220 protein-coding genes and 6 tRNA genes (2 of these 226 running past the window's edge) are annotated in these 230,686 nt (G+C 42.5%); 135 read left to right on the top strand and 91 right to left on the bottom strand.

Going from position 1 to position 230,686, the window contains the following annotated elements; genetic code table 11:
* From rplB to rplQ, 26 genes are all read left to right on the top strand, one after another.
* Window positions 1-111, top strand: the 3' portion of a protein-coding gene (gene rplB / locus IEX80_RS15775; protein WP_090529279.1) for a 50S ribosomal protein L2. 717 nt of this gene lie to the left of the window's left edge; the window shows 111 of its 828 coding nt (coding positions 718-828); the start codon falls outside the window, past its left edge; its stop codon occupies window positions 109-111.
* Window positions 111-377, top strand: a complete 267-nt coding sequence (rpsS, locus tag IEX80_RS15770) for a 30S ribosomal protein S19 (RefSeq protein WP_022832979.1) — start codon at window positions 111-113, stop codon at window positions 375-377. The genes rplB and rpsS overlap by 1 nt, the downstream gene beginning before the upstream one ends.
* A 6-nt stretch (window positions 378-383) precedes the next feature.
* A complete protein-coding gene (rplV, locus tag IEX80_RS15765) occupies window positions 384-812 on the top strand; it encodes a 50S ribosomal protein L22 (protein ID WP_090529276.1) in 429 nt (142 codons plus the stop codon).
* Window positions 813-818: 6 nt separating this feature from the next.
* Window positions 819-1,691 (top strand): 30S ribosomal protein S3, encoded by an 873-nt coding sequence (gene rpsC / locus IEX80_RS15760; RefSeq protein WP_090529273.1) that lies wholly within the window; start codon window positions 819-821, stop codon window positions 1,689-1,691.
* A 50-nt stretch (window positions 1,692-1,741) separates the two neighbouring features.
* Window positions 1,742-2,164, top strand: coding sequence for a 50S ribosomal protein L16 (rplP, locus tag IEX80_RS15755; protein WP_090529269.1), 423 nt, complete (start codon window positions 1,742-1,744; stop codon window positions 2,162-2,164).
* A gap of 124 nt (window positions 2,165-2,288) precedes the next feature.
* Window positions 2,289-2,498: a 50S ribosomal protein L29 gene (gene rpmC, locus IEX80_RS15750; RefSeq protein WP_090529266.1), complete on the top strand. Its 210-nt coding sequence runs from the start codon at window positions 2,289-2,291 to the stop codon at window positions 2,496-2,498.
* Between the two features lie 20 nt (window positions 2,499-2,518).
* Window positions 2,519-2,773, top strand: a complete 255-nt coding sequence (rpsQ, locus tag IEX80_RS15745) for a 30S ribosomal protein S17 (RefSeq protein ID WP_090529263.1) — start codon at window positions 2,519-2,521, stop codon at window positions 2,771-2,773.
* A 1-nt stretch (window position 2,774) separates the two neighbouring features.
* Complete coding sequence (rplN, locus tag IEX80_RS15740; RefSeq protein WP_090529260.1) at window positions 2,775-3,143, top strand: 50S ribosomal protein L14; 369 nt, start codon at window positions 2,775-2,777, stop codon at window positions 3,141-3,143.
* Between the two features lies 1 nt (window position 3,144).
* Window positions 3,145-3,474, top strand: a complete 330-nt coding sequence (rplX, locus tag IEX80_RS15735; protein WP_090529257.1) for a 50S ribosomal protein L24 — start codon at window positions 3,145-3,147, stop codon at window positions 3,472-3,474.
* The gene (gene rplE, locus IEX80_RS15730; RefSeq protein ID WP_090529254.1) at window positions 3,474-4,037 is read left to right on the top strand and encodes a 50S ribosomal protein L5; all 564 of its coding nucleotides are present in this window, start codon (window positions 3,474-3,476) and stop codon (window positions 4,035-4,037) included. Before rplX ends, rplE begins: the two co-directional genes overlap by 1 nt.
* Window positions 4,030-4,299 carry a 30S ribosomal protein S14 gene (gene rpsN, locus IEX80_RS15725; RefSeq protein WP_090529250.1) on the top strand — a complete coding sequence of 90 codons (270 nt, stop codon included), beginning with the start codon at window positions 4,030-4,032 and terminating at the stop codon, window positions 4,297-4,299. The genes rplE and rpsN overlap by 8 nt, the downstream gene beginning before the upstream one ends.
* A 148-nt stretch (window positions 4,300-4,447) precedes the next feature.
* Window positions 4,448-4,846: a 30S ribosomal protein S8 gene (gene rpsH / locus IEX80_RS15720; RefSeq protein WP_090529247.1), complete on the top strand. Its 399-nt coding sequence runs from the start codon at window positions 4,448-4,450 to the stop codon at window positions 4,844-4,846.
* Window positions 4,847-4,863: 17 nt separating this feature from the next.
* On the top strand, window positions 4,864-5,421 hold the full coding sequence (gene rplF / locus IEX80_RS15715; protein ID WP_090529244.1) for a 50S ribosomal protein L6: 558 nt from the start codon (window positions 4,864-4,866) through the stop codon (window positions 5,419-5,421).
* A 5-nt stretch (window positions 5,422-5,426) separates the two neighbouring features.
* Window positions 5,427-5,777, top strand: coding sequence for a 50S ribosomal protein L18 (rplR, locus tag IEX80_RS15710; RefSeq protein ID WP_090529241.1), 351 nt, complete (start codon window positions 5,427-5,429; stop codon window positions 5,775-5,777).
* Window positions 5,778-5,789: 12 nt separating this feature from the next.
* Window positions 5,790-6,308, top strand: a complete 519-nt coding sequence (rpsE, locus tag IEX80_RS15705) for a 30S ribosomal protein S5 (protein WP_090529238.1) — start codon at window positions 5,790-5,792, stop codon at window positions 6,306-6,308.
* Window positions 6,309-6,314: 6 nt separating this feature from the next.
* The gene (gene rpmD, locus IEX80_RS15700; RefSeq protein ID WP_022833274.1) at window positions 6,315-6,494 is read left to right on the top strand and encodes a 50S ribosomal protein L30; all 180 of its coding nucleotides are present in this window, start codon (window positions 6,315-6,317) and stop codon (window positions 6,492-6,494) included.
* Between the two features lie 4 nt (window positions 6,495-6,498).
* Window positions 6,499-6,945: a 50S ribosomal protein L15 gene (gene rplO, locus IEX80_RS15695; protein ID WP_090529235.1), complete on the top strand. Its 447-nt coding sequence runs from the start codon at window positions 6,499-6,501 to the stop codon at window positions 6,943-6,945.
* 5 nt (window positions 6,946-6,950) lie between these two features.
* Window positions 6,951-8,294, top strand: a complete 1,344-nt coding sequence (gene secY, locus IEX80_RS15690) for a preprotein translocase subunit SecY (RefSeq protein ID WP_090529231.1) — start codon at window positions 6,951-6,953, stop codon at window positions 8,292-8,294.
* Window positions 8,295-8,300: 6 nt separating this feature from the next.
* Window positions 8,301-9,092, top strand: coding sequence for a type I methionyl aminopeptidase (gene map, locus IEX80_RS15685; RefSeq protein WP_090529229.1), 792 nt, complete (start codon window positions 8,301-8,303; stop codon window positions 9,090-9,092).
* A 64-nt stretch (window positions 9,093-9,156) separates the two neighbouring features.
* Window positions 9,157-9,375: a translation initiation factor IF-1 gene (infA, locus tag IEX80_RS15680; protein WP_022833270.1), complete on the top strand. Its 219-nt coding sequence runs from the start codon at window positions 9,157-9,159 to the stop codon at window positions 9,373-9,375.
* Window positions 9,376-9,379: 4 nt separating this feature from the next.
* Complete coding sequence (gene ykgO, locus IEX80_RS15675; protein WP_022833269.1) at window positions 9,380-9,496, top strand: type B 50S ribosomal protein L36; 117 nt, start codon at window positions 9,380-9,382, stop codon at window positions 9,494-9,496.
* Between the two features lie 91 nt (window positions 9,497-9,587).
* Window positions 9,588-9,965, top strand: coding sequence for a 30S ribosomal protein S13 (gene rpsM, locus IEX80_RS15670; RefSeq protein ID WP_188833414.1), 378 nt, complete (start codon window positions 9,588-9,590; stop codon window positions 9,963-9,965).
* Window positions 9,966-10,103: 138 nt separating this feature from the next.
* The gene (gene rpsK, locus IEX80_RS15665; protein ID WP_090529224.1) at window positions 10,104-10,493 is read left to right on the top strand and encodes a 30S ribosomal protein S11; all 390 of its coding nucleotides are present in this window, start codon (window positions 10,104-10,106) and stop codon (window positions 10,491-10,493) included.
* Window positions 10,494-10,560: 67 nt separating this feature from the next.
* Window positions 10,561-11,169 carry a 30S ribosomal protein S4 gene (gene rpsD / locus IEX80_RS15660; RefSeq protein WP_090529221.1) on the top strand — a complete coding sequence of 203 codons (609 nt, stop codon included), beginning with the start codon at window positions 10,561-10,563 and terminating at the stop codon, window positions 11,167-11,169.
* A 178-nt stretch (window positions 11,170-11,347) separates the two neighbouring features.
* Window positions 11,348-12,340, top strand: a complete 993-nt coding sequence (locus tag IEX80_RS15655; protein WP_090529218.1) for a DNA-directed RNA polymerase subunit alpha — start codon at window positions 11,348-11,350, stop codon at window positions 12,338-12,340.
* Between the two features lie 156 nt (window positions 12,341-12,496).
* Entirely contained in the window at window positions 12,497-13,048 is a 552-nt protein-coding gene (gene rplQ, locus IEX80_RS15650; protein ID WP_188833413.1) for a 50S ribosomal protein L17, read from the top strand.
* A gap of 110 nt (window positions 13,049-13,158) precedes the next feature.
* Here the strand turns inward: rplQ and IEX80_RS15645 are convergent, their stop codons facing one another.
* From IEX80_RS15645 to IEX80_RS15630, 4 genes are all read right to left on the bottom strand, one after another.
* Window positions 13,159-13,653 carry a GNAT family N-acetyltransferase gene (locus IEX80_RS15645; RefSeq protein ID WP_188833412.1) on the bottom strand — a complete coding sequence of 165 codons (495 nt, stop codon included), beginning with the start codon at window positions 13,651-13,653 and terminating at the stop codon, window positions 13,159-13,161.
* Window positions 13,654-14,062: 409 nt separating this feature from the next.
* Window positions 14,063-14,182, bottom strand: a complete 120-nt coding sequence (locus IEX80_RS27810; protein ID WP_229701661.1) for a Txe/YoeB family addiction module toxin — start codon at window positions 14,180-14,182, stop codon at window positions 14,063-14,065.
* 112 nt (window positions 14,183-14,294) lie between these two features.
* Window positions 14,295-14,501: a DUF2683 family protein gene (locus tag IEX80_RS15635; RefSeq protein ID WP_091165417.1), complete on the bottom strand. Its 207-nt coding sequence runs from the start codon at window positions 14,499-14,501 to the stop codon at window positions 14,295-14,297.
* A 95-nt stretch (window positions 14,502-14,596) separates the two neighbouring features.
* Complete coding sequence (locus IEX80_RS15630; protein WP_188833411.1) at window positions 14,597-14,887, bottom strand: 6-fold beta flower protein; 291 nt, start codon at window positions 14,885-14,887, stop codon at window positions 14,597-14,599.
* Window positions 14,888-15,147: 260 nt separating this feature from the next.
* On the opposite strand from IEX80_RS15630, the gene dnaK reads away from it, so the two are divergent.
* From dnaK to IEX80_RS15610, 4 genes are all read left to right on the top strand, one after another.
* A complete protein-coding gene (gene dnaK / locus IEX80_RS15625; protein WP_090529206.1) occupies window positions 15,148-17,049 on the top strand; it encodes a molecular chaperone DnaK in 1,902 nt (633 codons plus the stop codon).
* A gap of 426 nt (window positions 17,050-17,475) precedes the next feature.
* Complete coding sequence (gene leuS, locus IEX80_RS15620; protein WP_188833410.1) at window positions 17,476-20,280, top strand: leucine--tRNA ligase; 2,805 nt, start codon at window positions 17,476-17,478, stop codon at window positions 20,278-20,280.
* A gap of 334 nt (window positions 20,281-20,614) precedes the next feature.
* Window positions 20,615-21,106 (top strand): hypothetical protein, encoded by a 492-nt coding sequence (locus IEX80_RS15615; RefSeq protein ID WP_188833409.1) that lies wholly within the window; start codon window positions 20,615-20,617, stop codon window positions 21,104-21,106.
* A 32-nt stretch (window positions 21,107-21,138) separates the two neighbouring features.
* Window positions 21,139-22,071, top strand: a complete 933-nt coding sequence (locus IEX80_RS15610; RefSeq protein WP_112653540.1) for a bestrophin family protein — start codon at window positions 21,139-21,141, stop codon at window positions 22,069-22,071.
* A gap of 41 nt (window positions 22,072-22,112) precedes the next feature.
* Here IEX80_RS15610 and IEX80_RS15605 read toward each other — a convergent pair whose 3' ends face one another.
* Window positions 22,113-22,316 (bottom strand): DNA-directed RNA polymerase subunit alpha C-terminal domain-containing protein, encoded by a 204-nt coding sequence (locus tag IEX80_RS15605; protein WP_188833408.1) that lies wholly within the window; start codon window positions 22,314-22,316, stop codon window positions 22,113-22,115.
* A gap of 349 nt (window positions 22,317-22,665) precedes the next feature.
* Between IEX80_RS15605 and IEX80_RS27990 the strand changes: the two genes are divergently transcribed.
* Window positions 22,666-22,959, top strand: coding sequence for a hypothetical protein (locus IEX80_RS27990; protein WP_354437202.1), 294 nt, complete (start codon window positions 22,666-22,668; stop codon window positions 22,957-22,959).
* 247 nt (window positions 22,960-23,206) lie between these two features.
* Here the strand turns inward: IEX80_RS27990 and IEX80_RS15595 are convergent, their stop codons facing one another.
* From IEX80_RS15595 to IEX80_RS15585, 3 genes are all read right to left on the bottom strand, one after another.
* On the bottom strand, window positions 23,207-24,160 hold the full coding sequence (locus IEX80_RS15595) for an acetyl-CoA carboxylase carboxyltransferase subunit alpha (protein ID WP_188833407.1): 954 nt from the start codon (window positions 24,158-24,160) through the stop codon (window positions 23,207-23,209).
* A 47-nt stretch (window positions 24,161-24,207) separates the two neighbouring features.
* On the bottom strand, window positions 24,208-24,711 hold the full coding sequence (locus tag IEX80_RS15590) for a hypothetical protein (protein WP_188833406.1): 504 nt from the start codon (window positions 24,709-24,711) through the stop codon (window positions 24,208-24,210).
* A 234-nt stretch (window positions 24,712-24,945) separates the two neighbouring features.
* Window positions 24,946-26,700: a family 43 glycosylhydrolase gene (locus IEX80_RS15585; protein ID WP_188833405.1), complete on the bottom strand. Its 1,755-nt coding sequence runs from the start codon at window positions 26,698-26,700 to the stop codon at window positions 24,946-24,948.
* A gap of 186 nt (window positions 26,701-26,886) precedes the next feature.
* On the opposite strand from IEX80_RS15585, the gene IEX80_RS15580 reads away from it, so the two are divergent.
* The gene (locus tag IEX80_RS15580) at window positions 26,887-28,971 is read left to right on the top strand and encodes a beta-galactosidase (RefSeq protein WP_229701647.1); all 2,085 of its coding nucleotides are present in this window, start codon (window positions 26,887-26,889) and stop codon (window positions 28,969-28,971) included.
* 134 nt (window positions 28,972-29,105) lie between these two features.
* A complete protein-coding gene (locus IEX80_RS15575; RefSeq protein WP_090529177.1) occupies window positions 29,106-30,206 on the top strand; it encodes an acyltransferase family protein in 1,101 nt (366 codons plus the stop codon).
* A 16-nt stretch (window positions 30,207-30,222) separates the two neighbouring features.
* Here IEX80_RS15575 and IEX80_RS15570 read toward each other — a convergent pair whose 3' ends face one another.
* The 3 genes from IEX80_RS15570 to IEX80_RS15560 form a co-directional block, all read right to left on the bottom strand.
* Window positions 30,223-30,591, bottom strand: coding sequence for a hypothetical protein (locus IEX80_RS15570; protein WP_176627935.1), 369 nt, complete (start codon window positions 30,589-30,591; stop codon window positions 30,223-30,225).
* A gap of 198 nt (window positions 30,592-30,789) precedes the next feature.
* Window positions 30,790-32,157, bottom strand: a complete 1,368-nt coding sequence (locus IEX80_RS15565; RefSeq protein ID WP_188833404.1) for a HAMP domain-containing sensor histidine kinase — start codon at window positions 32,155-32,157, stop codon at window positions 30,790-30,792.
* The gene (locus tag IEX80_RS15560) at window positions 32,154-32,837 is read right to left on the bottom strand and encodes a response regulator transcription factor (RefSeq protein ID WP_090529166.1); all 684 of its coding nucleotides are present in this window, start codon (window positions 32,835-32,837) and stop codon (window positions 32,154-32,156) included. Before IEX80_RS15560 ends, IEX80_RS15565 begins: the two co-directional genes overlap by 4 nt.
* A gap of 152 nt (window positions 32,838-32,989) precedes the next feature.
* On the opposite strand from IEX80_RS15560, the gene IEX80_RS15555 reads away from it, so the two are divergent.
* Window positions 32,990-34,084 (top strand): hypothetical protein, encoded by a 1,095-nt coding sequence (locus IEX80_RS15555; protein ID WP_090529163.1) that lies wholly within the window; start codon window positions 32,990-32,992, stop codon window positions 34,082-34,084.
* 309 nt (window positions 34,085-34,393) lie between these two features.
* Here the strand turns inward: IEX80_RS15555 and IEX80_RS15550 are convergent, their stop codons facing one another.
* Complete coding sequence (locus IEX80_RS15550; RefSeq protein WP_090529160.1) at window positions 34,394-37,531, bottom strand: glycosyltransferase family 117 protein; 3,138 nt, start codon at window positions 37,529-37,531, stop codon at window positions 34,394-34,396.
* Between the two features lie 214 nt (window positions 37,532-37,745).
* Here IEX80_RS15550 and IEX80_RS15545 point away from each other — a divergent pair.
* From IEX80_RS15545 to IEX80_RS15500, 10 genes are all read left to right on the top strand, one after another.
* A tRNA-Gln gene (locus IEX80_RS15545) sits at window positions 37,746-37,816 on the top strand.
* 154 nt (window positions 37,817-37,970) lie between these two features.
* Complete coding sequence (locus IEX80_RS15540) at window positions 37,971-38,915, top strand: ribose-phosphate pyrophosphokinase (protein ID WP_091166935.1); 945 nt, start codon at window positions 37,971-37,973, stop codon at window positions 38,913-38,915.
* A 122-nt stretch (window positions 38,916-39,037) separates the two neighbouring features.
* A complete protein-coding gene (locus tag IEX80_RS15535) occupies window positions 39,038-39,622 on the top strand; it encodes a 50S ribosomal protein L25/general stress protein Ctc (protein WP_090529154.1) in 585 nt (194 codons plus the stop codon).
* Window positions 39,623-39,907: 285 nt separating this feature from the next.
* Complete coding sequence (gene pth / locus IEX80_RS15530) at window positions 39,908-40,468, top strand: aminoacyl-tRNA hydrolase (protein ID WP_090529151.1); 561 nt, start codon at window positions 39,908-39,910, stop codon at window positions 40,466-40,468.
* A 104-nt stretch (window positions 40,469-40,572) separates the two neighbouring features.
* Window positions 40,573-43,029: a TonB-dependent receptor gene (locus IEX80_RS15525; RefSeq protein ID WP_090529148.1), complete on the top strand. Its 2,457-nt coding sequence runs from the start codon at window positions 40,573-40,575 to the stop codon at window positions 43,027-43,029.
* A gap of 115 nt (window positions 43,030-43,144) precedes the next feature.
* A complete protein-coding gene (locus IEX80_RS15520; protein WP_188833403.1) occupies window positions 43,145-45,616 on the top strand; it encodes a TonB-dependent receptor in 2,472 nt (823 codons plus the stop codon).
* Window positions 45,617-45,749: 133 nt separating this feature from the next.
* A complete protein-coding gene (locus tag IEX80_RS15515; RefSeq protein WP_188833402.1) occupies window positions 45,750-46,100 on the top strand; it encodes a Spx/MgsR family RNA polymerase-binding regulatory protein in 351 nt (116 codons plus the stop codon).
* 250 nt (window positions 46,101-46,350) lie between these two features.
* Entirely contained in the window at window positions 46,351-46,878 is a 528-nt protein-coding gene (locus IEX80_RS15510) for a transposase (protein WP_188833401.1), read from the top strand.
* Window positions 46,879-47,100: 222 nt separating this feature from the next.
* Window positions 47,101-49,092, top strand: coding sequence for a M1 family metallopeptidase (locus IEX80_RS15505; RefSeq protein WP_188833400.1), 1,992 nt, complete (start codon window positions 47,101-47,103; stop codon window positions 49,090-49,092).
* Between the two features lie 218 nt (window positions 49,093-49,310).
* The gene (locus IEX80_RS15500) at window positions 49,311-49,628 is read left to right on the top strand and encodes a hypothetical protein (RefSeq protein WP_176627947.1); all 318 of its coding nucleotides are present in this window, start codon (window positions 49,311-49,313) and stop codon (window positions 49,626-49,628) included.
* Between the two features lie 20 nt (window positions 49,629-49,648).
* Here the strand turns inward: IEX80_RS15500 and IEX80_RS15495 are convergent, their stop codons facing one another.
* Both IEX80_RS15495 and IEX80_RS15490 read right to left on the bottom strand, forming a co-directional pair.
* Entirely contained in the window at window positions 49,649-50,383 is a 735-nt protein-coding gene (locus tag IEX80_RS15495; protein WP_090529123.1) for a LytR/AlgR family response regulator transcription factor, read from the bottom strand.
* Window positions 50,380-51,495, bottom strand: coding sequence for a sensor histidine kinase (locus IEX80_RS15490; protein ID WP_112657849.1), 1,116 nt, complete (start codon window positions 51,493-51,495; stop codon window positions 50,380-50,382). Before IEX80_RS15490 ends, IEX80_RS15495 begins: the two co-directional genes overlap by 4 nt.
* A gap of 236 nt (window positions 51,496-51,731) precedes the next feature.
* Between IEX80_RS15490 and IEX80_RS15485 the strand changes: the two genes are divergently transcribed.
* A complete protein-coding gene (locus IEX80_RS15485; protein ID WP_188833399.1) occupies window positions 51,732-52,043 on the top strand; it encodes a hypothetical protein in 312 nt (103 codons plus the stop codon).
* A gap of 391 nt (window positions 52,044-52,434) precedes the next feature.
* On the opposite strand, the gene IEX80_RS15480 is transcribed toward IEX80_RS15485, so the two are convergent.
* The 4 genes from IEX80_RS15480 to IEX80_RS15465 all read right to left on the bottom strand — a co-directional run bounded on the left by IEX80_RS15480 (window position 52,435) and on the right by IEX80_RS15465 (window position 55,807).
* On the bottom strand, window positions 52,435-53,433 hold the full coding sequence (locus tag IEX80_RS15480; RefSeq protein ID WP_090529111.1) for an ABC transporter ATP-binding protein: 999 nt from the start codon (window positions 53,431-53,433) through the stop codon (window positions 52,435-52,437).
* A gap of 163 nt (window positions 53,434-53,596) precedes the next feature.
* Window positions 53,597-54,427, bottom strand: a complete 831-nt coding sequence (locus tag IEX80_RS15475) for an outer membrane beta-barrel protein (protein WP_188833398.1) — start codon at window positions 54,425-54,427, stop codon at window positions 53,597-53,599.
* A gap of 32 nt (window positions 54,428-54,459) precedes the next feature.
* Entirely contained in the window at window positions 54,460-55,254 is a 795-nt protein-coding gene (locus tag IEX80_RS15470) for a hypothetical protein (RefSeq protein ID WP_188833397.1), read from the bottom strand.
* Window positions 55,238-55,807, bottom strand: coding sequence for an RNA polymerase sigma factor (locus IEX80_RS15465; protein ID WP_188833532.1), 570 nt, complete (start codon window positions 55,805-55,807; stop codon window positions 55,238-55,240). Before IEX80_RS15465 ends, IEX80_RS15470 begins: the two co-directional genes overlap by 17 nt.
* A gap of 142 nt (window positions 55,808-55,949) precedes the next feature.
* On the opposite strand from IEX80_RS15465, the gene IEX80_RS15460 reads away from it, so the two are divergent.
* Entirely contained in the window at window positions 55,950-56,138 is a 189-nt protein-coding gene (locus IEX80_RS15460; RefSeq protein WP_188833396.1) for a hypothetical protein, read from the top strand.
* A 125-nt stretch (window positions 56,139-56,263) separates the two neighbouring features.
* Here IEX80_RS15460 and hemJ read toward each other — a convergent pair whose 3' ends face one another.
* The 7 genes from hemJ to hemB all read right to left on the bottom strand — a co-directional run bounded on the left by hemJ (window position 56,264) and on the right by hemB (window position 62,874).
* The gene (gene hemJ / locus IEX80_RS15455) at window positions 56,264-56,797 is read right to left on the bottom strand and encodes a protoporphyrinogen oxidase HemJ (protein ID WP_188833395.1); all 534 of its coding nucleotides are present in this window, start codon (window positions 56,795-56,797) and stop codon (window positions 56,264-56,266) included.
* A gap of 112 nt (window positions 56,798-56,909) precedes the next feature.
* A complete protein-coding gene (gene hemE / locus IEX80_RS15450; RefSeq protein WP_188833394.1) occupies window positions 56,910-57,935 on the bottom strand; it encodes a uroporphyrinogen decarboxylase in 1,026 nt (341 codons plus the stop codon).
* Between the two features lie 94 nt (window positions 57,936-58,029).
* The gene (locus IEX80_RS15445) at window positions 58,030-58,581 is read right to left on the bottom strand and encodes a hypothetical protein (RefSeq protein ID WP_188833393.1); all 552 of its coding nucleotides are present in this window, start codon (window positions 58,579-58,581) and stop codon (window positions 58,030-58,032) included.
* Window positions 58,581-59,288: a response regulator transcription factor gene (locus IEX80_RS15440; protein ID WP_090529686.1), complete on the bottom strand. Its 708-nt coding sequence runs from the start codon at window positions 59,286-59,288 to the stop codon at window positions 58,581-58,583. Before IEX80_RS15440 ends, IEX80_RS15445 begins: the two co-directional genes overlap by 1 nt.
* Window positions 59,289-59,306: 18 nt before the next feature.
* Window positions 59,307-60,182 (bottom strand): sensor histidine kinase, encoded by an 876-nt coding sequence (locus IEX80_RS15435; RefSeq protein ID WP_090529091.1) that lies wholly within the window; start codon window positions 60,180-60,182, stop codon window positions 59,307-59,309.
* Between the two features lie 94 nt (window positions 60,183-60,276).
* Entirely contained in the window at window positions 60,277-61,644 is a 1,368-nt protein-coding gene (gene hemL / locus IEX80_RS15430; RefSeq protein WP_176627955.1) for a glutamate-1-semialdehyde 2,1-aminomutase, read from the bottom strand.
* A 258-nt stretch (window positions 61,645-61,902) separates the two neighbouring features.
* Entirely contained in the window at window positions 61,903-62,874 is a 972-nt protein-coding gene (hemB, locus tag IEX80_RS15425) for a porphobilinogen synthase (protein WP_188833392.1), read from the bottom strand.
* Window positions 62,875-63,058: 184 nt separating this feature from the next.
* On the opposite strand from hemB, the gene IEX80_RS15420 reads away from it, so the two are divergent.
* Window positions 63,059-64,012 (top strand): PKD domain-containing protein, encoded by a 954-nt coding sequence (locus tag IEX80_RS15420; RefSeq protein WP_188833391.1) that lies wholly within the window; start codon window positions 63,059-63,061, stop codon window positions 64,010-64,012.
* A 49-nt stretch (window positions 64,013-64,061) separates the two neighbouring features.
* Here the strand turns inward: IEX80_RS15420 and hemC are convergent, their stop codons facing one another.
* Window positions 64,062-65,657, bottom strand: coding sequence for a hydroxymethylbilane synthase (hemC, locus tag IEX80_RS15415; RefSeq protein ID WP_090529683.1), 1,596 nt, complete (start codon window positions 65,655-65,657; stop codon window positions 64,062-64,064).
* A gap of 831 nt (window positions 65,658-66,488) precedes the next feature.
* On the opposite strand from hemC, the gene IEX80_RS15410 reads away from it, so the two are divergent.
* Window positions 66,489-70,148, top strand: coding sequence for an ABC transporter permease (locus tag IEX80_RS15410; RefSeq protein WP_188833390.1), 3,660 nt, complete (start codon window positions 66,489-66,491; stop codon window positions 70,146-70,148).
* 349 nt (window positions 70,149-70,497) lie between these two features.
* The gene (locus IEX80_RS15405; protein ID WP_188833389.1) at window positions 70,498-72,867 is read left to right on the top strand and encodes an ABC transporter permease; all 2,370 of its coding nucleotides are present in this window, start codon (window positions 70,498-70,500) and stop codon (window positions 72,865-72,867) included.
* A gap of 406 nt (window positions 72,868-73,273) precedes the next feature.
* Here the strand turns inward: IEX80_RS15405 and hemA are convergent, their stop codons facing one another.
* The gene (hemA, locus tag IEX80_RS15400) at window positions 73,274-74,500 is read right to left on the bottom strand and encodes a glutamyl-tRNA reductase (RefSeq protein WP_090529068.1); all 1,227 of its coding nucleotides are present in this window, start codon (window positions 74,498-74,500) and stop codon (window positions 73,274-73,276) included.
* A gap of 168 nt (window positions 74,501-74,668) precedes the next feature.
* Between hemA and IEX80_RS15395 the strand changes: the two genes are divergently transcribed.
* The gene (locus IEX80_RS15395; RefSeq protein WP_188833388.1) at window positions 74,669-75,055 is read left to right on the top strand and encodes a DoxX family protein; all 387 of its coding nucleotides are present in this window, start codon (window positions 74,669-74,671) and stop codon (window positions 75,053-75,055) included.
* 44 nt (window positions 75,056-75,099) lie between these two features.
* Window positions 75,100-76,626: a carbon-nitrogen hydrolase family protein gene (locus IEX80_RS15390; protein ID WP_091165564.1), complete on the top strand. Its 1,527-nt coding sequence runs from the start codon at window positions 75,100-75,102 to the stop codon at window positions 76,624-76,626.
* 351 nt (window positions 76,627-76,977) lie between these two features.
* Here IEX80_RS15390 and IEX80_RS15385 read toward each other — a convergent pair whose 3' ends face one another.
* Both IEX80_RS15385 and IEX80_RS15380 read right to left on the bottom strand, forming a co-directional pair.
* Window positions 76,978-77,448 carry a YybH family protein gene (locus IEX80_RS15385; RefSeq protein WP_090529058.1) on the bottom strand — a complete coding sequence of 157 codons (471 nt, stop codon included), beginning with the start codon at window positions 77,446-77,448 and terminating at the stop codon, window positions 76,978-76,980.
* Between the two features lie 79 nt (window positions 77,449-77,527).
* Window positions 77,528-78,343, bottom strand: a complete 816-nt coding sequence (locus IEX80_RS15380) for a helix-turn-helix transcriptional regulator (RefSeq protein WP_308421695.1) — start codon at window positions 78,341-78,343, stop codon at window positions 77,528-77,530.
* Between the two features lie 174 nt (window positions 78,344-78,517).
* Here IEX80_RS15380 and IEX80_RS15375 point away from each other — a divergent pair, with 174 nt between their 5' ends.
* The 3 genes from IEX80_RS15375 to IEX80_RS15365 all read left to right on the top strand — a co-directional run bounded on the left by IEX80_RS15375 (window position 78,518) and on the right by IEX80_RS15365 (window position 81,182).
* Complete coding sequence (locus IEX80_RS15375; protein ID WP_188833386.1) at window positions 78,518-79,348, top strand: alpha/beta hydrolase family protein; 831 nt, start codon at window positions 78,518-78,520, stop codon at window positions 79,346-79,348.
* 78 nt (window positions 79,349-79,426) lie between these two features.
* Window positions 79,427-80,425 (top strand): MBL fold metallo-hydrolase, encoded by a 999-nt coding sequence (locus IEX80_RS15370; protein WP_090529049.1) that lies wholly within the window; start codon window positions 79,427-79,429, stop codon window positions 80,423-80,425.
* A 145-nt stretch (window positions 80,426-80,570) separates the two neighbouring features.
* Window positions 80,571-81,182: an RDD family protein gene (locus tag IEX80_RS15365; protein ID WP_090529046.1), complete on the top strand. Its 612-nt coding sequence runs from the start codon at window positions 80,571-80,573 to the stop codon at window positions 81,180-81,182.
* A gap of 71 nt (window positions 81,183-81,253) precedes the next feature.
* Here IEX80_RS15365 and IEX80_RS15360 read toward each other — a convergent pair whose 3' ends face one another.
* Window positions 81,254-82,129: a hypothetical protein gene (locus IEX80_RS15360; RefSeq protein WP_090529043.1), complete on the bottom strand. Its 876-nt coding sequence runs from the start codon at window positions 82,127-82,129 to the stop codon at window positions 81,254-81,256.
* Between the two features lie 141 nt (window positions 82,130-82,270).
* On the opposite strand from IEX80_RS15360, the gene ispG reads away from it, so the two are divergent.
* Complete coding sequence (gene ispG / locus IEX80_RS15355) at window positions 82,271-84,340, top strand: (E)-4-hydroxy-3-methylbut-2-enyl-diphosphate synthase (RefSeq protein ID WP_090529041.1); 2,070 nt, start codon at window positions 82,271-82,273, stop codon at window positions 84,338-84,340.
* A gap of 213 nt (window positions 84,341-84,553) precedes the next feature.
* Here the strand turns inward: ispG and purD are convergent, their stop codons facing one another.
* On the bottom strand, window positions 84,554-85,828 hold the full coding sequence (gene purD / locus IEX80_RS15350; protein WP_090529037.1) for a phosphoribosylamine--glycine ligase: 1,275 nt from the start codon (window positions 85,826-85,828) through the stop codon (window positions 84,554-84,556).
* 78 nt (window positions 85,829-85,906) lie between these two features.
* Between purD and IEX80_RS15345 the strand changes: the two genes are divergently transcribed.
* Window positions 85,907-86,464 carry a hypothetical protein gene (locus tag IEX80_RS15345; protein WP_090529033.1) on the top strand — a complete coding sequence of 186 codons (558 nt, stop codon included), beginning with the start codon at window positions 85,907-85,909 and terminating at the stop codon, window positions 86,462-86,464.
* Between the two features lie 137 nt (window positions 86,465-86,601).
* On the opposite strand, the gene IEX80_RS15340 is transcribed toward IEX80_RS15345, so the two are convergent.
* On the bottom strand, window positions 86,602-87,012 hold the full coding sequence (locus IEX80_RS15340; protein WP_090529680.1) for a BrxA/BrxB family bacilliredoxin: 411 nt from the start codon (window positions 87,010-87,012) through the stop codon (window positions 86,602-86,604).
* A gap of 202 nt (window positions 87,013-87,214) precedes the next feature.
* Between IEX80_RS15340 and IEX80_RS15335 the strand changes: the two genes are divergently transcribed.
* From IEX80_RS15335 to ahcY, 5 genes are all read left to right on the top strand, one after another.
* Window positions 87,215-88,081 carry a M23 family metallopeptidase gene (locus IEX80_RS15335; RefSeq protein WP_188833385.1) on the top strand — a complete coding sequence of 289 codons (867 nt, stop codon included), beginning with the start codon at window positions 87,215-87,217 and terminating at the stop codon, window positions 88,079-88,081.
* Window positions 88,082-88,205: 124 nt separating this feature from the next.
* Window positions 88,206-88,589 carry a bactofilin family protein gene (locus IEX80_RS15330; RefSeq protein WP_090529026.1) on the top strand — a complete coding sequence of 128 codons (384 nt, stop codon included), beginning with the start codon at window positions 88,206-88,208 and terminating at the stop codon, window positions 88,587-88,589.
* 44 nt (window positions 88,590-88,633) lie between these two features.
* Complete coding sequence (locus tag IEX80_RS15325; protein WP_090529023.1) at window positions 88,634-88,867, top strand: UPF0175 family protein; 234 nt, start codon at window positions 88,634-88,636, stop codon at window positions 88,865-88,867.
* Window positions 88,860-89,318: a PIN domain-containing protein gene (locus IEX80_RS15320; protein ID WP_176627972.1), complete on the top strand. Its 459-nt coding sequence runs from the start codon at window positions 88,860-88,862 to the stop codon at window positions 89,316-89,318. The genes IEX80_RS15325 and IEX80_RS15320 overlap by 8 nt, the downstream gene beginning before the upstream one ends.
* 119 nt (window positions 89,319-89,437) lie before the next feature.
* Window positions 89,438-90,754: an adenosylhomocysteinase gene (gene ahcY, locus IEX80_RS15315; RefSeq protein WP_188833384.1), complete on the top strand. Its 1,317-nt coding sequence runs from the start codon at window positions 89,438-89,440 to the stop codon at window positions 90,752-90,754.
* 246 nt (window positions 90,755-91,000) lie between these two features.
* Here ahcY and IEX80_RS15310 read toward each other — a convergent pair whose 3' ends face one another.
* Complete coding sequence (locus tag IEX80_RS15310; RefSeq protein WP_188833383.1) at window positions 91,001-91,204, bottom strand: hypothetical protein; 204 nt, start codon at window positions 91,202-91,204, stop codon at window positions 91,001-91,003.
* A 203-nt stretch (window positions 91,205-91,407) separates the two neighbouring features.
* On the opposite strand from IEX80_RS15310, the gene IEX80_RS15305 reads away from it, so the two are divergent.
* The 5 genes from IEX80_RS15305 to IEX80_RS15285 all read left to right on the top strand — a co-directional run bounded on the left by IEX80_RS15305 (window position 91,408) and on the right by IEX80_RS15285 (window position 98,377).
* Window positions 91,408-93,765: a TonB-dependent receptor gene (locus tag IEX80_RS15305; protein ID WP_090529012.1), complete on the top strand. Its 2,358-nt coding sequence runs from the start codon at window positions 91,408-91,410 to the stop codon at window positions 93,763-93,765.
* A gap of 291 nt (window positions 93,766-94,056) precedes the next feature.
* Window positions 94,057-94,584, top strand: a complete 528-nt coding sequence (locus tag IEX80_RS15300; protein ID WP_090529009.1) for a hypothetical protein — start codon at window positions 94,057-94,059, stop codon at window positions 94,582-94,584.
* Window positions 94,585-94,721: 137 nt separating this feature from the next.
* A complete protein-coding gene (gene fabG, locus IEX80_RS15295; RefSeq protein ID WP_090529006.1) occupies window positions 94,722-95,465 on the top strand; it encodes a 3-oxoacyl-[acyl-carrier-protein] reductase in 744 nt (247 codons plus the stop codon).
* Window positions 95,466-95,647: 182 nt separating this feature from the next.
* On the top strand, window positions 95,648-97,729 hold the full coding sequence (locus tag IEX80_RS15290; RefSeq protein ID WP_188833382.1) for a vWA domain-containing protein: 2,082 nt from the start codon (window positions 95,648-95,650) through the stop codon (window positions 97,727-97,729).
* A gap of 225 nt (window positions 97,730-97,954) precedes the next feature.
* Complete coding sequence (locus IEX80_RS15285) at window positions 97,955-98,377, top strand: endonuclease domain-containing protein (protein WP_188833381.1); 423 nt, start codon at window positions 97,955-97,957, stop codon at window positions 98,375-98,377.
* Window positions 98,378-98,441: 64 nt separating this feature from the next.
* On the opposite strand, the gene IEX80_RS15280 is transcribed toward IEX80_RS15285, so the two are convergent.
* The 7 genes from IEX80_RS15280 to IEX80_RS15250 form a co-directional block, all read right to left on the bottom strand.
* Window positions 98,442-98,765 (bottom strand): FtsB family cell division protein, encoded by a 324-nt coding sequence (locus IEX80_RS15280; protein ID WP_229701646.1) that lies wholly within the window; start codon window positions 98,763-98,765, stop codon window positions 98,442-98,444.
* Between the two features lie 162 nt (window positions 98,766-98,927).
* Window positions 98,928-100,295, bottom strand: coding sequence for a DEAD/DEAH box helicase (locus IEX80_RS15275; RefSeq protein ID WP_188833380.1), 1,368 nt, complete (start codon window positions 100,293-100,295; stop codon window positions 98,928-98,930).
* 152 nt (window positions 100,296-100,447) lie between these two features.
* A complete protein-coding gene (gene lspA, locus IEX80_RS15270) occupies window positions 100,448-100,984 on the bottom strand; it encodes a signal peptidase II (protein WP_090528994.1) in 537 nt (178 codons plus the stop codon).
* Between the two features lie 272 nt (window positions 100,985-101,256).
* Window positions 101,257-102,552, bottom strand: a complete 1,296-nt coding sequence (gene eno / locus IEX80_RS15265; RefSeq protein ID WP_090528991.1) for a phosphopyruvate hydratase — start codon at window positions 102,550-102,552, stop codon at window positions 101,257-101,259.
* Window positions 102,553-102,956: 404 nt separating this feature from the next.
* Complete coding sequence (locus IEX80_RS15260) at window positions 102,957-103,694, bottom strand: DUF2490 domain-containing protein (protein ID WP_090528988.1); 738 nt, start codon at window positions 103,692-103,694, stop codon at window positions 102,957-102,959.
* A gap of 234 nt (window positions 103,695-103,928) precedes the next feature.
* Window positions 103,929-105,053 carry an ABC transporter permease gene (locus IEX80_RS15255; protein WP_090528984.1) on the bottom strand — a complete coding sequence of 375 codons (1,125 nt, stop codon included), beginning with the start codon at window positions 105,051-105,053 and terminating at the stop codon, window positions 103,929-103,931.
* Between the two features lie 141 nt (window positions 105,054-105,194).
* Window positions 105,195-105,959, bottom strand: coding sequence for an ABC transporter ATP-binding protein (locus IEX80_RS15250; protein ID WP_091165640.1), 765 nt, complete (start codon window positions 105,957-105,959; stop codon window positions 105,195-105,197).
* 742 nt (window positions 105,960-106,701) lie between these two features.
* On the opposite strand from IEX80_RS15250, the gene IEX80_RS15245 reads away from it, so the two are divergent.
* On the top strand, window positions 106,702-107,178 hold the full coding sequence (locus IEX80_RS15245) for a T6SS immunity protein Tdi1 domain-containing protein (protein WP_188833379.1): 477 nt from the start codon (window positions 106,702-106,704) through the stop codon (window positions 107,176-107,178).
* 305 nt (window positions 107,179-107,483) lie between these two features.
* Here the strand turns inward: IEX80_RS15245 and IEX80_RS15240 are convergent, their stop codons facing one another.
* From IEX80_RS15240 to IEX80_RS15220, 5 genes are all read right to left on the bottom strand, one after another.
* Window positions 107,484-108,197 carry an SIP domain-containing protein gene (locus IEX80_RS15240; RefSeq protein ID WP_188833378.1) on the bottom strand — a complete coding sequence of 238 codons (714 nt, stop codon included), beginning with the start codon at window positions 108,195-108,197 and terminating at the stop codon, window positions 107,484-107,486.
* A 76-nt stretch (window positions 108,198-108,273) separates the two neighbouring features.
* Window positions 108,274-109,122, bottom strand: coding sequence for a helix-turn-helix domain-containing protein (locus IEX80_RS15235; RefSeq protein WP_188833377.1), 849 nt, complete (start codon window positions 109,120-109,122; stop codon window positions 108,274-108,276).
* A gap of 168 nt (window positions 109,123-109,290) precedes the next feature.
* Window positions 109,291-109,617, bottom strand: coding sequence for a DUF6686 family protein (locus tag IEX80_RS15230; RefSeq protein WP_188833376.1), 327 nt, complete (start codon window positions 109,615-109,617; stop codon window positions 109,291-109,293).
* A gap of 368 nt (window positions 109,618-109,985) precedes the next feature.
* A complete protein-coding gene (locus IEX80_RS15225; RefSeq protein ID WP_090528968.1) occupies window positions 109,986-110,354 on the bottom strand; it encodes a response regulator in 369 nt (122 codons plus the stop codon).
* 138 nt (window positions 110,355-110,492) lie between these two features.
* Complete coding sequence (locus IEX80_RS15220) at window positions 110,493-111,074, bottom strand: thymidine kinase (protein WP_188833375.1); 582 nt, start codon at window positions 111,072-111,074, stop codon at window positions 110,493-110,495.
* 73 nt (window positions 111,075-111,147) lie between these two features.
* Here IEX80_RS15220 and IEX80_RS15215 point away from each other — a divergent pair, with 73 nt between their 5' ends.
* Complete coding sequence (locus IEX80_RS15215) at window positions 111,148-112,221, top strand: DUF8457 domain-containing protein (RefSeq protein WP_188833374.1); 1,074 nt, start codon at window positions 111,148-111,150, stop codon at window positions 112,219-112,221.
* A gap of 87 nt (window positions 112,222-112,308) precedes the next feature.
* Here IEX80_RS15215 and rodA read toward each other — a convergent pair whose 3' ends face one another.
* From rodA to purH, 6 genes are all read right to left on the bottom strand, one after another.
* The gene (rodA, locus tag IEX80_RS15210) at window positions 112,309-113,574 is read right to left on the bottom strand and encodes a rod shape-determining protein RodA (protein WP_175490007.1); all 1,266 of its coding nucleotides are present in this window, start codon (window positions 113,572-113,574) and stop codon (window positions 112,309-112,311) included.
* A complete protein-coding gene (mrdA, locus tag IEX80_RS15205; RefSeq protein ID WP_188833373.1) occupies window positions 113,571-115,604 on the bottom strand; it encodes a penicillin-binding protein 2 in 2,034 nt (677 codons plus the stop codon). Before mrdA ends, rodA begins: the two co-directional genes overlap by 4 nt.
* Entirely contained in the window at window positions 115,601-116,119 is a 519-nt protein-coding gene (locus tag IEX80_RS15200; protein ID WP_091165673.1) for a rod shape-determining protein MreD, read from the bottom strand. The genes mrdA and IEX80_RS15200 overlap by 4 nt, the downstream gene beginning before the upstream one ends.
* The gene (gene mreC / locus IEX80_RS15195) at window positions 116,112-116,945 is read right to left on the bottom strand and encodes a rod shape-determining protein MreC (protein WP_188833372.1); all 834 of its coding nucleotides are present in this window, start codon (window positions 116,943-116,945) and stop codon (window positions 116,112-116,114) included. The genes IEX80_RS15200 and mreC overlap by 8 nt, the downstream gene beginning before the upstream one ends.
* 116 nt (window positions 116,946-117,061) lie before the next feature.
* Window positions 117,062-118,084 carry a rod shape-determining protein gene (locus IEX80_RS15190; protein WP_090528947.1) on the bottom strand — a complete coding sequence of 341 codons (1,023 nt, stop codon included), beginning with the start codon at window positions 118,082-118,084 and terminating at the stop codon, window positions 117,062-117,064.
* Between the two features lie 273 nt (window positions 118,085-118,357).
* Complete coding sequence (gene purH, locus IEX80_RS15185; protein WP_176627990.1) at window positions 118,358-119,884, bottom strand: bifunctional phosphoribosylaminoimidazolecarboxamide formyltransferase/IMP cyclohydrolase; 1,527 nt, start codon at window positions 119,882-119,884, stop codon at window positions 118,358-118,360.
* A 195-nt stretch (window positions 119,885-120,079) separates the two neighbouring features.
* On the opposite strand from purH, the gene IEX80_RS15180 reads away from it, so the two are divergent.
* A complete protein-coding gene (locus IEX80_RS15180; protein WP_188833371.1) occupies window positions 120,080-120,316 on the top strand; it encodes a hypothetical protein in 237 nt (78 codons plus the stop codon).
* A gap of 14 nt (window positions 120,317-120,330) precedes the next feature.
* Window positions 120,331-120,615: a type II toxin-antitoxin system RelE/ParE family toxin gene (locus tag IEX80_RS15175; protein ID WP_175490006.1), complete on the top strand. Its 285-nt coding sequence runs from the start codon at window positions 120,331-120,333 to the stop codon at window positions 120,613-120,615.
* Between the two features lie 44 nt (window positions 120,616-120,659).
* Here the strand turns inward: IEX80_RS15175 and purN are convergent, their stop codons facing one another.
* Window positions 120,660-121,238 (bottom strand): phosphoribosylglycinamide formyltransferase, encoded by a 579-nt coding sequence (gene purN, locus IEX80_RS15170; RefSeq protein WP_090528933.1) that lies wholly within the window; start codon window positions 121,236-121,238, stop codon window positions 120,660-120,662.
* 108 nt (window positions 121,239-121,346) lie between these two features.
* The gene (locus tag IEX80_RS15165) at window positions 121,347-121,853 is read right to left on the bottom strand and encodes a DUF5004 domain-containing protein (protein WP_090528930.1); all 507 of its coding nucleotides are present in this window, start codon (window positions 121,851-121,853) and stop codon (window positions 121,347-121,349) included.
* Between the two features lie 89 nt (window positions 121,854-121,942).
* On the opposite strand from IEX80_RS15165, the gene yiaK reads away from it, so the two are divergent.
* A complete protein-coding gene (gene yiaK, locus IEX80_RS15160) occupies window positions 121,943-122,926 on the top strand; it encodes a 3-dehydro-L-gulonate 2-dehydrogenase (protein WP_090528927.1) in 984 nt (327 codons plus the stop codon).
* A 25-nt stretch (window positions 122,927-122,951) separates the two neighbouring features.
* Here yiaK and IEX80_RS15155 read toward each other — a convergent pair whose 3' ends face one another.
* The gene (locus tag IEX80_RS15155; protein ID WP_090528924.1) at window positions 122,952-123,698 is read right to left on the bottom strand and encodes an RluA family pseudouridine synthase; all 747 of its coding nucleotides are present in this window, start codon (window positions 123,696-123,698) and stop codon (window positions 122,952-122,954) included.
* A 60-nt stretch (window positions 123,699-123,758) separates the two neighbouring features.
* Window positions 123,759-124,574, bottom strand: a complete 816-nt coding sequence (panB, locus tag IEX80_RS15150) for a 3-methyl-2-oxobutanoate hydroxymethyltransferase (RefSeq protein ID WP_176627994.1) — start codon at window positions 124,572-124,574, stop codon at window positions 123,759-123,761.
* Window positions 124,575-124,866: 292 nt separating this feature from the next.
* Between panB and carA the strand changes: the two genes are divergently transcribed.
* Both carA and IEX80_RS15140 read left to right on the top strand, forming a co-directional pair.
* A complete protein-coding gene (gene carA / locus IEX80_RS15145) occupies window positions 124,867-125,967 on the top strand; it encodes a glutamine-hydrolyzing carbamoyl-phosphate synthase small subunit (protein WP_176627995.1) in 1,101 nt (366 codons plus the stop codon).
* Window positions 125,968-126,089: 122 nt separating this feature from the next.
* The gene (locus IEX80_RS15140; protein ID WP_176627996.1) at window positions 126,090-126,587 is read left to right on the top strand and encodes a helix-hairpin-helix domain-containing protein; all 498 of its coding nucleotides are present in this window, start codon (window positions 126,090-126,092) and stop codon (window positions 126,585-126,587) included.
* Between the two features lie 210 nt (window positions 126,588-126,797).
* Here the strand turns inward: IEX80_RS15140 and IEX80_RS15135 are convergent, their stop codons facing one another.
* Window positions 126,798-127,658, bottom strand: coding sequence for a sigma-70 family RNA polymerase sigma factor (locus IEX80_RS15135; RefSeq protein WP_090528912.1), 861 nt, complete (start codon window positions 127,656-127,658; stop codon window positions 126,798-126,800).
* A 335-nt stretch (window positions 127,659-127,993) separates the two neighbouring features.
* Entirely contained in the window at window positions 127,994-130,504 is a 2,511-nt protein-coding gene (locus IEX80_RS15130) for an AsmA family protein (protein ID WP_188833370.1), read from the bottom strand.
* 140 nt (window positions 130,505-130,644) lie between these two features.
* Between IEX80_RS15130 and IEX80_RS15125 the strand changes: the two genes are divergently transcribed.
* The 14 genes from IEX80_RS15125 to IEX80_RS15060 all read left to right on the top strand — a co-directional run bounded on the left by IEX80_RS15125 (window position 130,645) and on the right by IEX80_RS15060 (window position 148,968).
* Entirely contained in the window at window positions 130,645-131,319 is a 675-nt protein-coding gene (locus IEX80_RS15125) for an NAD-dependent epimerase/dehydratase family protein (protein WP_262892452.1), read from the top strand.
* 147 nt (window positions 131,320-131,466) lie between these two features.
* Window positions 131,467-132,282 (top strand): alpha/beta hydrolase, encoded by an 816-nt coding sequence (locus IEX80_RS15120; RefSeq protein ID WP_229701643.1) that lies wholly within the window; start codon window positions 131,467-131,469, stop codon window positions 132,280-132,282.
* 427 nt (window positions 132,283-132,709) lie between these two features.
* A complete protein-coding gene (locus IEX80_RS15115; RefSeq protein ID WP_188833368.1) occupies window positions 132,710-134,416 on the top strand; it encodes a ribulokinase in 1,707 nt (568 codons plus the stop codon).
* A gap of 7 nt (window positions 134,417-134,423) precedes the next feature.
* Window positions 134,424-135,122 (top strand): L-ribulose-5-phosphate 4-epimerase, encoded by a 699-nt coding sequence (locus IEX80_RS15110; RefSeq protein ID WP_176627999.1) that lies wholly within the window; start codon window positions 134,424-134,426, stop codon window positions 135,120-135,122.
* Window positions 135,123-135,127: 5 nt separating this feature from the next.
* Window positions 135,128-136,489, top strand: a complete 1,362-nt coding sequence (locus IEX80_RS15105; RefSeq protein ID WP_176628000.1) for a glycoside hydrolase family 27 protein — start codon at window positions 135,128-135,130, stop codon at window positions 136,487-136,489.
* Between the two features lie 46 nt (window positions 136,490-136,535).
* Window positions 136,536-138,026: an L-arabinose isomerase gene (gene araA / locus IEX80_RS15100; protein WP_188833367.1), complete on the top strand. Its 1,491-nt coding sequence runs from the start codon at window positions 136,536-136,538 to the stop codon at window positions 138,024-138,026.
* A gap of 434 nt (window positions 138,027-138,460) precedes the next feature.
* Window positions 138,461-140,161 carry a sodium:solute symporter family transporter gene (locus IEX80_RS15095; protein WP_090528891.1) on the top strand — a complete coding sequence of 567 codons (1,701 nt, stop codon included), beginning with the start codon at window positions 138,461-138,463 and terminating at the stop codon, window positions 140,159-140,161.
* A 17-nt stretch (window positions 140,162-140,178) separates the two neighbouring features.
* On the top strand, window positions 140,179-140,838 hold the full coding sequence (gene fsa / locus IEX80_RS15090) for a fructose-6-phosphate aldolase (RefSeq protein ID WP_090528887.1): 660 nt from the start codon (window positions 140,179-140,181) through the stop codon (window positions 140,836-140,838).
* Between the two features lie 211 nt (window positions 140,839-141,049).
* Window positions 141,050-142,222 (top strand): aldose epimerase family protein, encoded by a 1,173-nt coding sequence (locus tag IEX80_RS15085; protein WP_229701642.1) that lies wholly within the window; start codon window positions 141,050-141,052, stop codon window positions 142,220-142,222.
* A gap of 7 nt (window positions 142,223-142,229) precedes the next feature.
* Entirely contained in the window at window positions 142,230-144,197 is a 1,968-nt protein-coding gene (locus IEX80_RS15080; RefSeq protein WP_188833366.1) for an alpha-L-arabinofuranosidase family protein, read from the top strand.
* A 3-nt stretch (window positions 144,198-144,200) separates the two neighbouring features.
* Window positions 144,201-145,205: an arabinan endo-1,5-alpha-L-arabinosidase gene (locus IEX80_RS15075; protein WP_229701641.1), complete on the top strand. Its 1,005-nt coding sequence runs from the start codon at window positions 144,201-144,203 to the stop codon at window positions 145,203-145,205.
* Between the two features lie 277 nt (window positions 145,206-145,482).
* Window positions 145,483-146,460 carry a glycoside hydrolase family 43 protein gene (locus tag IEX80_RS15070; protein ID WP_188833365.1) on the top strand — a complete coding sequence of 326 codons (978 nt, stop codon included), beginning with the start codon at window positions 145,483-145,485 and terminating at the stop codon, window positions 146,458-146,460.
* Between the two features lie 210 nt (window positions 146,461-146,670).
* Window positions 146,671-148,608 carry an alpha-amylase family glycosyl hydrolase gene (locus IEX80_RS15065; protein ID WP_188833364.1) on the top strand — a complete coding sequence of 646 codons (1,938 nt, stop codon included), beginning with the start codon at window positions 146,671-146,673 and terminating at the stop codon, window positions 148,606-148,608.
* 168 nt (window positions 148,609-148,776) lie between these two features.
* Window positions 148,777-148,968 carry a cold-shock protein gene (locus tag IEX80_RS15060; RefSeq protein ID WP_090528875.1) on the top strand — a complete coding sequence of 64 codons (192 nt, stop codon included), beginning with the start codon at window positions 148,777-148,779 and terminating at the stop codon, window positions 148,966-148,968.
* A 135-nt stretch (window positions 148,969-149,103) separates the two neighbouring features.
* Here IEX80_RS15060 and hemH read toward each other — a convergent pair whose 3' ends face one another.
* The 9 genes from hemH to IEX80_RS15015 form a co-directional block, all read right to left on the bottom strand.
* A complete protein-coding gene (hemH, locus tag IEX80_RS15055; protein WP_188833363.1) occupies window positions 149,104-150,123 on the bottom strand; it encodes a ferrochelatase in 1,020 nt (339 codons plus the stop codon).
* Between the two features lie 457 nt (window positions 150,124-150,580).
* The gene (locus IEX80_RS15050) at window positions 150,581-151,270 is read right to left on the bottom strand and encodes a fatty acid desaturase (RefSeq protein WP_188833362.1); all 690 of its coding nucleotides are present in this window, start codon (window positions 151,268-151,270) and stop codon (window positions 150,581-150,583) included.
* A gap of 28 nt (window positions 151,271-151,298) precedes the next feature.
* Entirely contained in the window at window positions 151,299-152,150 is an 852-nt protein-coding gene (locus IEX80_RS15045; protein ID WP_188833361.1) for a 4-hydroxy-3-methylbut-2-enyl diphosphate reductase, read from the bottom strand.
* A 93-nt stretch (window positions 152,151-152,243) separates the two neighbouring features.
* Complete coding sequence (locus IEX80_RS15040; RefSeq protein WP_188833360.1) at window positions 152,244-152,921, bottom strand: carotenoid biosynthesis protein; 678 nt, start codon at window positions 152,919-152,921, stop codon at window positions 152,244-152,246.
* A complete protein-coding gene (locus IEX80_RS15035; RefSeq protein ID WP_188833359.1) occupies window positions 152,900-153,988 on the bottom strand; it encodes a glycosyltransferase family 2 protein in 1,089 nt (362 codons plus the stop codon). The genes IEX80_RS15040 and IEX80_RS15035 overlap by 22 nt, the downstream gene beginning before the upstream one ends.
* Before the next feature lie 3 nt (window positions 153,989-153,991).
* Window positions 153,992-154,618, bottom strand: a complete 627-nt coding sequence (locus tag IEX80_RS15030) for a 1-acyl-sn-glycerol-3-phosphate acyltransferase (protein WP_090528862.1) — start codon at window positions 154,616-154,618, stop codon at window positions 153,992-153,994.
* Between the two features lie 121 nt (window positions 154,619-154,739).
* A complete protein-coding gene (locus IEX80_RS15025; RefSeq protein ID WP_112652761.1) occupies window positions 154,740-155,363 on the bottom strand; it encodes a lysophospholipid acyltransferase family protein in 624 nt (207 codons plus the stop codon).
* A 2-nt stretch (window positions 155,364-155,365) separates the two neighbouring features.
* Window positions 155,366-156,175, bottom strand: a complete 810-nt coding sequence (locus tag IEX80_RS15020) for an alpha/beta fold hydrolase (protein ID WP_176628010.1) — start codon at window positions 156,173-156,175, stop codon at window positions 155,366-155,368.
* Between the two features lie 222 nt (window positions 156,176-156,397).
* Window positions 156,398-157,648 (bottom strand): 3-deoxy-D-manno-octulosonic acid transferase, encoded by a 1,251-nt coding sequence (locus IEX80_RS15015; RefSeq protein ID WP_308421694.1) that lies wholly within the window; start codon window positions 157,646-157,648, stop codon window positions 156,398-156,400.
* Window positions 157,649-157,802: 154 nt separating this feature from the next.
* On the opposite strand from IEX80_RS15015, the gene IEX80_RS15010 reads away from it, so the two are divergent.
* The 7 genes from IEX80_RS15010 (at window position 157,803) to IEX80_RS14985 (ending at window position 164,569) form a co-directional block, all read left to right on the top strand.
* Window positions 157,803-159,119 carry a UDP-glucose dehydrogenase family protein gene (locus IEX80_RS15010; protein WP_090528852.1) on the top strand — a complete coding sequence of 439 codons (1,317 nt, stop codon included), beginning with the start codon at window positions 157,803-157,805 and terminating at the stop codon, window positions 159,117-159,119.
* A complete protein-coding gene (locus IEX80_RS15005; RefSeq protein WP_091165770.1) occupies window positions 159,116-160,099 on the top strand; it encodes a UDP-glucuronic acid decarboxylase family protein in 984 nt (327 codons plus the stop codon). The genes IEX80_RS15010 and IEX80_RS15005 overlap by 4 nt, the downstream gene beginning before the upstream one ends.
* 113 nt (window positions 160,100-160,212) lie before the next feature.
* Complete coding sequence (gene galE / locus IEX80_RS15000; protein ID WP_091165775.1) at window positions 160,213-161,235, top strand: UDP-glucose 4-epimerase GalE; 1,023 nt, start codon at window positions 160,213-160,215, stop codon at window positions 161,233-161,235.
* A 15-nt stretch (window positions 161,236-161,250) separates the two neighbouring features.
* The gene (gene rfbB / locus IEX80_RS14995) at window positions 161,251-162,303 is read left to right on the top strand and encodes a dTDP-glucose 4,6-dehydratase (protein WP_176628013.1); all 1,053 of its coding nucleotides are present in this window, start codon (window positions 161,251-161,253) and stop codon (window positions 162,301-162,303) included.
* A gap of 3 nt (window positions 162,304-162,306) precedes the next feature.
* Complete coding sequence (locus tag IEX80_RS14990; protein ID WP_188833357.1) at window positions 162,307-163,047, top strand: tyrosine-protein phosphatase; 741 nt, start codon at window positions 162,307-162,309, stop codon at window positions 163,045-163,047.
* 482 nt (window positions 163,048-163,529) lie between these two features.
* Complete coding sequence (locus IEX80_RS27805) at window positions 163,530-163,691, top strand: hypothetical protein (protein ID WP_229701640.1); 162 nt, start codon at window positions 163,530-163,532, stop codon at window positions 163,689-163,691.
* Window positions 163,676-164,569, top strand: coding sequence for an IS110 family RNA-guided transposase (locus IEX80_RS14985; RefSeq protein ID WP_308421699.1), 894 nt, complete (start codon window positions 163,676-163,678; stop codon window positions 164,567-164,569). The genes IEX80_RS27805 and IEX80_RS14985 overlap by 16 nt, the downstream gene beginning before the upstream one ends.
* A 229-nt stretch (window positions 164,570-164,798) precedes the next feature.
* Here IEX80_RS14985 and IEX80_RS14980 read toward each other — a convergent pair whose 3' ends face one another.
* On the bottom strand, window positions 164,799-166,037 hold the full coding sequence (locus tag IEX80_RS14980) for an ABC transporter permease (RefSeq protein ID WP_090528841.1): 1,239 nt from the start codon (window positions 166,035-166,037) through the stop codon (window positions 164,799-164,801).
* A 153-nt stretch (window positions 166,038-166,190) separates the two neighbouring features.
* Here IEX80_RS14980 and IEX80_RS14975 point away from each other — a divergent pair, with 153 nt between their 5' ends.
* On the top strand, window positions 166,191-166,919 hold the full coding sequence (locus tag IEX80_RS14975; RefSeq protein WP_188833356.1) for a TlpA family protein disulfide reductase: 729 nt from the start codon (window positions 166,191-166,193) through the stop codon (window positions 166,917-166,919).
* A gap of 135 nt (window positions 166,920-167,054) precedes the next feature.
* Here IEX80_RS14975 and IEX80_RS14970 read toward each other — a convergent pair whose 3' ends face one another.
* On the bottom strand, window positions 167,055-167,402 hold the full coding sequence (locus IEX80_RS14970; protein WP_090528835.1) for a HesB/IscA family protein: 348 nt from the start codon (window positions 167,400-167,402) through the stop codon (window positions 167,055-167,057).
* Window positions 167,403-167,494: 92 nt separating this feature from the next.
* Between IEX80_RS14970 and IEX80_RS14965 the strand changes: the two genes are divergently transcribed.
* The 3 genes from IEX80_RS14965 to dnaA all read left to right on the top strand — a co-directional run bounded on the left by IEX80_RS14965 (window position 167,495) and on the right by dnaA (window position 171,438).
* Window positions 167,495-168,025: a DUF7935 family protein gene (locus IEX80_RS14965; protein WP_090528832.1), complete on the top strand. Its 531-nt coding sequence runs from the start codon at window positions 167,495-167,497 to the stop codon at window positions 168,023-168,025.
* Window positions 168,026-168,029: 4 nt separating this feature from the next.
* Entirely contained in the window at window positions 168,030-169,580 is a 1,551-nt protein-coding gene (locus IEX80_RS14960; protein WP_188833355.1) for an acyl-CoA mutase large subunit family protein, read from the top strand.
* A gap of 433 nt (window positions 169,581-170,013) precedes the next feature.
* Complete coding sequence (gene dnaA / locus IEX80_RS14955; RefSeq protein WP_090528828.1) at window positions 170,014-171,438, top strand: chromosomal replication initiator protein DnaA; 1,425 nt, start codon at window positions 170,014-170,016, stop codon at window positions 171,436-171,438.
* Between the two features lie 91 nt (window positions 171,439-171,529).
* Here the strand turns inward: dnaA and IEX80_RS14950 are convergent, their stop codons facing one another.
* A complete protein-coding gene (locus tag IEX80_RS14950) occupies window positions 171,530-172,414 on the bottom strand; it encodes a PhzF family phenazine biosynthesis protein (RefSeq protein ID WP_229701638.1) in 885 nt (294 codons plus the stop codon).
* Between the two features lie 157 nt (window positions 172,415-172,571).
* On the opposite strand from IEX80_RS14950, the gene IEX80_RS14945 reads away from it, so the two are divergent.
* Window positions 172,572-173,027 (top strand): nuclear transport factor 2 family protein, encoded by a 456-nt coding sequence (locus IEX80_RS14945; protein ID WP_188833354.1) that lies wholly within the window; start codon window positions 172,572-172,574, stop codon window positions 173,025-173,027.
* Window positions 173,028-173,029: 2 nt separating this feature from the next.
* Here the strand turns inward: IEX80_RS14945 and IEX80_RS14940 are convergent, their stop codons facing one another.
* The 5 genes from IEX80_RS14940 to IEX80_RS14920 form a co-directional block, all read right to left on the bottom strand.
* Window positions 173,030-173,581, bottom strand: coding sequence for an NUDIX hydrolase (locus IEX80_RS14940; protein WP_090528819.1), 552 nt, complete (start codon window positions 173,579-173,581; stop codon window positions 173,030-173,032).
* Window positions 173,582-173,760: 179 nt separating this feature from the next.
* Window positions 173,761-174,543 carry a TPM domain-containing protein gene (locus tag IEX80_RS14935; RefSeq protein ID WP_188833353.1) on the bottom strand — a complete coding sequence of 261 codons (783 nt, stop codon included), beginning with the start codon at window positions 174,541-174,543 and terminating at the stop codon, window positions 173,761-173,763.
* Between the two features lie 11 nt (window positions 174,544-174,554).
* The gene (locus IEX80_RS14930) at window positions 174,555-174,989 is read right to left on the bottom strand and encodes a TPM domain-containing protein (protein WP_188833352.1); all 435 of its coding nucleotides are present in this window, start codon (window positions 174,987-174,989) and stop codon (window positions 174,555-174,557) included.
* Between the two features lie 113 nt (window positions 174,990-175,102).
* On the bottom strand, window positions 175,103-175,684 hold the full coding sequence (locus IEX80_RS14925) for a LemA family protein (RefSeq protein ID WP_090528807.1): 582 nt from the start codon (window positions 175,682-175,684) through the stop codon (window positions 175,103-175,105).
* Between the two features lie 289 nt (window positions 175,685-175,973).
* Window positions 175,974-176,549 carry an RNA polymerase sigma factor gene (locus IEX80_RS14920; RefSeq protein ID WP_229701637.1) on the bottom strand — a complete coding sequence of 192 codons (576 nt, stop codon included), beginning with the start codon at window positions 176,547-176,549 and terminating at the stop codon, window positions 175,974-175,976.
* A 510-nt stretch (window positions 176,550-177,059) separates the two neighbouring features.
* Between IEX80_RS14920 and IEX80_RS14915 the strand changes: the two genes are divergently transcribed.
* From IEX80_RS14915 to IEX80_RS14905, 3 genes are read left to right on the top strand one after another with little or no spacing between them, the layout of a single operon-like run.
* Window positions 177,060-178,610 carry an NAD(P)/FAD-dependent oxidoreductase gene (locus tag IEX80_RS14915; RefSeq protein WP_188833350.1) on the top strand — a complete coding sequence of 517 codons (1,551 nt, stop codon included), beginning with the start codon at window positions 177,060-177,062 and terminating at the stop codon, window positions 178,608-178,610.
* Window positions 178,607-179,083, top strand: coding sequence for a DinB family protein (locus tag IEX80_RS14910; RefSeq protein WP_188833349.1), 477 nt, complete (start codon window positions 178,607-178,609; stop codon window positions 179,081-179,083). The genes IEX80_RS14915 and IEX80_RS14910 overlap by 4 nt, the downstream gene beginning before the upstream one ends.
* Window positions 179,076-179,441 (top strand): CoA-binding protein, encoded by a 366-nt coding sequence (locus IEX80_RS14905; RefSeq protein ID WP_188833348.1) that lies wholly within the window; start codon window positions 179,076-179,078, stop codon window positions 179,439-179,441. The genes IEX80_RS14910 and IEX80_RS14905 overlap by 8 nt, the downstream gene beginning before the upstream one ends.
* Here the strand turns inward: IEX80_RS14905 and IEX80_RS14900 are convergent.
* The 3 genes from IEX80_RS14900 to IEX80_RS14890 form a co-directional block, all read right to left on the bottom strand.
* A complete protein-coding gene (locus tag IEX80_RS14900) occupies window positions 179,438-180,199 on the bottom strand; it encodes a DUF5672 family protein (RefSeq protein ID WP_229701636.1) in 762 nt (253 codons plus the stop codon). The two genes, IEX80_RS14905 and IEX80_RS14900, sit on opposite strands and share 4 nt — an antisense overlap.
* Window positions 180,200-180,578: 379 nt before the next feature.
* A complete protein-coding gene (locus tag IEX80_RS14895) occupies window positions 180,579-182,456 on the bottom strand; it encodes an ABC transporter ATP-binding protein (RefSeq protein WP_188833347.1) in 1,878 nt (625 codons plus the stop codon).
* A gap of 69 nt (window positions 182,457-182,525) precedes the next feature.
* Window positions 182,526-183,524: a glycosyltransferase family 9 protein gene (locus IEX80_RS14890; RefSeq protein WP_175490005.1), complete on the bottom strand. Its 999-nt coding sequence runs from the start codon at window positions 183,522-183,524 to the stop codon at window positions 182,526-182,528.
* Between the two features lie 205 nt (window positions 183,525-183,729).
* Between IEX80_RS14890 and IEX80_RS14885 the strand changes: the two genes are divergently transcribed.
* The gene (locus IEX80_RS14885; RefSeq protein WP_090528783.1) at window positions 183,730-184,467 is read left to right on the top strand and encodes a glycosyltransferase family 2 protein; all 738 of its coding nucleotides are present in this window, start codon (window positions 183,730-183,732) and stop codon (window positions 184,465-184,467) included.
* Here the strand turns inward: IEX80_RS14885 and IEX80_RS14880 are convergent, their stop codons facing one another.
* The 3 genes from IEX80_RS14880 to IEX80_RS14870 all read right to left on the bottom strand — a co-directional run bounded on the left by IEX80_RS14880 (window position 184,468) and on the right by IEX80_RS14870 (window position 187,470).
* On the bottom strand, window positions 184,468-185,538 hold the full coding sequence (locus IEX80_RS14880; protein ID WP_176628027.1) for a glycosyltransferase family 4 protein: 1,071 nt from the start codon (window positions 185,536-185,538) through the stop codon (window positions 184,468-184,470).
* The gene (locus IEX80_RS14875) at window positions 185,529-186,521 is read right to left on the bottom strand and encodes a glycosyltransferase family 9 protein (protein ID WP_188833346.1); all 993 of its coding nucleotides are present in this window, start codon (window positions 186,519-186,521) and stop codon (window positions 185,529-185,531) included. The genes IEX80_RS14880 and IEX80_RS14875 overlap by 10 nt, the downstream gene beginning before the upstream one ends.
* 235 nt (window positions 186,522-186,756) lie before the next feature.
* On the bottom strand, window positions 186,757-187,470 hold the full coding sequence (locus IEX80_RS14870; protein ID WP_090528777.1) for a hypothetical protein: 714 nt from the start codon (window positions 187,468-187,470) through the stop codon (window positions 186,757-186,759).
* A gap of 99 nt (window positions 187,471-187,569) precedes the next feature.
* On the opposite strand from IEX80_RS14870, the gene meaB reads away from it, so the two are divergent.
* A complete protein-coding gene (gene meaB / locus IEX80_RS14865) occupies window positions 187,570-188,454 on the top strand; it encodes a methylmalonyl Co-A mutase-associated GTPase MeaB (protein WP_188833345.1) in 885 nt (294 codons plus the stop codon).
* A 69-nt stretch (window positions 188,455-188,523) separates the two neighbouring features.
* Here meaB and IEX80_RS14860 read toward each other — a convergent pair whose 3' ends face one another.
* Entirely contained in the window at window positions 188,524-189,813 is a 1,290-nt protein-coding gene (locus IEX80_RS14860) for an aminopeptidase P N-terminal domain-containing protein (RefSeq protein ID WP_188833344.1), read from the bottom strand.
* A gap of 148 nt (window positions 189,814-189,961) precedes the next feature.
* Between IEX80_RS14860 and IEX80_RS14855 the strand changes: the two genes are divergently transcribed.
* The 7 genes from IEX80_RS14855 to IEX80_RS14825 all read left to right on the top strand — a co-directional run bounded on the left by IEX80_RS14855 (window position 189,962) and on the right by IEX80_RS14825 (window position 198,636).
* Window positions 189,962-191,326, top strand: a complete 1,365-nt coding sequence (locus IEX80_RS14855) for an OmpA family protein (protein ID WP_090528769.1) — start codon at window positions 189,962-189,964, stop codon at window positions 191,324-191,326.
* 137 nt (window positions 191,327-191,463) lie between these two features.
* Window positions 191,464-191,607: a DUF6728 family protein gene (locus IEX80_RS14850; protein ID WP_162997005.1), complete on the top strand. Its 144-nt coding sequence runs from the start codon at window positions 191,464-191,466 to the stop codon at window positions 191,605-191,607.
* Window positions 191,604-191,981, top strand: a complete 378-nt coding sequence (locus IEX80_RS14845; protein ID WP_091217590.1) for a RidA family protein — start codon at window positions 191,604-191,606, stop codon at window positions 191,979-191,981. The genes IEX80_RS14850 and IEX80_RS14845 overlap by 4 nt, the downstream gene beginning before the upstream one ends.
* A gap of 418 nt (window positions 191,982-192,399) precedes the next feature.
* Window positions 192,400-194,499 carry an ATP-dependent DNA helicase RecG gene (gene recG / locus IEX80_RS14840; protein WP_188833343.1) on the top strand — a complete coding sequence of 700 codons (2,100 nt, stop codon included), beginning with the start codon at window positions 192,400-192,402 and terminating at the stop codon, window positions 194,497-194,499.
* A 209-nt stretch (window positions 194,500-194,708) separates the two neighbouring features.
* Window positions 194,709-196,091 carry a M20/M25/M40 family metallo-hydrolase gene (locus IEX80_RS14835; protein ID WP_188833342.1) on the top strand — a complete coding sequence of 461 codons (1,383 nt, stop codon included), beginning with the start codon at window positions 194,709-194,711 and terminating at the stop codon, window positions 196,089-196,091.
* A gap of 140 nt (window positions 196,092-196,231) precedes the next feature.
* Window positions 196,232-197,554 carry an MFS transporter gene (locus IEX80_RS14830; protein WP_229701635.1) on the top strand — a complete coding sequence of 441 codons (1,323 nt, stop codon included), beginning with the start codon at window positions 196,232-196,234 and terminating at the stop codon, window positions 197,552-197,554.
* A 272-nt stretch (window positions 197,555-197,826) separates the two neighbouring features.
* Window positions 197,827-198,636, top strand: coding sequence for an SDR family oxidoreductase (locus tag IEX80_RS14825; protein ID WP_188833341.1), 810 nt, complete (start codon window positions 197,827-197,829; stop codon window positions 198,634-198,636).
* Window positions 198,637-198,841: 205 nt separating this feature from the next.
* Here the strand turns inward: IEX80_RS14825 and IEX80_RS14820 are convergent, their stop codons facing one another.
* The gene (locus IEX80_RS14820) at window positions 198,842-199,258 is read right to left on the bottom strand and encodes an SMI1/KNR4 family protein (RefSeq protein ID WP_188833340.1); all 417 of its coding nucleotides are present in this window, start codon (window positions 199,256-199,258) and stop codon (window positions 198,842-198,844) included.
* 86 nt (window positions 199,259-199,344) lie between these two features.
* Complete coding sequence (gene ettA / locus IEX80_RS14815) at window positions 199,345-201,027, bottom strand: energy-dependent translational throttle protein EttA (protein ID WP_090528750.1); 1,683 nt, start codon at window positions 201,025-201,027, stop codon at window positions 199,345-199,347.
* A gap of 524 nt (window positions 201,028-201,551) precedes the next feature.
* On the opposite strand from ettA, the gene IEX80_RS14810 reads away from it, so the two are divergent.
* Window positions 201,552-204,086, top strand: coding sequence for an ATP-dependent Clp protease ATP-binding subunit (locus IEX80_RS14810; RefSeq protein WP_090528747.1), 2,535 nt, complete (start codon window positions 201,552-201,554; stop codon window positions 204,084-204,086).
* A gap of 244 nt (window positions 204,087-204,330) precedes the next feature.
* On the opposite strand, the gene IEX80_RS14805 is transcribed toward IEX80_RS14810, so the two are convergent.
* Window positions 204,331-205,392 (bottom strand): carboxypeptidase-like regulatory domain-containing protein, encoded by a 1,062-nt coding sequence (locus tag IEX80_RS14805; protein WP_188833339.1) that lies wholly within the window; start codon window positions 205,390-205,392, stop codon window positions 204,331-204,333.
* 196 nt (window positions 205,393-205,588) lie between these two features.
* Here IEX80_RS14805 and IEX80_RS14800 point away from each other — a divergent pair, with 196 nt between their 5' ends.
* Complete coding sequence (locus tag IEX80_RS14800) at window positions 205,589-205,966, top strand: hypothetical protein (RefSeq protein ID WP_090528741.1); 378 nt, start codon at window positions 205,589-205,591, stop codon at window positions 205,964-205,966.
* 70 nt (window positions 205,967-206,036) lie between these two features.
* On the opposite strand, the gene IEX80_RS14795 is transcribed toward IEX80_RS14800, so the two are convergent.
* The 5 genes from IEX80_RS14795 to IEX80_RS14775 form a co-directional block, all read right to left on the bottom strand.
* Window positions 206,037-206,849 (bottom strand): enoyl-ACP reductase FabI, encoded by an 813-nt coding sequence (locus IEX80_RS14795; RefSeq protein ID WP_090528737.1) that lies wholly within the window; start codon window positions 206,847-206,849, stop codon window positions 206,037-206,039.
* A 34-nt stretch (window positions 206,850-206,883) separates the two neighbouring features.
* Window positions 206,884-207,648, bottom strand: a complete 765-nt coding sequence (locus IEX80_RS14790) for an energy transducer TonB (RefSeq protein WP_090528735.1) — start codon at window positions 207,646-207,648, stop codon at window positions 206,884-206,886.
* Between the two features lie 29 nt (window positions 207,649-207,677).
* Window positions 207,678-209,366 (bottom strand): DNA repair protein RecN, encoded by a 1,689-nt coding sequence (recN, locus tag IEX80_RS14785; RefSeq protein WP_188833338.1) that lies wholly within the window; start codon window positions 209,364-209,366, stop codon window positions 207,678-207,680.
* Between the two features lie 188 nt (window positions 209,367-209,554).
* Window positions 209,555-211,555: a M56 family metallopeptidase gene (locus IEX80_RS14780; RefSeq protein ID WP_188833337.1), complete on the bottom strand. Its 2,001-nt coding sequence runs from the start codon at window positions 211,553-211,555 to the stop codon at window positions 209,555-209,557.
* A 5-nt stretch (window positions 211,556-211,560) separates the two neighbouring features.
* Complete coding sequence (locus IEX80_RS14775) at window positions 211,561-211,938, bottom strand: BlaI/MecI/CopY family transcriptional regulator (RefSeq protein WP_091165901.1); 378 nt, start codon at window positions 211,936-211,938, stop codon at window positions 211,561-211,563.
* A gap of 328 nt (window positions 211,939-212,266) precedes the next feature.
* On the opposite strand from IEX80_RS14775, the gene murB reads away from it, so the two are divergent.
* Together murB and IEX80_RS14765 are read left to right on the top strand one after the other, a co-directional pair.
* The gene (murB, locus tag IEX80_RS14770; protein WP_373290397.1) at window positions 212,267-213,313 is read left to right on the top strand and encodes a UDP-N-acetylmuramate dehydrogenase; all 1,047 of its coding nucleotides are present in this window, start codon (window positions 212,267-212,269) and stop codon (window positions 213,311-213,313) included.
* A gap of 263 nt (window positions 213,314-213,576) precedes the next feature.
* A complete protein-coding gene (locus tag IEX80_RS14765) occupies window positions 213,577-214,113 on the top strand; it encodes an RNA polymerase sigma factor (protein WP_090528721.1) in 537 nt (178 codons plus the stop codon).
* Between the two features lie 90 nt (window positions 214,114-214,203).
* Here IEX80_RS14765 and IEX80_RS14760 read toward each other — a convergent pair whose 3' ends face one another.
* Window positions 214,204-214,809 carry a helix-turn-helix domain-containing protein gene (locus IEX80_RS14760; protein WP_188833335.1) on the bottom strand — a complete coding sequence of 202 codons (606 nt, stop codon included), beginning with the start codon at window positions 214,807-214,809 and terminating at the stop codon, window positions 214,204-214,206.
* Window positions 214,810-214,902: 93 nt separating this feature from the next.
* Window positions 214,903-216,378 carry a bifunctional phytoene desaturase/3,4-desaturase gene (gene crtID / locus IEX80_RS14755; protein ID WP_188833334.1) on the bottom strand — a complete coding sequence of 492 codons (1,476 nt, stop codon included), beginning with the start codon at window positions 216,376-216,378 and terminating at the stop codon, window positions 214,903-214,905.
* An 81-nt stretch (window positions 216,379-216,459) separates the two neighbouring features.
* On the opposite strand from crtID, the gene IEX80_RS14750 reads away from it, so the two are divergent.
* The 20 genes from IEX80_RS14750 to rplJ form a co-directional block, all read left to right on the top strand.
* The gene (locus IEX80_RS14750; protein WP_229701634.1) at window positions 216,460-217,311 is read left to right on the top strand and encodes a phytoene/squalene synthase family protein; all 852 of its coding nucleotides are present in this window, start codon (window positions 216,460-216,462) and stop codon (window positions 217,309-217,311) included.
* Window positions 217,311-217,856 carry a hypothetical protein gene (locus IEX80_RS14745; protein WP_090528709.1) on the top strand — a complete coding sequence of 182 codons (546 nt, stop codon included), beginning with the start codon at window positions 217,311-217,313 and terminating at the stop codon, window positions 217,854-217,856. Before IEX80_RS14750 ends, IEX80_RS14745 begins: the two co-directional genes overlap by 1 nt.
* Window positions 217,853-218,533, top strand: coding sequence for a lycopene cyclase domain-containing protein (locus tag IEX80_RS14740; RefSeq protein ID WP_090528706.1), 681 nt, complete (start codon window positions 217,853-217,855; stop codon window positions 218,531-218,533). The genes IEX80_RS14745 and IEX80_RS14740 overlap by 4 nt, the downstream gene beginning before the upstream one ends.
* Complete coding sequence (locus tag IEX80_RS14735; RefSeq protein ID WP_188833333.1) at window positions 218,530-218,802, top strand: cytochrome b5 domain-containing protein; 273 nt, start codon at window positions 218,530-218,532, stop codon at window positions 218,800-218,802. Before IEX80_RS14740 ends, IEX80_RS14735 begins: the two co-directional genes overlap by 4 nt.
* A 579-nt stretch (window positions 218,803-219,381) precedes the next feature.
* Window positions 219,382-222,585 (top strand): SusC/RagA family TonB-linked outer membrane protein, encoded by a 3,204-nt coding sequence (locus IEX80_RS14730; RefSeq protein WP_188833332.1) that lies wholly within the window; start codon window positions 219,382-219,384, stop codon window positions 222,583-222,585.
* 14 nt (window positions 222,586-222,599) lie between these two features.
* Entirely contained in the window at window positions 222,600-224,099 is a 1,500-nt protein-coding gene (locus IEX80_RS14725) for a SusD/RagB family nutrient-binding outer membrane lipoprotein (RefSeq protein ID WP_176628042.1), read from the top strand.
* Between the two features lie 616 nt (window positions 224,100-224,715).
* On the top strand, window positions 224,716-224,907 hold the full coding sequence (gene rpsU, locus IEX80_RS14720) for a 30S ribosomal protein S21 (RefSeq protein WP_090528691.1): 192 nt from the start codon (window positions 224,716-224,718) through the stop codon (window positions 224,905-224,907).
* A 91-nt stretch (window positions 224,908-224,998) separates the two neighbouring features.
* Complete coding sequence (locus IEX80_RS14715) at window positions 224,999-225,910, top strand: tyrosine-type recombinase/integrase (protein WP_188833331.1); 912 nt, start codon at window positions 224,999-225,001, stop codon at window positions 225,908-225,910.
* Window positions 225,911-225,922: 12 nt separating this feature from the next.
* A complete protein-coding gene (gene hpf, locus IEX80_RS14710; protein ID WP_091166593.1) occupies window positions 225,923-226,270 on the top strand; it encodes a ribosome hibernation-promoting factor, HPF/YfiA family in 348 nt (115 codons plus the stop codon).
* Window positions 226,271-226,511: 241 nt separating this feature from the next.
* Window positions 226,512-226,584: transfer RNA gene (locus IEX80_RS14705), tRNA-Thr, on the top strand.
* Window positions 226,585-226,649: 65 nt separating this feature from the next.
* Window positions 226,650-226,730, top strand: a tRNA-Tyr gene (locus IEX80_RS14700).
* A 146-nt stretch (window positions 226,731-226,876) separates the two neighbouring features.
* Window positions 226,877-226,949 (top strand) — tRNA-Gly (locus IEX80_RS14695).
* A 121-nt stretch (window positions 226,950-227,070) separates the two neighbouring features.
* Window positions 227,071-227,142: transfer RNA gene (locus IEX80_RS14690), tRNA-Thr, on the top strand.
* Window positions 227,143-227,200: 58 nt separating this feature from the next.
* Window positions 227,201-228,388 (top strand): elongation factor Tu, encoded by a 1,188-nt coding sequence (tuf, locus tag IEX80_RS14685; protein ID WP_090528682.1) that lies wholly within the window; start codon window positions 227,201-227,203, stop codon window positions 228,386-228,388.
* Window positions 228,389-228,471: 83 nt separating this feature from the next.
* A tRNA-Trp gene (locus IEX80_RS14680) sits at window positions 228,472-228,542 on the top strand.
* An 18-nt stretch (window positions 228,543-228,560) separates the two neighbouring features.
* Window positions 228,561-228,755 carry a preprotein translocase subunit SecE gene (secE, locus tag IEX80_RS14675; protein WP_090529653.1) on the top strand — a complete coding sequence of 65 codons (195 nt, stop codon included), beginning with the start codon at window positions 228,561-228,563 and terminating at the stop codon, window positions 228,753-228,755.
* A gap of 17 nt (window positions 228,756-228,772) precedes the next feature.
* Complete coding sequence (gene nusG / locus IEX80_RS14670; RefSeq protein WP_090528679.1) at window positions 228,773-229,315, top strand: transcription termination/antitermination protein NusG; 543 nt, start codon at window positions 228,773-228,775, stop codon at window positions 229,313-229,315.
* Between the two features lie 195 nt (window positions 229,316-229,510).
* A complete protein-coding gene (gene rplK / locus IEX80_RS14665) occupies window positions 229,511-229,951 on the top strand; it encodes a 50S ribosomal protein L11 (protein WP_090528676.1) in 441 nt (146 codons plus the stop codon).
* Window positions 229,952-229,979: 28 nt separating this feature from the next.
* Entirely contained in the window at window positions 229,980-230,678 is a 699-nt protein-coding gene (gene rplA / locus IEX80_RS14660; protein WP_090528673.1) for a 50S ribosomal protein L1, read from the top strand.
* A 2-nt stretch (window positions 230,679-230,680) separates the two neighbouring features.
* Window positions 230,681-230,686 carry the beginning of a 50S ribosomal protein L10 gene (gene rplJ, locus IEX80_RS14655; protein WP_090528670.1) on the top strand. It continues 513 nt past the right edge of the window, so only the first 6 of its 519 coding nucleotides appear in the window; it begins with the start codon at window positions 230,681-230,683; the stop codon falls past the right edge of the window.

The following is a 230,686-nucleotide window of genomic DNA, read 5'->3' as shown; positions in this document are numbered from 1 at the left end:
GCCTCAGGTGGTCACCCACGTTCACGTAAAGGTTTATTGGCTAAAGGCTACAAAACCCGTGACAAGAAGAAAACATCGGATCGTTACATCATTGAAAGAAGGAAGAAATAATGGCTCGTTCAATAAAAAAAGGACCTTACATCGATCATAACTTAGATAAAAAAGTTATGGTGCTGAATGATGCAAATAAAAAATCAGTTGTAAAAACATGGTCACGTCGTTCCATGATCTCTCCTGATTTCGTTGGTCATACATTCGCAGTACACAACGGTAACAAGTTTATCCCTGTGTACGTAACAGAAAACATGGTTGGACACAAGCTGGGAGAGTTTGCCCCAACCCGTACATTCCGCGGACACGCAGAAAAGAAAAAATAACAGGCAATGGAAGCAACAACAAAAATTAAAAAGTCTGTACTGATCAGGCAACAAAAAGAAGCTGCGAAAGCTCTTGTAGGCGGCGCTTCTGTTGCTAAGTTACAGGACTGCCCAACTTCACCACGCAAAATGCGTTTGGTGGTTGACTTGATCCGCGGTGAAAACGTTGAGAAAGCGTTATACATATTGAAATTTACTAACAAAGAAGCTGCTATTCGTGTAGAGAAACTTTTGTTATCAGCTATCAAAAACTGGGAAGCAAAAAACGAAGGCAAACGTGTTGAAGACAGCAACCTTTTTGTTAAGGAAGTATCTGTAGGCGGTGGCCGTCAGTTAAAAAGGTTACGCCCTGCTCCGCAAGGAAGGGGATACCGTATCCGCAAACGCTCAAACCACGTAACACTTGTTGTGGATAGTAAAAACGATAACAATTAATTTGAAATGGGACAGAAAGCACATCCAATAGGTAACAGGTTAGGAATCATCAGAGGTTGGGATTCTAACTGGTTCGGTGGCAACAACTACTCCGATAAATTAGTTGAAGACGAAAAAATCCGCAAATACCTTTCAGCTCGTATTGCTAAAGGTGGTGTATCTAAAGTAGTTATCGAGCGTACTTTAAAACGCATTACCGTAACTATCCACACTGCCCGTCCGGGTATTGTGATCGGTAAAGGCGGTCAGGAAGTTGACAAGATCAAAGAAGAGTTGAAAAAACTTACCAAGAAAGAAGTTCAGATCAACATTTTCGAGATCAAACGTCCTGAGCTTGATGCACAATTAGTTGCAGAAGGCATTGCAAAACAATTAGAAGCACGTATCTCTTTCCGTCGTGCCATGAAAACCACAATCGCTGCAACCATGCGTATGGGTGCCGAAGGTATCAAGGTAATGACTTCAGGCCGTTTAGGCGGCGCTGAGATGGCACGTAGCGAGCAATATAAAGAAGGCAGGATTCCTTTGCACACTTTCCGTGCTGACATCGACTACGCATTAGCAGAAGCATTAACTACCTATGGTAAAATAGGTGTTAAAGTTTGGATCTGCAAAGGCGAGGTTTATGGCAAACGCGATCTTTCTCCAAACATTGGCGGTACCAGCAGCGCAAGCGGCAAAGGTGGCAGGCCAGAGGGCGGTGCACCAGGCTTTGGTGGCCGTGGTAACGAAAGAGGCGGCGAGCGCGGCGGTGAGCGTCGTGGCGACAGGAAACCAGGTGGCGATCGTCGTGGCGGTGGTAACCGTCCAGGCGGACAAGGTGGAAACCGTCCGGGTGGACAAGGTGGAAACCGTCCGGGTGGCCCAGGTAAGAGATAATAATTAAAGTACAAGACAAATATCGAATAACGATATAAAAGCTTAAGAAAATGCTACAGCCAAAAAGAACGAAGTTCAGAAAGATGCAAAAAGGCAGGATGAAAGGTTTAGCCACCCGTGGTGCTGAACTTTCATTCGGATCTTTTGGTGTTAAATCACTCGAAGCGGCATGGATTACCAGCCGTCAGATCGAGGCTGCACGTATCGCTGTAACACGTTTTATGAAACGTGAAGGACAGGTTTGGATCAGGATATTCCCTGACAAACCTGTAACCAAGAAACCTGCAGAGGTACGTATGGGTAAAGGTAAAGGTGCTCCTGAATACTGGGTTGCGGTAGTACGCCCCGGAAGGATCATTTTTGAAGCCGAAGGCGTGCCTTTGGAAGTTGCTAAAGAGGCTTTACGCCTTGCAGCACAGAAATTACCGGTGCAAACTAAATTTATTGTACGTAGGGATTACGTAGAAGCATAAATTGAGGAGTTAGTTGAAGAGTTGTAAAGTTTTAATGTTGTGAAGTTAGATGCCGAATTTCACCATTCAAATAAAAACAATACAACGTTTAAACTTACCAACAGACAACAAATAACAAAGAAAAATGAAGAACTCAGAAATTTTGGGCCTATCAACTGAAGAGATTGTTGCTAAGATCAGCGAGGAAAGGGCTACCCTTACCAAATTGAAATTTGCTCATGCAGTTTCAGCTATTGAGAACCCGTCCCGTATAACCAAAGTACGCAAAGGAATTGCTCAGTTAAATACTGAATTAACAAAACGTAAAGCGGCGGCCGCTTCTGAAAAGAATTAATTTTTTAAACATTAGTAAAAATGGAAAGAAATTTAAGAAAAACACGTACCGGCCTCGTAGTAAGCAACAAGATGGAAAAATCTATTGTTGTGGCCGTTGAGCGTAAGGTGAAACACCCTATCTATGGTAAATTCGTAAAGAAAACTACCAAATTCAAGGCTCATGATGAAAACAATACCTGTGGCGTAGGCGATACAGTATTGATCATGGAAACCCGCCCGCTGAGCAAAACCAAAAACTGGCGATTAGTTGAAATTTTAGAAAGGGCTAAATAAGATGGTACAACAGGAATCAAGATTAACAGTAGCCGACAATAGCGGCGCTAAAGAAGTTTTAGTGATCCGTGTATTGGGTGGTACCGGTAAAAGGTATGCATCAATCGGCGATAAAATTGTGGTTACCGTAAAAAGCGCTTTACCATCAGGTAACGTGAAAAAAGGTACCGTATCAAAAGCCGTAGTTGTGCGCACTAAAAAAGAGATCCGCAGAAAAGACGGTTCATATATCCGTTTCGACGATAACGCAGCTGTGTTGTTAAACAACCAGGACGAGCCAAGAGGTACACGTATCTTTGGCCCTGTTGCAAGGGAACTGCGCGAGAAACAATTTATGAAAATTGTATCATTAGCACCGGAGGTATTGTAACATGGAAAAGAAAGTAAAATTAAAGATCCGTAAAGGCGACCTGGTTAAAGTTATCGCCGGCGATTCAAAAGGATCACAAGGCAAAATCGTTGAGGTTTTGGTAGATAAGAACAGGGCTATTGTTGAAGGTGCCAATATGGTATCAAAACATACTAAACCTAATGCTGCTAACCCTAACGGCGGAATTGTTAAACAAGAAGCTGCTATACATATTTCAAACCTAATGCTGGTTGATCCTAAAACAGGTAATACAACCCGTGTTGGCCGTCAAAAAAATGACGCCGGCAAATTAGTAAGGGTAGCAAAAAAATCAGGGGAGGAAATTAAGTAATGACTTACGTACCAAGATTAAAATCAAAATACAAGGACGAAATCCGCACCGCACTGAAAGATAAATTTCAGTACAAAAGCGTAATGCAGGTTCCTAAATTGGAGAAAATTGCCATTAACCAGGGTGTAGGTGGTGCAACTACCGACAAGAAATTGATCGAAAACACCATCACCGAGTTAACTACCATCACTGGTCAGCAAGCAGTATCTTCAAAATCTAAAAAAGATATCTCAAACTTTAAATTGCGTAAAAATATGCCGGTTGGCGTACGTGTTACCCTGCGTGACAACACAATGTACGAGTTTTTGGATCGTTTAATCGCTGTAGCCCTGCCACGTATCCGTGACTTCAAAGGCATCAACGATAAAGGTTTTGATGGCCGCGGCAACTATACATTAGGTATTACTGAGCAAATTATCTTCCCTGAGATAAATATTGACAAAATCAATAAAATCCAAGGTATGGATATTACCTTTGTAACCTCCGCAACAAACGATGTTGAAGCATTGGAGTTGTTGAAACAATTTGGTTTACCATTTAAAAATCAAAATAGCAATGGCTAAAGAAGGTGTAAAAGCACGTGAAGTAAAGCGCGCAAAATTAGTAGCTAAATACGCTGAAAAAAGAGCTGCTTTAAAAGAAGCTGGCGATTACGCTGCTTTAGATAAATTACCAAAAGCATCATCACCGGTAAAACTGCACAACCGTTGCAAATTAACCGGCCGCCCTCGTGGTTATATGCGTCAGTTTGGCATTTCACGTGTTACATTCCGTGAAATGGCTCTTGAAGGCAAGATCCCGGGAGTAAAAAAAGCAAGCTGGTAAGCAAAAGCTGAAAGCAAAAGGCGAAAAGCGTAAGGCATAAAAGCTTTAGGCTTTTTGCTTTATGCATTGAGCTTAAAATGAATGAATTAACCGATGGAAGGTCGCCCGGGATGTTACCGGAAGGAAACCACCGTCATAACACAATAAAATGAATACAGATCCAATCGCAGATTATCTTACAAGAGTAAGGAATGCTATTAAAGCCAACCACCGGGTTGTTGAAATTCCTGCATCAAATCTGAAGAAGGAAATCACTAAGGTGCTTTTCGACAAAGGTTACATTGCAAATTATAAGTTTGAGGATAATGGTCCTCAGGGCACTATCAAAGTTGCTTTGAAATACCACCCGATAACTAAAATTTCTGCTATCCGCAGCATTTCGCGCATCAGCAAACCAGGTTTGAGGAAATACGCAGGTATGGAAAACATGCCACGTGTATTAAATGGTTTAGGTATCGCCATCCTGTCAACTTCTAAAGGCGTTATGTCTGATAAAGAAGCTCGTCAGCAAAATGTTGGTGGTGAGGTTTTATGCTACGTTTATTAACAGAAGAAATTTAAGCAATGTCAAGAGTAGGAAAAGCACCGATAGCACTGCCACAGGGAGTAACCATTACAGTTTCAGCAGATAATGTTGTTACCGTAAAAGGTCCTAAAGGCCAGTTGCAACAGGCAATTGATAGCGATATCACTATTGCACAGGAAGACGGTCAGTTACTGGTTCAACGCCCGTCTGATCAAAAACGTCACAAAGCGTTACATGGTTTATACCGCGCGCTTTTAAATAACATGGTAATTGGTGTAACCGAAGGTTACAAAGTAACCCAGGAATTAGTGGGTGTAGGTTACCGTGCCACCAATACCGGTAATACATTAGATTTAGTGTTGGGTTTCTCTCACCACTATGTATTTGAATTACCGCAAGAAATTAAAGTTACAACCACTGCTGATAAGGGTAAAAACCCAACCATCATCCTTGAATCAATTGACAAACAGTTAATTGGCCAGGTAGCAGCTAAAATCCGTTCATTACGCGCACCAGAGCCTTACAAAGGTAAAGGTATCAAGTTCCAGGGCGAGATTTTGAGAAGAAAAGCAGGTAAATCAGCATCTAAAAAATAATCGTCATGGGAGCTAAACTATCAAGAAGAGACAGGATTAAAAAAGGCATCAGGAAACGCCTTTCAGGGTCAACAGAACGTCCCCGCCTGTCAGTATTTAGAAGTAATAAAGGTATTTATGCGCAGATCATTGACGATGTAACCGGTAAAACTTTAGTTTCAGCATCATCTTTATCAAAAGATTTTGCCGCTGAAGGTACAAAATCAGATCAATCAGTAGCTGTAGGCAAACTGGTAGCTTCAAAAGCTATCGCTGCAGGTATTAAAGATGTGGTTTTCGACAGGAACGGTTACCTGTACCATGGCCGTGTTAAGTCATTGGCCGAAGGTGCACGTGAAGGTGGTTTAAACTTTTAATCGAAAAGAGAAATGTCAACAATCAACATAAAAAGAGTAAAAACAAGCGAGATCGAATTAAAAGACCGCTTGGTAAGCATACAGCGTGTTGCCAAAGTAACCAAAGGCGGCCGTACTTTCAGCTTCTCTGCTATCGTGGTAGTAGGTGATGAAAACGGTGTTGTAGGTTACGGTTTAGGTAAAGCTAAAGAGGTAACTGAAGCTATTGCTAAAGGCATTGATGATGCTAAAAAGAACCTGGTAAAAGTTCCAATCATTAACGGAACTGTACCTCATGAGCAAATTGGTAAATTTAGCGGTGGTTTTGTTTTCATTAAACCAGCTGCTAACGGTACCGGTGTAATTGCTGGTGGTGCTATGCGTGCCGTATTAGAATCGGCAGGTGTACACAACGTATTGGCAAAATCAAAAGGTTCATCAAACCCGCACAACGTGGTAAAAGCAACCGTATCGGCATTAGCCCAGTTACGTGATGCAAATACAGTAGCACAACAGCGCGGAATTAGTTTAGGTAAAGTATTTAACGGATAATCAGTCATGGCTAAGATCAAAATAACACAGATTAAGAGCGTGATCGACAGAACGGAACGCCAGAAAAAAACAATCGAGGCTTTAGGCTTGCGTAAAATTAACCACAGTGTGGAAGTTGAGGCTACACCTGCTATAGTTGGGATGGTTAGGAAAGTGAACCACCTGGTAGCGGTTGAAAATATTTAATATCATGAATTTAAGTAATTTAAAACCTGCAGAAGGTTCAACCAAAAATAGAAAAAGAATTGGCCGTGGTACAGGTTCTGGCCGTGGCGGTACGTCAACCCGTGGCCACAAAGGCGCCGGTTCACGTTCAGGTACCAGCACCAAGGTAGGCTTTGAAGGCGGTCAGATGCCTTTACAGCGCCGTGTGCCTAAAGTGGGCTTTAAAAACCCTAACCGTGTTGAGTACACAGGTGTAAACCTTGACGTACTTCAGGAATTAGTAACAAAGTTTTCGCTTACTGCTGTTGATTTTGATACTTTGAAAGAGCACGGTTTGGTATCACGTAACGACCTGGTTAAGATCCTGGGTCGTGGTGAGCTTACTGCCAAATTAGAAGTTAAAGCACATGCATTTACTGCTACAGCTCAAAAAGCTATTGAAGCTGCAGGTGGTACCATAGTTAAGTTATAATTTCGATGAAGAAATTTTTCACCACATTATCCAATATCTGGAAAATCGAAGATCTGAGAGTGCGTATTACTAACACACTCTTATTTCTTTTAATATATCGTGTAGGCTCATTCGTGGTTTTACCGGGCGTTAACGCCGCGGTAGCATCAACTCAAAAGGCAGAAGGATTAGTAGGATTGCTGAATATGTTTGCAGGAGGATCGTTTTCACGTTCCTCTATTTTCGCGTTAGGTGTTATGCCTTACATTTCGGCTTCAATTGTGGTGCAACTGCTGGGTATTGCCGTTCCGTATTTTACCAAATTGCAAAAAGAAGGTGAAAGCGGTCGCAACAAGCTTAACCAATGGACCCGCTACCTGACAATAGGTATTACCTTTTTACAGGCTATAGGTTACCTTAAGTCGCAGGTTGCTGCTGATGCAAGGACTATTGCCGATCCTTTTACCTTTATCTTCATTAACACGTTTGTGTTAACGGCAGGTACATTATTTGTAATGTGGTTAGGCGAAAAGATCACCGATAAAGGTATCGGTAATGGTATCTCACTTATTATTATGGTGGGTATCATTGCTCAGTTACCAATGGCGTTTACTACCGAGTTCGTTTCGCGTAATGGCGGTGCCGGTGGTTTAATTGCTTTCATTGTGGAGATCGTAGGTCTTATTGGTGTAGTAATGTTTACTATACTGATAGTACAGGGAACACGTAAAATTTCGGTACAATACGCTAAACGTATTGTGGGTAACAAACAATATGGCGGTGTACGCCAGTATATACCTTTAAAGGTTAATGCTGCAGGTGTAATGCCAATCATATTTGCTCAGGCATTGATGTTTATCCCGCAAACTGTATCGCAGTTTTTCCCTAACGTATCATCAAACGGTATATTGATAGCTTTAGCTAACTATAACTCATGGGAGCATAACCTGTTGTTTGGGATATTGATCATCCTGTTCACTTACTTCTATACCGCCATTACGGTTAATCCTAACCAAATGGCCGATGATATGAAGAAGAATGGTGGCTTTATCCCGGGCATTAAACCAGGCCGTACTACTGCAGAGTTTATTGATGGCGTAATTTCAAAGATCACTTTACCAGGATCAGTATTCCTGGCTATTATAGCAATCATCCCGGCATTGGCCAGTTTGGTTGGTGTATCTCCGGTATTCGCAAGGTTCTTCGGCGGTACATCGCTGATCATCCTGGTGGGTGTTGTTTTGGATACATTACAGCAAATAGAAAGTCACCTGTTGATGCGCCATTATGATGGTTTAATGAAAACCGGACGGATTAAGGGACGTACAGCTATGCCTGCCGCTGCCGGTACCAGTCCGACAGCGATTTAATTAGCAATGTCAAAAATCAATTATAAGTCTGTCGAAGAGATAGAACTCATAAGAGAAAGTTCTTTACTTGTTTCAAAAACACTCGGAGAGATAGCTAAGGTTATTGCTCCGGGTGTTAAAACAATTGAACTGGATAAGCTTGCCGAAACCTTTATACGGGACAACGGCGGGATTCCTGCCTTTTTAAACTATCACGGATTTCCTTATTCACTGTGTATCTCCCTGAATGACCAGGTTGTACACGGCTTCCCCGGATCGCATGTTTTAACTGAGGGCGACCTGGTATCAGTTGATTGCGGCGTTGTTTTAAATAAATACTACGGCGACTCGGCTTATACCTTTGCCATTGGTGAAGTTAACGACCAGGTTAAAAAGCTGATGCGTGTAACGCAGGAATGCTTAAAGCTGGGTGTTGAAAAGGCGGTTGTAGGGATGCGTATTGGTGATATAGGATACGCGGTACAGGAGCATGCCGAAAAGAACGGCTTTGGTGTAGTAAAGGAACTTGTTGGCCATGGTGTAGGATTAAAGCTGCACGAAAAGCCCGAAGTACCTAACTATGGCAAACGCGGTGCCGGTATCAAACTGGAAGAAGGCATGGTGATAGCCATTGAGCCCATGATCAATGCCGGCCGTGCCGGTGTTAAGTTTTGGGATGATGGCTGGACAGTTTCAACATCTGACAAGAAACCTTCGGCACATTATGAGCATACAGTAGCGGTACGAAAAGGTACTCCAGACATTTTATCGACGTTTGATTACGTAGAAAATGTTTTAAAAGAAAAAAATAATAATTAAATAATTTTTTATTAATTTTGCATCCCGGTTTTAGGGCGGATAATTAAGTAATAATCAACAAAATATGGCTAAACAATCTTCGATTGAGCAAGACGGTACAATTAGAGAGGCATTGTCAAATGCAATGTTCAGAGTTGAACTTGAAAATGGTCATGAGATTATAGCGCACATATCGGGCAAAATGCGTATGCACTACATCAAAATTCTTCCTGGCGACAGGGTGAAACTGGAAATGAGTCCATACGATTTAACAAAGGGTAGAATAACCTATAGATATAAATAAAAAGATGAAAGTTAGAGCATCCATCAAAAAGCGCAGCGCTGATTGCAAAATCATCCGCCGTAACGGGAAACTTTACGTTATTAACAAAAAGAACCCGAAGTTTAAACAACGCCAGGGCTAAGAAAAAATTACTGAATTGGAGAATGATTGAATTACTGATGATAGCGATTCGATAGTTCAATAATTCGATAACTCAATAAATTACAAGAAATATGGCAAGGATATCAGGTATTGATTTACCAAAGAATAAAAGAGGAGAAATCGGACTTACTTACATTTTCGGTATTGGTCGCTCAACAGCTCAAAGAATTTTGACTGATGCTGGTATTGATTTTAACATCAAAGTACAAGACTGGACCGATGAGCAATTATCTTCTATACGCGGAATTATTAACGACCAAATTAAGGTTGAAGGTGCATTACGTTCAGAAGTGCAGCTTAACATTAAGCGTTTGATGGATATTGGTTGTTACCGTGGTACACGTCACCGTAAAGGTTTACCATTACGTGGTCAGCGTACTAAAAACAATTCACGTACCCGTAAAGGTAAACGTAAAACAGTTGCTAACAAAAAGAAAGCTACTAAATAGTGATTGGTGTTTAGAGGTTAGAGATTGGTTAATAGCCGCTTGATAACCTTTAATTCGTCAGGAATACCTCATTAAGTAATTTTTACGGGTCCGGATTATCGTATTGATCCAGTAATTCGTAAGTAACAGATTTAAAAAATGGCTAAAGCTAAAAAAGTAACCAAAAAACGCATTGTGATTGTTGAGCCTGTTGGCGAAGCGCATATCAATGCTACTTTCAACAACATCATCATCACCCTTACCAACAAAACCGGCCAGGCAGTTTCTTGGTCATCAGCTGGTAAAATGGGTTTCAAAGGTTCAAAAAAGAATACTCCTTACGCTGCCTCACAAGCTGCTGCCGATTGCGGTAAAGTTGCTTATGACTTAGGCTTACGTAAAGTTGAAGTATTTGTAAAAGGCCCAGGTGCCGGTCGTGAGTCAGCTATCCGTACTTTGCAAACTGCAGGTATCGAAGTAACTACGATTAAAGATATTACACCGCTTCCACACAACGGTTGCCGTCCTTCAAAAAGAAGAAGAGTTTAATTAACATATTTTTTAAAGCTAAGATTCGGCAGCTGCAGGCTGCATGATACTTTAAGAACACACAAAAATGGCCAGATATACAGGACCAAAATCCAAAATTGCCCGTCGTTTCCGTGAGCCGATCTTCGGTCCGGACAAAGCGTTAGAACGTAAAAACTATCCTCCGGGCATGCACGGTGCTTCAAAACGCCGTGGAAAGCAATCAGAGTACTCTACTCAGTTGCAAGAGAAACAAAAAGTTAAATACACTTATGGTGTATTAGAGCGTCAGTTCGAAAACTTATTTCACCGCGCTTCTGCTAAAGAAGGTATCACAGGCGAAAACCTGTTGAAATTCCTGGAAGCACGTTTAGATAACGCTGTTTTCCGTTTAGGTATTGCTCCTACACGTTCGGCAGCTCGCCAATTGGTTAACCACAAACACATCACTGTTAACGGTGCTGTTGTAAACATCGCTTCATATGCATTGAAAGCTGGTGATGTGGTTGCAGTACGTGAAAAATCTAAATCATTAGAGGCTATCACTACTTCAGTAGCCGGTAGAAGAATCAACAAATACAGCTGGTTAGAGTGGGATGCGAACAACCTTACAGGTAAATTCCTTAACTATCCTAACCGCGATGAGATCCCTGAAAACATCAAGGAAAACCTGATCGTCGAGTTGTACTCTAAATAAGATATGAGATATCAGATGTGAGATTTGAGAGTTTTTTCAAATCTCATTTCTGGTTTTCGTATATATGCAAATCACAAACAAAAGATTTGAATAAGCGTTTGAACAGCAGAGTAAATCTCACATCTCAAATCCCATATCTCAAATCAATTATCAAGTAAACAATAAATAAAGGATATAAATGGCAATTTTAGCATTTCAAAAACCAGACAAGGTTATCATGCAAAAAGCAAATGATTTTGATGGTACGTTTGAATTTCGTCCGTTAGAACCAGGTTTTGGTGTAACCATTGGTAATGCTCTGCGTCGTATCTTACTTTCATCACTTGAAGGTTATGCAATTACTTCTGTTCGTTTTTCGGGAGTAACGCATGAATTTTCAACCATCAAAGGTGTTGTTGAAGACGTAACCGAGATCATCCTGAACCTTAAACAAGTTCGTTTTAAGAAAACAGGTGAATCTGGCGACAGCGAGAAAATATTTGTTATTGTAAATGGCCAGGATGCATTTAAAGCAGGAGATATCACCAAATTCTCTAACAACTTTACTGTATTAAATCCTGATTTGGTACTTTGCAATATGGACCCGGCTGTAACGCTTGAAGTTGAGCTTACTGTAGGCAAGGGCCGTGGTTACGTACCAAGCGAGGAAAATAAAAATCCTGACGCTAACGTAGGTGTGATCGCTATCGACTCGATCTATACGCCGATCAAAAACGTAAAATATACCATCGAAAACTATCGTGTTGAGCAAAAAACCGACTATGAAAAATTAGTATTGGATATTGCTACCGATGGTTCGATCCATCCTGAAGATGCTTTGAAAGAAGCAGCTAAGATCCTGATCCAGCACTTCATGCTGTTCAGTGATGAAAACATGATGCTTGAAGCACAGGCTAAAGAAGAAACCAAAGAAGTTGATGAAGAGATCCTGCACATGCGCAAGATCCTTAAAACCGAACTGGTTGATCTTGACCTTTCTGTACGTGCCCTTAACTGCCTTAAAGCTGCTGATATCCGCAGCCTGGCTGATCTGGTATCGTACGATGTTGCTGACATGTTAAAATTCAGGAACTTTGGTAAAAAATCATTAACTGAGATCCAGGACCTGGTTAAATCAAAAGGTTTATCTTTTGGCATGAACCTGTCTAAATTTAAGTTAGACGAAGAATAAGAAAGAAGCAAGACGGTGAGAAGCAAGAATCAGGAATTTTATATCTTGACTCTTGATTTCTTGGCTCTTGATTCTTGTTGCAAACATTAAGCGAAAGCATAATTCCGAGGGCTTGAGCCTATCGCCCAACGGTATGCACGTGAAATATATAAAACAATGAGACACGGAAACAAAAACAATCACTTAGGCCGTACTACCAGCCACCGCAAAGCGATGCTGGCTAACATGGCATCTTCGCTTATTTTACACAAGCGTATCACTACAACATTAGCAAAAGCAAAAGTTTTACGCGGTTATGTTGAGCCACTTTTAACAAAATCAAAAAACGATACTACGCACTCACGTCGTACAGTATTCAGCTACCTGCAGGATAAAGACGCTACATCAATCGTTTTCCGCGAAATCGCTGAAAAAATTGCTAACCGTCCGGGTGGTTACACCCGTATCATCAAGTTAGAAAACCGTTTAGGCGATAACGCTGAAATGGCAATCATCGAGCTTGTTGATTACAACACTGTTTACGGTGCTGACGCTGCTGCTCCTGCTAAGAAATCAACCCGTCGTCGTGGTGGTTCTGGTGCAAAAGCTAAAACTGCTGCTCCTGTAGCTGCAGAAGAAGCTGTATTAGTTGAAGACGTTAAAGAAGAACCGGCTGCTGAAGCACCTGCACCTTCTGAAAACGAAGAAAACGCTGAAAAAGGCGAATAATTAATTATTCGGTTTAACGGATACTAAAAACGGCCCACTCATTTGAGTGGGCCGTTTTTTATGTAATTGACTGCCGGTTTTAGGTAAAATCATGGCGATTCCTGATCTGTTTACTCGCGGTTCAGGCTATAAGTCAATAAGTCTTCAACTTCATTCATCAAAGTGAAACCGCACTTTTCCAATATCCTTCGTGATGGCAGGTTATCTGCATAAGTATGCACTATGATAGCTTTCACAAATTCATGTGTAAATGCCCAGTGCGAAAGTAATTGTAAAGCCTCTGTAGCATAACCTTTGTTATGCTGGTTGGCGTCGATCATATAACCAATCTCCGCTTCGCCGGCATCATTAGGATAACCGGCAAAGCCTATGCCGCCAATGACGGTATTGGTGCTTTTAAGAACGATCTCCCAGCTGGTATACCACAGGTATTTATCAGGGAAGGCGAGCGTATTAGGTAGCCAGAAACTATCGAAAGCATCATCAATTTCTTTGAGATATAACGGATCGATTAGCATAGCTGAAGGAGTTAAGCCTAATGATAGCTCCAGCAGCTTACGGTTTTGTTTAAGCAATAATAATTGCGCGTGTGTTAACGGTATCATCTTTAACCGTTGTGATTGGATAAAAAACATTTAATGTTGGAATTAAATAACAATAAAAAACCAGTTCGCTTTTTTAAAGTGAAGGTACAGCCGGTGTGGTATGGCTGTTTGTTAAGCAATTCCAGGCAATGTAATAAACCTGTTGGGGGTGTTAAGTAACAGAGGCGGTTTGTTTGATTAGGATAAATATAAGGGATTTTAGTTGAAAATCCACGGCATTTTATAAAACTGAGAAGTGCGTTAGGGATAGGAGCAGATACCGGCCATGAGCGTAAGGCCTGCAGGCGTATGAGCATATAGCCAGGGCCGAAGGCAACGCCCATATCAGTTGGCAGTTTTGAGCAGGCAGTTTGCAGTTGATGATCACACATTATAGCAACGTAATTAAATGATTAGGCGTAATGCCCTTTTAAGGGGAATAAATAATAATACTATTGTCTATCACTTCGTAGATGATGCGGTGCTGGTTATCAATTCGCCTTGACCATTTACCCGAATATTCATGTTTTAATGGCTCCGGTTTGCCAATACCATAAATGGTGATTCTTTTATAGCAATGAGTAGACGTTCAATTTTCTTTACTATAGAACTCTGGCCACTTTTTAAGAAAAATCTAATATCTTCTTTAGCAGTGTCGGTTATTACAAGTTCCATATATCGGCAGGTGTTATTTGTGTAGTTCTACCGGCCTTTAAATCATCTTCACTTTGCTTCATTTTATTTACAAAATCCTTATTATAGGCTTTTTCGCCTTTTTCGGTTTTGTAATCAACTTTAAGAGCTTTCATAATTGCTTTTAATGCAGCTAACTGCTCTTTATCCTTCGGCAGTACAATCAATGTCTCCATATACAAATTTACACTTTATTAAATACAAATTTTGAAAGTGATTGTTGAATAAAAAGTTATTGATAAAATAAAACTCTGCTATGTAAACGCTACCCTCACCCATCAATATAAAACTTGATATCCCCAAACCGGCTGCGGCCTTCCCGCACAAAATTTCCATCGATATTGTAGAGCACATCACCAAAGAGGCTGCGGCCTTTCCTGATCAGGTTGTCGTCAATATTGCAAACTACATCGCCAAACATCCCCTGGCCCTTTTTTACTATTTTGCCATCTATGGTATATAAAATATCGCCAAACCTGCCCTGGCCTTTCCGCACATAGCTGCCATCGATAGTGTATAATATTGTTCCAAATTTATTATTGCCCTCCCTGACGTACTTCATGATTGATACCTGTGATTCGAAGTTTCAAGTTAGTCGATATCCTGCCAATTAGCAAACCAAATAATAACCTTTTGCCTTCAACCTTTCGCCTTTTACCTCAAACAGTCCTGCCAACCTGTCATCACAAAGTAAGTTATCCTGTCGCCTTGTTCACGAACTGACAATTACAGGCAATTTTTACTGCCATTGGCATATTGGCACAGGCATTGATAAACAGCAGTGGTAAGTAAACAATAATCAAAAAGAAAAAACAATCATATATGTCTAAAATAATTGGAATCGACTTAGGAACAACAAACTCCTGCGTTGCTGTAATGGAAGGTAACGAGCCTGTTGTTATAGCTAACAGCGAGGGTAAACGTACTACGCCGTCTGTAGTAGCTTTTATTGATAATGGCGAACGTAAAGTTGGTGATCCTGCAAAACGTCAGGCTATCACAAACCCTACAAAAACCATTTCGTCAATTAAACGCTTTATGGGTAACCAGTTTAGTGAAGTTACAAGTGAAGCGGCACGTGTACCTTATAAAGTAGTTAAAGGTGACAACAACACTCCTCGTGTTGAAATTGGCGACCGTAAATATACCCCGCAAGAAATTTCTGCAATGATTCTTCAGAAAATGAAGAAAACTGCTGAAGATTTCTTAGGTACCGAAGTAACCGAAGCGGTTATTACCGTTCCTGCTTACTTTAACGACGCTCAGCGCCAGGCAACTAAAGAAGCTGGTGAAATTGCCGGTTTAAAAGTACGCCGTATCATTAACGAACCTACTGCTGCTGCATTAGCTTACGGTTTTGATAAAGCTCATAAAGATATGAAGATAGTTGTGTTTGACTGCGGTGGCGGTACTCATGACGTATCCGTATTGGAATTAGGCGACGGTGTATTTGAAGTAAAAGCTACCGATGGTGATACTCACTTAGGTGGTGACGACTTTGACCAGGTAATTATTGACTGGTTAGCCGACGAGTTTAAAAACGACGAAGGCATTGACCTGCGTAAAGACCCAATGGCTTTACAACGTTTAAAAGAATCGGCTGAGAAAGCTAAAATCGAGTTATCAAGCTCTGCTCAAACTGAAGTTAACCTGCCATACATTACTGCAGTTGACGGTATGCCTAAGCACTTAGTTAAAACATTAACTCGTGCTAAATTTGAGCAATTAGCTGATAGCCTGATCAAACGTACTATTGAGCCTTGTAAATCAGCTTTGAAAAATGCCGGTTTAAGCACTTCTGATATCGACGAAGTGATCCTGGTAGGTGGTTCAACCCGTATCCCTGCTATCCAGGAAGCTGTACAAAAATTCTTTGGTAAAGCTCCTTCAAAAGGTGTTAACCCTGATGAAGTTGTTGCTATCGGTGCTGCTATCCAGGGTGGTGTATTAACCGGTGAGGTTAAGGATGTGTTATTGCTTGACGTTACCCCGCTTTCATTAGGTATCGAAACCATGGGTGGTGTAATGACTAAATTAATTGAGTCGAACACTACTATCCCTACTAAAAAATCTGAAACGTTCTCAACCGCCAGCGACAGCCAGCCTTCAGTTGAGATCCACATATTACAAGGTGAGCGCCCAATGGCTGCGGGTAACCGTACGATAGGCCGTTTCCACCTGGATGGTATTCCGCCTGCACCTCGTGGTGTACCACAAATCGAAGTTACTTTCGATATAGATGCTAACGGTATCCTGCACGTATCTGCAAAAGATAAAGCTACAGGTAAAGAGCAAAAGATCCGTATCGAAGCCTCTTCAGGTTTAACTGATGCCGAGATCAAAAAGATGAAGGACGAAGCTGAGGCTAATGCTGATGCTGACAAAAAGGCAAAAGAAGAAGTTGAAAAACTGAACGCTGCCGATGCCCTGATCTTCTCGACTGAAAAACAATTGAAAGAGTACGGCGATAAGATCCCTGCTGATAAAAAAGCACCTATCGAAGCTGGTTTAGCTAAATTGAAAGAGGCTTATTCAGCTAAAAACTTTGACGCTATCGAAGCTGCACAAACCGAGCTTAACACTGCCTGGACTGCTGCATCTGAAGATATGTACAAAGCTTCTGCCGAAGGTGCTCAAGGCGCACCAGGTGCCGGTGATAACGGTGCAGGCGCGCAAGACAACTCTGACACTGTAACAGATGTTGATTTTGAAGAAGTGAAATAATAAGTTTTTATATAATGAAAAGCCCGGTTTGGTTAATTCCATCCCGGGCTTTTTTTGTGGGGATATTGCCTGGTTGCAGAGTAGGATGGACCTGCGGGGCCATAACTGATCATAATATAAAGCAACGTAAGGCCAGCTGCGCTACGTATTTATGGCCCCCGTAAATACCTAAGAACACTACACTAAAATCTGTAAACTTTTTTAGGACGAGGCATAAAGAGCGGTTTTAACTCCGGAGACTCATCCTGTTGAAATTTTAGATTGATTAATTTTGTGCGTTAACCTAAATATGCAAAAGCCCCTGAAAGGTTAAACTCCATAGCAAATTATTTAAAAAGACGCCATTAACCGTCAACTAATCCATTAATAACTACTAAACTAATAGGGAAATGCTTAATTTCGCAACCTCATACGCGTAAACATCAAATGGACTACCAATTTAAAGAGATAGAGCAAAAATGGCAGCAGTTTTGGGCACAAAACCAAACCTTCAAAGCCGAAGACAAAAGCAGTAAGCCCAAATATTATGTGCTGGATATGTTCCCTTACCCGTCTGGGGCAGGCCTGCACGTTGGGCACCCGCTGGGCTATATCGCTTCTGATATTTTTGCACGCTACAAACGTTTAAAAGGCTTTAACGTATTGCACCCTATGGGCTATGATAGCTTTGGTCTGCCGGCCGAGCAATACGCCATACAAACCGGTCAGCACCCTGCTATAACTACCGAAGATAATATTGCAACCTATCGTCGCCAGTTGGACCAGATCGGCTTTTCGTTCGACTGGAGCCGCGAGGTGCGTACCAGCTCTCCCGATTATTATAAATGGACCCAGTGGATCTTCATGCAACTGTTTAACAGCTGGTATAATAAAGATGCCGACAAGGCCCAGTCAATTGATCAACTGGTAGCACATTTTGAAACCAAAGGTTCTGCCGGTATCAATGCCGTTTGTGATGATGAAATTTTAAGTTTTACTGCCGATGAGTGGAAAGCGTTCAGCAATGAAGAACAGCAGTCCGAATTGTTAAAATACCGCCTTACCTACCTGCGCGAAAGTACCGTAAACTGGTGCCCCGCTCTTGGTACCGTATTGGCAAACGACGAAGTAAAAGACGGCTTTAGCGAGCGTGGCGGCTACCCCGTTGAACAAAAGAAAATGACCCAATGGAGCATGCGCATTACCGCATACGCTGAAAGGTTATTACAAGGCCTTGATACTATCGACTGGCCCGAGCCTTTGAAAGAAATGCAAAGGAACTGGATCGGTAAAAGTACTGGTGCTTCAGTTAAATTCCCGATAGATAAATCAGGTCATAACGCTGTTTTGGATACCGACTTCATCGAAGTGTTTACCACAAGGGTTGATACTATTTTCGGTGTTACCTTCTTGGTAATTGCTCCTGAGCATGAATTAGTTTCTGCATTAACTACACCTGAGCAAAAGGCAGAAATTGAAGCTTACATTACTCAAACCAAAAAGAAATCGGAGCTTGACAGGATGGCTGATGCCAAGACTGTATCAGGCGCATTTACCGGTAGCTATGTGCTTAACCCGTTAAATGGGCAGCCGATCCCAGTCTGGATTGCCGATTATGTTTTGGCAGGATACGGAACAGGCGCGGTTATGGCCGTACCATCAGGCGATCAGCGAGATTACCTTTTCGCGAAGCATTTTAATTTGCCGATAGTGCCGATCATCGATATTCAAAATATCGAAACTGAAGCCGACCCAACTAAAGAAGGCACCTACATCAACTCTGATTTTATCAACGGCTTAGCTTACAAAGAAGCAACTGCCGCGGTGGTTGCCAAACTGGAAGAGATCAATGCCGGTAAAGCCAAAGTTAACTTCAGGATGCGTGACGCCATTTTCGGCCGTCAACGTTACTGGGGCGAGCCGGTGCCGGTTTACTTTAAAGAGGGTTTACCTCATTTAATTAATGAAAGCCACTTGCCATTACTATTGCCCGAAATTGATAAATATCTCCCCACCGAAACCGGCGAACCGCCGTTAGGTCGGGCAGAGGATTGGAAATATGAAGGTGGTTTGCCTTACGAGCTAAGCACCATGCCGGGCTGGGCTGGCTCAAGCTGGTACTGGTACCGTTATATGGATGCCCAAAACGATAAGGAGTTTGCATCGCGCGAGGCTATTGAATACTGGAAAGACGTTGATTTGTACATCGGTGGCAGTGAACATGCAACTGGTCACCTGTTGTACAGCCGTTTCTGGAACAAATTTTTGAAGGACCTTGACCTTGTTGTTGAGGAAGAGCCTTTCAAAAAATTGATTAACCAGGGCATGATCCAGGGCCGTAGTAATTTTGTTTACAGGCTGATTGACGAGGAAGGCAAAGGTACCAACACCTATGTATCGCACGGATTGATCAAAGAACATAAAACTACGCCAATACACGTTGATGTTAACATTGTTGAAAACGAAGTATTAAACATTGCCAAGTTTAAACAATGGCGACCTGAATTTGCAGATGCTGAATTTATCCTGGAAAACGGCAAATACATCTGTGGCGTCGAAGTTGAAAAAATGTCGAAACGGTATTACAACGTTGTAAATCCGGATGATATAGCAACCCGCTTTGGTGCCGATACCTTACGGATGTATGAGATGTTCTTAGGTCCGCTGGAGCAGAGCAAACCGTGGAATACCAATGGTATTGAGGGTGTTTTCAAATTCCTGCGTAAATTCTGGAGGTTATTCCATAATGATGCCTGGGAGTTTGGCGTAAACAATGCCGCTCCGTCAAAAGCCGAGTTGAAATCATTGCATAAGATCATTAAAAAGGTTGAAGAAGATATCGAGCGTTTTTCGTTCAATACTTCGGTATCCAGCTTCATGATCGCTGTTAATGAATTAACCGATTTGAAATGCAACAACCGTGCGATATTGCAGGATATGGTGATCATCCTTTCGCCTTATGCGCCGCACATTTGCGAGGAGCTTTGGTCGTTATTGGGTAATGCTGATGGTACTTTATCATATGCACCATTCCCTAAATTTAATGCCGAGTATTTGGTTGAAGATGAGTTTGCTTATCCAATCTCTATCAACGGTAAAATGAAAATGAACCTAAGCATCTCGTTAAGCCTTGATGTTAAAGAAATAGAAGTCTTTGTTTTGGCTAATGCCGATGTACAAAAATACCTGGATGGTAAAACCCCTAAAAAACTGATTGTGGTAAAAGGCAGGATTGTTAATATGGTGGTTTAATCCCCTCTGCCCCTTAAAGGAGGCACTTTTAGAAATCCCAACCCTGGTTTTGCAACGCAAGGCCAGGGCTTTTTTATTACCTGAAATAAAGATGTCAAATCCGAAGCACTTCGAAAGGCGGGAACGGGCGACGAAAGGATAAGAAATCTTATCTGCCCTGTATAGCCCTTGGCAGGGTATAGGATTTTTCTGTGGCCCCAACGCACGATTCTGTGCACCATCGATGATATCCTGAAAATTCTAATCACATTCTAATTTCTTTCTTAAACCGTTTTAATGCCCGGTACCGACTATTGTATCAACAAACAGTAGTAAACACAAAAAAGGTATCATCATGAAAACATTAAACATTATCATCCCGTCTGATTTCACCTTATCATCATTAAACATTATACCTGTTTTGGCAGAGCGCTATCCGGATCAAAAGCTCAATATATCGCTCGTTCATTTCCTCCAATTGTCCGACTCTATATCCGATCTGCTATTATTATCCCGCAGAAGCAGGGAATATCAGCTCATCAGCGATGAATTTTACGCCGGTTGTACTATGCTGAAGAATGACTATGCAGACCGGATAGAAAACATCACCCCCGATTTTTTTTATGGCAACACGGTGGCTGTATTTAAAAACTATCTCGAAGAAAAAGAGACAGGCCTGATTGCCATGCCCGAAAACCACAGCTATGCAAGGTTAACACCTAACAGTTTTGACCCTACCATATTGATGCAGCGGAGCGGGTATAAAATAATTACCCTTAAAGCTGAAGTTAAACAGTCTTTAACCATCGTTAATGCCGAAGCAGAACATGAACTGCTGGAGGTTTAATATTTATTAAAAATCATTTAAAACAACTATCTATGTTACTAAAAGAAAATATCCCGGTAAAATATGTAGTGGGCAAAATAAAGAATGAGTTGTTACTGGTTGCCGTGTATGCTGTAGCTATAGCCTTATTCCATCGTTTTTTGCCTGAGTACCGCATTTCAATCCCAATTGCTGTGCCGGCCATACTGGCTACCATCATATCCTTGTTACTGGCATTTCGCTCAAACCAGGCCTATGACCGCTGGTGGGAAGCCCGGAGTATTTGGGGAGCTATAGTGAACGATTCAAGATCGCTGGTGCGCGAGTTGATCACTTTCTTAGATGGCGATAACGCTGTATGTGAAGAAATTGAAGGATTCAAAAAACGGTTTGTTTACAGGCAAATAGCATGGTGCCATGGCTTAAGCCAATCATTACGCAAGCAAGATCCATATGCTAAAAACGCCCACCTGCTGGTTGACGAAGAAGTAAAATTCACTCATCGTTTTACAAACATGCCCAACAGCTTGCTAAAACTGCACGGGCTTGACCTAAAACTGGCTTATAAAAATGGATGGCTTAATGATTACCAGCAAGTGCAGATAGATGGTACACTTAATCGCCTGTGTGATGCTATGGGCAAATGCGAGCGGATCAAGAACACGGTATTTCCGGTTACATACAGCTTATACATCCATTTTTGCCTGTACCTGTTTATCATATTGCTGCCATTTGGCCTCATCGAATTCTTCGGCATGTTTGAAGTACCGCTGATCATAGCTATAGCGGCAGCATTTTTACTGGTAGAGAAAATGGCCATCCACCTGCAGGACCCATTTGAGAATAAACCGACAGACACCCCAACAACTGCCATATCGCAAACCATTGAACGCGACTTAAAGCAGATGCTTAACGATAAACATGAGAGTGAAAAGGCGCCGGTGCAAACTGCCGCCGCTAAAGCAAACGTATATTATATACTGTAAGCTTTACACCCCTGTGCGGGAAGGCACAGGGGTTCACTTATTTATTCCCTAAAGCCTAAACCTTCTTCTTTCATCTTCTCCTTCACTATCGGCACCGAACTTTTGCCGACACCGTGCAACTGCAAAAACTCTTTCTCGGTAAGTTTTGATAATTCAAGCAAGGATGTTATGCCCGCATTAGCCAACGCACGCTGAGCAGGGTTGCCCAATTTACCAAATGGGCTTTCTGATTTTTCAGTCTTCATGAGGAACGGTTTAATTGATGATCAAATTTAATATATTCTTGTGCTCGTTTGCAACGAGCGGCTTAACTTGGTTTTGCATTTGCAACGCAGCTCTACTCCTTGCGCTCGTTTGCAACGAGCGCTTAACATGGTTTTGCGATTGTATCGCACGATCATTAATTTAGCTTAAACACTTATCATCAATGTCGCATCAATACAGAGTTAGAAACCATGGGGAAATTCACTTTGTAACATTTACAATAGTTGATTGGATTGATGTATTTATCAGGCCATCTTACAAACAACTTATTATTGATTCCCTTATTTACTGCCAAAAAACAAAGGTTTGGAGATATATGCTTTTTGTCTGATGACTAATCACCTCCATTTGCTGGTATCCGCAAGAAGCCCAGTAAGACTACCTGATATTGTGCGCGATTTTAAAAAACATACCAACAAACAAATCATTAAACTAATAAAAGAAGAGAATGAAAGCCGGAGGATTGGATGTTATATCGCTTTCAATATAATGCAAGGTTTGATGATCGGATACAAAATTATAAAGTGTGGCGGGATGGCTATCATTCCATTGAGTGCGACCGGGAAGAAATACTTTTTCAAAAATTGGATTACATTCATGATAATCCCGTACGGGCAGAAATAGTAAGCTATCCTGAACATTACATATATAGCTCGGCGATTAACTATGCCGGGGAACGGGGACTATTGGAAGTGACTTTATTGGAGAGGGGCTTTATCTCCGTGAAAGCTTAACATGGATTTACGTTACAAACGTAAACCCATGTTAAGCACTCGTTATAAACGAGCGCAAGGGTATTTTATTTAGTTCTTGCGCTCGTTTGCAACGAGCGCTTAATATGGTTTAGCGATTGCATCGCGATACCTTGTTATTATTCATTAACCACACCCATTGAGCAGAATTTATCAATACGTTCGGCTACAAGCTCATCAATATTGCGCTCTTTAAGGGTTTTCAGGTCTTTTAACAATTGTTTTTTTAGGATACCGGCCATAGCAACCGGATCTTGATGGGCACCGCCAAGCGGTTCTTTGATCACCCCGTCAATCAGCTTGTTCTTAAACATTTCTGTCGAGGTTAGTTTAAGTACTTCAGCGGCACGCTCTTTATTTTCCCAGGTTTTCCAAAGAATGGTTGAGCAGTTTTCGGGAGAGATCACCGAATACCATGAGTTATCCAGCATCAGTACCCTATCGCCAATACCAATACCCAATGCGCCGCCCGATGCGCCTTCGCCAATAATAACACAGATCACCGGCACTTTCAGCACTGCCATTTCGAGCAGGTTACGGGCAATGGCTTCACCTTGTCCGCGCTCTTCGGCCTCCAAACCCGGATAAGCTCCCGGAGTATCAATTAAAGTAACAACGGGCTTGTTGAATTTTTCGGCCATTTTCATCAGCCTTAAGGCTTTACGGTACCCTTCGGGGTTGGCCATGCCGAAGTTACGGTACTGGCGCTCCTTGGTGTTACGGCCCTTTTGATGACCGATAAACATTACCGTTTGGCCATTCAGCGTACCAAAACCACCAATTATAGCTTTATCATCACCTACGGTACGGTCGCCATGCAGCTCAATGAAATCATCGCACATCAGCTCGATGTACTGCAAGGTGTAAGGCCTTTCCGGGTGACGCGAAATTTGTACTTTTTGCCAGCCTGTAAGGTTGTTGTATATATCTTTTTTGGCTTCTTCCAGCTTTCCTTCCAGCTCGGCAACAGTTGCCGACATGTCGAGTTTGTTTTTTTCCTCAACCTGCTTTACCTTCTCTATTTGCTGCTGTAACTCAGCCAGTGGTTTTTCAAAATCAAACGTAATCTTCATACACTTTATTTGGAGGCGCTAAATTAAGCAAATCAAACGGGATATTTTCAATTATGAGCAGCGAGTGTTTCCAACTTCGTGATTTGCTGCGGGGCCAATGCATTGCCGGTGCTTAAACAGGCCTGCAAAATGGCATTCCTGAGCTCGCCGTAATACAGTCCCGAGCGGTTAGCGTAAAAGATGATACTACCATTATCCGTGCCTTTTCTCATCAGTTTATCAAGCGTGGTTTCGTTGGTAACAATAAAATTGCCCATCTCTACCCGTTTGCGGTGCAGTTCGGCAGCAATGGCCGTAATTTTGGTAAGCTGAACCGGGCTCAGGCTTAGTTCTTTTTTAAACTTCAGCGCTGCATCGGGCATGGGATAATGGTTAAGCCGGGCAACCTGTTCAATATGGTCAAACAAATACTCACCGGTAATCAGTTGGGTAAACTTTTTGTCGCTCAGGGTTTTTATGGGCGATTTTTTCAGGGTACTGTCGGCTTGCTGGGCTTTGGCAGTGATGCTGAGCATTAGGGTTATGAGGAGGGGGAGGATGGTTTTTAGCATAAGGGGGATTTAGTATCTTATGTTTGAATAAAATATTCATTGCCGTTGGTTTTAGTGGCTGTTGCACAACATTAAAGTCAACGGCAATGAACTGTCTACCTGCAAACTGTATTTATCAAATTTAAAAATATTTTATGTAGAGACACATAATTAAGTCTCCAGTAAGATAAAACGCTTTGAATGAGTGTACGGGAGACGCAATTATGCGTCCCTACATTAAAAGGAATATTAACACTATTCCACCTTCACAACCTTTGTCCTTGCCGAAATTCCGTTTTCATTAAACGCTTCTATCTGAAAATAGTATGGCAGGCTTTTATCCATCCCATTAAAATAGTATTCGTTACGGCCGTAAACCATCATGTTGTTGTACAATTTATCGGGCGCTATGCCGAAGTAAATGGTGTAGCCGGTGGCATTATCGTTTGGCTTCCACTTAAGCCAGGCGTTGCGGCGTTCGCTGTCGCCACGCAGTATAATCAGGTTTTGCACGGTATCGGGTTTTGCACCTGCACCTTTACCAAACACCCTTAAGCCAGATATTGCAAATTTGCCTGTAGGCATGTGCAGGTTAACCATTTTTATGTAACGCGCTTTGACAGGATTTTTAAGCTCGATATAATCGTGCGGCACATCTTTGCGGTTTTTACTTTTGTCGATAAGGGGCTGCCAGGTTTTGCCATTGAGCGACGAATAAACGATATACTGATGATACACACCTAATGATTTGCCCATAAACGTGGCATCCTGATCGGCGTAGTTAATTTGGATGGCACTTACGGTGCTGGTCCCGCCAAGATCAGTTTTAAGCCATTCGCCTTTATTGGCTGTTTTGGCGCTCCAGTAAGTTTTAATATCCTCATCAACCGCGTTATTAGCGGCATACGCGCCAAGGGTTGATGAAACTTCTACGGGTTTATTATAATTGAGGATCATCCAGCCGGTGAAATTAGTTTTCAGGTGATCTTCCGGGCCCTTGGATAAATAATGCGGATAATCTCCATAAGCGGTATTGCTGTACAGTACGCCATCCTTATCAAAACCGGCGGGCCAGAAGCCAATGCGGCGCTCAAAGTTATTTTTCACCGAGATGCCCATGGTACTGATATGCCAGTAATTGCCATACTTATCGGCCCAGGTGGCACCATGTCCCGCCCCTTTGGCAAAGCCACCCGGTTTGTACGAGAAAGGGTTATGCTTTTGGTAAGTGAACGGACCAAGCGGATGATCGCTCACAAAAACACCATCGGCATAGCCACTTTGCTCAGTACCCGGTGCGCCGAATTGCAGGTAATACTTCCCTTTATACTTGTTCATCCATGAGCCTTCAATAAAGGGCAGCAGGAATACATTATCATTATGTTCGCCAAAGCGCTCCCAGCCATGCTCTTCTGGATTGAGCTTTACCATTTCTTTTTTGGGGCCGATGGGTTCAAAGGTATGCCTGTCAATCTCCTGCCCGTAAAGTGGCAATGTATTGCTGGAGCCATGGTAAATATAAACCCGGCCGTCGTCATCGGCAAACATACCCGGGTCCCAGGCGCCTACTTTAAAATAATCCTTGGCGGCTTTCCAATCGTCATGTGTGGGATTGGTGCTCATCCACAGGGTAAAATCTTTATTATAGGTCGATCCGATCACCAGCAGGGTATCGCCCAAAACCAGCGTGGCAGGAGCACAAAGTTCGTCACCCTTTACTTCGTTATATGGGCGAACAAATTTGCGGTACACAAAATTCCAGTTCAGCATGTCGTCGCTCCACCAATAGCCAAACTGATTGGTAGAGAACAAATAATACTTACCTTTAAACAACGTCATGGTTGGATCGGCAGTGGCGCGGTGTTTGCCCCAGCTCGCAAATGTTTCGAAAGGGGTGTAACCATAATCGAGGTTAAGCGGGTTGCAGTAGGTAAGGCGTTTTTGCTGAGCATGGGCGCTCATTGCGCAGCAACATATCAGGACGAGCAGATAACGGGTAACTGTTTTCATAAGGAAATACTAACAGGTTATAATGGTATTACAACAGGGGGCTAATATCAGTTTTTAAACAGCAATAAAAGTTTTGTGTACTACTACATCTGTTTCACATCGTAAAATATTTTAACATTGTGTGTTAAAAACACAATTAATTCGTACTTTCATCAGCACAAGCCAGTTATCCTAAATATCGCTTTTATGAACAAGAAATCCCTGCTGTTCTTCGTCATGCAATTACTTTTTATTGCATCTGCTTTCGCGCAATATCCTAAAATGGATAAGCTGCTTTACGGCGTAGCTTATTATGACGAGTACATGCCTTATGAACGACTGGATAAGGACGTGCAAATGATGAAAGCCTGCGGCATTAACGTGGTGCGCATTGCCGAATCAACCTGGAGTACGGAAGAGCCACAGGATGGCGTTTTCGATTTTACACATATCGACAGGGTTTTAAACGCTATGCAAAAAGCAGGGATCCATGTTATTATAGGTACGCCAACCTATGCTGTGCCTACCTGGATGGTAAAAAAGCATCCCGAGATCTTAGCTATTACCCCATCGGGCCAAAACCAGTACGGGCCACGGCAAAACATGGATATCACCAATAAAGATTACCGTTTTTATGCCGAGCGTGTTATCCGCAAGATCATGGAACACGTTAAGGACAATAAGGCGGTAATAGGATACCAGGTGGATAACGAAACCAAATCATACGGCACGGCCGGACCAAACGTGCAGGCGCTGTTTGTTAACTACATGAAGGCTAAGTATAAAACACTTGATAACATCAACCATATTTTCGGGCTCGATTACTGGAGCAACCGCATCAATAACTGGGACGATTTTCCGTCGATGGTTAATACCATTAATGGCAGCCTTTCATCCGAGTTTGCCAAATTTCAGCGGCAGCTGGTTACTGATTATTTAGCATGGCAGGCCGCCATTGTGCGCGAATACAAACGTCCCGATCAGTTCATCACCCAAAACTTCGACCTGGAATGGCACGGCTATTCGTTCGGCATTCAGCCCGATGTTGATCATTTTGCAGCGGCCAAAGCTTTGGATATTGCAGGCATTGATATTTACCACCCCAGCCAGGATAAGCTTACCGGTGTGGAGATCTCTTTTGGAGGCGATGTGGCCCGATCAATGAAAGGCGGCAAAAACTACCTTACTATCGAAACCGAAGCTCAGGGCTTTCCGCAATGGGTACCGTATCCCGGTCAGCTGAGGTTGCAGGCTTTTAGTCATTTGGCATCGGGGGCAAATATGGTGAGCTACTGGCCATGGCACTCTATCCATAACTCGGCCGAAACCTACTGGAAAGGTTTGTTAAGTCATGATTTTGAGCCCAACCCGGTTTATGACGAAGCCAAAACCATCGGCAAAGATTTCGACAGGTTAAGCAGCAAACTCATCAACCTGAAAAAGAAAAACGAGGTAGCCATCCTGTTCAGTAACGAAGCCCTTACCGGTTTCAAGGCTTTTGGCTTTGGCTGGGGCGTACGTACCGGCTATAATGATGTATTGCGCCAGTTTTACGATGGCCTGTACCATATGAACGTAGGCTGTGATTTTGTTGACCCAACAAGTAAAAATATTGAAGATTATAAACTGCTGATAGTTCCCCTGCTATACGCGGCACCGGATAGTTTGCTAAAGCGATTAAACACCTATGTTAAAAACGGCGGGCATATCATTTATACCTTCAAAAGCGGTTTCGCCGACGAAAATGTGAAAGTACGTACCACCCATCAGCCGGGAATTATTGAAGAAGCCTGCGGAATTTACTACAGCCAGTTTACCGAACCCAGCAATGTATCATTAAAAGCTGATGATTGGAACCTGAAACCCGAAGATAAAAAGCTGAATACCTGGATGGAGCTCATTACTCCTACTACCGCTAAAGTATTAGCTTACTATGATCACCCGGTTTGGGGCAAGTACGCCGCCATTACCGAAAACACTTACGGCAAGGGCCTGGCAACATATATAGGCAGCTTAACCACCAGCGCCGTTACCGACAAATTATTGGCCGATGCCGTAAAAAAAGTTGGTCTCTGGGGTACCGATCAGCAGATAGCCTGGCCTGTTATCACCAAACAAGGTGTAAACCAGGGCGGCAAAACGGTTCATTATTATTTTAATTATTCGGCAAAAGAAACCAATATGACTTATCCGTATAATAATGGCAAAGAGTTGTTATCAGGCGATAATGTCAGCAAAAACAGCGATTTAAAACTGGAGCCATGGGCAGTTAAGATCATTGAGGTTAATTAATTATCGTTGTCTAAAATGACAACATCTACGAAAAAATTATTTAATAGCGGTTTGCTTTATATTGCGCTATCTTTTTTACACCTTTAGCCTCCTAAAAATCGTGTAATAAAAAGACAGCTTATCACAAAGTCTGCATGCTAAAATTAAGATATATTGACGCCTTAAGGGGCTGGGCTATTTTAGGAGTTATAATGGTACACAGCTGGCAGGCAGGCTCGGCCAGTTACATACCACCCCAGCTCAATAACATTTTGGTGCGTGGGAGCGCCGGTGTTCAGCTATTCTTTTTTATTAGTGCGTTTACTCTTTTTCTTTCCGCAAATGCCAAGTATGGAACAGAGCAACATTTTACGGGTAATTTTTTTATCCGTCGCTTTTTCAGAATCGCGCCGATGTACTATCTCGCCATCATTTATTTTTTATGGCAGGATGGTTTTGGCCCCCGTCATTCGTTAGGTGATGCTCCTGGTATAACAGTTGAAAATATTATTGGCAACGTACTTTTTTTACACGGCTTCAATCCCACCTGGCTCAACAGCACTGTGCCGGGCGGCTGGTCGGTTGCTGTTGAAATGCTTTTTTATCTCTTCGTTCCCGTTTTATTTCATAAAATAAAAAACACACAGCAAGCCGCAGTATTTTTTATTTTATCACTTATTTTTCGTTTTATTCTTGATAATATTTTGCACCGCCATCCATTGATGCACAACGAAATTTTATGGAGTAATTACCTCTTCTTTTACTTTCCCTCACAATTACCGGCATTTGCACTGGGTATAATCTTTTATTTTATCATCAAGGATAATTATCAAATAAAGATTAAGCCATCTGTCATATTACTCGCTGCACTGATTCTGATGCTGCGAAATGCTCAAATAGACATTATTCCCGATTATCTATTATGCACAATAGCATTTTTATTGCTGGCCCTTGCCCTAAGCAAATTTGAATTTAAAATAATTGTTAACCAGGTCACAAGGTATATAGGTAAAATAAGTTTCAGCATATACTTAATCAATTTCGCTGTGATAGATTGGCTAAAGCATTTCCAACTGCTCAATTATTTTACTGTTCAAAGCCGAACCGAAGCTATAGCAAATTATACTACAAGGTTTTTATTAGTCTTGGTGGTTTGCATATTCATTGCTTCATTTCTATATTATTTTATTGAGTTGCCCGCTCAAAAAATCGGCTACCGAATCATAAAAAAGCGTGAGAGCAAACAATTGCTATAATCGTTAACGCGTATGCTTAGTTATTTGCTTGCTTCTTTCTCCGCAATATGATCAGCATGATCAAGCCAATGAGGCTAAATAGTCCCAAAATCCAGTAACCGCTTATCTGCGATGGGTTTACCGTTTTCTGATCGGTACTTTGCTTTACGCCGGCATCGCCGCTGGGTACGCTGGCTTTGTCACTGTCCTGCAATGTCCCCGTTCCGGTGCCTGATACGGTAGCTGTGCCCGGAGCACCCTGGCTCGACCCGTTCCCGGCGCCTGCCCCATTAGCCTTGGTAGTTGATGATGAAGTATCTTTAGATGATTGCGCCAGCAAAGGCGCTGTAGCGCCCAATGTTAATCCCAATAGCATAACGGCCAGTTTTATTTTAAATGCTTTCATGGTGTTTAGTTTTGATGCAGGTTGATTAAAACAATAGCTGTGCCAGTGATGGATTAATGTTAATAAATACAATGTTGAATGATAAACAAACGGTTGAGAGCTGGCGGGAAAAAGAAATCTCCTACGCCATGCTTAATTCGCTTTGCAAAGCCTATAAAACACACAATACCCTCAGGGGTACGTTCGTGGCAAAACGTGTTATTTGGTTTTATAAACCGGCAGCATTACCCTGATCTCGGTACCTTCGCCCTCTTTAGAAACGATACCGATATTGCCCTTATGCAACCTTACAATGTTTAGTGCAAGAGGGAGGCCTACGCCGTGCCCCTCATATTTGCCGGTATTTGATGCACGGAAAAATGGTTCGAATATGTGTTGGACATCACATTCGGGAATACCTATCCCCTGGTCCTTTACACTAAAAATGACGCTGTGATTTTCGGCATATACCTTAAGAATTACCGGTTTGTTTTCGGAATATTTACAGGCGTTAAGGCCAATATTACTTATGGCCAGTTTGAGCAGGTTGATGTTGCCCTGTGTAACCAGGCTATCCACATCATCAGGCAGTGATGAAAAATCAATGCTGAGGTTATTTGTCGGGATAATATGATCAACAGCTTCTTTAACCATAAACGCCAGCTCATCAGCCCTAATTTGCTCCCAGTTTTGTTTTTTACCGTCGAACCCGCTTTGTGCCAGCCCCAATAGGCTGGTAATTATATCCTGCAGGCTTTGTGTGCCGGTTAGGATCTCTTTGAGGTTTTTATGCAGATCGGCCCCTGGTTGATCCAGATTTTTAAGGGAAAGTTCGGCTTCGCCTTTAATGATGGCCAGGGGGGTGCGTAACTCGTGCGAGGCGTTGCTGATAAAGTTGTTCTGGGTTTCAAAGGCTGTTTCCAGCCTGTCGAGCATGTTGTTGAAAGTTTGGGTAAGCTCGGCTATTTCGTCTTTCCCGTTGTAATCCTCCAAACGCAAATGCAGGTTGCTGGCGGTAATGGTATTTACCTTTTTTATGATGCTGCGTACCGGTTTAAAGGTATGGTATGAAAACCGGCGACCAATAATATACACGATCAATATCGAAATCAGGAAACTGATTATCAGCACCTGCTCAAGATCATTCAGCTCACTAAGGCCAGATGGATTGGTTGCCGAAACCACAATAATAGCATCCCCCTCCGGAAAGTGGAAGATATTGCCGGCGTAAAATACATTGTCGGCTTTAAACCTCGATTTACCGTTGGCGATGATGTTATTAATTAGTTGGCGCGGAACGCCTTTAACTGTTTTGCCTTTTGTGTAAATATCAGGTTTAATGATGTATTGCTTTTCGGCTATGAGGCGTTCCAGATAGCGCTGGCGTATTTCCCGGTACATGCCGAGGCTGTCGCGATCATTGAGGTGATGGATCTGGGAGGAGATGTTTACACGGGTCTCAAGCCGTTTATAAAAATCATCGAAGGTAAACTGGTGCACAAAATAAAAGATAGCACTGCTGAATATCAATATTACCGATACTGTTAGCACCAGGAACAACAGCGCTACTTTTTTCTGGATGCTCATGCCGCGTTGTTTTTTAAAATATAGCCCATGCCAATAACTGTGTGGATGAGCTTGGGCTCAAAATCTTTATCCACCTTTTTGCGCAGGTAGTTAATGTATACATCAACCACGTTGGTGCTCATATTGAAATCAATGTTCCAAACGTGCTCCAATATCTCAATGCGACTGAGCATGTGGTTTTTATTTTTAGCCAGAAACTCCAGCAGGCGATATTCCGTAGCTGTCAGGTCAATGGTTTTATCACCGCGTTTAACTGATTTTTCGTCGCCGTTAATTACGAGGTCGGCAATTTGTATCACGTTTGGCGGCTGTACAAGATTGGTATTGCGGCGGGCCAGGGTGCGGATGCGGGCGTTAAGCTCGGCCAGGCTAAAGGGTTTAACCATGTAATCATCGGCACCGCTGTCGAGGCCTACAACTACGTTTTCGGTAGTACCGAGTGCGGTAAGCATTAATATGGCTGCGTTTTGGTTGGCCTGCCGCAAGCGGCGGCAAACCTCAATGCCGTTAATGCCGGGCAACATGATATCCAGTATAATGAGTTGAAAATCCATCTTCATGGCCATGTCCAGTCCGGTTGTACCATCAAGGGCAACACTTATCTCGTGACCTTCGGTAGTAAGGTCGCGCTGGATAATGGATACCAGTTTAGCTTCATCTTCAATCAACAGGATCTTCATCGTGGCAAATATATATTACGCTTAGTATAAACAATAAATAACCATGATGTTTTGGTTAAACTCCACAGGAATATCATTAAATTAAGCGATATTAAATTGTAAGCCCGGTTATGCCTAATCCTTTCAGACCCATCAGTAATTTAATCTGTTTTATGCTTGTTTTAGTCGTGTTTGCCTGCAATCATGCGACTAAGAAACCTGATAAAAAAACTGTAAAAAAAATGCAGAAAGTAAAGCTGAAAGAATATAAAGAGGTCAATTATACCGAGTCGCAACTAATCGCTTTTTTAGATAGTGTTGGCAGGTTGCCGGTACAGCCGCTTGCTGATACGGCTGCTTTTTATGCAGATTCTGTTTTTAAAACCTTTACCGAACCGATGCACAGAGAATTGTCTGCTGCCGATTTTTCGTTGTTAAAAAGTTGCATTCGTGTTGGAATGATAAAAGCTCAAGACGCAAAAAACATATTCGGAGAACTAAAAATTGATTCTGCTTGTACAGCTAAAGGTCTATTGGATTCTGTTAAAAAAGGAAACGTTTATTTAGAGTACTTCTCCTTTGATACTAATAAAAATAGATTTGACGAATTTGGAATATTAATAGGTGATGCAGGGCACTGCCCCGGTTCTAAATTGTATTTCTTTAAGGGTAAAAAAATTATTGCAAAGCAAAGCGGATATAGTAGATATACTGATAATGTAGAACATTTTAAAGATGCAGATGGTGGGAGTATCGTTTACCGTCGATTTGAATTTGCTGAAGGATCCGGTATATGGTGGCGTAATTATTTCTTTTATAAGTATGATGGGGATAATTTAATACCGATATTAAATTTACCCGAAACTTGTAACGCCGAAGCTTTTTGGCGCTTCTATGTTTCGAAATTCGAGGCAAAAATTCAAAAAACTAATCCGTTGACAATGAAAGTGGTTTTCCGGCGACAGTTTTACAATGATGATAACGATGTGTATTTTAACTATGGCCCAGTATTCATAAATGATTCGACCAGTATCAGATATGACTGGGATAATTCGAAAACCTTAAGCGGGCGATACCAACAAACTAAACTTAATAAAGCCCAAATACTATCGTATTGCCTCGCTGATAACGATTATCTTTTTATTAATTCGCATTACCAATTATTGAAAACTTTGTTGATGGATAAAAATCAACGACGGTGGCTATTAGATTATTTGAACAATGTGAAAAATTATTATAGCAACAAGAATAAATCCAAAGAAAGTTAAGTAGATAATAATACCTAATTTGCCAAAAAATGCCCGCTCAACGGCGGGCATTTATAAATATCAAGGGTCTGTCACTGGTCGAAGTTTAGCGACAGCGTAACTTCGTCCTAAAATCGTGGAAGCATCCTGCTTCCGCGACTCAGGTTAAAATGCTCGCTTTGAATTCTATTTAGACAGGCACACTCAAGCTGAAAGCTTGAGCTGTTTTAGGACGAAGTTACGCTGTCGCTAAACTTCGACCAGCTCTCGTGTAGATAAAAAAAATGCCCTCCTCACCGGTGGGCATTTTACAAATATCGAAAAGGAGACTTATTTTTTCCCTGTCACCCCAAATTTCTTTTCAAATCCACTCAGCTGTGCGCTGAACTTATTAAACAATTGCGGCTGCTTGTATTGCTTGCTAAACTCAACCAGCCCTCCTAAAATCTGCATTGAATATTGCAGGTCGCGGTTTTCGAGGTTGGTTTCACCTTTTTGTATCAGGGCATAGCTGTAATCAAGCTGATTGCTTACATAGTCATCAACCAGGTTAGCCAGTTTGTTGCCTAACTGAATATCGTTTAAGCGGTAAGCGTTTTCTATCATGTAATACTTTCGTACCGCTATCTCTAACGAGTTAATGGTAGTTGGCATTACCTCATCATACTTCTTAAGCACTTTACGGGCCGAATCCGGTTTACCTGCTTTGGCCAGGTCATCGGCCAGGGTTGAGTAAAGCCTGGTGATGAGTGGGTAAAACATGGTCATTGATTCGTGATCAAGATAGCTGGCGTTTTTCATGTTCCCCCATTTGTATTTGGTCATCATGTTTTCGTACATCTTACCGGTGTTGCTGGCTTCAAGTGGTCCGACAGCAGTATCCGGTTTTAACGGCAGTAAACGGTAAGCGAAGCCCTCGTTGTACATGTATTTGTCCAAACCGATCATATTACTGTTAGGTACGGTAACCGAAAAATAAATCGGTCGCTTCCAGTTGTTATGGCTCAGGATATCCATCATCGCCAGTACATCCTTGGTAACGTAACGACCGTTAAAGGTCCAGTCCATTTCCGGGGCTATTTTATCTTTATCGGCAGTTGGTACAGTGCCGGTTTTAATTACCTCGTCGGGGTTAACTGTCAATTTGAATTTATTGGTTGGCAGGTAATTGGCAACGTCTCCGTTGTTATACTCAACCATGGCTTCTTTTTTATCAGAGGTAATGAAATCGAAAACATCTTTCAGCTCGGTAGCCCCCGCAATTTTCTGATCGCTAAAATAGATCACATCACGTACGCCCGGTTTAAATTTATCATTCGGCATACTGATCGGCAATGGTTCCGATTCGTTCATCTTGTTTTTCATACCGCGGATGTACCAGTCGGTACCCAGCAGGCTCAGGTTTACGATACGCACATCGGGGCGTACGTTTTCAACTTCCTGGATGTACCAGAGCGGGTAAGTATCATTATCGCCATAAGTAAATAAAATGGCATTTGGCGCGCATGAATTAAGATAGTTATAAGCCATATCATGCGGGGTAAGCTTGGTTGAGCGGTCATGATCGTCCCATTCCTGGTTGGCCATTAATAAAGGAGCGGCCAGTAAACAAACCACTGTAGAGATAATGGCGCTAACCTTTGCATTCAGCTTTTTGCTTAACACATCGGCAATGCCTATCACGCCCAAACCTATCCATATGGCAAAGGCATAAAAGGAGCCTGCATAAGCATAGTCACGTTCGCGGGGCTGCAGCGGATCCTGGTTTAGGTAAAGCACAATGGCTAAACCGGTACAAACAAACAGGATAGCAACAACCCCGGCTTCGCGCTGGTTGCGCGCAAAATGAAATACAGCACCAAACAAGCCAATGATAAGCGGTAAAAAGAACAGGCGGTTATAGCTTTTGCTTTGGGTAACCGAATAGGGCAGGGGTTTACTGAAATTCCATCCGCTTATCCATTCGCCATCGGCGCCTGAATTTAAGCTTTGACCATCGAGGTCATTGGCGCGGCCTGCAAAGTTCCACAGGAAATAGCGGGTATACATTTGGTTGATCTGCCATTTGGCAAAAAAACTGATGTTTGAGCCAAAGGTTGGGTGTTCGCTTTCACCGAGACCCGTCCACTCACGGTAAAACTCCGGGTGACCAGGCTTATCGCTAAACATGCGCGGGAATATGGTATTACGGTCATAAACGGTATTCAATTTTTTACCGGCAACCTCGTATTTGGTTGCCCCGCGGCGGTAAATATTAGCGCCTTCGGTTTGAGCCGTAGCTTCCGAATCAAAAAACTGCCCGTATAATAACGGGGTATCGCCGTATTGGTCGCGGTTAAGGTAGCTGTTTAGGGCGAAGGCATTTTCAGGGTCGCTGTTGTTGAGGTTAGGATTAGCTTTTGCACGTACCACAATCATTACAAATGAGCTGTAGCCAAACAGGATAAAAAGCAGGCAGATCAAAAAGCTGTTAAGCGCGAAGCGTTTTTCGCGGATCTTTACTACATACTCTAACAAGGCTAAAACTACTCCGCTTACTATAAGACCTATAATACCACCGCTTATGCCTAATATCAGTACAAAGCATACGGCCGCTAAAATAATAGCAGGTTTAACAGGATTTATAGTATAGTAAATGCCTGCAACAATGGTAATAATGAGCAGTACAAAAAACACTACTGCCCCGCTGCCAAAACCCATACCCAGGGTGTTTACAAAAAGCAGGTCGGAAAAAGCCGCGCCTTTTACGGTGTATTGTATCACTCCCCAAAGTACAAAGGCCAATGCCACCACGCTTGCCAAAAAGGTAAGCAACGTTCCTTTTGTAGTAACATTTTTTACCCTGCGGAAATAGATCACCAAACCGATAGCCGGGATCACCAGTAAGTTTAATAAGTGAATACCGATGGAAAGGCCCATTACATAGGCGATAAAAACTATCCACCTGTCGGCATGAGGTTCATCGGCATGGGCATCCCATTTTAATATCGCCCAAAATACTACAGCGGTACAAAGGGATGATTGCGCATAAACCTCTGATTCGACGGCCGAAAACCAAAAGGTATCCGACCATGCATAGGCTAAAGCACCAACAAGGCCCGAACCAATGATGAGGATCAGGTTGGTTGAATTAAGTTGCTCTTCTGTTTTAATCAAAAGCTTTTTGGCGAGGGCCGTAATGGTCCAAAACAGGAACATGATGGTAGCGCCGCTGGCCAGGGCCGATGCCATATTGGCCCAATAAGCAACTTTGGTATTATCGCCCATAGATAACAGGGTAAATACCTTGCCAATGATGGTAAACAGGGGCGCGCCGGGCTGGTGGGCTACCTGTAAGCGGTAAATACAGGCAATAAATTCGCCGCAATCCCAAAAGCTTGATGATGGCTCAAGGGTTAAAATGTAAGTTACTGTGGCAATAATAAAGGCTATCCAGCCAAATATATTGTTGAGTTTTTTATAATTCATGATCGAACACTATGTAAAAAAACAGGATTAATGCAGCCGAAAATAGTAAAACTATTGTGATGTTACCATTAAAAACGGCCTTTTGAGTGCAGTTTTAATTTTATTTTACTGGATTTGAGGTGCTAATGAACTTTTTTAAAATTCTATTTTGACTTTCAAATATTCGCGCTATATTTGCATTCCTTTTCGGGGAGTAAAACAAACCAAAGGAGATTGCCTGATAGTATAATGGTAGTACGACGGTTTTTGGTACCGTTTGTCTAGGTTCGAATCCTGGTCGGGCAACAATAAAATTCGGATTTCGGATTTTCAATTTCGGATTTATTCTGATTGGAAAACTTGAAATCCGAATTGTGTTTTATAACGGTTGTATTTGTAAAAGATCAACGGTGAAGGACAGGTAAAATCCGAAATCGAACATCCCAAATTCAAAATCAAAATGCCCTTACAATTTAACCCGGTTAAATTATTTTCAGGATCAGGTTCGCAGGAACTTGCGCATCTTATAGCTGATGCTTATGGTCGTGAGTTAGGCGAAGTTGTGATATCGCGTTTTAGCGATGGCGAATACCAGCCGCATTTTAATGAATCTGTAAGGGGATGTGATGTTTTCCTGATCCAGTCTACCCATCAGCCTACCGATAATTTAATGGAGTTACTCATGATGATCGATGCCGCCCGCCGCGCTTCAGCACATTATGTAAACGCCGTTATACCTTATTTTGGTTTGGCGCGCCAGGACAGGAAAGATAAACCACGTGTTGCCATTGGTGCAAAACTGGTAGCCAACCTGTTAGTTGCAGCCGGCATTAACCGCATCATGACCATGGATTTGCACGCAGCGCAGATCCAGGGATTTTTTGATGTTCCGGTTGATCACCTGGATGCTTCTATCATTTTTGTACCTTATATTAAAAGCCTTGGCTTAGGTCACCTTACCATTGCATCGCCTGATATGGGCGGTTCATACAGGGCCCGCAGCTTTGCCAAGTTCTTTAATGCCGAAGTGGTAATTTGCGATAAACGCCGTAAACGTGCTAACGAAATTGAAGCCATGACGCTGATAGGGGATGTTACCGATCAGGACATAGTACTGATTGATGACATTTGCGATACCGCGGGTACATTGGCAAAAGCAGCCGGACTGATCATGGAGCGTGGTGCACGCAGCGTACGCGCGGTTTGTACACATCCGGTATTATCAGGTAAAGCTTATGAAACTATCGAAAACTCGGCATTAACCGAACTGATAGTTACAGATACAATCCCGCTTAAACAAAGCAGCCCTAAAATAAGGGTGCTTTCAACCGCCGAACTGTTTGCAAAAGCGATAAGCAACGTAAACGAACATGGTTCGATTAGTACCTTGTTTAAGGTGGATTAGTTTTAAGTCCATAGTCAGTGGTCGATAGTCCATGGCTGTGGTTGATTAGTTAGAATAAAAATAAATCTATGGTCTATTGACTATCGACCATGGACTACAAATAAATAAACAAATAAATAAAAATGAAATCAATTGCTATTAGCGGTTCTCTAAGAGAGAACGTAGGGAAAAGAGACGCGAAAGAGCTGCGTTACAATGGCCAGGTGCCTGCAGTTCTTTATGGTGGTGCTACCCAGACCCACTTTTCTGTGTCCGCAGCTGATTTGAGGGCCGTTGTTTATACTCCGGTTGTTCATTTCATCGATCTTGAAATTGCCGGTGTTAAATCACAAGCTATCATCCAGGACATTCAGTTCCACCCACTAACTGAAAAAATCACTCACATTGACTTTTTATTGTTAGATGAGAAAAAACCTATCACCATCGAGATCCCGGTAAAATTAACCGGTACTTCTCCAGGTGTTAAAGTAGGTGGTAAGCTGGTTCAAAAATTAAGGAAACTGCGTATCAAAGCGCTTCCTAAAGATCATCTTGATGCTATTGAAGTAAGCATCGAATCTCTTGAAGTTGGTAAATCAGTAAAAGTATCTGATATTAAATTAGATAACTTAGTGATCACCAACGCTAAAGAAGATACCATTGTTTCTGTAACTACCTCACGTGCATTACGTCAGGCAGAGCAGGAAGCAGCTCAAGGTAAAAAATAACCCCCTTAACCCCCTGAAGGGGGAACAAGAGGTGAAATTAAAAACAGCGGTAGAGTAATTCTATCGCTGTTTTTGTTTGAGCAATAAACAATATCTTCGCATAAAAATTTAATTAATTACTCGGAGCATTTCTGAAAGATAACCATCACGTCATTGCGAGGTACGAAGCAATCCCCGATTAGGAGGTCCGCCCTGTACAGTTTGCGATTGCTTGGTACCTCGCAATGACGATTGTATTGTTGGTTTGGATAGCTTCATAATTCCCCCTTTAGGGGGCCAGGGGGCATGAAATATTTAATTGTAGGTTTAGGAAATATTGGTCCGGAGTATGCAGATACACGGCATAATATAGGTTTTATGGTGTTGGATGAACTGGCCAGGCAAGAGGGAGCGAGGTTTCAAAACTCACGCTTAGCTTATTATACCGAGGTATCGTTCAAAAGCCGTACGCTTTGCCTCATTAAACCTACTACCTACATGAACCTGAGCGGAAAAGCCCTGAGCTACTGGATGAAAGACCTGAAAATTCCGGTGGGGAATGTTTTAGTTATCGTGGATGACCTTGCCCTGCCGCTGGGTACCTTACGCTTAAAACCCAAAGGCAGTGCCGCCGGGCATAACGGCCTTAAAAATATTGAAGAGGTGCTTGGCAACAATAACTACGCCCGTTTGCGCTTTGGCATTGGTGATAATTACCCCAAAGGCCGCCAGGTTGATTTTGTGCTGAGCCCGTTTGATAAAGACGAACAGCCCGAACTGCCTGCATTGATCGATCGTTCGATAGAGATGGTGAAGAGTTTTGCAACTATTGGAACCGAACTTACCATGACTCGTTATAATAAGTAACAACGTCGTTACAAACTAATATTTTAGTTAAAATTCCGTTCAAATCGTAATTCGTGTTGTAACACACGGGTGTGTACTTACGTCTTGTAAACCTAAATAACCTTATGAAACAAATCCTGCTAACGGTACTTTGCTGTTGCTTTTCTACCTTCTTATTTGCTCAAACAAAAGCTCCCGTCGCTCCGGCAGTTCCTAATATTACTGTAAAAGGTATTATCATTGATTCGGCTAATAACAAACCTATGGGATATGTTACTGTTGCGCTCCAGGATGCCGCCACCAAAGCGCCGGTAAAAAGCACGCTGGCTAAAGACGATGGCAGTTTTGAACTAAAAGCACCCGAAGGTAAAACTTACCAGTTAGTTGCTGTTTTTATTGGTTACGCCACCAAAACTATCCCGGTAAAACTTACAAATAATACATTTAATGCAGGCCGGATCCTGCTTTCGGCATCGAGCAAACAATTGAAAGAAGTTACCGTTACCGCCGTTAGGCCGGTAATGAAACAGGAGGTCGACCGCCTAAGCTATGATGTAACCGCCGACCCGGAAAGTAAGTCTATCACCGCGCTGGATATGATCCGGAAAGTACCTTTGTTATCTGTTGATGGCAACGACGCTATTAAGCTACGGGGTAATGATAATTACAAGATACTGATCAATGGAAAAGAATCGGCCATGATGGCTAAGAACCCATCGGATGTGCTGAAATCCATGCCCGCTGCCAATATCGAAAAGATAGAAGTAATCACCACACCACCCGCAAAATATGATGCCGAAGGCCTTGCGGGGATCATCAATATCATCACCAAAAAAAATGCGGACCAGGGGTATAACGTAAGTATCAATACGGGGTACAATAGTGTTTATGGTGAACGGGGCAATGTTAACCTTACCTTGAAGCAAGGGAAGTTTGGTTTTAGCGGCTATGCCGGTTATAACTACAGGCCCTTGCGTACGTCATCGTTCGAGAACATGACCACTTTTTTTAAGCCACAGTCAACCGATCCGCAGTCAACACTTAGTCAAACAGGTACAAGGGGCAACACTGGCAAAAACCTGTATGGCAGCGGTGAGTTAAGTTATGAGGTAGATACCCTGAACCTGATTACAGGCATGTTTGATTTTTATCATGGCAAAAGCAATCAGCATAATTATCAGGTTACTACCCAACGCGATAGCGCCGATGCTGTTACGCAATTTTACCGTTTGTTTAACAATGGCACAGGCGAATTTAAAGGATCGGATGTGGGGCTGAATTACCAGTTAGGCTTTAAAAAAAACAAGGAGCAGCTCCTTACCGTATCCTACAAATACAATTATAATAACAATCTTCAAACCAGCGAAGCCACAAAAGGTAATGACTTTAGCGGCGAAGGTGTCCCTAAAGATTACAGGCAATACAATAACTCAGGTTCAAAGCAGCATGCTTTTCAGTTAGACTATATCCAGCCTTCAAAAATTCTTACCGTTGAGGCCGGTGGTAAAGCAACCCTGCGTAATAACTATAGCCAGTTTAATACTGATGTAAAAAGTGACGTGGATAATGAGTATCACGCCGATACAGCGCAGGTGAATAATTTTACCTATAAACAAAATATTTACGGTGTGTACAACTCCTATTCGGTTAAGCTAACCAAATGGGCTTTTAAAGGCGGTATGCGGTTGGAACATACCACGGTTAACGCCGATTTCGCGGTAGGGAAACCAACCGTTAACCAAAGCTATGATAATTTTGTGCCCTCGGTATCGGTACAACGGAGCCTGAAAAGTAGCAGTCTCACACTTGGTTTTACCCAACGCATCCAACGCCCCGGTATTTACCAGCTTAACCCATATACCGACCAATCCAACCCGCAATACCGTAACGTTGGTAATCCTAATCTAAGGGCCGCGGTAACCAATAATTTTGAATTAGGCTACAGCAATTTTGCCAAAGGCTCCATCAACCTGAGCACCAATTACTCGTTTGCCAATAACACGGTGCAAAATTTAGCCTCGGTTGATACAGCAGGAGTTACTACTACAACTTACGCTAACGTAGGCTCGAACAAAAACTGGGGTTTTGATTTGAATGTGAATTATCCAATCACCAAAAAACTGAACGTGAATATAAATGCCGAATTACTGTTTGTTTGGCTGAAGGGCTATTACAACGGCTCGCTTTTCAGCAACAGTGGTAACCAGGGACACATTTTTACTTATACCAGCTACAAATTTGATGGTGGCTACCGCGCCGGTTTAAACATTGGGTATGACAGCCGTTATGTATTGCTGCAAGGAAAGGATAATTATTTTTTCTTTAGCTCCATCAGCGGTACCAAAACCATGTTTAAGGAAAAGGCCACACTATCAGTAAATGTTAACAATCCTTTCAAAAAATTCAACAAGCTCGACTTTTATACCAAAGGTGATGGCTTTGAAACTTATACAGCTAACAACAACTTTTACCGCACCATTAACGTGAGCCTGAGCTACAAGTTCGGCAGGCTTAACAGTAGCATAAAGAAAAATCAACGTGGTATTAATAATGATGATACCAGCAGCGGAAGCCGCAATTAACAACTTTAGTAACTAATCCGTTACCTGGCAGTGGCAAACGTTAAAAAGTGTTAAACGCATACTTTTTGGTGTCACGCCCGGGTATCTTAAACGTCTTATGACCAAAATCGCAATTATGAAACAATTTCTACTAACAGTGCTATGCTGTTTTGTCACGGGCATGGCTATGGCCCAGGCTGCCGCACCGGTTCCTGTTCAAAATATAACCGTTAAAGGTACCGTGATCGATTCGGCAACCAACAAGCCATTGGGGTATGGCACTGTTGCGCTGCAGGATGCTGCTACCAAAACTCCGGTAAAAAGTACGCTTGCCAAAGATGACGGCAGCTTTGAGTTGAAAGCTCCCGAAGGTAAAACGTATCAGTTAGTAGTAGCTTCAGTAGGATATGCAACCAAAGTGCTCCCTGTAAAAATGGATGGTAAAACGTTTGATGCCGGGCGGATCCTGGTAGCCCCTTCAAGCAAACAGTTGAACGAGGTAACCATTACCGCTGTAAAGCCTGTAATGAAACAGGAGGTTGACCGCCTCAGTTATGATGTTACCGCCGATCCGGAAAGTAAAGCGGTATCTGCATTGGATATGATGCGTAAAGTGCCGCTTTTAGCTGTGGACGGCGATGATAACATCAAGTTAAAAGGCAGCGGCAAATACAAGATCCTGATCAACGGAAAAGAATCGGCGTTGATGGCTAAAAACCCATCAGACGTGTTAAAAGCAATGCCGGCTACCAACATCGAAAAGATTGAGGTGATCACTACGCCGCCTGCAAAATATGATGCGGAGGGCTTGGCAGGTATAATTAACATCATCACTAAAAAGAACGCGGATCAGGGCTATAATGGCAGTGTCAACATGCGCTATAACAGTGTTTGGGGGCCGGGGTATAACCTGAACATGACAGCCAAACAAGGCAAGTTCGGGGTTTCGGGGTATGCGGGTTTTGGTAATCAGAAGCGCAACACCAATACCTCAACTACAAAACAAACATTTTTTAATCCTGAATCAGAGATATTACAAACCGGAAGTAACTCATTTGGCGGCAAGTATCGTTACGCCAATGCCGAGCTAAGCTATGAGATAGACACCTTGAACCTGCTTACCGGTTCATTTGAATTTTTTCACGGCGAATTTAATCAGGACGGATCACAGCGATCAGCCCAGACAAACGCCGCCGGCGATTTGACCCAAGGCTATAACCTGTTGAGCAATAGCTATAATCATGATCAGGGACTTGATGCGTCTGTCAACTATCAGTTAGGGTTTAAAGGGCATAAAGATGAATTGCTAACATTATCCTACAAATACAGCTACGGACCGAGTAAAAATTTCACAGATAACCAGTTTTCGGACAGGGTTAATTATTACAATGCACTTCAGCCCGATTTCAGGCAATATAATAATGCAGGTAACCGTGAGCATACTTTCCAGTTAGATTATGCTTATCCATTGAAGAAAATCAGTATTGAGGCCGGCGGTAAAGTGATCCTGCGGAACAATTTCAGCGACTACAGACGCGAAGACAAAGATTCAACCAGTTCGGTATATAACGTCAATGCAGGGCAAACCGGCGAGTTCGACTATCACCAGGATGTGTACAGTGCTTATAACTCGTATCAGTTAAAGATGAATAAATGGACAGGCAAGGCGGGCTTGCGTTTAGAGCATACGCAGGTAAATGCCATGTTTACAGGCACGCCGCTTGATAAAAGCTATAATAACTTTATTCCATCGGTTTCTGTTCAGCGCTCTATGAAAAGCAGCAGCATCAGTTTGGGCTTTACCCAGCGCATTCAAAGGCCAGGCATTTACCAATTAAACCCATTTATCGATAAATCGAACCCCAAATTTATCAGCACAGGTAATCCCGATCTGAAGCCGGAGCTGAACAATACTTTTGAGTTGAACTATAGTAATTTCTCAAAAGGATCAATCAATGTTGGTTTGAGCTATGCATTCTCCAATAATGCTATCCAAAATGTGACCAGCCTGATTCAAAACAACATGGGCGATCATATCGACACGGTTACTTTTACCACCTATCAAAACCTGGGCAGTAACCGTTCGTTAGGGTTAAACCTTAATACCAATTATTCTATCACTAAGAAGTTTACGGTTAACATCAACGGGCAAATTTCGCATGTATGGTTAAAAGGTACTTATAATGGTCAGTTTTACAAAAACGATGGTTACACCGGCAACGCTTTTGCCAATATTGGTTACAAGTTTGATGGTGGCTACCGTTTAGGGCTTGATGCCGGTTTCTTTAGCGGTGATGTTACCTTACAAGGTAAATCGAGCAATTTTATTTTTAACTCCTACGTACTATCTAAAGAGTTCCTGAACAAAAAGCTAACCATATCAGCGGTAGCCAACAACCCATACAGTAGATACCGTACATTCAGATCGACCACACATACAGTTGATTTTGACCAGGAATCATTATACCATAACCGCTACAGGAATTTTGCCGTGAGATTAAACTTTAAGTTTGGTAAATTGAATGGCGATATCAAAAAGAACCAGCGTGGCATTAATAACGATGATACCAAAGGCGGAGGAAAAAGCAATGGCGGCGGCAATGGTTAATTGCTGATAGATATTTGTTAGGAGAGGCGCGTAATGGCGCCTCTTTTTGTTTTTTATCACCATATTACATAACAACAGGCGAGCTGAAAATAGTGCCTGCTCATGATATATCGAAATCCGTAAATTTACCCCCATGAAAGTTTATGGAATTACCAATTGCAATACAGTAAAAAAAGCCCTCGACTGGCTTAAAGAAAATAAAGTAGCTTACGATTTTCAGGATTTTAAAAAGCTGGGTGTAAGTACCGAAAAGCTGCAGGAATGGGACACCAAAGCGGGCTATGAGAAATTTTTGAATAAACAGGGCCTCACCTGGAAACAGCTTGACCCGACAGTTAAAGAAAGCATCAAAACCAATGCCGACGCACTGCAATTATTACAGCAAAAAACCAGCATGATCAAACGCCCGGTTATTGAAGATAACGGCTTCCTTTTCTTCGGCTTTGATGAAAAGGTTTATGCCGATCATTTTTTTGGGAAGTAAAGATAGCTTGGAACTTACGAAGGGAAAAAGCTTCGTAAGTTTAGTTGGCTTTCAAACCTTGCCGTTGTTGGTGTTGTCACCAACAACTCTGTGCCATGTATTATCTTCTGCTGTAAGTATTAAGCACAAGCGATTTTAGTAATAGTTTTCCCAATGACTGAATATTGCGCCGTTGTTGGTGTTGTCACCAACAACTTTACTGGCGACAACACCAAGTGGAAGTGAGCAAGTTTTCCTTATTTTAGCATATATGGCTGAAATTAATTTTGACTATCATCCACAATTTTTCACTGCAACAATTTTAGAATGGAAGCAATTGCTAACAGAAGATATTTATAAGGATATAATTATAAGGAGTCTGCTGTTTTTAAAAAATGAAGGAAGTATAGTTGTTTATGGTTTCGTGATAATGCCTAATCATATTCATTTGATATGGCAGATACAAGACGGACATACACGTGATTTGGTTCAAATGCGTTTCTTGAAATTTACTGCTCAGCAAATGAAGTTCAAATTATTGGATAGCGATGATGATAGATTAACCCAATTCATAGTTAATGCAAAAGATAGGAAATATCAGTTTTGGGAACGCAACTCTTTGAGTATTGATTTGTGGTCTCCAAAAGTTTTTATGCAAAAATTGGATTACATACATAATAATCCTTTACAAGATAAATGGAAGCTGGCTCAACATCCTGAAGAATATAAATATTCGTCGGCCAGGTTTTATGAAACAGGGATAGACGAGTTCGGTTTAGTTACACATCATGCAGGGTGAATAGTTGTTGGTGACAACACCAACAACGGCGTAGTATCTAACGCGTCCCTAATTTTTTAGCAATTGTCGGTGTTGTCACCAACAATAACCAATTCACTTGATAAGCAGCCTCTAAGCACGAAATCAATTCCTTAATAAATCGGTAACAATCGTTTTACCAACCTTTTGCATCTGCCTAATTTGTAGTATACTTGTTCCTTTACGCAATTTATTTGACTGAACATGAAACTAAAACTGATGGCAGGTTGCAGCCTTGCCTTTATGTTGGCCGCAGGGGTGAGTTATGCCCAGCAGCCAGCGCCTACCACCACACTCCCCGCCGGTTCTGTTTACGATTATCACGAAACTTTCGGTCCCGGGTTTTACACTAAGAATGGTACTGAGTTCCGCGCGGCAAGCGGTGAGCCGGGATATAAATACTGGCAAAACCGTGCCGACTACCAATTGGCGGCAAAGCTGAACGATCAAACCAATGAAATTACCGGTTCGGAAGTTTTAACGTATACCAATAACAGTCCGCAAACATTGGGCTTTATGTGGATGCAGCTTGATCAGAACCTGTTTAAGCTCGATTCAAGAGGCACAGCTATCGTTCCGCCTGCGGGTAGCCGTAACTGGGGCCGCGGTGAAGCATTTGATGCTGGTTATAAAATTAAATCGGTAAAAGTTGCCAGTTTGAAAGGAGAATACGTTGACGTTAAATTCCTGATCACCGATACCAGGATGCAGGTTTTCCTTCCGAAGGAAATTGCTGCCAATGGCGGTCAGGCTAAATTGAAAATTGAATACTCATTTGTGTCGCCAAACTATGGATCAGACCGTATGGGCTACCTGCAAACCAAAAATGGTAAAGTTTATACTATTGCACAATGGTACCCGCGTGTATGTGTGTATGACGACGTAATGGGCTGGAACACCCTGCCGTACAGCGGTCCGGGCGAGTTTTACCTGGAATATGGTGATTTTGACCTGAGCATCACTGCTCCGGCAAACCATATCGTAGTAGCATCCGGCGAATTATTAAACTCGCAGGAAGTATATACCCCTGAGCAATTGAAACGTTGGGCAGCTGCCGAAAAAAGCGAAAGCACAGTAATTATCCGTTCGGCTGCTGAAGTTACCGATCCAAAATCGCGCCCTGCCGGTAAAACCCAGTTAACCTGGCACTTTAAAATCAAGAATGCCCGCGATGCTTCATGGGCTTCATCTGCAGCCTTTATTGTCGATGCAGCTAAAATGGACCTGCCAAGCGGTAAAAAATCAACTGCAATATCAGCTTACCCTGTTGAAAGCGATGGCAACGATGCATGGGGCCGTTCAACCGAGTATGTTAAAAAATCTATCGAGTATAACTCATCAAAATGGTTTGAGTACCCTTACCCTGCCGCTACTGCTGTTGCCGGGATAGTAGGTGGTATGGAATACCCCGGTATTGTTTTCTGCGGAGCTAAAGCGAAAAAAGCAAGCCTTTGGGGAGTTAACGATCACGAGTTTGGTCACACCTGGTTCCCGATGATCGTAGGCTCAAACGAGCGCATGTACGGCTGGATGGACGAGGGCTTTAATACGTTCATCAATACACTTTCTACCGCTAACTTTAATAACGGCGAATACAAAAATACCCGCGTGCCGGATATGCACACTATCGGCGCTTTCTTTACCAGGCCCGACCTTGAGCCTGTTATGAGCCAGCCGGCCAACCTGAAAGAAAGAAATACAGGTACCCTGCTTTACTCAAAACCAAGTGCCGGTTTAGTATTGCTACGCGAGCAGATCTTAGGCCCTGAACGTTTTGATTTCGCATTTAAAACCTACATCAACCGCTGGGCATTTAAACACCCAACTCCCGACGACTTTTTCCGCACGATGGAAAATGCAAGCGGCGAAAACCTGCAATGGTTTTGGAGAGGCTGGTTCCTGAACGACTGGCGTTTGGATGTTGCTGTAAGCGATGTGAAATATGTCGACAACGATCCAACTAAAGGCTCGCTGATCACTTTAGATAACCTGGGTAAAATGGCAATGCCGGTTATCCTGGAAGTTAAAACCAAAGGTGGTAAAGTTGACCGCGTAAAACTGCCGGTTGAAATTTGGGAGCGTTATGCATCATGGACATTTAAATATCCATCAACCGAAGAAATTGAATCGGTTACTTACGATCCTGATAAAGTATTACCGGATTACAATCCCGAAAATAACGTTTGGAAAAAATAATCTTATAAATCTCTCCTGAAGGGGAGATCGGTGAACGGCGACAAGATATCTTGTTGCCGTTTTTGCATTAAGCGTCCCTTGCCTGGTCTCCAATAGCGATAAGTGCCCCTGCTTACAATGCTAAACACCATACCCGGGAACGACCAGTTTTAAACTTGTTTTTTAGTCATATAGCCTATGCAGTTTTTTGTAAATTGCATATTAATAAACTGAAACCCATGGGACAGATTGTAATTGTTGCTTATAAACCTAAACCGGGCAAACAGGAAGCACTAAAACAGTTAATGAAAACGCATCTGCCACGCCTTAAGCAAGAGAGGTTGGTAACCGATCGTGAATCCATCATTATGGAAGCTGCTGACGGCACTATCATAGAAGTTTTTGAATGGCTGAGTGCTGAAGCTATTGTAAGTGCTCATCATAATAAAGCAGTGCAGCAAATGTGGGGCGAATATGCAGAAGTTTGTGATTATGTGCCGTTGAATACTTTGAAGGAGGCAGGTGATATGTTTGCAGGCTTCAAGCCGGTTAATTAAAAGTATGGATGAGCTTATTTCTATCCCATCTGTAACCGCTCACTCTTCAACTTTTTCTGAACGTCCTGCTTATAGTTGCGACCGATAGGCAGTTCATGTCCGGCAACATCCATGCTATAGGCATAAAAAGAATCTATTTTGTTCAACGCAACTATAAACGACCGGTGGATGCGTACAAACCTGTTCTCAGGAAGCATTTCTTCGAGCAGGCTGATCTTTTGCCTGGTAATGTGGACGTGGTTATTTACGGCCACTACTTTAACATAATCGCGCAGGCTTTCTATCCATAAAATATCATTGATATTAACCTTAATTGTTTTGCGGTCTACTTTAAGATAAATGAACGTATGGGTATCACTTACAGGCTCTTCATGGGTAATCAGGAGTTTGCCCTTATGCTCGTTTAGCTGATAAATCTTGTCGACCGCCCGCAGGAAACGCTCAAAAGAGATAGGCTTTAAAAGGTAATCAACCGCGTTGAGCTCAAAACCATCAAGGGCGTATTCGCTGTAGGCGGTGGTGAAAATTACTTTAGGTGGGTTCTTGAGGCTTTTCAGCAGGTCGGTACCTTTTATTCCCGGCATCTGAATATCCAGGAACATCAGATCGATAGGTTTTTGTTGCAGCAGGCGAAACGCTTCAATGCCGTCATTACAGGTGGCGGTAACCTCCATCTCGCTGAAGCGCGCAAGGTAGTTTTTCAATACCTCAATGGCATGTGGTTCATCGTCGACTATAAGTGTGCGGATTTTCATGCGGTTACCATTTGTTGTGCAGCAGATTGTTTTATGATTTTCAGGTCGAGGTCAAGTGCCACAAAAAAGGTATCTTCTTCGTTCACGATTTTCAGCCGCGAGGTATGAGGGTACAGCAGGTTGAGCCTTTTGGTCACATTCTTTAGCCCGATATGCCCCGGCGTATAGCCTTCTTCAACAGGATGTTCGGGTTTGCTGTTGGCTACTTTTAACTTGAAGTGGTTTAGTGTAACGCTGATATCAATATTGATCCAGGTAGCGCCTACCTGCTCGCTGGTGCCATGTTTAAAGGCATTTTCGATAAAAGGTAAAATGAGCAGCGGGGCTATAGTTTTATCTTTCAAATTACCGGTAATGGTAAAGTTAATGTCGATGCGTTCTTCATAGCGTAGTTTTTCGAGCTTTACATATTGCTGCATCATAAATACTTCCTTCTCCAAAAGTACTTCGTTATCTGAGCATTCATAGAGCATATAGCGCAGCAGATCCGACAGGCCAATTATAGCCTGCGGCGATTTGGGCGAATTATTAAGACTTAACGAATAAAGGTTATTAAGTGTATTAAATAAAAAATGCGGATGTACCTGGGCTTTCAACGCGTTGAGTTCGGCTTCTAATGCCGCCTGCTTGCGCTCATACCACATTTTAAAAAGTTTAATAGCCAATACAAATCCGGTAAACAGGTTAGTCCCTTTAAATGAATTTACCAGGCTTTGCCCATCTGTTAATTGCTCAAAAAACGGACGTTGGGTGGAGGCGATATAACCGGCATCTGTTACGTGCATCACCCTGATCAGGTAAGGCGCAACAAAAAGGATTCCGATGGTACGGCTGATAAACATACATGCAAAAACAAGCGGTATCAGCATCATGAAAAACATCACATATCGTTTTTCAAAAACGTATTTGGGCACCAGCCAGTAAGCAATGGCATAGTAATAAGCTATTTGTATGGGCATGTACAAAAGGTTATTGCGTAAGGATACCCAAAAATTGGTCTGGAACGAATAAAGCGTCGTGATGAAAAACGATACAATTACCCAAAATATCACGTGCTGCCAAAAGCGCGGCAGCTTTATATTATTGAGCAGGAGATCGAAGCCGGTATTCATATAGCTAATTTACTGTAAAACAGTTTAATTGGACGGCTTTTAGGATAAAAGTGCGACAAACTGCAATCATTTGATGACGAACTACCTGGAGTAAGGCTGCTTCGGTACGTTTTTCAGGTTGGATGTTTATTTGTCGTATTAAAATGCGGTTAATCGTAACTGGCGGGTTGTGTGCCTATGCTATTTTCAAGCCATTTTACGAGCCCTTAATTTTAGTTTATATTAAAAATAACACCATGAAAAAGTTGATTATCACAGTTTGTATACTGGCATTTGCAGCAGCTGCGGTGCAGGCTCAAAATAAAATAACAAACGTACGCGGTTTTTGGGTAGTTGAACACAATATTAATTTGCCCCGCATGCAAACCATTAAGTTTTATAACGATAACAATAAGCTGATATACGAAGAAACAGTTTACAGCAAACTCAACATTAAAAAGAAAAAGACCCGCCTGGCGCTTGATCAGGTCCTTGACAGGTTGAATGAGCGCACCTCCTATGTTGAAAGTAAAAACCTGGTAATGCTGAGCCTTGATTTAAGGCATTAAGATATTTTTTAAATATACGTTTAAAAACCGGTGGTCAACGCGAGGTATGGCGCCGGTTTATTTTTAAGAAAATTCTTTTCCTTCCCGTCAGCGGGTAAGCTTCGGACGAAAGCGGGCAGAACAATGCCGGCCTGTGCTGCTGTTGGGGCATAGCAAGTTTTTGCAGAAGCGGGGACAACGAGCGAGCGAAGCAGGGCAAAATAATTGCAGCCCGTGGTTATGCCCGGTTTGCAGGGCAAAGGCCTTGAGCGCAAAGAAGCCTATCTGCTGACTTGATTTTTGGTTCTTTTTATCAAGAAAAAGAACAAAGCCAACCCGCGGCGAATGAGCGGGCCGATATCAGTTAACTACAACTAAATATCTTGCTTGCCTTGTAAGCCTAATCGTAGGATTAATACTCCAAATACTTCTCAACCCGTACTGCTACCAAATCTCCCTCGGCATATTTCCCGGTTTCTTCACTCAAAACCCGCAAGATGATATCTTCATGCTCAAGGATCAGATCCTCATAAAAACCTTTAAATAGCACCTGCTTAACAATCCAGCTCCTGGTAGCTGCTATTAATTTAATTTTGATCTGCTCGGGATAAACAACCGCATATTCTTTGGTTATGTCAATGCCGCAAAACCGGGCTTCATGAGCGGTTAGTACGTTGCAATTGGTGAGCAACTGGGCGGTGTAAAGAAATTTCGGGTGTTTGTACAGTGCCTTGGGATTGCCATGCTCAACAATTTCTCCTTTGTTTATAACAATGAGCTCATCTGCCATCGATAGTACTTCGGCCGGGTCATGGGATACCATGATCACCGTTAATCCGGTTTCTTTAACTATCTGCCTGATATCATGCTGCAGGCCTTCCCTGAACGAAGTATCAACCTGGTTAAAAGGTTCATCGAGCAATAATACCTGGGGATGGGTAACGATGGCGCGGGCAATGGCTACGCGTTGCTTTTCGCCACCGCTCAGGTCGGCCACCCGCTTATCAGCCATGTTGAACATATTGAGCTGTTTGAGCACCCTTTCAGTTTTCTCCTGTTTGGCTTTGAGATCTGTTGCCGGCAGCATAGCCGCCACATTATCCCAAACTTTGGCAAATAGGTTAAGATCATCGGTATGCTGGGTTACCATTTTCATGGCATCATGACCGGGAATCAGCTTTTCTTCGGGCCCCCAAATGCGTTCGCCTTTAAAGTAAACGGTGCCTTCATCGGGTGAGAGCAATCCATATAACAAGCGTAGTAAAGTACTTTTACCGCTGCCACTTTCGCCAATAATGGCGGTGATTTTGCCCGGCTCAATAATGAGCCCGGTTTTTTTTACACCGGCCTGCTGTTTTCCCGGGTATATTTTACTTATGGCAACTGCCTGCAAAAAAGGAATCTCTGACATCAGGGGCAAAGATAAACCGTTGATGGTTATGATTACGCTGATTGCGTTGATTTCTTTTTTGGGATTACACTGATCATTTTGGAGATGAGAGTTCGCTTGAAGATTATAATCATTTACAATCAAAAATAATCAGCGAAATCAACGTAATCACCTAAATCAGCGGTCAGAAGCCAAAAGTCAATCCGAATGAGAAGTTCCTTAACCCTTTTTGATCCGGGCTGTTTTCAAACATGTCGTTAAAGTAATACTTGGCGTATAAGCCCATAATGCCGTAACCCATGCGTACGAATACGCCTTTGCGCAGTTTGGCAAAATGATAGTCGTCGTTAAATTTTTGCTTGCCATTTTCCTCACTGATTTGTTTTACGCGGCCGTTAAGCAAGATGCCAATCTCCGGACCGGCAACTAACCTGAAATAATTCCCCCGGTCATCTTCATGGCTGCGGTAATAGAACGATAGCGGTATGCGAAGGTAGGTTGATGAAAAACGGTTTTTACTGAAGTGGATACTGTCCTGAACGTAGGTGAGCACCGGCGCGTTACGCTGTATGGTGATATCATTACGTAAGCGGATATGGGTCCAGTCGAAACCGCCGGATAGATAGATTTTGAAAGCACTGTTAAACCGGTAACCAAATTGCAGTACATCAAAACCAAAGTTGCTTGTTTTCCACTGGCGGTAGCTTAAAAATTTGTTTTTATCAGATAGGGTAAAGCTGCCATTGTCAATCAGCGTAGCAAAACCGAGGTCGATCCTTGAAAAGGTTACCCCAAACGAGAAGCCTGGTGCTTTATGGGCATGGTATACGGTATCGGGCTCATCGTTATTGATATTCACCTGGGTTACGTCATCGCCAAAGCCAAGTTTTACTTTAACATGCTTTTTATGCGTAGTAGTATCGGTGGTGTTTTGTGCAGAATCGGCAGGTGTGCTTTGAGCAAAACCAAAGCTTGCGGCAAGGCATATTGTGATGGTAAAAATAAGGCGTTTCATATGTTGTGGTATGTCTATCGTTCGCTAAGATATTATTTGTCTTTCTCTTTTTTTACTTTAATAAAGCCCAGGTTCAGGCCTGTAATAGTGGCATCGTCTTCATCGGTGTTACTGAATTCAATTACTTTGTCTTTACGTTTATCAACAGCGGCTATCACCACGTTAAAAATATCGCCAAGGCTGCGGATGCGGTGCTTTTTTACAGATTTTGCTATAGCAGGAACGGCATGCGGCGATACCTGGGCTATTAATACCGGCTGTGTGTTGCCGCTGGCAATGATGGTTGATTTCGGGCTGATCCTGGCTGCTGTATCCGGAGCTGCGGCGTTAACAACAGGATAATCCGCGGCAGGGGCATTTGCTAATAAGGGCTCGTCTGTATGGGCATCTACAGGCGGTTGGGCAGTGAGTATTGGCTGTTGTATGGATTGCGTCAAGTTAGTTTTTGTTTTGGTTTTATTAACGTGGGCCAAATTGTTAACAGGTGCTATAACCGGGTTAGCAGTAATTTTGTTTTGGGCAGGGGGCGGAGGTACCACAGGCTCAACTGTAACTGCAACGGGTTGTTTTACCGGTTGATGGGTTTTAACTATTTCTGTTGGATGGTCATTATGTTTCCCCCTTTGTTTAGGGATAAACAGGATACCTGCGGTAATCAGTAATATAACACCTGCTGCTGCGCTTAGCAAAGGCAATAATATTCCTTTACGTCTGCCGGCGTTTGATTCGGCGTTGATGCCCTGCCATACATGAGCCGACGGTTGTATTTCCAGGTCATCAAGCTTTTGTTGAAACAGCCTGTCCAGTTCCTTATCCTGCATATCCATAACTTTTGCCCTCCATTTTAGCAATCTGTTCTTTCAGTATTGTACGAGCCCTTGATAGCTGCGATTTAGAGGCACCCTCGGTAATGCCCACAATCTCCGCTATCTCTTTGTGCGAATAACCTTCCAGCGCGTAAAGGTTAAACACTATCCGGTAACCCGGTGCCAATTGCTGTATCATGCCCATCAGCACTTTTGCATCCAGGTTGGCCGCGGCTATTGGATTAACCGATGGCTCATGCCCTGCCTCGTCAATATCAATTACCTGCATCATTTTATGATGTTTGCGATAGTATTCAATTGAACTGTGAACCATGATGCGCCTAACCCAGCCCTCAAATGAACCATCGCCCCGGTAATCATCCATTTTGTGGAAGACCCTTATAAAACCATTCTGCAACATGTCTTCGGCCTCCATGCGGTCGGTGGCATAACGCATACATACCCCCAGCATTTTTGAAGCAAACTGCTTATAAAGCAGTTCCTGCGCCTTCCGCTCACCGGCCCGGCAGCGGTCTATCAGTTGGTGAATGGTATATTTAGGTTCCAAAAACATCATTTATAAGTAAGATGGCAGAGTGATGCAAATGGTTGCATGGGGATGTAAATATTTTGATGAATAGTTTAAGAAGATGAATGATGATGATTTGTTGTAACTTCGGTTTACAGCTTTTTGAGAAGCGCCAATAGATAAAATCATGGAATTAATCCTAAAATCAGATAACAAGCAAAGCATCGCGAAGATAATCGCTTTGGCTAAAGAGCTTAATGTTATTGTCGAAGAAAAAAGTACAGAAATTGAGGGTATAAGCCGTGAAGCGCTCAAAGAGCGGATTTTGAACTTCAAGGCTACTTCTGAGTCTTCATTTGGTGATCCTGTGCAATAGCAAAGAGCCCAAAGGGAAGATGGTGAATTAGATATATCTGCGATTTTAGAAAATCAAAAGAATCTGCTGGAATTAGAGGGGAAAATAAAATTGGATGATAAGGCTTTTCAATAGATGACAGCTGATTACTTCTTTTCCCGGTATCGCTTATAGATCTTAACCGCAATCATCAATATAACAGCCAATGATACCAAGCCAACAACACCAAAAATCCAATTCAAAGCGCTCTTAAGCACCACAAGGAAAACAATGGCGAACAGAAAAATGGTAGCAACTTCATTCCACAAGCGGAGCTGAATGGATGTCCATTTGAATACGCCGTTACGCATCTGTTTTATTTTATTTTGGCAGATGAAATGATAGATCACTAAAGCCACAACAAAAGTCAGCTTGATATGCATCCATCCAAATTGAAGCCAAATTGGCTTGAGGATAAGCATCGTTGCGCCCGCTGCTATAGTAAGGTACATTGAGGGGATAGTTATGATATTCCATAACTTGCGTTCAATGATTTCGAATTGTTTAGACAATATAGTACGATCCGGCTCGGGCTTATCCTGGGCTTCGGTATGATAAATAAATAAACGTACGCTATAAAATAACCCCGCCATCCAGCAGACCACAAAAATGATATGTATAGCTTTTACGTAATCGTACATGTCAATTAATACATGTCATTGCGAGGAACGAAGCAATCGCGAACTTTACAGAGCGACTTGCATAGTTCGGGATTGCCACGCTATCGCTCGCAATGACATGTTGGCTTTATTATTAGTTTCTGTATTCTTTTATCACTTCTACCGCGTACTTCACATTATCAAACGGGATATCAGGCATGATGCCATGGCCCAGGTTAAAGATGAAGCCGTTTTCGCCTTTCATTCGGTCGAACAGGCGGTAGATGCGTTCTTTAATTACTTTTTTATCGGCATAAAGGATATGCGGATCAAGGTTACCCTGTACTGCAATACCTGCCGGTAAACGTTTTTTGATATCTAACAGATCGACATTCCAATCGATAGAAATTACATCTGGCTTAGCCTCTGCCATTAGCGGTGCAAAAACCGAGCTGCCTTTACAGAAAGAAATCACCGGGATATCTTTACGGTTTAGTTTGCTGATGATCTCTGCAATATAACGGTGACTAAATTCTTTATAATCATCCCATGCCAAAGCCTGTGCCCAGCTATCAAAGATCTGTACTGCGTTTACGCCTGCAGCAATCTGCATGTTGAGGTAATCGGCCGTAACGGTGGCAATTTTTGATAACAGCTGATGGGCCATTTCCGGCTCATTGTGCAGCATCAATTTGGTACGTTTAAAATCTTTTGATGATCCGCCTTCAACCAAATAGCTCATTACGGTAAACGGCGCACCTGCAAAACCAATTAACGGGATGCGGCCGGCAAGGCGTTGCTGAATTACTTTAATGGCATCGACGACATATTGCAGCTTATCCAATACATCAGTTTGCAGGTTGTCTATATCGGCCTGTGTACGTACCGGATTGGCAAACAGCGGACCAACACCCGCGTTGAAACTCAGGTCGCCTCCCATGGCTTCACCCGTTACCAGGATATCTGAAAATAAAATGGCACCGTCAATCCCTAACAGGTCAACCGGTAGCATGGTAACATCGGCAGCGATCTCCGGTGTTTTACACATTTCGAGGAACGAGTATTTGTTTTTAATATCCCAATACTCTTTCATAAAGCGGCCTGCCTGCCTCATCATCCAAACCGGCGGGCGTTCTGTCTGCTCCGAAAATGCCGCTTTTATTAATAACGAATCTCTCATACTTTAGTTAGATGCAAGAGGTCAAGAATCAAGAACCAAGAAGAGAACGTCTCCCTTAATAATTCTTGCTTCCTGACTCCTGCCGTCTTATTTCTTATTTTCTTGTCTCTTGACTCTTTTTTCCTGGCTCTTCCCTGATCTCCTGCTGAAGGCGGCTTATCACTTCCCTCATTTTGGCAGTTATTTTTTCTTTATGTTTTTCAGTTAATTGCAGATAGGCCTGGGCTTTTTCAAAATTACCGCGCCTGATGCTGATATTGGCCACACTAACCAAAGCGGCTACGTGGTCGTTAACCGAACGCAAGGGGTATTGTGCCGCTATTTCATAGTGCATTTCTGCCCCTTCAAAATCCTGCCTTTGCAGGCATAAACCGCCGTATATAAACTCATAATATCCCCGGCGGTTTTTGCTGAGCCATTCGGGTTTCATGATCTCGTTTAACGAGGCAGCAGTTTTATCATAATCCTTTACATGAAAATGTTTGGATGCTACAACCAACGTACCCTGCCTGAAATAATCCCAAATAAGCAGGATGATCATCATAGCTGCAACTGCCGCAAGTTCATAAATATGAAAGTATACCAATATACCTAACGACAGCAGAAATATAAACGCAATGAATATACGTGTCCTGTTACTGAACATTAATGCTGGTTATCGGTAAATTTATAGCCAACGCCACGAATGGAGTGGAAATAAACCGGGTTTTTAGGATCTGGTTCAAAGTACTTACGGAAGGTTAGGATAAAATTGTCGATAGTACGGGTTGACGGATAAACGTCATAATTCCAAACGGTTTCCAGGATTTGCTCGCGCGATACGGCGTCATTACGGCGCTCAATCAACAATTTAAGCAGCATGGTTTCCTTTTTGGTAAGGGCGGTAATGGAGCCATCTTCGTTAACCAGCTCAAATGAGTTAAAATGGATGGTTTTATCACCTATTTTATAGCTGTTAAACTCTTTCAGGTCTTCGCCTTTTAAGCTGCGTTTTACCAGGTTGTTCACCCTTAAAATAAGCTCCTCGAGGTTAAACGGCTTGGTAAGATAATCATCAGCACCTTTTTTTAAGCCCGAAATCTTGTCCTCATTGGTGTTTTTAGCCGTAAGGAACATGATAGGTACTTCGGTATTTTCAAGCCTGATGGTTTCGGCGACAACAAAGCCGTCAATTTCGGGCATCATTACGTCCAGTATCACCAGGTTAAAACGTTCTTCCTTAAATAACTGTAAAGCTTTTTTGCCGTTTTTAGCCGGAGTTACCTTATAGCCTTCCAGCTCAAGGTTAAGCTTAATTGCTTCTAACAAATGCTCTTCGTCTTCGGCCAATAAAATCCTTTTTTTGTTTGGCATATTATTCATTGTCTTAATTTAGGTTAGTCCAAATGTAACTTCAAAAATACTACCAGCAGGGCGGTTATCTTTAACCCTGATGCTGGCCTGGTGTTTATCCAACACCTCCTTAACAATATAAAGGCCCAGTCCGGTGCCCTTTGTGTTACGGGTTTCTTCACTGCCTACGCGGTAAAAACGATCGAAAATCCGGGTTTTCTCCTCGTCGGCTATGCCGATACCATGATCAGATACCTGCAAATAAACTTTATCATCTTTCGAAAACAGCTTTACCCCAACAGATGAGCAGGGGCTTGAATATTTTACAGCGTTTTCTATTAAATTGGTTACTACCGATGTCAGGGCAAACTTATCGCCAACTATTTCAACCTTAGGCTCAATCTCGGCCTCGATGATCTGCTGGTTGCAATCGCATTTGGAAATCTGCAGACGGTTAACAATGCTGTCAACCAAAACCGAAAGGTTAAAGCTGGCCTTAGGGAAACTATATGAGCGGTTTTCGATCTTAGATGCAAGCAGCATATTCTCAACCATATCGTCCAGTCGCTCTACATCATTTAACGATTTTTCAATAAAATCAAGAAGCTGTTCTTTGGTGAGGTGACGTTTCTGGATGGTTTGCAGCAGGATCTTGATAGATGCCAGCGGCGACTTCAGCTCATGCGTTACCGAAAGCAGGAAGTTTTTTTTCTGCTCCTGTAACCTGCGTTCCTTATTGAACGAGCGGTGCAGGTTAATGGCGCCAATTAAAAATACGGCTACAAACATAGCCCCTTCGCCCAGAATCATACCGGTACGGCGCGGTTGCAGCGTAACCAGCATATAGCCCCACCATACCAGTTCGGCAACGGCATAGGTGATGAGCGCGTAAAAAATAACAAATGACTTCTTCATATCAGTTGGCAGTTATCAGTTTTCAGTTGGCAGTAGTTTGTCAGTTTGCAATGTTATATTAAGTGCAAACTGCCCGCCGGCAACTGCAAACTGGCTACTTAGAATTGAATACTAAATCCAAACTATCAAATATAGCACGTTTTGTTTTCTCCAGGTCTGTTTTGGTATGGGCTGATGATATAAAGCCAACCTCATAACCCGACGGACCTAAATAAATGCCCCTGTTCAACAATTCGCGGTGGAACTTTTTGAATTTTTCCATGCTTGACGAATCAATATCTTCGGCTTTACGAATATACTCTTTATCTGTAAAAGCAAACCAAAATATGGAGCCTATGCCAAACACCTTAAACTTATAATTGCGGGCGGTAGCAAAACGCTGAATGGCTTCTACGAACTCCTCTGTTTTATTGTTCAGGTCGCGGTAAAAGCCCATGCGTAAAAGCTCACTAAGCTGGGCGATACCGGCACCCATAGCAACTGGGTTACCCGATAGTGTGCCTGCCTGGTAAACCGAACCTTCCGGCGAGATATTGCTCATGATTGCTGCCGATGATCCATAAGCGCCAACCGGCATACCGCCACCGATAATTTTACCGTAAGTGATGATATCTGGTTTGATTTGGTAATAACCGGCAGCACCTTCAAAGCCAACGCGGAAACCGGAGATCACCTCATCAAATATCAGCATGGTGCCGTTTTGCGTACAGATGTCGCGCAGGTATTGCAGGTATTCTTTTTCCTGTAGCAGCAAACCGTTATTTGCCGGTACCGGCTCAATGATTACCGCGGCAATCTGGTCTTTAAATTCTTCAAAAGCTTTTGCCAAAGCTTCTTTATCGTTAAGTGCTACCACGATAGTTTCGTCGGCAACAGATTTAGGTACACCGGCAGATGAAGTTTCGCCGAAGGTAACCAGGCCCGAACCTGCTTTTACCAATAAAGCATCAGCATGGCCGTGATAGCAGCCTTCAAATTTCAGGATCTTATCGCGTTTGGTATAACCCCTTGCTAACCTGATGGCCGACATTACGGCTTCAGTACCTGAGCTTACAAAGCGGATTTTTTCAATAAACTTATTGTTTTTCAGGATCAGTTCGGCCAACTCATTTTCCAATGCGGTAGGTGCACCGAAGCTCATGCCGTTTTGCATTACCTCGATAACTTTTTCCCTTACTTTGGCATTGTTGTGACCAAGGATCAGTGGCCCCCATGAGCAGCAGTAATCGATAAATTCGTTACCGTCGGCATCCCAGATATGGCTCCCATCGCCCTTTTGAATAAACAGCGGCGTGCCATAAACAGATTTAAAAGCCCTTACCGGCGAGTTAACCCCACCCGGAAAATAGGTTTGCGCCTTAGCATACAATTCGGCCGATTTTTCACGACTGATATCGGGCTTGCCCGTAGTATTTACCGGTTCATCCTCTGCAGAAAACATCTTTTTTATTGAATCGAACATATATTGTTGAAATTCTAAACTCTGATTTTTGTTTAACCAGTACTACTTAATTCCTTGTAATTGGTTAATTGTAAGTAATCGGTATTAATTGTGCTTTTCGATTATGTTTATCACTGTGGGCGTTGCCTGCGGCCCGGGCTTTCCGTTGCAAGTCCTCGCTTTGCCATCCCTCAATCCCGCCCGCGCTGTGGGCTTTCCACTGCAATCCCTAACGCGGCCTGCGCACTAACCTCTAATCTCCAACCTCTAATCACTACCCTACAACCACTTATTCTCCAAAACCTCCTTGGCATGATAGGTTAAAATAGCAGTTGCACCGGCACGGCGGATGCTGGTAAGCACCTCGGTAATGGCACGCTGCTCGTTTAACCAGCCGCGTTGTATGGCGGCTTTGATCATGGCATATTCGCCGCTTACGTTGTAGGCTGCAACAGGTAACTCGGTATTATCTTTTATTAATTTAATAACATCCAGGTAGGGCAGGGCCGGTTTTACCATCAGGAAATCTGCGCCTTCCAGTTCGTCCAGTTCGGCTTCAATGAGGGCTTCGCGTTGATTGGCCGGGTTCATCTGGTAAGTTTTTTTATCGCCGAACTTAGGTGCCGAGTTCAATGCATCCCTGAACGGGCCATAAAATGCACTCGCATATTTAGCCGAGTATGACATGATCGATACGTTGGTAAAACCATTATCGTCAAGCACATTACGAATATAACCTACACGACCATCCATCATATCTGATGGCGCAATAATATCAGCACCTGACTGTGCATGAGCCAAAGCCATTTTGCCCAAAATGTCAAGCGTTTCGTCATTCAGGATCACGCCATTATCTACAATTCCATCGTGGCCATCGCTGCTGTAGGGATCCATAGCTACGTCGGTAATAACGCAGGCCTCAGGGAAGTTCTTTTTTACCTCGCGAATAGCACGCAGATACAAACTTTCATCGCGATAGCTTTCGGTAGCAAATTTGTCCTTCAGTTCCTCGGCGATGTTTGGGAACAGGTCGAAAGAGTTAAGCCCAAGTTTAAGGCAGCTTTCAATTTCGCGCAGCAGGTTATCAATTGAATAACGGAATATGCCCGGCATCGACGCCACTTCAGTTTTCTGGTTTACACCATCAATAATAAACAGCGGAAAAATCAGGTTAGCAGCGCTAACATGCGTTTCCTGCACCATCTGGCGGATCACTTCACTTTTTCGGTTCCTTCTTGGTCGTTGTAACATATTATGATCAATACTCAGGTTTCTATAGTTATCTTACCGCCTGCGAAGCACAAATTTATATAAACGTATACAATTATGTGGCTTTAAAAGACTTTAAAGGCAATTTATGGCGTAAGAATGATTTAAAGCGAGGTTTATATAGAATATATAATTATATTTGTATAGCCTAACTACTTGAGGAATAATGAAATACTTTAGATTATCACTGATAATTGCACCGCTGGTTTTTGCTATGCTGGGTTCATGTAAAAAAACGAGCGTCCCCCCTGTATCCACAAAATCTGTATCCCAAAAGGTTTTGGCTCAGGCCGGAGCTGACGTAACCATTACTTTACCACAGGATTCGGTTCAACTGACCGGAAAAAGTGGTAATGCTGCTGATGGGATAGCCGGATATTTGTGGAGCCAAATATCAGGGCCTGCAGAAGCTTTCCTTATAAATGAGGCTTCTGCATCGGCTAAAGCAAGACATCTTGTCGAAGGGAAGTATCAGTTCCAATTTATGGTGATTAATAAGGATGGTCTTACGGGTGTTGATACTGTTGAGGTAACAGTAAAGCCTTCGGATGTAATAACACTTGATCTTTCGCCAACCAACAATCCTTATGAAACCAATATCGGTTTGTACAACGGTACGGATGCCAGTAACCGAACCGCGATAGAGGAACCGCTTGCTGCCTGGACTATCGGTGGCTTGCCCATCACCGTACGTAATTTATTAAAATTTGATTTAAGCAGCATTCCGGCCAATGCCACTGTCATATCCGCGGAGCTCCGCTTATATTCTGATACTATACCTAAAAACGGTGATTTGGTACACGCAAACTTCGGTGCTGATAATTCTTTTGTAATACAGCAGGTAGCTGCCGATTGGGATATAACAAATGTTAGCTGGTTTAATCAGCCTGCAGGTTTAACGGCCAACCAGATTGTGGTGCCAAGTACTAACCAGCCCTTTCTAAATATGAATATAAACGTAAAAGATATAGTAAGTGTGATGATAAGCAATAAATCAAATTATGGATTTAAGCTCTCTCTCCAAAATGAAGTATTATACACCAGCCGGATATTTTGCTCAAGCTATTATTATGACAGCACAAGGCACCCCAGGTTGATTGTGAAATACGTTAAACATTGATTTTTTAATATTGTCCGTAGCCTTACCACCTACGGACAATATCTGTTTTTTAGCACCTGTTAGTTAGGCAGACTGTTCCAAAAACAGCTTCGGCTAAACCTACTTCGTCGGGCGAGTACGGTAAGGTATATCTGGTACCCATTTCATCAAATTTCTTACCGGTTGATTTACCTATAGCAATTACCTGTTGATTAGGTTCTAATAAATTATCCTGAAAATATGCCTCAACATTTGACGGGCTGGTAAACACAAGTATGTCTGCGCCTGTGGCTTCAACGTGCTGCTCTAACACCGTTTCGTAAACCGTGAGGTCAATTATTTTTGTATCTGCAGATAAACCTTGTTGTATGCTGCGTAAAGAACCTTCGGCACCAGGAAACAATACTTTTGAATGGTTGGCTATTGCCGCAAAATCAGCTGCTACATCGGTGGTATCGCCGCTTTCACCAACATAAGCAGCAAAATAGCCGTTTCGGCGCAAGGCATCTTCTGATCCTGTACCCATTACGCCAAATTTTATTTTAGATGGCAATTGCGGTTTCAGGGCGAAGAAATACTCAACAGCATTTTTGCTGCTAAAAAATATCCAGTTGATATCCCGTAAAATATATGGGTCAAGTTTGTTGATTACCGGCACGGTTCGAATTAACGAGCGGGCATCTATTGCTATGCCATGTTTTTTCATAGCTTTACGGAAATAACTCTGCTCTGAAAGATCACGGGTTATAAATACGCTTTGAGCCAGTTTACGATTGGCGTCAAACATAGATACTATTCTCTCGGCTAATCCATCAGTTGTATCTGATTTTACAAATAATCTGTCCGGAAATTCATCTCCATCGTTGGCTTTAGAGGTAAACACCTGGAAAAAGCCATCTTCCTTACGGCAATAACAACCTAAAGGTAAGTGGCAACCACCGCCAAATAATTTTAATACAGTACGTTCAACAGCCAGCTCTTCGGCTACATCGGTATGGTGTAATGCCTGCAGGGCTTCAAAAAGTTCATGATCGGTTTCGCGGATCTGGATAGCCAGCGCGCCCTGTGCCGGTGCCGGGATCATTTCAACCGGAGTTATTTCTTCCACATGAAACTCGCTCAGGTCGAGGCCTAAGCGGGTAACACCTGCTTTAGCCAGCATAATGGCATCATATTTTTCATCGCGCAGCTTACCGATACGGGTAGGCACGTTACCGCGAAGTTCTTCAATTTCAAGATCGGGACGGTGGGCCAGGAGCTGGGCTTTGCGCCGGTTTGACGAGGTGCCAACGATAGCACCATATTTAACAGATAGCTTTTGGTGCACATCAACGCAGTCTTTCAAGATCAACAACAGTTCAGCCGGGTCTTCCCGTTCTGAAACTGCTGCGATGATGAGTCCCGGAGGATTTTCGGTAGGCAGGTCCTTATGTGAGTGAACCGCTATATCAATAGTGCCGGATATTAACTCTTCTTCTAATTCTTTGGTAAAAAAGCCCTTACCTTCCAGCTTATCAAAGCTGAGGTTCAGGATCCGGTCGCCCTGGGTTTTAATGATCTTTAACTCGGCGGTAATATTAATGGCAGCAAGGCTGTCTTTAACGAAATTGGCCTGCCATAAAGCCAATTCACTGCCACGGGTTCCTATAATCAGTTTTCTGTCCAAAAGAATGAATGTTTGCAGCTGCAAATTTAAATTTTTATGCCGATGATAAGGTACATCAATATAATGAATTATTGTTAATTGCAACAAAATGACGGTAATGTGTACGATTAGAGCCATGTAAAACCAGCCAGGCTGGCAACCGGGCTGCAGGCCGGGAGGCTTGCGGCGGCGGCGATTTTATAATAGCAGCATTTGTGTAACAAACAGGCTGTCCCAATTTTTTGATTCCCGAAAAAAAATGAAAAGATCCCGGCGCTTCTTTTTCTTAAAAAATGGATATGTTCCATTTTTTAAGAGTGAAACAGTGAAACGGATTTTAGATGTTATCGATTGATAGTCAGTGCGTTAATGTTTTGTATAGAACGTTGTTAAATTATTGATAATCAGCATTTAAAACTTTATGGAATGGTTATTGGGTGTTTCACGGCTGTTGAAGATAAGGCTGATTTTTTAACCTTTTTTCCTATTTTTTTTCATTTTTTTAAGGTAAAACTGGTTGGTTGAATTTGATGCTGACAAAGTATTGCCACCAGTAGTTAAAGAATGTAATATTAGCTTTGTGCCCTTCTCTCTATATCTGACGAAGCGTAGCTTCGTCAGATAGCTATTGCAGGCGCATATAACAGATTTTAACTTCGGCCGGCTAATGAAAAGTGGAACATAACGCCGCGGAATCACAAACCTGACTTTGTATCCTCAAACAATAATGGTGACCCATATCCGCACAACCAAACGTCCGTTTTTATTACAATAATTGCCTCTTGTAAAATTGTAATCGCTATATTTCAGTAAGTTATAAAGTTGGAATAACCTTTGACGCAATTGGGCAACTTGACTGCATTCATTTTCCATATTACCCCTTATGATTTTGCATTTTTAGCAACGATATTTATCGGGCTGACTTTTAGCCTGCTCTTATGGTTTACCCCCAATATTAACCGCTCTGCAAATCGTTTTCTGGCCCTTGCTATGCTAACCATTGTTTTATGGATGGCCCGGGTGTTGGGAGAAAGCATTGGGCTGGGTACTTACTTCCCGCATTGGAGCCGGTTGCCGCTTCAATTTTCGCTGGCGCTGGGTCCGTTCATTTATTTTTATGTACTTAAGATAACCCGGCCGGGATATAAATTACGTGGTACGGATCTGCTGCACTTTATCCCCTTGTTGCTGCAACAGGGCATTTTTGTATTGGAGATTGGGCAAAGCATCAGCACCGGCGTAGCAACTTACCACACACCTGTCTTTCAGCAAACGGGCTTGGTACTCAATATGGCAGCATTCATTTCTGTAGTTGCCTATTTGTATATTTCTTTCAGGCTGATTGAAAGCTATTATCAACAGTTGAAATTCAATCAAGTAAATGACCGCTACCGCAACCAAATGCGCTGGCTGGTCCGGTTAATCAAAGCCTTTGGTTTTTTATGGTTATTATGGCTGCCATATGCCGTTGCAGATTTTTTTTATTTCCACCAACGGTTAGGAATCCAAGCGTACTATCCCTTGTATTTGCTGTTAGCGGGAATGATGATTTGGATAGCGGCGACTGTCCATTCAAAACCAGGAAGCACTATTATTGCGCAGGCTCCCGCGGTTTCGAGAACACCGGTTCCGGCAGTGCTGCGGCAAAAGGGGGCCTGGCTCAGGCGGGTTATGGAAGACAAGCGGTATTACGAGGACGCGGAGTTGAGTTTGACCTCGCTCGCTGACAAGCTTGGGCTCACAGTGCATGAATTATCCCGGATCATTAATATTGCTCTCAAAAAAAACTTTAACGATTTTATTAACGAATACCGCGTTGCGGAAGTAATCCGGAAAATGCAGGATCCTGCTTTTGCTCATATAACCCTGCTTGGCATAGCACTGGATTCCGGTTTTAACTCAAAATCATCCTTCAACCGCATTTTTAAACAAATAACCGGCAAAAGCCCGGCGGAATATAAAAATGAACCTCACAAAGAGTTCCCAGGTTATAACTTAAGACGACGTACTCAGTTTGCAAGGGTAATTTCGGACCATGAAGCCGCGATCATGTGGTCTTCCCGAAAATTAAACCGCAGCTATATGTTCAAAAATTATTTTAAGATCGCGTGGCGTAATATCACCCGTCACAAAAGTTACTCGGCCATTAATGTAGCCGGGCTGGCGGTGGGCATTGCGGCCTGCCTGCTGATATTTGTAGTTGTTCAATATGAGTTGAGCTTTGACACCTATCAACCCGGTTATAAAAGCACGTATCGCATTGTTACAAAAAAAGAGCGGGAAGGTAATATCAGGTATAGTGCCGGGATCTCAACGCCTGCGATAGATGCTTTTCGTCTTTATTTCCCACAGGCTACCATTGCAGGTATCAACGCCATTTATGGCAGCCAGATCGTAGCCCCGGCGGCTAACGGTAACCCCGCCGGCGATAAAAAATTTATAGAGAACACCGGCATCATGTTTGCCGAACCTCAGCTTTTCGATATTTTTTCAGCAACCTGGCTTGCCGGCAGTGCGTTAGCTTTAAAAGATCCTAACATGGTGGTGATTGATAAAAGCAGCGCCATAAAATATTTTGGTAACTGGCAAACGGCAGTAGGAAAAACGCTCAGGATGGATAACCTGCTGACGCTAAAAGTGGCGGGTGTGATACAGGATGTTCCCCCAAATACCGACCTGCCGCTCAAAGTGTTGATTTCGTACATCACCTGGAAGAAGAACCCCAAAAGCTACCATTACGCATATACCTGGGATGAAACCAGCAGCGACTGCCAGGTATATATAAAATTTCCTGCAAATGTATTGCAAAGCAGCATCGAAAGTCAAATGCTTAGTTTTTCCGAAAAACAATTTAATAGTGATAGTGAACGCGCTGCCAGGAAAAGATATGCTGTAGCGCAACCCTTATCGGCAATCCATTTTGACACCAGTTTTGGCGGCACGCTGGGCGATCATGTAACCAGCAAGTCCACGCTGCGTACCTTGTCGCTTATCGCGGTGCTGATCATCGTTATGGCATCCATCAATTTCATTAACCTTTCAACCGCGCAATCCGTTGGCCGCTCCAAAGAGGTAGGCATCCGCAAAGTGCTGGGCAGCAGCCGCGGGCAATTGGTAGGCCTGGTAATGTGCGAAACGGCCATTATCGTACTAATTTCGGCCGGCCTTGCAATTTGCATAGCCGAAATTGCTTTACCGTTACTCAAACATATCGCCAGCGTTCCGGATACCATTGGTTTGTTCAATCCCGGCATATTGCTTTGCCTGGCCTGTGTAATAGTTGCAGTGATACTGCTTTCAGGAGTATATCCGGCAATTATCGTATCGGGATTTAAACCTGTTGAGGCGTTGAAAAATAAGATTAATTCGGCAGCTGTTGGTGGTATATCGCTCCGCCGTGTGCTGGTAGTTACCCAGTTTACCATTTCACAGTTGCTGATTATCGGAACAGCTATCGCCGTTAAACAAATGGATTTTGTAAACAATGCCGACCTCGGGTTTAATAAAGAAGCCGTATTGGCCATACCATGCCCTGCCGATAGCATCGGTTTATCACGAATGAACAGCTTTAAACAGCAGGTGCTTACCTTGCAGGGTGTAAAGGCAGCCAGTTTTTCGGCTGACGCGCCATCGTCATCGCATAATAATTCAAGCAATTTCTACTTCAATCATTCAGATAAAGATCCTGGCTTTGATATTTTCATGAAAGTTGCCGACGCGGATTACTTTAAAACTTTTGGCCTCAGGTTTATAGCAGGCAAAAGCTATGAACCCAGCGATACCGCGCGCGAACTGGTGGTTAATGAAACTTTTATACGCAAATTGGGTATTAAACGTGCAAATGATGCTTTGGGCAAAACCCTTACCTTTGATAGTTACGGAAACCTGCCCATAGCAGGTGTTGTTGCCGACTTTAAAACAAACTCCATGCGCGAGGAAGTTAAACCGCTGGTGATGTTCCCCTCAAAACAATCGGAACAGCAAATAGCGGTAAAAATTGAAAGCCGGAGACTTGCAAAAACGGCAGCATTGGTGCAAAGTGCCTGGGAAAAGAAATATCCCGAATATGCCTACACCGGCTTTTTTGTTGACGATAGCATTGCCAAATTTTACGAACAGGAAAACCAGCTCGAACTGATCTATAAAGTATTTGCGCTCATCGCCATTTTTATCTCCTGCCTTGGCTTATACGGCCTGGTATCGTTTATGGCGGTACAGCGCACAAGAGAGGTAGGGATCCGAAAGATTTTAGGCGCATCAGTAAGCAGCATTGTGTACCTGTTTTCAAAGGAATTTTTAGCTCTTATCGTGGTGGCATTTATGATTGGCGCGCCCCTTGCCTGGTACCTGATGAACGGATGGCTGCAAACTTTCGCCTATCGTATTTCGCCGGGCTTATGGGTTTTTATGGCAGCCATTACAACTTCGTTATTGATAGGCTGGTTCACGGTAGGTTACAAAGCGTTAAAAGCCGCGCTGGCGAACCCTGTAAAAAGTTTGAGGACAGAATAATCAGGAAGATTATTGTGAGACTACCTTCTCATCAGGGTCTCTTGTAGAGGACCCTGATGTTTCCACTATCAGCCTTGATCATCTTACGAGAAAAGGCCTACCTGCTTGGCGAAGACATCAGGGTCCTCTACGAGAGACCCTGATGGAACGTAATTTGATGGGCTCTATCGCAGGGTAGTAATGCCCGGCAAAAGCGCACACTTGTTGTAACGTTTCCGAACGGGTGTTATAAATAAATTGATATTAATGTTTTAATTATCAATGATTTATATTAATGGCATGGGTTTTAGATAATGCCTGTATATTAAATAATGTTTTAAGTTCAACAACTTCTACAATCAATATACCCATGTTCAAAACATATTTTAAACTGGCTTACCGGAATGTCATAAAGGATAAAGCTTACTCCATTATCAATATATCGGGTTTGGCGATAGGCCTTGCTTCAAGTATCCTGATTTTGCTTTGGGTGCAAAATGAATTGAGCTATGATAAGTTCAATAAAAATGCCGGGCAGATCTATCGAATCGACAGCGATTTTAGTGATTCTAAAACCGCGGCAAGTTCGGCCGGGATGCCTTTTGGATTAAAATCGGAGATCCCTGCGGTTAAAAATGTAGCCCGTTTATATCCCGGTTTTCCATCTGTTTTATTCGAAATAAGTAACCGGAAATTTCAGGAAGAACATGTGTTTTATGCCGATCCCAATTTTATGGACATGTTTTCATATCCATTAATAAAAGGCGACCGCGCTACTGCTTTAAATCAGGCAAATGGTGTTTTAATAACAGAAGATATCGCCACAAAATACTTCGGAAAAGAAGATCCCATAGGAAAAGTGATAAGGAAAGATAATAAGGAAAATCTGGTAGTAACAGGCGTTATGGCCAATATCCCGGCTAACTCCGATCTGCAATTTGACATCCTGCTTCCGATGGCTTTAATAGCACAAACCAATAATGATCTAAAAAATAATATCTGGGATAATTTTAATTTTTTTGGTTACGTACAGTTCGATAAAAGTTTTGATCCTTCCGCTGTTAATATTGCCAAATTAGAAACACAAATAGGTCAGATTTTTCACAAACATAGCCCGGATACCAAGGCTGCCTTCAAATTACAGTCTCTAACCAAAATACACCTGGACCCTGAAAGATTGGGAGATTCGTCCGGACATGGGAATGCGCAGTACGTAAGTATCTTTTTTGTGATCGCCATATTGATACTCGTTGTAGCATGTATCAATTTCATGAACCTGGCTACCGCACGTTCGGCACGCAGGGCCAAAGAAATAGGCTTACGTAAGGTAGCGGGTGCTGTTCGCGGGCAATTGGTGCTTCAGTTTTTAAGCGAGTCGGTATTTATCTCCTTTCTTTCCCTGTTACTTGCGCTTATTATTGTTCGGATGTTTTTACCAGTGTTTAATGATCTGGCTAACAGGAAACTTGTTATTGATCTGTCGGATGCCAGGCTTTGGTTAAGTCTTACCGGTATTGCTTTAATAACTGGTCTTATCTCGGGAAGTTATCCTGCCTTATTTCTCTCTGGTTTTAACCCGGTTAAAGTGCTTAAGGGTAGCGTGAAATCAATGGGAGGCAATTTGCTGTTCCGTAATGCTTTAGTTGTGGTTCAGTTTATGGTTTCCATTGTATTATTAGTGGGTACGGTGGTGATCTATAATCAGCTTAAATTTATCAGGGACAGGAATCCCGGTTTCGAGAAAGCCAATCTTTTATACGTGCCAATGACGGGCGAGATCTGGCATAAGCAGGAGGCTTTGAAAAACATGTTAAGGCAAACCTCGCTGACGAGCGATTTTACAACGATTACCGATTTGCCCACTGAACTTGGCGGCTGGACACTTAATGTGCAGTGGAGCGGTAAAGACCAACGTTCGCAATTGTCTATCCCGGTAATGTCTGCCGACGAAGATTTTACGCATACATTCAGAATGAAGTTAGCGGCCGGCCGAAGCTTTTCGGCAGCTTTTAAAACCGACTCGAATAATTACATGATCAACGAGAAAATGGCAAGTGTAATGGGCCTTACCGCCGGCACTGCCATAGGCAAGCCATTAGCGGTTTGGGGTAACAAGGGTACTATTGTAGGGGTTATAAAAGACTTTAATTTTAAGCCCGTTCAGCAAAGCATTGAGCCGTTGGTTATACCTTTCAATAAAATAGGCGGTTATGTGGTGATCAGGACCTTGCCCGGAAAAACTAATGCTACAATAAAGGCACTGGCGGCTATGAGCCAGGCGCTCAATCCGGCTTATCCCTTCAAATTTGATTTTATTGACCAGGAGTTATCCAAACTTTACAAAGGCGAACAGCAAATGGGCAATATTTTTAATCTTTTTGCCGGTTTGGGAATCTTTATTTCGTGCCTGGGTTTATATGGTTTATCTGCATTTATGGCCGAGCAGCGTACCAAGGAGATTGGCGTACGCAAAGTGTTAGGGGCATCTGTAGTAAACCTCGTTTACTTACTGTCATCAGGTATCACCAGGCTTATTTTGATAGCTATAGTTATCGCTATCCCACTTTCATGGTATGCGGTTAACAGCTGGCTGTCGGGTTTTGCTTATCATATCAATGCTGGCTGGCTGGTGTTCTTTATTGCCTCTGTAGCTGCATTGGGAATAGCGTGGATTACGGTTAGTTATGAATCTGTAAAAGCCGCGACAGTTAACCCGATAAAGAGTTTGAGGACGGAATGATTGAATGTTTGTTTTACAAGGGAAATAAGCCCCAATAATAGCCAAATAGGTTTAACGAAAAATACCTGCGTTAGGGATGGGAGCGGATACCGGCCAGCGAGCGTAAAGCCTGCAGGCGTATGAGTGTACAGCCCGGACCGGAGGTAACGCCCATATCCAGTTGGCAGTTATGAGTAAACAGTTTGCAGCATACATTTGATATTTTGCATGCTGATGATATGGTGTTCGGTTAAGCTGAAAGCTTAACTCATTTCAGGACGAAGTTACGCTTCGCTAAACTTCGACCAGTATTAGATAAAATCACAACCAATATTCTGATCAATTCTTAAATTAAAGAAATTCGGTTTCAGACAAAAGCAAGCATTCTGTCAATCCTCAAATCCCGTAAATTCTGATTCAGAAAGTTTTAGTTTTCATTGATCAATATATCTTTCGCCATAACCATGGGTACGCTGATATATTTTTTCTCCATGTAGTTGATCACCTTTTCCAGGATCTCTCGCGATTGCTCATCCAGGCCCTGTACTTCATCTGCAAAAACGGAGTTAATGGCGGTATTGCGGATCTCTTTGATTTTTTCAGGTACCTGGCGCATAGCTACTTCAATACGGCGCTGTTTAAGCTGCTGTACAAATTCGGCAATGTTTTGCTCAATGATAGCTTCGGCGTGTACCAGTTCGTGGTAACGTTCCTGCAGGTTCTTTTTGGCAACTTCGTTAAGCGAGTGCACTTCGATAAAGTTAACCGGGAATTGCTCCAGCACTTCGGGAGCGGTATCATTAGGGATGGCAAGATCGACAATGGTTTTCCTGCCGGTTTCGCCGTTGAGCAGCGATTGGTAAATTTCGGTAGTGATGATTGGCTCAACTGCCGATGTGCAGGTGATAATGGCATCAAAACCTTTTTTATAGCTTTTCAAAGCTTCGAGGTCAAACGCTTCTCCGCCCAAATCGGCAGCTAATTTTTCGGCATTGGCCACGGTACGGTTAAATACCGCGAAGTTTGAAAATTTATGTTTTTGAAGATATTTGGAAATGTTACGGTTAGTTTCGCCTGCGCCGATGATCAATACACGGGCATTTGAACAAAGATTAAGGTCTTTAAGCTTGCGGTAAGCCAGCGATACTACCGAGATTGGGTTTTTGGAGATGTTGGTATGCGTATAAACTTCCTTGGCTGTTTTTACCACGCAGTTCATGATCATGCGCATGGCATCGCCGGTTAGGCCGGCCTCTTTGCAATGTTCATATGCTTTGCGTAACTGGGCCAGGATCTCCTTTTCGCCCACGATCAAACTCTCCAGCGAACATGAAGTGCGCAATAAGTGCACCATGGCTTCCTGGTCTTCATAAATAGACGCGCTATCCATAAAAGTACTCAGTGAATCATGGCAAAGCTCTGTGTTAAAGGCTTCTATGAATTTTTTGGCAAAATCTTTGTCAACAGATTGTGGGGTTGTCATTACAAATTCCACACGGTTACAGGTAGCCAGGTAGAAGATCTCCGGGATATTGAACTGCTTTTTAACCTGTGCAAGTTTATCTGTCAGATTTTCCTGGCAAACCACCAATCTACCCAATTCCTTCAGTTCAATCTGTTTGTGCGTAAAAGCTATTACCTTTAGATACTTCAAAGCAGTTTTAAAATTTGACCGAACAAAAGTATCACTATTCGGCACATCCAATGTCAACACTTTGTCAAACAGGCTTATTTGGAATGGTTATAAATTGCAAAAACGGCTTGTTTTGCAGTATTTAAACTGTTTTGCAATGCGTATCACAAAATATTTGTAAATTAAAACATGGATAAGTATAAAAAAATAAGCCTGGTAATACTCGTGGCGTTTTACGTGCTTGCAGGCCTTAATCACTTCCGCGATCCGGGCTTTTACTACGCCGTAATGCCCAATAACCTGCTTTACCCAGAGACTGTTAACCTCCTTGCCGGGATTGCCGAAATTTCATTAGGTTTGTTACTTATACCAACTAAAACTCGGTACTGGGCTGCCTGGGGAATTGTTTTAATGTTGATTGCCTTTTTGCAGATCCACGTGAGCATGGCATTTAAAGCGCCAATGAAGTTAAATTCCATAACGGTTACACCTTTTTTAGCATGGCTGCGCCTATTCCTGCAGTTTGTGCTGATCTACTGGGCCTGGTGGCACACAACCGATACTAAAAAAGCCTAAACCAAAACAGCGTTTGGCTGTTGCTATCGAAGCAAAATAAAAATATGGATCTGCAAAGTATTGAAATGCGCAACCTGGAAGTACAGGACTACCAGGAGCTAAAAAAGTCAATGAAATCGGCCTATATGGATATGGACGAGGACTATTGGGATGCCAATTCTATTCGCCGGCTCATCAAAATATTCCCCGAAGGGCAGATCTGCATTACCGTTAACGATACGGTTGTTGGCTGTGCACTGGCTATTATAGTCGATTACCAAAAATTTGGCGATAATCACACCTACAAGCAAATTACCGGCGACAGTACCTTTAAAACCCATAATGACAAAGGGGATGTACTGTACGGTATTGATGTGTTTATCCATCCTAAATATCGCGGCTTGCGACTTGCACGGAGGTTGTACGATGCCCGCAAGGCCCTTTGCGAAAAGCTGAACCTGAAAAGTATTATTGCCGGCGGGCGTATCCCTAACTATCAAAAATTTCAGAACGAGCTTACGCCCCGTCAGTATATTGATAAGGTAAAGTATAAGGAGATCTATGATCCAACATTATCATTTCAGCTGTCAAATGATTTTCACGTGCGCAAGGTATTGCGTAACTACCTGCCCGAGGATAGCCGCTCAAAAGGTTTTGCTACACTTATTGAGTGGAACAACGTGTATTACGAGGAAGTAAGCGATGTTATCAATCATAAAACAGTAGTACGTATTGGCCTGGTACAATGGCAGATGCGTTCGTACAGTAATATCAGTGAGCTGATGAAGCATGCCGAATATTTTGTTGATGCGGTGAGCGATTACCAGGCCGATTTTATCCTGTTCCCCGAGCTGTTCAATACACCGCTCATGGCCGATTATAACCATATGGATTCGGCCAAGGCCATGCGCGAACTGGCCAAATATACCCAGCCCATTATCGAGGAGTTTTCAAAACTGGCGGTATCCTATAATGTAAACATCATTGCGGGCAGTATGCCTTATATTTTTGAGGAGTCGTTATATAACGTTTCCTATCTGTTCAGGCGGAACGGCAGCATGGAAGAGGTATACAAAATTCACCCAACCCCGGCCGAGATTAGCTCATGGGGAATGCGCGGCGGCGATGAGGTGAAAGTTTTTGATACCGATTGCGGCAAAGTTGGCATCCTGATTTGTTATGATGTAGAGTTTCCGGAACTGTCACGCATTTTGGCCGGTCAGGATATGCAGATCCTGTTTGTACCTTTCCTTACCGATACGCAAAACGGTTACAACCGGGTTAAGTTTTGCGCCCAGGCCCGTGCGGTGGAAAACGAATGCTATGTCGCTATAGCGGGTTGTGTAGGCAACCTGCCTAATGTAAATAATATGGGTATCAGCTATGCACAGTCGGCGGTGTTTACACCTTCAGATTTTGGTTTCCCGACTAACGGGATCCAATCTGAAGCTACGCCAAACACCGAAATGATTGTTATTGCCGATGTTGACCTGTCGTTGCTGGATGAGCTGCATGAGTACGGCAGCGTGCAAAATATCAAAGACAGGCGCACGGATTTGTATAACATTACTTTTAATGGGAAGAGGGTGTAGGGATTGTCCCCCTTAGTTGTTCCATCAATGCCTCTGCGAGTTTAAGTTTATCCACAAAATTGCTTGTCGTTTAAACAGCAAGTCGTCGTGTTTTGCCCCTCTGGGGCAAAGGGTATTTTATAACTTTACGAGCTACAAACCTTTTGCACCTCTGGTGCATCTGTCCTTGGGCGATTAATACATGTTTATTAAATTGTAAAAATCCCCCAGAGGGGGAAAAGGTTTGTAGAAATAACATCACACCCTATACCCGAACCCCAGAGGGGTTCAACTTATCAAGATTACCCAATTTGACTATTGATTTTATGGATAAACTTAAACTGCGAGAGACCGTGATGGGACTGGAATGTTTTAAATTTTGTGGTTGCTGTTAAAAGAATCCCTGAATATTTTCCAGCCGGCTTTCGTGAGTTTCCACAATTTTAAATACTTCCCATCATCAAGAACTTTACCATTTGGGTCAAAAACCTGCCAGGTGCCTTCTTCGGTAATGTAAGCTTTACCATCGCCATAGATATTGCCCGTTTGGAATTTAACACCTTTCACTTTTCCTGCAACAAAGGTATCCTCGAAATCCTTTTTCAGTGCATTTTTGCCATTTATAGGCAGCATATTTGGCGCCAATAATATAGCATCATCAGTATACAGGTTTATGATTGAGGCGTCACTTTTTGCAAACAGCTCATAATAAAGTGTATTTATTTTTTGAATTGAGCTTTTGATCTGCTGTAAGCCGGGATTATTTGCCTGGGCGATGCTGCTTTTGTACGTTAAGAAAAGACACAGGCATATAATTGCTGCAGTTAAGGTTTTTTGTTTCATGATCCTTTAAATATTGAATGAATAACTAAAGCGAAACTATATCCTTAAAATGGACCAAAATTGTAAAAATCGGAACAGCTTAATTATTGAGCGCGGCAGAAAAATCGGTTGAACTTTCGGGCGAAAACCGGGAAGGGGGCGACCCAGTGAAGAATTTAAAATCCTTTATAAAATGCGACTGATCAAAGTACCCGCACTCATAAGCGATAGAGGTGAGCGATAGTTTGTTTTCGGCAACCCGGTAAAGGCTTTTTTGAAACCGTGCTATTTTAGTGTACAAGTTCGGGCTCAGCCCGGAATAGTTTAAAAATATTTTCTGAAGGTACCGGGACGAAAGACCGTATTTAGCTGCCACTGTATTGATATTCTCCAGAAAATCCTCTTTGCTTAAGTCAAACATGATGTTGTTGACCAGCTTTAGCTTGCTGAATTTAGGCCCTGAGGTTAACAACCTTTTCATCAGAAATTCTTCCACTAAATCTATTCTCCGGTCCGGTGTTTTGGCCTCCATCAATCTCAAATGTAACAAAGCAGCTTCCTTTCCTCCCAACTCTTTGAAATCAATGATCCGGTCATTAAATTCTTCTATCCGCTCATTAAAAAAGCAGGCGGCGGTATGGGTAAAAAAGCGGATCCCAAACATACAATGCTTACCGTAAGAGGTAAAAGTAAATGGCTGTATAGTTTGTCCCCACAATTGTATATCGGGACAGGTTACCAGGTCTCCATTTTTTATTTGTTGAGGGCCATCCGCTCCCAGGTTGAATAAGATTTCGATAGCGCCGGTAGCAAACACCTTATCGTCAGTCATAACAGGAATATCAGTTTCGCACACAAAATAACATTGTATGAAATCTTTTAGTATGCCATTAGGACGATATTCGGTATAGCGCATGTCAACTGCAATCTGATATAATCAAATTTAATATAACTGTTTGGATGATTTTGCTTTTCAGGTTTAAATAAAATCTACGAAAGGCCGGAAAGGGGACGGGAAGAGAAGGCTTCAGTTCAATTGCACTTACTTATTTCAATAATATTTTCGGCCTTTAATACTAAATTAGCCTCCATGATCAGGAAAGATAATTTTACCCTTCCCGGCGCTAAAGGGCGGCCAATGCTTATCGATGTTACCTACGACGATGTTTTTAAAAATACACCACTGGTAATTTTTGCACATGGCTTTAAGGGGTTTAAAGATTGGGGCACGCATGATCTGTTAGCCCGGTATTTTGCCGAAAAGGGCTTTCGTTTCCTGAAATTTAACTTTTCGCACAATGGCACAACGCCTGCCAGCCCCTTAGATTTTGCCGATCTGACAGCCTTTGCCGATAATACCGTCTCTATTGAACTGGAAGATTTGGATACCATCATTGATTTTGCCTGTAGTGGGGCAAGTATGCCTATGGCTAATGGTGTATACCTCATTGGGCATAGCATGGGCGGCGGTGTAAGTATTATCAAAACTGCCGAAGATAGCCGGATTAAAAAGCTGGTAACTATGGCTTCCATATCCGGTTTCCGGAACCTGTGGCCTAAGCAAATAGAACAACAGTGGCGTTTGCAGAGCGTTTTTTACTTTGAAAATAAGCGTACCGGGCAGCAAATGCCTGTTAAATCAACCCTGTTAGATGATCTGGACAATCACCCGCTGAGGCTGGATATCATTAGGCAGGCAGGTTTAATAAAACAGCCATGGCTCATCGTTCATGGTGATGCCGACCCTACGGTACCTGTAAGCCATTCCCTGCAATTGCATGAAGCTAATCCTGCTGCGGAATACATAGTGCAAAAAGGCGCAGATCATACTTTTGGTGGCGAACATCCTTTTACCGGAGATGCTTTGCCGGCCCAGCTGATTGAGTTTTGTGATACGGCAATATCATTCTTAAGTAAATAAAGGCTGAGCTGTTTCAACCAATCGTGACTTTTTTACGTTAGTTATATCATACCTGATATTAGTACTATAATTGCTGTTATGAGTTTACCCGCATCGCGAAAAAAAGGACGAAAATATCTCAATACGATACCTACCGACGAGGCCGGCTTTGGTAAAATGATCCCCATTTTAAGGGAGTACATGAACAACAAGGCCGAAAATACGCCTAAGAAAACTTTAGGCCCTTTTAAAACAGATCTATCGGTTTACAGTACACCGCCCGCGTCGGGCTTGCGCATTACCTGGGTTGGCCATTCCAGTATCCTGATTGAGATTGACGGCAAGCGCATCCTTACCGACCCGGTTTGGAGCGAGCGGGTTTCGTTTTCGCAATCATTTGGGCCGAAGCGGTTTTTTCAACCGCCGATAGCTTTGGAAGATCTGCCCCCGTTGGATGCGGTGATCCAGTCGCATGATCATTATGATCATTTGGATAAGGCTACCATTAAGTTTTTTGCGGATAAAAACATCCCTTTTTTCTGTTCGATAGGGGTAGCGCAGTATTTAACCAACTGGGGCATGGCCGCCAACTTTATTACTGAAATGGATTGGGGCGACAGCGCCATGATTGGCAATGAAATTGTACTTACGGCAGCACCCTCACGCCATTTTTCGGGCAGGGGAATTGTTGGGCGAAACGAAACATTGTGGTCGTCGTTCGTGATCAAAGGTCCGCAGCATAATATTTACTTTGGCGCCGATTCGGGTTACTCGCCCGAATTTAAGGCGATAGGAGAGGCTTTTGGTCCGTTTGATTTGACTATGCTGGAGATAGGTGCTTATGGTAAATTCTGGCCGGATATTCATATGGGGCCTGATAATGCTTCAAATGCCCATCTCGATCTGAAAGGCAAATTGATGATGCCCATCCATTACGGTACGTTTAACCTGGCTCCGCATGCCTGGTACGAGCCTATTGAATGGCTAACCGCTATGGCAAACCAAAAACACATCGATTTATTTGTACCCAAACCCGGTGAGCCAACCGAAGTAAAAGGTGTCTTTAATTCTGATTGGTGGAAGGAATATTTATCTTAGAGGGATAAAAAACAATAAAAAGCAATAAAAAACATGTCATTGCGAGCGTAGCGTGGCAATCGTACGGAGGCAGGTCCCGCCCTGTATGGTATGCGATTGCTTCGTCGTGCCTCCTCAATGACATGGTTATGTAATCGACCATTCCATGTCCCAATCCTATATATTAGTCATTAATGGTAAACCCGAAGGTCCATTTACCATTCCCGAACTCAAAGCCCGCGGCATCAAACCCGGCGATTTTGTTAAAACCGACGATATGGTAGATTATAAAGAGGCTCAGGAAATTGCCGAATTAAGGGAACTGTTCGGCTTTGCCCGCCCTAAGTTGCTCATGCAATACTACGGCAGTTTTGACCAGCGCTGGCTGGCCTCGGCGCTCGACTGGTTTATCCTGTTCGGCGTATTTGTTTTACTGGCAGCCATGGCGGTGTTCCTGTTCATTACGGATAAGCAGGCGCGGATATATACCTCTATTAGCATTGTCGCTTTTACGCCCATAGGCAAATTTATTTATCATGTGGTAATGGAAAGCTCGGTTAAGCAGGCTACTTATGGTAAACAAATGCTCAAAATAAAAGTAGTTGATATGGACGGAAACAGGATCAGTGTTGGCAAAGCCATTGGCCGTAACCTGGCCAAAATATTTTCGGTATTAACCTTTTTTATAGGCTACCTGATGGCTTTTTTTAATAAACAGCAGCAATGTTTACATGATATGATAGCGGGGACACTGGTAATTAAGGATAGGTTGGTGTGAAACGGAAGTGGTTTCCTTTCTGTTAGGGAAAGCAATAAGTAAAGTACACGCAAGAAGTTCTTCAAGATAAGTTATTTTCTTTTAACCAGTTCATATTCCAGCTTACCCCATTTTAAATGGATGGAATCGGCACTAAAATCGGTTTTGTAAATATTTAGTGTGTCGCCTTTAACGCGAAAGAGAAAGTTTTTTTGATGGTGGGTATCCACATTAAAACTAAGCTGGTCAAGATCATTTTCCGGGCCGGCCACAAAATCAGTATTAACGTAATAGGTTTCATACTCCGAAAACCCTCTTACTTTACCTGCGTTGGTAAAAGTTACAGATGATTGTTTTCCGTCGGCCCCCGTCATTATATAATCGCCGGATATGAGTAGTTTATTGGTAATATAATCTATTCCGTAGCCCATATCGTTTACTATTTGTTTATCCAAAACCCTAATATACTTTGTGCTATCAATAACTTGGTTGTTTTTGTTATAATGATAAAGAAGTAAACTGGTATCGCCGCCTGTTATTTGATAACCAAGCTCGTAATAATTGGTACTCACTTCATAATCAATCCAGTTGGTTTTGAATGAAGCACGGTTATTACCTTGTTTTAAAAACAGGGTCAGGTTTGCTCCCTCATGATTATTTAAGCTTACGCCTGCTACAAGGCTATCGCTTTTTGCCGATCCCAAACTAATTTCAAGAGCGGCGATGCCGGATAATTTTTTTGATGAAATGTAAGGCGATTTGGTACGGATAAGATCGGCAATGTAGTCACTTTTCACCCAATTGCCGTGCATTATAGTTTTAATTTGCTGCAGGGAGTCCCGGTTAGGAATTGTATTTGCAGTTTGTTTATCGGATTGTGATGCAGTGTCGGAAACAGGTGTTTTGTTTTTGCTTTTACAGGATATAACGGCAATAAGAATTAGAATAAGCAAACTGCTGTTTTTCATAATTTGTTTTAAGGTTCTACCCGGCTAAGATATATAAATTCAGTTTGAGACTATTGGCTGCACAATAATTTATCCTTCATGCACAGGTAGCCTAATCCCAACATATTCACTAAATTTGCATTATATTAATTTCCATCATTGATGAATACTGATGCTGTTAAAGTGCTGCCCGGCCGTTATTGTAACTCGTTAACCGAATATTCACGCTTTGTTACCCGCGAGGTTAATATTGGCGACGTGCCTATGGGCGGGAATAATCCAATCCGGATCCAAAGCATGACTACTACTGATACCATGGATACCATTGGTACGGTTGAGCAATCCATCCGCATGGTTGATGCCGGTTGCGAATACGTGCGCATTACAGCCCCCAGCATCAAAGAGGCCCAAAACCTGGCCGAAATTAAAAAGCAGCTTCGCGCCCGTGGCTACACGGTGCCTTTGGTTGCAGATATCCACTTTACCCCAAATGCTGCCGAGGTGGCTGCCCGTATAGTTGAAAAAGTACGCGTAAACCCCGGCAATTACGCCGATAAAAAAAAATTCGACCAGATTGATTATACCGACCTGGAGTACCAGGGCGAATTGGAACGCATCTTCCAGAAATTTACACCGCTTGTAAAAGTTTGTAAGGAATATGGCACCGCTATGCGCATTGGCACCAACCACGGTTCGCTGAGCGACAGGATCATGAGCCGCTACGGCGATACCCCGCAGGGCATGGTTGAATCGGCCATGGAGTTTATGCGGATGTGCGAGCAGTTGAATTTTTATAACCTCGTGATCTCCATGAAGTCGAGCAATCCGCAGGTAATGGTACAGGCATACCGCCTGTTGGTTGAAACCATGGTTGCCGAAGGAATGAATTATCCGCTGCACCTTGGCGTAACCGAAGCAGGTGATGGTGAAGACGGCCGGATCAAGTCTGCCGTAGGTATTGGTACACTATTGGAGGATGGCCTCGGTGATACTGTTCGCGTGTCCCTCACCGAAGAGCCCGAAGCGGAAGCACCGGTCGCTATTGAGCTGGTTCGACGTTACACTATGAGGGAAAAGGCGAAAGGTGAAAGGCAAAAGGTAGCTACGGAAGTTAAAAACCTTTCGCCTTTAACCTTTGACCTTTTACCTTCAAAACACAACCCCTACGAATATAAAAAACGTGAAACCTACGAGGCCAACGCTTTCATAGGCGGGCATTTGGTGCCGCGGGTTGTTGTCGACCTATCTAAAAAGAACCTGAAAGACCCGGCGGTATTGAACGAGGCGGGCTACCTGTACTCGCCTTTGCTGGATAAGTATAACATGGCCGAGCAATCGGTTGATTTTGTTTACCTGGCCGATGAATTGCCTTCATTTACCTTACCGGGCAACTTAAAACAACTGTATAATTATAATACCTGGCTTAAACTGGCCGATAAAACCAACTGCCACCCGGTATTTACTTTACAGGAATATATTGGCGATGTCGATCGTTCATCAAAACTGAACCTTGTACATTTAAAACCTGCTGATATTGATTCGGAAGATTTCGGATCAATTCAACTTGATAAGTCGCTGGTGTTGGTACTTGAAACAGATGCTTTACACGGCATGGCCGAGCAACGCTCCTTCTTTTTTAAAATGGAGGAACTGGGACTTGATGTGCCCGTGATTGTGAAGAGAAGCTATGTTTTTGAGTCGGAAAGTCCGGAAGTCGGAAAGTCCGAAAGTGAGAAAGTCCATAGTCCATGGACCATGGACCATGGACAAACTCTTCTCCAACTCTACGCCTCTACTGACCTCGGCGCTTTATTAGTTGATGGTTTTGGCGATGGTATCTGGATAGATGCACCTGAATTGCCTACAAGTGTAATTACTTCTACTTCTTTTGGTATTTTGCAGGCTACCCGGTCAAGGATTTCTAAAACGGAATATATCTCTTGCCCAAGCTGTGGGCGTACCTTGTTCGATCTGATGGTTACTACCCAAATGATCCGCAGTCGTACCAGTCACCTTAAAGGGTTAAAGATTGGCATCATGGGCTGTATTGTAAATGGTCCCGGTGAAATGGCTGATGCCGATTACGGTTACGTAGGCTCTGGTACTGATAAAATTACCCTTTACCGTGGTAAAGAAGCGGTAAAGAAAAACATCAGTTCGGCCAATGCGCTTGATGAGCTTATCAATATTATTAAAGGCGACGGCAATTGGATTGACGCGGTGCAGGAGTAATTATCTGAACCGGGATTAAGCTGATTTACCGGATTTAAAGATTTTTAAAGTCCCCTGAGAACCTCTCGCAGAGAGATTCTCAGGGGACTTTAAGTTTGACGATTCACCATGCATCCTGAGAATCCATAAATCCTAAAAATCATGGTTCAGAAGCTCCGGAAGTTTTCGAGTTGCAAAGAAAAATGACTTAATGACTAATGCCCCAATGACCTCTTAAAGAAGGTCAAAGCCAATATCTTTCCTAAAGTACATGCCATCATAATAAATCCGGCTTGCATCGGCAGTAGCCTGTTGCAGGGCGCTGAACATATTATCCTGTACGGTAGTAATAGCTAATACACGGCCGCCTGTGGTTATTACATCATTGCCATCCATTGAAGTGCCTGCGTGGAACACGATCGAGTCGCGCACGTTTTCGGTACCGGTAATCACCTTGTTTTTCAGGTATTCGCCTGGGTAACCGCCCGCAACCATGACTACGGTGGCCGCTGTTTTAGGGCTGATGATGATCTCTTTTTCGTTCAGGTTCCCTTCGGCAACGCCTAACAGCAAATCAACAAAGTCCGAATCTATACGGCGCATCACACTTTCCGTTTCCGGATCGCCCATACGGCAGTTGTATTCAATAACCCAGGGTTCACCATTGCTGTTCATCAAGCCAATAAAAATAAAACCTTTATAAGGGATGCCATCTTTCTTCAAACCTTCAATGGTAGGGGTGATCACGCGCTCCTCTACCTTTTTCATATAGGCAGCATCGGCAAATGGAACGGGAGAGATAGAGCCCATACCACCGGTATTTAAGCCGGTATCCCCTTCGCCAATACGTTTATAGTCTTTAGCCTCGGGTAAAATTTTATAGCTGTTACCATCGGTCATCACAAAAACCGAGAGCTCAATGCCTGTTAAAAATTGTTCAACAACCACACGTGAGCTCGCTTCGCCAAATTTAGCATCGGCCAGCATAGCAGTAAGTTCGGTTTGGGCTTCCTCTAAAGTAAGGCAAATCAGTACTCCTTTACCGGCTGCAAGTCCATCGGCTTTCAATACCACAGGTAAACCGGCAGTAGCCAAATAAGTAAGACCATCCTGCAGGGTATCTTTGGTGAAAGTTCTGTAAGCAGCAGTAGGGATGTTATGTCTTTCCATAAACTGCTTGGAGAAATCTTTACTGCCTTCCAATTGTGCGCCTTCCTGCTGCGGACCAACAACCGGGATGTTTTTCAATTGCTCATCGGCCAGGAAAAAATCATGAACGCCTTTTACCAGGGGCTCTTCGGGGCCAACCAATACCAGGTTGATATCCTCTTTTAAAACAAGTGCTTTAATGCCTTCAAAGTCGGTAACTTTAATATTTACGTTTGTACCGTATTGGGTGGTGCCGGCATTGCCGGGAGCAATAAAAAGTTTGTCGCAATGAGCGCTTTGGGCTACTTTCCAGGCGAAGGCACTTTCCCTTCCGCCCGAACCAAGGATCAGAATGTTCATGCGGCAAAGATAGTTTTTTTAATAAGCCTTTAATACTATATATGAGGCTACTTGTGTTATAAGTAGTAAATTTACCCCATGGCCCGTAGACTCGAAAAGTTTGAAAAGCTCCCGGTATACCAAAAATCGCAGGAATTATTTGACCTGGCGGATGTAATTGCCGAATCATTAAAGGAAGACAGCATGAAAGAACATCTGGCCATACAGATGTGCAGTAATGCCGCTCTTATCCAGGCAAAAATTGCCGGCGCCGAAGGTGGTAGCCTGTATTCGCTGCGGATGCAAAATGCTGTGCTCATTAAACTTGCGGTACAGGATATGTTTAATGCCGTATCTTTTGCATCAATGGTAAAAATTAATGAAGAGGACTATGTACAGTTGATGAGGGAAAAGGTAGAGGAGTTTCGCCTGGTTTTTGTAGAATGGATCAGGGGATTTGATAAAAGCTATGATATCCCCGACAATTGGGCCATCCGCTTTGATACCAGTACGCCCGAACAGGAAAAGATGGAAGAGCTGATGTTTGATGAAGACCGCTTTTTTGGAGAATTTAACGAGGATGACGAAGACATGGGCAGCTTCAATGATTTTGACGATGATGAAGAGGATGAGGACAAAAACGACGACGATAAATAAAGCAGAATGACATCAATTTGATTTCGGATATCGAATTTTCGATTTCGGATTTTGAAAACAAAAAAAGCTGAAGGATTTTCCCTCAGCTCTTTTATGTTTTTTAGCTTTCTGCTTTAAGCCTTCGGCCTTCAGCTCAATTAGCAGTATTGTTCAAACGCGTCAATCAGGTTATCGGCAATCATTTGTGCCGGGCGGCCTTCTATCTGGTAGCGCTCAATCATATGCACCAGCTTGCCATCTTTAAACAGCGCCATGGCAGGTGACGATGGCGGGTAAGGCAGCATATAGTTACGCGCGGTATCAACAGCTTCTTTTTCCATGCCTGCAAAAACGGTTACCAGTTTATCAGGATGTTTGCCGTTTGCGGCGGCAATTTTAGCAGCCGGGCGCGCGTTTGCCGCAGCACAGCCACATACCGAGTTAACCATTACAAATACTGTACCTTCGCTTTCAATAGCGTTTTTTACAGCATCGGCATCTTTTAATTCTTCAAAACCAACCCTGGTCAGATCTTCCCGCATCGGGGCTACTAAATATTCCGGATACATCATTTTTTTTTGCTTTACAATAAAATCAGTGTTACAAAAATAAGAAATGATACTTGGTTTACGTTTATAAAAACTCAATAATAACAATTGGTTGACGATTAACGTAGAAGGCTATTTCATTGATAACCTGTTTACATACATTTAATATTGTTTTATTAACAGTAATTTTTAACTTGCATACCCCTAATTTATTTTGAATTTGATGAAACTTAAAACACCTGATATTAGCACTGTTGTTATCATCAACAAAAATCAACAGCATACAAAATCATTACAAATAAAAACCAAGCACCTTAACAGGCTTAAACACTACGCGTGGAGCATAGCTGCTGTTGTTGCCGTACTTGGTGGCTTGGTGTTTTACCTGCATCACAAAAGCGCTGTGCAGGAGGCCGAAAACCAACAGTTACAGGCGCAGATAGCTAAACTTAAAGGCACCATGCCGGTTGTTAAAGCAGAGGTAAATACGCAGGGTACTGCCCAGTCGTACATTCAATCTATCGAGGTTAAACTTAAAACTATAAATGAGTATTTAAAAAGGCGCGGCCTTAAAGGTTTTACTGTAAAGGGTACCGGGGGCGATGGCAACAGGGAAGGGGTAAAGCTACCCGATACCGAAGCTTACAGCCTGTATGACGATTACCTTAAACATTTAACAAGCACCATTGCGTTTACCCCGATGGGCTACCCGAGGATCAGCTCGTTTACCTCATTTTTTGGTTACAGGAGCGACCCTTTTGATTCGGAGCATGCCGAGTTTCACCCTGGTATTGATTTTAAAGGTAACCGGGGCGATGCAGTAAAATGTACAGCCAGCGGCAAAGTTGTTTTTGCGGGATGGGCCGGTGGTTATGGTAAATGTGTCAGGATTCAGCATATTAACAACCTGGAAACCTTGTACGGTCATCTTTCGAAAATTGAAGTGAAGGTAGGGCAGCAGGTTACCGTTGGTGATAACATAGGCAAGGTAGGTTCAACCGGGCACTCCACAGGTACACACCTGCACTATGAAGTACGTAAAAACGGGAAGCCGGTTAACCCGGTAAATTTTTTAACCCTGAATAAATAAGTTCTAAGCAGGAAGTTTGTTAAATCGAAAGTCTTAAATCCTGAGTCGGAAGTTGACCATGGATTATTATGATGCAGATTTAGAAACTATCGGCTTCGGACTTAGAAGTTAAGACTTTAAAAACATGGCTATTTTTTCTAAAAAAGATAAGGTTGCACTTGATTTACAGGCAATCTCGACCCTCATTAGCGAAGGCAGTGTATTAGAGGGTAACCTGAAAGCCCCGGCTTTTGTACGGATCGACGGACTGGTTAACGGCGATGTAATGGTTGATGAGGGCCTGATCCTGGGCGAAAAGGGGGAGGTTAAGGGCAATATAAGTACTAAAGAGATCTTTGTTTACGGCACTGTAAGGGGTGATATTAATACCTCCTCGCTTGAAATAAAAGCTACAGGCCGTATAACCGGCGACATCAAAACGCAGAACCTGGCCGTTGAAAATGGCGGGGTATACAATGGTAACCTGACTATGCAGCAGGGAGAGGTGCAAAAGCAGTTGCAGGCATAAGCCCCTTGTTTTTGTTTTGATATAGAAATGCTTATCTTTATATTATGACTACGATGACATTAAATGTGCCTGATGCGCTTGAAAAAGAGCATGATGAAACTGTGCGTTTTCTTGCCGCCAAGTTATATGAAGCCGGTAAATTATCGTTAGGGCAGGCTGCTGAAATGTGCGGAATGGAGAAGGTTGATTTTCCGGCAGTGTTAGCTGAATTTAACGTTAACTATATACAATACAACTACGAAGATATATTGGCGGATGTAGCCCGGATCAATGGTTGAATACGCCGTTATCACCGATACCAGTTGTTTGATTTTATTAGATAATATCCAGGCGCTGCATATTCTCCAATCCGTTTATAATCATATCATAACCACGCCTGAAGTTGCAGCTGAATTTAAAAAGCCCCTACCCGAATGGATACAGGTAATGACTGTAAGAAATTCGCAATTAATTGCTGTTTACTGTTTGCAGGTTGATATAGGTGAAGCAAGCGCTATAGCTTTAGCACAAGAAATACCAGATACTTTACTTATTGTAGATGATTTTAAAGGCAGGCGACTCGCAAGTCAGCTTAATATCAAATTCACTGGTACCCTGGGTGTTTTGATAGCCGCTAAACAACAAAATAAAATTCCGTCACTGAGGCCCTATTTTGAATTGATTAAGTCAACCAATTTTCGAATTGACCCGTTATTGTTAGAACGGATATTGAAAGACTTGGAAAATTAATATCAGTTAGCTTTTTAAGCCGCAGGCTCATTTATCGAACATCCTCGAAGCGCGTGAACCAAACATTTCATTTTCACAAGGATATCAGTTAACTTTGCACTCTCAAAAATAAAATCGATATGTCATCAGTAGAAACTGCATTCGTTAAATACAAAGTAAAAGATCTGTCGCTGGCAGAGTGGGGCCGGAAGGAAATTGAACTGGCTGAGGCTGAGATGCCCGGCTTAATGGCTTTACGTAAAGAGTACGGCCCAAGCCAGCCGCTTAAAGGCGCAAGGATTGCCGGTTGTTTGCACATGACGATCCAAACCGCTGTTTTAATTGAAACCCTGATTGCCCTTGGTGCCGAAGTTACCTGGTCGTCATGTAATATATTCTCAACCCAGGACCATGCCGCTGCTGCTATTGCTGCCGCCGGCATTTCTGTTTACGCCTGGAAAGGCATGAATGCCGAAGAATTTGACTGGTGCATTGAACAAACTTTATTTTTTGGCGAAGACCGCCAGCCGCTTAACATGATCCTTGATGATGGCGGTGATTTAACCAACATGGTATTGGATAAATACCCTGAGCTGGTTGCTGCTATCAAAGGCTTATCAGAAGAAACTACCACCGGCGTACACCGTTTATATGAGCGCATGAAAGCAGGAACCCTGCCAATGCCTGCTATTAACGTTAACGATTCGGTTACCAAATCAAAATTTGATAACAAATACGGTTGCCGCGAATCATTGGTTGACGCTATCCGTCGCGCTACCGACGTGATGATGGCCGGTAAAGTGGCCGTTGTTTGCGGTTATGGCGATGTTGGTAAAGGTTCGGCCGATTCTTTACGCAATTCCGGCGTACGTGTTATTGTTACCGAGATCGACCCGATCTGTGCTTTACAGGCTGCAATGGAAGGTTTTGAAGTTAAAAAACTAAGCACTGCTATCACTGAAGCTGATATCGTGGTTACTGCTACAGGCAACAAGAACATTGTTCGCGAGCAGCACTTCCGTGCGTTGAAAGATAAAGCAATCGTTTGTAACATTGGTCACTTTGATAACGAGATTGACATGGCCTGGTTAAACGGTGCTTATGGCAATACCAAAGTGGAAATTAAGCCACAGGTTGATAAATATACCATTGAAGGCAAAGACGTTATTATATTAGCCGAAGGCCGTTTGGTTAACTTAGGTTGCGCTACCGGTCACCCAAGCTTTGTAATGAGTAACTCGTTCACCAACCAAACTTTAGCTCAATTAGAGCTTTGGACAAATGGCGCGGCTTACGAAAACAAAGTTTACACCCTGCCAAAACACCTGGACGAAAAAGTAGCCCGCCTGCATCTTGCAAAAATTGGTGTTGAGCTGGAAGTACTTGACCAGGATCAGGCTGAGTACATCGGCGTAACGGTTGAAGGTCCGTTTAAACCGGAATATTACCGTTATTAATCTTTTTAAGGTTAAACAATAAAGGAGAAAGCCGAAAGGCTCTTTGCTTGGAAAATATGGAGAGGCTGTATCACATGGTGATGCGGCCTTTTTTGATTTATATGATTTGATGTTTTTCATTGGTCAAGTTCGATGAACTATCCCGGGCATCAGCTTTTGGAGGGTGCAGTTGAAATGTGTTTCACACTTGAAGACGCGCCACAAACAGGGAGGACTTGCGGCAGTAATTGATAGGTTATTTGATATTTAAGCTGATATGGATTGAAAAATCAGTAATATTCCTGTTATAATAGCTGTAATGACTAAACCCCAACTTTTAAGGTAGCTGATTTTTAAAATTTTCCCACCCATGTCTTCATAATACGGGTCCTTCCCTTTAACAAAAATTCTGTAAAATAAATATGCAATTGCTAAAGAGAAAATACCGTAGAAGAATAGTTCCCAATTCATTTTTTTAATACCGTTTGTTAAGGTTGTAGTTTGAGGTTTAAGCGAATTTAGAAATTATTACTCATAAGAATTTATTTTTCGCCAACACTTAGAGCCATTAAAAAATGGTAATATTTATGTAGTTATGACCGTTAATTGTTTGTCATTTGCTAATATTGACAATCGATTACAATGTGTGATCTGTACACATTTATACCTGTTTTATGCGTAAATTATTTACTTTATTATTTGTTGTTATTGCACTATCGGCCCGGAGCCAAACCAGGGGCGATTTTTCGGGCACCGTTACCGATAGCAAGAACCAGCCTATCGCGGGCGCTACGGTATATTTGCTCAATACCAATTACCAAACCAGTGCCGACAGAAGCGGAAAATTTATTTTAAAAAGCATAACTGCCGGGAAATATACCCTGCATATCAGCGCTGTTGGTTATGCGGCTAAAAATATCCCGGTAATTATAATCGGTACCAGTCGCCCAATAACAATTCAGTTGAATGATGCCAGCAACCAGTTGGATGAGGTTACGGTATCTGCCCAAAAAACCGAAGAGCAGGCACAACGTGTACCATTCAGCATTTCAACGCTCTCGGCCAAACAAATACAGGATTACAGGCTTTGGGACCTGAAAGACCTCACCGCCATTGTACCTAACTTAAACTCAGGTGCTCCCGGCGATGGCCGTACCGTTACCGGCATCCGCGGGATTGTTACCACATCATACGATCCGGCTGTGGCTACTTACGTTGATGGTGTAAACCAATACGGACTGGATACCTATATCCCCCAATTGCTGGATGTGGATAGGATAGAAGTGCTTCGCGGCCCGCAGGGAACGCTTTACGGCCGTAATGCTACAGGCGGCGTTATCAATGTGATCACCAGGCAGCCATCAAACACCCTGAGCGGTTTTGCCGGTGTTGATGTGGGTAATTACAATCAACAGCGCTATACATTGGGCATCAAGGCCCCATTAGTAAAAGGTAAATTGTATTTAGGCGTAGCTGGAATTTATTCAGGCTTTAATGGTTTTTATACCAACACCTTTAATAATACCCATTTTGATAAACAACATTACTTTTTAGGTAACTATTACCTAAAGTTTTTGGCTACTTCAAAGCTCGCTTTCACCCTGAATGTAAAAAACTACAACAACCGCAACAACGGCGCATTCACTTTAGCCGGTTCGCCCGATGATGCTCTAAGTCGTCCTTTTGAGGTTAACCAGAACGCTACGACTAAAATGGTTGATAATACTTTCCAGTCATCATTAACGGCTAATTACAGCGGTAGTGATTTTAATTTTACTTCGCAAACATCTTACCAGGTAAACAACCGCTATTATACCACACCTATCGATGGCGATTTTTCCCCTATCGACGCCGTATCTATCGTAAACAACTATGGCGGCAAATGGAATAAAGTAAAAACCACCATCCAGGAGTTCCGCTTTACTTCGCCGGCTTCATCTGCCTCAAAATTGAAATGGGCAGCCGGGACTTATGGCTTTTATCACTATGCGCCAAACAGGCAGGGCACTTACTTTGGTGACGATGCCGGCGCTGTTGGCTCGCCGATGACGGATTTTACCAGTATCAATACCAATACCGACAGGAACTATGGCATAGCTGTTTACGGGCAGGCTACTTATGCCGTGAATGAGCAGTTTGACATCACCGCGGGTTTGCGTTATGACTACGAGCATAAAAAAGAAAACGTAATGGGCGAGTTTCTGCCAAATGGCGGCGAACCGGTGGTTACCCGTTCGGATACTTCGTCAACGGCACATTACAAAGCCTTTACGCCTAAAGTGAGTTTGGCTTACCATGTATCGGCACACAGTAATTTGTTTGCTACGTACAGCCGCGGTTTCCGCGCGGGAGGCATTACCGAACTGGGTTCTGATCCTTCGTCTCCGCCGCTTTATTCTTTCAAGCCCGAGTACAGTAATAATTTTGAAGTAGGATCAAAAAACGACTTTTTAGATAACCGCCTCCGTGTAAACGTAACCGCATTTTATACCCGCGTTACCGATGCCCAGGTACCAACCCTGGTATTGCCTGATGCTATTACCATTACCAAAAACGCAGGCAAGTTAAGCAGCAAAGGTATAGAGGCCGAAATTAACGCTACCCCAATTAAAGGCCTGGAGTTTGATTACAACTTTGGTTATACCCACGCCCGTTATACTACGTTGGTTGTAGGCAACAATGGCGAAGAGGTGAATTTGAAGGGCAACAAGCAAATTTATACACCGAACATTACCAGTATGCTGGCCTTACAATATGGCTATGATTTGGGCGGTGCGCTGAAAACCAAATTGATTGCCCGCGGCGAGTGGCGCTATCTTGGCGATCAGTATTTTGACCTCGCTAACCAGATAGAACAAAAAGGCTACAGCAAGTTCAACGCGAGGGTAGGTGTAAGCACCAAAAGGTTTGGGTTGTTCTTTTGGGAAAGCAATATCGCCAACAAAAAATACATTGATTATGCCTATGATTTCGGCGCGACACACTTAGGCAACCCGCGGACCTATGGAGTGTCGCTAAATACTACTTTTTAATTGAAAAAGCAGGTTCAAACGTCCATGTTTGAATGATGCTTTTTTATAGCATTGGGATGTGCGATTCCCCTCTCGAGAGGGGTGGAGGGGTGTGTTTCTGCTTTGATAAACTTACAAACACACCCCTGCTACCGCTCGACCCATCGCGCCCCCTCTCAAGAGGGGATTTTAAAATGCTTCTTCTAAGCCATGCCCGGGTAAGTCGACGCATTAGGTTATTTTACCTTATAATATCCCGGATATTTTTCGTTAATTCAATCAAAATCTGACTGTTAATAAACTCCGATCACCATGAAAAAGAATATCCTGCCGCTGCTTATCGCTATAATTACCATTGCTATCACTTTTCCCGCGCATTCGCAGGTTATTACCAAATACGGAGATAACGTAAGCACGCTTGATGGCATCATGAAAGCTTATTACGATGTGGTCTCGGTTAAGAAAGGCGAAAAGGTAAGCTATGAGCGCGACAGCCTGCTGCATATTGCCAATGCTCATGTTGGTGCAGGCTATACCGATAAGCAAGGCAAACAGCAGTTTAGCTATATGACGCTGAAGGAATACCACAAACTGGCCGACCCATCATTGTCAAAAAATGGTTTTGATGAGCGGGAGATTGCCCGGCGGGTTGAAAAATTTGGCGGTATTTACCACGTATGGAGCACCTACGAATCGCGCAACACAGCTGATGGGCCGGTAACCGAACGCGGCATCAACAGTATTGAACTATTTAACGATGGCACCCGTTTCTGGATCCTGGCATGGTTTTATGACGGCGAGCGCAAGGATAACCCGATACCAGCGGAGTATTTGAAATAGTTTTTAAGTCGATGGCCCATAGTCGATAGACCATAGCCAAAATTAAGTGCCATGGACTATGGCCCATCGACCATGGACTTTTTCAACTTTCCAACTAAATACCTAACTTCACCGCCCTGAAATCATATACTTTAATTATGAAATTATTAGAAGGAAAAACCGCGTTGGTTACCGGCGCGTCAAAAGGAATAGGCCGCAAGATTGCCGAAAAATTTGCCGAGCATGGCGCTAATGTAGCTTTCACTTATTTGTCGTCTGTTGAAAAAGGCCAGGCCCTTGAGCAGGAGCTGCAAAGTTTCGGCACTAAAGTAAAAGGTTACCGTTCTGATGCTTCCAAATTTGATGAAGCTGATAAATTGATTACCGATATTGTTGCTGATTTCGGTACGCTTGATATTGTTGTCAACAATGCCGGTATCACTAAAGACGGTTTGCTGATGCGCATGACCGAAGAAAACTGGGACGAAGTGCTTGACGTAAACCTGAAATCGATATTTAATGTTACCAAGGCTGCCTCAAAAATCATGATGAAAAACCGCAAAGGTGTATTCATTAACATGAGCTCGGTTGTTGGTGTGCAGGGCAATGCCGGCCAGGCCAACTATGCTGCCTCAAAAGCAGGGATCATTGGTTTCTCTAAATCAGTAGCTAAAGAACTGGGCTCACGTAACATCCGTACCAACGTGGTTGCACCAGGTTTTATCCGTACCGAAATGACCGAAGTGCTCGACCCTAAAGTTGTTGAAGGCTGGGCAGCAGGTATTCCGCTTAAACGCGCCGGTGAAACTGAGGACGTAGCCAATGCCTGTGTATTCCTTGCATCTGATATGGCGGCCTACATTACCGGACAGGTTATCCCTGTTGATGGTGGTATGTTGTAAGAATGCACCTCCTCTAAATCTCCCCCAAAAGGGGAGACTTGAAAAAGCTTTTAAGCCCTCTCCTTTGGAGAGGGTTGGGTGAGGTTTAAAACTTATTCCCCTCCTTTCACAATAATTTCGCATTTTGCAGGTAATGTTTATTGGGCCGGATGATCTGCGCCCTGACGATACTATAGCTACAAATGTTTTCACTTACATGGGGTTCTGTTTCGGGATGGTGGTTGCCTGCCGGTTTATTGCTTGGCTTGGCATATGCCTGGCTCATGTACCGCAAGCCGGTTGACCTAAGTAAAAATTTACGCTATATCCTGGCAGTTATCCGGGCGATAACCGTTTTTTTTATAACGGTGCTGCTCATCTCTCCCCTGGTAAAATCGGTTAAATATGAACCGAAAAAACCTTTAGTGCTTATAGCGCAGGATAATTCATCGTCCATCAATACTTTTAAAGCTACAGGCTTTAACTCATCTGCTTTTGTTGATGGGCTGGCTAAACTAAAACAAGAGTTGGGCGATAAATATGATGTGCAGGAATTTAACTTTGATAAAGGCCTGCATTCCGGCCTTTCAAAAAAAATTAATGGTAAGCAAACCGATATAGCTGGTGCGTTGCACCAACTTAACGACAGGTTCACTAATCAAAACATCGGTGCGCTGATATTGGCAACTGACGGTTTATACAACCAGGGTAATGATCCGCAGTATGAGGCCAGGAATATCAAAACCAGCATCTACACCATAGCCCTTGGCGATACCACAGCCAAGCGCGACCTGCTCATCGGCAACGTGAATTATAACAAAACGGCCTTTTTAGGGAACGATTTTGTGATAGAAGTGCTTGCCACGGCTTACCAAAGCAAGGACGAAAGCATGAACCTGTCGGTTACCGAAGATGGTAAACAGGTGTACGCCCAAAGCATTGCGGTAACCGCGAACGATTTTAAAAAGATCGTCCCCATAAAGCTGAACGCTGCTAAAAAAGGCCTCAGAAAATATACTATCAGCATTGCTCCTGTTAAGAACGAGCTGTCCATCCAAAACAATACCGAAACTATTTATGTGGAGGTGCTTGATGCCCGGCAAAAGGTGCTGCTGTTATACAACGGTCCGCATCCCGATTTAACGGTGATTAAACAGGCTATCGAAACCAATAAGAACTTTGAGGTAAAGGCAAGTTCACTTGCTGATGCTTCAAGCATTAAACCGGCAGATTATAGCCTGGTGGTCCTGTACCAGCTTTCGGCAGGCGAATATCCGCCGGTGAAAAGTTTTATTGCTAAGAGCAAAACACCGGTTTGGTATATCATTGGTTCACAAAGTAACCTGCAGGCCGTTAACAGCGAGCAAAACACGGTACGCATAAGCGCAGGCCGTGCTGAAACGCAGGAAGTGATGCCCCTGCCAACCAATGATTTTACGGCTTTCACCCTCTCCGATTCGGCGCAAAAAAAGATTGCCGCCTTTCCGCCATTAGTAGCGCCGTTCGGCAGTTACGGAACCGCTACCGGTGCTTCAGTTTTATTGAAACAAAAGATTGGGGCTGTAGCCACTACATATCCCTTATTGGCTTTCGGCGATGAGGCCGGCCGGCGTATCGCCCTATTAACCGGTGAAGGCCTGTGGCGCTGGCAACTGGCCGAATATCAAAACTATGGAAACCGCAACGCTACCGATGAGCTGCTAAGCCAAACGGTGCAGTATCTAACTGCTAACGCCAATCGCCAGCGTTTTCGTGTTTATCCGGCCCGTAATGTATTTGATGAAGGGGAAAGCGTGATCCTTAATGCCGAGTTATATAATGAAGCCCTTGAGTTGATTAACGTCCCTGATGTAAAGATAGAGCTGAAAAGCACGGCCGGAAAAAACTATAGCTTCCTGTTTACACGTACCGGACAAAGCTATCAACTTGATGCGGGTACCCTCCCCATAGGCGAATACACCTACAACGCATCAACCCAAAACGGCAAACAGGAGTTTAAAGCTACCGGGCAATTCACCATAAAACCACTTAACCTCGAAACCCGTCAAAGCGCTGCTAATCATACCTTGCTTAATACCCTGGCCAAACAAAGCGGCGGGCAAATGATCAAACCATCGCAGCTAAGCCAGCTTGCCGACCTGATCCGCAAAAATGAGAATATCAAAACGGTGGTTTATGAAGATAAGCAATACAGCGATTTGATAGATCTGAAATGGCTGTTTGTATTGATCCTGCTGCTGTTATCAACTGAGTGGTTTTTGAGGAAGCGGGAAGGAGAAGTGTAGGGTAGTAGAGTCAAGACGATGAGATGTAAGAGACAAGAAGAGAAAAGAAAAAAAGCAGGGAATGTGCGATTCCCTCCCTTGGGAGGGTGTAGGGAGGGGTTTCATCGATATACTTACCCGTTTGGAATAGCGTATAACCCCTCCCTGCCAATGCGCAATCCCACCGCACCCCTCCCAAGGGAGGGAATAAAAAGACTCGAATAATTATCATAAAACGATAAAAAAATGGTTAAAATCATCCCATACAACCCCAAACTAAAAGCAATCGCCAGAAAACTTCGTAAAGAGATGACTTTTGGCGAGGTTCTCCTGTGGAATGAATTAAAAGAAAATAAGCTACTGGGTTTCGACTTTGATCGTCAGCGTTGTATGGATAATTATATAGTCGACTTTTATTGCAACGAACTAATGCTGGCAATTGAAGTAGATGGGCGATATCATAATTATGAAGATGTTTTGATTAAGGATGATGTCAGGCAAGCGAAATTAGAAAGCTTCGGTGTTAAATTTTTAAGGTTCGCCCAGGCGGATGTAAAAGATGATCTGCTTAATGTATTACGGGCTATTGAAGGGATGATAATTGAGATTGTGAAAGACGACTCTTCGATTGAACTGCCGAAAGATTTTGATAGAACATTGTTGGAATAGCGTAGAAACCCCTCCCTGCACCCTCCCAAGGGAGGGAATCGCACGGCCCCAGCTTTACTACTCTTTACTTCTCTTTCGTCTCCGGGATCACCACATAAACATCCTCATTGGCTTTTTTCATGAGGTACTTTTCGCGGGCAAATTTTTCCATTTGCTGGGGGTTAGTGGTCAGTTCTTTGAGTTCTTTGGTTACCTGGTCGGTTTGGGCTTTGTAGAAATCGCGCTCGAGCCTTAGTTTTTTAACCTGCTGATGGTATTGGTATTGCGAAAAAAGATCGTTCCTGTCAAAAAATATCATCCATACCACAAAAGCAATGGTAACCAGGAAAAACTTATTCTTGAAAAGATCTATAAGGCGTTTCATTGATACCGGCTGAATGATTTTCATTTAAAGCTATTTAATTTTTTCGACGGATACAAATATGCTTATTAACTTATTAACAGGGAAATTTTTATAGTGAGTGGTTGATTAGGTTGATTAAGTGAGTGGTTGGTTTTCGGAAATTATAACTACTCACTTGATCAACCATTCACTTAATCAACTTAATATTTATCCTCTTTTAGCTCCACTCATACCGCTGGTCCCACCGCGACCTGCCTCTGAACGGCTGCCGCCAGATTTTCTGTTACCGCCTGAGCGGTTGTTGCCTGCCGAACGGCTATTGCCACCACCGCTGCCTCCTGATCTGCGGTTACCGCCGCGACCACCGCCACCGCGTTGGCCGCCGCCCGAACCTCCTTTTTTAGGCGCTTCGTTTATTTTAGCTGCCATAGCCGCCGGACTAAGCGGATACGGGTGCCCTTCCTCAATCGGAATCTGTTTGGCTATTAGCTTGTGGATATCTTTCAAAAATTCCAGCTCTTCAGCATCGCAAAATGAAAATGCTATGCCATTGGCACCAGCCCGGCCCGTACGGCCAATACGGTGTACATAAGTTTCGGGTACGTTTGGCAACTCGTAGTTGATAACATGGGTAAGGTCATCAATATCAATACCACGGGCCGCGATATCTGTAGCTATTAATACTCGGGTTGTGCGGTTTTTAAAGTTAGTTAAAGCACGCTGCCTTGCATTTTGTGATTTATTACCGTGGATGGCTTCGGCAGTGATACCTACACGGTTCAGGTCTTTAACCACTTTATCTGCACCGTGTTTGGTACGGGTAAATACCAAAACGGTTTTAATGTCCTTATCTTTCAGGATATGGATCAGCAACGATTTCTTATCTCCCTTATCCACATAATAAACTGCTTGCTGAATGGTATCCGCAGTTGATGAAACCGGGGTAACTTCAACTTTTTCGGGGTTATTCAGAATACTATCTGCCAAGCTTTGGATCTCTTTTGGCATCGTGGCCGAAAAGAACAATGTTTGCCTTTTTGCCGGTACTTTAGCTATGATCTTTTTAACATCGTTAACAAAGCCCATATCTAACATACGGTCGGCTTCATCCAGTATCAGGAATTTAACATGCTCCAGGTGAACATAACGCTGGTTCATTAAATCCAGCAAACGGCCCGGTGTTGCCACTAAAATATCAACACCGCGGCGCAAAGCATCAACCTGCGGGTTTTGTGATACACCACCAAATATAACCAGGTTTTTAAGGCCGGTATGTTTGCCATAATTGGTAAAACTTTCGCCAATTTGAAGGGCAAGCTCGCGGGTTGGGGTTAAAACCAATGCTTTAATGGTTTTTTGCTCTTTGTGGGCTATCCTGTCCTGGTGTAATAATTGCAGGGTGGGGATAGCAAAGGCCGCTGTTTTGCCTGTACCGGTTTGGGCACAGCCCAATAAGTCGCGGTGTTGTAATATGATAGGAATGGCTTGTGCCTGTATTGGAGTAGGTGTGGTATATCCCTCTGTTTTTAAAGCCTTGAGGATGGGCTCAATTAAATTTAAATTTTCGAATGACATTCTGATTGTTTGTAATATATAATGTGCTAACGCGAAAGCATAAGCGGATCTGAAGAGTTTGCTGGGCTCAAAACCGTAAGCGAACGGGTAATTAGCTGCAAAGATACGCTTTTTATTGTTAAGAAATTTTTAAGAACAATAACTGCACTGGATTAGGCTGCCAGCGTTTCGGTATCAGGAGTTCCTTGTTCCTTTTTGGCCTTACGGTCTTTTTGCCATGATTCCAACAGGATTAAGCCCATACCTATCATAATAGATACATCGGCCACGTTAAATACGCCTGTTTGAAAGATCCCGAAGTTCATGTGCATAAAGTCTGTTACACTGCCGTATAGCATCCTGTCGTATAAATTACCTGCACCACCGGCAATAACCAAAACGATACCTGTGGTGGTTAATTTACCTATCGACGGTTTTAGCATGACATAAAAAACGCCAAAGGCAAGGGCCAGTAAGGGCAGCAATGATAGCAGGATGAATTTCCATGGGTTTTGCAGCGAATCGCCAAGACTTAAAAAAGCTCCCGTGTTTTCGGCATGCAGAATGGTGAAAAAGTTTTTGATAACAAAAATGTTATCGCTGATGTGAATATGCTCCCTAACGTAAATTTTAGTAACCCTGTCAAGCCCGATGCTTAAAACTAATACCAGCACTATACCCAATATCCTCAAAATCCCTTTTTTGTTCATTAGTTTATTTTAACAAGTTATTATAACGTGGTTGCCTTAGTTTAATTATATGGCTTTAGTTGCAGGAGGCAAAGGTATAAAAAAATAGGTGATTGAGATAGATAACTATAACAATGCACATTTATCAGGGTGTCATGCTGAGGTCCTCGAAGCATGTGGGCAGGCCTCTGCGCGCGACCCTTCGACGGGCTCAGGGTGACGGCCCTCTTTTTTTAGCTAAAACAAAAAAAGCCACCTGCTTTACACAGATGGCCTTTCACATCGGCAAAAAATTACTTTTTAAAGTATTTGAAATCTTTACCGATGAATTTGGCGTTAGCGCCTAATTCTTCTTCGATACGTAACAACTGGTTGTATTTAGCGATCCTGTCTGAACGTGAAGCCGAACCGGTTTTGATCTGGCCGCAATTTAATGCAACAGCAAGGTCAGCAATGGTCGAATCTTCAGTTTCGCCAGAGCGGTGGCTCATTACTGAGGTGAAGCCGTTGGTTTGAGCTAAAGTAACCGCATTGATAGTTTCGGTTAATGAACCAATTTGGTTTACTTTTACCAGGATTGAGTTTGCAATGCCTTCGCTAACACCTCTTTGTAAACGTTTAGTGTTGGTTACAAATAAATCGTCACCTACTAACTGTACTTTTTTACCAATTTTGTCGGTTAAGATTTTCCATCCTTCCCAATCGTCTTCGGCCATACCGTCTTCGATAGAGATAACAGGGTATTTTGCAACTAATTCGGCAAGGTAATCAGCTTGCTCAGCGCTGGTGCGGATAGCACCTTTTTCGCCTTCAAATTTAGTATAGTCGTATTTACCGTCTTTGTAAAATTCAGAAGCAGCACAGTCAAACGCGATGAAGATATCTTCACCAGCTTTGTAACCTGCTTTTTCAATAGCTTTCAAAATGGTTTCAACACCATCTTCAGTACCTTCAAAAGTTGGAGCAAAACCACCTTCGTCACCGACTGCAGTTGAAAGACCGCGATCGTGAAGGATCTTTTTCAGGTTGTGGAATACTTCGGTACCCCAACGTAAAGCTTCAGAGAATGAAGGAGCGCCAACCGGCATGATCATAAATTCCTGGAAAGCGATAGGCGCATCAGAGTGTGAACCACCGTTAACGATGTTCATCATCGGGATTGGCAGCGTGTTAGCATTTACACCACCAATGTAGCGGTATAAAGGCTGGCGGCTTTCCTGTGCAGCAGCTTTAGCTACGGCTAATGAAACACCTAAAATAGCATTGGCACCAATTTTACCTTTGTTTTCGGTACCGTCAATTTCAATCATTAAAGCGTCGATAGCATTTTGTTCAAACACATCGATACCTTTTAATTCAGGAGCCAAAACTTCGTTTACATTTTCAACGGCTTTTAAAACGCCTTTGCCCATGTATTTTGATTTGTCGTTATCGCGAAGCTCAACAGCTTCGTGAACGCCGGTTGATGCACCTGAAGGTACAGCAGCGCGACCAAATGCGCCGTTTTCGGTTAAAACTTCTACCTCAATAGTAGGGTTACCGCGCGAATCTAAGATCTGGCGGGCATGCACATCAATTATTATGCTCATAGTGAATTGTCAGAGTGTGGTTTGAATGAATACTATTAATAACGGCGGCTAAGTTAATGCGTAAATAAGGAAAACGCAATTGAAATTTTGTATTTGTAACGATTATAGGCAATTAATGATGCGATTTAACATGAAATTAATATAGAATGAGTGGTTTTTTCATGAAAACGGATGTCTGAACCGGGATTTGGGTGGATTTTTATGATTTATAGGATTTTTCTTTCCTTGCTTCCCCGGTTGCCGTGTCTCCACGGCAACATGTAAGGTTTGAAATTTGGTTGCCGTGGAGACACGGCAACGTGGGGAGGTTTTTTAATTCAGTTTAAAAAAAATCGGTGTAATCAGAAAAAGAATCAGTGTAATCCCAGAAATAAAATCAACGTAATCATCCCCATCAACGGTGATTAATCGCTCGTAGTAGGGACGTGCTCACGCTGCACGGCATTTTTGCGCTGGATGCGATACATCAGGATGAGCATGATATTATCCTTATCGCTTTTAGCGGCAGCCGAATAATTATATTGGTTGATCCAGCCAGCCTGTAAGATCCATGATTTATCAAACTGATAACCTACTGCGGCTGATATCCGATTACGTTCAAAGTTAGGTACCTTATTATTAAGAAATACTTCGTCGAAAACAGAAATGAACCAGGTTTTGGCTTCAATTTTGGTTTTGTTCAATGGCACAAACACATTTAGCCTGTAACGGAAACGGTTACGGTAATCGCCGTTAACCCAGCGCTGCTCTACCCGGTAGCGGTGTTCGAGCTTTAAGCGGTACAGGAACTGGTTGCTGGTGATCTGTTCCCAAAAACGGGTTTCGGTAGTTGTAGGCCCTTTGCCAATATCCATATAATCAAAAGTAGTGTAGCGGCCGGTACCTAAAAGCGCGGTAAAGTTCCTGTCTATATCATAACTTACACCAGCCTTTACCTCGTAATACTGAAACTGGCTGAATACATTATTGGTACGGGTTTGAAACTCGGTGTAACCACCCCATTTGTGGGAACTATCGCCCGGCAAAACTACGGTTACTATGCCCCAGGTGCCTACTTTTGAATCCTGTGCCTTAACAGTAATTGAACATATAGTTAATAAAAAGAGCACTAAAGCGATGGAATTGACGGGCTTGATTGTCATTGCAGAGATTATTTCTGCAAATATATTTCCTAAATGTTATCTTAATGTTAATATTAACACCGTTAATGTTAACATAATGTTAAGTATTTGAGTTTGGATTCTGTTGGTAATATGGTTGAGACTTACGAAGTTTCTAAAACTTTGTAAGTCTGGATTTTAAAATTTGGGGTAGTACGAAGCAAAAAGGCATCAAGCGTGGTTATTCGGAAATCTCAAATTCCTGCATCTTTCCTGCTATTCCCACTTAAACGTTTTTACCGCTACCGCATAAATTCCGATAAACCAGGCAAAAAGAATCAGTAATTGGTGTGTAACGTCACCTAAGCCAGCGCCTTCAAAAGCCACTTTACGCATAGCATCGTTTAAATGGGTTAGCGGTAACACCTTGCTGATATATTGCAGCCAGTTGGGGAAGGCGGTGATTGAAAAAAAAGTACCCGAAAGCAGGAACTGCGGCAGCGTGATAATATTGGAAAGCGGTGGCACCGAACTTTCGTTTTTGGCGATGCCAGATACAGTAAAGCCGAATCCCATGAAAATGATCAACCCGATGGCCGAAAGTACCAGCATATTTAATACAGTTGTTACACCGTGGATCAGCGTAAAACCAAACATGTAATGCCCGACCAGTATAATAAATAACGAACCTAACAGGGAAAAGGCCAGCCTCGCAATAGCCTCGCCCAAAACAATGCTGTAACGTTTAACCGGGGTTGCAAAAAAGCGTTTGATAACCAATGTTAACCGTAAGCTCAGAAATACAAAAGCTGTACCAAAAACACCACTGCTTAGCAACGAAAAACCCAACTGTCCGGGTAAAATAAAATCGATGTATTTATATGGGCGGCCGCTTATGGTTTCTTCTTTAAGGTCGATCAGGTTGGGGACTTTAACTGTGGTGTACGACTGAATGCGTTTCAATTCTTCCGACTGAATACGATAAAAAATGTTGTTCAGGGCTGATTTTAATACACTTCCTTTATCGCCCGATGCCTGGCTGTACTGTACATGAACGGTCATTGACGCTGGTGGAGCAAAAGGTTTAAGATCAAGTATTGCATCAAGGTTACCTTTTGCCAGGTTTTTGCTCATTTCATCAGCTGTTTGATCATGGATAAGGTGCATGATCTTGTTTTTTTTAAGCGCAGTGTAAACCGGGTTATTGGCGGATGTATCGCTGCCTTTGGCTACGCCCACATCTATCGACATACCGCCCCCCCCAATATTGGCAAAAACAATGATAAATATTAATGGGAAAGCCAGTGTAAACACCACCGCCGAAGGGCTGCGTAATATCGACCGGAAACTGGCTTTGGCAATGGCCAGGGTTGCTTTTGTATTGCTGTATTTATTGTTCATCCTTTTATGTCATGTGCCATTAGGCGTCATTAGGTCATTGAGTCATTTTGCCTGTGGGTATCAATAGGTCGGGGAGTTTTTTATATTGCTAACTGCAAACTCAAAACTGCATACTGGCTCCCCCCTTCAGGGGGCTGGGGGCTATCCTTCCCGCCATTCCTTGCCGGTTAAATTAATGAATACATCCTCCAGATTGGCCAGTTTTACCTGCTTTTTGCGTTCAAAGCCTGTGGCTACAAGCTCGTCGATAAAATGGTCGGGGGTATCAATGCCAATGATGTAGCCGCCGTCGACAAAGGCAACACGGTCGCATAGTACTTCGGCTTCATCCATATAGTGGGTAGTGATCACCACGGTGGTTCCCTGGTCGCGGATTTCGCGGATCAGATCCCAAAGGTTACGGCGGGCCTGCGGGTCGAGGCCGGTTGTGGGCTCATCCAGAAATATGATCCTTGGGTTATTGATTAATGTAGTGGCGATAGAAAAACGCTGTTTTTGCCCCCCGGAAAGGTCTTTATATTTAGCCTTTGCTTTATCGGTAAGGGCAACTTTTTCCAGCATCTCCATCGGTGTTTTGTCGATACCGTACAGGCCCGAAAACAATACGATCAACTCCGACAGGTTGAGGTTGGGGTAATAACCGGCGGCTTGTAACTGTACGCCTATCCGTTTTTTGATGCTATCAGCGTCGGTTTCAATGTCGAAGCCATCAACAATGATGCTGCCCGACGTTTTATCACGAAGGGTTTCAATGATTTCGAGAGTAGTTGTTTTACCGGCACCGTTGGGGCCAAGCAGGCCGAAGATCTCGCCTTCATAAACTTCAAAACTAATGCCTTTAACGGCTGCAAAATCGCCATAGTTTTTTACCAGGTTGTTTACAGTGATGATAGGTTGTTTTGTCATAGGGTAAAAATGCATCACATTCATGAAATAACCATGAGTTTTTCGGCGAAGTGCGCAATTTTTACGGTGAAAGTGAATTTTGCGATGGGTAATTGATATTATTTATCATCTGCGAAAACCCTGCGCTGGCTCCCCGGATGTCTTAAAATGAAAAGCCCGGATGATCATCATCCAGGCTTATAATACTCTCCGCAAAAGTTCGCCTATCGGGGTTAGGGGCCTTATCTCACTTTTGCACTTTTTATAGTTTTGCTTACCGGCCTTTCGTATTTTTAATGATATGGCCTTCAGCTTGTGATTTTCCCCATTTCCAGGTTACTTCGTCTCCTTTTTTCATATGCTCACCCTTTTAAAGGATAACATGTATGGTTAATTATTGATTATCAAAGATGAAATAACCATCCCTCGGGGTGCCGGGAAATTATTTTATTAAATGACCGATAGAGTGAACGATAACAACGGCATGTTCCGCGGCTTTCATAACTAAATGGATCAATTGAATTGCAAGTAAAGTTTTCATGGCATTTATTTGTTGTTGTTTAGTGATCCAAAATTGCACACAAAAGGCACCCTGCCGTTAGGTTTATTAGGCGAAGCAAGTGCGGTTATCGGTGAACGGCAGTAAAACATCGGAGAAATACCGGTAAAAAAGTGATATCGTCGGTAAAACTTTGGAGAGTAAAAAGCAAAAACCTCAGAAGGGATATTAACTTTGAGAGTAGGTGTTAACAATCTAACTTATATGGATTACTATTTAGATGAGCTTGTAATAAATTTAAACGGTATAAATACTGCCGGCTTAATGGATACCTGGTTATGGTTGATAAAAGATTTTAAGGAAATTTTAATGATATCAAAGCTCGGCGATCTGTTCTTTATAGGATATGATGATTGTATTTACTGGCTTGCAACGGATATGTGTGATTTATCGAAAGTTGCTGATAATAAACAAGAGTTTTACAGTTTTTTAAATGACGATGAAAAAGTGGATAACTGGTTCATGCCTCAATTGTTAAAGGAACTTGAAGATGCCTGTATTTATTTAGGTGATCACCAGGTTTACAGCTATAAGAAAATGCCGGTTTTAGGAGGAGAATACACAATTGACAATCTTAAGCCTGTTGATATTAAAGGTCATTTCGAATTAACCGGCATTATTGGTGAGCAAATAAAAGATCTACCCAATGGAACAAACGTCAAAATTAAAATAGTCGACTAATTGAGGTTTCAAATAAATTTTCAATATTAAAAAGCCGCTTTGCAAGATCGCAACGCGGCTTTGTTTTTCATAGGCAGATGAATATATTAACTGATCAGGTTAGCCAACGCCTGGATAACGGTTACCGTATGCTCCTGCAGGGAGATCATCACAGCTATAAGTGGATTGTAGAATGTTTTCATGATAATGTTATTTGCCGCAAAGATGTGCCGTTAGCTCATTGTTGAACAGTTATTTTAGGTGAAACGGCATAAAATGTCGGTGAACGAGTTTCAGGTAAGGGAGAAGCGCTTTTAAACAAGCTTCTACGACCAAAAACCCTGTATCCTAATCTGGCTTGACGGGTACCCCTGCAGTTTTAATAATTTACGTAATTCGCCTACCATGGTATGGTTGCCGGCAATGTAAAATACCGAGTGTTCCAGGTTATACTGTTGTTCCATTACCCACTGGATAAGGCTGTGGTGGCCGTATACATCATTACGTTCAATAGGCTTTAATGGCGATTTGAAATACTCGCTAAATAAACCCCTGTGATTTTCATCGGCCATAACTATAGCGCCCGAAAAACGCGTTGCGGGTAATACCATTTGCTGTAAGGCCAGCATATGCCCCATGCTGCTTTCATCGCCAAGGCCTATTATGGCCGGGGTGCCGGCCGGTGCGTGCCGGGTAGAACGGATTTTTAAATAGCGTACGGTATCGTTTTTTTGAAGTTGTTTAGCCCATTTACTGCCGGGACCGCTATGGGCTGCATCAATATACAGGGTGCAGGTGCTGGTTTCGGCATCCCAGCCGGCTGGGGTATAATCGCGGTAGGTAAGGTTATCAACTTTTATTTTTATGTAGGGTATTTCGTGCCAGTTTTGCATATCGGCCTGTGGTAAATGCAGGTCAATCTCAATCATAGTCGACGGCTCCCAATGCCTTACTTCAAGCACCCTGCCGCTTTGTAAAAGTTGGTTTTCAAACAAGCTGCCAGCCTTTCTTTTTAATTTATGAAGAGTGGATGTTTCCATGGTGTAGTGTTTTGATACTACAAAGAAACATTGAATTTTAGCCTCCTGAAATAGTAATTTCGGGGTAAATATTGGATTATTTACGGTGTTTGTCCCTGAACTCAAGTGGGGTGATGCACGCCGCTTTTTTAAACAGCCGGGAAAAATAGGTATGGTCATCATAGCCCAGTGCATGCGCAATCTCCTTTACGTTGAGGCCGCTGTAATACAGTAATCTTTTTGCTTCCAGTATTACTTCCTGGGTTATCCAGTAACTTACCGGGAAACCGGTGGTTTTCTTTAAAACCTCGTTAAGATATGATTCGGAAACATTAAGCATTCCCGCGTATGCCGAAGGGCCTTTAATTGTGCGCACATGCCTCAACAACAACTTTTTAAACTGATGTGAAATTTGTGCCGGCCTTGAAAGCTGCTTTTCGGGCGTATAAACGTTACTGAAAGTGGCCGCTGCCATGCCGGCAAATGATTGTATGAGCGATTGCAAAACCGGCAAAAAGAAAGCGCTATTATTATTCTCGTTGTTTTTTTCACGCAACAGGCAAAGGAGCTGCTGGTATTGCTTTAATTCAATATCGTTGAGTTGATAAGGCTGTTGCAGAAAAAGCTGGTTTTCAAAAATATTGCGGAAGTCGGCCGGAATATGCTGTGAATCGATGGCTACATACCAGCCACCGGCAAGTGCATTATTTATCCGGTGATGTACCTGTCCCGGCAGAATATAATAAAATGTGTTTTCGCAAAAATGAACTTCATTAAAATCTATCATCAGCGATGCTGATCCGTTTTCAATCAAAAAAAACAGGTAGTGATCGTCGCGATGGGCGCCCATCGGTACTTTTTTTGAATCTTCGCCGCTTTCAAAGTGCCTGATCTCAAATCCCGAATTTGTTCGTTCATGTAGTTGGTGTAAAGGGATATCTTTCATTTTGCAGGGTCGGTATTGTATTATGGTAACGCGATCTTTAACCGGGAGGTACATTTTCTCCAGGCTAAGGAATTTATTTTATATAGAATCTGTTAATTTATTCAGCTAAATTAACTTTTGGCTTTGTGCATTCTGCTTTCAGCTATATAATTACAATAATTCGGGGATTTATTTACCGCCATCAACCAGTGCATAAATCTCCTGCATGTAAATAGCTTCATCCATCGCAACATGAAAGTCTTCCCATTCATCAACAGTAAAGGTAAGCTGGATATCATTGACCGGCGTACGCATTACCACGCGTTCCTGTCCGTCGGGAAATGGGAAGGAATGGTCGCCGAAATCAAGATCGATAGCGAAATTTTTAAACTGGATAAATTGATCGGATGTAAAGCTAAGGATCAGGTTATGGTGCCATATAAATAGGCATTGGCATTCGGAGCAACGGCTTACTACCGATGTTCCCTTTTGGCTGAGTATTTTAGCATCGCACATAAATTCCGGTAATTAAAAATGAATTGGTGCCTGCTCTGCTGATTAAATGTTTGATATAAACAATTAAACTACAGAACAGGACTTTATATTTTAAGCATTAATAATCAAATAATTGTTAATGGGCTTGCGGCTTACTATTTTGCGCATAGCGTATTAACAGCAACAAAGAAATATGTTATTTAGAATAAATCCAAATAAAAATAAAGAAAACTCCAAAATGTGTTCAGAATTTAAGAGAAGGGGCTTAATTAAGTATTTGTATATCAACGATTTTTATTCAAAATCTTCTCCTTAGAGGATTGTAGTTTTTAACAAAACGGCCCTTCAAATTAATGGAGGGCCGTTTTATTTATACTGATAAGGGTTGCTTACTTGATATGCTTTTTTACGATCTCTGAAAGTGATGTCAGATCAAATGGCTTGGCAAGGTACCCATCGGCGTTACCGGCTTTGGCAATTTCTTTGATATTGCTCACGGCCGAAATAATGATCACGGGGATGTGGCTGGTAGCCGGATTGTCTTTTATGCTTTTACTTAGCTGCTGCCCATTTGCGTCACTGCTCCAATCGGTGAGCCAGTTATCAAGCAAAATCAGGTCGGGGTTAATAGTAGTCAGGGTACGCAGGATTCGGGCATTGTCGGATTGTACTACTTCGTAACCTTCTTCCTCCAATACATACACCACGGTATCGCGAATATCTTTATCGTCCTCTATAACTAAAACCTTTTTGGCCATAAACTTGATTGCTTTATACTTTATTAAAATTAAAGCACCTTCTTTTTGAAGCTGCTGTGTTTAAGTACATAACAAACAAATACCCGGTATTTGTTTTAGTTATAGTATTAAATAAAAAATATATTATTTAATTAAATGTTAACCCGCAACGGTATTATAGCATGCCCGGCAGCGGGGCTCATAGCTTTCCTTCTCGCCTAATAATATTTTTGAATTATCATGTACCAGGCGGTACGAGTATTGGGCCGGGTTGCCGCACTTTACGCAAACGGCCTGCAGCTTGGTTACCGATTCGGCAATGGCCATAATGTTGGGCATTGAGCCAAATGGCCGGCCCTTAAAATCCATATCCAAACCGGCTACAATTACGCGTACGCCGCGGTTGGCCAGTACGGTACATACCTCGGGGAGTTCATCGTCAAAAAATTGCGCTTCATCAACACCTATTACATGGGCATCGCTGGCCAGCAGTAAAATAGCCGAAGCGCTATCAACCGGGGTAGAAGTTATTTTGCTGGCATTGTGCGAAATGATGGCATCCTCGCCATAACGGGTATCGGCTTTAGGGCTAAAAATCTCAACCTTAAGCTTGGCAATGCGGGCACGGTTAAGCCTCCTGATCAGCTCTTCGGTTTTGCCCGAGAACATTGATCCGCAGATAACCTCAATACTGCCGCCTACTTCGCTTTTACGCCTGAAAACCTCTTCGTGATATACCATTTATGACTTTTATAGTCGGCAAATATCAGAATTTAATCCTATTTTTGGTAAGCATTTTCCTAACATTGAGGCCATGAAGCAAATGGATGTATTTAAAAAGATAGGTGGGATTTTAAAAGAGCTTAATGATCAATACGACTACCTTGCAGCTGATCCCAGCGAACTTAACGAGCTTGAATTAGAACTTTTTGTAGCCAATGCCCATTTTTTAAAAGACCATGCCGAAATACTGCGACGCATCAATGAGCGCGCGGCAGCTCCTGCACTGCTTGCAGAAAAAAACCAGCCTGCAGCTGAAGAACATATACCGGTGACCCTGGTGTTGCCTCCCGCTCCGGTGCCGGCAACACCTCCGCCTGTAAAGGAGGAAGCTTTGCATGAGCAGCGCTTTTTTGAACCGGTAGTACAACAGCACGTCCCTGTGCCGGTTGATAAGATAGAACTTACCAGCGATGCTGAACCACCGGCCCCGGTGCCGTTTAACCCGGTAAAAATAGAAGTGATCAACCCCGCGCCCGAAATAAAAGAAACACCCGAACCGCAAATAAATATTGCTGCCGAAAAAGAGGCAGATACTTATTCATTTCAACAGGAAATTCCTGAAGGAAGCAGCTTTGAACTAAATTTAAACGAGGCTGATACCTGGGATGATGAAGCTGACAGGTTTGAGCAGGAAGAGCTGATTGGTGAACTTCCCGAAAAGCCGGTTGAGATAGTACCCATGGCCGAACAGCCAAAGCCCGTACCGGTAACTGAGCCCGTAAAACCCGCTGCAGAGCCTGTTGTGGCTACAGCCCCTTCGGCAGATACAGGTAGCAGCCAGCAGGTACTAACCTTTAATCAAAGGATCATGGCCCAAAAGGCTGAGAAAGCGAACAACGCGGCGAGCACCACTGCCGAGCTGCCGGTTACCGATCTTAAATCGGCCATAAACCTGAATGATAAGCTGCTTTATATAAAAGATCTGTTTAATGGTTACAGCCTGGCCTATAGTGAAGCTATTGAGATAGTAAACCGCTTTAACACTTTTGAAGAAGCCGAACGTTTCCTGAAAACAAACTACGTAGTTAAAAATAACTGGGAAAGTAAAGCATCAACAGCCGATAAGTTTTACGCTTTGTTACGACGGAGATATCCTGCTTCGTAGCGGTTTAGTTCATAGTTGATGGTTCATGGTGAAGACGATTTTAGAGGTACCCCAACTTTCTGACTTACGGACTTCTGACTAAAATTATCAAACATTCGATTTCCTGTTTGAATCGAGTTTGATAAGCGTGAACAGGAGCATGGTGAAACTTAGTAATGACGAGCCTCCATAGCTGATGAACGGTAAAGGGATCCCGATAACGGGTACTACCCCGATGGTCATACCGATATTGATCACTACGTGAAAAAACAACACTGAAGCTACACCGTAACCGTAAATACGCGTAAAAGGGGATCGCTGCCGTTCGGCAATAAGAATTACCCGCAATATCAGGAACATGAAAAGGCTTATTACCGTTAATGAACCTGCAAAGCCCCATTCTTCGCCGACGGTGCAGAAAATAAAGTCGGTACTTTGCTCGGGTACAAACGAGTATTGGGTTTGAGTACCATGTAAATAACCTTTACCCCACATTTTTCCGGAGCCTATAGCTATTTTCGACTGGTTTACATTATAGCCTTTTCCCTTTAAATCGGTAGTGATACCCAGGAGTATGTTAATACGCTCTGTTTGATGTTTCTTTAAAACGTGGGTATAAATAAACTTTACACTGAATATAAACGCTATAGAGATTGCAAGGCCGATGATCACGGTTTTGATGAGCTGCCTGTTACGCTTAAATAAAAAGATAATGAAAGCGGTTATTACAGCCAGGATCAGGATAATATACAGCGGATTGTATAATAGCGATGTAACGAAAAGGGTGATGAACAACCCCGCTATCACCAGGAAATAAGGAGAAAGCCCTTCGCGGTATAAAACAAATATCAAAGAGCAAAATACCAGTGTGGAACCGGTATCGGGCTGCAGCATGATCAGCAACATCGGGAACCCGATAATCACGGCGGCCGTTAAAAATGATTTGGGTTCGGTAACCCGGATGTTGGTGCCGCTTAAATATCGCGCAAGCAATAAACAGGTTGCAAACTTGGCAAACTCCGAAGGCTGCAGCCGGAAACCGCCGCCCATGTTGATCCAGGCCTGGTTACCGCCTACGTTTCGGCCTATTACCAACACCAGTATCAGCAGCAAAACTATTACTACATAAAATGCTGGGGCCAGGGCAGCAATGAACCGGCTTTCGAGCAGCAGGATAACAATACCAATCACTACAGATACGCAAATAAAGATGAACTGCTTACCGTAATTGGTTGAGGCATCGACTATACTCGGGTGATTGGTGTCAAAAACTGCAGCATGGATATTGAACCAACCAATGGTGCAAAGTACCAGGTACAAAAAAACTGTAAGCCAATCTACATTGAAGAAGAAACTCCGCTGCTGAGTGCTCATGATCTTGCCCTCCCGCCAGTTAATGATTTAATCCAGTTCGCCGGTTTATTGTTATAAGCTGATTCGCGCCTTTCTTTTTTTATTGAATCGGCCTTGAACTTTTTAATTGAATCAGCTTTGAATTTTTTGATAGAATCAACCTTTGCCGCCCTGATACTGTCACGCCTGCGTTCTTTTTGCAGGTCTTGAGCATAAAGGCTAAGATCGGGCAGGCGGTTGGCATTTGCATAATAATCAACTGTAATTCCCGATTCGCGCGGGCTGATCTTACCTTTTAGATATTTTTCAACTATGAAGCTTGCAATAGGAGCGGCCCAATGCGCACCCTCGCCCGAGTTTTCAACTACAACAGCAATCGCTATCTTAGGATTATCGCGTGGGGCGAAAGCCACGAATACCGAGTTATCCTCGCCATGCGGATTTTGCGCGGTGCCGGTTTTACCGCACATAATAATATCAGGTATTTTTGACCGTCTGGCTGTACCGTTTTCAACCACTGCCTGCATTCCGTTAATAACAGGCTCAAAATATCCGGAATCTATCCCAACATAGTTTTTTTCAACGTATTCTTTTTTAATTACGTTTTTAGTACCGATTGCCTTGATAAGGTGAGGCTTATAGTAAAACCCGCGATTGGCAATAGTACATTCCAGGTTAGCCATTTGCAATGGGGTTGCCAAAAGCTCGCCCTGGCCAATGGCCAATGAAATGATGGTGCTTGAACGCCAGCCGCCTTTTTTGTAAACGTTATCATAATGCAGCGGCGTGGGCACGTTACCACGGCTTTCGGCCGGCATATCCAGGTCAAGCCGGGCGCCAAGGCCAAATTTCATTACATTATTTCGCCATGCGGTGAAATTGGCTTCTGTATTTTTTACCCCGTACCGGTCAACAATACGCTGAAAAACCATCGAGAAGTAACCGTTACATGACACGGCCACGGCCCGGCTCATGTTTACCGAACCATGTGCTTCGCCTTTATTACACGGGACCAACCTGTTGCCCGCCCGGTAGTGCCCAGTGCAATAGTAGGTTTCGCCCGGGTTAACGATGCCCTCCTGCAGCGCGATAAGGGCACTTAATGGTTTAAATGATGAACCGGGAGGATATTGAGCCTGGATAGGCCTGATGAAAAACGGCTTGTACGGGTTATTGTACATTTTGGCAAGGTTATTGCCTCGCTGACGGCCTACCATGAGGTTAGGGTCATAGGTAGGACTGCTCACATAACATAAGATCTCGCCCGATGATGGCTCTATGGCTACAATACTGCCCAGCTTGTTTTGCATCAGTTTTTCACCAAGCCTTTGCAGGTCAACGTCTAACGACGAGGTCAGACGTTCGCCCGAACGGGGTACGGTATCAAGCGCGCCATTGGCAAATGAACCCTTGGGTACACCGTGCGAATCAACCATTTGTACCTGTACGCCGCGCTGACCGCGCAATACATTTTCGTATGCCTTTTCAACGCCGGTAACGCCGATATAATCGCCAAGGCGGTAATATCCGTTTGAGCGTTTGATATCCCTGTCGGTGACCTCGCCAATAAAACCTAAAAACTGTGCGGCTACCGAGTCGGGATAAGTGCGTATGGTGCGGGGCACTATAGCGAAGCCCGGAAACTCAAACAGCTTTTCCTGCAATGAAGCATACAACTGAACAGAAAGTTGTTTTTCAAATACGGATGCTGTATTGGGCGATTGTTTTTTAGCCTTGGCAAAGCGTTTGTCGAAACCTTCCTTATCAATACCTATCATTTTGCAAAACAACAAGGTATCAAAAGGTTTTACTTCCTTGGGGTTAACGGTAACATCATAAATGGGTTCGTTTTGTACAAGGATCTTGCCGTTACGGTCAAGTATAGGCCCGCGGGCAGGGTAAAGTATGGTTGTGCGTCTTACGTTACTGTTGGCATAGATCTCGTACTTGTCATCAACTATCTGGATATAGTAAAGCCTTCCCAGCAGGGCTAATATGATAGCTATAAAAATACCGGTAACAACGTAGCGGCGTTCAAAAAACTTATTCATTTACGTTCTTTCCTTCTGAAAAATAGCAGGCCCGAAATTAGTATTAAAAATACGGTAAACAATGAACTCAAAACAACACGGCTTAGTGTGTATTGTATTTCAGAAAAACTAAAAACCTCTAAATTAAGCAGGAAAAAGTGATGGAATAGAGTAAGTATCAACACATAAGTAAAAAACCACCTGAAACCCATGATACTCAAAGTAGGTTCGGGCTCGTTATCAAAGCCATCCTTTTGTACCGTGATGCTGATGAAAAGTACACGTACCAATGCCAGCACAACGCAGGCCGCAGCATGAAGCCCCGGTGTATCATAAAAAGCATCAATAGTGAGGCCTGTCAGGAACGAGAGTACAAACAGCAGCAGATTAGGTACTTCAAAGGGAAGCAACAAAATGAAAAGGATATAGAAATAAGGGGTGGCAAGATTATAAAACGTTATGTTTTTTAACAGGAAAACCTGCATAAAAACCAAAACTATAAACCTAACAAGGTTAACAAGGATAGTTCTACTCATTTTTGTTTTGTACGGCCTCCAGTACCGTTTGTTCACCGGCAAATTTGTTATTTACCACGTAAACGTATTGAAGCTTTGTAAAATCAACAGCTAAGGCTACCTCAACATTGATGAGTAAACCGCCGCCTTTGGCATGCAGGTTGGTGACTTTGCCAAACGGTATGCCCGTAGGGAAAAGTGAATAGCCCGAGGTAACCACTGTATCGCCAATTTTGGGCTGCGCGTTATTCTGGATATCTATTAATACACCCCTGTGCGGATCAAGATCGTTGCCCCATACAAACGAGCCTATATCTTTAGTACCTGCAAGCATGGCGCTAAACCGCGTGTTTTTATGCAAAACTGATTGGATAATAGCTAAATGCTCGGTTACTGCAATAACCTGGCCCACAACGCCTGCACTTGTTATTACACCCATATCTTTTTGGATCCCATCCCTGCTACCCCGGTTAATAGTAATATAGTTGCTGCGTTTATTGAACGAATTATTGATTACCTTGGCTACAATATAAGTATATTGTTGTTTGTAAACGGTATCATTAACCTTGTGTTTTTCAACAGTATCAACATACATAGAAGCTTTGAGCTGGCCGCGAAGTTTCGCGTTTTCACGGGCAAGGCTATCATTGGTTTCTTTTAATGACAGGTATTCTTTTAACGCGTCAACCTGGCTATACAAGGAGCCTGTTATTTTATTGGTTGAGTTAATAAAAGACGCTTTTTGAAACGAGTTGTATTTGATATAAATAAGCAGTGAGCTAATCTCAAAAATCAGGAATAAAAAAAACGCGTTATACTTAGTTATAAATATCCAAAGGTTACGCATTGCTTTTCAGATTTGAAATTGGAATCAAGATAACAAGAACCAAGAGACAAGAAAAGGAGAACAACATTCAACTTATTTCCTTCTTGTCTCTTAATTCTTAAATTCTTGTTTCTAATTTACTGCATTAAAAATTTAAAATTGCCAATGTTTTTAAGGGCGGTGCCGGTTCCGCGTACTACGGCGCGAAGAGGGTCTTCGGCAACGTGAACGGGTAGTTTGGTTTTGGCAGCTACGCGCTTATCAAGGCCGCGCAATAACGCACCGCCACCGGTTAGGTAGATGCCGGTTTGGTAAATATCGGCCGAAAGCTCGGGAGGGGTAATTTCCAACGCTTTCAATATCGCTTCCTCAATTTTTGAGATCGATTTATCCAAGCAATGTGCAATTTCGGTGTATGATACCATAATTTGTTTTGGTACACCTGTCATGAGGTCGCGGCCTTGTACGGCAAAGTCGCCCGGCGGCTCGCTTAGTTCAGGAAGGGCAGCGCCAACCTCAATTTTAATTTTTTCGGCGGTACGGTCACCAATCATGATGTTATGCTGACGACGGATATATTGAACGATATCCGAGTCGAAGTTGTCTCCCGCTACGCGGATCGACTGGTCGCACACGATACCCGATAAAGCGATAACGGCAATTTCGGTTGTACCACCACCAATATCGATGATCATGTTGCCCATAGGCTCTTCCACGTCGATGCCGATACCTACAGCAGCAGCCATTGGCTCGTGGATGAGGTAAACCTCTTTGGCGCCGGCAATCTCGGCCGAGTCGCGCACGGCACGTTTCTCTACCTCGGTAATACCCGATGGGATACAGATCACCATACGCAGCGATGGAAAGAACCATCCCTTGCCCTGGTTAATCATTTTGATCATCCCACGGATCATGTGCTCGGCGGCGTTAAAGTCGGCAATTACGCCGTCTTTAAGCGGGCGCACGGTACGGATATTATCGTGCGTTTTACCTTCCATTTGCATGGCCTGCCTGCCAATGGCAATCACTTTATTGGTTGTTCTGTCAAACGCCACAATCGAGGGTTCGTCAACAACAACTTTATCGTTATGTATAATGAGGGTATTTGCTGTACCTAAATCGATAGCAATTTCTTGTGTAAAAAAGTTAAATAAACCCATCTGGTATTTCTTTCAGTATGTTATGCAAAGTTTATAAAAATACGCTTAAATAAATTAGCAATTTGCAAACTTAAGCGTTAAAAAATCACATTTATTGTGTTGGGGTTGGGTTGATAGAGCTTATTTATTAGATGGTTGACCGGATTTACAGGTAAATTAAGTTAAAACAGGTTAAAAACATTTTTCCTTTTCACCAAATCAATCCCTACTCTTCAATCAAACGTTTTTAACCTAATAAACTACTCACCAAATCAACCCGGTCAACCTTAAATGTTAGTGTTTAAAGTGACGTACGCCGGTAGTAACCATAGCCAAACCTTTTTCATTGCACATGGCAACCGAAAGCTTGTCATTAATCGATCCGCCCGGTTGTAAAATGGCGGTGATCCCAGCTTCGGCAGCCAGTTCGGCACAATCAGGGAAGGGGAAGAAAGCGTCGGACGCCATTACCGCACCGTTCAGGTCGAAACCAAAGCTTTGAGCTTTAATAATGGCTTGCTTAAGTGCATCAACCCTTGAGGTTTGACCAACGCCACTTGCCATTAGCTGGTTATTTTTAGCAAATACAATGGTGTTCGATTTGGTATGCTTTACAATTTTATTAGCGAAGAACAGGTCTTTCAATTCAGCCTCAGTCGGTGCTTTTTCAGTAACAGTAGTCATTTGGGCCGGACCTTCAATGACGGCGTCTTTATCCTGCTCAATTACACCATTCAATAAAGTTTTGAAATGCTTAACAGGCAGTTCAACCGGCTGGCGAACCAACAGGATGCGGTTCTTTTTGCCTGATAGGATCCGTACGGCTTCGTCTGTAAATGCCGGAGCGATCAGCACCTCATAAAATATCTTGTCGATCTCAGTTGCAGTTTCTGCGTCGATCTCGGCATTGGCAATAATAACACCACCAAAGGCCGATACAGGGTCACAAGCCAGGGCATCGATCCATGCTTCTTTAATAAATGAACGCGAAGCTACACCGCAGGCATTGGTATGCTTAAGGATAGCGATAGTAGGCTCAGTAAACTCATCAATAATAGCAACGGCAGCATCAACATCAACCAGGTTATTGTATGAAAGCTCTTTGCCGTTCAGTTTGTTGAACATGGCATCAAGGTTACCATAAAAAGTTCCTTTTTGGTGAGGGTTTTCGCCATAACGTAAAACCTGGCTGGTTTGGATACTTTGTTTAAACACCGGAAGCGGCTCGGCTTCGTTAAAATAGTTGAAAATATGTGTATCGTAGTTTGACGAGATGTTGAATGCTTTTTGAGCGAATGAACGGCGCTGATCAATTGTGGTAGCACCTTCCTGCGTTTTCAGGATATTTTCAAGGCCTGCGTAGTCATCTTTTGAAGCTACGATCACTACATCTTTAAAGTTTTTTGCAGCTGCACGGATCAAAGAAATACCACCGATATCGATCTTTTCGATCACATCTTCGGCACCGGCACCTGATTGTACAGTTTCCTCGAACGGGTACAGGTCAACAATTACCAAATCAATTTCAGGAATTTCATATTGCTCTAATTGTTGTTTATCTCCATCAAAGCTCCTGCGGGCCAAAATACCACCGAAAACCTTAGGGTGCAGGGTTTTAACACGGCCACCCAGTATCGAAGGGTATGAAGTAAGGTCCTCAACCGGGATCACATTTACACCTAAATTGCGGATGAAAGTTTCGGTACCTCCGGTTGAATAGATATTTACACCAAGGCGGTTTAACTCATGAATGATGGGCTCTAAGTTATCTTTGTAATAAACAGAAATTAAAGCATTTTTTATTTGAACTGACTGGCTCATGTACACACTGTTTTTTGAGCCGCAAAGGTAGTGATATTTAGTTAATTGGAGGTTAGTTAATTAGAGATTAGTTATTAGCATAGGATCGATATTTATCCACATCGAAATTTTATAGCAGGCGATATTTAATGTGTATTACCGTGCGTTCGATAGGCTAATTGTTGAGGTATTCATAAATAATTGGTAACTTAGTATATGACTACGGTGATTATTCAATCAAATTCGGAAAAAAAGACCCGCTTGTTGATGCAGCTTGCTGAAGAGCTTGGTCTTTCTGCGCAAACACAAGAAGTTAAGGATTTGAATACAATTGACGTCGCGAGGGGGATTGGAAGAAAAGCAACAGACGAAGAGCTGATTAATTATTTAAATAAAGATCTTGATGAAGAAGATATTCCGTTAGATAAAGCTTTTTCTAAATATACTCAATAAGCCCATCCTGTATTTTGAACGTTACTATTAAGCCTAAGGCCTTAAAGGTTATTGATGCGATTGTTGATTTTGTAGAATCGAAAAATACACCGGGAAGCGGTGCAAGATATGCTTTGAAATTCAAGACAGCTATCAAAAGATTAGCTGTACCTGGAGTACAGCATTCCATTTGTAACCATAAGGTTTTAGCCGCGTTCAAATATTCTTGCAGTCATTTCAATGACTGGGTTATAGCCTTTAAAATTGTTGATGGTGAATTGACTGTTTACGGAATTATACATGGGTCATTGTTGTTTTAATAACCCATAAAAGAACTTAGATAACCCCCTAATCACTAAACAACTCAGCTTTTCATCTTTTTCAACAGCGCCTCAACAACTTTCGGGAAATGATTATGCTCTAACTGCTGGCCTTTAAATTTTACGATCTCAAGCGTATCGCCCGGTTCAATTTTAAATTTCGACTGGTGGATAATCTCGCCTTCGTCAAAGTTTTCGTTAACGAAGTGAATGGTGATGCCGCTTTCCTCTTCTTTATCTTCTAATATTTTGCGGTGTACGTTATCGCCGTACATGCCTTTGCCGCCATATTTGGGTAACAGGGCAGGATGCAGGTTAATAATCTTATTGGGGAATGCTTTTAATAATGATTGGGGCACAAGCCATAAAAAACCGGCGAGCACAATCAGATCAACCTGTAAGTTTTTTAGCAGGCGGATAACACCGTCTGTTTCATAAAACTCATGGCGACTGAAAATATGCGAGGGTACCTCAAAGTTATCGGCACGCTGTAAAACGTAAGCTTGAGGATTATTGGTAAGTATCAGCACAACTTCGGCATCGGCATTGCGTTTAAAATGCTCCATTAACTTTTGGGCGTTTGAGCCGGAACCTGAAGCGAAAATGGCAATTCTTTTTTTCATCGATAATTTATTTTTCAACGAAGATGAAGCTACAATAGTTTCATCGGGCTGACTGTTTACTTGGCATTGAAACTATTAAAACCATTTTACAATTAAAAATATTTAAAACTATTGGGTGGCAGTTACTTTTTGCCTGATAAACCCGTAACGCATAATGCGTCGTTTTTTTGTTGCCGAATAGTTTGGTTCAACATCCCCTGTTTCTAATACCAGCGAATAATTACCCAAGGTAACTATTTTAGTGTTTTCAAATGGCTTTGAGGTACCGCCCGATGCTTTGGTGGTATCTTTACAAACCATGTCCGAAATTAAAAATAATTTATTTGCAGTAAGTGACCAGCGGCCCTTCGCGGTATCTGATTTGCATTGAAAATTAGTGTAGCTGCAGGAATTGTCGGCATTGAAGGTAAAAAGTTGGGTATCCTGGCAAGTTTGGTTTAAGGTATCTAAAGATACCTGGGCATCACCCACATAATTGGTAACGGTTATAGAAGCCAATTGCCAGTTACCTGCTAATAATCCGGGTATGTGGCTTAAGTTATCTTTCTTGCATGAATTAACAATCAGCGCAATACTTATTAAAAACAGGAAAAACAACAGCGGGGTTCTTTTCATTTATTAAAGGCAAAATTATAAAATATGGTTGATTACCTTGCATCAGTACACTGTAATAAACGCTATAAATTAAATTTATTTCAAAACCAATGCGCGTTCCATACCAAAAACTTGAAGCCGAATTTGAAAGAGTACTATTAAGTATTGATCTGCCGCTTGCAAAAGCCCGGCAATGCGCCGCCATTTTCGCCGCCAACAGCAGGGATGGTGTTTACAGTCATGGCCTTAACCGGTTTCCTGCTTTTGTACAAACTGTAAAGGAAGGCTTGTTTAAACCGGATGCTGAAGCTGTAATGGTAGACAATCTGGGTGCAATTGAGCAATGGAACGGTAATTTTGGTCTTGGCATGTTAAACGCAAGCACATGTATGAGCCGGGCTGTTGAACTGGCCGGAGAGTACGGCATAGGCTGTGTGGCTATCAAAAATACCAACCACTGGATGCGTGGTGGCACTTATGGATTACAGGCGGCTGATGCCGGATTTATAGGCATTTGTTTTACAAACACCATTGCTAACCTGCCGCCCTGGGGCGGGCTCGACCCGCGGCTTGGTAATAATCCCCTGGTTATTGCGGTGCCGCGTAAAGGCGGACATGTCTTATTGGACATGGCTATTTCGCAATACTCGGTAGGTAAGCTGATGGAGAGCAAATCGCAAAATAAACCTTTGCCATTGCCCGGTGGCTATGATCATGAAGGGAATTTAAGTACTGATGCCGATGCCATTTTGCAGTCAAAACGGATGTTGCCTATTGGTTTTTGGAAAGGGTCGGGTTTATCGCTGATGCTTGATCTGCTGGCGACATTACTAAGCGGAGGAAAATCTACCTCAAAAATCAGCGAACACGAAAAGGAGTGGGGCGTATCGCAAGTGTTTATCTGCCTGAAAACAGACACTGAGCAAAATGAGCGTTTAATAAATGAAATCCTGGGCTACACCAAAAGCAGCAATCCTGTTGATGGTGAACAGGTTTCATACCCTGGCGAAAATATGCTCAAAACAAGAGAGCGGAATTTACGGGATGGGATACCTGTTAATGAGGAGATCTGGGAAAGGGTTTTGGCGATGTGAACCGATGGATTGACTACTGACAAATTTACCCTACCATCATTCCCTCAAATTTTTCCCAAAAGCCATCGCGCGGTACGGGAGCGATAATAGCAACCGGTTCGTTTTTTACCGGGTGTACAAACGTAAGCTTGCGTGCATGCAGGCAAATGCTTTTGCGCAGGCTGCCGCGGGGATAGCCATATTTATTATCGCCTACGATGGGGCAGCCGAGGGTTGAAAGCTGTACCCTGATCTGGTGCGGGCGACCGGTTATCGGGTCAACCTCAATTAAATAGTATCCGTTTAGCTCGCCCACCAATTTATAGCTTAGCTCCGAGCGTAAGCTGCCCTGTACTTCTCGGTCATGGGCTTTGGTTACATTTTTCTGTGAGTTTTTTACCAGCCAATGTACCAGGGTGCCTTCTTCGGGAAATGGTTTTTTGCGCACTACTGCATAATAGGTTTTATGCATTTCGCGGGCTTTAAACATTTTGTTGATCCGGTCGAGCGCTTTACTGGTTTTGGCAAACAGGATCACGCCGCTTACCGGTCTGTCAAGGCGGTGTACCACGCCTAAAAAAGCGCCGTTAGGCTTGCTGTATTTTTTGGCGATGTATTTTTTTACCTTTTCGTCCAGCGGCTCATCGCCGGTTTCGTCAACCTGTACAATATCTCCCGCACGTTTATTTATGGCAATAAGGTGGTTGTCCTCATAAAGAACATCCTTATCGGTAATATCGGCATTGCTATAATTAAATTCAGGACGGGCCATTTGTGTTAGTTCATGGTTCATGGTTAATAGTTCATGGCCATCATCTTTACTATGATCTATAAACTATCAACTATAGGCTAATTAATACTGCTCTTTCTCGTTAGGGAAACTGTTACTTTTTACGTCGGTATTGTAATTTTTGATCGCATCGTGCATGATATCATACAGGTTGGAGTATTGGCGTAAAAAGCGGGGCTTAAAGCCTTTGTTAATCCCCAGCATATCATGGATTACCAGTACCTGGCCGTCGCAATGCTGACCAGCGCCGATACCTATTGTAGGGATTTGCAGACTTTCAGATACTTCCTGCGCCAGTTTGGCCGGGATTTTTTCCAATACAATACCAAAGCAGCCAAGTTCCTGGAGTTTAAGGGCATCATCACGCAGTTTTTGTGCCTCGGCTTCATGTTTGGCGCGTACGGTGTACGTTCCAAATTTATATATGGATTGCGGTGTAAGGCCAAGGTGCCCCATTACCGGGATGCCGGCGGTTAAGATCCGGCTAACTGATTCGGCTATTTCAACGCCGCCTTCAATTTTAACGGCGTGTGCCCCGGCTTCCTTCATAATGCGGATGGCTGAGTTCAGCGCTTCCTTTGAGTTGCCCTGGTATGATCCAAAAGGCAGATCGACAACCACCAATGCACGTTTAGCCGCACGTACCACAGATGATGCATGATAGATCATCTGGTCGAGCGTTATAGGCAGCGTAGTTTCGTGACCCGCCATCACATTGGAGGCCGAATCACCAACAAGGATGATATCAGTCCCGGCATCGTCGACTATGGTAGCCATCGAATAGTCATATGCGGTAAGCATAGAGATCTTTTCGCCACGAACCTTCATCTCCTGGATGGTATTGGTGGTGATACGCTTTATTTCTTTATTTACAGACATTGATAAATGTGTTATCGCAGTGCAAAGGTACTTTTTGATTTTGGATTAATTGGATTTCGGATTTCGAAATTTCGATTTCGGATTTTTCTGTTTTTGATTTGTTATTTTATCGGCAGAAAGCCTAATAAATCCGAAATCAAAATAATTCCAAAATCTCACACCCGAAATCCGAAATTATTTTCTACTTTTGCGCCGTGAATCCGGAAGTTCCTTACTTCAATATTTCTATCAGTTTTCACGGGGCTTTGAACCAGGCGATCCGATCATTTAACCCTTTCAATTTTTTTAAGCGATGAATTATTTCACCAAATTACCGGCTATATTGCTGCTTGCCGACGGTACCGTTTTTTACGGTAAAGCTGCGGGCAAAATGGGTACTACCACCGGCGAGATTTGTTTTAATACCGGCATGACCGGCTACCAGGAAATTTTTACCGACCCTTCATACTTTGGGCAAATTATGGTAACCACCAATGCGCACATTGGTAACTACGGTATTGCTAACGAAGAAGTTGAATCGGGCAGGATCCAGATTGCAGGCCTGGTTTGCAAAAACTATAACATCGCCTACAGCCGTAAACAGGCCGATGAATCGATACAGGATTATTTCCAGGAGCAAAACATAGTTGGTATATCTGATATAGATACCCGTCAGCTTGTTCGCCACATTCGTGATAAAGGCGCTATGAACGCCATCATTTCATCAGAAATATTAGACCTGGATGAACTGAAAGCAAAACTTGACCTGGTGCCTTCTATGGATGGCCTGGAGCTTTCATCGCAGGTATCAACTACCGAAACCTATACTTTTGGCAGCGAGGATGCTCCTTATCGTGTAGCGGTGCTTGACCTTGGTGTAAAGAAAAACATCCTTCGCAATTTTGATTCGCGCGAGGTTTATGCCAAAGTATTCCCTGCAAAAACTACTTATGCCGAAATGGAGAAAGATTTTGCCCCTACAGGCTATTTCATTTCAAACGGTCCCGGCGATCCATCAGCGATGCCTTATGCGGTTGAAACTGTAAAGGAGATTTTAGCTGCTGATAAGCCGATGTTCGGTATTTGCTTAGGCCACCAGTTGCTGGCTTTGGCTAACGATATCCCAACTCAAAAAATGTTTAACGGTCACCGTGGTTTAAACCACCCGGTAAAAAATATCATCATTAACCATTGCGAGGTTACTTCTCAAAACCATGGGTTTGGTGTAGTGCCGGAAGCCGTACGTGCTTCGGATAAGGTAGAGATCACCCACGTTAACCTGAACGACCAATCTATCGAAGGCATTCGCGTAAAAGGTAAAAAAGCCTTCTCGGTGCAATATCACCCTGAGTCTTCACCTGGTCCGCATGATTCAAGGTATTTGTTTGATGACTTTATCAAATTGATGAAATAAATTTTGATTGCACCTGTACAGATTTTAAATGTGCGGATGTTCGAAAGCCTTTCAATTTAGTTTGGAAGGCTTTTTTATTTCTCAGGATTCCTTTTTAACTTAGTTATATACCTGCCTGAATTATGAAGAAATCAATTAACCTGCTTTTAACGGCAGAAGAGAAAGCTATTCTCCGGGCTCAAAAAACAAAAATAGCCGATCTCACTACTTTCGCCCCGGATGAAGTTGCAATGATATTGAATGCGGATACCGAACGTGCCAGGGAGATCAACGCGTTGATTGAGTTCCAAAGTATTCCGTCATTAGGGATCAATTTTGCAACTGAACTGATACAGCAAGGGTATTACTCATTACAACAACTGGAAGGAAAAGACCCGGTTGAACTATTCAATGCATTTGAACGGCATGTGGGTGCCTGGGCCGATCCATGCGTGGAGGATTCATACCGATTATTGGCAGATTATATTAAACATGGTAACACTGGCAAAAGCTGGTGGCATTTCACTGCCGAGCGAAAAGCTTACCGGGCCGAGCATGGCTTCCCTGCAAGCCGACCTGCAAAGGCGTGGTACGAGTTGCCGCAGTATCGTAAGGGGAAAGGGTTTGCGGGGAGTAAATAAAAAAGTACGGGATTGTGCGATTCCCTCCCTTGGGAGGGTGTAGGGAGGGGTTTCTTCAATTGGGCAATGTTGTATAAACCCCTCCCTGTCATTACACATTCCAACACATCCCTCCCAAGGGAGGGAATTAAAAACATCATCCCACAAAAAAAAACGCGAATGAAATCTCATTCGCGGTTTTGGTATAAAAACTCAGGCGGATATCCTGGATTAGTTTAAGTATGATTGTAACAGGTTTGATTTTGAATTGTGGCGTAAACGCATCAAAGCCTTGTCTTTCAACTGGCGAACACGCTCGCGGGTTAAATCAAATTTTTCACCTATTTCCTCTAACGAATGAGGAGCATGACCACCAAGGCCAAAGAATAACATTAACACTTCACGGTCACGTTCGGCAAGGATACCTAACGAGCGTTTAATTTCCTGCGATAAAGAATCAGCCATTACTTCGGTATCGGTGGCAGCATCAGAGCTGGCCAATACGTCAAGTAAGGTGTTTTCTTCACCCTGAATAAAAGGCGCGTCCATTGAAATCTGCCTGCCGGCGTTATTCATCGAATCGGCAATTTTATCAACCGAAATTTCCAGGTTGTCTGCAAGTTCTTCGGGTGTTGGCTGTCTTTCAAATTCCTGCTCCAGTTTTGAAGCTGCTTTGTGTATTTTGCTCAATGAACCAATTTGGTTCAGTGGTAAACGCACAATACGCGATTGCTCGGCAATGGCCGACAGGATTGACTGACGGATCCACCATACGGCATATGAAATAAATTTAAAGCCTTTGGTTTCGTCAAAGCGTTTTGCCGCTTTAATTAAACCAAGGTTTCCTTCGTTTATTAAGTCGCCCAGGGTAAGGCCCTGGTTTTGGTACTGCTTAGCAACCGATACCACAAAGCGAAGGTTTGTTTTTGTCAAACGTTCTAACGCTACCTGGTCGCCCTCACGGATCTTTTGCGCCAGGATCACTTCCTCCTCAGCTGTGATCAAATCTACCTTGCCAATATCATGCAGGTATTTTTCGAGCGATGCCGATTCGCGGTTAGTGATTGATTGGGATATTTTAAGTTGTCTCATTTTTTAATACAGATTATTAAGCTAAAAACGGTTCAATAAGATACATGTGCCGGGTTAAACAACCGGAGTTAAAACAGACTACATTAAACTTTGCTTCCTTCTTTATTTGTGAACCCGGGATAAGTATTTAATATTTAAAACGAGGGTTTTCTTCTGATATTATTGCTGTAAGGAACGAGCGGTTTAAAAGTTTTAAAATAATGTGCTAACCAATAAATGTTTAATCAACATATTACCCTATAATGAACAGCACAAAGATAAACATTTATTTGCTATTATAGTGTCATTTAAACACCATGAAACAACGGTTAAAGTAACGATTGTATGCAATTAAGCTAATCTTGTTTAGGTTCAGGCGCTTGTTGGGTGTCATCTGTCTTCTGCTCATCATCATCTGCTTTTGTTTTTTTATGGTTTTTGTTCCACTTAATTTTTATTTTACCTTCATCGCCATCGGTGGCAAGTATGTGTAAAACAATGCCTTTCATACGTTTTTTATTACGTTCGGTTTCATCTGCTATTTTGCTGTCATTCTTCGGGTTGCGCAAGGGTACATCAAGGGCTATGTTAGTACCCCGCGATAGCGAATAGGTACCTTCCACATCCATGTTGAGTACGCTCGAGTTAATTTGCATGGGCGCAATTTTTATTTTATCACCATCAAGATCAAACCGGGCTTTTAAATCACCAAAAGTTATATTATCCAGGTCGCGAAAAGGGAAGGCAAATTTGCCTACGCTTTTTATGGGCGCAAAGTTTACCAATGCACCATCTGTTAAATTAACCTGTGCAAATCCTTTTATTGATTTCGGTACCAGGTCGCCGGTGTTTTTGATCCCGCCTTTAATATCAACCCTTGCCGATAGAAAACCCCGCAAGTTATCGCTGGTAAAATCCTTGAGACCGAAGTTGTTAAACGATGCAAAGAAAGTATTAGTATTTACGTGGTTAATAGTTGTGCTAATGGCAAAATTATTGGTTGGCCCCTGCAGCACCAGGCCGCTTAAACTCAATGATCCTCCCGAGCTTTTAAGGCTTACATTGCGCATTTTCATGGTGTTGTCGGCTAAAAGGATATCGGCATTAACGCTTGTCGCCAAAAACTTTTTATAATATACTTTGGCTAAGCGCAAGTGAAGTTCGGCCTGCCCTTTATCAAAGGCGGTATTAAGTTGATTGGTAATTTTGGCATTAGACATCCTTTTGCCCGCTCCTCCGCTGCTTTTACTGCTTTCGTATCCGCGGTTGTTCAGGAAGCCTAAAAACTCGCCAAGATGTATCTGCGGACTGGTGATCTGCCATACAATCAAAATCTTTTGTGGATCGGTATAATACAGGTTGAGGAAATTGCTCACCTTACCCTGCATGTACACTACGCTACTGCCATTTTGCAGGCGGATATTATTTATATAAAGATCTTTATCGGTAAATTTTAAGGCAATGGAGTTGTTTTTGAATACGAGCCCACGAGGGAGGTAATTTACATCCGCATTTTTAATATCTACATTACCGGTAACGAAGGGTTTGGTGAATTTAAAATTTACAATATCGGCTTTATAAGCAAGTTTTAAATCAACAATGCCTTTGGTAAATTTCAGGCTTTCATCGCCAATAACCGGGTTAAGTTTGGTAACGGGAAAGCGCGATCTGAAAATCCCGGTAGCCACCGGTGTATTCAGGTTGTTGATAAATGCGGTATCAATAGTAAATGGAATATTCTTATAGCTGCCGTTAAAATGATAAAGCTTTATAACCGAGTTATCGTCATTTAAACCTTTGCCATTGATGTAGTTATTACTGAATACGCCATTAAAACTACAATCTTCAACAGTGCCGCCCCGGGTAGTTAACACATTGTTTTTAACCTTGGCCGTAACGTAAATCAACGGATCGCCGCCGCCGCCAAAACTTCCTTTCAAATCGCAGGTAACATCAATTGGCTTTTTCAGATCAAACATTTTGAGGCTTTTGGTGATGTTGGCAGCCAGTAGGTTAGCAGCATCGTTCCATAAAATTTCATCCGCTTTCAGGTTAATGGTGAAATCAGTTTCGGGCGATTTAAGATTAAACTGTGCACCCACGGTAAATGGGTTATCGCCAATGTTTAATGTATTGGGGGCAAGGTTAATAACCTGCGATGCATAATCATAACTGATATCAAAATGCCCCTTTAAAAGCCTGTTTTTCATAAAGCTTCCCTTTTTGGTATTGAAGGAAAAGCTGTTTGCTATCGTATTCAGGTCGATATCGGCGTTCCACCCTTTAGCAGGGTAATCCAGGCGGCCCCGGATATCATTAACAGCGAATTTGAATAGTTTATAAGCATGACGGTCATCAACCACAAAATTCACTTTGTTTAACGAAAACCTCCCGATCTGTGTTGATGAACTGGTTTGTTTTTCTTTCGGGTCTTTTTCAAGTTTAGGTTTTGTTTTAAATATCGAGGTATTGCTGTAGCCGGTGCTATCGGTAAACAGATCGATATCGGCATTGCTGATATCTATTTTATTGATCACCACTTCGCCCTTTAAAAGGGCAGAGGCGTTTACTGATACTTCAAAATCTTTGGCGGTAAGCAATGTATGATGATGCTGCGCCCAGCGGTTATCTTTCAGTACTACATCTTTCAGTTCGACAGATACCCCAGGAAAACCTTTAAATAACGTTGGATCAATAGTGCCGATGGTTAGCGTTCCGTTCAGGTTTTTATTGAGCTCGGAGGTGATCATAGCAAGCACCCTTTGTTTATTATTATTAACATAAACAGTAAGGGCAATAAACATAATTATAATTAAACCAACGAGCGCTCCGGCGACCTTTAAGGTTATTTTTAACCATTTTGGCATTTCAACTAATTTATTGTTAAAGCGTTATGGTTATATAATTGTTTGTATTGTAACATATAATTAACACAAGGTATAGGAATGGGTAAATAAATCTGCTATAAGATACAATATTTTAAAGGTATAATCGGCTACATCAGTATCTGGAAACAACTAATAAAATAAGGGCTATTATAACAGGAGCCACCGGTATGGTAGGCGAGGGGGTATTGCATCAATGTTTATTGAGCGATAAGGTTGAAGCAGTATTGGTTATTAACCGTAAACCCTGTGGTGTAACACATCCTAAACTGAAGGAAATTATACATGCTGATTTTTTTAACCTCAAACCCATTCAGGATCAGTTAGAAGGTTACAATGCCTGCTTTTTTTGTTTAGGCGTTTCGTCGGTAGGGATGAGCGAAGAAGCTTATTATAAAGTAACTTACCTGCTAACCATGCACGTGGCCGAAATTTTGAGCCGAATTAATCCGGATATGACTTTTTGTTATGTATCCGGTGCCGGTACCGACAGTACTGAAAAGGGCCGCAGTATGTGGGCCCGGGTAAAAGGTAAAACCGAAAATGATTTGATGAAGCTGCCCTTCAAACAGGTATTTAACTTCAGGCCCGGCTTTATGAAAAGCTTTAAGGGGGCAAAAAATACCCTGCCATTTTATAAATACATCAGCTGGATGTACCCTATAGGCCGCCTTATTTACCCAAAAGGTTTTATTACACTTGAGGAAGTTGGCAAAGCCATGATCAATACCGCGAACCGCGGCGCCGGCCGCTGGATATTAGATGGAAAAGATATCGTTGCCATGGCGAATAGCTAACAGCGGGTAATGATATATGGAGAAAGCCATCGTGTAAACCCGATATATCGTAAGTGTTGGGTAGTTGTATTTTGATTAATATATTGATTAATAGTGTTTTGTGTTTTTGGAGCAAGCTTTGAAATGGTACTGTCAACAGTATTATTTATGAAACTTAAACTCCAGCAAAAAATGAACACAAAATTCATGAAAGGCCGCTTAAAAGCACATTTAATTGCGGCAGTTATTTTATTAGGCAGCTTGTTTGCCTTTACTTTTAAGGCCGCCGCCCAGGCACAGGCCGTAAAAAACATTGTATTAGTGCACGGCGCCTTTGCCGATGGCTCGGGCTTTAAGGCCGTGTACAATATCCTTACAAAAAAAGGTTATAATGTTACCGTGGTGCAAAATCCGCTTACTTCTTTAAAGGACGACGTTGACGCCGCCAACCGGATTCTGGATAAACAGGATGGACCGACGGTATTGGTAGGCCACTCTTATGGTGGTACGGTAATTACTGAAGCCGGGAATAATTCAAAAGTAGTAGCGTTAGTTTATATAGCCGCGTTTATGCCCGATAAAGGGGAAAATACGATTAAATGGGTACAGTCGGCACCTCCGGCTCCCGAAAATGGTATTTTGCCGCCAGATGATAAAGGTTTTGTTTACTATGATAAAGCCAAATTTCATGGCGGTTTTGCCGGCGACCTAAGTAAAGCCGAAGCCGACTTCATGTTTGCATCGCAGGGGCCAACTTCGGTTCAATGTTTTGTTACGCCTGTTGCCGAAGCGGCATGGAAAACCAAACCAAGCTATGCTATAGTGGCCACCGAAGATAAAAGCATTGTGCCCGATGTTGAGCGTATCATGTACAAACGTGCCGGTGCAAAAGTAACAGAGGTAAAAGGCAGCCACGTGATCTTCATTTCGCAGCCTGAGGCCGTTGCCAAAGTCATCATCGACGCGGCAAATGGCGTTAAATAATCAGATAGTTTTTGTTACAGTTTTAAGCGGAATTGGTCGTGATTGACTGTTCCGCTTTTTTATTGGTTTGCCGGAAAAGTGTTGTCACAAGGGCAAAGATGTTATTTGATTTTCCCAGTGCGCCGGATTCATTTTTAGTAACGGCAACGCTATATACTGTATGAGTAAATTAAACGTTTTACCACCCCAAAACAGCCAATCCGTTTTGTAAAGCTTATTTTATATTGTTAAAAGAACACTAATTATTGCCGGGCTGAATAGACGTACCGGCGATTTTTTCGACAGGTACTTGAACTATGTAATGACTTTTTTACAGGCCAAAAGGTTCCTTTAAGTAAATAATGCATTTTATCTGAATAAAATTTTAAATAAAATTTTTCTTTGTCAAAAATTAAGTGTTATTTCGACAATAATTATAAATCTTTATATGAGCAATAACCAATTAGTGATCGGGGTTGATTACGGGTCTGACTCCGTGCGCTCCGTGATAGTAAACGCGGCCAACGGAGAAGAAATAGCATCATCAGTATTTAATTACCCCCGTTGGCGCGATGGCAAGTATTGTGTACCTGCCGAAAACCAGTTCCGCCAGCATCCGCAGGATTATATCGACGGACTTAAAGCCACTATTAAAGATTGTATTGCACAGGCCGGCGGTGAAGCCATCGCAAAAAATATAAAAGGCATTTCTGTTGATACCACCGGCTCAACCCCCGTTGCGGTTGATGCTGCCGGTACTCCGCTTGCCTTAACCCCCGGTTTTGAAACTAACCCCAATGCCATGTTTGTATTGTGGAAAGATCATACTTCGGTTAAAGAAGCAGCGCAGATCAATGAACATGCTGCAAAATTTGATACCAATTATTTGAAATATGTTGGCGGTATCTACTCATCGGAGTGGTTTTGGGCTAAGCTGCTGCATGTGCTAAGGGTTGATAAAAGTGTACGTGATGCCGCTGCCTCATGGGTAGAGCATTGCGACTGGATCCCTTTTCTATTAACCGGCGGTAATGATGTTAAAGCTATTAAACGTGGCCGTTGCTCTGCAGGGCATAAAGCCCTTTGGGCCGAAGAATTTAATGGCCTGCCCCCCGAAGAATTTTTTGTTTCCCTTGATCCGGTGCTGGCTGGTTTCAGGGATAAATTATATGAAGATACATACACGGCCGATGAAGCAGCCGGAAACCTCAGCGCGGAGTGGGCGGAGATATTGGGACTCTCAACCGATGTGATTGTTGGTACCGGCGCTTTTGACGCGCACATGGGTGCTGTTGGCGGCCAGATTGAGCCTTACCACCTGAGCAAGGTGATGGGCACATCAACCTGCGATATCCTGGTTGCCCCAACATCAGAGATGGAAGGCAAACTGGTACGCGGTATCTGCGGACAGGTGAATGGCTCGGTTATTCCGGGAATGGCAGGTTTAGAGGCTGGTCAATCGGCTTTTGGTGATACTTATGCCTGGTTCAAAAACATCCTGGCCTGGCCATTAAATAACCTGCTTTCACAATCGCAGGTAATTGACGCGGCCACTGCCGAAGCGTTGAAGGAAGAAATTTCAGAAATGATCATCCCTGAATTGAGCAGGCAGGCAGCATTGTTACCCATCGAAGAAAGCAATGAGCTGGCTATTGATTGGTTTAACGGCAGGCGTACACCGGATGCCAACCAGGAATTAAAAGGAGCTATTACCGGTTTGGGTTTAGGCAGCGATGCACCACGGGTATTCCGTGCGCTGGCCGAGGCCACCTGCTTTGGTGCCAAGAGCATTGTTGACCGCTTTATCAGCGAGGGTATCCCGGTTAAAGGGATCATCGGTATCGGCGGCGTAGCAAAAAAATCACCTTTCGTGATGCAAATGATGGCTGATGTTTTGGGAATGCCTATCCGCATTCACCAGTTTAAACATACCTGTGCTTTGGGCGCTGCGATGTTTGCTGCGGTGGTTGCCGGTATCTACCCAACTATCGAAGAGGCTATGACAGCCATGGGCCGCGGCTTTGACGTGGTTTATGAACCAAACATCGCGTTGAAGGAAGTTTATCAGCAACGCTATAACCAATACAGCATATTGGGCAAGTTTGTAGCTGCCGAAGTTGCTTTGAAAAATAATCCTGAACTGCAAAACGCTTAATAAAGACATGAGTAAATATGATCATATAAGGCTTAGTGCCTATAATGCCAATATGCAGCTGCCCAAACTGGGCCTGGTGCTGTTCACTTTTGGTAACGTAAGCGCCGCCGACAGGGAATTAGGTGTATTTGCGATAAAACCAAGCGGCGTGCCTTATGAAGACTTGTCACCGGAAAAAATGGTAATCGTTGATTTTGATGGCAACACCATCGAAGGCGATCTGCGCCCATCAAGCGATACCAAAACACATGCCGTACTTTATAAACACTGGGAAGGCATCAATGGTATTGTGCATACACACTCCACCTACGGAACAGCCTGGGCACAGTCGCAACGTGATATCCCGATCTTCGGTACTACCCATGCCGATCATTTAACGGTTGATATCCCTTGCGCCCCACCCATGAATGACGAAATGATTAAAGGTAACTACGAGTATCAAACCGGTTTCCAGATCATGGAATGTTTTGAGGAAAAAGGCCTGGATTATAAAGAGGTTGAAATGGTGTTGGTTGGTAACCACGCGCCGTTTACCTGGGGTAAAACCGCCGAAAAAGCGGTGTATAACAGCGCCGTACTGGAAGCTGTAGCCCAGATGGCTTACCTTACCGAGCAAATTGATAAAAGCGCCCCCCGCTTAAAAGATGCACTAATTAAAAAGCATTACGAACGTAAACACGGACCCGATTCATATTACGGACAATAAGCCTGATGAAAAAAATAAACCTGTTTTTCCTGCTGCTTTGTTTTTTTGCCTGCACCCGTTTATCGGCACAGGTGGCAGCTACACCGCCTATGGGCTGGAACAGTTATAACTGTTTTGGTTCGGCAGTACATGAAGATGAAGTTAAGGCCAATGCCGATTACATGGCAGAGCATCTGAAACGACATGGCTGGGAGTATGTAGTAGTCGACTTTTTATGGTCGTACGATAACCCGCCGGGCAGCAATATCGGCAACCCCTTCCAATTGCGTTTACAGGATGGTTCATATGTTCCATGGTTAACTATGGATAAATGGGGAAGGTTAACTCCGCAACCCACTAAATTTCCATCAGCGTTTGGCGGTAACGGTTTTAAACCGCTGGGCGATTATATTCACAGCAAAGGCTTAAAATTTGGGATCCACGTTATGCGCGGCATCCCGAGACAAGCTGTTTGGTCAAAATCGCCGGTTAAAGGTACCAATGGCATTACTGCCGATATGGTGGCTGACACCAACTCAAAATGCCCATGGATGAACCACATGTACGGGCTGGATATGAAAAAGCCCGGCGCGCAGGAATACCTGAACTCGCTGCTGGAGCTTTATGCTTCGTGGGGAGTTGATTTTATTAAGGTAGATGACCTTTCACGCCCATATAGTAATGCCGAGGTTGAAGGTTATCAGAAAGCCATTCAGCAATGCGGCAGGCCTGTTGTATTAAGCTTATCGCCCGGTGAAACCCCGGTTGCGCAAGCGGCTCATGCTACCAAATATGCCAATATGTGGCGCATGGCTGATGATTTTTGGGATAACTGGAAAGAGATCCTGCACATGTTTGATTATGCTAAAAGCTGGGAAGGCGTAAGCGGCCCCGGTCACTGGCCCGATTGCGACATGATCCAGATTGGCAAGCTGAGTAAACGTGGACCTGTAGGCCAGGAGCGCTTTAGCCGTTTTACTGAAGATGAGGAATATACCCATATGACGTTTTGGAGTATCTTCCGTTCACCACTGATGATAGGAGGCAACCTGCCCGAGAACCGCGATTTTGAGTTGAAGCTTTTTACCAATGATGAGGTAATTGCGGTAAACCAAAAAGGATCGAATCCCAAGCAGTTATACAAAAAAGGTGGCGCCATGATCTGGTATTCGCAGATCCCCGGCAGCAAGGATATTTATGCCGCCTTTTTCAATATCGGCGATGATGATAAATCCGTATCCCTGAACTTCAAAGACCTGGGCCTGAAAGGCAAGGTAACTGTACGCGACCTGTGGAAAAAACAGGATGTTGGCCAGTACAAAACAAGCTATCAGCAAAAAATAAACAAACACGGCGCAGCATTATTCAGGCTGTCGCCAAAAAACTAAACCAATTCACTAAATCACTCATTCGCTAAATCAATAATTAATTATAATGATCGATCTGAAAACATTTGAAGTATGGTTCATAACCGGGAGCCAGAATTTATACGGAGAAGAAACACTGAAAAAAGTTGCCGAGCACTCGCAGGAAATTGCTAAAGGTATTGATGGCGCTGCCAATATTCCTGTGCGGGTAGTGTACAAACCAGTTGTTAAATCAACCGAAGAAATCTATAACACTTTACAGCAGGCTAACGTTGCTGAAAACTGTATCGGTGTTATTGCCTGGATGCATACTTTTTCGCCTGCTAAAATGTGGATTCGTGGGTTAAGCATCCTTAAAAAACCGATGCTGCACCTGCATACCCAATATAACCGCGATATTCCATGGAGTTCAATTGATATGGATTTCATGAACCTGAACCAAAGCGCCCACGGCGACAGGGAATTCGGTTTCATGGTATCACGTATGCGCTTGAACCGTAAAGTAGTTGTTGGCCACTGGCAGGATAGCGAAGTATTGAAAGACATTGAAAGCTGGAGCCGTGCGGCAGCAGGCTGGTACGACTGGCAAGGCGCTAAATTTGTTCGCTTTGGCGATAACATGCGCTTTGTAGCTGTTACCGATGGTGATAAAGTTGAGGCCGAATTGAAATTTGGGTTCGCGGTAAATACTTATGGTATCGGCGATCTGGTTGCCGTTGTTGACAGCATCAGCGATGCTGAGGTTAAAGCCCTTACAGATGAGTACGAGGCTACTTACACTATGGCCGATGACCTTAAGCAAGGCGGTGCGAGGTATCAGTCGGTTTATGACGCTGCTAAAATTGAACTTGGCTTACGTAAATTTTTACAAGATGGCGGCTTCAAAGGTTTCAGCGATACGTTTGAAGACCTGCACGGCATGATCCAGTTACCGGGTATTGCTTCGCAGCGCTTAATGGCCGATGGTTACGGTTTTGCTGGTGAAGGCGACTGGAAAACTGCTGCCCTGGTACGTGCATTCAAAGTAATGGGTGCTGGTTTACCAGGCGGTAACGCTTTCATGGAAGATTATACTTACCACTTTGATCCGAACAATGCCTTGGTTTTAGGCTCACACATGCTTGAGGTTGACAGCAGCTTAGCTAATGGCAAAGCAGCGTTAGAAGTACATGCTTTAGGCATTGGCGGTAAGGCCGATCCGGCACGTTTGGTATTTAACGTGGCTGGCGGTGCTGCGTTGAACGCTTCTATCGTGGATATGGGTAACCGTTTCCGTTTAATTGTTAACGAGGTTGAAGCCATTGAGCCTGTTGAAGACCTGCCGAAATTGCCAGTTGCAAGGGTGCTTTGGAAGCCACTGCCCGATATGAAAACCGGTTGCGCGGCCTGGATCTACGCCGGTGGTGCACACCACACAGCCTACAGCCAAAATCTGTCGGCCGAGCTGATCAATGATTTCGCTGATATGGCTGGTATTGAGTTTTTGCGTATAGGCAAAGACACCAAGCTTGATCAGTTCAGGAACGAGATCAGGTGGAATGACGCGGCGTATAAATAGCCCCAGCCCCCTCTAAATCTCCCCCAGAAGGGGAGACTTGAAAAAAAATATAAGATGGTCGCCGAGCGGCGGCGTTTTTTTTAAAGACTTACGAAGTTTTTAAAACTTCGTAAGTCTTAAGTTCTGCGCTGTTTCGCGTTAGGGATAGAAGCGGATACCGGCCACGTGGCTAAGGCCTGTGCAGTATGAGCGGATAGCCCGGCCGCAGGCAACGCCATGTGAATTTGAGATTTCGGATGTGGGATTTCGGAGTAGTCTGAACTCGAATTCTTGGAATTAAAGAATTTGTCGAATTAGATTAGCATTCTGTTAATCCTTTAATTCGGCAAATTCAGGTTCAAAAAAAATGAGAAGAGTATAAACTTAACCAATGCTTTAAAAAGCCCTCACCCTTAAGGGGAGGGTTGGGAGGGGCAACTAATTTAAACCAAATAATGAACAAATTTTCCACTATCGATTACGTGATCTTCGTAATCTATTTTATTGTAGTTACGAGCTACGGGTACTGGGTATACAGCCGTAAAAAGATCAAAGGCGTATCTGATAGTCACGACTTTTTCCTGGCCGAGGGGTCGCTTACATGGTGGGCCATTGGTGCTTCGCTAATCGCGTCGAATATATCTGCCGAGCAATTTATAGGCACCAGCGGACAGGGTTTTGCCGTGGGTTTGGCCGTTGCAGCTTACGAATGGGTTGCTGCCATAGCGCTGATCATTGTGGCTGTATGGTTTATACCGGTATACCTCAAAAATAAGATTTTCACCATGCCGCAATTTCTGCATACGCGGTATAATGAAACGGTAAGTTTTATCATGGCCATTTTCTGGCTATTGTTGTATGTGTTAGTTAACCTAACTTCTATACTTTACCTGGGTGCATTGGCCATTAACAACTTAATGGGTGGCGGATACCTGCACGAGATCATTATCGCGCTGTCTATTTTTGCCTTGTTCATTACCCTTGGCGGTATGAAGGTGATCGGTTTTACCGATGTTATACAGGTATTGGTGCTGGTTGTTGGCGGTTTGGCTACCACTTATATAGCGCTTACTTTGGTTAGCGAGCATTTTGGTTTGGGCAAAGACGCCATGGCGGGTCTAAATAAAATGATGAGCGATGCACCAGATCACTTTAAAATGATGATGGCTAAACCTAAACCGGGCGCTCCGCAGGCAGAGATCAACAAATACCTTGCGCTGCCTGGTATTGCTATGTATTTTGCCGGTCAGTGGATAGTGAACCTGAACTACTGGGGCTGTAACCAATACATCACACAAAGGGCTTTGGGTGCTAACCTGAAAACTGCCCGTACAGGGATCCTTTTTGCAGGTTTAATGAAACTGGCTATGCCTGTTATAGTGGTATTACCGGGTATTGCTGCTTACGTATTGTACAAAAACGGTGGCTTGCAACAAGAAATGGCATCGGGTGGTCACTTTAATTCGGATAATGCTTACTCGGCTATATTGGGCTTTTTGCCAACCGGTTTGAAAGGTCTTTCTGTTGCGGCTTTGACGGCTGCTATTGTGGCTTCGCTTGCGGGTAAGGCTAACAGTATCAGTACTATTTTTACGCTTGATATTTACAAAAAACACATCAGTAAAGAGGCCAGTGAAAAAAGTATGGTTAATGTAGGCAGGCTTACTATTTTGGCTGCATTAGTGTTCTCTATCATGCTTACCTGGAAAGATCTTTTAGGCATAGGCGGCGAAGGCGGCTTCACCTTTATCCAGAAATACACCGGCTTTATCAGCCCGGGGATCTTCGCCATTTTTATTTTAGGTTTCTTCTGGAAACGTACCACAGGCGCAGCCGCTATTGCAGGTATTTTGACAGGCTTTGGCATGTCGGTATTGTTCAATAACTATGCACCAAAATTGTTTGGTAACGAAACCCTGCTTTATACAGCTTTCCCTAATGGAAAAGGCGGCTATGAGATTCCGTTCCTGATTTGTATGGGGCTATCTTTCATGTTTACCATTATTGTGATGGTGGCCATAAGCCTTGCCGGACCGAAAGTTAATCCGAAAGCATTTGAAATTCCGCGTAGTATGTTCAAGGTTGAGAAATCAACCATGGCATTAATTGTAGTTACACTTATCCTGCTTACCATGCTTTATGCTAAATTCTGGTAAGTACAATAATTTATAAAATGAAGTTTTTTATTGACACAGCCAACCTGGCACAAATTAAAGAAGCCCACGACCTGGGCGTATTAGACGGCGTTACCACCAACCCATCTTTGATGGCTAAAGAAGGTATTACCGGCCATGAAAATATCATTAACCACTACAAAGCCATTTGCGAAATTACCGATGGCGATGTGAGCGCCGAAGTAATATCGACCACTTTTGACGAGATGGTTGCCGAAGGCGAAGCGCTGGCAGCTCTTCACGAGCGGATTGTGGTAAAGCTGCCCATGATAAAAGATGGCGTAAAAGCTTTAAAGTATTTTAAGCAAAAAGGAATTAAAACCAATTGTACGCTGGTGTTTTCGGCAGGTCAAGCCCTTTTGGCGGCTAAGGCTGGTGCTACTTACGTATCACCGTTTATTGGTCGTTTAGATGATATCTCAACAGATGGTTTACAACTGATTGAAGATATCAGGCTGATTTACGATAACTACGGTTATGAAACACAGATCCTGGCAGCTTCGGTACGCCATGCTATGCACATCGTTAACTGCGCTAAGCTGGGTGCCGATGTGATAACCGGTCCGCTGAGTGCTATTACCGCTTTGCTAAAACATCCGCTTACAGATAACGGACTTGCGCAGTTCCTGGCCGACCATGCCAAGGCTGCAGGTGTTTAGTTGAAATATTTGATTTTTGAATAAGAAAGTCCCGCGCGAGGCGGGCTTTTTTAAATTAAATATTTTAAGTGTTTTTTTAACAATTATAAATTAATTTTTATACATTGGTCTCACTGATTCCCAAACCATTAGTTAAACCAATTTATTTGTTCCGGAAATTATAATAGTTAAACGGCAAATGCTTTAAAAAGCAAGCTAACAACCTCAAATTATGAAGAATAACAAGAATTTATTAATGATGTTAAGCTGTTCGGCAGCGCTTTTTGCGGCTTGCAACGGTAATCCAAAAGCAACTGATTCAACCGTGAAAGATTCGACCTCGGTAACTACCCAGTCAATACCCGATTCGGCCAATTTTGAGGCGGATGTACAGGGGAAGAAAGTAAAACTCTTTACCCTGAAAAATAACAGCGGCGCAACAGTGGCCGTTACCAATTATGGTGGCAGGCTGGTAAGCTTACTGGTACCTGATAAAGACGGTAAAGCTACCGATGTTATTTTAGGTTACGACTCGTTGAAAAGCTATCAAAAACCAAAGGAGCCGTATTTCGGCGCCATTATAGGTCGTTATGGCAACCGTATTGCCAAAGGTAAATTCACCCTTGATGGCAAAGCTTACCAGTTGGATATTAACGATGGCGTAAACACCCTGCATGGCGGTTTCAACGGCTTTTACGGAAAGGTGTTTGCGGCTAAACAACTGAGCGCATCACAACTGGAACTTACCTATGTTTCAAAGGATGGCGAAGGCGGTTATCCGGGCAATTTAACTGCAACTGTGGTTTATACTCTGGGCGATGATAACGCGCTTAAGATTGAATATAAAGCAACTACCGATAAAACTACCATCGTTAATTTAACCAATCACGCATACTTTAACCTTAATGGTGCTGGTAACCCAACTATTACCGACAATGTGTTGCAAATAAATGCTGATGCATTTTTGCCGGTAGATACCACGTTGATCCCGACAGGCAAGCTGCAGCCGGTTAAAGGTACCCCATTTGATTTTACCACTTCAAAAACCATTGGTAAAGACATTAGCATTGCCGATGAGCAACTGAAAAACGGTAAAGGTTATGATCATAACTTTGTGTTGAACAAGCATGACCTTAGCACCCCAATCGCTACTGTTAAGAGTACAGTTACCGGCATTACTATGGAGGTATTCACCGAAGAGCCCGGCTTGCAATTTTACTCAGGCAATTTTTTAACCGGCGAAACCAAAGATGGCAAAGGCGACAAAGCTTATCCTTACCGTTCGGCGTTTTGTTTGGAAACCCAGCATTTTCCTGATGCGCCAAATCAGCCGGCGTTTGCTTCAACCGTGTTAAAGCCTGGTCAAACTTACCATACGGTCACCATTTACAAATTCTCCAAATAAATAAGTGATGCTAAAAAGAGCTTTTTTAATGCTGTGTGCTGCCGGTACTTTTACCGCGCTGCATGCGCAAACACAATATACCATAGCGGTTGATAAGGTAAAGGCACACATTCAGCCTACCATGTATGGGATATTTTTTGAGGATATTAACCTTGCTGCCGATGGCGGTGTTTATGCCGAGTTGGTAAAAAACCGTTCGTTTGAGTTTAACATGCCTTTGATGGGATGGAAAGAGCAAAAAAAGGATGGAGGTGATGGCCGCACTGAAGTGATCAACCGTGCTGTTGAACGTCCGGAGAATGCGCACTTTATAAAAAGCTACATCACAAGTGATGCGGGTTTCTATGGTTTCTCTAACGAGGGTTTCCGCGGGATGGGTGTTAAGGAAGGCGAGGAATACAGCTTTTCGGTAATGGCAAAACAAGACGGCGATACCAACGTAAAGCTGAACATTGAACTGCACGGCGACAATGATGCCATTATAGGTAAGGCAGAGCTTACACCAACTGATAAAGAATGGAACCGTTATAGCGTGAAATTTAAATCGGACGCTACAACGCAGAAAGCACAGTTGTATGTTTGGATGAGCGGTAAGGGCGTAATCGACCTGGATATGATCTCCCTATTCCCCGAGCACACCTGGAAAAACCGCCCGGGTGGCCTGCGTGCCGACCTCGTACAGCGATTGGCTGATCTTAAGCCTGGCTTTTTACGTTTCCCCGGTGGATGTATTGTTGAAGGCCGCGAGTTGAGCAACCGCTATCAGTGGAAAAAAACTATCGGCGCGGTTGATAAACGTGAGAATATCATTAACCGTTGGAATACCGAGTTTAAACACCGTCCAACGCCTGATTATTACCAAACTTTCGGTCTGGGCTTTATGGAGTATTTCATGACTGCCGAGGATATTGGCGCTTCGCCTCTGCCTATCCTGAATTGCGGTATGGCCTGCGAATTCAACACCGGTGAGCTGGTGCCTTTGGATAAACTTGATCCTTACGTACAGGACGCGCTCGACCTGATTGAGTTTGCCAATGGCGATGCCAGCACCAAATGGGGTAAGCTGCGTACCGATCTCGGTCACCCGGCACCGTTTAATTTAAAAATGATCGGTGTGGGTAATGAACAGTGGGGCCCGCAATATATCGATCGATGGAAAATTTTCACTAAAGCTATCAAAACTAAATACCCGGATATTAAGATCGTATCGGCTTTAGGCCCATCGCCTGATGGTAAAGAGTTTGACCTGTTAAATAAAACATTCCGCAGTTTAGGTGCCGATATTTTGGATGAGCATTATTATGCGCCTGCAAAATGGTTCAGAGATAATGCCCGCCGTTATGATAACTATGACCGCAAAGGTCCTAAGATCTTCGCCGGCGAATATGCCGCGCAAAGTAAATCAACCGTAAATCCCGATAACAAAAATAATTGGGAGTGCGCATTATCTGAAGCGGCTTTCATGACCGGTTTAGAGCGTAATGCCGATGTGGTGAACATGGCTTCATACGCCCCTCTTTTCGCACACGTAGAAGGCTGGCAATGGACACCGAACCTAATCTGGTTTGATAACCTGAAAAGTTATGCTACGCCGAATTATTATGTGCAGCAACTGTTTTCGCTTAACAAAGGTACCGATGTAGTGCCGCTTACCTTAAACAATGAAGCCGTAGCCGGCCAAAATGATAGCTATGCTACTGCCAGTTTAGATAAGAATACCAATGAACTGGTGATCAAATTTGTGAATACCAGCACTTCGGCACAAAATGTAAGCTTTAAGATTACCGGCTCAAAAGGTTATCAAAAACAGGCCACGGTTACTACACTAAAAGCCGATGACAAGGATGCCGAAAATTCATTAGCCACGCCCACAGCAGTTAGCCCTGTTGAAAGCACTATTGACATTTCAGGCAATACCTTAAAGCTGGCAGTTGAGCCGTACTCATTCAAAGTAGTAAGGCTTAAAAACAAATAATCGTTGAAAAAGATCCTTCTGATCATATCCTTATTGTTCCCGGGCATTTTCTGCAATGCCCAGGAACTAAGGACTGATATATCGGTACACGATCCGGTAATGACCCGGCAGGATAGTACGTATTACATCTTTTGTACGGGCAACGGCATTGCCATGTGGTCGTCGGCAGATAGGATACACTGGAAAGCCGAGAAACCAGTATTTGCCACACCTCCGCAATGGGCTCTTGACGCTATTGCTGGTTTTAAGGGACATATTTGGGCGCCGGATATTTCTTTTTACAACGGACAATATTTCCTTTTTTACTCGGTATCGGCATTTGGTAAAAATACTTCGGCTATTGGGGTAGCAACCAATACCACGCTTCATACTAATAATCCCAACTATAAATGGGTCGACCATGGTAAGGTGATCCAGTCTATCCCCGGCAAAACCAATTGGAATGCCATCGACCCCAATTTAATTACGGACAAAGACGGCACGCCATATTTGGTTTTTGGCTCATTTTGGGATGGTCTTAAACTGGTGAAACTGAATAAAGACAGGTTGAGCGTGGCAGAGGACCCTAATAACATCCCAACCATTGCTACACGTCGAAAAACAGCGTCAGAAAATCTCCCAGCTGTTGATGGTAACCCGGTTGATGCCGGCGGCAACGCCATTGAAGCGCCCTTTATATTTAAGCACGATAAATATTTCTACCTATTTGCTTCGATAGATTATTGCTGTAAAGGGCCGAAGAGCACTTACAAAATGATTATCGGGCGTTCAAAAACACTGAAAGGGCCATACCTGGATAAAGAAGGCATAGCCATGAACAAGGGCGGCGGCAGTATCCTGCTGGCAGGTGACACTAACTGGTATGGCGTGGGCCATAATGGCGTAAGTACTTTTGACGGTGTCGATTACATCATCTTCCATGGTTATGATGCAGCTGATAGGGGAATCTCGAAGTTAAGGGTTGAGAAATTGGATTGGGTTGATGGATGGCCGGTGATAAGGAAATGAGTGAAGTAGATTGAGTAAATCTATGTCATTGCGAGCGATAGCGTGGCAATCTCGTAGCTGATGTGTGTCCGATCTGCATAGTTACGAGATTGCTTCGTCGTTCCTCCTCGCAATGACATGGTTTTTATTTGGCAGGTTTAAGCGTCTCCGCTTGAACCATTTTCGTGTAAGCGTCCACGCTTACGTACCAGAAATGACTAATAACGTGAGCGTTGACGCTCACATTTTATATTATTCAAGCTCAAACGCTTGAACCTGCATTTGTTAACATTACAATATGAAAATATCACAATACCTGATCGCATTAGGCCTGGCATTTGGCAGCCTGACATACGCCAATGCCACAACCCGCGATACCACTTTCCATTCGGATGGTAATCCCATCATTAGACATAAATATACTGCTGATCCGGCGGCTATGGTTTATAAGGATAAGGTATACCTGTACACCGGCCATGATGAAGCTGCTCCCGGTCATAACGGCTATACTATGCACGACTGGACCTGCTTCACTACAACCGATATGGTGAACTGGACAGAGCATCCTTCGCCTATGAATGTTAAGGAGTTTAAATGGGCTAAGGATGATGCATGGGCTTCGCAGGTGATTGAACGGAACGGCAAGTTTTACTGGTATGTGGCTGTTGAACATGGCACTATTCATGGCAAAGCTATTGGCGTGGCGGTATCTGACAGTCCGTTGGGGCCGTTTAAGGATGCGCGCGGCAGTGCTTTGGTTACCAATGATATGACCAAAGCCGTTAAGCATTCCTGGGATGATATTGACCCAACAGTTATTATTGATAAAGACGGGCAGGCCTACCTGTTTTGGGGAAATGGCATTTGCTATTATGCTAAGCTAAAAAGCAACATGACCGAACTTGACGGCGAGATTAAAACCATCACCCTGCCGCATTACACCGAAGCGCCGTGGATCCACGAGCGTAACGGCTGGTATTATTTATCTTATGCTTATGAGTTTCCCGAAAAAACAGCGTATGCTATGAGCCGGAATATCAATGGCCCGTGGGGATATAAGGGGATCATTAACGAAATAGCTGGAAATTCTAATACCAATCACCAGGCTATTATTGAGTTTAAAGGCAAATGGTATTTTATATATCATAACGGGGCGTTAGTGCCTGACGCTGGCAGTTTCCACCGTTCCGTTTGCATTGATTATTTGTATTACAATAAAGATGGGAGCATAAAGCGGGTGATAATGACCAGCGAAGGGGTTAAGCCAGCCAAATAATTAGTCCCACTCAAGCCTTCCCCGGGTAGGTAGGGCTTTAAGGTTGTCCTGACATGATAGTCCAAAGGGCGAATTATTCCGGTTGATAAATACATAATTTAATGAAAAGTAATTTTACCAATTATTTTACTGATATTGCGTTGCTGAAGCAATATGGCCTGTAACCAGTTGGCTATGATTGCTTTGGTAAGAAACCAATTATAACAAAATATGATCATTAAAAATGTTTACTTATTACTTGCCGGACTTTTATTGGCCGGTTTTACTTCATGCAAAAAGAAAGAAGTTTTGCCGGGTAATTCCGGGAACGTTCCCGGTGATACGGTGATAAACACCGGAAAGGCGTTGCCGGCGGGTGCAAAAGACGGGGTTACCTTTATCAATTCGGGTAAATCGGTAATTTTTAACCTGTATGCGCCGGGCAAAAAATCCGTATCAGTAATAGGTGATTTTAACGGTTGGGATGTAAATGACACCAAGGCCGTGATGAACAACACACCCGATGGCAAACGCTGGTGGGTACAAATAGATAACATCGATCCCGCTGCTGAATATGGTTATCAGTTTTATATTGATAAATCATTGAAGGTAGCTGATCCATATACCGAAAAGGTGCTTGACCCTGATAACGATTCATACATTTCTTCAGATACCTATCCCAACTTAAAAAAGTATCCAACCGGGAAAACTACCGGTAATGTAAGCGTTTTTCAGGCCAATCAGCCTGCGTATAGCTGGAAAAACACCAGCTTTACCCGCCCCGATAAAAAGAACCTGGTTATTTATGAATTATTATTACGAGATTTTATTGATGCCCATAACTATCAAACCCTTACAGATACTTTGAAGTATCTCTCAAACCTGGGAGTTAATGCTATTGAACTGATGCCTTTTAATGAGTTTGAAGGTAATCTTTCATGGGGGTATAATCCGTCTTTTTATTTTGCGCCTGATAAATACTACGGTACCAAAAACGCCTTGAAAGCTTTTATTGATGAGTGCCACTCGCGGGGTATAGCGGTGATCCAGGATATGGTGCTTAATCATTCCTTTGGCCAATCACCAATGGTACAGATGTATTTTAATACAACAGCAGGTAAACCTGCGGCCAACAATCCCTGGTATAATGTGGATCCAACGCATCCTTACAATGTCGGTTACCAGTTTAACCATGAAAGCGCCGACACCAAATATTTTGTAAAAAACGTGCTCAAATTCTGGATGACGGAGTATAAGATAGATGGTTTCCGCTTTGACCTTTCAAAAGGTTTTACCCAGGTTAACTATGGCACGTCTGATGCAGCCGTGAACGCATGGAGCCAATATGATGCCAGTCGTGTAGCCATTTGGAAAGATTATAACAACTACATCAAAAGCATCGATAATAATAATTTCTACGTAATACTGGAACATTTTGCGGCTAACCAGGAAGAAAAAGAACTGGCCGGCGAAGGCATGATGCTTTGGAACAACCTGAACTATAATGCCAACGAAGCTACTATGGGCTGGCTAACCAACTCCAATTTTCAGGGTTTGTTTTATGATCAGCATACGTTTACGCAGCCGTATAACCTGGTAGGCTATTTTGAAAGCCATGATGAGGAACGCCTGCAGTTTAAAAATGAAAGTTATGGCAATGCGGTTGGCAGCTACAATGTAAAAGATAAAAACACAGGTTTGGCGCGCGAAGAAATGGCAGCCGCGTTCCTGTTCTCGGTTCCGGGGCCTAAGATGCTATGGCAGTTTGGGGAGCTTGGGTATGATGTAAGTATTAACCAGGGGGGCCGTACCAGCAATAAACCCATCTACTGGAACTATAATACCGATCCTAACAGGAGGCATTTATATGGTGTTTACGCTAAAATGATTAAGATGAAGGAAAAGAACGCTGTATTTGCCTCAACCAATTCTACTTATGACCTTGCCGGCCCTATTAAAACTATACAGTTAAAAGATGCCAGCGCGAATGTTGAGGTTGTTGGTAATTTTGACGTGGTGCCGCAAACCGGCAATATCAGCTTCCCGGCTACCGGAATCTGGTACGATAACATTACCAAAACCAGTATAAGTGTAACATCATTGCAATATTCCATGACGCTGAAACCCGGCGAATATCATGTTTACAGCAGTGTTCCTTTACAGCAATAACGAGGTTAAAACACTAAGTGTTAAGGCTTCAGGGAGTTGATAAATGCTGTTTTTACGACGTAGTTTTCAACAGGGAATTACACTTCCGAAAACTTTAAACGTGTAATGGCCTTATTTTTAATTGATTGTTAATAATTAATGTTACCTTTGTAGTAATTAAATAAAAATATAATGCAAGGAACAGTAAAATTCTTTAATGAAACCAAAGGTTTCGGATTTATTACGCCAACTAATGGTGGTGCCGAAGTTTTTGTACACGTATCAGGCCTGATCGACACTATCCGTGAAAACGATAGCGTTACCTACGATGTAGAGCAAGGCAAAAAAGGCTTAAATGCGGTAAATGTAAAAGTAGGTTAAACTATCAATTATATAAAAATCGTACAGCATCTGTTCAGCAATGGGCAGATGCTTTTTTTATACAATAAAAAAAGCCTAACGTATGCTATAAAACAGCTCCGTTAGGCAATAATTATATTCAACAGGGGAGTTTTCCTAAAAAGGCTTTACCATCTGCACTAAGGCATCAATAAATTTAGGTGCATCATTCAAACTCTCAACCAGTTGCACATGCTCACCGCCGAGGGCTTTAAATTCGTCACCATATTCGGTAGTTACTTCATATACGGTTTCAAGGCAGTCGGCTACAAAGGCGGGACAAAATACCAGGAGACGTTTTTTACCTTCGCCGGCCAGTTTGGCTACAATTTCGCTGGTGTAAGGCTGCACCCATGGGTCGTTGCCCAGGCGCGATTGAAAGCAGATGGTATATTTCTCTTTCGGAATGCCCATTTTTTCAGCTATCAGTTTCGCGGTATGGTGCGATTGTGCCGAATAGCAAAACCTGTTGACATCAGTAAGCGTTTCACAGCAGCCTGCAGATTTAAGGCAGGTATTATGAGTATGATCGGCTTTAATCAGTTGCCTTTGCGGCAGTCCGTGAAAGCTAAATAAAACATGATCGTACGTTTCAGGATTATATTTTTGAGCGTTATCAGCAAAAGTTTCAATCATCAGCTCATTATCATGGAAAGAGTTGATGAACGTAATATTTGGCGATGTTGGCCATTTGCCAACAATGTCCATCACCTTTTCATAAACAGACCCGGTACTGGCCGAAGCATACTGCGGAAACAAAGGGATTACCTGGATACTTTCAACAAGGGCTGCTTTCAACTTCTCCAAAGCCGATTCGATAGAAGGGTTTTGGTAACGCATAGCCAGCTCAACCATATAGTCATCGCCAAGGCGCTGTTGCAAAGCTTTTTGTTGTAAAATACTGTAATGTAATAGTGGTGAGCCGGTTTTAGGGTCCCAGATGGCCTGGTACAATTTGGCCGATTTAGGTGCTCTGAACGGAACGATAAGGCCTTTAACTAAAAGAGTACGTGAAATGGCCCCGATATCAATAACCCGCGGATCCATCAAAAACTCATTCAAATAACGCTTTACATCTGCTGTGCTGGGGCTATCCGGGGTGCCCAGGTTAACCAGTAAAATTCCTTTTTTAGCCATAACTGTAAGCGCAAAAATAGCAAAAAATGCCCCGTAAGTTATGACGGTGGTCACAATTTACAAATAAATGAGGTGTAAGGTTTATTTATTCCCTGTCACAGTATACTCCCGTTATTATAGGGGACGAAGCAATCCCCAGCTTTGCCGGGAGATTTGCACGATTACCTGTCTGTTTGAGAGGATTGTTCGTGTTTTTATTATGATGTGATTGTAATGTGTTGATTATTAAGGCTTTTTTGAATGGATTTCATGATATCGGCGTTGCCTGCGGCCCGGGCTTTACGCTGCAAATCCTCGCCTTGCCTGTACGCACTGAGGCCTGCACAAGGCTGTGGGTTTTCCGCTGCAATCCCTAACGCAGCCCTGCGCAACATCCCTAAAATATATTTTATACATCATTACGATTTTTTCCGAGCTTAATAGTGGATACGATGACGAGCAGCGGATTATGGATTGGTTAATCTGTGTTTTTCGGCAACGGAGCTTTCCACAGCCTCCACCACGGTACACCCGGCGATTCATGGTGCTCATAATGATAGCCAAAAAAATAGCAGCTAAAAAATGCAGCCAAATGATTACGGCGCTGGCTCCGGGCAAAGTGCCGGTTATTGTGTTCGCCTTTATGGGGTTGATATGTACCGAAGTAAAATAACTGTAATGTGCTCAGCAATGATGGTACAACCCAAAACATAATGAGGTTTGGCTGTGGGATCCAGATCTTCAGGATATTAAATACAACAGCCATCACCACAATTTGCCATATGGACAGGTAATTGCGGATAAATTGTACATACCATGCAAAAAAGCTGCCCTGATGATAATCCGGATCTTCATGGGTATGTACGTGGCTATGGTGCCTGTGGTGTTTGGTGTATAATTGCGGGTACCAGAACGAGGCATATAGGAACGTGCTGAGGTAACCCACAAAGTTATTTAAGCCCTTATCAGGCGAAACTGTACCATGCATAGCATCATGTGCGGTGATGAACAGCCCGGTATAAAGGTGCATTTGCACCAGCATCAGTACATAAACAAGAGGATTGCCGAAGCTGAAATGCCATTGCATCAGCAATGTAATGCTTGTTGCCCAGCAGCCAATTACCAGCGCGGCCACAAATAAACCAATATTTGACGGACTTTTTTGCATGTTACCTATTACAGCAAAAAGCGTGCTGTTAAAAGCTTTCTATAGCGGCTTTTACTTTCTGCATCAGCCACATGGGGGTTGACGTTGCACCGGCAATACCAATGGTATCATTTGGCGCAAACATGTTTTTATCCAGTTCGTCGGTTGAGGATATGAAGTAAGTATTGCGGTTGTGCTTGCGGCATACTTCATACAATACCTTACCGTTTGAAGATTTCTTGCCCGATACAAAAACAATCTTATCAAAGCGCGTTGCAAATTTGGGCAGGTCTTTATCCCGGTTACTTACCTGGCGGCAAATAGTATCATTAGCCTTAAGGGCGTAGCCGCGTGAAATAAGCTCATCTTTAACCGAGTAGAATTTATCCATACTCTTGGTGGTTTGGCTATACAACGTAATGTTGTGCGGCAGTTCTACATTGTCAAGCTCGGCAATATCCTGGAAAACTATCGCTTCATCATTGGTTTGTCCCTGCAGGCCAACCACTTCTGCGTGACCGTGCTTGCCAAAAATCAGGATCTTCTCGTTCGAGTCATATGAGGTTTTGATGCGGTTTTGTAGTTTAAGCACTACCGGACATGAGGCATCAATAAGGGTGATGTTATTCTCTAAAGCCGTACGGTAGGTGTCGGGAGCTTCACCATGGGCACGGATGAGCACCTTTTCATTACGGAGATCTTTAAGCTGGCCGTGTTCAATGATACGCAGGCCTTTTGCTTTAAGGCGTTCAACTTCCTCGTCATTATGCACAATATCGCCAAGGCAGTACAGGTAGCCATCTTCTTCTAAAATCTCCTCAGCCATATCAATGGCATAAACCACCCCAAAGCAAAAGCCCGAATCCTGGTCAATAGTAACCTTTAACTGATAATCTCCCATGGTGCTGCTAATTTACGGCAAAAATAACCGTTGATTGTAATGATTGCGTTGATTTTGATGATTATTATATCACTAAATAGTTGATCCCTTAGCTCAATACATCAAATTCAAGACAGCAAAAAATATAAATTGTGCAATCAGTAATGCCGGACCAACAATAGCTTGCCGCTTAAATTTAAACTGCTCAAATATAAAAAGCAGCAATGCACTCAGCGCAAACCAGCAAACATAGTTTTTAAACGGAACGCCGGCATCCAGCCAGTGCCAGTAATCAAAATGTATGGCAATGGGCTCAATCAGTACATCGAGCAAGGTAAGGACCATAGATCCCGTAAATATCCTTACCCAGGTATTTTGAAGCCTGCTTCGCTGCAGGATAACCCCCGCGGCATAGATCAGCAGGAACCAATTTACCCCGATCATCAGGGGGATTTCAAATAGTTTGATGCCAAGTGTGCTGCCATACTGATAATGCCCGAAGAGCCAACCGGTATGTACACCGATATATTCGGCCAGGAAGCCGATGCCGAAGGCGGTCAATGCAAACAGCAGAAACCTGCTGTCAAAATTGTCATAACTATAAACGATAATCCCAAGCATCAATAGTAAATGCCATGGTACCAGGGTTATAAATAATACGGTTAATGAGGGGATAATAAAGCCTGCCAACCCTACCAAATGAAACAGGAAAATAACTATGATACAGATCTTGTTTTTTGCCCGGACAGAATTATCGGATGCTATGGGTCTCAAATTTTTCGCCCTTTCCACATCGTGGTTTTGGTAAGATACCTTTGGATGGATAAAACAGCCACAATCAGCAGGCTAAACATTTGAGCAGGATGTAAAAGGATGTTATACTCCGCTTTTTGACCGGCCGAAAGGGAGATCATGATCCGCGTAAGAAAAATAAGGCCTGCGGTAAAAAGTATCAGCGGCATGTTCAGGGTTGTCAGGATAATCAGCGGACCGGCAATAGTGATGGTAATGTACACCAAAAAACCAATGATGCTGTAGTTAAACGCCGCCAGGAAATTTTTACTGAACCCGTTTATAGCTTCGCCATAGCCCCGGTACATGCGGCAGCTGATCATGCCGTTGGCCAGCAGTGCCTCACCATTATAACGCTCTGCTTTTATGAGGCGCATGATCTCCACGTCTTCCACCACCTTGTTTTTTACCGCTTTGTGCCATTGGTGTTTATGATAAATGGCAGCATCAAACAACATAAACTGCCCGCTGGCGGCTGCTACTGAGGCGTTTTTTAATATATATACCAGGCGTAAAGGCAGCAGGTTTAGCAATATGAAATGCATGAGAGGTACTACCAGGTTCTCGCCAAAGGTAAGCATGGTTTGATTGCTGAACAGGCTTAGTAAACCCAGCTGGTGCAAATGCATACGGTGTACCGCGCTGTTGATAAGGCGGTTACTAACTTGTTCGTCAGCATCCAAAAACAGCAGGTATTTACCATCGGCCTGTTTAGCCATTTGATGGCAGGCGTAATTTTTTCCCATCCAGCCATCCGGTAATTTACCTCCCTTTAACACCCTGAAATGAGGGTGACCGGCGGCAAATTCAGTACAAACCTGATAAGTATCATCGCTTGAATCATCGTCATAAATAATAACCTCGTAGTTGTTATAATCTTGCTGATGAATGGAATTTAACAGGGTTAATATGTTTTCGGCCTCGTTACGTGCAGGGATCAGGATAGAAACTTTATCCGAATAATACCGCCCTATATGGGGCAGCTTAGGGTTGGAGATATAATTGAATAGCGTTACCGCAAACCTGAGTATGATAAAAAAGAGGGTTATTAATATAGCTATGGTCACTTTTTATATATCAAATTCGGTTTGCAGCGCTTTAGAGGCTTCATAATGCCTTTGGTAAGCCTCTTGTAATTTACTTATGCTTTTACCGGTGTAATTTTCTGGTTCGTTTTTTAAATAAACGGTTGCCGTTGCCTTTTTATGTTTAAAGTATTGAATAAAAGTTGAAGCAAAAACGAGCTGGAAATTCCCGTTTGCTTTTTCAATGATCCTCATAACCCCCTTTTCAAAGTGTATGCCGGTAACAAAGTTAGCATACAGTTTGCCCTGCGGAAACATCAAAACCAAATTTACCGGATCGGTAAGCAATCCGGCAGCATAGTCAAGTGATTGGATGATACTTTTTGAATCTTTTTTTACCGAAAAAGCACCTACATATTTCAGGAAGCGCTCGTTACGGGCAGTCTCTTCCAGGATCATGACATGTAACTTTTTCTTCAGCAATTTATCGTTTACGCAATATAATATCAACCCATCCCAAAAACTAAAATGGTTGCCTATCAGCAGCACCGATTTGTTTTTATCAATCACAATATCGTTAAACAATAGTTCATGAAACGTTTTGCCAACTATCCATTTAATATAATAATGGACAATACGGTTCATGAAAAAGTTTTCTTTATTGCGGATCATATTTTACACGAATGTATTGCATGTCGGCTACAATTTTATCGAATTACACGAAATTTGCTGATGGCTTATCAAATGGAATTAGCACCAATTCGAAACAATTCAGGAAATTAGTGTCAATTAATTAGTGCTCCATATTGATCTGGTTCTTCAACGCTTGCTGATGCGCGTTATTAATGTTCTCCTTCAACTGCTCAAAACTAAGTTCGCCGGCAACACCTAAATCAAACAAATGAACATAGGCACGGGGCTTCAGGCTTTCAAAGTAATCGATCAGGGTACAATGATAAACCACCTGACAGGGGCCTTTTATCTGTCGCATCAGTTTATAAACACCGGTTTCAACACGGATATGCGTTTCATGGTTTGAATAGAGCTCGCCCTGTGGAAATATCACGATGAGGTTATCAGGATCATTTAATATCCCGGCCGAGTAACTGAGCGAGTCGAGTATTGCCCTTGACCCTTTTTGAATAGAGTAAGCACCAATGTATCGAAAATAACGATGCTGATCGAACTGGTCCTGCTGCATCATGATGTAGAATTGCTTTTTAAGATCATAAACAGCTGTCCGGTTAGCAATGAAACCATCCCACCAGCTAAAATGATTGGTCAAAAGCAATATTGAATGGCCGGGGCGTGGCTCAAAGGGCTGTACATTAACCTCTTTAAAATTACGACCGATCCACCATTTTACGCAACGGATGAATAGTTTACTCCAAAATTTCTTTTTACGCGAAGGTACCATGTTTATTTAACTAAATACTCGTCAAGTGCCTTTGTAACCAACCAGTGCCCAAGTTCAATTTCATGCACTTCGGCATTATGGAGCATTCCTAAAAATGGCATTGCCGCCGATTTAGGGAAAAGCTTATCATGCCTGCCAAATATCAGCAAACATTTAATTTTATGCTGATTGATTAGTTGTGCTACTTTCTGCACATCAGGCTTTAACTGCCTGATCAAATTTAGGGTATAATAGGTGTCAAGCCGTTTTTGTTCGGTATCAATTTCATTATAAGCTATGCGGTAAAGGCTTTCGTCAATAGCGCCAACGGTTTTCATGCTTTTAACTAAAAAAGGCGCCAGCCATTTGCTTTTTGTGGCCGTACGGAAAATTGCGCGTCCAAGCTTATTATGCAATATAAAATGAAAGCCTTTAAATACAGCCAGGCCATCAGGGGCCATTAAAATGATATCATCGATCATATCGGCATATTCTTCAACCAATATCAGGGCCAGGTTGGCGCCTATAGAATAACCCATTACCGAAAAACGTTGTCGGCCGTAAAGCTTAAACCATTCTTCCATGTAGCTGCGTACCATGGTTTTGGGCATCCCGGCCACGATCTGTTGTTCTGTCCAGCCATCCAGCCTGCTTTCGCCATGAAAAAAGTGATCGAAACCATAGATATGATATTGGGGTAGGATAGATTGATCAAGTACATGAAACTGCTTCCCTGTCATGCCATAGCCATGAAAGGCCAGCAGCGGCTTTTGACCGGTACCATACTCGTGAAAATGTGCTTTGCCCAAGCCGGGCAGATGTAAAAACCCCATTAAGGCAATATTAAGAATTTATGGCTTTTGTACAGTAAACAACCATGTTTTGTTTTGAATGATGGAATAGTCTTTTTATAAAATTGTCATTTCGATGAACGGCGGAGGGGGCGAAGCGGGGCGTGAAGAGAAATCTTCTGCTTCCTGCAATCCACCATACATGGTTTACTTACCGGGTGTACAAAATTTCTCACTCGTTCCTCATATCATAAATGGCATCTTTTATTTATTGATATACTTTATGATCATCTCCGTCGCCCCCACATTTTCCTTCACATAATTGAATACCTTTTTACGGGTAATATTATAAAACGCCTCGTCATTAACCAGTGTGTCAACAATATCTTTTAATTCTGTTTCATTGCTGATGCTAAAACCAGCTTTAATGGCTATAAGTTCCTTGGCTTCGTTAAATTTCTGATAATTAGGGCCAAAAATAACCGGCAGACCGAACGCGGCTGCCTCCAGGGTATTATGAATTCCCACACCAAAGCCGCCACCTATGTAAGCAACGTCGGCATAAGCATAAAGCGATGAAAGCATGCCAATATTATCTATCACCAGCGATTGAAGATTGTTAGATGTAAGCGATTGATTAATAAAATCTCCCGACTTCAGACCTTCGGCTTCGGTTTTTAGCTGTGAAAACGTGATGGCTTTTCCTTCCGGAAGCAGCTCTATCAAGTTATTGATCTTTTCTTCCGGTATTTCATGCGGAGCGAAGATGAATTTCCAGTTGGGATATTGGATTACCAGTTTAGCCAGGAAGGCTTCATCTTGCGGCCAGGTGCTGCCCGCGATAAACAGTTTGTGCCCGTTTTTAAATTCTTCAATCAGGGGCAATTGTTTAGGATTTTGTGCATTGGCCCAAACGCGGTCAAAACGGGTATCACCACTCACCGATGTATTGGTAATGCCTATGTTTTCCAATAGCTGCTTAGACCTGTTATCCTGTAAAAAAAAGTGGCTTACCAGGCTTAATATTTTGCGGTTAAAACCGCCATACCATTTAAAAAACACCTGTTCGGGTCTGAAGATGCCCGATACGATATACAGGGGGATGTTACGCTTGTTTGCTTCATTAAAAAAATGGAACCAGTACTCGTATTTAGTAAAAATGACAATTTCGGGGTTAATGGCATCAATAAACCTGCGGGCGTTTCGGGCGGTATCCAAAGGCAAGTAGTAAACATAGTCGGCCAATGGGGTGTTTTTCCTGATCTCATATCCCGAAGGAGAAAAAAAAGTGATTACTATTTTCTTTACGGGATGTAAATTTCTCATAGCTTCCAGTATGGGCCTTCCTTGCTCAAATTCGCCAAGTGAAGCAAAATGAAACCAAACACTGCTATCCATACGTACAAAAACAATGTTTTTACGTCCTGCAATCCAAAGTTTTGCCTTGTTGTTAAATAGCGAGGCAAAACGGATAAAAAGGGAATATAATTTGATACCTATATTATATAATAACATCAATTTTAACGCTGAATGATTATCTTAGCCGGGCATAAAAGTAATAACAATAATTACAATATTAGTTTTATGGCCCGCCCGGTGCTATAATAAGCTGGTTATATGGTTGATCATACAAATATTGCTAACCTTAATTTAAAACACATTTAACACTATGAAAATTGCAGTAATTGGCACAGGCTATGTGGGCCTGGTAACGGGAACTTGTTTAGCCGAAACGGGAAATGAAGTAACCTGTGTAGATATTGTGGAAGAAAAAGTAAACAAGATGCGGAATGGCGAGATGCCGATCTATGAACCGGGTCTTGATATTTTATTTCTGCGTAACATTAAACAGGAAAGGCTAACCTTTACCACTAATCTTGCCGAAGCAATAGCCCCGGCCAAAGTGATCTTTTTGGCGTTACCAACGCCTCCGGGAGCCGATGGAGCAGCCGATTTGAGTTATGTGCTTGGCGCGGCAAAAGATATAGCCAAACTGATCACCGAATATAAAGTGATCGTAACCAAATCAACGGTACCGGTAGGTACGGCAGATAAGGTAACCGCAGTGATGAAAGCCAATACCGATGTTCCCTTCGCTGTAGTATCCAACCCCGAGTTTTTACGCGAAGGTGTAGCTGTAGAAGATTTCATGAAACCGGATAGGGTAGTGATCGGTACAACGGATGAAAAAGCCCGCCAGGTAATGGGCGATTTATATGCACCCTACGTGCGCCAGGGCAACCCTATATTATATATGGACGAACGCTCATCCGAGCTAACCAAATATGCAGCCAACTCATTTTTAGCCACCAAGATCACGTTCATGAACGAGATTGCAAACATGTGCGAGCTGGTGGGGGCGGATGTGGATATGGTACGCAAGGGGGTAGGGGCAGATGGCCGCATTGGCAAACGCTTCCTTTTCCCGGGTGTAGGTTATGGGGGCAGCTGTTTTCCTAAAGATGTGCAGGCCCTGTCTAAAGCAGCCGAAGAAAATAAATACGACTTCAAGATCCTCAACTCGGTGATGGAAGTGAACGAAACTCAGAAGAAACGGCTGGTAGTTAAAATGCGTGAATATTATGGTGAAGGTGGACTGAAAGGAAAACATTTTGCCCTGTGGGGACTGGCTTTTAAACCGGAGACCGACGATATCCGCGAAGCACCGGCACTGTACATTATCGATGAGCTATTAGCAGCCGGGGCAACAGTAACCGCCTACGACCCGGAAGGCATGCCAAACGTTAAGAAACTACTTGGCGATAAGATAAGCTATGCCACCAATCGGTACAATGCCCTTGATGATGCAGATGCTCTGTTGATTGTGACCGAATGGCCGGTATTCCGTACGCCAGACTTTGACTTTATGAAGGAAAAGCTGAAGTCGCCGGTGATCTTTGACGGGCGTAACCTGTATGACCTGGACAGGATGAAGGAATATGGGTTTTATTATAACAGTATAGGCCGTAAAATAGTAGCAATATGACAGAAAGAAAAAGAATCCTGATTACAGGAGCGGCCGGTTTTTTAGGCTCGCACCTGTGCGACAGGTTTATTAAGGAAGATTATCATGTGATCGGGATGGATAACCTGATCACCGGCGATTTGAGGAATATAGAACATTTGTTCAAACTGGAGAACTTTGAGTTTTATAATCATGACGTATCCAAGTTTGTTTATGTACCGGGCGAACTGCATTATATCCTGCATTTTGCCTCACCGGCCAGCCCGATAGATTATCTGAAAATTCCGATCCAGACATTGAAAGTAGGCTCACTGGGAACCCATAACCTGCTGGGACTGGCCCGGAACAAGAAGGCACGGATGCTGATCGCCTCCACCTCGGAAGTATACGGCGATCCGAACATCAACCCTCAGCCAGAGGAATATTGGGGTAATGTAAACCCGGTAGGCCCGAGAGGGGTGTATGATGAAGCCAAAAGATTCCAGGAAGCTATTACCATGGCTTACCATACCTTCCACGGGTTGGAAACCAGGATCGTTAGGATTTTCAATACTTATGGCCCAAGGATGCGACTGAATGATGGAAGGGTGTTACCGGCTTTTATAGGGCAGGCACTGCGGGGCGAACCGCTGACGATGTTTGGCGACGGCTCACAAACGCGGTCGTTTTGCTATGTAGATGACCTGATAGAAGGGATCTACAGATTATTGCACAGCGATTACGCCCAGCCGGTGAATATCGGCAACCCTGATGAAATCACTATAAAACAATTTGGCGAGGAGATTATTAAGCTGACGGGCACCAACCAGGAGCTGATCAGCCTGCCTTTGCCAACAGACGATCCGAAGCAACGCCGCCCGGATATTACCAAGGCCAAAGCTATATTAGGCTGGGAGCCAAAAGTATCCAGGAGTGAAGGTTTGAAGATCACCTTAGAATACTTCAAGTCGTTGCCCGAACATGAAATAAACCATAAAGACTTTACCTATTACAATAAGTAAGGGTAACCAGGCCGGAAATTAATTTTTTTGGCCTTTTTTATAATATAAAAGCGGATGAATTGTCACAATCTGCTTACTTTGCCGAACATTCAAACATACTCTCTATTTAAACCATGAAAATATTAGTAACAGGCGGTTTGGGTTTTATTGGTTCGCACACCGTTGTTGAGCTGGTTAACGCGGGGTATGACCCCATTATCGTTGACGACCTGTCGAACTCGGATCCTAAAATATTAGATCAGCTTACAAAGATCTTAGGCTTTACCCCGGTATTTCATAAGCTTGATCTTTGCGATGAAGCCGCCGTTAGATCACTTGCACTCGCCGAACCCGAAATAGGTGGTATCATCCACTTCGCAGCCTTTAAAGCGGTGGGCGAATCGGTAAAAAAACCGATGAAATACTATCGGAATAATTTCTATTCGCTTATCAATCTGCTCGAAGCTTATTACGGTAAGGCTATCAATTTTGTATTTTCATCAAGCTGCACAGTTTACGGACAGCCCGAAAAATTACCCGTTACTGAGAATGCCCCGGTGCAACCTGCACAATCGCCATATGGTAATACCAAGCAAATAGCCGAAGAAATTTTGGTTGATATGGTAAATTCCGGCAGCGATTATAAAGTGATTTCGTTGCGTTATTTTAACCCTGTGGGTGCCCATGAGTCTGCTTTGATTGGGGAGTTGCCAATAGGAGTGCCACAAAACCTGGTGCCTTTTATTACACAAACTGCCATCGGCAAACGCGAAAAAATAACCGTTTTTGGTAATGATTATAACACGCCTGATGGTAGCTGCATCCGCGATTATATTCACGTAGTTGATTTAGCGAAAGCCCACGTTGCCGCGTTAAGGCTTGCCGAAAAAGACGAATTTAAAGGTTATGATGTATTTAACCTGGGTACAGGCAACGGCACTTCAGTGTTGGAAGTAATTCATGCTTTTGAAAGCACAACAGGCGAAAAACTGAACTATGAAATTGGCCCGCGCCGTGAAGGTGACGTAGAGCAGGTTTGGGGCGATGTTACTAAATCATCAACCAAACTTGGCTGGACAGCAAAACTGGGTATTGGCGAAATGATGTCGTCGGCCTGGGAGTGGGAAAAATATATTGCTCAAAATCCGTTCAATTAATATCAACAGCAGGGAATGAAAAAGATCATTATAACAGGGGGCGCTGGTTTTATTGGTTCGCATGTAGTGCGCAGGTTTGTGAAAAACTATCCTGATTACAGCATTGTTAATTTAGATAAGCTTACTTATGCGGGTAACCTGGCCAATTTAAAGGATATTGAAAATGAACCTAATTATAAGTTCGTAAAGGGAGATATTGTTGATATTGCTTTTATTAATGAGCTTTTTGCGGCTGAAAATCCAGATGCGGTGATCCATCTTGCTGCCGAATCGCACGTAGACCGGTCGATCACTAACCCCCTTGATTTTGTGATGACCAATGTGGTAGGCACCGTAAATTTATTGAATACCGCCCGCGAGCATTGGAAAGGCAAATATGATCAAACTCGTTTTTATCATGTTTCTACCGACGAGGTATACGGTACGCTTGGTGAAGACGGCATGTTTACCGAAGACACCGCTTATGATCCGCATTCGCCATATTCGGCTTCAAAGGCAGGTTCTGATCATTTTGTGCGGGCCTACCAGGATACTTATGGTATGGATACCGTTATATCAAATTGCTCAAACAATTATGGGTCATTCCATTTTCCGGAAAAACTCATTCCGCTGGCAATTAATAATATCAAGCAAAGTAAACCTGTACCGGTATATGGTAAGGGCGAAAATATCCGCGACTGGCTTTGGGTTGAAGACCATGCGCGGGCAATTGATGTAATTTTCCATAATGCCAAATCGGGCTCAACCTATAATATAGGTGGGCATAACGAATGGAAAAATATCGACCTGATCAAATTGCTTTGCAGTATATTGGACAAAAAATTAGGCAGGGTTGAGGGAGAATCGGCTAAGTTGATCACTTTTGTGACAGACAGGGCCGGGCATGACCTGAGATATGCTATCGATGCAACCAAATTAAAAAATGATTTAGGTTGGGTGCCGGGTATAACTTTTGAGGAAGGTTTGGAAAAAACAGTTGATTGGTACCTGGCTAATGAAGATTGGCTTAATGATGTAACGTCGGGACATTACCAGCAATATTACAGCAGTCAGTATAACGATAGATAAAAAATGTTCGGGCTTTTTAAGAAGAAGAAGGCAATAAGGGAATCAAAATTCAATTATGAGGGAATCATGGTTGATATGCACTCGCATGTGTTACCTGGGATTGATGATGGTGCTAAAACACCCGAAGATTCGGTAGAGTTGATAAAAAAGATGATGGAATTGGGGATAAAAAAAGTTATCGCCACGCCACACATCATGATAGATTTTTATCGCAACACCCCCGAAACCATAGGAAACGCGCTTACTATATTAAAAGCCGAGTTGGTTAAACAAGGGATTGATATACCTGTTGAAGCCGCTGCCGAACACTATTTTGATGAAACGTTTGAAGCACGTGTAGAGAACGGCCCGATCATGACCATGGGCGACAACCACGTATTATTTGAATTTTCATTTATAAATCAACCGCCAAATACTTACAGTGTAATTCAAAAGCTTCATGATAAAGGGTATAAACCTATTTTGGCCCACCCCGAGCGCTACCAGTACCTTGACTTAGACATGTTGAGAAACCTGCATAGTTGGGGCCTGGATTTTCAGCTTAATACCATATCCCTCACAGGGTATTATGGTAAAGAGATAAAAAAAATGGCCGAAGACCTGGTTGATAATAGTTTGATAGACTTTATTTCAAGCGATATGCACCACTTAAGGCACGCCACGGCATTTGGCGATGCGCTGAGAACAACCTATATTGAAAAATTGCTTGTCGACTATCCGCTTAAGAATAAGATGTTATTTTAAACAGGTATTATCCAACAAGAAAAGCGTCATTGCGAGGAACGAAGCAATCCCCGATTAGCAGGTCCGCCCTGTATGGTTCACGATTGCTTCGTTCCCTATAATGGCGTGATCGTAAGTTATTGATTATTAAGTGTATTTTTCTAATGGATTTTATAACATGGGCGTTGCCTGCGGCCCGGGCTTTCCGTTGCAAGTCCTCGCCTTTCCTGCCCGCAACCCCTCTACACGCTCCGGGCTTTACACTGCAATCCCTCCTATGTTTACATCTAATATTATTGTAATGATTTTATGAGTGAAAAGAGTGAGAGCACAGCAATCCCAAACAGCCTTGAGCATGTTGAGCGTTAGATATAGCCTCACTCCTTTACTTTTTTGAGTTTGAACAGAATGTAAGGAATACGACCAGGCAGTATATCCAGGATAACCAACAGGAGGAAAAACGAAGAAAGGTTTTCACTTATAACAGTTAAAAACTTTGATCAATGGCAAGCAGATTATTAAAACAAGTAGTAGGTATTGATGTGGCTCAAAAAGAGCTGGTGGTTTCTATCGGCAAGATGGATGAGCAGGCAGTTATAACAGTTTATGCGAACAAGATTTTTCCAAACAATGAAAAGGATTTGCAAACCTGGAAGTATGGATAAACAAGCAAAGCATCCCCCAATATCCATTAAGATATGTAATGGAGGCCACAGGTGTATACCACGAGCGCCTTGCTTATTATCTGGCCGGCAAAGGGTATGCTGTAAGTATTGTCATGCCCAACAAGATCTCAAACTTCTTCAAGACACTGGAGATCAAAACAATTACCGATAAATCAATGTCTTTTGCCATAGCCATGTTCGGACTTGAAAAGAAACTGGATAACTGGGTACAACCCAAAAGGGTGTTCAGGACCCTGCGGCAGATAACCCGTGAAAGAGAACAACTTATTGCAGAAAGAACCATGATCAAGAACCAGCTACATGCTGAACAGTCCGAAGCTTTTCCGGGGGAAGATACTATCCGCAGAATGATGGACAGGATAAAGATGATTGGTGAACAACTTAAAGAAATACTTACTGAGATTAGAACAGCTGTAGCACAGGACAAACATTTAAAACAAACACTGGCTACCATTACCACTATTCCTGGAGTCGGCTTATTAACGGCCACTGTGATCATAGCCGAAACAAACGGCTTTGAGCTGATCAGGAGTAAAAAGCAGCTGACCAGTTACGCCGGGCTGGATGTCAGGGAAAAAGAATCCGGCTCATCCGTTAAGGGCAAACCCAAGATATCTAAAAGGGGGAACAAGCATTTACGAAAAGCCATGCACTTACCTGCATTAGCGGCCATAAGACATTCAGAAAGATATAAAGCTATATTTGTCCGGATCGTATCCCGAAATAGCGTGAAAATGAAAGCTACTGTAGCAGTACAAAGAAAATTATTGGAGATGGTATACACTATATACAAAACCAACAAACCATTCGAAAAAGACTACCTTCAACAGAATGCACACATATCCGAAAATAGTTAGAGCAGTCGCTTCAATTGAAGGACTGCCCTAAACAGGCTAACATAAAGCTGCCTAAGACTCAAAAATAAAAAATAACTTTTGCATATCAACACAGAATCTAACGCGGCCCACGCGCAACACCGCTAAAATATATTTTACATGTCATTACGTTTTTTTTCGGGCTTCCCTGATGGTTACTCGCAATGACATTTTTTGTTTGTAGGCAGCCTCTAAGATTTTGCAATCGTTTTTATTCGTACCTAAGCGCTTCCACCGGATCCAGTTTTGCTGCTTTTTTTGCCGGGTAGTAACCCGATATCAAACCAATAAACGTACACAACACCACAGCGAAGAATAACCATCCCCATGGCACTACAAATGAGCCGCTTATTTGTACAGCAATAAGGTTTCCCGCTGCCATGCCCAGTATCATGCCCGCTGCACCACCTATGAGACAGATCACTATGGCCTCGATTAAAAATTGTTTACGAATGATTGCCGGGGTTGCTCCTATAGCTTTCCGCACACCAATTTCGCGTGTGCGTTCTGTTACTGATACCAGCATGATGTTCATAAGTCCGATGGCGGCACCGATGAGTGTGATGATGCCAACTGCAAAGCCGGCGGCAGTAATACCTGCAAGCTGGCCTGATAGTTCCTTTTGAATGGAATCGCTCCGGCTTATTTCAAAGTTATCCTGGTTAATTACATTAAGCCCCCTTACGTTTCTGAATAAGGAGGTAGCTTCGCCAATGGTAGCGTCAAGGGCGCCGGGACTGGCTACTTTAATAGTTACCGTGAACGACGCATTCTTGGTACTGTCTATCTGTTTAGCTTTCAATACAGGGATCACGCAAAATTTATCGCCACCGAATGAGCTTGAACCTTTTGATGCAAATACACCAACTATCCTGAACCTATCGGTACCAAGGTATATCGATTTATTTATCGGGTCTTCGGTTTTAAACAGTTTCTTTTTGATCTCATCGCCAATAATGACCACGTTCGATCCATGTTCCAGCTCAGAAGCGGAAAAATTACGCCCGAAAGCCAGCTTTTTACCCGCTGTAACCAGGTAATTTTCGTTTGAGCCCGAGATGGATATATTGGGATTTGTTTTTTGATTGCCGTATTTGGCTACCGCGGTACCAATTACCTCTAAATTAATGGCTACAGCTACCGGCAATTTAAAAGTATTTTTAAAACGCACAGCCTGGTCATAAGTAATGGCCGGATACACTTTACGGTGCCCGCCGTTGCCGAAGTTCAACCCCTCGCCGCGGTTTTGCAGGGTGAATGTGTTGGCGCCAAGATCGGCGAAAGCATCGTTGGTGAACTGCCTGATGCCTTCGATGGCCGTTAAAATACCTACAAGCGCCATGATACCTATCGCTATGATCAGCGCGGTTAACGAGGTACGCAGCCTGTTGCCGGCTATAGACTGTAATGCAATGGAAATGTTTTCTTTGTAAGAGGTTTTTACCGGCATGGTATAAATATAAAAAACTTGCTGGTATGACTAAGCATTATACCAGTTTGTTACATGCTGATTTAACTTAATTTTTGTGATTGGTGTGGCTAAAGCCCCGATTTGGTAACTTGCTATTTATGTTATAATTTTCCGTTGAATTTAAACCTTAAAATGAAAAATTATTATATCCTGTTTGCTATCTCATCGCTTGTTTTTAGTATTTCAAGCGCATATGGTCAGATTGAAATAACACGACCGATAGAACAATATGGTTTCAATCAAAAAACGGTAGTTACCAATGCAAAAGGCGAGAAATATACTTATGCTAAATGGCGTGAATTGATGGCAACCGGCTATTATATGTTGAAGCCCGTACAGCATGATAGTGATAGCTCTGCTTTTATATTAACCAAACGTGATCCGCTTGCCGATGGTATTTTGCCGACTAATGCTATTAAGCCGCCCGAAACCAGGTTTTTTAAAACGGGAAATACCTTTAGCTTTTTCAATATGAGAGATGTTAACGGTAATGTAATTACAGCTGCGGAACTGAAAGGGAAAATAGTTGTGCTCAATTTTTGGTTTATTGCCTGCCCGCCATGCAGATATGAAATGCCCGAACTGAACCGCCTTGTCGACGCTTATCAGGATAATAAGGATATTGTATTTATTGCAATTTCTTTAGATAAAACTGAACAGGTAGAGCGATTTCTGAAAGTGTCGCCGTTTAAATACCATGTGGTTAGCGATTCGATGCCTTTGTTTTCTTACTATGGGGTTGATGAGTGCCCGGTGAGCCTGGTTATTGACAGGGACGGGGTTATACGGTTTAACAGCCAGGGCTATGGCGATGGAACGGTGCCAAGCTGGATCAGGAAAACGATATCTGATATTAAATAGTGGGTTTAAATATCACTCGTTAACTAAATATATATACCGCTTAATGATTTACCGTGTTATTGTTGCAGCCCTTCAAAACAAAAGCCGCTTCATGTTTTACAATGAAACGGCTTCCTATATTTTAACCGGGGGTAATTAAACCGAGAACGAAGAACCACAGCCGCAGGTGCTGGCAGCATTAGGGTTGTTGAAAGTAAAACCACGGGCATTTAATCCGTCCTGGTAATCGATTTGCATACCGGCCAGGTATAAACCGTGCGCTTTGTGCATGAAAACTTTAATACCATCAATAATATATTCCTGGTCGCCGTCTTTTTTCATGTCGAAGCCTAAAATATAGTTCATGCCCGAACAGCCACCACCCTCAACACCAACACGTAAACCAAATTCGTCGTTTATTTCTTGCTGGTCTTTTAATTTAAAAAGTTCCTTTACTGCGCCCGGTGTAAAAGAAACCGGAGCAGCTTCAACAGCTATACTCATCTTTATTTTTATTTATTCCACACAAATATAACGTAAAATGCAGATTTTTGTTAGTGTCATAATTTTATGACCCCTGTATAACATTTATAAACATGCCCACTCTACCTTTTTTGTTTGATATTTTAAAGTACACTATTTCGGGCTTAGGCGTTGTGTATATCGCTTTTTACCTGTTTAAACCCTATCTTGATAAATCAGAAAGTATCCAGTTATTGGAATTAAAACGCACCATCAGTAATCAAACCCTGCCATTACGCCTACAGGCCTATGAAAGGGTTGTACTTTTTATTGAAAGGGTTAATCCTGCAAGTTTACTTATCCGTCTTAACGGATCGGCCGATACCGCCGCCGAATTGCAGGCTATTATTGTTAACGAGGTGCGCAACGAGTTTCAGCATAACATTACGCAGCAAATTTATGTAAGCGCCCGGGTTTGGAACGTGGTAAAAAGAGTGAAGGACGATACCATTAATATGATTAATAATGCTGTAAAAGCTTTGCCGCCGGATACTTCGGCGCTTGAGTTAAGCAAAGTGATCCTGGTGCATTTAAGCAAGCTGGAAGATAATCCTTATGATGTAGCGTTAGGCCTGATCAGGCAGGATATGGAAGAATTATATTAAGCTTATGGCCAGGGATAAAAAAATTACCACTACATCGGGTATCGAAATTAAGGAGGTTTATACCGAACCTTCAAATATGAGTGAATTGCCAGGTGAGTTCCCTTTTACCCGCGGCATCCAAAAAGATATGTACCGGGGCAAACCCTGGACTATGCGGCAGTATGCCGGCTTCTCAACTGCCGAAGAATCAAACAAGCGTTATCATTATTTATTAAGCCAGGGTACAAACGGTCTTTCGGTAGCCTTCGATCTCCCAACACAAATAGGCTACGACTCCGACCATGCTCTTGCCGAAGGTGAGGTGGGCAAGGTAGGGGTAGCTATTGATTCGTTGAAGGACATGGAAATCCTGTTTGCTGGTATTGAGCTAAAGGATATTACAACCTCCATGACCATTAACGCAACCGCTCCTATTTTGCTGGCCATGTACATCGCCTTGGCAAAAAAACAGGGGGCTGATCTGAAACAGATTTCGGGTACTATCCAAAACGATATATTAAAAGAGTACGCCGCCCGCGGCACCTATATATATCCCCCTGCGCCATCCATGCGGCTCATTACCGATGTATTTGAATACTGCAGTAAAGAGGTGCCCAAATGGAATACTATCTCCATATCAGGTTATCACATCCGCGAAGCAGGCTCAACCGCCGTGCAGGAACTGGCATTTACTTTGGCCAACGGCAAAGCCTATTTAAAGGCCGCGCTGGATAAGGGACTTGATATTAATGTGTTTGCCAAGCGCCTTTCTTTCTTTTTTAACTGTCACAGTAATTTTTTTGAGGAAATAGCCAAGTTCCGTGCCGCCAGGCGCATGTGGGCGCATATTACCAAACAATTGGGGGCTACCGATGCCGGCGCTCAAAAACTTCGCTTTCATACGCAAACGGGCGGATCAACATTAACAGCACAACAACCACTTAATAATATTATAAGGGTGAGCAACCAGGCGATGGCTGCGGTGCTGGGGGGCACACAATCATTACACACCAATGGGTATGACGAAGCCTTGTCGTTACCAACAGAAGCCGCAGCCAAAATAGCCTTGCGCACCCAGCAGATCATCGCGTTTGAAAGTGGTGTTACCGATACGGTTGACCCGCTTGCCGGTTCATACTTTATCGAAGCATTGACAGATGAGATGGAAGCCACTGCCCAATTGTATATAGATAAGATTGATGCCATGGGTGGCGCGGTAAAAGCCATAGAACAGGATTATATCCAGCAGGAAATAGCAGCCTCTGCTTACCAGTACCAACAGGAGATTGAAACCGGCGAAAAAGTTATAGTAGGCGTTAACCGGTTTACCCAGCAGGAGGAAGCCCCTGTTAATGTGTTTAGGGTGGATGACGCGATCAGAAAAATGCAGTCGGAAAAAATTGCTGAGCTAAAAAGGGAGCGTAATAGTAACGATGTTGAGAAAAGTTTACATCTTTTGAGAATGGCTGCTGCCGGTGCGGAAAACTTAATTCCTTTTATCGTAACTTCGGTAGAAAGCTATGCTACCCTTGGGGAGATCGCCGATGTATTGCGAGGTGTTTTTGGAGAGTATTAGCGTCGTGGTGTGGCTTCCGTGCATGTAGTATAGTGCACCACAAATCAACAAACCTGGTTTTTATTTTTTATAAGGCACTAAACCAGTGCGTTATTTTTTTGTTCACAGTAACCATCAAAAAAGCGCAAACATTACCCATGTTTTGGCGTATAATTAAGGGTTGTAATTGACAGTTTTATTTTTCTTTTTTTTGAAATTTCAAAAAAAGAAAAAAACAATTGAGAAATATTCGGATTGTGATTTTTATATCAAAAATTATGTTATCCATACGAAAATTTCATTAAAAAATCGAATTTGTTAGTAAAAAGCCAAATGTTAAAAAAGTGAAAATTTAATTTTTTTATAAGCTTTTTTTGGCAATATTCGATGTTCCGTAGCAAGGCCAAAAGTTGTTTCGCTGGGGGTTGGAAATCAATATTTTACTTTTATTTATATGGAAAAAACTTGTACGAACGTTTGGAATAGCTGCCTTCAGATCATCAAAGACAACATACCGGCCCAGAGTTTTAAAACCTGGTTTGAGCCGATAAAAGCTTTGAGAATGGAGGGAAGCGTATTAACCATACAAGTACCAAGTTTATTCTTTTACGAGTGGCTTGAAGAGCACTATGTAGGGTTACTGCGCAAGACGATCAAAAAACAATTGGGCGACGAAGGACGTTTAGAGTATAATATAGTTGTTGAGCAATCATCAAGTAAACCATATACAACTAATATGCCTTCAAACGGAAATGGCGCTGATTCAAAACATCAGAGTATGCCGATACCTATTTCAATTAACAAGGATATTAAAAACCCCTTTGTTATACCCGGGCTTAAAAAGTTGAATGTAGACCCTCAGCTTAACCGTAACTATACCTTCGAAAACTTTGTTGAAGGTGACTGCAACCGTTTGGCCCGCTCTGCCGGTTATGCCGTTGCCGCTAAACCCGGAGGTACTTCATTTAACCCTTTAATGATTTACGGCGGTGTAGGTTTGGGTAAAACCCACCTGGCACAAGCTATTGGTAACGAAATTAAGCGCACCCTGCCCGATAAACTGGTACTGTATGTATCATGCGAAAAATTTACGCAGCAATTTGTTGATGCTTTAAAGCACAACAATATTAATGATTTTGTGAACTTTTACCAGGCCATTGACGTGCTGATCATGGACGATGTGCACAACTTTGCCGGTAAGGAAAAGACACAGGATTTCTTTTTCCATATATTTAACCACCTGCACCAATCGGGCAAACAACTGATCATTACATCAGATAAAGCGCCTAAGGATCTGGCTGGTTTGGAAGAACGTCTGCTTTCGAGGTTTAAATGGGGCTTATCTGCCGATTTGCAGATCCCTGACCTGGAAACCCGTATGGCTATCCTGAAGAATAAAATTTACCAGGATGGTATCGATCTGTCAAACGATGTGATCGAATACGTTGCCCATAACATTGATAATAACGTACGTGAGCTGGAAGGCGCCATGGTGTCATTACTGGCACAATCAACCCTTAACCGCAAGGAGATTGACCTGAACCTGGCTAAACAAATGTTGAAAAACTTTGTGAAGAACTCATCTAAAGAAATTTCGATGGAGTATATCCAAAGTTTAGTGTGCGAGTACTTTGAAGTGCCTATTGAAATGGTAAAATCTCAAACCCGCAAACGTGAAATTGTACAGGCACGTCAAATATCGATGTACCTGGCCAAAGCACATACCAAAAGCTCATTGAAATCAATAGGTCATTTCTTTGGCGGTCGTGACCACTCAACCGTGATCTATGCTTGCCAAACTGTAGAAGATTTGATTGACACCGATAAGAAATTTAAAGGGTATGTTGCCGATATTCAGAAGAAATTGAAAATGTCGTAATAAACACGACTTTTAACATACGAAAGCCTTGCATTTGATGCAGGGCTTTTTTGTTTGGCATTAATTTTAAAGCAGGCGATTGTGTTTGGTTTTATAAAAACAACGTGCCCTCCATTACAATCACTGACGAGCCACTTACCAGCACATTTTCGGCTGTTACCTTGATATGGATGGTAGATGGATGATTTACCAATACTCCCTGCAAAATTGTATAATCCTGGTTGGTGTTTATGTAACTGACCTGCTGCAAAAATCCGGCAAGGGGACCAGCAGCTGTTCCAGTGGCAGGATCTTCATCAATGCCATATGCGGGATTAAAAAAGCGGGTTTCGGTTAGATAGTCACCCTCTGAAACATCGGTTGTGAATAAGTAAAACCCTTCAAAGCCGTAATTTTTTGAAATTTCTTTGAGCTTATCAGGGTTGGGTATAGCCTGATTAAGCAGCGCTCTGTTTTTTACAGGAACCATGGTGTGGGCTACTTCTGTTTTCATGATGGTAGGCTTCCAGTTATTTAATTCCAGATCGCTTGTTTCTAAGCCGAGTGCTGGCGCCACAATTTCCGGGCTAATAGTACCAAGGTTCTTCGCAGCCTGCTGTTTTACTGATACCAGTATCAGGCCGTTTTCTTCACTGATCACAACGGGCAATTTTTCATTCTTCATAGTTACCCAATGCTCATCACCCTGACCGTTAAAAATATCCCATCCCTTAAGCAAAGCCAGGGATACAGCGCCCAGCAAATTATGACCGCCGCCACCAACCTCATAATTACCCGGAGTAAATGAACGTACCTTCAATAATTTTTCAGCATCAGAGTACCGTACAAAGGATGTTTCGGAATAGCCGAATTCGCGGGCTATGTTGTAGTATTGAGATAATTCCAGTTCGTCGTCACACCACACTACCGATAGCGGGTTGCCTTTATATGGTTGGTGAGTGAATACATCAAGTATATAATAGGATAATTTTTTCATTTGGTAGATTTTTGCTTGTCGCAAAGTAGTGAAGGTCTTCAGATTAAATGTCAACACAGTTTAAAAATGAAGAAAGATTGGATTATAGTTTTTTTCTCTTATCAGCAAATGATTAAATCAGCATATCAACTTGATTCCAAATGAGGTATATTTAGTTATGAAAAAACTTATTCTTGCAGTATTTATTTTATTATCGTTCCAATCCTTCGCCCAGCAAACGGAGCCGGATGCTATTAAGCAAACCATCAATACTATGTTTAATGCCATGCGCAAGGGCGATAGCACGATGCTTAGATCCACCTTTGCTAAAGGAATCGCTTTTCATAGCGTAGCCAACAAAAAAGATGGCTCAACAGCTTTGGAAATTGAAAACCCTGATGACTTTGTTAAAATGGTTGGCACGCCACACAAAGGCGTATACGATGAGCGCGTAACTTTTTCGGATATCAAGATCGACGGTCCGCTGGCCAGCGTTTGGGCGCCTTATAAGTTTTATTTAGATGATAAATACAGCCATTGCGGGGTAGATGTTTTCCAGCTGATGAAAACTGCCGATGGCTGGAAGATCATTTATATAGTTGATACCCGGCGAAAGGATAATTGCCCGGAGTGATTTTACATCACTCCCAGCTTCATCATCCCATAAAATAAACCGGCGCAATGCATGGCCTGTTTTATTTCGTTGTTAAGCAATAATTGTTTCACCTCTTCAATGGTGTATTCTTCAACAATCAGGTCTTCCAGTTCGTCAAGATGCTGGCCTTGTACTTTTTTGCCGCCTTTGGTGAAATAGGTAAATGTTTTATTGTTAGCTGTTGACGGGTTGCCGTATACCGTACAGATCAATTCAAATTCATCAAACTGGTAGCCGGTTTCTTCCAGCAATTCCCGGCGTATGGCGTGTACAGGTTCTTCGCCGGCGTCAATTACACCACCCGGAATTTCGAGCGAGATAACACCTGCCGCATGACGGTATTGTTTCACCATCAATACTTTATTGTCTTCGGTTATGGCTACTGCATTAACCCAGTTTGAATATTCAAGTACATAATAATCTTCAACAATTTTGCCGTTTGGCATTTCGCATTTATCAATGCGGAGGGTGGCCCAGGGGCCTTTATGGATGTATGATGATGAAAGTAGTTTCCAGGTGAGATCTTTACTCATTAATGCTTATAGATTTGAACCTTGATTTTTAGGATTGAAGGATTACCATGAGGATAAACCTATTCTGGAATACAAGGCTCGTGAATAATTTTATTTGATACTTAATGTTGTTTTCGGGTTGAAGTGGAGTTGCGATAGTCATATCCTTTTATCTTTAAATCAAGCCAATCATGGTTCAGTTACCAGCTGCCGCTTGAGCCGCCTCCTCCGCCGCTTCCGCCGCCAAAACCACCGAAGCCACCGCCTCCGCCACCGCCGGAAAAACCTCCCCAGTCGCCACCGCTGCTCCGGCCTCCGCCGCCAAGCATATTGCCAGCAAGGAACCACCAGAACGGGCTTGCACCCCCCCGGCGACCGATGATCTGCCTGCCGCCTCCGCCTCCGCGATTGCGGAATACCAGGATCAGGATAACTACGATTATGACAATAACTATAAAACCCGCAGGACCGCCGTTGCTTTGCTTTTGTTTTTTTGACGCCTTATACTCGCCCTTCATAGCTTTGATGATGCTGTTTGTGCCTGCATCAAGTCCGCCATAGTAGTCGCCTTGTTTAAAATGGGGTTTAAGGTCGTTTTGGATAATATCCTGCGTAACAATATCAGGCAAGGCGCCCTCGGCGCCGTAGCCGGTTTGGATACTCATTTTACGGTCACCAATAGCAACCAATACCAATACGCCATTATTTTTGTCTTTTTGCCCTATGCCCCATTTCCGCAACAGTTGAACGCCGTAGTCGTTAATGTCATAATTACCTGTAGATTTCAGGATCACCACTGCAATTTGTGTTGAAGTGGAATCATTGAAGGCTACCAATTTAGTTTCCAGTCGCTGTTTATCAGCGGGGTTTAAGGTGTTGGTATAATCTGTAACGAGAGTATTGGAGCGTTCCGGAAAATCCTGAGCAATTGCGGCAATAACGCAAAGTGTAAATCCGAAAAACAGTATAAACTTTTTGAGCATGTTTTTAATTTTTAATCGCCATCCATAAAGGCTATATCATCCGGAAGTTCGTTTTGATCGCCATCTTGATGAGGGAAATATTTTTGGAGCTGTTCGCCGGCAATTTTCAGGCCTGTTACAATCCCCTCAACTATATCGCCATATTTAAAATGCTGTAGCATATCATCGCGGGTTGTGTCCCAAAAATTGGGTGGGACTACCTGGTTAATGCCCGCATCGCCTATGATGGCAAATTTACGGTCGACAGTAGCCACGTATACCAGCACTCCATGCCTGAGCTTGGTTTTATGCATATTGAGCTGCTGGAAATATTTTGCGGCACGGTCAAGAACATCTTCGCTGCACCGCTTTTCGATGCAAACCCTGATCTCGCCCGACGAGCGGTGCTCAGCATCTTCAATAGCTTTGCGGATGCGCTGCTGTTCCTCTTCGTTAAATACAGCCATATATTTTGATTTATGATTTCACCGATTTGTTATGATTTCACCGATAACCAGGGATTTCGCCAACCTTCAAAAAATCGGTGAAATCACAGAACAATCAGTGTAATCCCATCAAATTAATTAAACTCTACTTTAGGGGCTTTGTCGGCGCCTGGTTCGGCAGTAAAATAACCCTTTTCGGAGAAACCGAACATTTTGGCAGTTATATTGGCCGGAAACGAACGGATCTTGCTGTTGTATTCCTGCACGGCGTCATTAAAATCTTTGCGCGATACGTTGATCCTGTTTTCGGTGCCTTCCAGTTGAATCTGAAGGTCATGGAAGTTAGAGTTCGATTTCAGATCGGGATAGTTTTCGGTAATGGAAAGCAATTTGCCCAGGGCCGCGCTTAACTCACCCTGTGAGGCCTGGAAAGCTTTTATTGATTCGGGGGTAAGCTTATTGGGGTCAACCTGTACCGATGTTGCCTTTGAACGGGCTTCAACCACAGCTGTAAGGGTGCTTTTTTCAAAATTTGCTGCGCCTTTTACGGTATTAACTAAATTGGGGATCAAGTCGCTGCGGCGCTGATAATCGCTTTGCACGGCACCCCATTTAGCTTTAACAGTTTCATCTAATTTAACCATACTGTTATAGCTGCATGAACTTAAGGACATAGCTGCAGCTATGATTAATATAACCGAGAATAACTTTTTCATTTGTTTTTCGTGTGTTTTTGTGACGTTTTGGGTTAGAGTGCAAATCACGTACCGTTGTTACAAAGGGCATGAGTTGCTGACAAGGTGTCAAGTTACGGCTTTTTGGTAAATTATGGAAGGATGTGTGGTGTAAGACGTGCGATATGAGAAATAATTAGATAGATTTGAGATATGAGACGTGAGATATGGGAAATGATAATATTCTGTTCTTTTGCCCCATAAAGCAGAAAGCCCCATCAGGGGCTGCGTCTTTGTAAATGATTTGTATAAGGTTAATGGCGGGACCGGCTTATCCTGCCAGGCAATGTTCTTCGCGCATGGTTAGTTTCGCTACCATATCTTTTAAAAGCGTACGGGCGCGGTGAAGTGTAGTGCGTGATAAAAGTTCGCTCATGCCCAGCGACGAACCTATTTCCTGGTGCGAGTATCCTTCAATGGCGTACATGTTAAAAACAGAGCGGTATGTTTTTGGTAATTTTTGTACCAGTTTCATCAGGTCTTTAGCTTCAAGTCCATTATCATTAAATGAGCTGCTGATAGGTATAGCGGCGGCTTCCTCTGCTGCAAAATCATCAACCAAAACTATTGGCTTTAACTTGCGATAACGTGATATGGCACAATGTACCATTATGCGGCGGATCCATCCTTCCAAACTTCCTTCACCGCGGTAGTTTTTCATGTTGCGGAACATTTTTATAAAACCTTCCTGTAATATATCCTGTGCCTCGTCTTTATCGGTTGCATAACGCATGCAAACAGCAAGCATACGTGGTGCTAATAACCTGTATAATTGTTCCTGGCTCTTCCTGTCGTTAGTCATGCAGCCATTCCATATAGTTTGTAAGCGTTCGTCGGCGGTAGTCATTGTTTTATTATTTAAATACATGAGGTGCATGCCAATCTAAGTGCCATTTTGTAATTTATTGATTTTCAGTATTTTATTTTTTATTGGCTTTTAAAACTGTTCGATAGCGTACGGTCAATGTGCAAAGCCGAACGGTTTTGAGCGTATTGAGCACTAACAGAATGGGGGTAATAATTAAAATTTAGCCGATAATATTTATACAAAATGGGGGTTAACACTTTTTTGGATAAAAAAACGCCCAATTGTTTGATTGTTAGATATATATGCAAATGTTAGCCCTGAATTCTGTTAACCCTGTTAACCCCCCATTTGTTAGCAGCGTCAATCCAACCCAAAACTATATACCGCCTAAAGCTTAATAAGAAAAGGAGGGTAATCTTGATTACGATACAGCTTCCGGGTGAAAATGAGCTCAGGTAAAAATTGCTGATCAAAGTCTCCCCCTTTGGGGGAGATTTAGAGGGGGTTTCTTAACTTTGCACCATCCGGGATAAAAACCCGGCATCAGTCATGACAAAAGAAACAGAGATAGTTTGTCCTCCCGGGCAACAGGAAGATGAAGCAGTTTTAACGCAACTGGCGTCAGCAGCGCTTAAAATTCCCCTGAAAAATATTACGGCATTAAAAATTTTAAAGCGTTCCATTGATGCGCGCGGCCGCCGTGTGGTTTACCGCATGCAGGTGAGGGTTTTTATAGAGGAGGCCTACCGACCCGAAATTTTTAATGTTAATTACCCAAATGTACAATTTGGCAGGCCGGTAATTATTGTTGGCGCAGGCCCTGCCGGATTATTTGCCGCACTGCAATGCATCGAACTTGGGTTAAAGCCCATTGTTATTGAACGGGGCAAGGATGTAAAACAACGCCGCCGAGATTTGGCTAATATCAACAAACAAGGCCTCGTTAACCCCGAGTCAAATTATTGCTTTGGGGAAGGCGGGGCAGGTACTTATTCGGATGGTAAGCTGTATACCCGCTCAACCAAGCGGGGAGACGTGAACCAAGTGCTTAAAATGTTTGTGGCCCATGGTGCCGACGAAGATATCTTGATTGATGCGCGACCGCACATCGGCACCAATAAACTGCCGCAGATCATTACAGCTATGCGCGAAACCGTACTGAACGCAGGCGGGGAGATCATGTTTGATACCAAAGTAACCCAACTGCTGGTGGCTTTTGGAAAAATTAAAGGCGTAAAAATAGCTGCGGGCGAAAAGATCGTGGCTGATGCTGTGATCCTGGCTACAGGCCACTCGGCAAGGGATGTGTTTGAAATGCTGCATAGCCAAAATATCCTGATCGAAGCTAAACCTTTTGCTTTGGGTGTAAGGATAGAGCACCCGCAGGAAATAATTGACCGCGCGCAATATCATTGCGAATTGCGAGGCCCTGATCTGCCGCCATCATATTATAGCCTTGTTGAGCAGGTTGACGACCGCGGTGTGTTTTCTTTTTGTATGTGCCCCGGTGGTATCATCGCACCGTGTTCAACCGAGCCCGGCGAAATTGTGGTGAACGGATGGAGTCCCTCAAAACGGAATAACCCTTTCGCAAATTCGGGCACTGTGGTGCAAATTAATTTAGATGATGTTGCCGGCGATGATAACGACCCTTTTAAGATGCTCAACTTTCAGAAGCAGGTTGAACAGGCTGCTTTTGCGGCTGGCGGTGGTAACCTCGTAGCGCCCGGACAACGGATGGTTGACTTTGTGCAGAACCGTTTATCAAACGATTTACCCGTTAATTCATACTTGCCCGGTACTAAAAGCGTTGAACTGAAAGAAGTTTTACCGGGGTGGATCAATGAACGCTTGCGCAAAGCGCTACCGGTATTCGGTAAAAAAATGAAAGGCTATTATACCAATGACGCCATTTTGGTTGGTGTTGAATCGCGTACATCATCGCCTGTTAAAATTCCGCGCGACAGGGAGACCTTACAGCATCCACAGGTTAGGGGTTTATTTCCCTGCGGAGAAGGGGCGGGCTATGCGGGTGGTATAATTTCTGCTGCTATTGATGGAATTAACTGTGCAACTGCTGCTTTAAAAATATTATCATGACCACATCTCAAAAATTATTTAACCAGCTTCAAAGTGTTTTGTCGGGCCAACCATGGTATGGCCCTTCAGTTTATTCCATTGTTGATAATATCAGTTTTGAAGCTGCCTATGAAAAGCCCGCTGGCTCAATACATAATATTGCCGCTATTATTTTGCACATGACCGGATGGACTGAAGAAGTAATGGACCGAATGAATGGCATGGATGCACAGTTGCCTGTTCGTGGTGACTGGCCTGAACCCGGCCTGCCCGACGAACAAAAGTGGAAATGGATTGTTGAAGATATAAAGCTGGTAAACGTAAACCTGGCAGGCTTTATCCAAAATTTCCCGGAAGAAAAATGGAACGAGCCTGTTACCAAAAAGGGCGGAGAAGCCGGAGAAACTTACGAATGCCAGGTGACCGGTTTGATACAGCATCATATTTATCATTCCGCGCAAATTGCTTTACTAAACAGGATGATCAATGGCTAATAAAAAAACATTAATATTAGGGGCAACACCCGATACCAGCAGGTACGCCAATTTTGCGGCTACCCGCCTGGTTGAACGCGGGCATACCATTGTTAATGTTGGCATAAAAACGGGCGAAGTAGCTGGTGTACCTATTGAAAAACCTGAAACCATACATCATGATATTGATACCATAACGCTGTATGTTGGCCCACAAAATCAACCTCCGTTGTATGATTATATATTGAACACAAAGCCCAAACGGATCATCTTTAATCCGGGAACCGAAAATACCGAACTGAGGCGTAAAGCCAACGAACAAGGTATCGAAACCGAGTACGCCTGTACGTTAGTAATGTTATCGATAGGGGAGTATTAAATTTGGTAACCGTAATTTTGAATTACCGGCCGCCAATAATCAAGGTTTTTATCCCAGGCATGGCATCCAAATGGTAGTTTATTATTGTTTATTTTTATAGCTCGTTCGGGAAATAATTCGATTGAGAAACCCGTGGCTTTTTTATAAGAAGGGATATTAAGTACTTTTCTTTTCCTGTTAACTTCGATGCTCCAAAAAACATCTTCGTTGAAGTAATGATCATGGCTAAGGCTTAAATATCGTTTTGCCTGGTTTTTCATATTGATGCAGAGTTCATGAAATTTATTTACCCTGCGCAAGGAGAAACCACCGTTACCAACCCCGTTTTCAAATTGCATAGGTGATGGCCGGCCATCTTTTTGAACGTCGAACTTTAAATGCAGCCATCGCTGAAGTTTGGACTTTACAGCTTTAACAACATCCGGGTAACCGTACTTATGGATCCATGGCGCACCTATATAATCATAGCCCTGTGTGCACCATTCCATTAATTCATCGCTAAATACAAATGCATCCAGCTGATGTATCAGCATGAAATCGTAAGTTAAAAAGCTTCGGTAAAATTCTTCCGAAAGCATAAGTGCATTATAGCCTTTAATATTTTTAAAATACCTGTCGTCGAAATTAATTACATTAGCTATGGCATCTAATTGGGCTTCATCGGGCAATATAAGGTTATGTGGTTTAATAACTATTATATCATGGGCCGATAATACTTTAGTTGCCTGTACAAGAGCCGTGTGTTCGAGATTGCTCATAACAGGCTTATAAAAAGGGATCACTACTGCTGCTTTCACGGGTAAAAAAAGAAAAAAGTTGATGTTTTGTTTTAAACTTTAGCTGTTTGTGGCAGTTGCTGTGTTTAGAAAAAACTCCACGCACGAATACTGTTGTGATAAAAACAGTTGTTCGTTATAATAATACTGCAGTGATATTAGCGCAATAATAACGTCGAACGCTACAGATTGTTATCAAAAAATGTGTAACACTTAAGCTACATAAACAGGCTGCAATCTATATATGTACGAAATATCTTTAGATTTTTTTAGTATATAATAAGGGCAGGAGGTGCACTTTAGTTATAAGTAAGCATGCCCTGGGTTTGCAAATCAAAAACCTTTCAAAGCAAATAAGAGCCTACGCCTGGGCATTAAAAGCCTGCATATCTATCAGCTTTTTATATACGCCATTGTTTTGAAGTAATTCTACATGTGATCCCCGTTCAACAATACTGCCGTTTTCAAGCACAATTATAATGTCTGCATTTTGAATGGTGCTTAAGCGATGGGCTATGATAAGTGAAGTTCTGTTCTTCATTAGATTGTTTAAAGCTTCTTGAACCAGCTTTTCTGATTCGGTATCCAGGGCTGATGTTGCTTCATCAAGTAACATAATCGGCGGGTTGTTCAGCACCGCCCGGGCAATACAGATACGCTGACGCTGGCCTCCTGATAGTTTGGTGCCGCGGTCGCCGGTGTTGGTTTGATAACCTTTGCCTGTTTCCATAATAAAGTTATGTGCATTAGCTATGCGGGCAGCCGCTTCAACTTCTTCCTGGGTCACATTTGGCTTGCCGAATGCGATATTATTAAATATCGTATCATTAAATAAAATCGACTCCTGGTTCACAATGCCCATTAAAGCCCTTAATGATTCCATAGTAACAGTTTGGATGTTTTTACCGTCGATAGAGATCGTACCTGACTGGGGCTCACTGAACCGTGGCAGTAGATCCATTAAAGTAGATTTTCCGCCACCTGAGGGCCCAACCAGCGCTACTGTTTTTCCTTTCGGAATTTCGAGGTTGATGTTTTTAAGTACGTATTTCTCAGTTTCAATTAGCTGTTTTTCGGTACCCGAAACCTGGGCAGCATCAGGTTTAATAGTATATGCAAATGATACGTTTTCGAATTTGATCTTATCCTCAAAACCAGTTAGCTCCGTGGCATTGGGTGCATTAACAATTAATGGCTTCTCATCTATGAGTGCCAATACGCGTTCACCCGCCGCTATGCCCGAATGGATATTGCTAAATGAATCGGATATAGCCTTGGCCGGGCGCATGATCTGCGAAAACATAGCAATATAAACTATGAAATTATCGGCAGATAGTGTACCCTGGTGACTGATAATTAACGAGCCGCCATATAGTACTATTCCTGCAACCATTAATACACCCAGAAATTCAGATACCGGCGAGGCCATTTGCTGCCTCTTTGCCATAGAGCGGGTAATTCTTGAATATTCTTTGTTTTCGTGATCAAACCGGTTTTTTATAAACGAAACTGCATTAAATGCTTTGATAATCTTGATGCCTGATAAGGCTTCATCAAGATTACTGATCATGTTGCCGTAAGTTTGCTGTGATTCTGCAGCTTGTTCTTTCAAACGCTTAACTATCCTTGATATGATAAATGCCGAAACAGGGATTATCAACATGGAAAACAACGTCAGTTTAACTGATATTACAAATAAAAATACAAGATAAGTTAAAAGCTGGAAAGGCTCTTTAAACGCAACCTGCAAAGTACCCGTTACCGAAAACTGAACAACCTGCACATCTGCTGAGATCTTTGAAAGGATATCACCCTTGCGTTCATTACTAAAATAACCCAGGTGCAGGTTCATAACGTTATTAAAAACAGTACGGCGCAGGTTAAGCAGAGTGTATATACGCAGGTTTTCCATAATCCGCTGTGAAAAATAACGAAACAGGTTGCTTAGTAATACAGACACAACTATAGCTGCGCAAACAAATTTCAAAGCTCCAAGCGGCCCGTAAGTTAAATTGGCTTCGTGGGCAAAATAGTCGAAATCTTTTAAGGGGTTCCACCAGTTTGTCGGTTTGGTAACCGCTTCGCCGGTTTTGGGGTCAAAAATTGTTTTTAGCAATGGTGCCAGTAAAGCAAGGTTAAGAGTATTAAATATTACCGAAAATAAAGTACATATAAAATAAGGGACCGCGAATTTACCTATGGGACGGGCGAAGGAAAGAAGCCTGAAATAAATCTTCATTAAATTTTATTATAAAATGCAAAGCTAATAGTAATTAGCTAATAACGTGTAACGTGGTCTAAAAGCATATCATCCTACGGGCAAATACTTTTGGGTTGCCTGCCAAACTTGCTCGATATCTATACCTGCAATGCATGGAAAAGATTCGTCACTTTGTACTTTAAATACGCAGTTCCAGTTGCAATAATAGCAATCCATTTTTTCGTAGATAAATGATCCGTTTTTGACGATGTCTTCAGGATAAGGAACAAAACGATCGAAATGACCACCACCAACAATACATACAAAAGGAGTGTCAACGGCCGCGGCTATGTGAACGGCGCTGCTATCATTACAGATTATCATAGCTGAATTTGCAACCAACTCGATAAGTTCGTTTAAATTGGTTTTACCGCTGATGTTGACGACTGATGCTGATTGCGATTGTTCCATTATATAATTGCAGAGCGGTATTTCAGCTTTACCGCCCGCCAGGTAAATGATTTCATTTGTGTTTTGCTCAAGCTTTTTAATTAAAAGAGCAAATTTTTCAGCTTCCCATCCCCGGCTTTTAAGTCCTGCTCCCGGAAAGACAATGATGCCACTTTTTGTTGTTCGGTTAGCACCAATAAATTGTTTTCGAATGGAGATAAGTTGATCAAGTGCCTGTTCAAAAAAATATCGGTTCCTGGCAAATTCAAAATGTATTAAAGGGGGAATTGGTAATAATGTTTTATAAAATTTATCTGTTTTAACTTTGTATTTAGGCTCAATGCCCTCAGTATCGCTTTCAAAACCAATCAGGTTTGATGAACCCGAAAGCGCGGCGAGCCCATCCGTAATAAAGGTACGTGTACTGGTAGGGTTTAAAACTTTCTCATAACTTCTGCCAAATAACTGCAATCCTAATTTAAAAACTGCCCCGGGCGAATAATAAAGATTATTTGCTTTTGTAAAGAAAAATTTTGTTATGTATTGTCCGTCATGCGTTGTAGCAATATCGCGCCATATTTCGTTACCTAATAAATCTATTTCGTAATTACGGTACCTTGTTGATTGCTTTAAGATCTCAATAAAATTTCTGAACAAAACGTAATCACCTATGGCATCGGCCTTAATGATTAGTATTCTTTTTTTGGAGGGTTTGAATAAAGCAAAAAATCGGAATACGTATGGTATTTTTAGTAAGATGAAGCGTGTTAGCCGGAATAGATTCCTGTTTTTTTGCATTTAAAAACAACAGATAAAAGGTAATGTATTTGCCTTTATAATATTTACTTTGTACAATTAAATAATGAGCGAAAATACACAAAATATAACGTCAAAACAGGTAGATGCGTATGCACGGAGGCTCACAGTTATAATTGTTACTTATAATGCTGCCGCCACATTGCAAAAAAGCCTGGATAGCGTTTACATGCAAAGTTACCCTGATATTGAACTCATTGTTATTGATGGGAACAGCAGCGATGGCACAAAAGATATATTGATTGCCAATAACGATAAGATCACTTACTGGAGAAGCGAACCTGATAACGGCATATACGATGCTATGACTAAGGCTTTAAAACAAGCTAAAGGCGATTGGATTTATTTTTTAGGGGCTGATGATGATTTATTGCCTGATTTTTCAAATATGGCTATGGAACTAAATGAGCCTAATACCATTTATTACGGAAGCGTATTGACGAGAGGATTAAAGCCCTTGGGCGAGGTATCTGATTACTATCTTGCCAAGCACGGCATTATTCAACAGTCTATCATTTATCCTAAAATCGTTTTTGAAAAATATAGCTATAACTTTAAGTATCGTTCCTCGGCCGATTTTGCGCTGAATATGCAATGCTTTGGCGATAAAAGTTTGAAGTTTGTGCATTTGAACCATGTAATAGCAAATTTTAGTCATGATGGTGTTTCAGGCCAGTCGCGAGATATGGTATTTGAAAAGGATAAACCTAAACTGATATTAAAGAATTTTGGTTTTAAATTCTGGTTTAGGTTTATGGTCAGAAAAATGCGAGGCAAATCATAATTACCTGCCTTTAAGTACTTCCTGATATAGCTCTAAATACCGCTTAGCTGTTTCATCCCAGTTAAAAGTTTCGGCGTGGGCAATTATCTTATCTGACGGTGAATTTTTATGAAAATCTTCCAAACCTGCATTAAATACATTTTGCATTTCAGCAGGTTCAAAATCGTCAAAATAATAAGCACAATCTCCCGCAATTTCGGGTAGGGAGGTGCGGGTAGATACAAAAACAGGTTTGCCAAAATGCATAGCTTCAATTACTGGTAAACCGAACCCTTCAGCAATGGAAGGAAAAACAAATGCTTCACAATTTTTATAATACCAGGCCCTGTCATCATCTGATATCGGCCCGGTTATTTTAACCCTGTTTTCTACGCCATGTTTTTTTGCCTCTTCAATGATCTTTTCTTCATAGGGCGTTTTGATGCCCGAAATGACGAGTTCAAAATCATTATTTGCAAGTAAGGCAGGTAGTACGTGAAAGTTTTTTTTGGCTGCCACAATCCCAATGGTAAATAAAAAAGGTTTTTGAGGGAAGTAAGCCGGTTGGTGCCCTTGTTTTAATATCAATTTATCAGCACCATTATGAATAACTGTTAACCTGTTTGCAATATGCGGGAAGTAGGTTAAAACATCGTTAGCAGCAAAGTTTGATATTGTTACTATTTTATTACTTGAATTAATTCGCTCCCCCAGCTTTTTAAGGTACAGGTTCAGTTTTTCTTTGCCTACGTTTTCATGCACCTGGTTAATGTCATGTATAGTAAGTATCTTTTTGTATTTGCTCCGCACTTTTTTAGGCTTTAGCCTTGAAAACTGGTCGGTAAAATGGAATAGGTCAATGCCTTTGTTATTGTAGAAAAAAAACTTGTGATGCTTTTGTAAATAAGTTCTGTGTATTGCCGCATCCGCATCAAATTCGGTTACTGATTTATGCAGAAAATATGTCAAATTAAAACCTGTGTTTTCTTTTGCCAGGGCTTTCCCAAGGCTCTTTCCAAAATGATATAGGCCGGTATTCGGGTACCTCATGGAGTCCAACGTTACCAATACACGAGGTTTATTTATAGCCATGTTTTAACTTGTTCTGCCACCATAAACGGCGTAATTGTTTCTAAATTGTTTGTTCCGCTTTCAATATAGCCCGCCTTTTTGCCAACAGGTGCCCATCGGCCAGGGTGTATAGGCCTTAATGACGGGAATAATCCAAGGGTATTGATCCCGGTTAGAGCGGCCAAATGCAGCGGACCTGTACCTGAAGCAATAAGCCCGCCAGCTTTACTTATGAAGGCTATCAATTGCCCCAGCGACATCTGCCCGGTCATATCCCGTACTGTTGTCGGGAGTGTTTTGATCCAGTTTGCAAGTAATGCTTTTTCGTTTTCAGACCCTGTTATGATAATGTTGAATTTGTCGGGCGGCAAGTTATTGATGAGCTCTGCAAAATTATCCAGGCCCCACTCCATACCACTGCCATGCGATTTTGGATGGATGATCAGGTTAAATTTATCGTTTACAAGTACAGCCCCCAAAGCTGGCGTAAGCTCAACATTATTCTGGAAATTATTATGTGCTATAATTCCAGGTAAGGAAGGTATATGCTCAAGGCCTAATGGCTTTAACAGGACCAGGTTAAGCTGCGACTCATGCAGATCTGATTTTTTACGGCTTAATTTTACCAGCTTGTTACAGGTGTACCAATGAAAAACCCTGTTGGTTGTTCCTATCCGGAGTTTAATACCTGCCTGTTTTGCTATCCTGGCAATATGTTTATTGGGCAGCACGTGTATTACTGCGTCAATGTTTTGCTTTTGCAGATATTCAATTTGGCTAGTATCAGGGAGCGTTTTTAGTTCGTCGTAATTAACAAAAGCATCTATCGAAGCCATAGCGTTAATTACCGGCTGTGTATATGTTCGGCCCAAAAACGAAACTTTAGCGCCTGGGAACAATTGTTTAAGGTAGGATGCCACAGGTAATGTTAGTACAACATCGCCAATAGCATCAACCCTGCTTATTAAGATGTGCGGCGCTTCTGTATCCTGAAATTGGAACATGATTTTTATTGCAGATGTTGATCGGCTATTATATTTAACCAACGGCAATAATAAAGATTTAAATTATACAATAGTTTTATTCTTGTATTTTAATTATATAAATAATTTAATACGATGGATAAAATTAATACGATGGATAAAATAGGAAAGGTGTGCTCGTTATTATTCGATTACACACCTTTGCTACTAATTAATAACCTGGCTCTGTTTCTAATTTGATTGGGATCTCTTAAAATTAATATACAAAATTTACACCCCCGGTGCCTCCAGATGTTGTGTATAATTTGAAAAACGTACCATTATTAGGGCTTACTACTCCCCCAAATGTGCGGGTTGTCGCTAACGTTACTGTTACAGGACCAAATGTTGCCATTCCATCTGCAATAATTGATAAGTCTCCATCATTAGTTAAAACTAACATCGTGTTTCTTGGGTTTTTACTGCCGCATTTATAATAATATGTCTGAGATTCAAATACGGGAGGGCCATTTACCTGATAAAGCACCAAATTCAGATCGTTTTGTGCGTCTAATCTCGTTACTTTGTTATTTGTACCGCTTGCCCATAATACTTTGCCCGTGTTTTTTACATAGACAACAAGGTTTCCGTCATCCTGGTTATTGAATGCGTAGATTCCTGCTTGCCATGATCCTTTAGGAATTATTACAGACGAGGCTCCAGCCACTGGAAAACGTGAAATCACTGTATAGTAGCTTGACGGATACGGTGATGAATATGATTTTGAATAAGCACATGAAACATCACTGTTTATCGCGATTTTTTTAGCATTTTTGACACTATCGTTAATAAGCAGGCTATCGGTACCGGTACTTTTATTAAGATCTTTGGACTTTGTTTGTTTGGGTACAACTGTAAAATTGGTGTTGTTATTTTTGCTACAACCTAAGAAAATAAATAGGCAGGTTGTAATTAGAAAGATTTTTTTCATACAGATAAATTGGGTTATTTGAGCTAAGGTTATTAATCTTGTGAAGATATAAATAATATACATGTTGTAATATGTTTTATATATTATATTAATATTTAATTGAACGGAATACCTGATATCAATCTAAGTGACGATTTTCGTGTAATTGCGCGCGCGTTAACTATCGTTGAGAATGATCTTAATGGCAGCGGCGCATTGCTTAAAAGCCTTAAGTTTGATAAAAGCTGCCCGGCTATCGGCATTACCGGCCCTCCCGGAGCCGGCAAGAGCACCCTGGTAAACGGTATCATTGATATACTTTTGGTCAGCGGTAAAAAAATAGCCGTGTTAGCCATCGACCCCACTTCACCATTTAATTTCGGATCATTACTGGGTGATAGAATCAGGATGGCATCCCATTTTAATCATCCCGATGTTTTTATCCGGTCATTAGCCACACGGGGCTCTTTAGGAGGCTTGTCGGCAAAAACTATTGAGATGGCCGATGTGCTAAGGGCCGCAGGTTTTGATTATGTGCTGATTGAAACAGTAGGCGTAGGGCAATCTGAAATTGAAATTACCGGGCTTGCCGATATTACGCTGGTTGTATTGGTGCCTGAGGCAGGCGACGAGATCCAGCATATTAAATCGGGCTTGATGGAGATTGCTGATGCTTTTATTATCAATAAAGCAGATCGGGAGGGGGCCGATGTGTTTGCCAATAACTTAAAAAAGATCATTGGACACAGCGTTGACGAGCAGCCGCCAATTTTTAAAACTATAGCCTCTCAAAACCAGGGGCTCGGGGATATAGCCGCCTTTATACAACACACCAATTTAAAGCAAAACAACAGGCGTAAATTGCTGCTGACCGAAAAAGTATACAAACTTATTCAGCAAAAAATGATGACTGGAATCGATAAAAAAAAGCTTCAGCTTGATATAGCTAAAGCTTTGGAGGCCGGAAATTTTAACCTGTATAGTTTTGTGGATACTTATGTATAGTTATTTGATAGCTTAATGTAAAGAAAATACAGATTGAGCTTTTTTGTTTATATAAATTTAATGTGAGTTTTAGCTGTTCATAATTTCTTCAATGTGCTCTGCTTCAACCGGGATGCTACCCATTAAATCTATATTGCCGGCGCCGGTGATGAGGATATTGTTTTCAAGGCGGATACCCAACCCCTCAGCGGCAATGTAAATGCCTGGTTCGCAAGTTAATATATTCCCCGCCTCAAAAGGTTTATACCTGCTGGCATAGTCATGAACATCCAGGCCCAGGTGGTGCGAGGTGCCGTGCATGAAGTATTTTTTATACAGAGGCGCGTTTTTGTCTTGTTTTTCAACATCATGTCTGTCAAGCAAGCCCAGGCCAATAAGCTCTCCCGTCATGATTTTACCAACTTCATCCTGGTATTCATTCCATACTGTGCCTGCCACGATGAGTTTTGTAGCTTCCCGCATCACTTTCAAAACGGCATTATAAACCTGGCGCTGCCGCTCAGTGAAACGGCCGCTAACAGGTATTGACCGGGTCATGTCAGCATTATAATTGCCATATTCGGCACCAAAATCAAGCAGTATTACATCGCCCTTGTTACATACCTGGTTATTATCATTGTAGTGCAGCACAATAGCGTTGCCGCCCGAAGCAATAATTGGATTGTAAGCATGGCCCGTAGCACGCTGTCTGATGAATTCATGAATGATCTCAGCTTCAATCTCATACTCGGTTACACCGGGTTTGGTATATTTTAAAACACGTACAAAAGCATCACGCGTAATGTCGCAGGCTTTTTGCGTGAGCTCTATTTCAATATCTGATTTTATTACCCTAAGATCGCGTAAAATCGGTGCCGAACGGGTGTAATTATGAAGCGGGTACTTTAATTTAAGAGCTTCATACATGCGGTAATCGCGATATGGAACGGTATGAGCGTACCTGTCATTTTCGTTAGTATTGATGTAGATATTTTCGCTGTAGTTAATAATGCCATGGAGTATGGTATCATATTCATTCAGCCAAAAAATACTTTCAATGCCCGATGCTTCGCGTGCTTCCTCTTTAGTGTATTTATGGCCCTCCCAAATAGCTATATGTTCGTTGGTTTGTCTTAAAAAAAGTACTTCTCTGTATGCTTTATTAGGACAATCGGGGTACAAAACCAGGATGCTTTGTTCCTGATCAATGCCCGTTAGGTAAAAAAAATCCGGGTTTTGTTTAAACATAAATGCCTGATCACCACTGCGCGGGAACTCGTCACTGGCATGAAAAATAGCGATTGAATTGGGTTTTGTTCTTGAAACGAAATTTTTTCTATTATTTGTAAATAAGCTATTTTTTATCGGCAGATATTTCATATTTATCGGTTGAATATTTTATTAAATCATTTTTTTTTAGTTATTTGTGTAACTATTACAATTTTTGGAACAATGTTTGGTCATGGATTCAAACATAATTACTAAATTTGAAAAAAATCACAATTAAAATCGTTTAATCTTAAAAACTATGAATTATTCTACATTAAAGAAAACAGTCGCATTGTCTTTTGCTTCTTTGATGGTTGCAGGTTTGGCGAACGCGCAAACCGATTCAACCAAAACAACGGCAACTACAACGTCATCTGAAACCTCAACCGCTAAGGTATTTGGTGGTTTAGGCCAGTACAGGAAATTTAGCATTGGTGTAAATGGTGGTGTTACCTCACAATCATTAGCAACCGGTGGTTCAAGCGATTTCCAAAAGAAAAAACTTAGCCTTGGTTATGGTATTTCATTGAAAGAGCAATTAGCACATTCTTTTGCTTTACAATTAGACCTGAACGGCGGTAAAATTAAAGGCGAAAATGATGGTACCGGCGGCACTTACCGTAATGGTTATGTTAGCTATGATACCAAATTCTGGCAGGGAAGTTTAAGCGCGGTTGTTAACGTTGCTACTATCGATTTCATCCGTCGTAAAAATGCTGTTAACTTCTACTTCAAAGGTGGTTTTGGTTTAGCAATGTATGATCCAACTATTACAAGGATTAACGGTGGAACCCAAATAACCGGTCATTTCAAAAACAATGGTACTGACGGTACTCATTACGTAAAAGAACTGGTTATCCCGGTAGGTGCAGGTGTTAAATTCCGTTTAAGCGATGCGGTTGCCTTAGATTTGGGTTATACTCAAAACTATATTGACGGCGATAACCTTGACGGTTTCAACAGGGCTTATCCTACTAAAGACCACTACTCATACGGTTACGCTGGTTTAGAATTTACTTTAGGTTCAAAATCGAAACCAGTATTAGAGTGGGTTAACCCGGTTGCTATGATGTATGACGAGCTGTATGATGCAGCTTTACGTCAGGAAGTTGAAGCTTTAAAAGGCCGTGTTGCTAACGTTGAAACTGCAGTTAACGACCTGAAAAAAGATTCTGACGGTGACGGTGTTGCTGATCAGTTTGACAAATGCCCAGGTACTGCTGCAGGTAGCGTAGTTGATGGCTCTGGTTGCGTTATCGTATTCCCTAAAGCTGATTCTACCGTTGCTGCTCCTGCTACTGCTTACTCAAACATCCAGTTTGAATTTGACAGCTCAGTATTACGTACTTCATCTTATCCAGTATTAGATGCTACTTCAGCTGATTTACGTTCATCTGGTTCAGCTGTTGAAGTTGACGGTTTCGCTTCATCTGAAGGTACTGCTGCTCACAACTTATCATTATCTAAAGACCGTGCTAACTCAGTAAAAACTTACTTAGTTAACTCTGGTGTTGATGCTAAGAAAGTGAAAGTAAAAGGTTACGGTGAAACTAACCCAATTGCTGACAACTCAACTGAAGAAGGCCGCGTACTTAACCGTCGTGTTCAATTCAAAAAGAAATAATATCTGATTAAATATTATTTGCGAAGGCTCCGGATAACCCGGAGCCTTCTTTGTTTTATAAGGTTTTGTGCTTAATAGTTATACCTTATATAATAGGTATGGGTTTACAGCGGCAAAATTTTACGTAAGTTTGTGTAATGTATTTCTTCAGAAAAAAAGATCCGAACCGCCCCGATAATTTTAATTTAAGGGTGATGCATTTTATAAATGCGCTGGCTATTATTATGTTCCTGGCCGGGATTATCTGGAAACTGGTACAGGTATTTATACTTAAAAAATGAAAACAATCATCAATACCAACAATGCACCTGCCCCTATTGGGCCATATAGCCAGGCTACTTTAGCCGGCGGTTTTTTATTTGTTTCGGGTCAGATCCCTATTGATCCGCTAAGTGGCGAACTCATCAGCAGTGACATCAAGGCAGAGGCTACACAGGTAATGGAAAACATCAAAGCTATTTTAACCGAAGCCGGTTTAGGTTTCGATAACATAGTAAAAACCAGTATCTTCTTAACCGATCTGCAAAATTTTGTACAGGTTAACGAAGTTTACGGAACCTATTTTACTGCCGATTTTCCGGCCCGCGAAACTATCCAGGTATCCGCTTTACCAAAAGGGGTAAACGTTGAGATCTCGGTTATTGCGGTTAAGTAGATTTTTCGATTTCGGATTTTGTCTGAACTGGGATTATACGGATTTAGGGGTTCACTGAATTTTTTGAATTCTGCTAATTCCTAAATTCTGTAATTTCTGATTCAGACAAATGCGTTAGGGATAGGAGTGGATACCGGCTTGAGCCTAAGGCCTGCAGGCGTATGAGCGGATAGCCCGGCCGCAGGAACGCCCAAAATTAAAGATTGGCGGTTAGAGGTTAGAGATTAGGTTTGCATATGAAACTCGATAAGCAGATTTTAAGAACGCTCCATTTACCTTGCATCCTGGCCCAACCAACGATTATCTCGTTATATTATAGATTAGTCGATAGGTTATTTATAGCCATCTGTTAATTTAAAAAAACCACATAAACTACATTTACTCTACCGCTATAAAGAAAGGTTAAAACAGTTAATCAATGAATCCTTTTCAAACGCCACTTGTATACTTAAAAGGTGTAGGCCAGTCGAGGGCCGAGGTTTTGAAAAAGGAACTTGAACTGCACACCTTTGAGGATCTGCTGCGCCATTTCCCGTTCAGGTATATTGACCGTACCCGCTTTTATAAGGTAAGGGAGATACGTGAAGAACTGCCTTATGTACAGGTGCTGGCGCGTATTATCAACAAAGAAATTGTTGGTGAAAAACAAAGCCGCCGCCTGGTGGTAAAGGCTAAGGACGATACTGGTATTATTGAGCTGGTATGGTTTAAAGGCATTAACTGGATAGAGAAAACCATTATTCCCGGTAAGGTTTATATATTGTTCGGAAAGCCCGGCTTTTTTAACATGATGCCACAGATGGCGCATCCCGAAATGGAGTTATATATGCCGGGTGCTCAAAAACAGGGCAACCTATCCTTACAACCTGTTTACAACTCAACAGAAAAGCTCAAACAATTTTCGCTGGATAGCAAAGGAATTCAAAAACTTACTGCGGTATTGCTTGATCTGCATGCTAAGGACATACGCGAAAACTTGCCTTTATATATCATCAATCAGTTTAAGCTGCTCAACCGGGCCGATGCTTATCGTAACATTCATTTCCCGGCTGATGCTACATTTCTTAATGAAGCATTACACCGTTTGAAGTTTGAAGAGTTGTTTCTGCTCCAGCTTAAACTACTTAAAAATAAACTGCTTCATACGCAAAAGTTTAAAGGGAATGTATTTGATAAAGTTGGTCATTATTTTAATGAGTTTTATCATCACAAGCTGCCTTTTACTTTGACCGATCCGCAGAAGCGGGTATTGAAGGAGATTAGGCAGGATACCCAGCGAGGCATACAAATGAATCGTCTGCTTCAGGGTGATGTGGGCAGCGGTAAAACAGTAGTAGCGCTGATGAGCATGTTAATAGCTATTGATAACGGTTTTCAAACCTGTATCATGGCGCCTACCGAGATATTGGCCAACCAGCATTATCAAACCATTAAAAGCCTGGTGGGCGATGATTTTATTGAAGTAGCGTTATTAACCGGTTCAACCAGGCAAAAGGAGCGTAAAGTGTTGCATCAAAAGCTTGAAGAAGGTACGCTTAAAATATTGGTTGGTACCCATGCCCTTATTGAAGATAAAGTACAGTTTAAAAACCTGGGCTTTGTGGTAATTGATGAACAGCATCGCTTTGGGGTTGAGCAGCGGGCTAAACTTTGGCGAAAAAATGCTGTTCCGCCGCATATATTGGTGATGACGGCTACACCTATCCCCCGTACACTTGCCATGACATTATATGGTGACCTGGATGTGTCAGTGATTGACCAGTTGCCGGCTGGTCGTAAACCTATCCAAACGGTTCATTTTTATGAAAATCAGCGCTTACGGATGTTTGGTTTTATGAAACGGGAGATAGCATTGGGCAGGCAGGTCTATGTAGTATATCCGCTGATCCAGGAAAGTGAAAAGCTCGACCTTAAAAACCTACAGGACGGCATCGAAGCCATGTCGCGCGAGTTTCCGCTGCCTGATTACCGGCTTAGCATTGTACACGGCAAAATGAAGCCTGCCGAGAAAGATTTTGAAATGCAGCGTTTTATTAAAGGAGAAACGCAGATCATGGTGGCCACTACCGTAATAGAAGTAGGGGTAAACGTACCGAATGCTTCGGTGATGATCATTGAAAATGCCGAGCGTTTTGGCCTGTCGCAATTGCACCAACTGAGGGGGAGGGTAGGACGCGGGGCCGAGCAATCCTATTGTATTTTGATGAGCAGTCATAAATTGAGTCACGACGGCAAGATTCGTTTGGATACCATGGTAAAAACCAACAATGGCTTTGAAATTTCGGAGATAGACCTGCAGTTGCGGGGACCGGGCAATATAGAAGGTACCCAGCAAAGCGGCGTGGTAGATTTGAAGCTGGCCAACCTGGCCACCGACCAGGAGCTGCTTTTTAAGGTGCGCAAGTGTGTTGAAGCCATATTTGAAAAAGACCCGCAGCTGGCTCATCCCGAAAACCAGATTTTGCATCATGCCTTTGAAGTAAAGAACGCAGGGTTGAGTTGGGATAAGATATCGTAAGCCAGGAATACTACAGAATAATCCCGCGTCATTGCGAGGAACGAAGCAATCCCCGGTGTGTAGAGTAGCTGTGCAGGTTCGCCGGGTAAAGTTTGGGATTGCTTCGTACCTCGCAATGAGGTCTTTTTTAATTTAGTATAATGCCCGTAACCCTTCCTCCTTTAGCTGTCAAATAGTACATTTGTTAAAACTGATCTTACTATTTATATATGAAGAAATTTACTTTATTATTTTCTGTTGCTGCATTGCTGTGTACACAAGTTGAGGCACAGGACTCTTTAACTATCCGCAAAATGTATGACGAAGCATTGGTTAATGGCCAGTGTTATGAAAATCTCCATTACCTGTGTAAAAATATAGGTCAGCGCCTCAGCGGTTCTGGCAATGCTCAAAAGGCTGTCGACTGGAGTAAAAAACTGATGGATGGTTATGGTTTCGATAAAGTTTACCTGCAGGAAGTAATGGTGCCACATTGGGTGCGCGGTGCGAAAGAAGAGGCCGCTATTATTGATGGTAAAACCCGCATCCCGGTACCAATTGTTGCCCTGGGTATGTCGATAGCAACGCCTAAAGCGGGTATTACAGCTAATGTTATAGAGGTTAAAAGCATAAAAGAACTTGAGGGGCTTGGCGAGAGTGTGGTGAAAGGAAAGATCGTTTTCTTTAACCGAGCATTCGATCCGCGTTTTATTGAAACAGGTATGGCCTACGGCACAGCAGGCGATCAGCGTTTTATGGGACCGGCCGTAGCCGCCAAACTTGGTGCAGCCGGTGTAATCGTACGTTCGCTCACTGAAATCATCGATGATTATCCGCATACCGGCGCTACCCTTGCTGCCCCGGGCAGTAAAATGATTCCAGCTGCGGCCATCTCTACAAAAGCAGCCAATAAGTTAAGCGCTATGCTTAAGTTGAGGAAATTCCCGGCGGCAAAATTTTACTTTAAGCAAAATTGCGAGTTACTGCCTGATGTGAAATCATATAACGTTATAGGCGAAATTACCGGTTCTGAAAATCCTAATAAATTTATTACCGTTGGCGGCCACCTGGATTCATGGGATTTGGCCGAAGGTGCACATGACGACGGTACCGGCGTAATGCAGTCGGTTGAAGTATTGCGCATTTTTAAGTCAGTAGGTTATAAACCTAAAAACTCGGTACGCGCCGTGCTTTTCATGAACGAGGAGAACGGTCATAAAGGCGGCACTAAATATGCCGAACTGGCCGCCCAAAATAAGGAGCAACACATTGCCGCTATTGAAACCGACGAAGGTGGCTTTACGCCTCGCGGGTTCAGCTTTGCCGATGTATCAAAAGATTTTATCAAAAAAGTGAATGATAACTTCAAATCAATCCTGGAGCCATACGATGTTGACAAGTTAACAATCGGAGGGGCGGGTACGGATATTGAGCCGATGAAAGAAACGGTACCGGGAGTAGTATTGATTGGCTTCCGCCCGGATTCACAACGATATTTCGACTTGCACCATACTGCTAAAGACGTTTTTGAAAACGTAAACAAACGTGAGCTGGAACTTGGCGCGGCTGGTATGGCAGCGTTAATTTATTTGATAGATCAGCACGGATTGTAAGGAACCGAACCATGATTTTTAGGATTAAAGGATGATCCTGATGTGGTACCATGCATAAAATTCATGGTAATCTTCTAATCCTAAAAATCAAGGTTCAAAAAAATAGCTACCTTTGCGGCACATCTAAAAATTAATAAATAGTGACCGAAGAAGGCGATAGTAAACCCCGGAAAGTAGACTCCTTTGCAGCATTGCGTTATAAAGATTTCAGATCTTACATAGGCATGCGTTTTTGTTTCACCTTTGCATATTCCATGCAGGCCGTAGTCCTCGGCTTTTATATCTATAGTATCACCCATAGTAAAATAGCCCTCGGCCTTATTGGCTTGTGCGAGGCTATTCCGGCTATTGGTATTGCTTTGTACGGCGGCTATATCGCCGATAAATCTGAAAAGCGAAAAATGCTTTTGCTGATCTTTAGTGGAGTGTTACTGACATCCCTGGTGATGTTTACCGTAACACTCAAAAGCATGAGCGGTATTATTCATACTGGTTGGATTGTACCTATTATGTACGCTATGATATTTTGTAATGGTGTGGCGCGAGCCTTTTATGGCCCGGCAACATTCACCATTTACGCTAACAGTATCCCAAAAGAATTGTATCCAAATGGCAGTACCTGGAGCAGTAGCAGCTGGCAAGTTGCATCTATTTTGGGCCCGGCAGCAGGTGGTTTAATATACGGTTATGCGGATAAAGTAATACCGGGCTTAAGTGGTATTACCGCTACGTTTAGCTGTATCCTATTTTTATTATTAGTATCACTGGTATTGGTATACATGCTGCGTCAATATCCGGCGCAATATGTTCCTAAAGAAAGTATCTGGAAAAGCCTTTCGGAAGGGATTCATTTTGTGTTTGGAAACAAAATGATGATCGGCGCCATGAGCCTTGACCTGTTCTCGGTGTTTTTTGGTGGTGCTGTGGCTTTACTGCCGGTTTTTGCCAACGAAATATTAAAAGTAGGCGCCGAAGGATTGGGTATCATGAGGGCCATGTCATCATTAGGTGCAGTATTGACCATGCTGGTGATGACGCGTTTTTCGCCAATGGGAAAACCATGGCGTAACCTGCTTATTGCGGTAACAGGTTTTGGCTTGTCTATCATATGCTTCGGTTTATCTACTAATTTTTATTTGTCGCTGTTGTTTATATTTACCGAAGGTGCTTTTGATAGCATCAGTGTTATTATCCGAGGTACGCTGATGCAGCTTTTGACACCTGATCATATGCGTGGCAGGGTATCGGCCGTGAACCAGATGTTTATCGGCTCATCTAACGAGATCGGCGCTTTTGAATCGGGCACGGCAGCGCAATTGTTAGGCACTGTTCCGTCGGTGTTATTTGGCGGCAGCATGACTATGCTTATTGTGGGCATTACTTATCTCAAGACTAAGAAACTGATCCCGCTATCCCTGCAACAGATCCATGCGCCGGGTGAAGAGGGGATAAAGGAAGGATAGATCCCCAACCGTCATGGGTAACTTGTTTCAGCATCCCATAAGCAAGGTCGGCAATTGCTTAGCAAGGCGGCTTAACACGTGGGGTGCTGAAACAAGTTCAGCATGACGATATGTGTTTTAACCTCCTTCTCCCATCATGAATTTTTTGTGTAGATAACATTATTTTTAATCTATCCCCTTGCTTTGCTGCATGATAAATTCACATCTTTACGTTGCCAAAAAACGGCATCATCAAACCAATAAACAATAAAACAAACTCACCCTTACAAACAATGAAAAAGGTAATATTAGTAACAGGAGCATCTTCTGGTATTGGCTTAGCTTGTGCCAGTGCACTGCAAGCGGCAGGCCATACGGTTTACGGCTCATCACGTAACCTCGACCGCATGAAATCTGTATCGTTTAAACCTGTTCAACTTGATGTTACCGACGATGCTTCGGTAAAGGCAGCAATCGACACCATTATTAAGGTCGAAGGCAAAATCGACGTATTGGTGAACAATGCCGGCAATGGTGTAACTGGTCCGGCTTATGCTATGCCGGTTGAAAGTGCGAAGCAACAGTTTGAGGTTAACTTTTTTGGTGTGATCCGTGTTAGTTCGGCAGTATTGCCGGGTATGATCGAAAAAGGTCAGGGACTTATTGTAAATATCAGCTCGTTAGCTGGTTTATTCGGTTTGCCATACCAGGGTATGTACAGCGCCTCAAAATATGCTATTGAAGGCTACTCGCAAAGTTTAAGGATGGAACTGCGTAATACAGGTGTTAAAGTAACTCTGCTTAATCCGGGTGATTTTAAATCGGATTTTAGCCAGAACCGCGCTAAGGTTAAATTTCCTATCAAAAATGATAAGCTTGAAACTGAATACAATGCCGCCGTTGCCGCTATGGAAAAAGACGAAAGCATTGCCCCAAGCCCTGAATCATTAGCTAAAAAGCTGGTTTCGATAGTAGCTTCGTCAAGCCCTAAACATCGTTACCTGGTTGGGCAGGTTGGCCAAACTATTGTGCCTACGCTAAAAGCGATATTGCCGGGTGGGTTGTTTGAGAAATTGATGAATGATCATTACGGGATAAAGTAAGATTTTATTTCAATAGCTATAAAAATGCCATCCGGTTAGGATGGCATTTTTTGTTAAATTCAAAACTACTTCGGGTTTAGCGATAGCGTAACCCGGAGTGGGCATTGCTTAAGCTTTCAGCTTCAGTGATAAAGCTGAAAGCTTTATGCGTGTTTTACCACGGGTTACGCTATCGCTAAACCCACGGCAGATTTTGGATTTTATTTTATTCAAACCAATCTTTGCCATTATCCAATCGAATAAGCATATCTGAAAAAGATGTGCCGATTTCAATAAAGTACTTTTCTTCGTCATTAAGAAAATCTGAAAGAATAATACGATGAGTTCCATCTTTTCTAAATTGGATGCCAATGAATTCGCCTCCACCGTTGGTGCCAATACCTAATATACCAGGCCTGTATTCAGGAAATTCATAACCATCGTTTGCTTCTGCAAGTTCTTCGCCTGGCCATAGGCGCACAAAGTTTTCGCCAATAAACTCCCCAAACGGTCCGTAATTTTCGAGGTAATATTTATAGTCTTCAGGTAGTTGAAAAGGAAGAGCGTTTAAAATATTCTGTTCCAAAGGTTTTGACCTCCGTTCACACTCGTATTTATTTAATAGGTATTCGAGCTTTTCCATTTTATTTAGATCGCGTGTTAAAGAACTCAGTTAAACTATAAAAAAAGGCCGCATCACTTGTTTTTAGATACGGCCTTTATACGGACTTACGCTGTCAACTTCTTATACTTGATCCTTTTCGGAGCAACATCGCCCAAACGTTTCTTCCTGTTCTCTTCATAATCAGAATAGTTTCCTTCAAAAAAGTAAACCTGCGAGTTGCCTTCAAAGGCCAGGATATGGGTACAAATACGGTCGAGGAACCAGCGGTCGTGACTGATCACTACAGCGCAGCCGCCAAAGTTTTCCAGGGCTTCTTCCAGTGCACGTAAAGTATTTACGTCAATATCGTTAGTAGGCTCATCCAGCAGCAATACGTTCGATCCTTTTTTGAGGGTGATAGATAAGTGCACACGGTTACGCTCGCCGCCCGATAGTACACCCACTTTTTTCTGCTGATCGGCACCGTTAAAGTTAAACTTGGATACGTATGCCCTTGAATTTAACGGACGGTTACCTACCATAATAGTTTCCAAACCGCCGGTTACGTTTTCCCAAACAGATTTGTTAGGGTCGAGATCGTCATGCATCTGGTCTACATAACCCAAGGCTACGGTTTCGCCCACACGGAAGGTACCGGCATCCGGCTGATCTTGTCCGGTGATTAAACGGAACAGTGTAGTTTTACCCGCGCCGTTAGGGCCAATGATGCCAACTATACCGGCAGGAGGCAAGGAGAAGCTCAGGTTATCGAACAATAATTTATCGCCATATGATTTGCTTACGCCATTGGCTTCAATTACTACGTTACCTAAACGCGGGCCCGGCGGAATGAACAGCTCCAGTTTTTCTTCGCGTTCTTTGGTTTCCTCAGATGCCAGTTTTTCGTAATTGCCTAAACGGGCTTTTGACTTGGCGTGGCGACCTTTCGGGCCCATGCGTACCCACTCCAGCTCGCGTTCCAGGGTTTTCTGGCGTTTGCTCTCGCTCTTCTCTTCCTGGGCCAAACGCTTGGCTTTTTGATCCAGCCATGAGGAATAATTTCCTTTCCATGGGATTCCTTCTCCACGGTCGAGTTCGAGGATCCAGCCGGCAACGTTGTCAAGGAAGTATCTGTCGTGCGTTACAGCGATAACTGTTCCTTTATATTGTTGTAAATGTTGCTCCAGCCAATCAATAGATTCGGCATCCAGGTGGTTGGTAGGCTCATCGAGCAACAATACATCCGGCTCCTTTAATAAAAGGCGACATAAAGCTACGCGGCGGCGCTCGCCTCCTGATAGTACCGAAATTTTGGTGTCCGGTTCAGGACAGCGCAGGGCATCCATGGCGCGTTCCAGTTTGCTATCCAGCTCCCACGCGTTTACCGCATCAATTTTATCCTGTAATTCGCCCTGGCGGTTCATGAGTTTCTCCATGGCATCGGCATCTTCATAATATTCCGGAAGACCGAATTTTTCGTTGATCTCTTCGTACTCCTTTAATAAGGCAGTAGTTTCAGAAACACCTTCTTCAACTATTTCGCGCACGGTTTTTTCAGGATCAAGTTCCGGTTCCTGGCTCAGGTAGCCAACGGTATAGCCCGGCGAAAATACCACCTCGCCTATATTGGTTTTATCAATGCCTGCAATAATTTTGAGCAATGACGATTTACCGGAACCATTTAAGCCGATAACGCCAATTTTAGCGCCGTAAAAAAACGACAGGTATATGTTTTTTAATACTGTTTTTTGCGGGGGATAAACTTTGCTCACCCCGGCCATTGAAAAAATTATCTTTTCGTCTGCCATTATAATTGGATCAATAAATAGAAATTCAAATATGGCTAAAATAGATGAAACGGAGGTTGTAGATTAATGATTAGGGGGTAGTAATTTTAAGTTGTTTTTTGAGTTATAATGTTAATTTAAATTTAATTGAATCTTAAGCGAAGCGCACAACCATCACCGAGGGTTTCCCGTATATAAGTTATATGACGATACCTGCTGGCTAATGCCTAATTGTCATGTTTATGACGAAATGCCGTAAAAGGTGGAAATGTTATTAAATATTTGAAATTTGTTTAAACTTTTTTAGGATATTTATATCAAACAGGTAAGTTTCGTTCGTATATTGTAAAAAAAATGCTTGTTAGCGGGCTTTTCAGATAAAAACTGTTGATTGATGCCAAACTTTGATACATTGCGTATCATTACAATGTCTGTTTCTGCAAAGCATTAAATGTTGGCAATATTGTTGATGAAAGTAAACAGGCGTCGTAATTTGTAAAAACATAATTTATACATTAGGGCGTTCAATAATTAGAAAGGTATATATGGAAGCTAAATTTTCGCCGAGGGTAAAGGATGTTATTCAATATAGTAGGGAAGAGGCATTACGCCTTGGGCATGACTATATTGGTACAGAACATCTTTTGCTTGGGCTTATCCGCGATGGGGATGGTGTAGCAATTAAATTGCTGAAGGGATTGAACGTTGATACCGCAAAACTTCGCCGCGCCGTTGAGGATGCAGTAAAGGGAACTATTGGAACAAACGTACATATCGGCAGCATCCCGTTAACAAAACAGGCCGAGAAGGTATTGAAGATAACTTATCTGGAAGCCAAAATATTTAAAAGCGATGTGATTGGTACAGAGCACCTGCTGCTGTCTATCCTTCGCGATGAGGACAACATCGCCTCACAAATACTTGTACAGTTCAATGTGAACTATGAAGTATTTAAAGGTGAAGTTGAATCGCATAAAAACGATGTTACTGACGAAATGCCGGGATCACCTACAGGCGGCGATGACGACTTTAAAGAAGAAGAGTCATTTAGCCAGCCTAAAAAAGTATCCGACATTAAATCAAAAACACCGGTACTTGATAACTTCGGCCGCGATTTAACCCGCGCCGCCGAAGATGGCAAGCTTGACCCTATTGTCGGTCGTGAAAAAGAGATCGAAAGGGTATCACAAATTCTGTCGCGCCGTAAAAAGAACAACCCTATATTAATAGGTGAGCCGGGTGTAGGTAAATCGGCCATTGCCGAAGGGCTTGCATTACGCATTGTTCAGCGTAAAGTATCACGTGTATTGTTCAATAAGCGTGTAGTTACACTTGATTTAGCCTCATTGGTTGCCGGTACCAAATACCGCGGCCAGTTTGAAGAGCGTATGAAAGCGGTAATGAACGAACTGGAAAAATCACCTGATGTAATTTTATTTATTGACGAGATCCATACTATAGTAGGCGCTGGTGGTGCTTCAGGTTCGCTTGATGCGTCAAATATGTTTAAACCAGCTTTGGCGAGGGGAGAGATACAATGCATTGGCGCAACAACTTTAGATGAATACCGCCAGTACATTGAAAAAGATGGTGCTTTGGACCGTCGTTTCCAAAAGGTAATGGTTGAGCCGGCTACACCGACTGAAACTATTGAAATACTGAACCGCATTAAGGATAAATATGAAGAGCACCACGGTGTTACTTATACTCCTGAAGCAATCAACGCTTGCGTTAACTTAACCACCCGTTATATTACCGACAGGTTTTTACCGGACAAGGCTATCGACGCGCTTGATGAAGCAGGTTCACGTGTTCACTTAACCAATATCCACGTGCCTCAAAACATTTTAGATATTGAACAGAAGATAGAACAGATCAAGATTGAGAAAAACAAAGTTGTTCGCAGTCAGAAATACGAGGAAGCTGCGCAGTTACGTGATACTGAGAAGAATTTGTTAGTTGAACTTGACCAGGCAAAAGCTGTTTGGGAAGCCGAAACAAAATCAAAACGCTATACTGTAACTGAAGACAACGTTGCCGAAGTTGTATCAATGATGACCGGTATCCCTGTACAACGTGTAGGCCAGGCCGACAGTCAGAAGCTGTTGCACATGAGCGATACTGTTGCCAGCAAGATCATTGGTCAGGATGAGGCTATCAAAAAGCTAACCCGTGCTATACAACGTACGCGTGCAGGTTTGAAAGATCCTAAAAAGCCTATTGGTTCATTCATCTTCCTGGGTCCTACAGGTGTTGGTAAAACCGAGCTTGCTAAAGAGCTTGCCCGCTTTATGTTTGACACTGAAGATGCCCTGATCCAGATTGATATGAGCGAGTACATGGAGAAATTTGCGGTATCCCGTTTAGTGGGTGCGCCTCCGGGCTACGTAGGTTATGAAGAAGGCGGTCAGTTAACTGAAAAAGTACGACGTAAGCCATATGCTGTAGTATTACTGGATGAGATTGAAAAAGCTCACCCTGATGTATTCAATATCCTGTTGCAGGTTTTGGATGAAGGTCAGTTGACCGATTCATTAGGCCGTAAGGTTGATTTCAGGAATACGATCATCATCATGACATCAAACATCGGTGCCCGTCAGTTGAAAGACTTTGGCCAGGGCGTAGGTTTCAGCACTAATGCTAAAACTTTACAGGCCGAAAGCCATTCACGCGGTGTTATTGAGAATGCATTGAAACGTGCATTTGCCCCTGAGTTCCTGAACCGTATTGATGATGTTATCGTATTTAACTCATTAGGTAAAGAAGAGATCTTCAGGATCATCGATATCGAGCTTGCCTACCTGTTTAGCCGTGTAAATGGCTTAGGTTTCAAAATCGAGCTTACCGAAGCTGCCAAAGAGTTTATTGCCGATAAAGGTTATGACTCGCAATTTGGTGCAAGGCCGCTTAAACGCGCCATCCAGAAATATCTGGAAGATCCAATTGCCGAAGAGATCCTTAAAGGTGAATTGGCCGAAGGTGACGTGATGGTGGTTGATTTTGATACTGAAACCAAAGAGATCAAAATCACCGACCGTAAAGGCGAAAGCAAAAAACCAGAGCAGGAAGAGCAAAAGTAATTTGCAATACTGTAAGTAATATTAAAACCCCGTTTCGATTTTTCGGAACGGGGTTTTGTTTGCTGTCTGAACCAGGATTTTAGTGGATTTTTGGGATTAATCGGATTTTTGTCTGAACTCGTATTTTTTGAATTTTAAGAATTTATTTAATTGCCTTTTCATTCTGATAATTCACTCAATCCGTTTAATCCGAGTTCAGACAATATTCTGTAAATCCTTTAATTCTGAAAATTCTGATTCAGACTTACTTTTTTTCCACCACCTGCTCATAATCAACCGGTAACATTTCGGCAACGCGACTTATGCCCCAGTCACCTTCATAGATTACCGAATGAGGGTTAGCTACAATACCATTGTTATCAAAAAAGGCATATGGCTCATCGAAAGAAATAATGGTTGTGGCATTGTTAGGCATATTAAAAGCCTGTACGGTATTATCTGAAGGGGCTTGGCCTTTTTTAGTATACATAACATACAGGCAATCGGTAAATCCTATAGCAAATAAGCCTTCCTGGTCTGTTAGCTTGAAAAAGTCGGCCCTGTCTAAGGGTTTATTGACAAGACTTTGCAGGTATTTATTATTGAGGCCACCGTGGTAATTTGGATTGGGTTTACGGATCAGGCGCATCACAACAAAGTTTTCTTGTGTGAGACTATCTTTTATAGCCGACCGATAGAAATGCATATATGAACCAAGGTACGCTGATTGTCGTTCTTTACGCCATTTACGCTTTTGTTTTTCGGTTCCCTTCAGGTCTTCGAAGTTGGAGATTCCCTCATAATACAACATAGCTTTTGCCGGGTTGTAATTGAAGTTGGTTAGTTTGTACTTTATCCTATAGCCGAGAGCCTTGTTTTCAATCTCTAAGAAATCATGCGAAGAAGCTTTTAGTACATAGGTGATGTCATCATAATCAAAATCAAGCACATCTGAGTTCAGGATTTTACATTTGGCGGCATTGTCCGAATAGCCTAAAAATTGCTGCCTGAAAATAGCATAGTATTTTTCACGGTTAGGATCAGGCCTGATCTTTACTTCATTTAACTGAAAAGTTTTGGGGATAATGCTGATGGTACCCAGGTTGATATTGGTACTGCCCGCCTGCAAACTATAAGTGTAGGTTTCATAACCTACTATAGATATAATGAAATCATACTTGCCGGGCTTTACGTTGCTCAGGATGAAAGTACCGTCATCAGCCGTTTTGTTGCCTACCTGGGCATTGTTTAAAAACACACTGGCATTGGGCACAGGCCTGGTATCGGTCATGTTAATTACTTTGCCGGTAATTTTTACCTGGGCCATACAGTACGCAGGTATCAGTAACAATAAAAGCAATAAGGACTTACGCATAGTTAAAGTTAAACTAAAACATTAGTTAATCGATATAGCCGCATAAAAAATCTTCAGAAACGATGATCCGAAATAAAATAATTTAAAAAACGTTTAAACCTTTGAACAATTTTTTGTTCAAACAGTTATATAATTAACGCAATACTTTATGAAAAAAATCTTGACTTTAATTTGCTGCACTATAGTACTTGCTGCAACATCGTGTAAAAAGGAATATGTAACTACCAGCCCGAGTGCTACCACTATTTTTGATACCCTACCAGCTTTTGTTGCTAATAGTGACGTTGGTGGATATACATCAACTTTAAATGTTCCTGAAATTACAGATTATTATGATAAGCATGGCGCTGTTTTGGTATACCTGGATAACAATGGGACGTATGAGCAATTGCCTAATGTGTATGGAGGTGTAACATTTAGAGCTGAGTATGGCAATGGTGTGTTATACATAGATGCTCAAAATGCTGATGGTACAGTGCCAGCTAAACCAGATCCCCGAAAAGTGAAAATAGTATTGGTGCCGTAATCCAATCTAACTCAAAACAAAAAGGAGCCTTGCAAACGCAACGCTCCTTTTTGTTTAAGAACATTTGAAATTATTTCCCCATCTGGTCAATAACCGCCTGGGTTACGCCAGTGTAAGAAAAACCACCGTCATGGAAAAGGTTTTGCATGGTAACCATTTTGGTTAAATCGCTAAACATAGTAACGCAGTAATCAGCGCACTGATCAGCATCAGCATTACCCAGCGGGCTCATTTTTTCGGCAAACTCAATAAAGCCGTCGAAGCCTTTTACGCCCGAACCTGCGGTTGTACGGGTTGGCGACTGAGAGATGGTATTAACACGTACTTTTTTAGCCATGCCGTACTCATAACCAAAGTTACGGGCAATGCTTTCTAATACTGCTTTGTTATCGGCCATGTCATTGTAGCCAGGGAAATAACGCTGAGCGGCGATATAGCTTAAAGCCAATACCGATCCCCATTCATTAATGGCATCATGTTTCATGGCAGCCTGCAAAATGCGGTGAAGGCTTAATGCAGATATATCAAACCCTTTATGGGTAAAATCGTAATTGTTTTCAAAGTAAGGGATGTTTTTGCGTACGTTAACGCTCATGCCTATTGAGTGCAGGATGAAGTCAACCTTGCCGCCAAAATGCTCCATGGTTTTGGTGAACAGGTTATTGATATCATCGCCATTGGTAACATCGGCACCAATAACCGGCGCGTTACATTCTTCGGCCAGTTTATTGAGTTCGCCCATGCGTAAAGCAATAGGGGCGTTTGATAATACAATTTCAGCACCTTCCTGTACGGCACGCTGTGCTACCTTCCAGGCTATTGATTGCTCATTTAGTGCACCGAAAATGATGCCTTTTTTACCTTTTAATAAATTATAAGCCATTTGTTAAGTTTTTATAATTGAAGCAAAGTTATAATTATTTATCAGTTAGTTTAAATTCAACCGAAACAGTTTGAGGCACCGCCACCGGTCTCCCATTTTCAATCGCCGGTCGCCAGTGGGGGAGGGATTTGATAATGTTGATCAGCACTTCCTCGCAGCCGTAACCTATACCTTTCAATACTTTAAATTTAACAGGGAAGCCGTCTCTTTCAACCTGGAAAGCTACGGTTACAGTACCCTCAATATTATTGTCAATAGCTTTGGGTGGGTAATGTAGCTGCTGTTTTATCAGTTCAGTAAAGTGCCCGTTTCCGCCTTCAAATTTTGGGGGTGCTTGAAAGCTAAATTTATCAATATTAGCTGTACTGTAAGTTACGTTAAATATCGGTGTCACTTTTTTGTGTTTACGAACAGCGGTAATAGCTATAGGGTTTTGAGCAGTTATATCTATCGGAGGTAACGAAGCCAGGTAAATGATCATATACCTGCTACCTTTATTATAAACCGGGACGGCATTATATAACACACTTTCTTCAAAAGTTAGAGTATCATTAAACTTTGCCCCTTTTAATTCAAAATAACCGGTAGTATCGGTCATAGTGCCCACGTGCCATGAAGGTGCTTCCATCCAGGTGTTTGTTGATTGTATACCGATGTGCCTGATGGGTTTACCCATGCTGTCGTAAATATACCCACGCAGGTTAATAGTGTCACGCTTAATAACCGTATCGGGTTTGCTTTTTTGAGCCGATAAATTGATCGAAACCAGCAGCAGTATCGCGCATAAAAATGTTCTCATCACGGTTTAGGTTATATGTAATCACTTGACTAAACGCTCAACAGTTCCCTCGCATTTTGCAAAGCACTCTCACCCGGCTTATCCCCGCTTAGCATTTTGGCAATTTCCAATACCCGTTCATCATTATTCAGCTGTTTAATGCGGGTAAAAGTAGCCGCCTCGCTGTCATCCTTATAAACAAAATAATGGCTTTGGCCCTTGCTGGCAATTTGCGGCAAATGGGTAATGGTAATTACCTGCAGGTTTTGGGCTAAGCGCTCCATGATCTGCCCAACCTTGTTGGCAACTTCGCCCGATACGCCTGTATCTATCTCATCAAAAATAATGGTAGGCAGGGCTGTGTATTGCGCTACGATAGATTTAATGCTCAGCATCAGTCTCGAAAGCTCACCACCCGAGGCGACTTTGCTCATCTCGGCCAAAGCATGTCCCTTATTAGCCGAAAACAAAAATTTAATGTTGTCGATCCCCGTAGCAGTAAGTAAGGGAGCTTGCTCGGTAGCTCCCCCTTTAGGGGGCGGGGGGGGCGTCTGCTCAATCTTCAAACTCGAGTTTCCCATCCCCATTTCGGCCAGCGTTGCCAACACCTGCTTCTCAATATCCGGGATAGCTTTTTTGCGGTTGACTGATAACTGCGTCGCCAGCTTTTCAAGTTCGGCTTTATCGGCGGCAATTTGTTTTTGCAGTTTTTCGATAGCTTCGTCACCAAAAAGGGCTTGCTGCACTTTGTCTGATAATTCTTCCTGAATCTGCAATAGCTCGGCGATGGTATTTACCCGATGCTTTTTTTGCAGATTGTAGATCATGCTTAACCGGTTGTTCACCTCTTCGGCACGGGCTTCGTCAATAAAAGTATGCTGCTCGATGCCTTCAATTTCGGCGGCGATATCTTTAAGTTCAATAATAATGCTATTGATACGCTGATGTAATTCGGCAACAGCAGGATTGTATTTTTCTATCGAACCTAAAGCCTGTCCAGCTTCTTTTAACTGGATCAATGCGGCAGCCTCGCCGTCCTGTAAAAGATAATTAGCGCCTAAAAGGCTGCGTTTAATTTCTTCTGCATTATTAAGGGTGTTGAGCTCCTGTTCCAGATGTTCCTGTTCATCGGCAACCAATGCACCTTTTTCCAACTCATCAAACTGAAACTGGAAATAATCCAGATCGGCTTTTGCCTTGTCGCTTTCGGCAATCAATTGGTTAAGCTTACTCAATGATTTTTTATAGGCCCGGAATTTTGTTTGATAATCAAACAGTAAATCTGAATGACGCGCAACCGAATCAACTACTAACAATTGAAAATCCGGGTCATTAATTTCCAATGTAGCGTGCTGCGAGTGGATATCTATCAGTTTTTCGCCCAACTGTTTCAGGGCTGAGAGGTTAACCGGGGTATCGTTCACAAAAGCACGAGATTTGCCATCGGCCGAGATCTCCCGGCGCAGCACGGTCTCCGTTTCGTAATCGAGATCGTTTTCTTCAAAGAAATCGGCCAAATGAAAGCCGCTGATTTTGAAAGTGCCCTCAATAACGCATTTTTTCTGCTGGTTGAAAAAGTATTTACTTTCGGCCCGCTGTCCTAAAATAAGTGAAAGGGCACCCAATATGATCGATTTACCTGCACCGGTTTCGCCGGTTAATATGTTCAGGCCGCTATCAAAACCTATCTCCAGGTTATCGATAAGCGCGTAATTATTAATGGTTAGCTTTTGAAGCATAAAAAAAGTGTCCTCATTTTATTGAGGACACTAAATTACAAATTAAGGTTCTTTAAAAAATATTTTTAATGCTAATTGCTAATTTATTTAGTCTCAGTTGGGGTGAGTCAAAAGTCTTAAGTCCAAAGTTCAAAGTCGAAGCTGGACTTGAGACTTAAGACTCCCGACTTAAGACTTCTGACTTAGTATCAATTTGTAGCGCTATCGGCTTTGATTTCCTCTTTATCGTCGGTATCAAATTTATAATCAAAGTCTTTGTCCATTTTATCGCGGTAAAGTTTCATTTTTTGTTTAAACGCCGGGCTTTTCATATAGTCCCGCAGTTTTTTGCTGGCTTCTTTAAGCCGTTGTTGTGCCGCTCTAATTTCAGGGCTATCCTGGAAGCTACGCATTTGCCGGCCAATATCCCTCATATCCTCCTGTAGTTTTTTCATATCGGGATTGTTGTAGGCCATCCTGATGCTATCGCCCATGGCCTGCATGCGGTTTCTTTTAGCAATAAACTCCGGCGAATCATAGCGGCTGCGGATTTTTTGGCCCAGCGTTTTCAGTAGCTCTGTTTGCTCTTTTACGTCGGCCGGGATCTTGCTTTGCAGCTCGTCCTGGTACTTTTTGTAATTAGGGTCTCTATCGTCATTATAGCTATTATAGCCGCGGTTATGCGGAATGCCATACTTTTTCTCCAGCTCTTCGTTCATTTTTTTAAACTCAGGACTGCTGTAATAAGCACCGATCTTGCGGCCTATCTCACCCATCTGTTCACTGGTTTTTTTAGATTCGGAAGTTTCGCCATATTCCTTTTGAAAATCTTCGCCCATTTTTTGCATTTCCAGTTTCATTTTTTCCATGCCTTCAGTATTATAATAGGCCTGCAGGGCTTTGCTTTTAGCTTCAAGCATTTCCTGTTGCTTTTTGAAATCATTGCTGTTGTAGTATTTACCAATCAGCTCGCCTTGTTTGTTTACTTCGGCGCTGAGTTTTTCAAGATCGGGGTCGTTAAAGCCGCTATAGTCAAAATTATCATGGCGTTGTTTAGCTCTAACTATTTCGGCCTGGGTTTTCTTTTTATAGGTTACGGGCTTTTTAGTTTTAGGAGCAGCCTTACGTATGGTATCTTCCACAAATATGGCGTGTAAGGCGGCAGGGGCAGTAACCTTTTTAACGGTTAGCTTGCCATCTTTTATAGTGGGGTTTAGCCAGGCAATGCTGCTAACGCCGGCAGTCATTATAGCAATGGCCACAAGCAGGTGGCGGATATTGCCTATAGGTTTCTTTGTTTTCATAATGCGTTCAATTCTGTTTAATAAATGATATTTTTTGCCATTAGCAGCCAGGGCCAGCAGTAAATGCTGCTGCCTGGTTTGCTCAAGCTTCAAAAGCGCGTGTGCATAGATCAAGGGTTGCTGTGTTGTTTGCACAACAAGGTCATCGCAGCTGTTTTCGCGCTCCTGGTTAATGATTCGATTAATTAATTGGGCAAAGGGATTAAAGAATAACAGTATGGAAATAAATTGCTGCATCAGGTTCAGCAGGTAATCGTTACGTTTAATGTGCGATAGCTCGTGCAGTAAAATGGCTTCAACCTCGGTAGCCGATAAGTATGTAGTAAGGGTTATCGGCAACAAAATAATGGGGCTTAAAAAGCCTATCATACAAGGGGCATCAACCATACGGCTAAAGTTTACCCACACATTTTTAGTAATGCCCAGCTTTTGGCAAAGCTCATCGGCAAAGTCCTGCAGCCTGTCGGCGGGTACCATGGTACGTTTTATCAGGCTGATCCTTTGCCAGCTTAAGCTAACTTTAAGCAGGTTAAATACCAAACCAGCAAAGTAAAGGGCTGATATATAAGGCAGATAGCCTTTTATAACGTATTCGTAATAATTGCTTTGCGGTTTGAATGCTACTTCATGCAGCGGAAGGTAGAAACGTGGTAATAAAGATGGTGCATTGGCGGATGTATAATTGATCCACTCGTGCAGCCTGAACTGATGGATAAACGTGTATATAAACCAGGCGCTTATGGCAAGGATGGCGCCCATGGCCAAATTGTGCTTTTTAATGGCCGATAACTGCGGCCTGCAAATAAACACTAACCTTAAGGCAAACCATACTAACAAACCCTGCCATAACGATTGCAGAATAGTTACGCCCAACACTTGGCTTATATTATAGAATAAATTTTCCATCACGTTTATTTTTTATCCTGATCAAATTGATTCAAAAAATTTTTAATAGCGTCAATCTCGTCTTTTGATGCGCGGTGCTGGCCAAGCGCCTGGATCACCAAATCGGAAGTGGAGCCTTTAAATACAGTAGACAAGATTTTATCCAGAGCGTTGCTTTGGGCCTGCTCCATTGTGAATAAAGCCTTGTAAACATGGGTTTTTGAAGTGGTGTCGCGCTCAACCATTCCCTTATCATGCATAATCTGCATCAATTTTAAAGTAGTGGTGTAGCCGGCATCCTTGTTTTTAGCAAGCTCCTCGTGAACTTCACGTACGGTGCACTGGCCCTTTTTCCAGATCACCTGTAAAATTTCGAGTTCGCTTTCTGTTGGTTTAATTTCCATCTGTTTCTATATTACGAATTTCTTCGTACAAATATCTACGATAGATTTCGTATTTGCAAATAGTTTTGAAATTATTTAACAATTTTAACGGTTGGGGAAGAGGAGGGTGGTTGATTGGTTTGATTAGGTGGGTGGTTGGTTATTTTTTTCTGAACTCGAATTAAACAAATTTTGAGAATTTCTCGAATTTGCCGGGCATTCTGTTAATTCTTTTATTCTACAAATTCGAGTTCAGACAAAATCCACCAAATCCCGGTTCAGGCAAAATCGCTATCTTTTGGTTACTTTTGTACTCAATAGATTCGGAAAATAAAAACTCCGAAATCAAATATCTCAAATCCGACATCAAAAAAACATGCTGCAAATACAAGAAAACGTATCCCTCAAAAATTTTAACACTTTCGGTATTGATACCAGCGCCCGTTATTTTGTAGAGATAGCCCATGAAACCGAACTAACAGAATTGTTTGCCGACCCGCAGTGGCAGCAAACAGAGCGACTAATACTCGGTGGCGGCAGCAATATGCTCATGGTTAATGATTTTGACGGACTGGTAATCCGTATGAATATCCGCGGAATAGAACACCGCATCAGCCATGATGACGTTTATGTAGAAGCAGGTGGTGGCGAGGTATGGAATGACTTGGTTAATTATTGCGTTGCCCATGACTATGCAGGTATCGAAAACCTGAGCCTGATCCCGGGTTCGGTAGGGGCATCGCCTATACAAAATATAGGCGCCTATGGCGTTGAGCTTAAAGATGTATTTCAAAGTTGCTGCGCTTTTGAAATAGCGACAGGAACATTCAGAACTTTCAGTAAAGAGGATTGTAAATTTGGTTACCGCGAAAGCATTTTTAAAGCCGAGCTGAGGGGACAGTATATTATAGTGTCTGTAAAGTTCCACTTATCGCTGGTGGCAAGCATTAACACCAGATATGGGGCTATTGAGCAAGAATTACAAAACAGGGGTATCTCAAACCCTACTATTAAAGATGTATCGCAGGTAGTGGCGCATATCCGGGTATCCAAATTACCCGATCCGTCAACTATAGGAAACGCGGGCAGTTTCTTTAAAAATCCGGTGATCAGTGCCGAAGAATTTGCTGTGGTGCAAGCTAAATTTCCTGATGTGGTAAACTATCCTGCTGCTGATGGCGGCGTAAAACTGGCTGCCGGATGGCTCATTGAACAATGTGGATGGAAAGGAAAAACCGTTGGCCACACAGGAACATGGAAAAACCAGGCCCTGGTTTTGGTGAACCACGGAGGTGCTACGGGGCAGGAAGTGTATAACTTTTCGTCGCAAATCATAGACAGTGTGTACACTAAATTTGGCGTTACACTACAACGTGAGGTTAATATTATTAGTTAAATAAGTTTATTTAAAGTGAATTTTCATTTTTAATAAAATTTCTTCTGAATAACATTCCTGTTACAAATGTTCCCTGAATAAGTTTGATTCTCGAATGTTGAAATTCATAACGTCCTGTTTTTCAGTATGGTATTTGTTATCAATGTGTGAATGTTACACAATGGGTAAGTTTCAATACCGATGTTTAAATGTGGACTTTTTACTACACACTTTGGCTTAATGGCATCATGCTTGTCTAATTGTTAACACAAAACTTTAACAAAATGACAAAGATTGAGTTTAACACCCTTGTACTACGTCAGGCGACTTCTTTAAGATCATACGCTTTACATTTCACGCACGACGCAGACGATGCTAACGACCTTGTCCAGGATACAATGTTGAAGGCCATAACTTACTACAACAAGTTTAAGGAAGGCACCAATTTAAAAGGATGGTTATATACCATCATGAAAAACACATTCATCAACAACTATCGCCGTTTTGTTAAAATGAGCACTTTCGTTACCAAGAGTGATGAAATATCGTCGCCCAACCTGGTATTCAGTTCAACCAAAAACCAGGGCGAAGCCAAATTTGTTATGGATGATATTAAAAAAGCTTTAGACAGGCTGCCCGAAGATTATTATGTACCCTTCACTATGTATTTTGAAGGCCATAAATACCATGAAATTGCCGATCACCTGGATATCCCGATCGGTACGGTAAAAACCCGCATACACGTAGCACGCAAGCTGCTCAAGAAAAACCTTAAGGCATATGATAACGGCATCGCCAAACCCGTTTACGCAGAGAATTAATGTTCAATTAAACTCCATCATATATATAAATAGGAAACCCGCCCATGAGGCGGGTTTCTTGTTTTAGCTCGGGTTATTAACGGGTTTGTGTTATCTTAAAAAAGGTACAGCTGGCTGATAAAATATTTGCCGGGTGTTATATACCAGTACGCTGTTGAAAACGATATAAATAAAGTTTATAGCATAAAACAACGGAAAACCTAAAAGTAAAAGTTCGCCGGCGCCCAAATTTAGTATAGATGGAATATGAAAAAAATCGTTATTAATAAGGATGATTGTCGTTACTGCGATAAACAAGCACCACGAAATTTGAAAGTTGATAAGCCGCTTGCAAGGTTTATCGATATCGGTTAATGTTTTTCTGTTAGACAACCACAGGGCAAGTGGCAATGCTATTCCTAATAATGGGAATATGATAAAACTTAAGGCTGATAAATTGAATTGCAACAAGAAGTTTCGGTTATCATTACTCAAGATCTCCGTTGGCTCGGCATTTATTTCTGTTAAATCTTCGGGCGTAATATTTAGCGCGGCTGCCAGTCTTTTAAGTGTATCGCCCCTTGCGTCTGTTTCATCGTTTTCTATTCGTTGTACGGTTCTTAAACTTAGTTGGGCCTGTTCAGCCAATTCTTCCTGGCTTAATCCTTTACGGTTGCGCAATTCTTTAATCTTTTTTCCGGGGTTATAGGTTTTCATATTGATATATTTTGCTGAACAAAAGTATAACAGCCTAAAGATATTAACTGCCGACTTGTTTACGTCATGTTTACGACATCGCTGTTAAAGCTACTACGCCAACTTCTTCATTGCTTCCTTCGCTACCACCTGCCCCGAGATAATTGCCGGTGGTACACCAGGCCCGGGTACAGTGAGCTGGCCGGTATACAACAGGTTGTTGATATGTTTTGCCCGCATGGCGGGTTTAAAAAAAGCGGTTTGGGGAAGTGTATTTGCCAACCCATAAGCATTGCCTTTAAATGAATGATAATCTACTTTGAAATCATTAAGCGCATAGCTTCGTTTCGCCACAATCGAACTCCTGATATCGTGCCCGGTAATGTGAGCAAACCTGTCCATCATCAGGTTAAAATATTTTTCGCGGATGGTTTCGTCATCATTTAAGCCCGGCGCTATCGGCATCAGGAAAAACAGGTTCTCGCCGCCTTCCGGGGCAACCGTGCTATCGGTTTTTGAACTACAGCAAACATAAAACAACGGGCTGGTAGGCCATTGTGGCGTAGTATAGATCTCTTTGGCATGCAACTCAAAATCTTCGTCAAAAAATAGATTATGATGCTGTATGTACGGCACTTTTTTATTAGTGCCGATATAGAACAATAAGCTCGATGGCGACATCGTCCGGTTATCCCAGTATTTAGTAGTATAATTACGATGTGGTTTCTCGATTAAATGCTGGTCAACGTGTTGATAATCTGCCCCTGCAATTACCATATCGGCGGTGAATACGCCGTTATTGGTTTGGATTTTATCAACCTGTTTATCCTGTATATTGATTTTTGTAACCTCTGTATTGAGCCTGATCTCAACTCCCAGTTCGGTAGCCAGGCTTACCATAGCTTTTACTATTTCGTTCATACCACCCATGGGATACCAGGTGCCCAGGGCAAGGTCGGCATAGTTCATCATGCTATACATGGCCGGGGTATTTTGCGGGGTGGCTCCTAAAAATAACACGGGGAACTCCAGTAATTTAATTAGTTTGGGGTTTTTAAAATATTTGCTTACATGGCTGCTCATACTGGTAAGCAGCTGCATGCTGAAGCTTTTTTTGATCAGGTTAAAGTCGATAAATTCGGTGATGGAATGGGAGGGGCGGAAAACGTACTCACCCATGCCTACTTTATATTTATATGCCGCCTGGTTTAAGAAATCCTGTAATGCTTTACTACTGCCAGGTTCGGTTTGTTCAAACAGGGCTTCAAGCTCAATCATGTCTGCGGGGACATCAAATATTTCATTTTTGCTGTAATAAATACGGTAGCCGGGATCCAATCTTTTTAATTGGTAATAATCGGAAGTTTTTTTGCCGAACAGTGCAAAAAAGTTTTCAAATACGTCGGGCATCCAGTACCAGCTTGGCCCCATATCAAACCTGAAACCATCCTGCTCCCAGACCCTGGCACGGCCGCCGGGCTGGTCGTTTTTTTCCAATATGGTAACTTTATAGCCTTCTTTAGCCAAAACACAGGCCGCCGATAAACCAGCAAAGCCCGAACCAATAACAATAATATGCTTGCTGCTCATGTTTAATGTGAAGCCCAAGATAAGCAAAATGTTTTAGGCCTATAAAAAACAATACCGCTTTGAATTTGTACTTTTGAAAAAATGACCACGCGAGTGCCGATGATGAGCCTGTACGATGAAACTTGTCTTGAATGCAGTAAACTGATAACTAAAAAATATAGCACTTCCTTTAGTCTCGGCATTAAAACTTTCGATAAAAGTTTTCGTTATCCCATTTATGCTATCTACGGCTTTGTACGTTACGCCGATGAAATTGTAGATACCTTTCACGGGTATAACCAGCAGCAACTGATCAGCAGGTTTGAGGAAGAGACTTTCAAGGCTATCAGAGAAAGGATCAGCACTAATCCCGTAATTCATTCTTTTCAACAGGTAGTTAACCGGTTTAAGATCGATCATGAATTGATCAGGGCTTTTCTGAGATCAATGGAAATGGACCTGGATCACAAAGCCTATGATAAGGGCAGCTACCAAACTTATATTTATGGTTCGGCAGAAGTTATCGGCATGATGTGCCTGCGTGTTTTTACCAATGATGATAGTCTTTACGAGGCTCTTGTACCCAAGGCCCGAAGCCTGGGGGCCGCTTTCCAAAAGATCAATTTTTTGCGGGATGTTAAGGCAGATTATACAGAACGCGGGCGTACATACTTTCCGGGGATTGATTTCAATAATTTTACCGAGCATGATAAGCTTGCCATTGAGGCGGAAATTAAACACGATTTTGACGAAGCATTTGAGGGAATAAAATGCCTGCCCGCTGGTACGAGGCTTGGGGTTTATATTGCCTATATTTACTACCTGCAGTTGTTTAAAAAAATAAGTTACACGCCTGCCAACGTAATACTGCAAAAACGCATCAGGGTTTCTGATGCGCGTAAAATGAGTTTGTACATCAAAGCTGTTCTGCAGCAAAAGTTAAATGTTATTTAATGTTAAGGAAGATCTTTTTTGTAGCCAGTATATTGGCAGTTGTATTCAAGTTGCAAACCGCTAATGCCGAAGAGCCTAATCTGAAAGTACTGCGTAAGCAAATGCTTATTGCTATTGATAAAAGCAAAACCACCGATTCGTTGTATAATAATCTTAATAGTATCAAAGAAAAGAGTGGTATAGTGAATGGTTTCATAGGCGGCCTGCTTGCCTTAAAAGCCAAGCATGCCTGGAACCCATATTTGAAACTGAAATATCTTAACAGATCGGAAAAGGTATTTAAGCAGGCATTAATTGACGATCCGCATAATATCGAGATCAGGTTCATGCGCTTTTCTGTTGAACACAACGTGCCTTCCATTTTAGGTTTTAATAAAGACCTCGCGGCGGATACCGACGATATCATAGCCCAACTGGGTAAAAAGAATTATGGCTCGGCCGATAAGGAATTGACCATCCAGATTATCAAATTCCTTCTTCATTCAAAAAGATGTACTCCTGCCCAAAGCCAGGCGCTCAATAAACACTTAACCGAACTTACGTGAGATACACCTATTTACTGATCAACCTGCTAACGGTATTTTTTCCCGTTGTGCTTTCGTTTGATAAAAGGGTGCGGTTTTACAAAAGCTGGAAATTTATATGGCCCGGCATGGCCGTTACTGGTTTGTTTTTTTTGTTTTGGGATGTGCTTTTTACCGTCAGGGGTGTTTGGTCGTTCAATTCGGCATACATCATTGGCGTTAAGTTTTTTGGTTTGCCTTTAGAGGAAATACTATTCTTTTTAACGGTACCGTTTGCCTGTATATTTATTTACGCCTGTCTTAATCACTATGTTAAATGGCTGATGCCTTTCAGGCTTACCGGTATTATAAGCAGTATGGTAATATTACTGAGTATCCTGATGCTGATATTTTATCACGACCGGCTTTATACCGCGGTTACGTTTGGCTTATTGCTACTGCTTGTGGTGTTGATTCAATACGTTTTTAAGGCCGATTGGGTTAATCGTTATTACCTGGCTTATATTGTAGCACTTTTACCATTTTATATAGTAAACGGCATATTAACCTCTGTCCCAATAGTGTTATACAACAATGCCGAAAACCTGGGAAAGCGGGTTGGCACTATCCCATTTGAGGATCATTTTTACCTGATGGCTTTACTGCTCATGAACATTGGGTTCTTTGAATATTTTAAACAACAGAGGTTAAGCCGATGAGTGAGTTGCCGACATATACCAAATCACAGCTGGCCTTATGCAACGGTCAGGATAAACCCCGGATCTGGGTTGCCTATAAAGGTGATATTTATGATGTAACTGAAAGCCGATTATGGCGAAACGGGAAACATTATGAGCACTGGGCCGGACAGGATTTGACAGATGAACTTGCCGACGCACCACATACCGAAACCGTATTTGAGAGATTTGTAAAGGTAGGTCGCCTCATCACCCCCACCCTCTCCATTGGGGAAGAAGACAAGGACTGATATGCTTTTTAAACAAAATGTTCTAAACCATTTTTGAATAATTTTTGAAGTGTGACGCCCTTTTTCTGTCACTCCTGAGTCATTTAGTGCAGTGATTGATGAGCTATATTCTGTAATAAACCATGTAAATATATTGTTACGTGGCCATTTCTCGCCGAAAAGTATGAAAAAATTAAGCTTTTTCCTTCCTGCCATGCCTTTTTCAACGGGCTATACATGGTGCAATTTATTGTTGTAAAAAGAGGTTTTAAGGAACTGTGAGTTGTAGTTTTTCTTTTGGATTTCTCGTAACAGTTAACTTTATTGTGTTTTGATTTACAAGAGCTTGTAAAACAAGTTAGGAAAATGCCTCGCGCATTTTCCTAACTTATAATTAACAATATTAACTGACTTGTTACCGGCCGGATCTAACGGCCATATGGTATTAACGACAGCAAAGGTAATTTCTTGTTGATAATTTCCTAAAACCTTCACTGTGGTTAAAAAAATTCATGTAAAAGAAATATTACATTTATTATTTGTTTTATTTTATCATTGGCTATTAAGTTTGCTTCCTTAACTATTAGCTAAATTTTTTCTATGAAAAAACGACTACTACTAATTTTGTGCAGTTTCGTATTTGCTGTAACACAGCTTTTTGCGCAAAATCACACTGTTACCGGTACGGTAACGGCCAAGGAGGACGGCCTTCCCCTGCCGGGTGTATCCGTGAAAATAAAAGGGACAACTACCGGTACCCAAACTACCGTCGACGGTAAATTTTCACTCAGCGTTCCAAACAACGCGGTTCTATCATTTAGTTTTATCGGTTATGCTACCCAAGATGTACCTGTAGGCGCTTCAGCAAACCTAAAAGTGGTTTTGGAAGCATCAGCCCGCGGCCTTAACGAGGTAATCGTAACCGCGTTAGGTATCTCAAGGCAGCAAAAATCACTGGGCTACGCTGCTCAGCAGGTAAAAGGCGACGACCTTACAGTAACCAAGCAATCTGACCTTAACACCGCCCTTGCAGGTAAAATTGCAGGCGTACAGGTTTTAGGCGGTTCGGGTGCAAAGTTTGGTACGTCAACTATCCGCATCCGTGGTATCAACTCATTATCGGGAGCAAATCCAATTTATATTGTTAACGGTGTCGTTACCGATCCTAATGCAATTAATAATGATGATATCGAATCATTGACAGTACTTAAAGGTCCTGCTGCTACGGCGCTTTACGGCCAGAGGGCATCTGAAGGCGCCGTTGTTGTGACACTGAAGAAGGGCGTTGATAAAGGTATTGGAGTGTCATTAAACCAATCAACAACTTTTGAAAAAGTTTATCAATTACCTGAGTACCAAAATGAATATGGTGGTGGAACAAGCACCAAATGGGATACTTATACTTATGATCCTGATAATGGTTCTCCTGCATCATTTGCCAAGTTTAACGGCGTAAAAATTTATGATTACGGAGTTGACGAAAGCTGGGGACCTAAAATGGATGGTACCCTGTACGCTCCATGGTATTTTTGGGATCCGTCAAATCCCGATTTTGGTAAGTTAAAGCCGTTTGTTCCGCAGCCAAATAACGTACGTGATTTTTATCGTACAGGCGTAACCTACAATACCAATGCAGCGTTTTCAAAAGCTGCTGATAATTACAACTTCAGGGTATCATACACGAACATAGATCGTACAGGGATTACTCCAAATAGTAATCAAAAACGTAACAATGTTGGTTTAAATGGCGAGCTTAAGTTAACCAAGAAATTAACAGTAAGCGCTAACTTCAATTTTTCCCAAATCAATTCAAACAACATACCTCAGGAAGGTTACGGTACACAAACTGCAGGTTCATTTAGCCAGTGGTTCCACAGAGATGTTGAAATTAACAAACTTAAAAATTATAAAAGGGCGGATGGTACTTACACTTCATGGAACATTACCAGTCCGGACGACTTAACGCCACATTACTGGGATAACCCGTACACTGAGTCTTATGTGAATACCTCACAGTCAAATAATAATCGTGTATTTGGTAACTTAACCGCTACTTATCAGTTTACTAAAGATCTCTCTTTGTCGTTAATTGCCAGAGAAGACTTATTAAACCGCGACGATAACTCACGCGTAGGTTCAGGTACTATTAATACCGATTCATATTCTCAGAGCCAGTATACTTACAAAGAGAATAACTATGTTGCTAACTTAGCATATAGCCACAATTTTAAAGACCTTTCTGTAAAAGCGGGCTTATATGCCGAAACACGTCAGGATCGCTACCTTTATACTTCAGGTAATACAAATGGCGGTCTTTCTATCCCTGACTTGTATACCCTTACAAACTCGTTGAATGCCCCTACATCATTTAGCTACAAAGCGTTATCAAGGGTAAACAGCTATTACGGTTTTACTTCATTTGGATATAAAGATTTTTTATATCTTGATTTCAACGCGCGTAACGATATTTCATCAACTTTACCAATAAATAACAACTCATATTGGTACGGTGGTTTGTCAGGTTCATTTGTATTTACCGAACTGATGCCCAAAAATGATATCCTTACATTTGGTAAATTAAGGCTTTCTGCTGCGAAATTAGGTTCAGACGCACCTATTTATTCAATTTATCAAACGTATAATTTAACTACTACGCCATACGGGCCAACTAAAGCAGGTAACGCGGCAATTCAAACTGTGCCCAATACGTTACCTAATCCCGGCCTGAAACCATCGCTCTCTACATCATATGAAATTGGTACCGAGTTGCATTTCATCAAAGACCGGGTAAGGTTTGATTTCAACTACTATACGCGTACTCAAAAAGACCAGATCCTGCCACTTCCTGTAAATGGGACTTCTGGCTACTCTACAGCCGTAATTAACGCTGGTCAAATCAGGAACGATGGTATCGAGATAACTCTTGGTGGTACACCAATTAAATCGAAAGAATTTACCTGGAATGCTGATTTCAATATTTCATTTAACAGAAATAAAGTTATATCACTGTACCCCGGTCTTAACAACCTGAAAGTTACTCCTGATGGTTTAGGTGGCTATACCGCCTCGGGTGGTAACCAGGCTGCGGGTACCCAAAGCTTTGGCTTTGTCGGTTCACCAAGCTTTGGCATTAACGGCATCGTAGGTAAATCTTATGGTCAAATCATAGGCTCAGGTTTTACCCGCGATAAAAATGGTAACATAGTAGTTGGTGATGACGGCTTACCTATTGTAAACAATACTGTTAATTTAGGAAGCATGCTGCCAAGTTACACTGGTGGTTTTACCAACTCTTTTAACTATAAGAATTTTATACTCGCGTTCTCTCTTGATTTCCAAAAGGGCGGCAAATTTGTATCGGTTACGCAGCAAAACCTGAACGGTTCTGGCTTAGGGATCGAAACTGTAGGCAACAATGCTAAAGGCAATCCAAAGCGTAACGATGTTGCCGATGGCGGCGGTGTCTTAGTAGCGGGTGTTCATGAAGATGGCTCACCTAATACTACCTATGTTGATACCCGTACATTGTATGAGCAGTCATACAGCCAAATCTGGGAAAAATGGACCTATGATGCTTCTTATATAAAATTAAGGGAGGTTAGCGTAGGTTATTCATTCCCCAAGAAGATGTTGGGCAAGCTACCGTTCCAAACGGCTTATTTTGGCATAACTTCTCAAAACCCGTGGATGATCTATTCTAAACTTAAAGGTGTAGATCCGTCTCAATTGCAAACTTCTTTCTATGAAGGTGGTCAGTTACCAAACACAAGGAATTTAGGGTTTAATATCAAGTTGACGTTCTAATTAGCGCACAAATCATGAAAAGATTATCTAATATTAGTAAATATATAGTTGGGGTGGGTATAATTATCCTTGCCTCATGTAAAACCGGGGGCGACGTGAATGTTAACCCTAATCAATCGCCAGTTGCGCTGCCAGGTTTTTTATTGTCCAGTGCCATTCAATACCTTGGCGGTGTAAATGGGGGAGGTGCTACAACGAACATTAACTCGTTTACAGGCGAATTATATTCACAATACCTGGCAGAAACCTTTTATACCAATGAATCATTATTTTCATTAAAGCAATATGATTATCAGGGGTATTATACAGGTCCGCTAAAAGATTTAAAAACAATTATTGAAGTTAATACCGATCCTTCTAAAAAGGATCAGGAGATTGTTAAAAGATATGGATCTACTAATAATCAAATAGCTACAGCCAGGATTCTTACTGCCTTTATCTATTTGACAATTACTGATAGATGGGGCGATATACCCTACTCACAAGCTTTGAATGGTAAGGCTAATTTTTCGCCGGCTTTTGACGCTCAAAAAGATGTGTATACAGCTTTAATGAAAGAGCTTGACGAAGCGCAGGCACAGTTTGATGGTGGTGCATCTTTCCCGGCTCAGCAAGATATATTATTTGGAGGTAATGTTACCAAATGGAAACATTGGGCCAATTCATTGCATGCAATTATGGCTTTAAGGCTTTCGAAAGTTGATCCGACTACCGGCAAAAATGAGTATGCTAAAGCCGTTGCTGGTGGTTTAATGAACTCAAACAGTGATAATGCTGTGTATGCGTATCTGGCAGCTCAAACTAACGAAAATCCATACTACAATAACTACCGTAACCGTTACGATTACGCGGTAAGTAGTTTAGTTGTTAATACTCTAACTAATCTTCATGATCCGAGGTTGACTGTTTACGCGGCACCGACTGCCTCAGGTACTTATGTAGGTTTACCCTATGGTACATATGGTGATGCTTTAGGCGATTACAATCAGGGTACACGTTCTAAACCGGGTAACGTATCATTAATAGGTATAGCTGTTTCTGGTCAAGCTTCGCCAACTGTTTGGACATCATATGCCCAAATTATGTTTACACAGGCCGAAGCCGCTCATCTTGGCTGGATAGCTGGTGGCGATGGAGTTGCTGCAGACTACTATAAAAAAGGTATAGCTGCGTCGCTGGAGCAAAATGGCGTTAGCCTTACCAATGAAACTGCTTATCTTGCACAGGCATCGGTTCAATTTTCGGCTGCAACAGCTATGGATCAAATCATGACCCAAAAATGGATTGCAGGTTTCTTAGGTAACGGTTGGGAGTCATGGGCAGAATATCGCCGTACTGGCTTGCCTAAATTACTTGATCCGGTTCCGGGTTCATTAAGCCCAGGCCAGAAAATTCCACGTAGGCAACAATATCCACAAACAGAAAGTGATCTTAACACTGCGAATTACAATGCTGTAATTGCCCGTCAAGGTCCGGATGCGCTTAATACAAGGGTTTATTGGGATAAACAATAATTATTGCTTATAGGTTATGAGAACAACAAAGGCTGCCATTGGCGGCCTTTGTTGTTTATGGAGGATTTATCTATATCAATACCCAGGTTTCAAATTCAATTATTCTTTCACCTGAATTGGTGATCAACGCTATTTTATGCTCGTTTATAATGTCAACTTTAAGTATAGTGGGAAGACCATTAAATCTTATCTCATTGCGGTGGTACAAAGTAACATTGTTAAATCTTATAATCTTAGGTTCAAAAATATTCTCTTCCCAATTTATAGGGTAGTTAATATGAAAGTCGAATGTTTGAGTTTCTGGATATTCGATAACCTTTAAAACTGTTGCGTCATGAAGAAAGTAGTCGTTGAAATTCATTCTATTTAGATTGATATTACAATATATTTATTACAAATGTCCTATTAAAAGAATGTGAGGGTAAAGTTTGTTAAGAAAGTTAGATAAGTAGTTTTTATATTAAAAGATATAGTACTTTAATTCATCATACCATCGGTGCAATCATACTTCAATCGTTGTAATCTTCAAATCAAAAAATAATTCCCGCTCTCTATTTGATATTCAAAACATTGTGATTATCTTTGCCCTCCCTTGAAAGGAGGTATTTTAGGAATTATGATCATTATTAACGTAAAAGACGGCGAATCATTAGACAAAGCATTGAAACGCTTCAAAAAGAAATTCGAAAAAACAGGTGTTTTAAGAGAACTACGCAGTCGTCAGGCTTTCGAAAAAAAATCTGTAACCCGTCGTCATGTTGTTAAACATGCTATCTACAAACAGACTTTAAACCAGGAAACTGTTTAATTCTTTTTTGTTGAAAAGAATTAATTAATTTCTTGACACTATATTAAAACTATTTGTACATTCATAATCCCGGATGTATAAATAGTTTTTTATGTTTTTAGAGCGTTTTATCCAGTACATCAAGTACGAAAAGCGGTATTCAGTGCATACTGTTTCCGCATATCAGTCTGATCTGGATCAGTTTATGCGCTTTTTAAACAATCCCGGCGGTGCCGATCCCGCACCTGAGCCGGTTATTACCCATCCATCGCAGGTAAGCTACCATGACATCCGTAACTGGATGGTTGAGCTTATTGATCAAAAACTTACCGGCCGTTCGGTTAACCGTAAAATGGCCACGCTACGCAAATACTTCAAATTTTTATTGCAGGAAGGTATTGTTGAAACCAACCCGGTATCAAGGGTACGGTCGCAAAAAGTTGCTAAAACGTTGCCCGTAGTGGTTGAAGATACGCGCCTCACAAAAATGTTAGATAGTGATGACATTTTTACAAATGATTTTCCGGGCCTGCGCGATAAGCTTGTTATTGAGCTGTTGTTTGGCACCGGCATGCGCCTTGCCGAACTGTTAGGTATTAAGCAACAGGATATTAGCTTTGAGGGGGGAGTGGTAAAGGTACTGGGTAAGCGTAACAAAGAGCGCATTATCCCTATTAATAATGAGCTGAAGGCCCTGCTGCCCGAATATCTGGAGGTAAAGAAAAATCAAAATTTTGATAACAATTCCTTCACATTAATCGTTACAAATAAAGGAGCCGATGCTTATCCGAAATTGATTTATTTAATAGTGCAAAAATATCTGTCTAACATATCAACCCAAAATAAACGGAGCCCACATGTGCTCAGGCACACCTTTGCAACCACTATGCTAAATAACGGGGCCGATTTAAATTCAATTAAGGAGCTTTTGGGACACGCCAACCTGAGCGCAACCCAAATTTACACGCACAATTCAGTTGAAAGACTAAAATCTATTTATAAACTCGCCCATCCAAAGGCTTAAAAAGGAGGAAACATGAAAATTACAGTGCAGTCAATTCATTTCACCGCAGACAAGAAACTTTTAGATTTTATTCAGAAAAAAGCTGATAAGCTTGATACGTTTTATGACCATATTATTAGCGGTGAAGTTTACTTAAAGCTTGAGAATGTGGAAGATGAATGTAATAAGATAACGGAGATCAAATTATTGCTACCCGGAAATCAAATATTTGCAAAAGAGAAGTGTAAGAGTTTTGAGGAAGCTACCGACCTGGCGGTTGAAAGCCTGAGGAAGCAAATTGAAAAGCATAAACAAAAGAAAGCCCTTGCTGATGCTACAGCAAAAAAAGCTGTTTTAACGGCAGTTGAGGAGGGTTTTTAATATTATAAAAAGGCTTGTTTTAAGCGTAAATCGGCAGGTTTTTAGCCTGCCGATTTTTTTTGATAAAAAATTTTGACGTGGCGTTATTTTTTGTAGATTTGCAGTCCCTTTCGGGGAGGTATTTAACGCCTCGAAAAAAAGTTAAAATAGTTCTTTAAAATATCAAAAAGCTTATTACTTTTGCGCTCCGTTATCGAAAGCAACACCGCGTTTAGATAATGTAAAGGCAAAATAAATATAAGCCTCCTTAGCTCAGCTGGTAGAGCAACTGACTTGTAATCAGTAGGTCATTGGTTCGATCCCGATAGGAGGCTCAGTTTTTTTCGGATTGAGGTATTTAGCTTCAATTTTGGATATCGCAAATCCGGAAACAACTACCGGGGGGATACCAGAGCGGTCAAATGGGACGGACTGTAAATCCGTTGCTTCGGCTACGAAGGTTCGAATCCTTCTCCCCCCACTTATCAAGTAAGCAGTTTGTAGTTCGCAGTTAGCAGTTTTGTTAACCGAACTATAAACTGCTAACTTGATTAAAAGGGTTTGAGGAATGGGTGTCATTGAGCGGTTAAGCTGCTAATTGAAAACTGCAAACCGAAAGCTGAATAAGCGGAAGTAGCTCAGTTGGTAGAGCGATAGCCTTCCAAGCTATAGGTCGCGAGTTCGAACCTCGTCTTCCGCTCGGTGATGTCGGATTTGAAATTTCCGAATTGAACTAAGCAAAAAATTAGATGCCGGGTAAGGCAAGTAGAGAAAGGAATAAATCCGGCATCGAACATCCGAAATCCGAAATCAAAAAATAAGCCGACGTAGCTCAGTGGTAGAGCACTTCCTTGGTAAGGAAGAGGTCACGGGTTCAAATCCCGTTGTTGGCTCGGTGTTATAAAACATACATTAAAGTTAAAATTAACCTACAAAAATAATTTATAGATCATGGCAAAAGAAAAGTTTGACCGCAGTAAGCCGCACTTAAACATCGGTACAATCGGTCACGTTGACCACGGTAAAACAACCCTTACCGCAGCTATTACTAAAGTTTTGGCTGATGCAGGTTTATCAGAAGCTCGTTCATTTGATTCAATTGACTCGGCTCCTGAAGAAAAAGAACGTGGTATTACCATCAACACTGCCCACGTTGAATATTCAACAGCTAACCGTCACTATGCACACGTTGACTGTCCAGGTCACGCGGATTATGTGAAAAACATGGTTACTGGTGCTGCGCAAATGGACGGTGCAATCATCGTAGTTGCTGCAACTGATGGTCCGATGCCACAAACTCGTGAGCACATCCTGTTAGCTCGTCAGGTAGGTGTACCTGCACTTGTTGTTTTCATGAACAAAGTTGACATGGTTGATGATCCGGAATTATTAGAGTTAGTAGAAATGGAAGTTCGTGAATTATTATCGTTCTACGAATTCCCAGGTGATGATATTCCAGTTATCCAGGGTTCTGCATTAGGTGGCCTTAACGGCGATCCTACCTGGGTTGGTAAAATCATGGAGTTGATGGATGCTGTAGATAGCTACATCCCAATCCCTCCACGTTTGACAGATCTTCCTTTCTTGATGCCTGTTGAAGACGTGTTCTCAATCACTGGTCGTGGTACTGTTGCTACCGGTCGTATTGAGCGTGGTGTAATCAACTCTGGTGAGCCTGTTGATATCCTGGGTATGGGTGCTGAGAACTTGAAATCAACCGTAACTGGTGTTGAGATGTTCCGCAAAATCCTTGACCGTGGTGAAGCTGGTGACAACGTAGGTTTATTGTTACGTGGTATTGAGAAAACTGATATCCGTCGTGGTATGGTTATCTGCAAACCAGGTTCAGTAACTCCTCACACCGATTTCAAAGCAGAAGTTTACGTATTATCAAAAGCAGAAGGTGGCCGTCACACTCCATTCTTCAACAAATACCGCCCGCAATTCTATTTCCGTACCACTGACGTTACTGGTGAGATTTCATTAGAACCAGGTGTAGAAATGGTTATGCCAGGTGATAACGTTACAATCACTGTAAAACTGATCAACGCTATCGCAATGGAAAAAGGCTTACGTTTCGCTATCCGTGAAGGTGGTCGTACCGTAGGTGCTGGTCAGGTAACTGAAATCTTGAAATAATAATATTTCAATAAAAAGGTTAATTTGAAAACATAAGTTTAGCCTTTAACGGCAAACTTATGTTTTCTTATTATAAATAACACACGGGAATAGTTCAACGGTAGAATAGAGGTCTCCAAAACCTTTGATCAGGGTTCGAATCCTTGTTCCCGTGCTTAAGCACAATATAAAAATGGCAGGCGTAGCTGAATATATTAAAGAGTCATACATCGAGTTAACCGAAAAGGTTACCTGGCCTACATGGCGCGAGCTTCAGAGCAGCGCTGTTTTGGTATTGGTTGCCGCTATAATTATTGCGCTGGTTATCTTAGGTATGGACCAGATCATTAATTATTTGCTTAAACTGTTTTACACATCACTAACATAATATCAGGGGAGACGGAGATGAGTGATCAATTGAAATGGTATGTAGTTAGGGCTATTAGTGGTAAGGAAAAGAAAGTTAAACAATACATAGATGCCGAAATTAGCCGTTTGGGCATTAGTCATTTGGTACCACAGGTATTAATACCTACCGAGAAGTATTATCAGATGCGTGATGGAAAGAAGATCGCGAAAGAGCGTAACTACTTTCCGGGCTATGTGCTTATGGAAGCCGTTTTAGATGGCGAAACTGAACACATCATTAAAAATATAAACAGTGTTATAGGTTTTCTGGGCGATAAAGCCGGAAACGCTATACCGCTTCGCCAGTCAGAAGTTAACCGGATTTTAGGTAAGGTTGACGAGATGAGCACACAGGGCGAAACCATGAATGTACCTTATTATGTTGGTGAGGCCGTTAAAGTTATGGACGGACCTTTCAACGGTTTCAGCGGCGTTATTGAAGAGGTTAACGAAGAGAAAAAGAAACTGAAAGTAATGGTAAAGATATTCGGGCGCCGTACGCCGCTTGAATTGAATTACATGCAGGTAGAGAAAGAATAGATTTGAGATGTTAAATATGAGATTTGAGAGTTTCCCTTTTCTTATATCGATCTTGAATAATTAATAATATAAAAAAGAAGCGGGTATTTAGCTTGGGAGTCTCATATCTCACATCTCAATACTCAAATCTAAAAATCTTAAATGTTACTTAGCTTCCACTTACTAACATTGAGTTTATAATTAAAGTAAATTAAAATGGCAAAAGAGATCGGTGCAATGGTTAAGCTGCAAGTTAAAGGCGGCGCCGCAAACCCATCACCACCAATTGGCCCTGCATTGGGTGCAAAAGGTGTGAACATCATGGAGTTTTGCAAACAATTTAATGCACGCACCCAGGACAAAGCTGGAAAAGTATTGCCTGTTTTGATTACTGTTTATGTTGACAAATCATTCGAATTTATCATCAAAACCCCGCCCGTTGCTATCCAGTTATTGGAAGCTACCGGTTTAAAGAGTGGTTCTGCTGAGCCTAACCGTAAAAAAGTTGCCAGTGTTAACTGGGAACAGGTTGAGACTATAGCAAAAGATAAAATGGTTGACTTGAATGCATTCACAGTTGAATCGGCCATGAAAATGGTGGCAGGTACTGCCCGCAGCATGGGAATTACCGTATCAGGTACAGCTCCCTGGAATTAATTAATTTATACAAATCAGTTTAAAGACAGTGGCAAGATTAACAAAAAATCAAAAAGTGGCACTCTCCAAAATTGAGGCAAACAAATCGTACACATTACAGGATGCATCTGCATTGGTAAAGGAATTAACCCTTACTAAATTTGATTCATCAGTTGATATAGACGTTCGTTTAGGTGTTGACCCGCGTAAAGCCAATCAAATGGTACGTGGTATTGCAACATTACCTCATGGAACCGGTAAAACTGTACGTGTATTAGTGCTTTGTACTCCTGATAAGGAACAAGAAGCTAAAGACGCAGGTGCAGATTACGTAGGTTTGGATGATTATATTGCCAAGATTGAAGGCGGATGGACTGATGTTGATATTATCATTACTATGCCAAGTGTTATGGCGAAGGTAGGTCGTTTAGGTCGTATTTTAGGCCCGCGTAACCTTATGCCAAACCCTAAATCAGGTACAGTTACCCCAGAAGTTGGTAAAGCTGTAACTGAGGTAAAAGGTGGTAAAATCGATTTCAAGGTTGACAAAACCGGTATCATCCACACTTCAATAGGAAAAGCATCTTTCTCTGCAGATAAAATTTATGAGAATGCATTAGAAGTATTGCAAACAATCTCTAAATTAAAACCTTCTGCAGCAAAAGGAACATATTTCAAGAGCATTCATATCTCTTCAACTATGTCGCCTGGAATTACAGTTGAAACTAAATCAGTAGCGGGGATCTAATCATGAAT

The organism is Mucilaginibacter rubeus, assembly GCF_014643835.1.
GTDB classification, from domain to species: Bacteria; Bacteroidota; Bacteroidia; order Sphingobacteriales; family Sphingobacteriaceae; genus Mucilaginibacter; species Mucilaginibacter rubeus.
Note: the sequence above shows the minus strand (reverse complement) of the source record. Positions and strands in the feature narration are given on the sequence as shown.

Bases quoted from the DNA above. Each gene is read 5' to 3' on its own strand.
- rpsS (WP_022832979.1), top strand. From the start codon at position 111: ATGGCTCGTTCAATAAAAAAAGGACCTTACATCGATCATAACTTAGAT.
- rplV (WP_090529276.1), top strand. From the start codon at position 384: ATGGAAGCAACAACAAAAATTAAAAAGTCTGTACTGATCAGGCAACAA.
- rpsC (WP_090529273.1), top strand. From the start codon at position 819: ATGGGACAGAAAGCACATCCAATAGGTAACAGGTTAGGAATCATCAGA.
- rplP (WP_090529269.1), top strand. From the start codon at position 1,742: ATGCTACAGCCAAAAAGAACGAAGTTCAGAAAGATGCAAAAAGGCAGG.
- rpmC (WP_090529266.1), top strand. From the start codon at position 2,289: ATGAAGAACTCAGAAATTTTGGGCCTATCAACTGAAGAGATTGTTGCT.
- rpsQ (WP_090529263.1), top strand. From the start codon at position 2,519: ATGGAAAGAAATTTAAGAAAAACACGTACCGGCCTCGTAGTAAGCAAC.
- rplN (WP_090529260.1), top strand. From the start codon at position 2,775: ATGGTACAACAGGAATCAAGATTAACAGTAGCCGACAATAGCGGCGCT.
- rplX (WP_090529257.1), top strand. From the start codon at position 3,145: ATGGAAAAGAAAGTAAAATTAAAGATCCGTAAAGGCGACCTGGTTAAA.
- rplE (WP_090529254.1), top strand. From the start codon at position 3,474: ATGACTTACGTACCAAGATTAAAATCAAAATACAAGGACGAAATCCGC.
- rpsN (WP_090529250.1), top strand. From the start codon at position 4,030: ATGGCTAAAGAAGGTGTAAAAGCACGTGAAGTAAAGCGCGCAAAATTA.
- rpsH (WP_090529247.1), top strand. From the start codon at position 4,448: ATGAATACAGATCCAATCGCAGATTATCTTACAAGAGTAAGGAATGCT.
- rplF (WP_090529244.1), top strand. From the start codon at position 4,864: ATGTCAAGAGTAGGAAAAGCACCGATAGCACTGCCACAGGGAGTAACC.
- rplR (WP_090529241.1), top strand. From the start codon at position 5,427: ATGGGAGCTAAACTATCAAGAAGAGACAGGATTAAAAAAGGCATCAGG.
- rpsE (WP_090529238.1), top strand. From the start codon at position 5,790: ATGTCAACAATCAACATAAAAAGAGTAAAAACAAGCGAGATCGAATTA.
- rpmD (WP_022833274.1), top strand. From the start codon at position 6,315: ATGGCTAAGATCAAAATAACACAGATTAAGAGCGTGATCGACAGAACG.
- rplO (WP_090529235.1), top strand. From the start codon at position 6,499: ATGAATTTAAGTAATTTAAAACCTGCAGAAGGTTCAACCAAAAATAGA.
- secY (WP_090529231.1), top strand. From the start codon at position 6,951: ATGAAGAAATTTTTCACCACATTATCCAATATCTGGAAAATCGAAGAT.
- map (WP_090529229.1), top strand. From the start codon at position 8,301: ATGTCAAAAATCAATTATAAGTCTGTCGAAGAGATAGAACTCATAAGA.
- infA (WP_022833270.1), top strand. From the start codon at position 9,157: ATGGCTAAACAATCTTCGATTGAGCAAGACGGTACAATTAGAGAGGCA.
- ykgO (WP_022833269.1), top strand. From the start codon at position 9,380: ATGAAAGTTAGAGCATCCATCAAAAAGCGCAGCGCTGATTGCAAAATC.
- rpsM (WP_188833414.1), top strand. From the start codon at position 9,588: ATGGCAAGGATATCAGGTATTGATTTACCAAAGAATAAAAGAGGAGAA.
- rpsK (WP_090529224.1), top strand. From the start codon at position 10,104: ATGGCTAAAGCTAAAAAAGTAACCAAAAAACGCATTGTGATTGTTGAG.
- rpsD (WP_090529221.1), top strand. From the start codon at position 10,561: ATGGCCAGATATACAGGACCAAAATCCAAAATTGCCCGTCGTTTCCGT.
- IEX80_RS15655 (WP_090529218.1), top strand. From the start codon at position 11,348: ATGGCAATTTTAGCATTTCAAAAACCAGACAAGGTTATCATGCAAAAA.
- rplQ (WP_188833413.1), top strand. From the start codon at position 12,497: ATGAGACACGGAAACAAAAACAATCACTTAGGCCGTACTACCAGCCAC.
- IEX80_RS15645 (WP_188833412.1), bottom strand. From the start codon at position 13,653: ATGATACCGTTAACACACGCGCAATTATTATTGCTTAAACAAAACCGT.
- IEX80_RS15635 (WP_091165417.1), bottom strand. From the start codon at position 14,501: ATGGAGACATTGATTGTACTGCCGAAGGATAAAGAGCAGTTAGCTGCA.
- IEX80_RS15630 (WP_188833411.1), bottom strand. From the start codon at position 14,887: ATGAAGTACGTCAGGGAGGGCAATAATAAATTTGGAACAATATTATAC.
- dnaK (WP_090529206.1), top strand. From the start codon at position 15,148: ATGTCTAAAATAATTGGAATCGACTTAGGAACAACAAACTCCTGCGTT.
- leuS (WP_188833410.1), top strand. From the start codon at position 17,476: ATGGACTACCAATTTAAAGAGATAGAGCAAAAATGGCAGCAGTTTTGG.
- IEX80_RS15615 (WP_188833409.1), top strand. From the start codon at position 20,615: ATGAAAACATTAAACATTATCATCCCGTCTGATTTCACCTTATCATCA.
- IEX80_RS15610 (WP_112653540.1), top strand. From the start codon at position 21,139: ATGTTACTAAAAGAAAATATCCCGGTAAAATATGTAGTGGGCAAAATA.
- IEX80_RS15605 (WP_188833408.1), bottom strand. From the start codon at position 22,316: ATGAAGACTGAAAAATCAGAAAGCCCATTTGGTAAATTGGGCAACCCT.
- IEX80_RS27990 (WP_354437202.1), top strand. From the start codon at position 22,666: ATGACTAATCACCTCCATTTGCTGGTATCCGCAAGAAGCCCAGTAAGA.
- IEX80_RS15595 (WP_188833407.1), bottom strand. From the start codon at position 24,160: ATGAAGATTACGTTTGATTTTGAAAAACCACTGGCTGAGTTACAGCAG.
- IEX80_RS15590 (WP_188833406.1), bottom strand. From the start codon at position 24,711: ATGCTAAAAACCATCCTCCCCCTCCTCATAACCCTAATGCTCAGCATC.
- IEX80_RS15585 (WP_188833405.1), bottom strand. From the start codon at position 26,700: ATGAAAACAGTTACCCGTTATCTGCTCGTCCTGATATGTTGCTGCGCA.
- IEX80_RS15580 (WP_229701647.1), top strand. From the start codon at position 26,887: ATGAACAAGAAATCCCTGCTGTTCTTCGTCATGCAATTACTTTTTATT.
- IEX80_RS15575 (WP_090529177.1), top strand. From the start codon at position 29,106: ATGCTAAAATTAAGATATATTGACGCCTTAAGGGGCTGGGCTATTTTA.
- IEX80_RS15570 (WP_176627935.1), bottom strand. From the start codon at position 30,591: ATGAAAGCATTTAAAATAAAACTGGCCGTTATGCTATTGGGATTAACA.
- IEX80_RS15565 (WP_188833404.1), bottom strand. From the start codon at position 32,157: ATGAGCATCCAGAAAAAAGTAGCGCTGTTGTTCCTGGTGCTAACAGTA.
- IEX80_RS15560 (WP_090529166.1), bottom strand. From the start codon at position 32,837: ATGAAGATCCTGTTGATTGAAGATGAAGCTAAACTGGTATCCATTATC.
- IEX80_RS15555 (WP_090529163.1), top strand. From the start codon at position 32,990: ATGCTTGTTTTAGTCGTGTTTGCCTGCAATCATGCGACTAAGAAACCT.
- IEX80_RS15550 (WP_090529160.1), bottom strand. From the start codon at position 37,531: ATGAATTATAAAAAACTCAACAATATATTTGGCTGGATAGCCTTTATT.
- IEX80_RS15540 (WP_091166935.1), top strand. From the start codon at position 37,971: ATGCCCTTACAATTTAACCCGGTTAAATTATTTTCAGGATCAGGTTCG.
- IEX80_RS15535 (WP_090529154.1), top strand. From the start codon at position 39,038: ATGAAATCAATTGCTATTAGCGGTTCTCTAAGAGAGAACGTAGGGAAA.
- pth (WP_090529151.1), top strand. From the start codon at position 39,908: ATGAAATATTTAATTGTAGGTTTAGGAAATATTGGTCCGGAGTATGCA.
- IEX80_RS15525 (WP_090529148.1), top strand. From the start codon at position 40,573: ATGAAACAAATCCTGCTAACGGTACTTTGCTGTTGCTTTTCTACCTTC.
- IEX80_RS15520 (WP_188833403.1), top strand. From the start codon at position 43,145: ATGAAACAATTTCTACTAACAGTGCTATGCTGTTTTGTCACGGGCATG.
- IEX80_RS15515 (WP_188833402.1), top strand. From the start codon at position 45,750: ATGAAAGTTTATGGAATTACCAATTGCAATACAGTAAAAAAAGCCCTC.
- IEX80_RS15510 (WP_188833401.1), top strand. From the start codon at position 46,351: ATGGCTGAAATTAATTTTGACTATCATCCACAATTTTTCACTGCAACA.
- IEX80_RS15505 (WP_188833400.1), top strand. From the start codon at position 47,101: ATGAAACTAAAACTGATGGCAGGTTGCAGCCTTGCCTTTATGTTGGCC.
- IEX80_RS15500 (WP_176627947.1), top strand. From the start codon at position 49,311: ATGGGACAGATTGTAATTGTTGCTTATAAACCTAAACCGGGCAAACAG.
- IEX80_RS15495 (WP_090529123.1), bottom strand. From the start codon at position 50,383: ATGAAAATCCGCACACTTATAGTCGACGATGAACCACATGCCATTGAG.
- IEX80_RS15490 (WP_112657849.1), bottom strand. From the start codon at position 51,495: ATGAATACCGGCTTCGATCTCCTGCTCAATAATATAAAGCTGCCGCGC.
- IEX80_RS15485 (WP_188833399.1), top strand. From the start codon at position 51,732: ATGAAAAAGTTGATTATCACAGTTTGTATACTGGCATTTGCAGCAGCT.
- IEX80_RS15480 (WP_090529111.1), bottom strand. From the start codon at position 53,433: ATGTCAGAGATTCCTTTTTTGCAGGCAGTTGCCATAAGTAAAATATAC.
- IEX80_RS15475 (WP_188833398.1), bottom strand. From the start codon at position 54,427: ATGAAACGCCTTATTTTTACCATCACAATATGCCTTGCCGCAAGCTTT.
- IEX80_RS15470 (WP_188833397.1), bottom strand. From the start codon at position 55,254: ATGGATATGCAGGATAAGGAACTGGACAGGCTGTTTCAACAAAAGCTT.
- IEX80_RS15465 (WP_188833532.1), bottom strand. From the start codon at position 55,807: ATGTTTTTGGAACCTAAATATACCATTCACCAACTGATAGACCGCTGC.
- IEX80_RS15460 (WP_188833396.1), top strand. From the start codon at position 55,950: ATGGAATTAATCCTAAAATCAGATAACAAGCAAAGCATCGCGAAGATA.
- hemJ (WP_188833395.1), bottom strand. From the start codon at position 56,797: ATGTACGATTACGTAAAAGCTATACATATCATTTTTGTGGTCTGCTGG.
- hemE (WP_188833394.1), bottom strand. From the start codon at position 57,935: ATGAGAGATTCGTTATTAATAAAAGCGGCATTTTCGGAGCAGACAGAA.
- IEX80_RS15445 (WP_188833393.1), bottom strand. From the start codon at position 58,581: ATGTTCAGTAACAGGACACGTATATTCATTGCGTTTATATTTCTGCTG.
- IEX80_RS15440 (WP_090529686.1), bottom strand. From the start codon at position 59,288: ATGCCAAACAAAAAAAGGATTTTATTGGCCGAAGACGAAGAGCATTTG.
- IEX80_RS15435 (WP_090529091.1), bottom strand. From the start codon at position 60,182: ATGAAGAAGTCATTTGTTATTTTTTACGCGCTCATCACCTATGCCGTT.
- hemL (WP_176627955.1), bottom strand. From the start codon at position 61,644: ATGTTCGATTCAATAAAAAAGATGTTTTCTGCAGAGGATGAACCGGTA.
- hemB (WP_188833392.1), bottom strand. From the start codon at position 62,874: ATGTTACAACGACCAAGAAGGAACCGAAAAAGTGAAGTGATCCGCCAG.
- IEX80_RS15420 (WP_188833391.1), top strand. From the start codon at position 63,059: ATGAAATACTTTAGATTATCACTGATAATTGCACCGCTGGTTTTTGCT.
- IEX80_RS15405 (WP_188833389.1), top strand. From the start codon at position 70,498: ATGTTCAAAACATATTTTAAACTGGCTTACCGGAATGTCATAAAGGAT.
- IEX80_RS15395 (WP_188833388.1), top strand. From the start codon at position 74,669: ATGGATAAGTATAAAAAAATAAGCCTGGTAATACTCGTGGCGTTTTAC.
- IEX80_RS15390 (WP_091165564.1), top strand. From the start codon at position 75,100: ATGGATCTGCAAAGTATTGAAATGCGCAACCTGGAAGTACAGGACTAC.
- IEX80_RS15385 (WP_090529058.1), bottom strand. From the start codon at position 77,448: ATGAAACAAAAAACCTTAACTGCAGCAATTATATGCCTGTGTCTTTTC.
- IEX80_RS15380 (WP_308421695.1), bottom strand. From the start codon at position 78,343: ATGCGCTATACCGAATATCGTCCTAATGGCATACTAAAAGATTTCATA.
- IEX80_RS15375 (WP_188833386.1), top strand. From the start codon at position 78,518: ATGATCAGGAAAGATAATTTTACCCTTCCCGGCGCTAAAGGGCGGCCA.
- IEX80_RS15370 (WP_090529049.1), top strand. From the start codon at position 79,427: ATGAGTTTACCCGCATCGCGAAAAAAAGGACGAAAATATCTCAATACG.
- IEX80_RS15365 (WP_090529046.1), top strand. From the start codon at position 80,571: ATGTCCCAATCCTATATATTAGTCATTAATGGTAAACCCGAAGGTCCA.
- IEX80_RS15360 (WP_090529043.1), bottom strand. From the start codon at position 82,129: ATGAAAAACAGCAGTTTGCTTATTCTAATTCTTATTGCCGTTATATCC.
- ispG (WP_090529041.1), top strand. From the start codon at position 82,271: ATGAATACTGATGCTGTTAAAGTGCTGCCCGGCCGTTATTGTAACTCG.
- purD (WP_090529037.1), bottom strand. From the start codon at position 85,828: ATGAACATTCTGATCCTTGGTTCGGGCGGAAGGGAAAGTGCCTTCGCC.
- IEX80_RS15345 (WP_090529033.1), top strand. From the start codon at position 85,907: ATGGCCCGTAGACTCGAAAAGTTTGAAAAGCTCCCGGTATACCAAAAA.
- IEX80_RS15340 (WP_090529680.1), bottom strand. From the start codon at position 87,012: ATGTATCCGGAATATTTAGTAGCCCCGATGCGGGAAGATCTGACCAGG.
- IEX80_RS15335 (WP_188833385.1), top strand. From the start codon at position 87,215: ATGAAACTTAAAACACCTGATATTAGCACTGTTGTTATCATCAACAAA.
- IEX80_RS15330 (WP_090529026.1), top strand. From the start codon at position 88,206: ATGGCTATTTTTTCTAAAAAAGATAAGGTTGCACTTGATTTACAGGCA.
- IEX80_RS15325 (WP_090529023.1), top strand. From the start codon at position 88,634: ATGACTACGATGACATTAAATGTGCCTGATGCGCTTGAAAAAGAGCAT.
- IEX80_RS15320 (WP_176627972.1), top strand. From the start codon at position 88,860: ATGGTTGAATACGCCGTTATCACCGATACCAGTTGTTTGATTTTATTA.
- ahcY (WP_188833384.1), top strand. From the start codon at position 89,438: ATGTCATCAGTAGAAACTGCATTCGTTAAATACAAAGTAAAAGATCTG.
- IEX80_RS15310 (WP_188833383.1), bottom strand. From the start codon at position 91,204: ATGAATTGGGAACTATTCTTCTACGGTATTTTCTCTTTAGCAATTGCA.
- IEX80_RS15305 (WP_090529012.1), top strand. From the start codon at position 91,408: ATGCGTAAATTATTTACTTTATTATTTGTTGTTATTGCACTATCGGCC.
- IEX80_RS15300 (WP_090529009.1), top strand. From the start codon at position 94,057: ATGAAAAAGAATATCCTGCCGCTGCTTATCGCTATAATTACCATTGCT.
- fabG (WP_090529006.1), top strand. From the start codon at position 94,722: ATGAAATTATTAGAAGGAAAAACCGCGTTGGTTACCGGCGCGTCAAAA.
- IEX80_RS15290 (WP_188833382.1), top strand. From the start codon at position 95,648: ATGTTTTCACTTACATGGGGTTCTGTTTCGGGATGGTGGTTGCCTGCC.
- IEX80_RS15285 (WP_188833381.1), top strand. From the start codon at position 97,955: ATGGTTAAAATCATCCCATACAACCCCAAACTAAAAGCAATCGCCAGA.
- IEX80_RS15280 (WP_229701646.1), bottom strand. From the start codon at position 98,765: ATGAAAATCATTCAGCCGGTATCAATGAAACGCCTTATAGATCTTTTC.
- IEX80_RS15275 (WP_188833380.1), bottom strand. From the start codon at position 100,295: ATGTCATTCGAAAATTTAAATTTAATTGAGCCCATCCTCAAGGCTTTA.
- lspA (WP_090528994.1), bottom strand. From the start codon at position 100,984: ATGAACAAAAAAGGGATTTTGAGGATATTGGGTATAGTGCTGGTATTA.
- eno (WP_090528991.1), bottom strand. From the start codon at position 102,552: ATGAGCATAATAATTGATGTGCATGCCCGCCAGATCTTAGATTCGCGC.
- IEX80_RS15260 (WP_090528988.1), bottom strand. From the start codon at position 103,694: ATGACAATCAAGCCCGTCAATTCCATCGCTTTAGTGCTCTTTTTATTA.
- IEX80_RS15255 (WP_090528984.1), bottom strand. From the start codon at position 105,053: ATGAACAATAAATACAGCAATACAAAAGCAACCCTGGCCATTGCCAAA.
- IEX80_RS15250 (WP_091165640.1), bottom strand. From the start codon at position 105,959: ATGACAAAACAACCTATCATCACTGTAAACAACCTGGTAAAAAACTAT.
- IEX80_RS15245 (WP_188833379.1), top strand. From the start codon at position 106,702: ATGGATTACTATTTAGATGAGCTTGTAATAAATTTAAACGGTATAAAT.
- IEX80_RS15240 (WP_188833378.1), bottom strand. From the start codon at position 108,197: ATGGAAACATCCACTCTTCATAAATTAAAAAGAAAGGCTGGCAGCTTG.
- IEX80_RS15235 (WP_188833377.1), bottom strand. From the start codon at position 109,122: ATGAAAGATATCCCTTTACACCAACTACATGAACGAACAAATTCGGGA.
- IEX80_RS15230 (WP_188833376.1), bottom strand. From the start codon at position 109,617: ATGTGCGATGCTAAAATACTCAGCCAAAAGGGAACATCGGTAGTAAGC.
- IEX80_RS15225 (WP_090528968.1), bottom strand. From the start codon at position 110,354: ATGGCCAAAAAGGTTTTAGTTATAGAGGACGATAAAGATATTCGCGAT.
- IEX80_RS15220 (WP_188833375.1), bottom strand. From the start codon at position 111,074: ATGGTATATCACGAAGAGGTTTTCAGGCGTAAAAGCGAAGTAGGCGGC.
- IEX80_RS15215 (WP_188833374.1), top strand. From the start codon at position 111,148: ATGAAGCAAATGGATGTATTTAAAAAGATAGGTGGGATTTTAAAAGAG.
- rodA (WP_175490007.1), bottom strand. From the start codon at position 113,574: ATGAGCACTCAGCAGCGGAGTTTCTTCTTCAATGTAGATTGGCTTACA.
- mrdA (WP_188833373.1), bottom strand. From the start codon at position 115,604: ATGAATAAGTTTTTTGAACGCCGCTACGTTGTTACCGGTATTTTTATA.
- IEX80_RS15200 (WP_091165673.1), bottom strand. From the start codon at position 116,119: ATGAGTAGAACTATCCTTGTTAACCTTGTTAGGTTTATAGTTTTGGTT.
- mreC (WP_188833372.1), bottom strand. From the start codon at position 116,945: ATGCGTAACCTTTGGATATTTATAACTAAGTATAACGCGTTTTTTTTA.
- IEX80_RS15190 (WP_090528947.1), bottom strand. From the start codon at position 118,084: ATGGGTTTATTTAACTTTTTTACACAAGAAATTGCTATCGATTTAGGT.
- purH (WP_176627990.1), bottom strand. From the start codon at position 119,884: ATGAGCCAGTCAGTTCAAATAAAAAATGCTTTAATTTCTGTTTATTAC.
- IEX80_RS15180 (WP_188833371.1), top strand. From the start codon at position 120,080: ATGACTACGGTGATTATTCAATCAAATTCGGAAAAAAAGACCCGCTTG.
- purN (WP_090528933.1), bottom strand. From the start codon at position 121,238: ATGAAAAAAAGAATTGCCATTTTCGCTTCAGGTTCCGGCTCAAACGCC.
- IEX80_RS15165 (WP_090528930.1), bottom strand. From the start codon at position 121,853: ATGAAAAGAACCCCGCTGTTGTTTTTCCTGTTTTTAATAAGTATTGCG.
- yiaK (WP_090528927.1), top strand. From the start codon at position 121,943: ATGCGCGTTCCATACCAAAAACTTGAAGCCGAATTTGAAAGAGTACTA.
- IEX80_RS15155 (WP_090528924.1), bottom strand. From the start codon at position 123,698: ATGAACCATGAACTAACACAAATGGCCCGTCCTGAATTTAATTATAGC.
- panB (WP_176627994.1), bottom strand. From the start codon at position 124,574: ATGTCTGTAAATAAAGAAATAAAGCGTATCACCACCAATACCATCCAG.
- carA (WP_176627995.1), top strand. From the start codon at position 124,867: ATGAATTATTTCACCAAATTACCGGCTATATTGCTGCTTGCCGACGGT.
- IEX80_RS15140 (WP_176627996.1), top strand. From the start codon at position 126,090: ATGAAGAAATCAATTAACCTGCTTTTAACGGCAGAAGAGAAAGCTATT.
- IEX80_RS15135 (WP_090528912.1), bottom strand. From the start codon at position 127,658: ATGAGACAACTTAAAATATCCCAATCAATCACTAACCGCGAATCGGCA.
- IEX80_RS15130 (WP_188833370.1), bottom strand. From the start codon at position 130,504: ATGCCAAAATGGTTAAAAATAACCTTAAAGGTCGCCGGAGCGCTCGTT.
- IEX80_RS15120 (WP_229701643.1), top strand. From the start codon at position 131,467: ATGAAACTTAAACTCCAGCAAAAAATGAACACAAAATTCATGAAAGGC.
- IEX80_RS15115 (WP_188833368.1), top strand. From the start codon at position 132,710: ATGAGCAATAACCAATTAGTGATCGGGGTTGATTACGGGTCTGACTCC.
- IEX80_RS15110 (WP_176627999.1), top strand. From the start codon at position 134,424: ATGAGTAAATATGATCATATAAGGCTTAGTGCCTATAATGCCAATATG.
- IEX80_RS15105 (WP_176628000.1), top strand. From the start codon at position 135,128: ATGAAAAAAATAAACCTGTTTTTCCTGCTGCTTTGTTTTTTTGCCTGC.
- araA (WP_188833367.1), top strand. From the start codon at position 136,536: ATGATCGATCTGAAAACATTTGAAGTATGGTTCATAACCGGGAGCCAG.
- IEX80_RS15095 (WP_090528891.1), top strand. From the start codon at position 138,461: ATGAACAAATTTTCCACTATCGATTACGTGATCTTCGTAATCTATTTT.
- fsa (WP_090528887.1), top strand. From the start codon at position 140,179: ATGAAGTTTTTTATTGACACAGCCAACCTGGCACAAATTAAAGAAGCC.
- IEX80_RS15085 (WP_229701642.1), top strand. From the start codon at position 141,050: ATGAAGAATAACAAGAATTTATTAATGATGTTAAGCTGTTCGGCAGCG.
- IEX80_RS15080 (WP_188833366.1), top strand. From the start codon at position 142,230: ATGCTAAAAAGAGCTTTTTTAATGCTGTGTGCTGCCGGTACTTTTACC.
- IEX80_RS15070 (WP_188833365.1), top strand. From the start codon at position 145,483: ATGAAAATATCACAATACCTGATCGCATTAGGCCTGGCATTTGGCAGC.
- IEX80_RS15065 (WP_188833364.1), top strand. From the start codon at position 146,671: ATGATCATTAAAAATGTTTACTTATTACTTGCCGGACTTTTATTGGCC.
- hemH (WP_188833363.1), bottom strand. From the start codon at position 150,123: ATGGCTAAAAAAGGAATTTTACTGGTTAACCTGGGCACCCCGGATAGC.
- IEX80_RS15050 (WP_188833362.1), bottom strand. From the start codon at position 151,270: ATGCAAAAAAGTCCGTCAAATATTGGTTTATTTGTGGCCGCGCTGGTA.
- IEX80_RS15045 (WP_188833361.1), bottom strand. From the start codon at position 152,150: ATGGGAGATTATCAGTTAAAGGTTACTATTGACCAGGATTCGGGCTTT.
- IEX80_RS15030 (WP_090528862.1), bottom strand. From the start codon at position 154,618: ATGATCCGCAATAAAGAAAACTTTTTCATGAACCGTATTGTCCATTAT.
- IEX80_RS15025 (WP_112652761.1), bottom strand. From the start codon at position 155,363: ATGGTACCTTCGCGTAAAAAGAAATTTTGGAGTAAACTATTCATCCGT.
- IEX80_RS15020 (WP_176628010.1), bottom strand. From the start codon at position 156,175: ATGGGGTTTTTACATCTGCCCGGCTTGGGCAAAGCACATTTTCACGAG.
- IEX80_RS15015 (WP_308421694.1), bottom strand. From the start codon at position 157,648: ATGTTATTATATAATATAGGTATCAAATTATATTCCCTTTTTATCCGT.
- IEX80_RS15010 (WP_090528852.1), top strand. From the start codon at position 157,803: ATGAAAATTGCAGTAATTGGCACAGGCTATGTGGGCCTGGTAACGGGA.
- IEX80_RS15005 (WP_091165770.1), top strand. From the start codon at position 159,116: ATGACAGAAAGAAAAAGAATCCTGATTACAGGAGCGGCCGGTTTTTTA.
- galE (WP_091165775.1), top strand. From the start codon at position 160,213: ATGAAAATATTAGTAACAGGCGGTTTGGGTTTTATTGGTTCGCACACC.
- rfbB (WP_176628013.1), top strand. From the start codon at position 161,251: ATGAAAAAGATCATTATAACAGGGGGCGCTGGTTTTATTGGTTCGCAT.
- IEX80_RS14990 (WP_188833357.1), top strand. From the start codon at position 162,307: ATGTTCGGGCTTTTTAAGAAGAAGAAGGCAATAAGGGAATCAAAATTC.
- IEX80_RS27805 (WP_229701640.1), top strand. From the start codon at position 163,530: ATGGCAAGCAGATTATTAAAACAAGTAGTAGGTATTGATGTGGCTCAA.
- IEX80_RS14980 (WP_090528841.1), bottom strand. From the start codon at position 166,037: ATGCCGGTAAAAACCTCTTACAAAGAAAACATTTCCATTGCATTACAG.
- IEX80_RS14975 (WP_188833356.1), top strand. From the start codon at position 166,191: ATGAAAAATTATTATATCCTGTTTGCTATCTCATCGCTTGTTTTTAGT.
- IEX80_RS14970 (WP_090528835.1), bottom strand. From the start codon at position 167,402: ATGAGTATAGCTGTTGAAGCTGCTCCGGTTTCTTTTACACCGGGCGCA.
- IEX80_RS14965 (WP_090528832.1), top strand. From the start codon at position 167,495: ATGCCCACTCTACCTTTTTTGTTTGATATTTTAAAGTACACTATTTCG.
- IEX80_RS14960 (WP_188833355.1), top strand. From the start codon at position 168,030: ATGGCCAGGGATAAAAAAATTACCACTACATCGGGTATCGAAATTAAG.
- dnaA (WP_090528828.1), top strand. From the start codon at position 170,014: ATGGAAAAAACTTGTACGAACGTTTGGAATAGCTGCCTTCAGATCATC.
- IEX80_RS14950 (WP_229701638.1), bottom strand. From the start codon at position 172,414: ATGAAAAAATTATCCTATTATATACTTGATGTATTCACTCACCAACCA.
- IEX80_RS14945 (WP_188833354.1), top strand. From the start codon at position 172,572: ATGAAAAAACTTATTCTTGCAGTATTTATTTTATTATCGTTCCAATCC.
- IEX80_RS14940 (WP_090528819.1), bottom strand. From the start codon at position 173,581: ATGAGTAAAGATCTCACCTGGAAACTACTTTCATCATCATACATCCAT.
- IEX80_RS14935 (WP_188833353.1), bottom strand. From the start codon at position 174,543: ATGCTCAAAAAGTTTATACTGTTTTTCGGATTTACACTTTGCGTTATT.
- IEX80_RS14930 (WP_188833352.1), bottom strand. From the start codon at position 174,989: ATGGCTGTATTTAACGAAGAGGAACAGCAGCGCATCCGCAAAGCTATT.
- IEX80_RS14925 (WP_090528807.1), bottom strand. From the start codon at position 175,684: ATGAAAAAGTTATTCTCGGTTATATTAATCATAGCTGCAGCTATGTCC.
- IEX80_RS14920 (WP_229701637.1), bottom strand. From the start codon at position 176,549: ATGACTACCGCCGACGAACGCTTACAAACTATATGGAATGGCTGCATG.
- IEX80_RS14915 (WP_188833350.1), top strand. From the start codon at position 177,060: ATGACAAAAGAAACAGAGATAGTTTGTCCTCCCGGGCAACAGGAAGAT.
- IEX80_RS14910 (WP_188833349.1), top strand. From the start codon at position 178,607: ATGACCACATCTCAAAAATTATTTAACCAGCTTCAAAGTGTTTTGTCG.
- IEX80_RS14905 (WP_188833348.1), top strand. From the start codon at position 179,076: ATGGCTAATAAAAAAACATTAATATTAGGGGCAACACCCGATACCAGC.
- IEX80_RS14900 (WP_229701636.1), bottom strand. From the start codon at position 180,199: ATGAGCAATCTCGAACACACGGCTCTTGTACAGGCAACTAAAGTATTA.
- IEX80_RS14895 (WP_188833347.1), bottom strand. From the start codon at position 182,456: ATGAAGATTTATTTCAGGCTTCTTTCCTTCGCCCGTCCCATAGGTAAA.
- IEX80_RS14885 (WP_090528783.1), top strand. From the start codon at position 183,730: ATGAGCGAAAATACACAAAATATAACGTCAAAACAGGTAGATGCGTAT.
- IEX80_RS14880 (WP_176628027.1), bottom strand. From the start codon at position 185,538: ATGGCTATAAATAAACCTCGTGTATTGGTAACGTTGGACTCCATGAGG.
- IEX80_RS14875 (WP_188833346.1), bottom strand. From the start codon at position 186,521: ATGTTCCAATTTCAGGATACAGAAGCGCCGCACATCTTAATAAGCAGG.
- IEX80_RS14870 (WP_090528777.1), bottom strand. From the start codon at position 187,470: ATGAAAAAAATCTTTCTAATTACAACCTGCCTATTTATTTTCTTAGGT.
- IEX80_RS14860 (WP_188833344.1), bottom strand. From the start codon at position 189,813: ATGAAATATCTGCCGATAAAAAATAGCTTATTTACAAATAATAGAAAA.
- IEX80_RS14855 (WP_090528769.1), top strand. From the start codon at position 189,962: ATGAATTATTCTACATTAAAGAAAACAGTCGCATTGTCTTTTGCTTCT.
- IEX80_RS14850 (WP_162997005.1), top strand. From the start codon at position 191,464: ATGTATTTCTTCAGAAAAAAAGATCCGAACCGCCCCGATAATTTTAAT.
- IEX80_RS14845 (WP_091217590.1), top strand. From the start codon at position 191,604: ATGAAAACAATCATCAATACCAACAATGCACCTGCCCCTATTGGGCCA.
- recG (WP_188833343.1), top strand. From the start codon at position 192,400: ATGAATCCTTTTCAAACGCCACTTGTATACTTAAAAGGTGTAGGCCAG.
- IEX80_RS14835 (WP_188833342.1), top strand. From the start codon at position 194,709: ATGAAGAAATTTACTTTATTATTTTCTGTTGCTGCATTGCTGTGTACA.
- IEX80_RS14825 (WP_188833341.1), top strand. From the start codon at position 197,827: ATGAAAAAGGTAATATTAGTAACAGGAGCATCTTCTGGTATTGGCTTA.
- IEX80_RS14820 (WP_188833340.1), bottom strand. From the start codon at position 199,258: ATGGAAAAGCTCGAATACCTATTAAATAAATACGAGTGTGAACGGAGG.
- ettA (WP_090528750.1), bottom strand. From the start codon at position 201,027: ATGGCAGACGAAAAGATAATTTTTTCAATGGCCGGGGTGAGCAAAGTT.
- IEX80_RS14810 (WP_090528747.1), top strand. From the start codon at position 201,552: ATGGAAGCTAAATTTTCGCCGAGGGTAAAGGATGTTATTCAATATAGT.
- IEX80_RS14805 (WP_188833339.1), bottom strand. From the start codon at position 205,392: ATGGCCCAGGTAAAAATTACCGGCAAAGTAATTAACATGACCGATACC.
- IEX80_RS14800 (WP_090528741.1), top strand. From the start codon at position 205,589: ATGAAAAAAATCTTGACTTTAATTTGCTGCACTATAGTACTTGCTGCA.
- IEX80_RS14795 (WP_090528737.1), bottom strand. From the start codon at position 206,849: ATGGCTTATAATTTATTAAAAGGTAAAAAAGGCATCATTTTCGGTGCA.
- IEX80_RS14790 (WP_090528735.1), bottom strand. From the start codon at position 207,648: ATGAGAACATTTTTATGCGCGATACTGCTGCTGGTTTCGATCAATTTA.
- recN (WP_188833338.1), bottom strand. From the start codon at position 209,366: ATGCTTCAAAAGCTAACCATTAATAATTACGCGCTTATCGATAACCTG.
- IEX80_RS14780 (WP_188833337.1), bottom strand. From the start codon at position 211,555: ATGGAAAATTTATTCTATAATATAAGCCAAGTGTTGGGCGTAACTATT.
- IEX80_RS14775 (WP_091165901.1), bottom strand. From the start codon at position 211,938: ATGGAAATTAAACCAACAGAAAGCGAACTCGAAATTTTACAGGTGATC.
- IEX80_RS14765 (WP_090528721.1), top strand. From the start codon at position 213,577: ATGACAAAGATTGAGTTTAACACCCTTGTACTACGTCAGGCGACTTCT.
- IEX80_RS14760 (WP_188833335.1), bottom strand. From the start codon at position 214,809: ATGAAAACCTATAACCCCGGAAAAAAGATTAAAGAATTGCGCAACCGT.
- crtID (WP_188833334.1), bottom strand. From the start codon at position 216,378: ATGAGCAGCAAGCATATTATTGTTATTGGTTCGGGCTTTGCTGGTTTA.
- IEX80_RS14750 (WP_229701634.1), top strand. From the start codon at position 216,460: ATGACCACGCGAGTGCCGATGATGAGCCTGTACGATGAAACTTGTCTT.
- IEX80_RS14745 (WP_090528709.1), top strand. From the start codon at position 217,311: ATGTTAAGGAAGATCTTTTTTGTAGCCAGTATATTGGCAGTTGTATTC.
- IEX80_RS14735 (WP_188833333.1), top strand. From the start codon at position 218,530: ATGAGTGAGTTGCCGACATATACCAAATCACAGCTGGCCTTATGCAAC.
- IEX80_RS14730 (WP_188833332.1), top strand. From the start codon at position 219,382: ATGAAAAAACGACTACTACTAATTTTGTGCAGTTTCGTATTTGCTGTA.
- IEX80_RS14725 (WP_176628042.1), top strand. From the start codon at position 222,600: ATGAAAAGATTATCTAATATTAGTAAATATATAGTTGGGGTGGGTATA.
- rpsU (WP_090528691.1), top strand. From the start codon at position 224,716: ATGATCATTATTAACGTAAAAGACGGCGAATCATTAGACAAAGCATTG.
- IEX80_RS14715 (WP_188833331.1), top strand. From the start codon at position 224,999: ATGTTTTTAGAGCGTTTTATCCAGTACATCAAGTACGAAAAGCGGTAT.
- hpf (WP_091166593.1), top strand. From the start codon at position 225,923: ATGAAAATTACAGTGCAGTCAATTCATTTCACCGCAGACAAGAAACTT.
- tuf (WP_090528682.1), top strand. From the start codon at position 227,201: ATGGCAAAAGAAAAGTTTGACCGCAGTAAGCCGCACTTAAACATCGGT.
- secE (WP_090529653.1), top strand. From the start codon at position 228,561: ATGGCAGGCGTAGCTGAATATATTAAAGAGTCATACATCGAGTTAACC.
- nusG (WP_090528679.1), top strand. From the start codon at position 228,773: ATGAGTGATCAATTGAAATGGTATGTAGTTAGGGCTATTAGTGGTAAG.
- rplK (WP_090528676.1), top strand. From the start codon at position 229,511: ATGGCAAAAGAGATCGGTGCAATGGTTAAGCTGCAAGTTAAAGGCGGC.